This window comes from Prosthecobacter vanneervenii, from assembly GCF_014203095.1.
Taxonomy (GTDB): domain Bacteria; phylum Verrucomicrobiota; class Verrucomicrobiia; order Verrucomicrobiales; family Verrucomicrobiaceae; genus Prosthecobacter; species Prosthecobacter vanneervenii.
This window is the reverse complement of record NZ_JACHIG010000001.1, coordinates 115,344-346,029: the sequence shown is the minus strand read 5'-3', so window position 1 is coordinate 346,029 and position 230,686 is coordinate 115,344. Positions and strand designations below refer to the sequence as shown.

The window sequence follows — 230,686 nt, the reverse complement described above, 5'->3', positions numbered from 1 at the left end:
GCGGCTCAAAGGCCAGGACACGCCGCTGCAGGTGGAGTTTGTCGATCCCCCCAATCTTCCTCAGCTCTATGCCCGCGTGTATGAGCGCCTGTTTGGCTACCCGCCACCGGCTGGACGCGCGATTGAGCTGGTGAGTCTGCGCATCATCGTGAGAGAGCCCCAGGCGACGGCATCTGCGACCGCTCTGAACTTCGAGACGCTCAATCCCACGCCCACGCTGCTTCAGGATGCCTTCAGCACCATCGTCATCGCACCGGGATGGACGGTGGAGAAAGTTGCTGGCTTTGGTCATGTGCTGCGCTCTGCCCGTGTGTCAGGTATAGCCCCCACTCTTGAGCGCGATCTGCTGCGCCACCGCTTCCACTCCATCGTCAGCGACATGGGCGCTCTGCTCTGCCGCACTTCCATCTCCACCAACATCCGCGAGCGGCTGGACTTCTCCTGTGCGCTGCTCGATCCCCACGGGCATCTGCTCTCCAGCGCCCCGCACATCCCCGTGCATCTAGGGGCACTGGGCGTGTGCGTGCGTGAGGTGACCAAGGCCGTGCCCATGCTGCCAGGAGATACCATCATCACCAATCATCCTGCGTATGGCGGCTCTCATCTGCCGGATGTGACGCTCATCACCCCCGTGCATGATGCGCGACAGCGGCTCATCGGTTACATCGCCAATCGGGCGCATCATGCCGAGATCGGCGGCATCACCCCCGGTTCCATGCCCGCCAATGCCACACGGCTGATTGAGGAGGGCGTGGTCATCGCGCCGCAGCATCTGATCCGTGGTGGAGTCTCTTGTTTTGACGACATCATTACCCTGCTGACCACCGCAGCATATCCCACCCGCAATCTGGCCGACAACATCGCCGACCTGCACGCCCAACTGGCCGCCAACCTGCATGGAGCAGAGCGGCTGCGTGCTCTGGCAGATGATTCACTGCAAGGCCTGATGCAGGGCATCCTCAATCACTCCGCCGCAGTCATGCGCACTCAGATTGCCCGCCTGCCTGACTCCATCTCCGCACAGGAGAGTCTGGACGACGGCTCAGTGATTGCCGTGACGATACGCAAAAGCTCCGGCAAACTCATCCTCGATTTCACCGGCACCTCGGCTGTGCATCCACGGAATCTGAACGCCACCACCGCCATCATACGCAGCGCTGTGCTGTATGTGATGCGGCTCATGCTGCAGGAGGATCTGCCGCTGAACGAGGGCCTGACACAGCCGGTGGAAATCATCTGCCCCGAATCGCTTCTCAATCCCACTTTCACCGGAGATGCCGCGCGCGATCCCGCCGTGGTAGGAGGCAATGTGGAGGTAAGCCAGCGGCTGGTGGATACGCTCATCAAGGCGCTGGGCCTGCAGGCCTGCAGCCAGGGCACGATGAACAACTTCCTTTTCGGCGGAGCTGGCTTTGGTTACTACGAAACGATCGCCGGTGGCGCTGGCGCAGGCCAGGGCTACCACGGTGCTCATGCGCTGCATACGCACATGACCAACACCGCCATCACCGATCCAGAGATCATCGAGCAGCGCTACCCGGTGCGCCTGCGCCAGTTTGCCATCCGGCGCGGCTCCGGTGGCGCTGGAGAATGGCACGGCGGAGATGGCGTGATCCGCGAGTTTGAGTTTCTGCAGCCGCTCACCGTCAGCCTGCTGACCCAACACCGTTTGGAGGCGCCCTTTGGTCTGCACGGCGGCTCCGCCGGGAAATGTGGTCGTCAGACTTTGATGCGTAACGGTGTCTCCACACCGCTGGAGGGCTGCATGTCGTTTGACGTGGAGGCTGGAGATCGCGTGATCATGGAAACGCCGGGTGGTGGTGGATGGGGCTCACCATTGTAAAACGAACGTCCGCGCTCGTTTTACGGCTTCTTGGCCACCAGCGTCAACCAGGGGTGGTCATCTGTCATGATGAGAAGATCTCCGCGCGGCTCGGTAAATGGGATGGTGTAGGTGGCTTTGACCGTTTCCACCGCATCAGGTGCGCTGGTGGTAATCTCCACTGCAAAGGGTGCCTGGCTGGCTGCGGCTTCAGGAGTAGCTTTGAGAGTGAGCTTCACATCTCCGCCTTTCGCGGGCACATCCACGCTCTCTGAAGTGAAACCTGCGGGCAGATTGACCGCCTGGGCCTTGATCTTGCCACTGTAGGTGCCACTGGTTTTAACGTTGAGCTTCACCTCCACGGACTTGCCCGCTTCGAGGCGATAGGCGTGGGTGTCGAGCGTGGCGGTGAGACTGGGCTTGAAGGCGGCGACGGTCAGCTCATAGCCATGCTCCGCGCTGCCGTGATGGAAGCGGTCTGTGACGATGAGTTTGTACTCGCCATCGCTGGGGACTTTCCAACGCAGTGCAGGGTCCAGCACTTCTTTCTCGCTGTCGTCCGCCTGCTGCAGCACCTTGCCTTTGGAATCTTCGATCCTTAACGCGGCATCCAGCTCACTGTTGTGCTGGCTCTGGGCACGCACGCGGAGCTGCAGGTCATCGCCTTTCTTGGCGGTGAACGTGTAGGCGTCTTCCTCGCCATTCTTGCTGATGCAGCCATTCACCGTGGCAGGCAGCGTGAGAGTTTTGGGCTCATTCACCGCCACGGCAGGCTTGGGCTCGTCTGTCACAGTAAGGCGATACACGTGATTGGCGCTGCCTTTGAAGCTGACATCTGCCGCAGGCGGATGCGCAAAAGAGAAAAGCTGTATATACAGCGTGACGTCGGCTGCGGGCGTGTATTCAATGCGGGGGTCGAGATTGTGTGTGTCATGCCCGGCGGCGATCTCCACGCCCTTCTCGTTCAGCAGGCGCATGGCGGGGTCCATGGGCGAGCCAAGCGCGTAGCCATGTAGCTCCAGGCGGATGCTTTTGCCCTGCTTTGCCTGAATGGCGTAGGTGTCCACATCCCCGGCTTTTTCCAGCACGCCGTTGAAAGTCACGTTCATCTTCGCAGGTGAGGCACTTGCGTCGGCCAGCGTATCGTTAGGTTCCTTCTCGGTGAGCTCTTCAAACTTGCCCACCTCCACGATCCGTGGCGGCGAGGCGTCGCTTTCATTGTAAAGCCGAATCAGGCAGGGACCGGGCACCGCCTCTTTGGCGATGTTGAGAAAGAACTTCATGGGCTTGTCGCCCCCCAGCACCACCACCTGCGGGCTGCTGCTCCAGGCCAGAAAGCCCTCTTTCTCCAGCCCTTTTCCCACAGCCTTGGCCTCCACCTTTGTGCCGATCTGTCCACCGGCGGGAAAGAGGCTGTCAAAGGCTGGAGGAGCCGCCAGCGCGGGGATGACGAGAGCCGAATGCACCAGCGTGCACAGCCATGCAGTCAGGCGCATCGGCAGTCGACGTTCCACTTTCACCGTTGAGAGATGCATTACGCAAAGAGCTCACGGATGGGCCTGCCGCCATTGATCAGCTGCACCGGACGGCCGCTGCTAGTGTGCAGGATCTGGTGCGGATCAATGCCCAGCTTCTGATAAAGCGTCACGGCAAAATCTTCCGGCGAATAGATGTTTTCGCTGGCGTAGTAGCCCTTCGGATCGGTGGCACCGATGATGCCACCTCGTGGGACTCCCGCGCCTGCGAAGAGGATGTTCATCGCGCCTGGCCAGTGGTCACGGCCGGAGTCCTTGTTGATCTTCGGAGTGCGGCCAAACTCTCCCAGCGCGACGACCAGCGTGCTTTCCAGCAGGCCGCGGCGGTCGAGGTCGGTGATGAGACCAGCCATGCCCTGGTCAAACTTCTGCATGAACTCGCCTTTGCAGGTCTTGAAGAGATCGCGGTGATGATCCCAGCCGCCGTAGTTCACGGTGACAAAGGGCACCCCCACTTCCACCATGCGACGTGCCAGCAGCATGCGCTGGCCCACATCATTGCGGCCGTAGAGATCGCGCGTCTTGTCGTCTTCCAGGGAAATGTCAAAGGCTTCCTGCGCGGGCTTGGAGGAGATCAGATCCACCGCCTTGCCGTAGAAGGTGTCAAAGCTCACTGCCGGGTCTTCCGCCAAGGCGTTGTTGATGCGCTGCATGCGGTCCAGCGAGTGGCGCAGCTCGCGTCGGGACAGGCCGCGTGCGTCGCTGATGTCCGTGGGCAGCACCACATCACGCACCTTGAAGCCTTTGGAGTTCGGATCACCGCCAGCCACAAAGGGCGCATGCTCGGCACCGAGGAAATTGGGGCCGCCGCTGCGCGTCATGCTCGGCAGCGTCATGTAGGCTGGCAGTCCGTTTTTCACGCCGCGTTTGTAGCTCACCACACTGCCAAAAGAGGGGTGGAACGTCACAAAGGCACCGCAACCCACCGGCACCGGCGTGGGCGCTCCGGTCATCATGTAATGATTGCCGCCGCCGTGGTTCGGGTCTTTGTGCGTGACGCTGCGCAGGACCGTAAACTTGTCCGCCACCTTGGCGAGATAGGGCACGCTCTCGGAGAAATGCACGCCCGGCACGCTGGTGCGAATGGTCCCAAGCTCACCACGGATCTCGCTCGGTGCATTCGGCTTGGGGTCAAACATCTCGTAGTGGGACGGGCCACCGTCCAGCCACACGAGGATGCAGTTCACCGGACGGGAAAGCGAAGGCTGCGGAGCCTGGGCCGCCATGGCACGCGCCCGCAGCAGATCCGTGAAGCCAAGGCCACCACCTGCGGCGGTGAGACCGAGCTTCAGAAAATCACGCCGCATGTGACCGGCGCAGTTGTGGGTGAATCGAGACATTCGTGTGAGGTGTCAGATGTGAAAATTACGCCACATCCGGGGGATTCTTGCGAAAGCGAACAAAAGTATCAAAACCAGTGAAAGTCATATCAAGGCACACGGCGCACTTGGCCCTGCCTCATTCTTCGTCCTCATCCCACTGGTTTGGACCGTTCTCCACCGCTATCTTGCGCATTTCTTTAACCAGTTCTTGTGCCTCAAACCGAAGGCGATGCGCACGCTTCCAGAAAAGGGTGTCAAACACCCACCTGCCACGATACCGACCTACGCGCACAGGCTGGCAGCAGCCGTCGTTTTGAGTGAGCGCCGCAATGACGTGATCTTCGCGATCAAGCATGATGGCAATCAACTGTGGCTCAAAGGTAGTGATCTGAAGGGGGTGCAGCTTGTGCGCACGGGCATACTCCAAGAGGCGTCCGCCAAAATCGCCATTTGGGATGATTGCGGTAATGTCCAGCCAGTCATACCCTGGCAGACCGCTTTCTCCTCCATTGTAACCCAGAATGAGTTTCCGGCATTCGGCAGCGCGAATGAAGCGTGCCCAGTCACGGGCCTCCTTTTCAGTGAACACATAACGCACATCAGCAGGCCATAGTTTGCGCACCTGCGACTCGATTTTAGCCAGGTCTCCCTGCCTGCCTTGAATCCTCGCTGGACCAGGGCCGGTTTTGAAAACGCGTTTCTTGTGCGCACAGCCCAGTGTGCCGAGCAGCACGAATACGATCCAAACGAAACAAAGCGCCCTCATCGGCTCAGTGATTAAACACAAACTCCGCCGAGTTGAGCAGACTCCACATAACATCCTCAATCGCAGCCTGACGATTAGCGGCTCCGGCGTCCACGGCCTTGCCGGCGATGGCGGCTTCTTCAGCCGTGGGCAGGCGTGAGTAGCTGGCGAGGTAGAGCTCTTCCACGATTTGCGCAGATTTGAGGTCGCTTTTGGCCAGGCGGGCGGCGCGGCCTTTGGCGCTGACAAGCATGTCCTGCAGCTTGGTGGAGTTCATGAGGTGCAGGGCCTGCACCACGCTGGGCTTGGCATCGCGCTCACAGGGGCATTCAGAGCTGGCATTGGGGCGACCAAAGGCGTCCATGAACTGGCTCTCCAGCTTGTGATTCCACGTCTGCTTGGCCAGCGAATCGGAAGGCATGCCGCTGAAGGTTTCGCGAACCTCGGTGACGGCGCACACGGCGTCCAGCAGCGTTTCCGCAGGCAGGCGGCGGCGGTAGCTGCGGCTGTAGTTTTTCACGTCGGCCACGTTGGTCTCGTTGGGCGTGCTGCTGAGTCGGTACACCTGCGAGAGCATGATGGTGCGCATGAGATGCTTGAGGTCATAGCCATGCTTCACAAAATCCTGTGCCAGCCAGTCCAGCAGCGCAGCATTGCTGGGCGGATTGGAGGCGCGGAAGTCATCCACTGGATCGACGATGCCGCGCCCCATGAAACTGGACCACACGCGGTTCACGATGGCGGGGGCAAAGTAGGGGTTGTGCGGATTTGTCATCCAGTCGGCCAGCGCGGCGCGTGGATCGGTCGTTTCCGGAATGGCGATCTCCTTGTCCGCAGGCGGGCGCGGTTTCAGCGTGGCCTTGGTGACAGGGTGCTCTATGCCCGCATTGCCCGGCGCAAACCACATCTGCTCGGGCTCGCCGCTGATCGGCGCGGAGATCCCCTGCCCCTTGCGTTTCATCTGCGTGAAGAAGGCGGCCATCTGGTAGTAGTCCGTGAGGTCCCACTTCTCTGTCGGGTGGTGATGGCACTTGGCGCACTCAAGACGAACGCCAAGGAAGATCTGCCCTACAAAGGTGGCGGCGTCCACGGGCTCGCGTTTGTCGCGCCAGATGGCCACAGGGCCGTCGTGATGCGTGTTTCCCTGTGCCGTGAGCAGTTCGCGCACGAGGCGGTCCCAGGGCTTGTTTTCGCGAAAGCTCTGGCGCAGCCACTGGTCCAGCAGATACACGGGCTTCACGCCCACTCGGGAGGGATTGGGCCGGATGAGATCCCCCCACTTGATGGCCCAGTGGTCGGCCCATTCAGGACGCTGCAGCAGGGCATCCACCCACTGCTCGTGCTTCTTCGGATCCTTGCTGGCGGCAAAGGCGCGCGCTTCTTCCACTGTGGGCAGCATGCCAATGGCATCCAGCGTGCTGCGGCGCAGAAATTCCGCATCGGTGCAGGTGTCGCTGGGCAGATGGCCAAGCTTTTGGAGGCGGGTATAAACAAGCTTGTCGATCTCATTGCTCACCGTCAGTCCGGCATAGCGCTCGGGTGGCAGCAGCTTGTCCGCAGGCACCGCCACGCGCGAGATGGCCACCTGGCCCATGTAGCGCGCCACGATCACGGTCTCGCCACTTTCCGTGGTGGTCTTCATGTGCCCCTCTTCATCCACCGTCGCGATGGCTTTCTCAGATGAGATGTAGTCCGTCAAAGCGGTGACATCGCGTGAGGTGCCATTGCTGTACCTGGCAGTCACCTTCAGCACCCCGGCTTCATTCTTGCGATAGGTCTTTTCCGCCGGCTGCACTTCGATGCCAGTGAGCGTGGGCTGGCCGGGAGTCTCATACGGCATGCCCTGGCGGATCCACTCGGCGATGGTCTTGGCTGACTCGGAGTCCGGCTCAAAACGCTGCCCGCCCTCGTGCTGCACACGCACCGTGGCCTTCAGCAGCAGCAGGCTGTCCTCTGGCATCGCAGGAAACACCCGGCGACCGCGCGAATCCTTGGCCAGCTCCATGTAGTCGCCCTTCGGATCAAAGGCAAAGATGGAGAGCTTGAATCCCGCCTGTCCGGACGACTTGGCATGGCAGCTTCCCAGATTGCACCCGGCCTTGCTGAGCACGGGCAGGATGTCCTGTGTGAAGGATAGCGCCTTGGGATTCGGCGCAGGCGGTGCCACTGCCGCAGGCACTGCCAGCTTGGCGATCTTCTGCTTCTCGTCGATCTGGTAAACCTCTCCCGCATCTGTGGCGGCGTACACATTCTTGCCGTCAGGGCTGAGCACGGCGGCATTGGGCACCCCCTCGATGCTGCCCACCTTTTTGTCCTTGCCGGAGGTGAAGGCCAGCCGCACGCCATCGTGCTCTTTGAGCTCCGTCACACTGTGCACGCTGCCGTTGTCGTTGAAGTAGGTCAGGCTGGTGGAATCAGGCGACCACAGCAGCGCATTCACCGGCGAGGATTTGTCTCCCAGCAGCATGATCATCTCCTTGCTGGCGATGTCCCACACCTTCAGATCCTTGTCGGCGCTGCCGGTGGCCAGCCATTTGCCATCGGTATTGAACCCCACCGCCACGATGTGGCCCACATGTCCCTCAATCTTGGCGGTTTCCTTCAGCGTGGCGGCATCCCATACCTTGGCCAGATTGTCCGCACCACCCGTGGCGATCTGTTTGCCATCTTTGCTGAGTGCCAGGCTCAAAACATTATCCGCATGAGCTTCCACCGTCTGCGCGGGCTTGGGCTCTCCGAGCTTCCAGCGGTGCAGCACTCCCTTCAGGCTCATGGCCCCATCGGCGAGAATGAGTGTGGCATTGTCCGGCAGAAAGAGCAGGCCTGTCACGCGCCCTTCCAGCGGGGCAGCCAGGGTATGCTTCACTTTCCAGTCCGCTGCATTCCAGACGAGAAGGCTGCGGTATCCACCCGCCGCCAGCAGAGTGCCATCAGCGCTCCATGCCAGGGACTGCACCACATCCTTGTGCCCTGTGAGCGTGGCCACCACAGGCGCACCCGGAGCAGCCAGATCGTGAATGATCACCGCATTGCCACGGCCCACGGCCAAACGCTTGCCATCGGTGCTGATAGCGATGGCCTCTGCGGGCGTGTGTCCGGCAGGCAGCGCCGCCAGCTTGTCAGCAGGCGTGAGTTCTCCAAACTGCTTCAGCGCAGCATCATCCCATGGTGCGCCCGCATTCACCCAGGCCTTGAGCAGGTTGATCTGCTTTTCCGGAAGCTGTTTCTTCGGCGGCATGTGAGCATCGCCAGGATCGCTCAGTGCCGCAATGAGCGCGCTGTGGTCCGCGTCGCCAGAGACCATGGCGGCCCCGTTTTCGCCGCCCTTCAGAGCCAGATCGCGCGTCTCCAGAGAGAGCCCGCCTTTCTTTTTGTCGGCATTGTGGCAACCCAGGCACTGCGTCTTTAAAAGCCCCATCGCCTGCGCGGGATGCACCTTGGCTACCTCAGCGGCAAGCGGGGTGGTGAGCAGAAACAAGGAGATGACGTAACGGCTTTGAATCATGGGGGAATGATTCATCTACGGCTGAAAGGGGCGCCCTCTTGCCAAGGGAATCCACGGCATGACGCATCGCAGGCTAATGCAAGCGTCAGTTTCCGATGGCCCTTCTCAGCAGATTCTCTGTGATGCGCTGTACACGCGGGTCGGGGCCATGCGGGCGGGAGTAGTGGCTCCAAACGGGCATGTGGCCGGGGGGCTTGCTCAGCCCCTGGGCCCACCAGATGGTGGCGGCATTGAAGACGAAGTTGTTCTTCGGCCCAGGATAGATCGTGGCGGTCCACTGCTGGGGATTCACGCCGCTCTGCCAGGCGGTGCCGCCTGCGACCACTTCGAGCCCGGGGATCTTGGCGGGATCTCCGTGATACTCCCACCCGACCATCCCAGGGATGCTATCGCCTTTTTTCATGCCGGTGCCTTCAAAGAGCCAGTGCTCCGGCTGCGTGCAGATCCAGTCGCCGCCGCCGTTCACGGGAATGACATTGATGGCGCCCATGAGCAGGCCTTCATCGGGGCCTGTGGTGTGACCTTCAAACTTTTTGAGCTCATCGAATTTCTGCTGCCTCGCCAGTCCGGCATAGGGTGCTTCACGCGTGATGATGCGGTTTGGCACACCGGTGGAAGAATCGCGGAAAGGACTGACCCAGCAGACGGAGTTGCCGGAAAGAAAGAGGAGGCTGACCCCGGCATCGCGCATGGCCATGGCGCTATGGTACTGACGCACATCCCAGTATTCATCGTGGCCCCCACTGATCCAAGCCTTGCACTTGAAACCGCGCTCGGGAGTGACCATGTCGCTGTTGGAGCAGTAGGTCACATCGTAACCCCTCTGCTCCAGCCAGTAGGCCATGGGAAACTCAAAGCAGAGCCACTCGCCGCTGCCGACGGACTGCGGGTTTTCATAGATCTGGCGGTATTTGCCATAGGGGCGGTCAAAGCTGATGTCGATGCCCGGCGGGCTTACCATGCCGGGATGCACGCCGTCATCGTAGAGGGAGAAAGTGTCGGGCCAGCGATTGTAGGCCTGCCAGGTGTTGTCGCTGCACTGCAGGAGGATGTCGGCCTTGCGGTCGTCTTTGACGATGAAGACCACGTAGCTCTGCCAGTAGGGCTCATCGGGAGAAGCCGGCAGCGTGGTCAGCCTGCCAAGATACACGCCGCTCAGCCAGTCCTGCGGGATGGTGATGGAGGTGGTCTTGTCCCAGCGGCATTCGCGGAGTCGCCGCCCGCCGATTTCCGGAACGATCTGTTCCTTGCCCTCAAAGGGGCCGTATTCCCCCATCAGGCGCGCACCGCGCCTACCGTAGTAGCCCGAGCGGAAGACTTCGAGCTTAAAGCGCGAAGCCGGTTTGGTGCTGACGAAGATGTCCAGTGTCTCGCCCGCTTTGACCGACTGCCTGGAGCAATACCCCTCAATGAAGGAAGTGCGGATGCCCTCGTTTTTGTCGAGGCGCATCCGCGTAAGCTGCCAGTCGGTGGATCCAGGCTTGGAATTCTCGGCGGTGATCAGGGACATTCCCTGATTACGCAGCGAGAAACCTGAAACGATCAATAGGTGGCGCGGCCACCGGACAAATCAAAGACGGCACCGGTGGTGAAGGAGCAGTCCTCCGAGCTAAGCCAAGCCACAAGAGCGGCAGCTTCTTCCTTTTTCCCGAATCGATTCATCGGGATCTTGGAGAGCATGTAATCGATGTGCTGCTGCGTGAGCTGCTTCAGGATATCCGTTTCGATCACGGCGGGCGTCACCGCATTGACGATGATGTTGCTGGTGGCCAGCTCCTTGCCGAGAGACTTGGTCAGGGCGACCACGCCCGCCTTGGAGGCGCTGTAGTGGGCGGCGTTGGGATTACCCTCCTTGCCGGCGATGGAGGCGATATTGACGATGCGGCCATAGCCGTTTTTCAGCATGTGGGGCACCACGGCATGGCAGCAGTGGAAGGGGCCGTTCAGGTTGATTGCCATGACGCGCTGCCATTCAGCGGGATCAGTTTCCCAAGTCTTCGCATTGGTGCCTGCGATACCTGCGTTGTTCACGAGGATGTCTATCTTGCCAAAGGCACCCAGAGTCGATGCAGCGGCGCTTTCCACGGAGGAGATGCTTGTCAGGTCCACGGTGGCGGTGTGCGCTTGGCCGAGTGCGGATAGCTCAGCTTTGGCTGCATCGAGCGCGGTGGCATCGATGTCCCACAGGCACACACTGGCACCCGAGCGCAGCATGCGCTCTGCGATGGCATACCCGATTCCGCGCGCACCGCCGGTGACGATGGCCACTCTGTCCTTGAGGTCGATTTGATTCATGGACAGAGGAAATCGCGCCTAGTCTTCCCAGACTTTCAGGAGTTCCACCTCAAAGATGAGAGTTTCATTGGGTCCGATGTCGATGCCTGCGCCGCGTTTGCCGTAGGCCAGCTCGGAGGGGATGAAAAAGCGATACTTGGCCCCCTCCTGCATGAGCTGCAGGCCCTCGGTCCAGCCTTTGATCACGCGCTTGAGCGGAAACTCCGCCGGCTCGCGTCCAGCCAGGTAGGAGCTGTCAAACTCCACGCCATTGAGCAGCGTGCCACGGTAGTTCACCACCACGGTGTCCTTGGCCTTGGGGCTTTTGCCAGTGCCGGGGGTCAGCACTTCATACTGCAGGCCGCTGGCGGTGGTGGTGATGCCGGGCTTTTTGGCGTTATCGGCCAGGAAGGCGCGGCCGGTTTCGAGGGCGGTGGTGGACATGATGTAAAAAAGGGCGCGCTTCTTCAGCGCAAGCCCGGGCGCATGCAACCCCAAATCACGCGCAATGCACCGCTGGTTTTCGGCGAAATCCCTGCCACTCTGCGCACGTATAGAGAATACCCCCATTCCCTCCATTTCATGCTACGCAGACTCCTCTTCGCGTCCCTCGCCCTCCCTTGCCTGCTGCCTGCCGCTGAGCGCGGCCAGGATGCCTACACCAATCGCATCCTGCCCCTGCTGCAAAAATACTGCTACGACTGCCACGGCGACGGCACGGACAAGGGTGACTTTGCGCTGGATGAGTACCCGGAATACGGCAAGCTGATTGCCGACAAGGTGCTGTGGGATCATGCACGGCAGCAGCTGGTGACGCACGTGATGCCACCAGAGAAAAAGGAGAAGCCACCGCTCAATGAGCGCGATGAGATCGTGGCATGGATCGACGACACGGTGTTCTGGTTTGACCCCAAGAAGATCGACCCGGGGCACATCACCTACCGCCGCCTGAACCGCACGGAGTACAACAACACCATCCGCGACCTGCTGTTGGTGGATATGAAGCCCGCCAATGAGTTCCCGCCGGACGATACCGGCTACGGCTATGACAACATCGGCGATGTGCTGAGCATCTCCCCGCTGCTGATGGAAAAGTACATCCGCGCTGCGAACGCAGTGGCCGACAAGGCGCTGGACACCTCCGACGTGGAGCGTCTGGATCTGGAACTGGGAGCCAAGAAATTCTGGAACCAGAAGGGCGAAACCAAGGAATGGGATGGCGTACGCTGGTTTCATAGCAACGCGGATGCCGCCACGAAATTCACCGCGCCTGCGTATGGCAACTACCAGCTGAAGTTTCACCTGTCCGCCACGCAAGCCGGGCCTGATGCGGCCAAGGTGATGCTGAAAGTGGATGACAAGGAGCTGGGCACCTTTGATGTGACGGCACGCTACAATGGCGACAAGGGCCCGTGGCAGGTGATCCAGCAGCAGGTCACGCTCAAGAGCGGCGAGCACAAGATCGTGGTGCGATTTTTGAACGACTTCGCCGATCCGCAAAATCCTGATCCGGACAAGCGCGACCGCAATCTGGCGCTGGACAAGATCGAGGTGGAAGGTCCCGACGGCCTGCTTCCGCCTCGTGGTACACGCCTGGTGCAGTGGCTGCTGGACGGCAAGCCTGCCGGGCTGCCAGCGCTGAAGCTCACAGGAGAGGACTTTGAAAACGGCCAGGGGAATGCCAGCCGCGACACCGGCACCATCGAACTGGCCATGAACGGCTATGTGAAGCATCACGTCGATCTTTCCCTTCCAGGCAAGTACCGCCTCGGCATCAAGGCCGGGGCGCAGCAAGCCGGTGGCGAGCCCGCGAAGTTTGACGTGCGCATCGGCGGCAAAAATGCAGGCTCCTTTTCCATCACTGCCAAAAACCAGACGCCGCAGTGGTTTGGCACCGAGGTGGAACTGCCTGCGGGCAAGCATGAGATCCAGGTGTGGTTCCTAAATGATTTCTACGACGAGAAAACCCACCAGGACCGCAACTTCTGGCTGCACCAGCTCACTGTGGAGGGTCCGATGGGCCAGCCCAGCGGCATCGCTGCGGCCGACATGCACGCCATGGTGGACAAGCTGGGGCAGCGCCTCTTCCGCCGCCCGCTGCGCGATGCGGAGAAGGCCAAATGGCATGGCATTGCCGACCTCGGCATCCAAGAGAAGCTGGAGCCGCTGGATGCACTGGGTTACGTGCTGCGCGGCATGCTGGTATCTCCTGGCTTCCTCTATCGCGGCTCCCCCACTCCGGTGGGGCCCGTGCAGGATGGCGTGGCGCTGATCGATGAATACAGCCTGGCCTCCCGTCTTTCCTACTTCCTGTGGTCGTCACCGCCGGATGACAAGCTGCTGCAACTGGCCGCCAAAGGCGAGCTGCGCAAGAACATGGCCGCCGAGGTGAAGCGCATGCTGGCCGACTACCGTGCCTGGAGCCTCACAGAAGACTTTGCCGGCCAGTGGCTGCAACTGCGTGACATGGACATCGTGAATGTGGACGAGCGGCGCTTTCCTGAATGGAAGGGCGGCATGGCCTACGCGATGAAAAAGGAGTCACAGATGTTCTTCGACAACATTCTGCGGAACAACCTGGACGTGATCGCCTTTTTGAATGCGGACTACACCTTCCTCAATGAGAAGCTGGCGCGCTACTACGGCATCCAGGGCGTGAAGGGAGACAAATACCAGAAGGTGTCCCTTCAGGGCACACCACGCGGCGGTGTGCTGACACAGGGCAGCATCCTCACGCTGACCTCCACGCCCACGCGCACCTCACCGGTGAAGCGCGGCAAGTTCCTTCTGGAAAACATCCTGGGCACCCCGCCCCCACCCGCCCCAGGCGGTGTAGCGCCGCTGGATGAGCGGAAGCAGCAGTTTGGAAAGATGACACTGCGCCAGCAGTTTGCCGAGCACCGCAGCAATGCCTCCTGCGCCGGATGCCATGCCTATCTGGACCCGATGGGCTTTGCCTTTGAAAACTACGATGCCATCGGCCTCTGGCGCGATGAGGAGAAGAAGCAACCCATCGATGCCTCGGGCTCGCTGGTGCGCGGGCAGACCTTTGCCAACCTGGCCGAGCTGCGCACGGTGCTGGTGCGGGATCTGGGCGACCAGTTTGTGAAAAATCTGGCCGACAACCTCCTCATCTATGCGCTGGGCCGTGGCCTGGAATACTCCGACAAGCCGACCACCGAGGAGATCCTGCGCAAGTCCAAGGCCGCGGGCAACCGCATGCAGGACCTCATCCTGGCTGTGTGTGAAAGCGTGCCTTTCCAGAAGATGAAAGCGGCCCCGCAGACAGTAGGCAAATAGGCATCTGGTTCACGGACCAGACCAGTCGAAACATCTTGGACGCGCGTGCGCTCCACGGTTAGTTCGTGCCCATGCATTCCATCCTGGTTATCGGCTGCGGCAGCATTGGCGAGCGGCACCTGCGCTGCTTTCAGCAGACAGGGCGCTGCCACGTGAGCGTGTGCGACGCCAACGCGGCTCTGCTGGCAGAGGTGAGCCAGCGCTACGACGCGCCTGCCTTCAGCACACTGCAGGAGGCGCTGGCCGCTCAGAGGTTTGATGCGCTCGTCATCTGCACGCCTGCCCATACGCATCTGGCCATCGCCCGTGAAGGAGCAGCGCATGGTGCGGCGCTGCTGATCGAGAAGCCGCTTTCGGTGACGCTGGACGGTCTGGAGGAAACACGTGCAGCCATCGCCAAAAGCGGGCGCTTTGCCGCTGTGGCGTATGTTTACCACTGCTTTCCTTGGGTCGTGGCGGCGCGTGAATTTTTGCACAGCGGCGCGCTGGGCAGACCGCTGCAGGCCACGGTGGTGGCGGGGCAGCATTTCCCCACCTTTCGCCCGGCCTACCGGAACATCTACTATGCTCGGCACGAGACTGGCGGCGGTGCCATTCAGGACGCGCTGACCCATCTCATGAACGCCATGGAGTGGCTGATCGGCCCCATGACACGGCTGTACTGCGATGCCTCGCATCAGCGGCTGGAAGGCGTGACTGTGGAGGACACGGTGAACATCTGCGCCAGACACGGCAGCGTGATGGCCAGCTATGCCATGACGCAGTTTCAGGCGGCAAACGAGACCACGCTGGAAGTGCAGTGCGAAGTTGGGAGCCTCAAAATAGAATCCCATGCACAGCGCTGGGGCAGCATGCGTCTTGGAGAGACGGCCTGGGAGTGGCGCAGCACCGCGCCTCTGCAGCGGGATGATCTTTTCATCGCGCAGGCAAACGCCTTCCTCGACGGCATGGAGGGGAAACCGTGCACGCTGTGCACCTTTGAGGAAGCGGCGCAGACGCTGCGCTGCAACCGCGCCGCGCTGGAGTCCGCCGCCACTGGCATGCCAATCACGATTTCATGAACCCCGAAGGCAAAGAACTACGCCTGGCCATGCTGGGCATGATCGAGGGAAACGGCCACCCGTATTCTTGGAGCGCCATCATCAATGGCTTCAATCCGGAAGCGATGGCGCAGTGCCCCTACCCCGCCATCCTCAGCTACCTGGGCAAGCAGCGTGTGGAAGACGTTCGGGTGCCCGGCGCGCGTGTGACGCACCTGTGGACAGATGATGCCGCTGATGCGCCGAAGGTGGCGGCAGCGAGCCTGATAGCGCACACGGTGGCAAAGCCAGAAGACGTGATCGGTCAGGTGGATGCGGTGATCATTTCCACCGATGATGGCGACGACCACATCCGCCGCGTGCGCCCTTTCATCGAGGCGGGGCTGCCGGTCTTTGTCGATAAACCGATGGCGACGAACATCGCCGACCTGCGGCAGTTTGTGCAGTGGCACGAGGCCGGGTCCACCATCCTCTCCACCAGCGGCATGCGCTATGCGCCTGAGATGCGGCTGAATACGGAGCAGCAGGAGCTGGTGGGAGATATGCGGTGGATCACCAGCTTTACCTGCAAGACGTGGGAGCGCTACGGCATCCATGCACTGGAGGCGGTGGAACCGCTGCTGGGGCCGGGCTTTCTTACTGTGCAGGCGCACAGCGATGCTGGTGGCGATGTGATGCACCTGACACACCGCTGCGGTGTGCGTGTGACCATCGGTGCGCTGCACGATGCGTATGGCAGCTTTGGCGCAGTACATCTGTATGGCACCAAAGGCCAGCTGCCGCTGCGTCTTACCGATACCTACAGCGCCTTTCGCGGTCAGCTCGTGGCCTTCATCGACATGCTGCGCACGGGGGCACGCCCCCTGCCCTTTGAGGAAACGGTGGAGCTGATGGCGGTGATCATTGCAGGCAGGCGCAGCCGTGAGCAAAATGGGGCGGCCATCCACATCTCAGACATCCTTTCCGAAACTCATTCATGAAACTCCGCCCCTCACGAATCCTACGCGAACTCCGTGCCGGTCAGAACAGCACCGTGCTCAAGCTGAACCTGGGAGATCCCCGCATCGTGGAGCTGGCCGGGCTCAGCGGTGCCAGCGCGGTGTGGCTGTGCAATGAGCATGTGCCCAATGACTGGCTGAATCTGGAGCACCAGGTGCGCGCCGCCAAGCTCTATGACATGGACACCATCGTGCGTGTGAACAAAGGCGGCTACAGCGAATATGTGAAGCCTTTTGAGTGCGATGCCACGGGCATCATGGTACCGCATGTGACGAGCGCGGACGAGGCGCGAAACGTGGTCGATATGGTGCGCTGCCAGCCACTGGGCCACAAGGCGCTGGATGCCGGAAATATGGACGGTCTTTTCTGCCAGGTGCCGCTGGCGGACTACGCGCACCACTGCAATACCGAAAAGTTCATCATCCTGCAGATCGAGAGTCCAGAAGCACTGGAGGTGGTGGAGGAGATCGCGGCGGTGCCGGGATTCGACATGCTGCTGTTTGGTGCTGGAGATTTCAGCCACCGCATTGGCAAGCTTGGGCAGGCCACACACCCCGAGGTGGTGGCCGCACGCAAGCGCGTGGCAGCCGCTGCTCTGAAACATGGCAAATACCCCGCCGTGGCATCGCTCTACGGCCAGAAGGAGGAGGTGCTGGCCGAGGGCACGCGTGTCTTCACGCTGGGTGCCGATGTGATCGAGCTGGGCAATGCCTTCAAGAAGCTCGTCGGTGATTTTGGCGGCAGTGCTGCGGCCAGCGGCAGTGATTCAATCTACAAATCCAAGTAAGCCCCATGTCTTCCTCTCTCTTCTCCATCTCCGGCAAAACCATCCTCCTCACTGGCGGCGCGGGGCTGTATGGCCGCGGTCTGGCAGCCATGTTGGCAGAAACGGGCGCCACGCTGATCCTAGCCTCGCGTGATGTTTCCAAGCTGAAGATTGTGGCGGAGGAAGAGACAGCGAAGGGGCACCGCGTCTTTGCGGAATCGCTGGACCAGGGAGACGAGGCCTCGGTGATCTCGCTGCATGAGCGCATCTCAGCGCAGCATGGAGCGCTGCATGGGCTGGTGAACAACGCGGTGCTGCGCCCGATGAAGGGAGCGAATGGCGCGGTGGAGCAGTTTGCGGAGTCGATGCGCGTGAATGCCACTGGCGTGATGCTCATGCACCGGCACTTTGGCAAAACGATGGCCGAAGCAGGGCGCGGCAGCATCGTGAACATTGGCAGCATCCAAGGCATGATCGGCCCCAGCTACGAGCTCTACACCGGCACCAACATGGGCGACATGCCGCCGGACTACTTCTTCCACAAAGGCGGGATGGAAAACCTCACGCGCTTCTACGCCGCGCTCTACGGCCCCCATGGTGTGCGGGTGAACAACCTGGCTCCGGGTGGCTTCTTCAACAACCAGCCCGAGCCCTTCCTGCAGCGCTACTGCGAGCACACCATGCTCGGTCGCATGGCGGACGAGACGGACCTCGGCGGCGCGGTGATCTTCCTCCTCAGCGATGCATCCCGCTACATCACCGGGGTGAACCTGCCGGTGGACGGCGGCTACACAGCAAAGTGATCTGCCCGCCCAGCGGGAGGTTTTGGCAGTTTTGGCAGTTCTTTTTGGAGCAGCAGAATTATTTTTTCAGGAAGGCGTGGAGTGCAACCCATGGAACTTCATCTCATACCAACCCTTTGCGGGAAAAACATTCAAGAACAAGCCTCTTAGAAATGACAAGGTAATGATGTGGATTTTATCCCCCTGGCAGACGCGAGTATGCCTATGCTGTTCACTCCAAGAAGAAGGAAGCATAGATAGCTGCTATGAATGAATAGATCATCAATAGCTGTGCCAAAAATGGCATCTCATGACACCCTGTTTACCATGGATAAACGGCAGCAATTTTTCAGGACACTGGGAATTCAGCTAGAGCCACAATGTTTGTAGTACCTAGAGGCCGGTGACAGCATTCGCATGCTGTGTCTCATTTATTCCGCTCTCGACCAGCAGGAATCTCATTCCTCACGAGACTTTCCAATTCACTCTAGAACCATAAAATACCATGGTGATCTATGAATGACACATCATTCCACCTCATGGACTGATGTGTCACACCCATCTAGGCAGTGCCACAGGAGCACAGCCTGTCTTCAGGATGTGGCAGGCTAAGAGGCGCTTCAGAGTCATGACTGATTTTCATTCACATCCTGTTTTAGGCATCTCACTCCTGGAATGTGGCGGTCTGCGGCTAAGTCATCGCTCACAAAAAATAAGTTCATCGCTCAAAAGGAACTGCCAAAACTGCCGAAACCCTCTGGGACTGGAGGTTTTGACAGTGACTTCAGCGTGTTGAATTTTGACCTGCGGCACCTCCTAGCCTCCGCTCCAAGCTTCGAAAAATTATTTCACGGCTCAAAGCGTACTGCCAAAACTGCCGAAACCTCCCACGCCGGGGGTTTTGGCAGTTTTGGCAGTGTGTTTTTGACGCTGAAAAATGCGTTGGGGATGGCAGGGGCTGCCAGAGCAGCCTGCTTCCCACACCATCGGACCGGGCTCATATTTACCATTTGCTGACAATTCTCCCTCCTGGTCATCACAAGAAGCTAACACAGCCCGGGCTTGATGGTCGGCACTATGAAGATCCCTGACCGCCTGCTGCTGCCTCTGGCAGCCCTCGCTTTTCCCGCCATCTGCCCGGCACACACGCCTGGAGATGTCGCGACCACAGGCCGGAAAGGCCCCTTCACCGAGGAGATGCGCCAGCACATCCTAGATGACTTCATGGCCTCCTCAGCCGGACAGAAGCTCATGAGCAAGGCTCCAGCCCCGGTGGTGGCCAAGCCGACCGCTCCCAAGGCACCGCTGCGCATGGCCGCCGGAAACAGCATGACGGGCCTGCCTGCGCTGATGCGGCTGGCCTCGCTGGCGCAGCTTTCGTCCTATGTAGCACCTGCGGGCAATGGAGCGCTGATGGCGGCTTCATTTGCACCTTTCAAACCCAAGGTGCGTTTTTACTGGGATGGCACCACATTTTACGAAGAGTCTGACAACATGCCTGACAACATGCCCAACCGCATGGTGGGCATCAGTTCCTGGCAGCAGCAGATCCCGCTGCCGGTGGCCTACTTCTCAGGTGTGACCAACCCTGAGGGCACAGCGGGCTCTCTCGGCTATGGGCAGCCCAACTACTGGCGCCTGCCGCTGGTGCCCACGGTGGCGGCCTCTCCCACGCTGATTTTCACCCCCGGCTCCACCAACAACAACTTCCAGCGCGGCGCGGTGGCACTGGCCTCCAATGGTGTGGCCATCTTCAATCCTGCCAACAACACCGGCCGCGTGTCCTACGAGATCGGAGAGCTGGACTACTACGGCGGCCATTGCGGCATGGCGGACGACTACCACTACCACATCGTGCCCATGCATCTCTCCGCGCGTTTTGGCGGACCGCTCAGCGATGACAAGCCGGTGGCATGGGCGCTGGATGGCTACCCCATCTATGGCTACGTGGAACCGGATGGCAGCACGCGGCAGACGCTGGATTCCCTGGGCGGGCACGACCACGGCAGCGGCTGGGGCTACCACTACCACGCCGTAGGCACCAACACCGTGGACGCCACCCACCCGTACGGCACACCGCAGTCGCCTTACATGATGACGTCCTTCAAGGGCACGGTGGTGAATTTCGGCGGTCAGGTGGACGGCCAGCCCGAGATCTCCGCCATCCGCCAATCGGGCACCGGTGGCTATACCGCACAGCCTGTCAGCGGCGCAGGTTTCAATGCCAACGCCTACAAGAATCCGGTGGCATTGACAACCGACGGCTCAGGCAATCTCATTGAAGACACCTCTCCTGGTGCCGTAGCCTCTGCGGACAACTACCGCCTGCGCGTGACCATCAACGGCACCGACTACGACGAGTGCTGGAAGATCAACCGCAATGCGAACCCCAAGACGCTCACCATCACTTGGCGGCTTCCAGGTGCGACGACCACGACCGTTTATACCCCGAGCGCGACAAGCAATGGCGGCGCACGACTCACCACCTATCCCATGTCCGGATGGAGCGAGATCAAGCTGCCAGATACCGGACAGACGATCACCGTTTCCGGGGCTCCATTCGGCGAAGACGCCGACTATACGATCAACCCGCCCTCTCTCACGGATAATGGAGACGGCACCATCACCGACAATGTCACCGGTCTCATGTGGCAGAAGACAGACGCAGGAGAGTCCACCTGGGCCAGCGCTGTGACCAATGCCTCCACGCAGAGCACCGGCGGCTACACTGACTGGCGTCTGCCCACACCTGCAGAGCTCTTCAGCATTTTCAACCACAACAACAATCCTGCTTTCGACCAGACCAAATTTCCCAACACCAACAGCGCCGACTACTGGTGGACGAGCGACATCTACGGCACCGATGCCACGCACGTGTGGTGCACGAATGCCGGTGGTGGCCTAGGGCCAAAGCCGATCACGGAAACGATCAGCGCAGGAGGCAGCCTGCGCTACAACGCACGCTACGTGCGTGGCAGCAAGCCCGGCAACGGACACAGTTACGTCAATAACAACGATGGCACCATCACCGACACGGACACCAGCCTGATGTGGACGCAGCTGCCAGCCGCTGCCATGAACTGGCAGTCGGCCATCAGCTATGCGGAAAACCTCTCGCTCGGCGGCTACGGCGACTGGCGTCTGCCCACGGTCAAAGAGTTGCAGACGCTCACGGATTACACGCTGGCCACGGCCACCACCACCACGGGCCTCAAGCCCGCGATGAATCGCACTCTGTTTGCCAAAACACTCGCCGGTTGCATCACCACCGCAGGCGGCACCACCATCACCTGCGCAGACACCACAGGCATGATTCCCGGCATGGTGCTGGTGGATCCCTCCAATCCGGGCGGCACCTATCTGCCAACCGGCACACCTCCGGTGGTGGCCAGCGTCACGAGCGCGACCACCTTTACCGTCACCAGCGGCACGGGCATCCTTGCGAGTTCCGGTCAGACCTTCCGAGCGCTGGTGCCACCCACAGCCTACTGGACCTCCAGCGCGGTGAAGTCGGGCACGGTGACTCAGGCGTGGCTGGTGGAAATGGGCATCAACAACTCCGTTCCCGCACAGATCGGCCCCACACGCGGAGCACAGGGCATCATCAGCTACGAGGTGTTTGCCTCCACATATCCGGTCTTTGCAGTGCGCACCACCAGTGTGACCACGCAGATCTCCGTGGCTCAGGGTTCCAGCACTCTGACAGATGGCGTCAGCAGCGTGGGCTTCAGCGGCATGAGCACCAAAACCTTCACTATCACCAACAATGGCACCACTTCGCTGACACTAAACGGCGTTACCATCGACGGCACCAATGCTTCCAACTTTGCCCTCATCAGCGCGCCTGCCAATCCCACCACACTGGCTGCGGGTGGCAGCACCACCTTTGGAGTCATGTTCAGCAATGCCAGCCCCGGCAGCTCCTACTCAGCAGCGCTTCACATCGCCTGCAGTGACACCGCCGTGGGCTCCTCGTTTGACGCCACGCTGACGGGCACCGTGCCCGTGATCGGTACGCCTGCAACAAATCCCACAAGTGTGGAGAACACGGATACTCCGTATGTGACCACGCAGATCTCCCCGCCCTCCGGCACCACCATCTCGCAGGTGCAGCTCTCTTATAGCATGGGCGTGCAGACCCCCAGCCAGGTCTTCAGCGAAACGATGACGCCGGTGGTTTACCCCCAGCCCTGGCAGGGCAATGGTGCACTGAATGCCTGGACCACGGCCTCGGGCGGCAGCGGCCAGATCAGTCAGAATGGCAGCGGCAGCAATCACAGCACACCGATCAGCCTCACCGCCTGCACCACCACCAGCGGCAGCGCCACTGTTACATGCGCCAGCACCGCAGGCGTATGGCCAGGCATGCTCGTGGCTGGCACCAACATTCCCACCGGAGCCACCGTCAGCAGCGTGACCAACTCGACAACCCTGGTGCTCAACTCCAGCGCCACGGGCAGCGGCAGTGCGCTCACGCTTTACGCCGGAGGCCTCACGCTCAGTGGCTGCTCTATCACCAGCGGCAGCGCCACCGTCACCTGCTCCAGCACGGCTGGTCTTATAGGTGCTACGACGGTGAGCCTGACCAGCGGAGCCACCACGAGCGGCAGCGCCACGGTCACCTGCGCCAGCACCACGGGCGTGCAGGTGGGCATGACTCTCACTGGCACGGGCATACCCGCAAACACTGTCGTCAAAACAGTGACCAACAGCACTCAGCTCATCATGAGCTCCAACGCGACGGCAACGAACACCGGGCTGGCCATCACCGCCACGCTCTCCGGCATGCCCGTCACAGGACAGGGCATTCCGAACAACACCACCGTCTCCGCCGTGAACAGCGCCACGCAGTTTACCCTCAGCGGCAATGCTTCAGCCACCAATGCCAGCGCCACACTCACAGCCGCAGGCACTGGTCTGCAGTTTACCCGGGGCAGCGCTCTCTACACGGACAACACCGTCACCACCACCAATGCCATTCCTGCAGCAGGACTCTCCGGCACACTGCAGTTTTATGTGCAGACGCAGAACATGGTGGCAGGAAATGGATGGACCATGCAGCTCTCCCCCGATGGGGGCACCACTTGGAACACACGCCTGAGCGAATCCTACGCCTCCACCACGGTGAATCTCAGCGGCTGCAGCCTCACCAGCGGCAGCACCACCATCACCTGCGCCAGCACCTCCGGCCTCACCGCAGGCATGAGCGTGGGCAGCCCCAGCCTCGTGCTCACGGGCTGCTCCACCAGCACAGGCAGCGCCACCATCACCTGCGCCAGCACCACCGGCCTCACGCCAGGCATGGTGGTAGTGGGTGCAGGCGTGCCCAACAACGCCACTGTCAGCTCCGTCACCAGCGGCACGCAGTTTGTGCTCAGCGCCAATTCCACAGCGAATGGTTCCGCACAGACCTTCAACGCCATCTCGGGTGTCATGCTCACCAGCGTGGCCACCACCTCTGGCAGCACGACTGTTACCTGTGCCAGCACCAGCAGTCTCGTGGCAGGCATGTCCCTGACCGGAGCCAACAGCATTCCAGCCAATACTTATGTGAGCTCCATCACCAACAGCACCACCTTTGTGCTGAGCACGGCAGCCACCTCCACGTCCACAGGACAAGGCCTGGTGGCCACCTATCTCGCCGCCGGTTCCACAGTCACCTCGGTCACCGATGCCACGCACTTCGTCGTGAACACAGCCCCGGCTCTCGCCGCGTCCTCCATCGCACTGGCAGGCACAACACTGAATCACGGCTACCAGTCTTACAGCTACACATTGCTGCAGAACGAACTGGTGAACACGCTGAAGATGCGCTTCCAATACAGCGGCTACAATCCGCCCACTCCCACCCGATCTCCAGTCTTCAATGTGGATGACATCTCCATCTCCACCGTGCCCGGAGTCACGCTCACCATGTTTGACGATGGCACCCACGGAGATGGCGCAGCGGGAGACGGAGTGTATGGTGTGCAGCTTCCCGCCTTTGCCTCCGGCACGCAGATCAGCTACTCCATCCAGGTCAAAGACAGCACCGGTGCCACCACCACGCTGGCCAATGCAGGCAGCTACACCGTCACCCTGCCGCTGGCCATCACCACTGCACCTGCGCTGCCCAATGCGCTCACCAGTGCTGCCTATACGCAGTCTCTGACAGCCACCGGTGGCTCTGGCAGCGGCTACACCTGGAATGTGACCGGCGGCTCTCTGCCACCCGGTGTCACGCTGGGCACCAATGGTACTTTCAGCGGAACGCCCACGGCGGCGGGCACCTATGCCTTCAGCGTCACGGTGACCGATAGCGCCTTGCACACCGCCTCGCAGCTCTTCACCGTCACCAGCAGCACCCCGCCCAACGTTCTCATCATCGTCACCGATGACCAGGGCTGGGGAGACATCGGATACCACACCTATGCAGGCCGCGTGCATGTGGATACCCCGGCGATGGACAGCTTTGCCACCAAAGGCATCCGGCTGGAGCGCTTTTACCCCACCGCTGTCTGCAGCGTCACACGCTCCACCTTGCTCACCGGACGCTCCGCCATCCGCACCGGCGTGAACAACTCACGCGGCCTGGATCTGAGCGAGCACATCATGCCCCAGACCTTTGCCGCCTCCGGATACCAGACCTTCATGGCGGGCAAGTGGCACTGCGGCGGCGCTGACAAAAACATCGCTTACACAACCGTGAACGGCCAGAATACACTCATCATTCAGGAGGGCACGGCCTACGCTCCCACCAACCGTGGCTGGGGCCTCCACTACGGCACGTACTCCGGTGCTATCGACTGCCTGACCCACCGCTCGGCTGAAACACTGATCGACAACGTTTATCACCCCGACTGGTGGCTCAACAATGTGATCGTGGATGGTGCAAGCGAGCACACCGACTCCCAGGGCCACGGCGGCTACTCCGGCGATCTCCTGACAGACAAGATCATCTCGCAGATCCAAAACCGCGACACCTCCAAGCCCTTCCTCGGCTACCTGGCCTTCAACACCATCCACGGTCCTGTCTCCGCACCAGCGGATGTGCTGGCAAAGTACGGCACTCCCTCCGACCCCACGCACTACATCGCCGATGTGCCCACACGCACCCTCGCTGCCTCCGTGGATAACATGGATAAAAACATGGCGCGTGTGCTGGCCGCGCTGGATACCGCGGGTATCACCAATAATACCATTGTCGTCTTCTTCAGCGACAACGGCGGCGAGAATGCCACCGGCGGCTCTGACCTGCCGCTGCGAGGTGCCAAGACCGATCCGTATGAGGGCGGCATCCGTACTCCCGCAGGCATCCGCTGGCCCGGCCAGCTGGCGGGCGGACTCACCGTCACCAATTGCGTGACCACCAACGGCAGCACCACCGTCACCTGCGACAGCACCACGGGTCTCTACAGCGGCATGGCCTTGGCCGGCACAGGGCTGGCCTATGGCAGCACCGTGGCCTCCGTGACAGACGCCACCCACTTCATCCTCAGCGCAGCGCCTGCCACAGCGAGCAGCCCCTCCTCCATCACCATCACCGCAGGTGTCATCAGCAACATGTACCTCTGGGTGGGCGATCTCTTCCCCACGCTCTGCGCAGCCACCGGAGTCACTCCGCAGAACACCAAGCCCTTCGACGGCTTGAACATGTGGCCTGCACTGAAGTCCATCTCCGGCAGCGCACCGGATGGCACACAGACGCGTTTCCAGACCAATCCAGACGGATCTAAAAACACCACGGTCACCAATATCTCTCCGCTCGTCACCGTGGCCAGCCCAAATGTAGGCTTCAACAATTTCACCGATCCCCTCAGCGGCCAGACCAAAACCTTCAAGCTCATCTACAGCGCCACAGGCGGCGGTCGCGGAGCCACTGCCACGGCCACCGTTTCCGGTGGTGTGATCACCAACCTGACGCTTAACAGCGGCGGCACCGGCTACACCAATACGCCCACCATCAGCTTCAGCGGAGGTGGCGGCACCGGAGCCACCGCCACTGCCACGGTTTCCCAAGGCACGGTCACTGCCGTCAATCTGACCAACGGTGGAAGCGGCTACACCTCTGCGCCCAATGTCCTCTTCAGCGGTGCGCTGCTCCTGACCAACAGCAGCACCACCGCAGGCTCCACAGCAGTCACCTGCAGCAGCACCGTGGGGCTGCAGGCCGGTGCTTCCATTTATGGTGTCGGCATCAAAGGCGGTGCCACCGTGGCCTCCGTCACCGATGCCACGCATTTTGTCATGAGCGATCCGCCCAACGTGGCCTACTCGGGCATCACGCTGAACGTGGGCTTCACCACCTATCAGCTCTTCAACATCCAGGACGACCCGTATGAAACCACCGACATCATGCTCGGCGCGAATGCCTCCTCATACTCAGCCATCGTGTCGTCACTGCAGTCGGCCATCAGCATCACGCCCGAAGTCTATCCGCCCTACATCGGTCCTGCGCTCATCACCAACACCGCTGCACAGGGAAGCACCGTACAGCTGTATGCGCCCTTTACCTCGTATGCGAAAAATGCGCCCACGGTGCAATGGCGCAAAAACGGCGTGAATCTCAGCGATGGCGGTCGCATCAGCGGCTCCACTTCTTACACCACTGCGGTGGCTCCAGACGGCAAAGTGTACGTTTCCGGCTCCAGCTACGCCATGCTGACCATCACCGGGGTAACAACCGCCGATGCTGGCTCCTACGATGTCGTGATCAATAACGTGAACACCTATGTCAGCCCCAACGTGACCAACAGCGTCACCAGCCCGGCGGGCACGCTGACAGTCGTGGTCGGAAGCCCGGCGCTGAACACTCTGCCCGCCTACACCACAGGAACCACTCGCACGATCTCCTGGCCTGCGGTGACGAATGCCACCAGCTACACCGTGCAAGCGGCCACGGATGTGAACTTCAGCAGCATCCTCTCTTCGCAGACGGTCAGCACCACCAGCGTGACGTTCAGCGGCCTGACCAGCGGCACCCAGTACTGGTACCGCGCCACCGCCACGGACGGCGTCACCACTTCAAGTTACAGCAGCATTGTCACCTCCACACAAGATGCAGTAAATCCCGCCGTGGCCATCACCACCCCGGCCGACGGTGCCACCAGCAGCCAGACGACAGTGAATGTACAGGGCACCGCGTCAGACGCGCCCTCCGGCATTGCATCCGTCATGGTGAATGGCGTGGCCGCCACCACTGCGGACGGTTACGCGCACTGGTCCGCCAGCGTCCCTCTGAGCGTGGGAGGAAACACCCTCACCGCCACCGCCACGGATGCCGCTGGCAACATGGCTGCCAGTTCCATCACCGTGAGCCTGTCCCCCATCACGCCCGTCATCTCCTCTGTCTCCACCGCACCCACGTCCCCCACCTACATGGACTCTGTTTACGTGGTCGCACGTGTGCAGGCCGGGCAGGCGCCGGTGTCCAGCGTGAAGCTCTCCTACAACACCGCCACTCCGGTCAGCACCACGATCTGGCGAGAGGTCTTTGGCAACACCTCCTCCAACAACTGGAATGGCAGCGGCGCGCTCAACTCGTGGAACACCGTCGGCGCAGGCAATGTGCGCCAGGCCGTGAGCAATGCAAACCACACCACACCGCTCAGCATCACCGGCGCATCCACCACCAGCGGCAGCACCGCCGTGACCTGTACCAGCACGGCGGGTCTCTGGCCAGGCATGCTGATCACCGGAACAAACATCCCTGGCAGCACCAGCGGAGCCTCGACAGGAAACACCACCGTGGCCTCCGTCTCCAGCACCACCACCTTCGTGCTCTCCCAGGCCGCCACTGGTACCAGCACAGGACTCACACTCACCGCAGCAGGCGTGACGCTGACCAATGCCAGCACCACCTCCGGCAGCACCACCGTCACCTGCGACAACACCGCAGGCCTGATCAATGGCATGTCAGTCACCGGCACCGGAGTGCCCAACAATGCCACCGTTTCCTCCGTGACCAATGGCACCACCCTGGTGCTGAGCATCGCAGCCACGGCCACCGGCAGCGCGCTTACTCTCTCCGCGTCCGGCGCGGCAGCCGAATTCAATGGCGGCACCACAAGCCTCACAGGCTCGATGTTCACCACCACGGGAAATATCAACACCACCGGCACCGCTGGCTATGTGGAGTTTTATCTCCAGACGCTGAGCCTTGCCGGACCGACCACCACGGTGAATGTGTCCGGCACCCTGACCTCAGGCAGTGCAGTGGTCACAGGATCGACCACCGGTTCTCTCGGCGTGGGCATGCTGGTGCAGGGCTCGGGCGTTCCCGCTGGCGCCACCATCATCAGCATAGACTCCGCCAGCCAGTTCACCATAAGCGCAGCGGCCACCAGCGCTGCCACTGTCAGCATCACCGCCACCAACAACAACCAGTGGACCTTCCAGGTGTCTTCCGACGGCGGCAACACCTGGAACACCCGCCTGAGCGAGGACTGGAACAGCAAAACTCTCGGCCTCACCAGCGTGGTGACCAATGCCACCGGCAGCGCCAGTGGCAGCACCGCCGTCACATGCACCAGCACCAGCGGTCTGGTGGCAGGTCGCGCACTCATCGGTCCCACAGTGTATGTTACCGGCAGCACCACCAGCGGCAGCGCAGTGGTCACCACCAGCTCCACCTCCACGTTGGCCGTGGGCATGTTCCTCAGCGGTGCCAGCGGGATCCCCAATGCCACGCGCATTCTCAGCATCGACTCCGCCACGCAGTTCACCATGAGCGCGAATGCCACGGCCACCAGCGCCAGCAATGCCATGGCCGCCACCACCTTTGCGCCGAATACCACCGTCAGTTCCATCACAAGCGGCACCTCCTTTGTGATCAACACCGCCGCGTATGTAAACACCAGCGCCGCACCAGTGGCAGTCAACGCCACCAGCATCAATCACGGCTTCCAGCTGTTCCACTACGACCTTGCCGGCGCGGAGCTCGGCACGCAGACAAAGCTGCGCTGGCAGTTTGCCGGTTACACTCCCACCTCCCCCACGGGCAAACCGCGTGTGGATATAGACGACATCATCGTGGGCACCACTGCGCCTCCAGCGAATGTACTCCTGACCATGGTTGACGACGGCCTGCATGCAGACGGTGCGGCCGGTGACGGAATCTACGGCGTGCAGATTCCTGTGCAAAATGGAGGTACTACAGTGAATTTCAGCATCACCGCCACCGACAGCTCCAGCGGCGTCACCGTCAATCCAGCGTCCGGCACCTACACCTACACGGTCGCCTCCTCGATCACAGACGCCACCATCAAAGGCGCTGAATTCCTCGGCATGCCATCAGACACCAGCATGACGCTCAATGTCGTGGGCAGCACCGACCTTTACGCCTTTGTCGAATACGGCACCAGCCCCGGCAGCTATACGCAGGCCACCACACCCGCCCTTTTCCAAGTGGATGCCGCACACCCCGAATTCTACAACCCCGTGGAGATCACCCTCAGCGGCCTGCAGCCTGACACCGAGTACTACTACCGCTTCCGGTATCGCGGCACCGGAGCCAGCTTCTACAATGCGCGTGGAGAGCGCAGCTTCCACACCGCACGCGCACGCGGCACCTCGTTCACCTTCACCATTTCGGCAGACCCGCACCTGGACGTGAACACGGATCTGAGCCTACTGGATCGTGCCATGTCAAACATCGCCACCGACGCACCGGACTTCCACATCGACCTTGGCGACATCTTCATGACGGACAAAATGGAGCAGCCTCTCGCCAACGGCATTCCTGCCATCTGGGGCGGCGAGCTCTCCACCGGCCAGCTCAATCAGACCCTGCTCAACAACCGCGCCATCCTGCTGCGCAACCAGTTTGAACTCGTCTGCCACAGCGTGCCGTTTTTCTTCACCCTCGGCAACCACGAGGCGGAATACGGCTACCTTTTCAACTCCGCCACCGACAAGCTCAACAACATCCCTGCCTGGGATCTTCTGGCGCGCAAAGCCTACTACCCGACACCGGTGCCCAGCGCCTTCTACTCTGGCAACCCCACCCCGCTGACCTACACCGGCGGCAGCCTAGGCCTGCTGGAGGACTACTATGCCTGGGAATGGGGAGACGCCCTCTTCATCGTGCTCGATCCATTCTGGAACACCACCACCAATCCCAACCAGGGCAATGACGCCTGGAACTGGACGCTCGGCCAGACGCAATACAACTGGCTGCGCGACACGCTGAAAAACAGCAGCGCTCGTTACAAGTTTGTCTTTATGCACCACATCGTGGGCGGCACCACCACGCTGGCGGATGGAGTCACCCCAAACGTGGCTGCACGCGGTGGCGTGGAGGTAGCTGGCTTTTATGAATGGGGCGGTCTCAATGCCGACGGCACCACCAATGGATTCGCCTCCCACCGTCCCGGCTGGGACATGCCAATTCACAATCTGCTGAAGCAAAACAAAGTCAGCGTCGTCTTCCACGGGCACGACCATCTCTACGGCTATCAAACACTCGACGGCATCGTCTATCTCGAATGCCCGCAGCCCGGCACCGCCAACTACACCACACTCGGCAGCGCCGCCGACGGCAAATACACCCAGGGCCTGAGCAGCCTCCTGCTCGCGGACTCGGGCCACATCCGCGTACGTGTCACGCCCGCCCAGGTGGTGGCCGACTACGTGCGCGCCTACCGCCCGCAGGATGAAAATGCCTCGCGTCACAATCTGGACGTGAGCAACAGCTTCACACTCCGCCCCACCGTCTTTCCGCCCATTGAGATGGTGGCCGCCGGAGCCGGGCAGGTGGTGCTGCGCTGGAATGCCGTGCCCAACAAACCCTATCAGATTCAATACAGCACCGACCTTGTCACCTGGCAGACCATCACCACCACCCCGCTGACCTTCACCAATACCAACACCAACGCGACCTACACGGACACACTGCCAGCGCGCATCAATGGCCAGCGGGCTTTTTATCGGGTCATGTGGACACCCTGACCTGGCACCGCAAAAAAGGTCCACCTTAAGGCTGCCGCAACGCCTCCACCGGAATGCGGTGGCATTTGTCGGTGCGAGACTGCTTTTTGTCCTCTCCGCCGAGGCAATAGACGTAGTCGCCGAGCTTCACCAGTGCAACCATCGAAGCATAGGGCAGCGCTTTGGTTCTGGCATACGTGTCAGACTTCACATCATAGATCAGGGCATCTGCCGTAAAGTCATCTGTATAGCCACCGGCGAGGTATAGATGCTGATCATCAAGCGCGACGGCAGTCATGCCGCGAGTGGCCAGGGGCAGAGGCTGCAGTTTTCGCCACGTGTTCGCAGCAGGCGAAAACGCATAGGCCTCCCGTGAATTGACTGGCGCGCTGGATGCCGCGTCGTAGTTCATGCCGCCAAAGATAAAAAGCTCAGCACCTGCCACCGCCGAGGCGGCGACGGCGAAAGGTTTGCCTGGGTAGTCGGCTTTGGGCGTGACCTGCCAACGCCCATCCGCAGAAGCCACAGCGTGGACCTTGCTGCTGACACCTGCAATGTTAGCGGCATCTGGTGTGCCGCCAGCCATGAGATAGAGCCCTCCTATTACGCCGCCTGCAGCCAGAACAACAGCATCTGGCAGTGTGGGAATCTGCACACGAGACTTGGTGCCTTCCGGCACCTCCAACCATTTCAGCGACAGGGCACCATCGCTGCCGCCCAGCCAGGCCAATGAGTCGGCGGTTTGCAATGCGGTTCCGTACGCAATTGCGTGGCTCATTTCTGGCAGCTGCGACCACTTTCGTTCCTTGGGGTCATAGGCATGCACCGCCTTGAGCCAGTTTTTCTTCCCACCCTGCCAATTTGTGCCGCCTGCGATGATGATTTTTCCCTGATGCACTCCACAGACAAAGCCACCGTTGGGTTCAGGCAATGACGGCAGGGGCTCCCAGTCAGCGGCGTGCAATGAACAAGAGAACACCGCAAGGAGCGCCAGGTTAGACAGTCGTTTTGTCATCAGGATCCGTAGCGCGCTCATAGTGGTCGGTTTGAGGTGATTTCCAGCCGGGACGCAGTCGCACATCGCTTCTGCCGCTCAGAACGCCGGGTGCGCTTGACGGAGAAGCGTCGTTTTTGCGGCGCATCTCCCACCAGCACTGGCCGCAGTGGTTGTGCTCGTGGTCGATGACAAACCCGGCCTTCTCCATCAGCGGGCCGATCCAGCCCATGCAATGGTCGCAGTAGTCGGTATATTGATGCAGGCCGTTGCGAATGAGGAATCCTTTGGAAGGGCACTCGTGCATGTCGATGCGGAAGACATCCTCCGTGACCGTGCGCTCATACACCGCACCTTCGTCCGCCAGCGTGGGCCCCCAGTACTCCTTCATGCCTTCGATCCCCTTCCCTACGATGAGCTCCACCGCATGCGACTGCGAATCCTGATGGATGGCCTCGTCCCAGTAGGCGCGTACCAGCTCATGTCCGCCCTGCTGGCGCAGCCATTCAAAGGTCCACTCGTAGTGCCCGCAGAAGTCGTAGCAGCCGATCATGATGCCGTGGCAATGTCCTCCAGGCTTTGGGCTTCGGTTTCCGCCGTACGTTTCATGAAGCGCTGCGTGCAGGTGCCACTGCCGCCACACACGCGCACTGTCATACCTGCAGGCGCAGCAATGGCTTCATTCACAAAATAGCAGTGCTGGCAGAACTGCGGCACGATCTCGCGGGCATGCTCTCGCAGATGGTGGATGGCCGGACAACGCCTCACTTCCAGACGGACTTCGGCGTCTGATTCCCTGATCTCCACATCCGCTCCGGGCTCAGCTTTGAAAAAAGCACGCCAGTAGTCCGCCACACCAGGCAGCCCCTGCTCCGCCCACTGCTGTGAAACCGGACGGTAGTAACTGCCGCCGATGTCGCGCCAGTAGCTGCGAAGCGCCTGCTCTCCACGATGTCGCAGGATGAAGCGAAAGGTGGCATTGGTGGCGAAATAAAAGTCCGCATGCCCGGCCGGCTTGGTGTCGGTGTAAGGCAGAGACGTGGGAGCGGGCGCGGCTTCTGACATGGCGGCTGGTATTCATGAATACCACCCATGTCCTCATTTTGCGCCCATATTCGTCTGGTTCAAAAAACTGACCAGAAAACAGCCTGGCCTGCGGCCGTTTTCCTGCGGTATCAATTCAGCCCGCGCATGACTCACTTTTCCTGGCTCGACTACACCATCTTCGGCGGCTACCTCGCGGCATCTGTGGGCGTGGGCCTGTTCTCGGCACGCGGGTCAAAATCCCTCGGCGACTACTTCCTGGCGGGACGTGGCATGAACAGCATCCTGGTGGCCATGTCCATCCTGGCGGCGCTTTTCTCCGGCATCAGCTATCTCGCGGGTCCGGCGGATGTGTACAAAAACGGCTTCGGCTTTGCCTACGTGATTCTGGCTTTTTTCATCGCCACACCGTTCACGGCGATGTACATGCTGCCAAAGTTTTACCAGTCGCGCTTCTTCACGGCCTATCAGTTTTTGGAGGAGCGCTTCTCCCTCTCCGTGCGGCTGCTGGCATCCGGTCTCTTCATCTTCCGTGTGGCGCTGTGGCTGGCTGCGGCCACATATGCACCTGCGCTGGCGCTGGAAAAAGTGACCGGCATGCCGCTGTGGCTCACCATCCTGGCTTCTGGCGTGCTGACCACGCTTTACACGGCGCTGGGCGGCATGCGTGCCGTCATCTGGACGGATGTGATGCAGCTCATCGTGCTCTTTGGCGGGCAGCTCGTGATCGTGCTGGTGGCCGTGGGCAAGATCCCCGGCGGGCTGGGCGGTGTATGGGACACCGCCGTGGCGGACCACCGGCTGGACCTCAGCCTCTCCTTCAGCATCTCCGAGCGCGTGAATCTCTGGGCTGTGCTGCTGGCGGGGGCCTTTCTGCATCTGGTGCAGATGGCCACAGACCAGGTGTCTGTGCAGCGCTACCTCACCGCGGGCAGCTTGAGGGAGGCGCAACGCTCCCTATGGATCAAACTCTGGCTCATCCTGCCCGTGCTCATCCTCTTCTATGGCACCGGGCTGGTGCTGTATGCCTTTTACAAGACTCATGGCGACCCCATGACCGCAGGGCTCATCGCCAAAGAAGACCAGATCCTGCCCTACTTTGTGGTGACGCAGCTTCCGGCAGGACTGCCGGGACTGCTCATCGCGGCCATCTACGCGGCCAGCATGTCCACCATCTCAGCAGGGCTCAATTCCCTGGCATCGGCCACGTTTGTGGACTTCAAGCAACGACTCTCCACACAGGCCGAAGGCACGCAGGCGCAGCAGGTGGGGCGCGCGCGAATGATCACGGTAATCTACGGCTTCATCGTCATCGGGCTGGCCTTTGCGGTGTCTCTCATGCCGGGAAATCTGGTCGAGTCGGTAAACACGGTCATCGGTCTCATCGGTGGGCCGCTGCTGGGGCTGTTCTTTCTGGGCATGTTCACGCAGCGGGCCACCACACGCGGTGCGCTGCTGGGCTGCCTGGCGGGCTTCATCTCCCTGCTTTCGCTCTATCTGTATCAAAATGGAGTGCTCACTGCTGTGAAGCCGCCGCTGCTGGTGTCCTTCATCTGGTTCAGCCTGCTGGGCACGCTGATCACCATGGGGGTGGGGCTGCTCACTTCCGGCCGATCTGACACGTCGTCAGTCCGCCATCAATGATGATCGTCTCCCCCGTGATGTAGCACGCGGCATCCGAGCAGAGAAAGACCGCCGCCCCGGCCACATCATCAGGAGTGCCCAGGCGCTTGAGCAGGATTTTCTTTTCGTAGTGCTCCACCATGGCGGTGTCACTGGCATGCACCAGACCTGCGGTGAGAGGGGTCTTGATCAGCCCCGGTGCCACGCCATTCACGCGGATGCCATGATCTGCCAGAGACACAGCGAGAGACTTCGTGAGCATCACCAGTGCGCCCTTACTGGCATCATATGCACAGGAATCTGCCTCGGCCTGGAATCCATTGGTGGAGGAGGTGATGACGATGCAGCCACCGCGATTTTCCGCCACCAGACGGCGGGCAAAGGCCTGCGCGGTGAAAAACACGGAGGCCATGTTGAGCTGCACGGTTTTGTTCCAGCGCTCGCGGGTCATCTCCAGAAAGCCCACATCAAAGAAGCTGCCCGCATTGCACAGCAGAGTGTCCAGTCCTGGCTCCGCCTCAAAGGCGCTCTGGACCAGCCTTGCCGGGGCGTCCTCCGCCGAGAGATCGCTGGAAACATAGGAGGCCCAGGCGGGAAAGTCTGCGGGGCGCTCATTCAGCCCGTGGCAAACCACCCGCGCGCCCGCCTCATGCAGACCGCTGGCCAGCGCCAGCCCGATGCCCTGGGATGATCCTGTGACTAGTGCCGCCCGACCTTCAAGAGAGAATGCTTTCATTATGCCTAAGTTTCTTATAACGGCGGCAGCAGGCAGGTCAATACACGGATCTTGTCAGGACAAAATCGTGCCCCCAAGATAGTCGCGGATGTTTGTGTGGGCGATACGCTCGACCATTTCAGTGCCGCCAGCGGTCAGGGCGTCCACTTCATCCTTGTAGGTGCTGATCAGTCGCACCACCTGGCCATTGATCTCAGCGGCGTAGCTGTAAAACGGCGAGTCGCTGCCCCACATGAACTTTTTCGGGTAGGCGGCGGCGAGGTCCATGATGACCCGTGCAGGGTCGGAGTAGTCGGAGTCAAAGCGCCGTGCTTTGGGAGCCACGTAGGGCAGATCCTGTACCGCGCCCACGCAGTGGATGCAGTGGGCGGAGTTGTCGAACCACGTGTTGGGCAGTGCCTGCACGCGGTCCAGACACTCCTTGTCAAAACGGCAGGAGTGCGCCAGGCAAAAGCGAACGCCAGGGTTCTCCTCGGCGATGTCTAGAATGTCATGCGCCTGGGCCCAGAGATCGCTCTCCGCCACGCTGGAATGGATGAGGAAGGGCACATCCCATTCGGCGGCCAGCTCCACAAAGACTTTGCCCCGATCACGCAGGTGCTTGATGTCCGCCTGCAGGATGGTGGTCTGCATCTTGATGCCGTGGAAGCGGTACTCGCCACGCAGCTTTCGCAGTTCCTTCTCCTGCGCCGCCGTGTTGCGCATGGGGTCGCCCATCACAAAGGGCAGCATGCGTTTTCCCTCCTCGGGAAAGAGCTCGTAGCACTCCTTCATGAGCCGTCGGTTTTCAAAGGCGTAGGGGATGTCCTGCAGGCGGCCCTTTTCGTCCTTGATCTCGTTGTCCATGAAGGCGGTGACATCCAGCGCGAGATGGCTGACAAAGGGGAAGACGATCCAGCGGTCTACCCCTAATGCGCGGCCTTCATCATGCATCGTCACAAGATGCTGGGCATAGGGAAAGTCGCCGTGCAGATAAAAGAGCAGGTCGGAGCCGACGTGGTTGTGGCAGTCGATGATCATGGGAATGAGTGCGCGTTGGTTGGATACTGAAAGACGTGGCGGGCCATCTCAGGGGCTGACCTGCATCCACTTTGTGGTCTCCATGCCGGAGGCCAGCTCGCGGATGTGAATCTCCCAGGTGCCGGGAGTTTCATTGCGGGCAAGATCCAGCCGTAGGGTCAGCTCGCCGTTTTCCACCACGTGATAACCGTCAAACTCGGCAGGCGCGCCATCAGCATCGCGGATGGTCACCGCCACCGGGATGGACGCAGGCATGGGCATGCCACCGGAAGTCAGCAGGCGCACGCGCAGCTCGGCGGTGTTTCCACACGTGGCAGTCTCGGGCACCTCGGCCTGCATTTCCAGCAGAGGCACTGGCGACAGCAGCAGAACACGTCCTTCCGAGGGTCCCAGTTTCAGCGGGATGATGAGGCCGCTGTCCTCACGCTTGGGCAGCAGGAAGGTGGAGCGCGTGAGATCGTACACGTTCACCTTGTCCTGTCCTAGATTGAGGTTGGTGGTGACCGGCAGCGCAGACTCCTTTACAAGTCCATGCTGCCCCACATAAGTGCCGGCCTCCCGACGGTCATTGATGACAAAAAGGCAGAGCGCCTCGCCCGTCTGGCTGGTGTGCAGGATGACTTCAGCGCTGTCGCAGCTGACCTTCGGTTGCCAGCCTTGGTCTTTGCACAAAGCTGTAAGCCGCTCTGGCAAAGACAGAGGCGGCGGAGGCTCGGCGGGCGGAGAGGTGGCATCGGGTGCCTGCACGGCCTGCGGCTGTGGTGGATGTTCAGGCATCGGCTGAAGCCATGAGGCATCGGCTTTCAGCGCCGGGCAGAGATGATCATCCGCCAGCACTTTGCCGCCTGACTTCTGCCAGTCTCGTATTCTTTCCACCACGCTGACAGGCAGCACATTGCAGTCTGGCATCAGCAGGATCTGCCGTCCATCCAGCGCACCATCCATGAGACTCTCCTCATACACGATGTCTGCCTGAATGTGCGCGCGCTGCAGCGCCTGCCAGAGCTCCAGCGTGTTGGAGGCACCTCCGCGATACAACCCGCGCCCCGCCATGACTTGGGAAGTAAAGCTCTCCAGCAACACCACGGGTGAGCGCCAGACCTGACGCCTGCCGAGCATGGGTCCCAGAGGCCGGAGGAGACGCTGCGCTACATCGCGTGCAGCCGTCAGACTCTGTGGGTGCGTGCAACTGGAGGCACCACACAGCGTGGCACCCTCCCCCAGAACCAGCCCTTTCAGTGGGCGCGATAGCAGCATCCAGAGATTCTCCTTCAAAAGCGCCGGAGCCATGGTGATGCGCTGCGCAGGCATGAGCCGGTCCGCTTGGAGAATCGAAGACGCAGTGCCCTCCGCACCCGCTGGCGAAACCAGTGCACGCCCCCAGCTCAGCGGCAGAATGCCGAAGACGCCCAGATCACGCTTGTGCGCCGCCCCCATGGCCAGCTGCTGGTCCATGCACAGCCCGGCCATCAGTGGATCACGCGTGTCCATGCTCTGATCCCCGATAATGTTCACACCATCGAACGCACCCGCTTTGGAAGGCTGACGCACCGAGGGATGATGCATGATCCAGGTGTCCACATGCTCCTGTTTGCGTCGATCATACGACTTGAACCATGCTTCATTCGCCGCGCCTCGCCCATTTCCTTCAGACCAGTACCAGCGGTAGTATTTCAAAACCGGGTGATCATCCGGGATCATGCGATCAGGAGGAAAACCCGGCAGCTTTTCCCAGTGCACGAAATCCGCCTGCACCTCCGCTGGAATGCCCTGCCCGCTGTATTTCTGGTACGCATCCTGCTCCGCCTTTCCGAGACTAGGATTCCAACCACCCGAGTAGGATGAACCGAGCATAACTCCATTCCAGTTGCCAAAGGTGCGATAGTAGAGAGTAAACATATTTCCGCAGGCCTCGACCAAACTGGCGGCACCAGCAGGAGCGAAATTCACTTCCGCAGGAATGTACTCCTTTCCGTCACGTCCCACTTTCTTCAGGCCCCGGCTCAGCATGATCTGGTCATGATCCAGCTTCGCCACCGTGCGCATGCCATTAAGGAGTCCGGTCTCAAGCCTGGGCCGCACTGTCAGCGGATGGTATTTATTGGCAGTGCCCACGTATGGAGCATCATCATTGAGAATGCCCGTCCAGTGCGTACAGGCCAGATCCTTCATCTGCGGCAGGGCCTCCACAGCCACACCATCCAGCACCACCGGAAGCATGTGGCTGTGGCGCGCGGTGATCTGAAAAGCCTGAGTGCGGCTGGTGCGGCTGAGGCCCGTGCCAATGGCCACCTCCAGCATATAGGCCCCCGGCTTGAGAGCTGTGTCAGGCCCGAACTCGTTCACGTTTGTAGTGCCGGGTTCGAGATCAGGAAAGATGAAGGACTGTGTCTCCCCATTCACGCTGAATGTCATGTTGGCACCACGCAACGCCACGCGGCGCAGATTGGTGCAGGTGATCTTCATCGGCAGCGGGCGCTCCATGCGCTCCCAGACATGAGATGTCCCATCGATCGAAAGCGCAAACGCCGCATATCCACGCACACCGGAGCACAGGCGCACCTCATCCATGATGCCCTGAAACGCCCCCATGCCTCCGGAGCTGTGTCCCAGATAGAGCGCCTGCGTGCCCGCTGCCACGGCGCCGCAGCGCTCGGCATATCCCTCTCCCGCCACCTGCGCATCCACGTGAAAGACAACTTTTCCCGCACCATCATAGCTAAAGGCCAGATGCCGCCACTCGTCCACCGGCAGCAGCACAGGTTCCGAGGCAAACTCCTTGGCATAGGTGCCAAAGCCCAGCCTCACCATCATCTGCCGCAGACCGCCCTGATCAGGTGGCAGCAGACTCCAGGAAAATTCCTCCATTCGCGCCCCTTGCTTGTCCAAGAGGCAGACGGCCTTCTGCATCACGGGACTGGCGGCCGGCCGCACCCACATCTCAGCAGAAAATGCGCCCTGCGGAGTGAGGTGCGGATGCGCCACGGCCACACGAGCAGGCGTGCCGCATTTCAAACCTCCGCCAAAGCGCCCCTCCGGCACCAAATTAGCACGGTCCACGATCAACTGAGCACCACGCCCTGAGGCATCCGAGAGAGGCATTTCGTCAAACTTCCAGCAACCCAGCACATGTGGCCCAGTGGCATCGAGATTGGCATAGCTCTCATCCCAAGGATCTTGCAGCAGCGGCGGAGGCGCGGCAGGTTTCGTCGCACCAAGACCAGCCCCGGCAAGTGCGAGGTGCAGCAGGATGACGGAAAAAAGGCGCATGGTGCAGCAGGTCGTGCTTTTAATTTACTGGGCTCCGAGATTTCTGCGAACGTCTGAAGGCAGGTCTTCCATCTGCTGATGCCGAAGATAGCGGCGCAGCACTGGCGGCAGATCTTCAGGCAGGTCCGCAGCCGCAGCCAGGCATGCAGATGTATTGACGAGACTGAAGTCCTGAGTCTCCAAAGAGGTAAAGCCTGGGTCACCCCCCTGCACCGAGGGTGCCAGCGTTTCGATCTTGCCGGTGAATTCATCCACACTGGGCAGCCAGCCCTCTGTAAGCCAGTTTTTACCCAGCTTGAGCACACCCAGCTTGCACATGAGGGACAGGTGCTTCCCGGCGCCAGTGGCATGGAGAATGTTTCCATGGCACTCCACCGTCTCCTCCTCCGATGAGAGTCGGAAAAGCGCAACAGGGCGCGTGCGTGTGGAGACGACAGTATTATGATAAAAATGCAGCACACCTTTGCGGTAGCTGGCTGTCTTTCCGCTGTCTCCGCCGTAGTGGACAAACTGGTTGTTGCCATCCCCTTCGCGCTCGATGAGCACATTGCCATACACATGGGTGTGACGGTAGGCCGGAGAAGCATTGAGCACTGGATTGCCGGTGGCGTCCACGAGATCAAGCTGGCGGTTGCCGCCTTCGATCCAGTTGTAGCGCACCACCAGCCCAGCGGAACGATCCTTCAGGTTGTTGCCAGAGCACCCTTCACGGAGAGGTCCAAAATGGTTGCCTTCAAACACGATGCCGTTGCATTCGGTATAGGCGTTGTGCTCGGTAATGCTGCCCGGATTGCCATTGTCGTAAATATGGCAGCGCTCGACGAGGATATTTTTCGATTTGGCACTAACCATGAGCCCATTGCTGCTGTCATGCAGCACGAGGTTTCTCAGCACCAGATGATCGACGATCTCCACATTCACGCTCGCGGCATCCTTGCTGTAGGGCGTGAGGCCGCGCCGGCCCTTGAAGCTGTTAGGCCCCCTGCCACCGCGGATGTCCAGATTTTCCAGCACGATGTAGCCAGGCTCCGCCACGGCCGAAACATTGGAACCTCCGATCTTCACCACCCCGCGCTCCTGTCCCCAGTAGTTGAGCTGCGGTCGCGTCACCGCATCCTGTCCATCAATGACAGGAAGCTGACCCGCAGGACCTGGCACACCGCTGATGGTGATGGGCTGCTTTTCAGTGCCTCGGCAGCAGATCACCCACTTCTCTTTGTATGGCGACTTGCGCCAGTGAATGCGCACCACATCACCTGCGGTCAGCTTTTCCCAGGGAACGGATCCTATCTCTGGCAGCTTTTGAGATGGGCCCACCTCAAATACCACAGCCTGCAGCATGGCACCCGGCAGCAGGCAGGCTGAAAGACAAATCAACCGGCGAAGAAATAATGTGGAACAGGACAAAAAGTGCATGATCAGGAATGGGATGGAAGCGTGGGCAACAAACGCCGACACTCCGGCGCAGGCACTCTTTTGCCAGTGAAAAATCCGTGCATCACACCAGTCGCGCAAAGCCCTGCTGCACCCCGGTGATGGGCTCCAGAGGAGTCTGCTCCATGAGGGCCAGCACCTCGTCCAGCGCTGCTAGCATGCCGGAGAGGTGCTCATCCATGTGCGACCATGTAACATAGAGCTGGCTGGACATGAGATAGCCGCGCTGAATCATGTGGCGGATCATGAGCGGTTTGGCAGCCGGATTGCCAAAGGCAAGCGAAGGCGCACAGGGCATGCCGCCGATTTTGAGCTCAAGGGATGGATGCCGTGCGGCCAACTCTCGAAGCCCCGACTGCAGGTGCTGCCCCATCTGCCACACCTTCTGCTGTACGCCCTCGCGCTGCATTTTATCGATGCAGGCCAACGAGGCAGCCGTGCCCACGCCATCGGTCCAGTAGCTGCTGGAAATGAAGCTGCTGTTCGCCGCATCCATGACTGAGTCTTTGCCCACAATAGCACCTGCGGGGTAGCCATTTGAGATCGCCTTGGCGTAGACTGCGATGTCGGGCTCAATGCCCAGCCCCGGAGCCGCGCCTGGAAAGCCAAAGCGCCAGCCGCTGGTGACTTCATCCAGCACGTAGACTGCACCTGCGGCGTGGCACTCGGAGATGACCTGCTGCAGAAAGTCATCGCGCGGCATTTCGGAGCGCATGGGCTCCATGACGACAGCGGCCAGTTTGCCATCCAGCTTTTTCAACGCGGCGCGGAAGGATGCGATGTCGTTGTAGCGGAAGGGCACGGCCGTGCCTGCCAGTTCGCGCGGCACGCCAAGCGGCTGCAGACCTGGAAGCAGATGGCCATCGAGCGCAGCGTCATCACCCAGGTTGGCAGCGAGATACCAGTCGCTCCAGCCATGGTAGCCGCAGAAGGCGATACCGCTTTTGCCCGTGGCCGCACGTGCGATGCGGACCGCAAGGCCAAGCGCCTCGCCGCCGCCGCGTGCGTAGCGCACCTTTCCAGCCCAAGAGTGAAGATCCAGCAGCACATCTGCCAGCTTTACCTCATCGGGAGTGGCCAGTGTAGCGTAGCTGCCGAGATTCACACGGCGCTTTACGGCCGCGTTCACTTCGTCATCGGCATGACCAAGCAGGATGGCACCGACGCCGCCGGTAAAATCGGTGTAGCGCTTGTTATCCAGATCCCACACACAGGCCCCTTTGGCGCGTGAGAAATACGAGGGCCAGGACTGCGGATCAAAAAGGTGCGCGCGCTTGGAGAGCAGCCCTGTGCCGCAAGAGATTTTGGTTTTGGCCTCTTCCCAGAGTTGCTGTCCCGAGTGCGTTTCTGGTGTTCGCTTCAGAAGGCGCAGCGCATTCTCACGGAAAATGTCTTCCAGATCTCCCTGAGTCATGCCGGTGTCTTCGCAGGCTTCGCGCAGGCAGAGCAGCGACTCGATGCCAACCGTAGTGTACTGACCGAAGATGGTGAGCTTGTCTCCAGTGATCTCGGGGTGAATCCAGGTGAAGCCGTCTCCCTGCGTGATGCAGGAACCACGCAGTTCACTTACCATGTAGTCGCTGCCCCAGAGTACACGGCGAGGACCCAAGATCTCCAGTGCGGCGCGAAAGGCTCCGGCCTGGGTGACAGCGGAGGTATCCACGACGACGTTGTCGAGGTCCACGAGATGATGCAGACCTTCGCGGGCGTGACGGTAATTGAATGAACGCGCCACATGCGCCAGCACCAGCTTGCAGCGTGGGTATCGACGGCACATTCTACGGATTGCCTCCACATTGCGCGTATCGGTGATGCCATCCGCCAGCATGATGTGCAGCATCAGGATGCCATCGTGCTCATGGCAGAGCTCCCACATCCACTCCGGCGCGAAGGATTCGATCTCCACCTCTTTGGTATCCGGCACATCGGCATAGAGACGATAGGGTTTGATGCCGACAAAGACGCCCGTGCTCAGGAGGCGGCTCACCTCGGCGGGATCATCCTGCGGCGCAGCCAGCACCAGCGCACGTGAGTTCCCTGTACCATCCACCTGCGACTGCAGCCAGGCATTCTCACCGGCACGGTCATTCCCAGCGCTGGGATAGCCAAAGAACAGCCCCTCCACCTCGCGCCCCGGCAGCCACAGCCGCATGGCTTCCTGAAAGTCTGCCATGCCATAGCCGCGATTTTCATCGAGAAACACCGGCCGCTTACCCTCGGCAAAATGGCGCGAGTGAAAGAGATGCGTGTGCACATCAAAGACCATGGCAGGAACAAAACCGTCGATAGCCCGGTGCAGCAGCTTGTAATCGGTGTCGTTGAGTTTGGTGACAAGAGTGAGCGACATGGCGGCTAGTCGTTGAGGTAGATGGCATACACCTTCGCGGCGCTGCCAGCAGGGATATTCACACGCAGCGCGGTCTTTTTACCTGCGGGCAAAGGCTTGGTCAAATTGAGAGGAACGCGGACGCCGTTGGTGCTGAATTTGATTTCATAGCCGTCCAGGGGATGATCAAGGTGATCCAGAAGCTGCACAGTGAGAGGGGTCTCCACCGTGAGGCCGTCCACATTGATGGCGATCTCCTTTGCCGTAAAGGGGCTGGTGATGAAGTGCCCCTCCTCCTCGGACACCTTGCGGGATAGAGAACCAAAGCCATCCCGCCGCAGCGTGGCGAGGCCGATGTCCATGTGCTCCAGTTCGCCGCCGGTATTCCAGTGAGAATACCAGATCATGGTCTTGTCTCCTTCGTTCACAAAGGCATGCCCCTGGAGGATGGCGATGTCGTCCCACTCCCCTTCCTTGCCACGCGGGATGATTTTGAAGCCGGGCACGGGCTCGCGGTAATGCACGCCGTCATTGCTGATCATGAGGCCCAGGTCCACACGCACACCGTAGTTCCAGCTCTTGCCCTTGGGCGGCGGTTGCTCCGCGTCCTGCCACATGCCGTGCAGTCCGACCATGACATTCCCCCGGTTCCACAATCCTGCTCCCATGTGCATCTGCTGGCCTTTCACCGGCGGATCAGAAAGTTGGCCAGGACGTGCATAGGAGAAGGCCTTGGCCTTGGACCAGGTGACAAAGTCCGGCGAACGGTAGGCCAGCATGTCGCGCCCGATCTCTCTGCCATCCGGCCGCCAGGACCAGGGGCTAAGGAGCTGGCCTGTGGCATAGTAAAAGTCACCGAAACGGTAGAGGCTGCTGACTTCAAAGCGCTCGCCGCCAGCATTGGCCGGCCGGTCGCCCACGCACTTCCAGCTCAGGCCGTCCGCGCTGGTGGCAGTGACAAAGGCTCCCCAGCGTTTCTCATTGGGACCTATCTTGCTGCGCCCACCTTTGACGTCCTCGATGGGCATGTGGGCGATGTAGGCGCACTTGTAGCGTTTCGAGGCATCCGGTTCATCTGGCTCATACAGCACTGAGAGAAAATCGTTCACACGAGTCATCGAATAGGGCGCGCCCTCAATGCGGCAGATGTTGTTCTTCGTGCTGCCGTTAAATTCCACGAGACCCAGCTCGGGCTTGGTCCAGGCGATGCCGTCTTTGCTTTCCGCATAGCACATGGGCCTCCACCAGCCAGGAGCCTGGCCTTTCACCACGGCCGCCTCATGCATGCCCAGGTACCACATGCGGAAGGTATCGCCCTGCTTGATCACCGTGCCATAGAGCACAGCATGCCCATGATCCGGAGCACCTGCCGGGCCATTGCTCAGCACCGGATTACCCGGATGCTTCTGTGCTGCCTCCAAAGTCAGCTTTAGATTGTGCTGCCAGGCGATGTTGTGATCGTCGAAAGCGAAAAACACCTGCTCAGCCGCCTGGAGCTGAAGAGCAAGCCCGCCAAGAAAGCAGAGGATAAGCTTCATGCCCGCGACTATGAAGTCAGCCTCCCACGCCACCAGCTTATTGAAGTGGTTCATTCACCAGACCAGACTGCACAAGAGGCTAAAATCATTCCGGCGGAAGGGTGCTGAAATGAGCACCAAGACCTGCGGTGCACTTATTTGATTCCTGGCATCAGCTTGGTGATCCAGCGCGCCAGAATGAGCAGCACGATGCCGGAGATGCCAGCCGTGAGGGCCACATGCAGAAAGCGCGCGGGCATCTGCGCAGTGGCGTCTCCCGTCACGCCGCCGGCCAGGATACCTGCCAGGATGTCTCCCAGCGAGCTGCCGAGAAACCAGATGCCCATCATCTGCCCGGTGAGGCGAGGAGGAGCGAGCTTGGTCACAGCACTGAGGCCCACGGGGCTGAGGAAGAGCTCTCCCAGCGTGTGCAGGATGACCACGCTCATGAGCCAGGTGGGCCACACCGGCCCCGTGGCCAGCGCACGTTCAGCCGCCCACGCGGCAACGACAAAGCCCAGCGCCAGCATGAGCAGCGCCCAGGACATCTTGGTAGTCAGGCTGGGGCTGGTGCCACGGCGATCCAGCGCATTCCACATCAGGGCCACCAGCGGTGCCGCCCCGATGACGAAGAGCGGATTGAGCGCCTGCACCCAGCTGGCGGGCACCTCCCAGCCACCCAATTTTCGCAGCGTGTACCGCTCGGCAAAAATACTGAAGGACGAGCCCACCTGCTCAAAGCCTGCCCAAAAGAGCGCAGAAGCCAGGAAGAGCACCAGGATGACCACGAGTCGCTTCTTTTCCGCAGGCTCCAGCCTGGCCAGAAAGAAGGCCCAGAGAAAGTAGAGCACCGCTGTGCCCGCAATGAACCACGCCGTGGAGTGAGCAAAGCGCACCACATCGATCTGCACCATGCCGCTGACTCCCAGCGCCACGAGCACCACCACACCCGCCAGCCCTGCCTGGAGCATGCGCCACTCCCGCTGCACATTCTGCCCCGCGTGATCCGCTCGCAGGCCGATATGCATCACATGCCGCTCCGTGAGGCGGAACTGCACCAACCCGAGAAACATGCCCACCGCCGCTGCGGAAAAGCCCCAGCGCCAGCCCACATGCTCGCCCAGCCAGCCACACATGAGCTGGCCAAACAGAGCGCCCACATTGATGCCCATGTAAAAGAGCGTGAATCCCGCGTCCCGCCGCGCACCGCCCTCCGGGTAGAGCTGCCCCACCAGCGCGCTCATGTTGGACTTCAGCAGGCCGGAGCCAAAGGCCACGAGGACGAGGCCGATGAAGAACGACTGCGTGCTGTGAATGCCCAGCACCACATGGCCGCAGGCGATGATGATACCGCCCCACCATACCGCAGAGCGTGCGCCCAGCAGACGATCCCCCACCCAGCCGCCGGGCAATGCCGTCATGTAAACCAGCGCAGTGTACAGCCCGTAGATGGCGGCGGCCATTTCGTCGGTGAGCCCCATGCCTCCGCGCCTCACCTCCGCGACCATGTAGAGCACTAGCAGCGCACGCATGCCGTAGTAGCTGAAACGCTCCCACATTTCGGTGAAAAAGAGCGTGTAGATGCCGCGTGGATGGCCGGTGGGTGCAGAGGTCATGGCGTGGGAAAGCCGCCATCCAACGACAGCGGCGCTCTCATTGCCAGCTTTTTGCGCACCAAGCTTGGCTCAAAATAGCACTCTATCAATTCAACGGCACCAGCTTGGCCTTAAACTTCACCATCGCCTGCTGGATAAGGGGATCTTGGTAGAAGTCATCAGGAAGCTGCGGACCGGAGGGAGCGGCTGGCTCGGCGGGTTTGACAGCCTCAGCTTTGGAGGCTTCAACCTTGGCGGCTGGTTTAGCCTCAAGCTTGGGCTCAGCTGCGGGTTTCGGAGCAGGCGGCGGATCATCCATAAGCCCGAGACCCATCTCTGAAAAGTCCGGGGCTTTCAGGCTGGGGTCCAGCACAAACTCGATCTTTACGGACTGCCCCAGGATCTCCTGCGCCGCGCTTTCCAGAAAGCTCAGCTGCGCCGGGCGCATGAGGCTGTCTCGTGCAAAGCCCTCGCTCGTAGGGAAGCCCACCTTCAGCACATTGCGGGTGATGCTCATGAGCGTGGCGGAGTGCAGCCAGGAAATGATGAGTGGGCGGCGCTCCTGCACAATGGCCACGAGACGCTTCCACACTTCTTCCTCGCTCATCGCAGAGGCCGCAGGCTCGACAGCGGGAGGCGGAACTTCCCTGACCACAGGCGCGGGCGCAGGGGCAGGTTTGGGCTCAGGTTCGGGAGCACGCGCCACCACAGGGGCCGGTGCAGGTGTGGGCTCAGCAGGTGGCGGTGCGGCCTTGGCCAAGGGCTCTGAAGGTGCTAGCATCGGCTCAGGCGCACGAGCAGCAGGTACCGGAGCAGGCTGCGGCCTCTCAGCGATGACAACAGGAGCCGCTGCAGGCCTCAGGGGCTCGGCGGCACGGCGGATCGGGGGTGGAGCACTCTGTGTACGCGGCGCAGGCTGAGGGCGGGAGAGCCCCTCGGCGCTACCAGAGTCCAGTGCAGCAATCACATCGCTGATGGCCACCTCATTCAGGCTCTGCACGGCGGCGATGACGCCCAGCTCAAAGTGCAGGCGCTTGTTGCTGGCCCAGCGCATGCGGGCATCCACATCGGCCAGGCCATCCACCACACGCAGGAGCTGCTCGGTGGTGGCCATTTCCGCCTGGGCTGCCACCTCCTGAGACAGCTCAGGGCTCAGATCTTCCGTGGCGGCCTCGGGGTCTGCCTGATGCACCAGCAGCGTGCGGAAATGTTGTATGAGATCCGCCAAGAAGCGGCCCAGCTCCTTGCCCGCCTCGTTCTGCTCATAAACCGCGCGCAGGGCGCTCACGGTGTCGCTTTCTAGAATGTGCCGCGCCAGGGCGGCCACGGACTCGCCAGAGGTGAAGCCAAAAACATCCAGCACGTCTTGCTCGGTGATTTTGTCGCCACAGAAGGCCACGAGCTGGTCCAGCATGGACTGCGCATCACGCATGCCGCCCTCGGCCCCCTTGCCAATGGCGAAAGCTGCTTTTTCGTCCAAGTCCACATTCTCCAGGCTGGCGATATGCAGCAGGTGCTTGGCAATGATCGCATTCGGGATGCGGCGCAGGTCAAAGCGCTGGCAGCGGCTGATGATGGTGGGCAGGATCTTGTTGGGCTCCGTAGTGGCAAAGATGAACTTCACGTGCTCCGGCGGCTCCTCCAGGGTCTTGAGCAGCGCATTGAAGGCGCCCGTGGTGAGCATGTGCACCTCGTCGATGTAGTAGATCTTGTAGCGGCAGCGGGTGGGGGCGTATTTGACGTTGTCTCGCAACTCACGCACCTGCTCCACGCCATTGTTGCTGGCGCCGTCGATCTCCAGCACGTCCATGCAGCGCCCTTCGGCGATCTCCAGGCTCAGCTCGTCCTCGGGGTCAAAGTCGATGCTGGGGCCGTTTTTGCTGCACAGGGCCTTGGCAAAAATACGTGCCGTGGAGGTCTTGCCGGTGCCGCGCGGCCCCACAAAGAGGTAGGCATGCGCCAGACGCTGCTGGGCGATGGCATTGCGCAGCGTGCGCACGACATGTTCCTGGCCGAGCACATCGGCAAACGTCTTGGGTCGGTATTTACGGGCAAAAACTTGGTAACTCACCCGTTCAGACTAACGAAGCCCCGGGGGGAAGCCAATGGAAGTTTAACGCCGCCTGCAACTATTCCCGACCCGGCAGCAGGAGCGGAAAAGAATGGAAAAAATTCAACAAAACAAATCTCTGCGGCGTTCCCAACTCTGCGGTGTAAAATCACCTCTCCCCCCCCGGACTTTGACCTCCGGACTGCCCCCTTCCCCATTTTCCCTCCATGATCTTCTCGCTGACCTCCCGCATCCTTCAAACCGTCGATCCCCTATGCCTCGCGAAAATCGGGTGGAATTTCGGTTACAAAGGCGCGCGCTCCGTCATGCTGCACAAGCAGCGCATGAAGCAGGGCCAGTTTTTCCCGCCGTTCTTCTACATCTCCATCCTCAACTCCTGCAACCTCCGCTGTCAGGGCTGCTGGGTGGACGTGGACAAACCGCGCGAATCCCTGAAGCTGGATGAGCTGAACAAGATCGTGAACGACGCCAAACGGCGCGGCAATGCCTTCTTTGGCATCCTGGGCGGCGAGCCCTTCATGCACCCGGAGCTCTTCGACTTTCTGGCCATGCACCCGGATGCCTACTTCCAGGTCTTTACCAACGGGCAGATGATCACCGCCAAGGCTGCTGAAAACATGCGCAAGCTGGGAAACATCACCCCCCTCGTCAGTATCGAAGGCACCGAAATCGTCAGCAACCAGCGCCGGGGCAACAAGGACGTCCTGACCCGTACCCTGCGTGGCCTGCAAAACTGCCTGGACGCCCGCGTGCTCACTGGCGTGGCCACCAGCCTGTGCAAGACCAATATCGACGACCTCCTGACCGAGAGCTGGCTGCGCCGCCTCATCGACATGGGTGTGCACTATGCCTGGTATCACACCTACCGACCCGTCGGCCCCAAAATCAGCGCCGAGCTCGCACTCACGCCCGATCAGATCACCCAGGTGCGCAAATTCGTCGTCAACATGCGGGCCAAGCTGCCCATCGCCATCGTGGACGCCTACTACGATCACAACGGCCAGGCTCTCTGCCCCATGGCCAACGGCATCAGCCACCACATCAGCCCCACCGGTGCCATCGAGCCCTGCCCCATCATCCAGTTCGCCAAGGAAAGCGTCCGCACCGAGCGCGATCTCTATGACGTCTTCACCGGCTCAGAATTCCTCCGAGACTTCCGCAGCATCGCCGCCCAAAACACCCGCGGCTGCATCGTCCTGGAGCGCCCGGACCTCGTGAAAGCCGTGGTCAATAAACACACCGCCAAAGACTCCACCATCCGCCAGACCGCCATGGCCGAGATCGAATCCATGACGCCAAGAACCAGCCAGTGGCGCGAAGGCGAGGAAGTTCCCGAAAAGCACTGGATGTACTGGCTGGCGAAGAAGTTTTTCTTCAATGATTTTGGGGTGTACCGGGGATTGGAGAAAGCAAGATAGTCGTCCCGGCCGTGCTGATTGGAAGCTGCAAGCAAAAACGCCCCCGCCCCATCTGCACAACCAGAGATGATAAACTCTGCCCCAGCTTATGGCATGCTTCGCCAAGGCTGAATCCTTAATCCGCAAAGTATCCCTTCAGCTCTTCACCGAAATGCTGCAGGGCGTTCTTGATGGGCAGAGGCACGCCACCGCCGAGGGCGCAGAGGCTTGTCTGCTCCATGGTGTCGAGGAGGTCGGTGATGAGTTCGCGATCGATCTTGAAACCGCTGTCGGTGCGGGCTTTGGCAATGAGCTCCTTGCCACGTGTGCTGCCAAGACGGCAGGGGAAGCACTTGCCGCAGCTCTCGTCCGCCGTGAACTGGAAGAGATGCTGGATGTACTCGATCATGGGCATCGACTCCGGAATGCTGACGATGCCGGCGTGGCCTTTCATGAAGCCTCCGTATTTGAAGGATTCAAAGTCCATCGTGAGCTTGCCCACGTGGCTCATCGGCACGATGCCGCCGAGCGGGCCGCCGATCTGGAGGGCCTTGACCTTGGTTTTGAAACCGCCGGCGAGGTCGATGATCGTCTGCAGCGGCGTGCCCATGGCGACTTCGTAGATGCCCGGCTTCACAAACCAGGAGTCGAGCGAGACCAGCTTGGGGCCGGTGGACTGCGGCGTGCCGATCTTGGCGTATCCTTTGCCACCGAGGGTGAGGATGGCGCGGATGTTTGCCAGCGTCTCCACGTTGTTGACGATCGTCGGCTTGCGGAAGAGGCCTTCAATGGTGGGGAAAGGCGGGCGTGTGCGCACCTCGGGGCGCTGGCCTTCGATGCTGGCCAGCAGAGCGGTCTCCTCTCCGCAGATGTAGGCACCTGCGCCCTTGATGGTCTTGAGCATGAAGTTGAAGCCGGTGCCGAGGATATCATTCCCCAGCAGCCCCGCGGAGCGGAGGTCTTCGATGGCTTCGTTCACGATGGTGATGGAGTCTGGATACTCGGCGCGGATGTAGAGGATGCCCGTCTCCGCACCGGCGTACCAGCCTGCCACCATCATGCCCAGCAGCACGCTGTGCGGCTGCTTTTCCATGAGGTATTTGTCGATGTAGGCACCGGGATCCCCCTCATCGGCATTGCAGACGATGTATTTCACCGGGCCTGAGGCCGCGCGGCAGCTGGCCCATTTGAAATGCAGCGGGAAGCCCGCACCACCACGCCCACGCAGGCCACTGTCCTTGAGATCAGCACCGAGGGCATCGCGGTCGCCATTGGCAATGAGCTTTTTAAAGGGCTCGTAGTACGCATCAATGCCGGGAAACTCAGCGGTGAGAATGGCGGGCTGCAGATGGGACACGACGGCATAGCGGTCCTCGGAGTCGCCCTTGCCTGTTTTGACCAGGTCGGCCACGGCGGCATCGCTCTGGCCGGAGTAGTTTTTGCCCTGATACTGGAAGGCACCGCCTTCATGGCAGCGGCCCAGGCAGCAGATGTGGCCGATCTCCTCCTTTTTGAAATGAGACTCCAGGGTGTGGTGCAGCTTGTCCTGGGTGCCGGCGCAGAGGCAGGCGCTGCCATTGCAGAGAAAGACCTTCTTGCCCTCGTTTTCCTTTTTTAGAAAGTCGTAAAAGCTGACCGCGCCAAGCGTGATGGCATCTCCAAAGAGGTGATCCTGCCCCATCTGGTGCACGATGTCGTTCTTTTCAGCCGTGCCGGCTTTGTCGGCGGCATCGACCATGCGTTCAAAGACGTTTTTTTCAACACCTTTGCGGAAAGAGAGTGCGCTGAGATTCTTGGACATGCGGTTGGGGAGGCAAGATTAACGACCAAATCCAGCAAGTGCATGCGCAAAAATGGGGTTGCGAAGGAAAAAGCGGAATGAAACAAAAGGCCGCCTCCACAGTTCGACGGACCAGATTGGCATCTCGGGCCTTCCCGGTGTACCAGCCCAGAAAGCGGCCTGCACACTTTTTGCGCCCCATGAAGCGACTTCAATCGTAATCACGGCCACCCCACTACCACACCCCCATGAGCAAGCCCGCCCTGCACACCCCCGCCCCCGACTTCACCGCCCCCGTCGTAGGAGGCAGCTATCAGAGTGGCGACACGGTCACCCTCAGCCAGCTGCGCGGCCGCCCAGTGGTGCTGTACTTCTACCCCAAGGACGACACCCCTGGCTGCACCAAGCAGGCATGCGGCCTGCGCGACGGCTGGTCGCAGATCTCCAAAAAAGCGCAGGTTTTTGGCGTCAGTATCGACTCCATCAAGCGCCACGCTAAGTTCATCGACAAATACACCCTGCCCTTCCCGCTCATAGCCGATGAAGACCAGCGCATCGTCGAAGCCTATGGCGTCTGGGTGGAAAAAAGCATGTATGGCAAAACCTACATGGGCACCGAGCGCAGCACCTTCGTCATCGACGCTGACGGCAAGATAGCCGCCATCCTGGAAAAGGTGAAACCAGACGAGCACCTTGATTTGGTTCTGGCAGCGCTGAAATAGATCATTTTCCAGCTCTGACCGCCCACTAAGACCTTATCGCTGCGGAGCTTCAGGCATGGGCATGATGGGAGTCATGGCACCCTGATTGGATACACGCACCGGCTGCACGCCAGCCGGGCGTCTGGGTGCCTTTGCTGGCATTGGAGGCATGACTGGTGGACGGACACCGGCTGCGGAATTCACCGCGCCGCCTCGTGCTGTCTCTGCAGCTGCCATCTGCGCGATGTAGTTTGCATCATACTTGATCACCGCGCTTTCCGCGCCCAGCGCCACCTCCACCTGGCACTCGCTGCGCGGGGCATCCAGTTTGAGGGACTTCAACGTCATTCCGGTGGATGCAGGCTGGTCCCTGCGCAGCAGGATGCGCTCTCGGGTCTTGGTATTGACCAGCACCACCGTAGGATTGGACGCCGAGCCGTAGAATGCACCGATGGCCAGATCTGCGGCAAACTCCCCATTGGGAGCGTGGGGCGCGACCGTCTTGAGCGTGAAAGGGTTCTTGTTCCAGCCAGCCTCGTAACGCTCCACCGGGTAGGCTCGCGGGGGCGTAAAGGCAGCAGACTCCTCCGCACGGGCAACCGTGGAAAGAGGGCCCGTCAGTAGCAGCAGTAAGGTGAGGAACTTCCTAAGCAGCATGAAAAAAACAGTCATATCATGCAAAATCGGCAGGCGGATCGCCTCCCAAGGTCATGCAAGATGACCCGCACATTACCATCATCCGAGAAGGCTGGCATCCTTTTTACGCAGGAGGTGGCTGCGCTCACTTGGCCCGCTGGAGGAACTGGCGCTCTTCATCCAGTAGCAGCACCTCCGGAACACGCTCCGCGATCTGGTAGGCCTGCTCGTTTTTGCCGGAGAGAGCCAGCAAACCCGCAGCCACCGCGCGCTGGCCTGGCGGCAGGCGCGCGGGCTCTCCCAAGGCCTTCAAGCTGGTGGCCAGTGCCTGTTTGTCGCCAAAGCGATAGGCCGCGAGGGCGCGCAGCAGCTCAGGCTGCGTTTGTTTGGAGTCCAGCCCATCGGCACCTGCGGCAGCGCCTGTCTGCACACCTGCCAGCTCGAGTTCGAGGCCCAGCACAAGTCGCAGGTAGGTGCAGCGCTCGGCAAAGACGGCGCTGGTAGGCCGCAGGTCCTGCAATCTGCGCGCAATGGCAAGCATGGTGGCCGGAACCTTCTGCAACTGCGCCAGCTCAGCAGCTTTTTGCAGCAGCTTGATGGAGCTATCCGTGTCATCCATGGCCGCCGCACGGTAGGCATCCACGGCAATATCCAGAAGGTTCAGCTTTTCCGCCACCACACCTGCGGCGATCAGCGGCGCGGGATTCACATCTTTTTTGGCCACGTCGATGCTGTTTTGCAGCAGCCGTGTGGTTTCCTTGAGGTCTGGCTGCAGGTGGCTCTCCACCTCCGCCAGCCACACTCCTGCCAGGGCCGCGGAAACCGGCGGACGGTGAGAGGTGAGCATTTCGTGCAGATCCTTCCAGCGCCCCTCCGCCACCAGTGCATCTGCCATGATGGAGTAAAGATCACGGGAGCGGATGGCGATGTCCTGCGGAAGGAGCTTGAGCAGACGTGCGTGCTGCCCCTGCTCCGCCAGCCAGCGTGCAAAGTCGGTAAGATTGCCCTCTTTTTCTTCCTTAAATCTCGCTGTCTCGGCATCCAGAATGGCCACACGTTGTTCCGGCTGCAACCGCAAGAGAGCGGAGACGATGGCCAGGTGGCTGCTGAGACTGCGGTGTGGATGTTTGTCCACCATCTCCTGCAGGCGTCGGGCTTCTGCAATGCTGAGTTCAGGGTCCCGCGAGAGCTGGAGCATGGCCTGCATGGCCACCTGAGAATCCTGTGCTGCCATTTCCCACAGCTCCGCGTAGGCGGCGCGGCGCACCTCAGGAAAGGAATGGCTGCGGTCCTCCATGGCGCGCTGCAGCCTGGCCTCCGGGGAGGTTTCCGCCTGGCTGCGCATGGAGCGGCGGGAGATCTCCGCCGCCTCTTCCGCGTGTCCTTCCGCAGAAAGGAGCTTGGACAGCAGGTCCATGCGTGCAGCGCCTGTCTTTCCAGAGGCTTCCATACGCTCATAGACTGCGCGGGCCTCGACAGTCTTCCGTGCCGCCAGCAAGCTCTCTCCCAGCAGGGCCTCCTGCTCCTCCGTCAGGGGCTGCTTGCTGGAGAGCAGCTTGAGCTGCTGTGCCAGCGTGGCGGGGTCTGTGCGGGTGGTTTTGAGAAACTCCACCACCACCTTGATCACTTCCACGTCCTCAGGCGCCCAGCGGCGTGCGTCGATGATACGAGGCAGAGCACCTGTAATGTCATTGCCTGAAAGCGCGGCCTGCGCCTCCTTCGCATACTGGCGGCCCCAGGCCGTCTTGAGCGCATCCTTTACCGGATGCCACGCCACCAGCAGCACCACCAGCATGAAAAAGCTGCCCATCACAAGCCAGGTAAACTTGCCGATCCGCGCCGGAGGCCGGGGCTGATCCGGCACCTGAGACTGTGTGGAGGGGCTGTAGTGAAAGGCCATGTTTGCGAATGGGTGCGTGGGAGAAACGTCTCAGAAACTACTCGCCGGGCTGGTTGCGCTTCTTTTCATCATCATCGCCACTGCCGCCGCCGTAGCCCAGCACCTCCACGGTAATGATGGAAGGAGTGTCCTCCTGCTGAGTGCCGGTTTGCTGCTGTTGTTGCTGCTGCTGAGCGGCCACATTGCTGGTGGCTGCGGTGCTGGATGCTGCGCTGGAAAGACCGCTGATGTTGGGCGCGGCCACACTTGGTGCACTTGGAGCTCCGGAGGTGCTGCCCGCCACCTGGATGTTGCTGGAGTTCAGCACTACCGTGGCGGCGATGTTCAGATTCCCCGTGGCGCGGATGCCGGCGTCTCCAGCATCCACCGCACCCACCGGCGCGATGAGGTCAATGTTGGCAGGCTTGATGTTGGCGATGGTAGCCAGCGCACCGATACCACCGCCTGTGGCCAGACCCGCGAGATCCGTGCTCACGCTGGCGCTCTGCGGATCGATAATCACGCGCGTAGGCGGTGCGGACTGCACCGTCTTAGCAGAGGAACCCGCTGCGATGTTGCCTGTGGAGGACCAGATGGTGATATCGCCACCCTTCAGCGTGAAGATACGAGAGATGCCTATATCCACACTCTTGTTGGCAAAAATGTTAATACCGCCACCCGCTTCTGTAATGATACCAGGAGGTGCCAGCTGAGTGCCGATGGCCGTGGGTGAGAGCTGCAGGCCGCCGCCCGGTGCCAGGAGAGAGATGTCTCCACCGCTCTTGGTGCGGATGTCGCGGGACTGCGTGTTAATCGTGCCCGTGTAGGTTGTGGCTGGGAAGAGAGCAGAGATGGCCTGGAAGCCCGCGTCGTAGGTTTTGTAGTTCGGGCTGTCAGGGTTGTTGTGGTCGCGGCCAGCATCCCGCAGCACGAGATAGAAGAGAGCCAGTGCATAGCGGCTCTTCTGGTCTGCCGTGAGAGTGGGGCTGTTCAGATTGATGGAAGGCACGCCCAGCGCCTCTGCTAGCTCCGTCAGGTAACGAGAACCAGCCGGGCTGGTGCCAAAGCTGTTGATGAAGTTGGTGAAGTTAAGGCTGCTGGCATTGCTGATGCCCACCGCCGCTCCACCCAGGCCCGCAGCTGCCACGATGTCAGCTCCCGCAAAAGGCAGGTAAGGATTGCGTCCATTGCCAATGCTGGTGATGCCCACTCCGGTGCCATCCGCATTATTGGAGCCCACCCCGAGGTCCAGATTCCGGCCTGAGAGCACTTCCAGCGCACCAGGACCGTTGATCTGGATGTCGCCTGCCTGAGGCTTCTCGCCCAGGCCGGTGATATTTCCTGCACTCAGCGCCAGCACACGGAGCGGCGTGCTCGCATTATAGGGGATGATGTCGCGGCCAGCCGCCACAATCGAAAGATCTGTGGCACGGTTGTTCTGAAGATAAAGGGAGACATCTGCGATGTCCTGCCCGCTGATGACCTGTGCTGACTTGGCGGAAAAGAAGGTGAATCCGTTGATGGATCCGGACTTGGCATAAATACGCGCCGGTTTGGTATCTGTGGCATGCAGCAGTCCTGGGGCGTGCAGCGCCTGCTTTGTCTGCAGCACTGCGGCGCTGCCACTGGTGGAGCCTGTTTCGTTAAAGTAGGCATCCAGCCGCTTCTGAAGGAAAAGCGACTGTGTGGTGTTGGCCAGAGTGGAACTGGGGGAGGTCAGAAGCGTCTGATAGGCGAATGGGGTGGTGATTCCGATCAGGGCGGAAGGATCGGCATCAGAAAGATTGATCCACCCGGCATTCCACACACTCGTCTCCACATTATTGAGCGTCACCACGCCAGTCTGGCTGAGACCGTTGACAGATCCGGCCACCAGCAAATCCAAAGTCCCTGTAGGAGAAGGGGAAAGATTCATCGTGCCTACCACATTCAGGCTGCCGGTGAAAGCCGTGACATTCAGCGTGCCGGGCATGACTGTGAAGGCCGTGTTAAAAGGGCTCACGTCGTCCTCGTCCAGTTTCAGCCAAGGCTGGTAATTGGAGCTTGTCAGGCCGCCATTGGCTCCTTTGGAACTGCTTAGCAGGAGCTGGGTCATGAACCAGGCCTCAAGCATTGGCAGCGCTGGCGGCACAGCCCCCACAGATGGCAATGTGACGCTCTGCCTCAGTGTCACATCCCCGGCCAGGGAGGAGACGCTCACGCCGCTGTCCACAGAGTAAGTGGAGAAGTAGGTCTTGTACCAATAGGAGTTGTTATAGCCCTGTGGCAGCAGGAAAGGATTGGCCACCGGACCGAGCAGCACATCTCCCACTGCCTTCACGCTGAATTTGCTCTTGCCAACAAAAAGCGTGGTGGGCAGCCAGGTGTCCGAGGCCAGCACGGACGGATTGCTGAAGGAAGAAAGAATGCCCAGCGAAGGAGAGCGGGTGCTGTTTGTCACGATGGAGGCCCCAGCATTCAGGGTGCCTGTGCCTCGTTCCACATAGTAGACACCGCCGTCGATGTTGCGCCCAGACTGCACCAGCAGGCTGCCGCCCCCCAGTTCGACCATATTGGCTGCATTTGGTGCGATAGGGTTTCCTGACGTGTCTGTTCCCTGCATGCGCGCATTTGTGGGGATGACGGCATTCACATTCGACACATCACGCCCGGCCACCAATGTGATGTTACCGCCCCCCAATGCGCCAAAGTTTTCGAAGAAGTTCGCAAAATCCACCCACCACGATGTCGAAGCCACATCCGGGTTGCTGCTTTGATCATACCTTGAGCGCGCAAACACGCCTGTGGTCGGATCCACAGCCCCGCGTCGGAAGAGCCAGTTTGTCGGCATGCTGCGCTTGGAGTCGGCGATGGTGTTGCCACTCGTATCCTTGGTCAGCTGGATGATGCTGCCTTGGGCATTCACATTCACATTCCCGCCTCCCATCGTAAACTGGGCTGGATAACGTGTGGTCTCAAGAACGGCCCCCAGACCACCGACAGGTGATCCGCTCATGTTTGGACGAGGTACATTGAAGGTGCCAGCCATCGTGCTGTTGGCTACCTGCGCACCTGCTGTGTAGATGCTGGCAAACTGGTTGAGGAACTGAACATCCCCGCCAGTGGCTATTTCAATGCTGCCTGTGCCGGTGCGGATGACCTGAAATCTACCCGTAGTGGTGGTGGGATTGACTACAGAGTTTGTGTTGATGGAACTTCCAGGATTGGTCGAGGCAGCAGCCCCTGCATTGCGTCCCAGCATGAGAGATCCCGTCGTGGCAGCGATGCCGGTGATTGTCTGCGGGACCACTTGGTGGAAGTCCACTGCGGTGAAATCCGACCCCGATGCCAGACGATAGGACCAGGACTGGAGATTGGTGGGCAGCGTGGCATTCAGCGCGCTCATGGTGGCATTGTAGGCACCGGTGGCGAAACCATCATTCAAGCTGTTGAAAAAGACCAGGTTTCCTGCAGCACGCATGGTCAGGATGCCCGGCACACTGCTGGGTCCAAAGCGTGCACCAGCCAGGTTCCAGTCTGCGCTAATGGTGGAAGTGGCGGTGCCCAGCGTCAGGTTGCCTGTAAGGTTCAGCACCTCGGCTCCTGGCAGGAGATAGAAAACAGACCTCAGAGCCGCCGCGTCCGGGTTGGAGGCAAAGAGCGCATTTGTGATCGTGGCCGTATTACCGGTGAAGGTGGTGGCGTTGGTGGTGATGGTGGAAAGCACCGTGGCATTCAGCGTGCCGCTGGCGGGCGTGAAGATCTTGTACCCTTCAGCCGTGATCAGGGAGGCTCCAGAGATCTGCGCATTGATGGCGTTCATCTGCAGGTTGTTTGCACTGGCATTCTGCGGCGCGCGCAGTTGCAGCGTGCCAGTGTAGAGGCCCCAGGCCGAACTGCCGGCAAAAGACACGCTGCCATTGCTGGAAAGCGTCACGGTTTTGGCCCCAATGACACTCGTTGGCGTATTGGCCGCCAGCGCGACTGTCTGTCCGTTGGTCAGCGTGATCACGCCAGCTTGTGTCGAAGTGATGGTGTCGTAGCCACCAAGATTGGCCGCCACGTTTGTGGCCACATTGGCCGTTACATTCAGCTTGCTCGAGGGGATGTTTCCTGCCACGGAAAGATCGATCTGCGTGCCGCTGCGCAGGTCCAGCACGGCGGATGTGTTGATGACACCATTGCGCTCAGACCCGGCCATCAGAGAAATGTTTCCGCCTTTGCCGGCGCTGTCAAAAGTGGCTGCCGCAGCTGTCAGCCTTCCTCCAAAGGTCAGCGTGGTGCTGGCTGGCACCGTGGAAGTCACCGCACGGTTCAGTGTGATCTGGGTGCCATTCACCGCTGTAACGTAGGTGCCGGAGGGCACGTTCACGCCGGTTACCGCCTGTCCCACACTCACACCTGTGGCACTGCCCAGCGTGATGACATTGCCGCTGGCGTCTGCAGTGGTGGCTTGTGTCTGGCCCGCACTGAGCACAATGCTGCCAGAAGCAGCCAGCAGGATACTGCCGCCCGTGGTGCCCGAGGCATCAATGGCGCCGCTGACGACGATGCTGCCTTGGTCAGCAGAGAGATTAAAAGTGTGAGAGTCTGCGTAGCCATCCACCGCCACGTCGCCGCCCAGCACGCGTATGCTGCGGGAGTTGTTGAGCCCAGCGCTGTTGAGCGTGTTGTTCAGCACGCCCAGGCTCGGCAGCGAGCCCGCTGTCAGCACAAAGGAACCAGACTGCCCTTGCGGCGCAGTGCCGCTGATGGTGCCACCCAGATTCAACGTGCCAGATGCAGTGGTGACAGTCAGAGTGCCCGCATCGCCCCCCAATGAATTGGCGGAGATGTTTAGCATGCTGCCTGCCAGCAGGTTCACATTCCCAGTGGCTGAGATCAGTGTAACCTTGCCCGCGTCAGTGTATTTCACCTGGTCAAAGAAGGTCTGCGCCGTTCCCCCGACATTGAGCGTGCCGGTCACGGTGGTGTCGCCGGTGGTGGACTTCACCGTGAGATTCCCGCTGGCCAGTTCGATATCCGCACCTGTTGCAACCGTGCCTCCCGTGAGGGTCAGGCTGGCCCCCAAGCCACCTGTGGCAAGCGTACCCGCTGCCGCGCTGCTGGTGAATGTGAGAGCTCCTGTGGCGGTGAGTGACTGGCTGGCAAATCCAGCCGCTGTGATCACCGGTGCAACAGCGCTGAAGTCTCCGCTAACAACCAGGCCGCCCGTCCCCTGGAAGATGATCCCGTTGCTCGCAGTGGCGCTGACGCCGTTGAATTGGTTCAACTGCAGCGTATTTGCGCCGATGGTCATTGTGTCCAGCGCATTCAGCACCAGGCTGCCAGTGGATGCGGCCACTGCACCGCTGGCAGCGGCGGAGGCAAAGTTGTCCAACTGGAGCTTCTGTGCCGTGAGAGTGACGGTGTTAACACCACTGCTGCTATTGTTAAAGCCGCGGATCTCACCAGCGCGCAATGCCAGAGAACTCATCTGCGCTGCCCCCAGCTGGCCGACGCCATAGATGTCGATCGTGGAATAGCTCAGCAGGGAAAGGGATTTCGCCTGCTGCAGGTTTTGCAGCACGGTGCCAGCAAGCACCAGTCCTGGATTCGGCTGAAGACTGCCTGGATTGTTGAGCTGCACACTGATCCGCCCGCTGTTGATGTTCAGCGACTGGCCAGTCACGAGCGCAGAGGGATTGAGATTCAAGACATTTGTGGAGTCCAGGATCACACTGGCCCCGGAGATTGAGGCACCTGCCGCGATGGTCAAAGCCGCAGCAGTGGCTGAGGTGACACCGGCACGCAGCACCTGCGCCCCAGTGTCTGCAGAAACGCGCAGCAGCACCCCTTCCCCGCTGCCTGAATTGGAGGCTGTACCGATGCGCAGCGTATCAGCGGAAGCGCGCATGCTGCCACTCTGGGAGATCGAGGCTCCCGCATTCACCGTGATGCTGCCATTTGCCACCAGAATCAGCTCCGGCATGCTAAGCGTTGAAGCGGATGAGTTCCCCACCGTGATGCTGCCAGTACGCACACTCACCTGCGTGCCTGCCGTGGTGGTGGTGCGCTGCCCGCCAATAAGCAAGCTCTCTGCACCAAAGCTGCTGAGCTGCGCAGCGTCCAACACGAGCACACCGGGCGTAGCACTTGTTCCAGCGGTGGCGATGAGGATGTCCGACGGACTGCTGATATCAATCTCAGCGCCACGACCAGTCGTGCCTCCTGCAGCCAGCAACTGCCCGCTGAAGGACAGGGTTTGCAAAGACTCCAGCACAAAGCTGCCCGCATCCTGCGGCAACAGCGGCACACTCAAATTGAGCGTCTGCGCACGGGACTGAAGATACGTGCTGGCGTTGTACCCAGTGTATTGGGCACGCGTGCTCACCACAGAGGCCGGAGCCACCTCAAAGCTGGAATAAAGCATGGAGGGCTGCACGCCGGCATTCAGCCCGTTGAACTGATAGCCGGAGACAAGGGAAGCGCCATCAGGCTGAAGCGCAGAGCCCAGTGGCTCTCCGGACTTGGGTGTAACCAGATAGGCCCCTGCAAGCAGTGCGAAACGCGCTGGCAGCAGGGTGTAAACACCCGCAGCCAGTCCGCTGCCACCCGCCAGATACACGCGGTCTCCCACACTCAGGGTGCCGTTTGTGTAACCAGACTCTCCGGAAGCAAGATTCAGCGAAGAAGAGGTGTTGTTAAACGAAGCAAAAGGAGCATATCCAAAAGCATAGCCCGGCAGCACTGCAAAGCTTCCCTGGCTGGCCAGAATGTCCACGGTGCCTCCGGTACCGCTCACCCAACGATAGGCATACAGATCTCCTCCCCCGCGCAAGTCCACCAGCGCACCATTCTGCACAGCAATGTTGAGAGCCGCTGTGTTCACCAGCTTCACTGGCAGCCCGCCGCCAGAGATGTCCACTCCTTTGGGATCAATCCAGGTAGTGCCATCCGAACTGTAGCCGTACGGAATCACCACCCCCTGGCCGGTGATGGGATCAATCTGTGACACTGAAGTACGGCTGCCGGAAAGAAGGTTCAGATTTTTTGTGATAGGAATGCTTCGACCAACAACCGCCCCTGCACCGGACAGCAGATCCTGCGGCGTGGTGCCTGTGCCGTCCCATCCCAGATTGATGGTTCCTGCCGGCGCGACAATAGTTCCGCCCTGATTGATGATGCTGGCGTAAACGCTCAGCGTGCTGCCTGCCGAGATAGGCAGGTTTCTCAATCCCGAGGACACAAAGGTCACTGTGCCATTTTGCAGCCCGCCGCCAGTGGTGTAATCATACGCCGCGATCATAAAATTGACCGCCGTGGGCGCATAGACCTGACCGGCGGTCAATGTGATATTACCCGCCACATTGAGAGTGCCATTTCCACGGATATCCCCGTTTGCGGCAGTGAGGTTGAGCGCCCCTGTGTTCTTGAGGACCAGATTTCCCACATCGATCATGCTGGCGGAGACATTCAAGCTGCCAGTGCCATAGGTAGGTGCCACATAATAGGGGCTTCCGGCCACAAGGTATGGCTGGATCTCCGGCTGCTGGGATTGTATCGGCGCACGAAATGCCATGCCCAGATCCACATAGGGCGCACTCAGGCTTACTGTGCTGTCTGTGGTGATCACACCACCACTGCCAATGCTCAGGCTGGCCGGTGCATTCAAGCTAATCGGGCCGGAGAACTGGACATTGCCGGAGATTGTCAGCGCATCAAAGCCGCCGTTTTGAAAAGTATCTGCCTGAAAATACCCCATCTGCTCCACCAAGGCACCGCCTGCGGTCCTGACAGCTTTGCCTGTGGCATTGCCTCCAGCAGTGTACAGCGGCGTGGGGATGGAGGCCGTGTTCTGCGTCACTACGATGGTGAGATCGTCGGGTTTGGGCACGACGTTGTTGTAAAAACGACCCGACGAAACGAGCAGCGTGCCACCTTCCGCAGTGGCACCTCCTCTGTGGGCACTCAGCGCGGCGTCCAGAAAGAGCATTTCAGAACCTTTGAAGGAAATGGTGCCGCCGCTGCTGTCGATCCGGGTGGCCACCGAGATCAAACCGCTGGCCGTGCCATTGGTCAGGGAATTGCTGGCGGACTGGCCAGCCTCCAGAGGTGTGAGGTCCAGCACACCGCTGGCACCGGAGGCGTCCAGCACTGCACCGGCTTCGGCGGCTATGTTTCCACTGATGGTGATGGTACCACCGCCGAGCACATGGCCTTTGCGCAAACCGTACGCACTTGGCGTCAACAGCAAGGTTCCTGCTGTCGAGAGACTGCTGCCAGAAGCCAGATCTACCGTGATCAAGCCTATCGTATTCGGATTGATGTCGGGATACTTGCTCTCGCCGGTCACCGTGATGGTACCGCCAGGTGCTGACACGCTGCCAAAGATCGCCACCGTGCCACCATTGAAAGTCACACTTCCCAGAGGATCTGTCTGGATGACAGCCCCGCTCTCCATGATGATCTCACCGCGGATCTCCAGCTTCCCGAGCAGTCCGTCAACAACGCCCGGAGCCTCAAAGTCCAGTTTGACCGGCTGGCGGACGCCCATGGCCAGAGTCTGCGGTGTTAAAGTCACGGAGCCCCCAGTCAGTAGTGCGACATAATTCTGCACCACAGGTGCAATCACAGTCCCTGAAGTGATGCGCACGGCGGTCGTAAATACATCAGTCGTGCCCGTGAGCTCGCCGAGGCCCGTGAGCTTGAAGGTATTGAATCCGCTTTGACTGAGAAATGAAGGATCAAGCACAATGGCACTTGGATCAGCTGTAGCGCCGCCTACCTGGATAACAGGTGCCTGGAGATTCAGCGTTCCACCCGTGCTGCCGGAGAAACCACGCATCATGGCCCCAAGCGTCAGACCACCTCCCACGACACCAGCATAGGTCGCGTCTTGTCCGGATTTGACCGTCAAAGTGCCGCCGCTGCCGTAGCTCACCACCGCTGCATTGCTCACCAAAACACCACCCGAAACATCAAGCAAGCCACCTGCCGCCAGACTCACCGTCATGCCATCCAGTTTGATGCTGCCCCCTTGAGTGGCCACCACCGCATTCAAACCATCCTCACTGCGCTGATCGACAATCTGACCGTTCACCGCCAGCACAGCAGTGCTCCCCAGTGTGATGTGGCCACGGGTGGGATCCATTGCGGGCAAGCCAAGATTTGAGTCCAGCACCAGGTCTGGAGCAATATCATAGGCTGTCAGCGTAATGGTGCCGCTCGCGGCGAAAATAGAGCCTTCAATGTCAAGATTGGCCGCCTTCAGAATCACGGAACCAAATGCTCCTGCATCAAGAGCAGAACCGGCAGGCAGGACGATGTTGCCATTCGGATTGGAAATCGTCAGCCTTCCAAACCCGAAGGTGCTGGCAAGCTCCGGAGAGAGATTCACCTCCGTAGCACGGCTGGTGCTCAGCGTGGCCAGCGGCATGTCTGCAGCGTCCACTGCAAAGGGGGCCACAGCAGACTGCGTCCCTCCCGGTCGCAAATAGACAGTAACACCGGAAGGATAAACAACCGTGTAGGGCGTAGTGCCTTGCTGAGACTGCATGGTCACATTCAGGCTTGATGCCGTGGCCGGGCTGCTGCGCTGTATGGGTCCGGAAACCGTGTAGCCATACATCCCGCCGTCCAGTGCCATGGCTGGTGCCGAGATGCTCAGGCTGCCACCATTGCCCCCCTGGAGGTAGCCAGGCTGGAAGGTGTTGTTCAGACCGAAAAGGGAGGTCGTGGTGCTGCTGGCGCCAAAGGCTGACTGTGTGGTGGTCGTCTGGCCGGTATAGATGCCGCTGTAAACCAGATCTGGCGTCGCGGTGGCAATGTTGATGATCTGCCCGTTGTAAACGAGTTGTGTCGTCTGCACCTGAGCCCCCTGGTAATTAATCCAGCCGCCGGAAACATCCAGCTTTGCCGAAGGCTGCACCACTACTGAACCACCTGCGTTCAGGGAGATGGAGCCACCCGCTGTGGTGAGCTCACCCACTGTGCGCTGAATGACGCCCACATACCCTGCCAGATCGGCAAGCGGAGTCCCATACCACACCCTGCCATTATATGTGCCCGTGTTCCTCAGGTCCACCGTCACGGTCTGGTTGTTAAGCACGCCTGTGCGTTGCAGCGGAGAGTTCGCAAGCTCGTTGCTTCGCAGTTGCACCGTAAGAATGTATTTGCTCACGGAGGAGTACACATCTGTGGAGCCGGCCACATTCAGCATGGCTCCGGAGTCCACATAGATCTGCCCCCCGGAAGCAGTGAAAGTAGACGTTCCGGGCTGAACATTATCCACAGTGGCCAGATAATCCCAGATGCCTGCGCTCACGCCGACCTTGGCATTGGGAGCCAGCAGAGTGGATCCACCGCCGAAATAGACAGATTTGCCGGTCACATTCACCTGCGAAACCAGCGCCAGTTGAGTGCCCACCACGGTTTCTGTGGAGGCCCATTCTGGCAGAATCCGGGTCACTGCACCAGTCCCCACGCTCACGGTGCCGCTGGAACGGTAAAGAAATGCCGGGGAATCTGCATACTGAAGGATGTTATACTGGGCGTTGCTTAGTGCATCATAAGACGCATTGAGGTCGATGCGCCCGTTGAGCGCCACAGAGGTGGTGCTGGTGATGACGCCATTCTGGTTCACTTCTTTGCCCGTCATCGTCACATTGCCACGAGGTGCATTGATGATCCCTGTATTTGTGACTGTGCCGCCATAGCTGCCCACACTGCCCACATACACATCAAGACCACGCAGGCTGGGATCGCTGCTGCTGTGCGCGGTGAAGCCCACCTGCAGACCACCCGCGATGATTGTCTGGCCATCCGGTGTGGAGATGCTGCCGTTGTTGGTGACATTCGGAGCAATGAGCGCAATGCGTCCACCTGAGCCTGAAACCGAAGGGCTGGTGAGCTGCGCGCCCGCCTGAACGGTGATGTCACCATTGTTGCCGCTGGGGGTGAGCACCGGCGGCGGCGTGGTGGCCGGCGTACCATTCGCACCTGCCGCCTGCGGCAGAGCCGAGAAGAGGAACTGCACATCCGTCTGATTCAGCAGGCCGCTGCTGACGAGGTTGTCATTGATCGGCAGCGTGGAGGCCACAAGCGTGTTCACATTCACCTGGCTGGAGCCGCCAAAGATGATGCCGTTTTGATTGATCACATACACCTGCCCCTGCGCGGTGATGGAACCCAGTATCTGTGAGGGATTACCCGTCGGGTCAGTGACCTTGTTGAATGCGATCCACTGCCCCACGCTGCTGCCGCCTGCGCTTTGGTCAAAGTTCAGCGTGGTGTGTTTACCTACATTGAAGCTGGACCAGTTGATGAAGGCCTGCTGCTGACTTTGCACGATGTTCACCGTGGTATTTCCACCGCTGGTGGTCTGCGTGGGAGAGCTGGCACCGGCAGGCGTGCCGCTGAGCACCAGGCCACCTGCTGCCAGACCATCGGGAACGTCAGGCAGTGTGCCTGGTGCGTTCGGATTGGGCCCGAGATTGTTCGTCGGCACCGTCAGCGCCAGTGCGTGTGCGGCATTTTGCATGGCCTGCACCGCCTGGATGGCAGTGTCTGTACGCGTGATGGCGTCTGCAGCATCCTGACGTGCAGCGGCGGTGCTGTCAGCGCTGCTGCCGGAGCCAGCGCCGCTGCTGCTCGTCTGAGAGGCGGAGGTTCCTGCAGCGGCACTGATGCCATGACGAAGGATATCAACGGCGAAAGCCACCGGGATCGGCCCCGGCAGCAGAGTGAAAGCAGCGATCAAGGCGGTGGCGCGGTGCAGAAGGGAAAACTCCCCCGGCGCACGACGGCGGCGTGATGAGGACAAGGACATGAAAAATCAGATCAGGGTTTGGTGGCTGCCCCTGATGGAGCAGCCGCAGGCAGCAGCTTAGACAGCGCGAGCTCGTTGATAACGAGGGGGTCTTTTTGCAACAATTCCGTCAGATAAGTCTGCGTGAGCACCCGGCTGCGCTCCGCACGCAGCTGGCGTGTGAGCTCCGCCTTGATCTGCTCCAGCGGTGGAGTGAAGGGCTGGCGCGCATCCAGCACCTTGATGAAATGCCAGCCATCGTCCAGGCGCAGCGCCTCGGAGGCCACATTGAATTTCAGCTCGGGCAGCTTGGCAAAGATCTCAGGTTGGATCTGCTTCTCAGTCAGCCAGCCGATCTCTCCTCCACGGGCCGCGCTCTCGCGCTCCTCGCTGTGGTCACGGGCGATCTCGGCAAAATCCGCACCTGGAGCGCGAACCAGAGCACGCACCTTGTCCAGCCTCTCGCGGGCCTTGGCAGCACTGGCCTTGTCCTGTCCCCGTGGATCGGCGATGTAAATCTGAGCTATGCGAAACGACTGCGGCACCATGAGCGCTGTGCGGCGTGCCTCATATTCACTGCGCAGCTCCGCCTCCGTAGGATAGCTCTCGGGTGGACGCGCCACATGCTTCAGGTAGGAATCTGCAATAGCCGCATCCGCCGCATGACGTGCGCGCTCGGCCACCTCGGGCTGCTCGTTCCATTTTTTGGCCAGAGCCTCTTGCAGCACGGCACGCTGGATGATGAGGGAGCGCACCAGCTTGTTGAGCCCTGCGGCATCTCCGCTCAACGCGGCGATCTCCTGCTCAGTAAGGCCTGCGAGCGCAGGCCGGATCTGATCTACGCTCACCTCCACCCCACCGGCACGTCCCAGCACCTCCGTCTCCTGCGCGGAAAGAGAGACGCACAGGAGCAGCAGCAGGGCCGGGATTGAAACAGACTTGGTCATGGTTTGGCTTTGGCCTTCCCTGCCAGAGCGGCCGCCGCTGCCGCCGCTGCCGCCGGGGCAGGCTTGGCATCCTCGGGCTTGATCTTGTTGTCAGTGAGCTTGTCCTGATACTCCTGCACCAGATTTTCCATCTTCACGCGCGTAAGGCGGGTGAAGGGCTCGCGTGCAGTCAGTGCGTCCCCGAGGCTGAAGCTTTCGTACCGGTTCAGCACTTCAGTACCGGCTTTGTAGAGCTCCTCGTTTTTGCGGCGGTAGTCTGCCACTCGACGATCCTGCAAAACCAGCTTGTCGGCCAGTTTGGCACGCTCAGCCTCTTTGGCGCGTGCGGTGTCTTCCATCTTCTGGTAGCCTGCTTTCCACTTGGCCAGGGATTCATTGAGGCGCAGCATCTCGGCGGACTGCTCCTCGTTTTTCTCCTTTAGATCGGTGATGGTCTTTTCTGCAGTGGTGCGCTCAGTGGCGTTCAGCTTGGTCAGCGCCTCCAGCTTTTTCGTCAGCTCGGCGTTTTTCTCCTCCAGCGTGGTCTTCTCTGCCTGGAGTGCGGCGCGGTCTGCTTCAGTCTTCTGCTGCTGAAGCATCACCGTGCGCAATTGCTCACGCATGCGCTTGAGCACAGCCATGGCAGGGTCCGCTTCCTCAGCAGCGTGGGTGGTGACGGCGCAGGCGGCAAACAGCGCACAGGTCAGGATGGTCTTGGGGGTGGGAATGTTCATGATTAGAAGCGGACGGAGAGGTCAAACATGAAGACGTCTGCCTTGAAGGTGGGGCCGGTGATCTGATTGGCGCTCATCCAGCTGATGCCAAGGCGTGCGGATTTGGAGATGGCCATGGCAGCTGCGAGGGTGTAACCCTGCATGTTGGTGCCACCGCCACCGAAGTTGGAATCATTGAAGGCGTCGATCACGGAGTCCGAGCCGATGTAGCGGTAGCTCAGCATGGTGAACCAGTCGCCGCGCTCCTGAAGTGCGGGGCGTCCGGCACGCATGCCGAGGAACCACGCGGTGCCGCTGCCATTGAAGCTGCCCGTGCCACCGTCGCGGTTGTTCACCGCCAGAGCATTGATGGTGGATTTGCTGAACGCCAGGTTGTCCACATACTCGCCGAGCAGAGAGACTTGCAGCGTTTGATAGTAGTTGAAGTCCACACGACCGGTGAAGGCCAGATTCTGGAAGGAGGAAGCCAGGCCGTAATACTGATACTGGTCGATGGTGCCATTGTTGTTCGAAGCATCTTTTGTGATATTACGCAGCGCCATGTACGTGTTCCCCTTCTGGGCAAAGGATGGGCGACGGTTGTCCGTGCTGCCCACGACGTTTGCATTTGGCGTGAGCATCGGTGTGGAGAGCTTTCCAGACACATTCTGGAAGTAGTAATAGGCCGCCCCCAGCTTGGCCTCGATGTGCTTCGTGGGTTTAAACTCAGCACCCACCTGCGCTGCATACAGATACTTGTCCGTGCTGCTTTGCTTGCTGGCGGAGTTGTTGGGGAAGTTCAGGTCCGTGTTGAAGATCGGGAAGGCTCCTCCGGTGGCATAGAAGGTGGTGCCCCCCTCTGCGGGCTGGTAGCGTGCCTTTACGGCGATGCCGTCAAAGCCCACGTCTTCATCCCACATCAGCTCGCTGCTGGTGGCGAAAGGATTGTCAAAGCGACCAAAGAAGAAGGACATGTTGTTATTCGGGTCCGCACTGGTCTGATATTTGATGAACCCGCGGTCCAGCCAGACGGAATCGAGGCTGAAATTGCCGCCTGTGCCGACATTCGAGCCAAGTCCACCCACGGCACCGACCGCCTGATTGGTGGAGACGGGCGTGTTGGTCTGGCCAGTGGCAACACGGAAACCTGCGGAGAATCCGTCTTCCAGCTGAATGTCAAAACCAAGGCGCGCACGCATCAGGTAGCGGTTGCGGTTCTGGTCCACGTTCAGATATGGTGGTGGAACGGGATTGTTGGTACCGATGTTGTATGGCAATCCTGCATTGATCCCGGCAAAGTTCGGGAACACGCCGGTGACATCATTGCCAGTAGGAAAGTAGTAGCCCTGGTATTGGGTGCGGATGTCGCCAAAGAGTTTGAAGCGCTTGGTCCACTCCGGGATCTCATTGGGCGCAGCCCAGTTGTCCCTCTTGGCCTGGGCCAGCACCTCATCACGCAGCTGGTCGCGGATCTGGTCCTTCACCGTCTCGGGCACGTAGGTCACACGGTATTCATCCTCAGCCACAGGTGGTGCGGCGGCGGCCTGCTGTTGCACGGCGGCCTGCACCTCTCCCAGCGTCTGCGCCTGGCTGCGGGCTATCTGGGCATCTTGCTCAGCCAGGCGGATAAGGTCCGCCGCATCCTGCTGCGTCAGCGCGCCACGCTGCACGAGGCGGTTGATCAGATTGATGGTGACGTTTTCAGAAAGGGAGGCCGGCGGGCGCGGGCTGGCTGTGCCAGCGGCTGGCAGCAGATCCGTGGCAGCAGGGGCGGATGGAGCGGCAGGTGCTGGCGCAGGGGCCGGACCAGCCGCAGCGGCGGCGGCGTTTTTCACCCCAGGTGTGGCCGTCGTGGCCTCTGCCAAAAGCGGCAGGGGCAGAGCAGGCTCACGGCTGGCGGCAGGCTCGGCGCGCAGCAGACCGCAGGTGCCGAGAGACATGGCAGCGAGGATGTGCCGGAGCTTCCGGCGGGATGGTGCAGGGGCACGCAGCATAAAGTAGGAGAGAGGGAACAAGCAGGGATCAGGGTTTGCGCGCGGTGATGCGCAGGTTGATGGGCATGGGCATGTCTGCGGGAGGCGGCTCGTTGAGCACGAGACCGATGAGGACCTGGTTTTTGATGGCGTCATCGACAGCGGGGTCTCCCGTGCTGCTGCCGAGCGTGACTTTGCTGATGCGGCCGGACGCATCCGGCCAGATGCGCACGACGATGGCCGCGCTGGCTTTGCGCGTGACTTTGTTGCTGCGCAGCGCCTCGGAGATGCGGTTCTGCACTTGGCCGGCGTACCAGCCCCACTTGGAGCCTCCTTTGCGTCCGCTGCCGCCGATCATGCCACCGCCACCACCGCCGCCACCCATGCCGAGGCCGCTGCCGTCTCCACCACCAATGGCGGTACCGAGGGGCTCATCGGCGGGCTTGTCCGCAGGCTTGTCGTCGGGCTTCTGCTCGTCAGGCTTCACTTCCTCCTGTGCCACCATCTCCTCCACCTTTTCTTCAGGCGGGGGCTCTTCCTTCTTCTCCGGCGGAGGTGGGGGCGGTGGCGGTGGCGGGGGGGGAGGCGGGAGAGAAATGGAGATCATCTCCAGCTTCTTCTTTGGTGCAGCTTTTGATGGCGTGCGATTGGCCAGAAAGTACCCGCCTCCAGCCAGCACCAGCCCGCCGATGATGATCAGCATGAGGTGGCGTTTGAAAAAGCCCGGTTCGTCTTCGTCGTCAATCTGAGGAGATGGCATGATGTGGTGGTTCCTCTTAGTGGCTTATTTTTTCGCAGCCTGTGTGGCCAGGCCGATGTTGGTAAACCCGGCACGGCCCACGGCGGTGAGCACGTCCATGATGGTCTGGTACTGCGTGCCGCTGTCTCCGCGCACCACGATGGGGGAGTCCGGTGTGGCCGTCTTGATGGCCTCCAGCTTGCTGGCCAGCTCGTCCAGAGTCACAGCGGTGGCGTTGAGCTTGATGTTCCCCTGGTTGTCCACGGTCACAGCCTGCATCTTCGGCCCTTCGATGGGCTTGGAGGTGGACGGACCGCCACGTGGCAGGTTCACCTTCACGCCCTGCACCCCTGCGGTGGTCATGATGATGAAGATCAGCAGCAGCACCAGGTAGAGGTCCACCATGGGCGTGACGTTGATGTCGTCGTAAGATTTGCTGTCGGCCTGCATATGAGGTTACTCCTTGTAGTGTTCGGCCATCTTGGTGACGAACTCGTCGATGAAGGTCTCCATGTTGGAGACCACGTCCTTGATGCGTGAGCTCAGGTAGCTGTAGATGAACAGCGCCGGGATGGCGACAGCCAGGCCAGCCACCGTGGCGAGGAGCGCACCGGCGATACCAGGAGCGATGGAGTTCACCTCCACTTCACCGCTTTTCGCGATCACGGCGAAGGTGATCATCACACCGATCACGGTGCCGAGCAGACCGAGGTAAGGACCACCGGCGATGCCGATGGTGAGGAAGACGAGCTTGCCATTGAGCTTCTGCACCTCGCGCACCATGCCGCCGTGCAGCGTGGCCTTGATGGCCTGGATGGAGCGCCCGGAGAGGCCCATGATCTTGGCCTCCTTCTTCTCGTTCGGGTTGAACGTCACCTTGCGGAAGGATTTCATGCGGTTGCTGATCTCCTGCGCACCCAGGTGGTAGAGCTGGTAGAGCGGAGACTGGTACATGAGCTTCTGCACCTTGCCGCTGACACTGCCGCCCAGGTTCTTCACGCTCTCGGCGTCTTCGGTGTCGATGGCAGTCAGGTCATTGGAGATCTTTTCCCAGCGTTTCATGAATTCGGCGGAGGCCTTCTCAATCGTGTTGAGGTACATCACCTTCCCTACTGCAATGCCCCAGCCCACCACGGCCAGCAGGGTGCAGAGGAAGATCACCACCCAGCCGTCAAAGGTCAGGTCTTTGGAGATATCTGTGATGAGGGTGAGATGCTTCATGATCTCGCCCTCTTCTTCATGATCGGAGGCTTCATCAGCGCCCACGGCCACGAGCTTGGCTGCGTCCGAGGTGCTGCCCTGGTTCACCGCAGCAAAGCGGATGAATCCAGCCGGGCGTGCGGTCTTGGCGATCTGCAGCTCGTCGATTTCTCCCGTGAAGCCCACGAGATCCGTGGTGGTGCTGTCCTTGTCGATCTCCACCGGAGTCTTGATGGAGGGAATGGCCGCGCTGACAGCACCGTAGGATTTGCCATCGAGATACACAGTGATGGTGCCTGCATCTGCCACAGCGGCGATGTGGTGCCAGCCACCGGCGGCGATGGGTGCGCCGTCGCTGCTGCGCTGCTTGTTCACTTCCACAAAGGGGATGCCGTTGTTCAGACCGAGGATGAAGCTATTCGCGCCATCGCGGCGGCTGAAGATGACCGCATTGGGCTGCAGCGCGCTGGGCTTGACCCAGGCGGAGACGGTGAGCGGAGCACCGGGGGCAAACTCAGGCAGCGGAGGTGCGGGCACCTTGATGGGGGCCTGGCCAAACACACGTAGCCCCGCGCCGATGAGGGAGCCCGCCGCCGGAGCAGGTGCGCCTTCGGCATTGGCACCGGTGGGAGAGGAATCCTTGCCGGAATCTGTGAAGTGATAGACCAGCGTGGTGCTGGCCTCATAGGTTTCCTTGGCAGCTTCAGGTGCGGGAGCTTCACCATTGCCGTAGTAGAGCCAGATGGTGCTGGCAGCGGCGGGCTTGAGGTCCGGCACCTGCACCCAGACGTAGGCTTCATTCAGAAGGGAGTCCCACTTTTCCACATGGTGCTTGAGCACGGTCTTATGATCGTCTGCCACAAAGCGCAGATCGCTGCCATCCTCCTTGGAAGACATGAAGGAGAACACGCCTTCGTGCAGGCGCACCAGCACGGCGCTGGTGCCGATGGGCTCGGCGATGGCCACGCCCTTGCCGGAGGTGTCGATGGTGATTTCCTTGCGAATGGTCCACTTCGCGTCCCACCAGTTTTTTTCGGCGGCATGCGCAGTGCGCACGGGGGCGAGGATCGAAGCCGTGAAGAGCAGCAGGGCTGGGAGCAGATGGAGGTGCTTGGTCATTGGAGGGGGTAAGAGGGGGAAAAAATTAAAAGTCGATCCAAACGCGGAAGCGCATGTAGAGGTCGTTGGAGATGGCGTGCGGCTGGCTGATGAGAGGCACCGCCAGATCCACCGATCCGTGCACGTGCTTGCGCAGGCGCATGCGGCTGCCCACGCCCGTGCTGGCCAGGTCAAAGTAGTTCATCTGTGCAGGCAGCGGATTGTTCACCATCACGCGGCCGGCTTCGTAAAAGGCGTAGAAGCGCCACTCATCGGGGCTTTCCTTGTCACCGGAGCCGATGAGTGTGGGGCTGCGCAGCTCAAAGCTGCCGATCACACCGCTGTCTCCCAGCTGCGTGGCTTCCAGATAACCGCGCACTGTGCTGAGGCCGCCAATGGCCATCTGCTCCGTATTCACCAGAGAAGAGCCAGTGACCTGCCCCTGCACCTTGGCGAAAGCCTGGAAGCCTCCCGGCAGATCATGCGTGTGGCTCGCATCTCCACGCATGTAGAAGAAGCCATCGTCCGCCTGATAGCGGCGGTTGGCAAACTCTGTCCTAGAGCCCATGCCACGCAGGTGGAAAACAGCACTGAGATTGAAGTCCGTGAAGCTATGCTCCCGCAGTTTCCCACCACTGTAGGCCAGTGTGAAGGGGAAGTACGTGACCGGAGCCGAACTAGTGACGCCCGCCGTCGTCACATCTTGAGCAAAGCGTTTGAAGTCCATGCCGGCGCTCAGGGAATGGAAGTAGCCTTTTTCCGTCGGCAGTTGCTTCATGAAGCGGAAGCCCAGCACCTCGCCACGCCCAGCCACAGCACCGCCGCCCAGCGTGGAGACGTTGCTGTCCTGCTTGGTGCCGTTGATCATGAGACTGGTCCCTTCCCAAGGCATCGGCATCATGTAATAGGCCGAATAAATGAGCGCATCTTTCACACGCTCTGGCGCGATCTGGAAGCTCAGTCCCAGGGTGTGCCCAAGCTGCCAGAGGTTGCCGTAGCTGAAGGAGCCGTTGAGGCGGTAGGGCGTGGTGTTGGCGTTGTGCCGGTTGTTAAACTCAATGCTTCCGTGAGTCGGAGACTTGTCCTCCACCACCAGGTCGATGTCCACCGTGCCAGGTGTGACACCTGCACGCAGTTCCGGGGTGATCTTGCGGTCGCGCATCTGATTGAGCGCGATGATGTCCTTCTTCACATCATTGAAGTTCGGCACCACCCCCTCCTGCATGGACGGCGCATTCTTTTTGATCTGGCTGGGCAGGAACCACTTGGCCCCCTTCACACGCAGACGGCCCACCGGAGCCTCCACCACCTGCATGATGATCACTCCGCTGCGCGGGTCCTGCTGTGGAACTTCGACCAAGACGGTCTGGTAGCCGAGCTCCTTATAGGCCTTCTCCAGTGCCAGGCGCGCCTGCTCGACATCCTGCTCTCCACGACGCGGTCCCAGGTAGGGATACACTGCTTTTTCGATGGTTCGCTGCGGCAGCTTCTTGGAGCCGCGCACGCGGAATTCACGAATAAAAATCGGGCCCAGCACCGCCTCCTCAGCAGCAGGAGGCTCCGATGCCCCCGCAGCTGCGGGTGCTGCCGCTGGTGCTGCGGCATCGGCTCTCAGAATGCCCGCCATGAGCCCGGCGAGATAAAACATCCGCCGCAGACCAGGCGTGAAACCAATGGAGTGAATGATGGGAAACTCAGAAGGCATGAAAGCGCGAAAGTCGCGGCCTCCCTATTTCTCTTCCAGCCCCCCATCTCAAGGCATGCAGAGTTACGATTACGTCACTCTAACTCAGTCTATCTTCAAAATATGGATTCAGAGTGACGTTCTTGTGCTGCAAAACAGGCATTTCCCCTTCGCAAAAAGGCGACGGCAATGCATTTCTGACCAAAACCACTCGTCTAAAGTTACATTATTGTAACTTATCTAAGACTTTGCGCCGCGTGCAGCTGATATTGATTAAACTTTTCCCATCCAAGATAGGCTCGAAGCTGGTCATCCATTTCCACCTGCGCACTCACCCAACGCGCCCGGTATCGCGGGTCAGATGGACTGCTGGGGGTTCCGACTTTTTCATTAAACTGATTGCGCATTTGGTCAATGGTAGCCACCTGCTCGCCACTGAGTCCAGCAGCAGGGCTCACCTCGCGAAAAATCATGGGCACCAGAACTCGGGAATCAGGCCTCCGAAGAGCAGACGGTGCTCTCACGGGTCTGGCTGTCACAGCCTGAGGACCAGCCCCACCAATAAATGCGGCCGCATCCCGGGAGCCCACCTCGCCTGCATGAAACGGCGGGGGGGAGGCAGGTGCCGCGGAAGAAGGAATTTCCAGCGCAGATGTCGAGACAGAAACTGATGCGGGTGATTTGTTGGCGGAATGGCTGGTGGCGGGCACCGAAGCACCAGCATCGAAAGCGACCGCGTGCGTAACATGCCCTGTGTCCGTCCCATTTTTCATTTTCTTTCCAGAGGAGCCGGCAAGGCCTCCCAAGGCTGCTGAAATCAGGCACATGGCCGCAGCCACCACCAGTTGCAGATGCGGAGAAGAGGAAAACCATCGGATCGTGATGCGAGGCTGGTGCTGCGAAATCATTTTCTTATTATCATGGGAAGGCCGGTGCGGAACAAACCGCACCGGCCGAAGATGTTACTCGTGCTTTTCTTCTGCCATCTGTGTGTTTTCAGAGGCAGTCAGATCAGAGTATTAGTAGGTCGCGCTGACGTTGCCACCGTCCACAAAGCGGTTCACGCGCATGGAAGTGACAGAGAGGCCTGCGGCGAAGTAGTCCACTGCGATGATCTGGTTCTTCAGCGCGTTGCCAAAGGTCAGCTTGTCGCCAGCGAGGCTGGAGCGCCACATGATGTTTTCATAGCCCCACATGGTGTAGGAACCATTCCAGATGGCCTGCGGAAGGAGGTTGGAGGTGCTGATGCTCAAAGCTGTACCAGCGGTGTATGCAGTGCCTGCAGGATTGGACACAGTGAAGCTGGTGCTGCTATTGATAGCGGTGATGTAAGAGTCTCCCACAAGGCCGGAGGAACGTACAAGCTGGCCAACCACGAGTCCGGTGGTGGTGCCCGTTGTGACGGTGATGTTGCCGGAGGTGTCCACATTGCCGGTGACGGTGGTGACCACACCGCCGAAGGCATTGACACCATTGTAGGACAGATAGCGGCAACCCACATTGCCAGAGCCCACTCCAGATCCGGTGCCATTCACCGCACGTGCGGCGTCAGATTCACCCAGGTAGCTGACAAAGCAGATCTTCATCGGACCGATGCCGGAGTTGTCGTCCGTCACGGAGGTGGTGGTGTAGCGCAAGTTGTCGGCCAGATTGCCTCCGCTGCTGAAGCCGGTCATACCCGGGTCGGTTGTTGGAACGGTGGCATCCACAGGGGTGAGGTTGATGTTCGTCACGGTGGTGCCGCTGACGCCGTTCACGGTGGAGCCGTTCACGCCAACCACGGAGGGCTGATATTGGGCCACCGTGGTGAAGATACCAATGCCACTTTCGGCAAAGCTGACCAGACGAGTGCCGGACAGAGGATCACGACCAATGGCATACACCATGGTGCCGGTTCCCTTGTCGGAGGCGTCAGCGTTGTTGTTGGTGAACAAAGCAGCAGAGCAGAAGCCAGTCTGGAACAGCGTGCGTGCAAGCTGCGGGGTCACATTGGTCAGGCCAGCAGGGGCGCTGGCGCTGGAAACCCAGGCGAAAGGCACGACGCCGACTCGTTGCGTTGTCAGGGAAGGATTGGTGAAGTTGGTGGAACCCTGGTAGTTGTCAGCCATCGTGATGTCAGCTTGGGCGACCGTGTTCAGATTGTTGGTGTTCACACTGCCTGTGCCACTGGAGCTCAGGGTGTAGGCGGTGCCTGAGGAGGCAGGATAATCCAGGAAAGAAAGGTTCTGATTGGTGGTCAGGGCCTTGATGCCGGCCACGGATCCGGACCAGTTGGTCTTCACGGTCACCACGCCAGAGATGCCGGAAACCGAGCCCACAAACACCTGGTTGCTGGAACCGGTAAAGTTGGAGCCCGTAAAGGCATAACCCTGACCGCCACCGAAGGTCATCTTGTTCTTGATGGCATTGGAAACGGCGGAACGGAATGCGGTGGATCCTGTGATGTAGATGGTGACATCTGCGAAGGCCGGAGAGGCCATCAAAAGGGCTGCGGCAGCAGAGAGAGCTGTCAGATTAAGTTTCATGGGTTCTGGAAAAGAAAAAGTGAGTGTTTAAGGTATTGACGAGAAGATGAGGCTTATGCAGCCACCGTGCTGCGGACAGCGCGACGGCGGCGCAGCATGAGACCGGCAAGGCCGGCGCCAAAGAGCACGGCACGCGTGGGCTCGGGAACAGCACCTGGGCTGGTGCTGAAGCTGACGCTGCCACTGGGGCTCAGCTGGAAAGTGCCGATGTAGGCTCCGGCATCTCCGATGCTTCCAGCAGGCGCGGTGTTGTACACCTGCATGCGGTAGAGATCGAGGGCGGAGTTTGACACGCCATTGGCAAAACTGCCTTCGAGGGAGTTGAAGTAGCTGAAGCTGCTGCCACCTGCGCCAAGAGGGTTCTGCGAGAACCAGCCACCCGTGGTGCTGGTAGCCTGCAGTGCTGCAGCAACGTTGGTGCCAGTGCCCGTGGCGACGGAGGTAAGACCAGCGAAGGTGTTGGCCATCGTCACAATGTTGGAACGGCCCGAGCCCTGAGTGGCGGCAGACTGACGTGTATAGGCCGAATCCGAGAAAGGACTGGACTGAACGCCAAAGGTGGTCTGAGGGGTGGAAGCATAGAGCGTATTGGCAGTGTCACCACCAGCAGCCGAAGCTCCAGGGGTGCCGACGATGCCCCATGCGATCGTGGAGTCGGTGGCCCAGCCTGAGCCAAAGGTGCTGCTGAGGACGGTGGAAAGTCCTGAGATGACTGTACCCACGGAGGCGCCGGTTTTGAAGCCGGAGGCCTGCCCAAGGTTAATGAGGAGAACTTGGGTATTTCCAGTCTGCTGGATTCCCATGATCAGATCGTCAGCCGTGTAGGCTGTTACCGCAGCTTTGGAAGCTGCAGGGGCGAGAGCCAGTCCGGCAAGAGCCAGAAGGGTCAGCGCTTTCTGTGGTTTGAACATCATTTGGTATGTGTGGTGGTGAGGTTTGTCTCCCCAAGGCGAGCCTTGGAAAGGCGGTGCATGCTTGCCCCTTGCACCCGATGCCCACCACCAATGCACTGTCACAATTTCGTTGCCTACCCCCCGCACACCAAACCTCAGCAGGATGCGTCTAGATCGTTTTTTTTCAGACATTTATCCCTGCCAGGAAGGACGGCCTGATTCCCCTGTTCCACTTCCTGCACTTGCCGTTTTTCTTCTTGCTCATTTAACAGCCGGAAAAAGGACGTTTTCCCTTCTCAGCCGCATACCGGCAGTCAAGTCTCCGCGGCGGAATTTTCCACCTGCCAATCAGCAAGCACGCAGGCTCAGTCCGGCAGCGGCAGGCGGATGGTGAAGACGGTGCGCACACCGGGCACGCTCTCCACCTCAATGCCGCCGCCATGAGCTTCCACGGCTCGTTTGACAATCGACAGCCCCAGACCAGTGCCCTTGCCTTCCTGCCCGGGTCCCTTGCTGGAAGAACGGTGAAAGCGTCTGAAAACAAACGGCACATCCTCTGGCCGGATGCCTACGCCATTATCCTCCACGGTGAGGATGCACTCGTGCGGCGTCCAGCGTCCACACACCTTGACCCGCAACCCGCTGCGCAGATTTTCCTTGAGCGGATGCTCGATGAGGTTGGTGAAAATCTGGTCCCAGTAAAAGCGGTCGCCATGCAGCACGCCGCCGTCCGGGGGGAAATCCACGCTCACCGTGGCCTGACGCATCTCGATGAGCGGCGTCAGGTGCTCCAGCGAATCCTGCACGCAGGCACGCACCAGAAAGGTCTCCGTCTTCAGCGGCTCGTCCTGCGTCTCCAGACGGGAGATTGTCAGCATGTCGTCGATGATGCGCATCATGCGGCGGCTGTGCTTTTCCATCACTTCCAGGCAACGCACCAGCGAGGTGGTGTTTTTGATCATGCCGCTCTTCAGCGTCTCGATGTAGCCGTGGATGAGCGAGAGCGGCGTGCGCAGTTCGTGACCTGCGCTGGTCAGAAAATCCCGCCTCATCTGCTGGCTGTGGTGGCGCTCGGTGTGGTCCTCCGCCATCACCCACACGCCGCTGCGTCCGCCTTCGCTCCACGGGGCGGCGCTCAGGTGGTAGTGGTGCTCCTGGTTCCATTCCCCGATGTAGGGCAGCGTCAGCCGCACCTCCTGCTCTGCACGCGCACGGCGGCTGCGTGCTTCCGCCACGATGCTCACCAGAGGCTCCAGCACTGCAGCCGTGCCGATCGTGCCACCCACCTCCAGCTGATGGGGGAGAAACATCACATTCACCGCCAGATTGGCAAAGAGGATCACCCCGTCGTCATCCAGCACCAGCACGCCATGAGGCACCTCGTTGAGCAGTGCGCCAAAGAGGTGGCACTCCTCCTGCGCACAGCCCAGCGCGGCAGCAGGCACACCAGGATGCCAGCCCTCCATGCCGGACGAAGCAGCAGTTTCCTCTTTCGCCGCAGCCGTCGTCATGCCTCAGCGGTCTCCTCCTGTATCATGCTGTGAAACAGATAGCCCTGACGCCGCAGCGTACCGATGTGCCTGCCGTGGTCTCCCAGCTTGTCGCGCAGACGTTTGATATGTGTGTCCAGCGTGCGGGAGTGGGTGTCGTCCGCGTAGCCCCACACCGCACTCAGCAGCTCGGAGCGCGAGTGGATCACGTCCGGATTCGCCATCAGCGTGGTCATCAGCTTCAGCTCCGTGATGGTGAGCTCCACCAGCTTTCCACGGATGGAGAGTGACATATTGCGCCGGTCCAGCAGGAAGTCGCCAATGCGCTGCTCCGCCAGCATCACCACCTTTTGCGTGCGCCGCAGCACCGCGCCGATGCGCAGCATCAGCTCGCGCGGGCTGAAGGGCTTGGTCAGGTAATCGTCCGCACCGCCCTCCAGTCCGGCGATGCGGTCATTCGTCTGCGCACGGGCCGTGAGCATTATCACGGGAATGTGCCGCGTGCGGGTGTCCGCACGCAGCCTGCGGTGCACCTGCACGCCATCGATCCCCGGCAGCATGAGATCCAGCACGATGAGATCCGGAGCCGTCTTCACCGCCATCGGCAGCACGGCCAGCCCGTTGTCCACGGACTCAACTTCATGCCCCTCGCGCTGCAAGTGCAGGCTGACGAGATCAACAATGTCCCTCTCATCATCGACTACTAAAATTTTGCTCATGTCTCAGTGACGGGATTGTGACGACAGGATTGAACACCTGCCAAAGACAAGCGTGTTACGATCTCGTCGCATAGGAACACACCCCTGAATGTGTGACGATTTTGCAACCTATCCGGTGAATGAAAGCCCCCACCCTCTGCGGGGCCGCGGCAGCTCATGCACACACCAGCGACTTCCTCTTAACACCATGTCGCATCAGCCATGACACTGATTAAAACCAGCGCTTACGCTCCCCCCATGAGTCAAGTCAAAGCTCACGCGAACGGCAGCCACGGGTGTGTAATATGACAACTCCGCCGCTTTCGCACCCCCTCGCAGCATGAGGTGGAAACATAATTGTGACCACATCCCATTTGAGCACTTGGTCCACCCTCCCACTCTGTTTTCATGTTCAGGCCGCATCATAACGAACTGCAAAGCTATCTTGAATGGCGCAGGCAAACGCGCTTCGTCCGCCGCCATGGAGGTCCCATCATGGCTCTGACATTGTTTGCCACCTGCCTCTGGTTTGTGTGGCGTGCAGGTCATAACCGCAAGACAGGCCCAGACCCGGTGCGTGTAGAACAGAAGGCCCCCGTGGAGAAAAAGCGCACGACGGAGATCGACCGCTTTCTGCAAGCCGCCAAGACCCCGCGCTGGTAGCCAGCGTCACGCACAGCGCGCCCACGACAAGCGCGTGACGAAAAGGTTTCACTTGCCTCCTTTCCCACCTCCCGGCGTCAGGTCAGGTACGTGACAAGCCTGTTTCTATTCACAATCCATCCGGCCCTGCACCTATGAAGACCAAACTCCGCATCAAGACTTTGTTCATGTCCGATGTCCACCTCGGCATGGCCGACTCCAAGGCTGTGCAGGCGGCTCATCTCATCCGCCACTGCAAGTGCGAAAAGCTCGTGCTCAATGGTGACATCATTGATGTGTGGGCTCTGAAGAGCTCAGGACGCTGGACTCAGGAGCACACGCACTTTGTGCGCACCGTGCTGAAGAAGATGGAAAAGGAAGGCACAGAAGTGATCTACCTGCGTGGCAACCACGATGACATCCTGGAAAAGTTTCTCCCCTTCAAACTGGCCGGACTCTCCCTGGTGGACGAGCACATTCATGAGTCCCCGCACGGCCGCTACCTCGTGGTGCATGGAGACGGCTTTGATCATGTGACGACCAATCACGTCTGGCTGGCCAAGGTGGGCGCTGTCGGTTATGAGGCACTGCTGCGACTGAACCGCGCCTACAACGCCTGGCTGCGCTGGCGCAACAAGGAGGCCTTCTCCCTCAGCCGCTGGGTCAAAATGAAGGTCAAAAACGTGGTCAGCTTTGTGGGCCGCTACGAGGAGCAGCTCCAGAAGCTGGCACAGTGGAAAGGCTGCAACGGCATCATCTGCGGCCATATTCACACTCCCGCCAACAAGATGATCGAAAGCACCCATTACCTCAATTCGGGAGACTGGGTGGAGAGCATGACTGTGGTGGTGGAGCATCTGGACCGCACCTTTGAAGTCCTGAGCTACCACGACTTCTGCCGCCTCACCGGCCGCCAGCCCAAGGGCAGCGACCCAAGCCTGAATGTGAGCGACATCGGTGACAAGCCGCTGGCTCTTCCGGCTCCAGCATCTGCTGACCAGGAGCATCTGCTCGCGGCATAAGGCTGCACTGCCATGCACGCAGTGGCAAGCTGCGCATGCATGATGAAAAAAATCGCTCGTGCTGCCCCAGCAACACGAGCACTTTCACGCATAGGCGGAGAGCTTAGCATGACACCTCCGACCGCCAAAGAGCATCTTTAGGCTTAATGGAATCAGCGCAGACATGACTTCTGCCCATGGAGAGTGCGCCTATAGGCCCAGGCTTTATCCAATGCGTGAGAGCCATGGCTTCTTTGCTCGAAGCTGCTGGCAAATGCACGCAGGCCGCAGAAGCGGCTACACTTTACTTTGAAATAGTTTCGCCTTAGCATCTCGGCATGAGGCACGGTTTCACCCTCTCTGGTGTCAGACGCTCCGGCGTTTCACGACCTGCTCTCAGCCCGCACCCCTTCCCCGCTCCCTGTGCGCAGGAGCTGCGCCGATCTCTCATGCGACTGAAAGCGGCGGCACAACGATTTCCTTCAGCAGACTGTGGCTGCCTCGGCGCTTCGCCCGGGCATGCGACTGCAGATTTGAAAGTCCAACCTCCGTCCTGACGCCACGCACCGGCCCAGCACACCATCCCCCACCACCAGCCATGTTCTCCAAGGTCCTGCAACGTCCGGCCCTGGCCATCGTCATCTCGCTGCTCATTCTCTTTCTGGGCGCGCTGTCCATCTTCAGGCTGCCCATCTCCCAGTTTCCCAATGTGGCCCCGGTGGTCGTCATGGTGAACATCACCTACCCCGGCGCCAGCGCCAAGGTGCTGGAGGAGTCCGTGCTCGTGCTGCTGGACCAGGCCATCAATGGCGTGCAGGACATGAAGTACATGATGTCCGACGCCACCAGCGCCGGAGAGGCCACCATCCAGGTGGTCTTTCACCTGGGCACCGATCCCAAGGACGCCACGGTGAATGTGCTCAATCGCGTCAACCAGGTGAAAAACCAGCTCCCGCCGCTGGTGCAGCGGGAGGGCATCATCGTCAACAACGTGAGCCCCAACATGCTCATGTATGTGAACCTCTTCAGCACGGACAAGGCGGCGGACATGCAACTCCTGTTTAACTACGCCTACGTGCAGATCCAGCCGCAGCTGGCCCGCATCCGCGGTGTGGGCCAGGTGCGCATCCTCGGCACGCGAAACTACGCCATGCGCATCTGGCTCAAGCCCGACCGCATGCGTGCCTACAATGTGTCCACCGAGGATGTCATGAAGGCGCTGGAAGAGCAGAGCGTCATCGGCACGCCCGGGCGGCTGGGCCGTGCGGACAGCCGAAGATCCCAGGCCCTGGAGTACGTGCTGACCTACCAGGGCCGCTACAACACCGCCGAGCAGTATGAAAAAGTCATCCTGCGTGCCACGGAGAAGGGCGAGATCCTGAAGCTGAAAGATGTGGCCGATGTGGAGCTGGGCAGCGAATTCTACGACCTCTACTCCGACCTCGACGGCCACCCCTCCGCCGCCATCGTCATCAAGCAGAGCTACAACAGCAACGCCAACGAGGTCATCAAGCTGATCAAGGCCCAGCTCAAGGAGATCAAGCGCAAGAACTTCCCCGCAGGCATGGACTACGAGATCAGCTACGACGTATCTGAGTTCCTTGACGCCTCCATAGACAAGGTGCTGCACACGTTGGTGGAGGCCTTCATCCTCGTGGCCATGGTGGTCTTCATTTTCCTGGGGGACTGGCGCTCCACGCTCATCCCCACGCTGGCGGTGCCGGTGTCTCTTGTGGGCGCTTTCTTCCTCATGCAGCTCTTTGGTGTCAGCATCAATCTGATCACCCTTTTCGCGCTGGTGCTGGCCATCGGCATCGTGGTGGACGACCCCATCGTGGTGGTGGAGGCCGTGCACGCGCGCATGCACGGCACCAGCCTCACGCCGTATGAGGCCATCCAGAAGGTGCTGCTGGAGATCGCGGGCGCGGTCATCGCCATCACGCTGGTGATGACGGCGGTGTTTGTACCCGTGACCTTCATGTCCGGCCCGGTCGGGGTGTTTTACCGCCAGTTTGCCATCACCATGGCCTCAGCCATCATCCTCTCCGGCGTCATGGCGCTCACGCTCACACCGGTGCTCTGCGCCATGATCCTGCGCCGCCACGATCACCACCCCGGGCAGCGCAGCGGCCCTGTGGCGTGGCTGCTCGGTCATTTCAACCGGCTCTTTGACCGCTTGACCAGCGTGTATGTGGAGCTGCTGAAAAAGATCGTTCACCGCCGTGCTTTCACACTGGGCATGCTCGGGCTGGCGGGCACGGCCATCTACATTGTAAACTCACAGCTCTCCCCCGGCTTCATCCCGGCGGAGGATCAGGGCATGATCTACGCCATTCTGCAGACGCCGCCCGGCTCCACGCTGGAGCGCACGTATGACAAATCGCTGGAGCTGGAAAAGATCGCCAAAAAGGTGCCGGGTGTGCAGTCCGTGTCATCGCTGGCCGGCTATGAGGTGCTCACAGAAGGCCGTGGCTCCAATGCGGGCACCTGTTTGATCAACCTCAAAAACTGGTCTGAGCGCAAGCTCAACTCCAAGCAGATCATCGCCGAGCTGGAAAAGCGCTGCCGTGTCATCTCCGGTGTGAAGCTGGAGTTTTACGAACCGCCCGCCGTGCCCGGCTACGGCGCCGCAGGCGGCTTCTCCCTGCGCCTGCTGGACCAGACCAGCACTGGCGACTACGACCGCCTCCAGGTGGTGAATGATGAGTTCATGGAGGCGCTGAAAAAGCGCAAGGAGCTGCACGGCCTCTTCACCTTCTTCAGCGCCAACTACCCGCAGCTCGAAATCACCATCGACAACCAGCTGGCCATGCAGAAGGGCGTCTCCATCAAGACCGCCATGGACAGCCTGGCCATCCTCGTGGCCAGCACCTATGAGCAGGGCTTCATCAAATTTGGCCGCTTCTGGAAGCTCTACGTGCAGGCGGATCCCAAATACCGCGAGATGCCAAAAAACCTGCAGGAACTCTTCGTGGGCAATGACAAGGGGGAGATGGTGCCCTTCTCCCAGTTCATCAGCCTGAAGCCGAAGCAGGGGCTCAATGAGATCACGCGCTACAATGCGTATCCCGCCCCTTCCATCCAGGGCGCACCTGCGGCGGGTTACAGCAGCGGAGACGCCATCCGCGCCATCCAGGAGGTGGCGGAGAAAACTCTGCCGCGCGGCTATGACATCGGCTGGGCCGGGCTGGCCTTTGACGAAGTGGGCCGTGGCAACGAGGCCGTGGAGATCTTCATCGTGGTGCTCATGTTTGTGTATCTGGTGCTGGTGGGGCAGTATGAGAGCTTCCTGCTGCCGCTGGCCGTCATCCTCTCCCTGCCCATCGGCGTCATGGGCTCCTTTGTACTGCTCAACAGCTTTGGTCTGGACAACGACATCTTTGCTCAGGTGGGACTCATCATGCTCGTGGGCCTGCTGGGAAAGAACGCCATCCTCATCGTGGAGTTTGCTGCACAAAAACACCAGCAAGGTCTCTCCGTGCGCGATGCCGCCATCGAAGGTGCGCGCGTGCGTTTCCGTCCCATTTTGATGACCTCCTTCGCTTTCATCGCCGGCATGATCCCGCTGCTGCGCGCCTCGGGCGCCGGGGCCATCGCCAACAAGACCATCGGCGCCTCCGCCGCCGGCGGCATGCTGCTGGGCACCGTGGTGGGCCTGCTCGTCATCCCCGGCCTCTACTACCTCTTTGCCACCCTGGCCGACCGCCGCAAACTCCTGCCCGATGAGCACAACATGCCCCTGAGCGAGCCTGACAACGAAAACGGCGGCAAGGAAAAACCGGAGCCGCTGGACAGTCCGTGAGGAGCCGCGTGATCGAAAGGGACGCCCGGCTTTGCCGCAGAGGGGCAGAGTAGCAGACTTTTTGTCTCTGCATCCTTTTGCCTCTTTGCCGCTCTGCTGCAAAACGTAGTCACCTCCCTCCCTCCCAGCCCCTTCCCCACCTCAATGCCGCCACGCGTGATCATGCACATGGACATGGATGCCTTCTTTGCATCTGTGGAGCAGCGTGATCATCCGGAATACCGGGGCAAGCCGGTGATCGTGGGCTCGCCGCCGGATCAGCGTGGGGTGGTGTGTGCGGCCAGCTATGAGGCGCGGAAGTTCAAGGTGCGCTCCGCCATGCCCTCCCGCACCGCCGGGCGGCTCTGCCCTCAGGGCATCTTTGTGCGCCCGCGCATGTCGGTGTATCGGGCGGAATCTGCACGCATCATGCAGATCCTGCAGGAATATACGCCGCTCATCGAACAGGTGTCCGTGGACGAGGCCTATCTCGACATGAGCGCGCATGCGCAGCCGGACATGGAACCGGATGCCGCCATCGAGGCCGCACGCCCGCTGGCCGCCGCCATCAAGCAGCGCATCCGCAGCGAGTGCCAGCTCACCGCCAGCATCGGCATCAGCTCCAACAAATTCCTGGCCAAGCTGGCGAGCGATTTCCAAAAGCCCGACGGACTGACCACCATTCTCGACAGCGCCAAGATCGCCTTCCTGCGCCCACTGCCGGTCAGTGCCATCCACGGTGTGGGCCCTGTGACCGCCGAGGGGCTGCGCGCGCTGGGGCTGAACACCATCGCGGACCTGCAGGATACCACTCAACCACTCGACGCCGTGGCGGGCTCTTTTGCCGCCAGGCTGCGCGCACGCGCCTTTGGCAACGATGACCGCCCGCTGGACCTGAGCGACGAGCGCAAGAGCATCAGCGCGGAAAACACCTTTCTGGAAGACACGGACGCCCGCCCCGCCCTGCGCGCAGCGCTCAAGGAGATGGCGCTGGATGTGGCGCAGAGCCTGGAGCGACACAGCCTCGGCGCGCTGACCGTGCAGGTAAAGGTGCGCTACAGCGACTTCACCACCCTGACGCGCCAGATCCGCCTGGAGGAGCCCGTGACCTCCGAGCGCGAGATCTACCGCACCGCCTGCCACCTGCTGGCGCGCCATCGCCTCGTCACCGCACCACTGCGGCTCATCGGCATCGGCGTGTCCACCCTGGTGCCGCCTATGCAGAAGCAGCTGCGGCTTTCTATTTGAAACTCAGCCCCAGAAGCGGGGTTGGATGCGCTGGCTGGCGCTAAAAAAATGAAATGCATCCTCGCTGCGGCCGTTTCACCTTGAGACAAACAGCACGCCCTTGGTGCCCCCATCCCTCTCCACATGCCATGAAACGCCTCTCCTTTCTCCTTCCTGCCCTCGCAGTCATGGCCAGCCTGGCTGCGTGCACGCCCACGGACAACACCTTTGGCAGCTATGGCCCGGTAGCCGGAAAGTACATGCCGATCGTGCCAGCGTATTATGATGCCTCGGCCTGCCATCCGGAGTTTGTGGGGCCTGCAGGCGAATACTGCCGCCTGCCCGCGCAGCGCGGTGCCTTCCACTACCTGCTGCACGATCCCGCCAAGCCGCTGCGCCAGCCGCTCAAGGCCCGGACGTGGAAGTACACCAATCTCATGCCCACTCAGTGGGGCAGCCCCATCTTTGTGACCACCTGCAAAACCGCCCCCGTGCGTAAACAGAGCTCTGCCGTGGCCAATGCGCAGGCCGCAACGACTGCGGCGACGCGCTGAGGGTGCATACGGAGGGGGGGGATCGCATTGATCCCTCAAAGGCAGTGCATTTGCGGATAGGGTGAGAACGCTTGCACTAGGTGAGCGTAATGGACTGCCTGATCAGGCGCATGAGACCTGCTTTTAGCTAGCTGTGGCATCAATCCACAAACAGCATCTCATTCCCGGCCAGCAGAGCCTGGGCGTACTGGGACCACGCGGCGGCATCTTTTTCTCTTCCACTGAGAAACGCCTCCGCCACCTCGGCCTCATGCGCAGTCGGCGCACGGCCAAAGAGGCGGGCATAAACATCCTCCACGCGGTGCTGCATGGCCCACTGGCCCAGCACGGCGGACTGCTGCTGCATGAAGGGGGAGTTTAAGGCAAAGAGGCCCTGCAAGGGGGTGATGGTCTCGGTGCGCCAGGGATTGTGAGCGCCGGGATCTGGCACATCGTGGATGCGCAGCATGGGGTCCATGTCCTGACGGTCGGCGGCACCATAGAGAGAACGGCGCACATTGGCCGGGGCGCTGATGGAGGTAGCGGGGCCGCCGAGCTTGAGGTCGATCTGCCCGGTGGCGCTGAGGATGGAGTCGCGCCAGGATTCCCAGTCCAGGCGGCGGCGCAGCATGCGGGCGTAGAGCTTGTTCTCCGGATCGCGCTGCTCGGAAGCCGAGGCCACGCTGCTCTGCTGCCAGGTGGCGGAGTTGAGGATTTCACGATGCAGCCACTTGAGCGACCAGCCGTGCTCCATGAAGCGGCCAGCGAGATCGTCCAGCAGTTCGGGATGCGTGGGGGCTTCGCCGAGATTCCCGAATTCGCTCGGTGTATCCACCAAACCACGCCCGAAGTGGTGTTTCCACACACGATTCACGATGACACGTGCTGTCAGCGGTGCAGCGTCTTCCGTGATGGCCTGGGCCAGCTCCAGACGACCGCTGCCGGTGGTAAACTTGCGCGGCAGGCCGGTCTTGGACGGGAAAGCAGAGAGAAAGCGGCGGGGCACCACCTCGCCCAGGTCATTGGGATTGCCGCGCTTCATCAGCTCAAGATCGCGCGCCATGCCCATCTTGTAGTCCAGCTTGGTGCCGTGTTCTTTTTCCTTGTTCACCACATAGAGGGCGGCCTCCTCCACGGCATTGGCCATGGGCATGTTGAAATGCGGTGTGCTGGATTTGATGGCGGTGATTTTGGCCTCGCACTCCTGCATCTGCTGCGCCAGGTCTTTGGGCTTCTTTTTCTTCAGATCGGCGATCTGCTTTTCCAGCGCGGCCACCTCGCTGCGGGCCTTGGCCACGGGCTGCCACAGCTCGTCCTTCATGGTGGGCAGCTCGGAGAGCTTCACGGAGGCAAAGACACCTGCCAGTGCGTAGTAGTCCTGCGCGGTGATGGGGTCGGACTTGTGGTCGTGGCAGCGAGCACAAGCCAGCGTGAGACCGAGGAAGGTGCGGCCGATGGCGTCCACGTGCTCCTCCCACTCGTCGGCGACGGTGGTCTTGATGATCTCCGGCGGGAGCTGCAGCTCCTTGAAGTACGTGGGGCTCAGGCCGATGAAGCCGAGGGCCACGCGGTCCTGCGGCTTGCTGTCCGGCAGGAAATCGGTGGCAAGCTGGCGCAGGATAAAGCGGTCATACGGCATGTCCTCGTTCAGCGCCTGCACCACCCAGTCGCGGTAGAGGTAGGAGTACTTGGTGGAGTCCAGCCAGTTCGGGGTCTCATCGGCATAGCGGGCCAGATCCAGCCAGTGGCGTGCCCAGCGCTCGCCGTAGTGGGGAGAGTTCAGCAGGCTGCTGATTTCATCTTTGAGATTTGAGCTTTTAGCTTTGGCCTCCGGTGGCAGGCCGGTGAGGTCAAAGGCCAGCCTGCGCTGCAGCACCCGTGCGTCCGCACGCGGTGCGGGCTGCAGCCCTGCGGCCTCCATCTTGGACAGGATGTAGTAGTCGATGCGCGTCTGCGGCCAGGCGGTGTCTTTCACCTTGGGCAGCGGGGTGCGCCGCAGCGGGGCAAAGGACCACGGCACCGGCTTGGGCCCCTCGTCTTTTTTGGCGATGGCCCCTCCCGCCACTGCGAGCAGCAGCAGGGCCAGAGACAGGGAGCGGGGGGCGGAAAGGCGCACCCTCTACCTACTGCGCGGGGAGCGGGGAGCTTTCAGGCTATGAGCCACCTTTCCGCCCCCCTTGTGAAATTTTTCACAAATCCCAGTTGCCCACCTTATTCACACTCGGATACTGCGACCCATGGCCTCCCCCGTCCAGTATCTTCCCGGAAAAGAACCCCATGCGCGTGAAAAGCGCCTGATCTTCAAGAACATCGACCGCGTCGGCTACAATCCGTCCATCGAGTGCTACCTGGAAAACGGCGGCTACGAGCAGCTCAAAAAGGCCTTCACCATGGAGCGCAGCGCCATCACCAATGAGGTGAAAGCCAGCGGCCTGCGCGGTCGTGGCGGTGCGGGCTTCCCCACCGGGGTCAAGTGGGGCTTCATCCCGCCCACAAATACGAAGCCGGTGTACCTGATCTGCAACGCCGACGAATCCGAGCCCGGCACCTTCAAAGACCGCTACATCCTGCATCAAGACCCGCACCAGCTCATCGAGGGCATGACGATCGCCTGCTTTGCCGTGGGTGCCAAGCTCTCCTACATCTACGTGCGCGAGGAGTTCCCCTACGCAGCCAAGATTCTGGAAAAGGCCATCGCCGAGGCGCATGCCAAAGGCTTCCTGGGCAAGAACATCCTCGGCTCCGGCTTTGACTGCGAGATCTTCGTGCATCGCGGTGCAGGTGCCTATATCTGCGGCGAAGAGACCGGCCTCATCGAATCCCTCGAAGGCAAGCGCCCCTACCCGCGCATCAAGCCCCCCTACTTCCCCGCTGCGCTGGGCCTCTACATGAGCCCCACCATCGTGAACAACGTGGAATCTCTCTGCCACGTGAAGCACATCATTGAAATGGGCGGCGCGGAATACGCCAAGCTCGGCACCCCAAACAACACCGGCACCCGCATCCTCTGCGTGAGCGGCGACGTGGTGAACCCCGGCTACTTTGAGGTCGAGGTGGGCAAGATCACCATGGGCGAAGTCATCGACGTGCTCTGCGGCGGCCTCAAGCCCGGCCGCAAGCTCAAGGCCATCATCCCCGGCGGCAGCTCCTCCAAGGTGCTGCGTGCCGACGAGCGCTTCAAGCTCAAGGACGGCCGCGAGATCGGCATCATGGACATCCCGATGGACTTCGACACCATCGCCCAGTGCGGCACCATGGCAGGCTCCGGCGGCGTCATCATCATGGACGACAGCCGCAGTATGACCTGGGCCATCAACAACCTGAACAACTTCTACGCGCACGAGTCCTGCGGCCAGTGCACCCCCTGCCGCGAAGGCAGCCTGTGGATGAAGAAGATCAGCGACCGCATCGTGGACGGCGACGCCAGCCCCGATGACGTGGACACCCTGGAGACCGTGGCCAACCAGATCGAAGGCAAGACCATCTGCGCCTTCGGCGAAGCCGCCTCCTGGCCCACCCAGAGCTTCATCAAGAAATTCCGCGACGAACTCAAAGGCGACTGCAAACCGGACCTCACCGGCAAGATCGTCAATGAAGAGACGCAGGTGGCCGTGGCTGGGATGGCCTGATGGCCTCCCCCACGGACAAGCAGAAGCTCTGGAGCTTCAGGCGGTGGATGATCGTGGTGGTCGTCGCTGTGCTGGTGCGGGCGGTTGGCACCTACGTGAGCGAAAAGAGAAACGTCGAGTACGGTTCGTGGAACGGCACCAATTTCATGATGGGAACCATGCGCCAACTCATCACCCCAGAGTACGTGTCCTCAAAGATCGGCCCCTCAAGCCCGCGCGATGAGGTGCTGATGCGCACAGACTGGAAATTCGACGAAGCCATGGTGAAAGAGATTGGCATGCCATGGAACCCCGCCACGCCCAACCGAGACGGCTGGGGTTCGCTCTGGTACATCATCTGCGACTTCAACAACGACGGCAAAGTCCCCAATCCCGAACTCTTGACCGTGCCGCCCAAGCCCGGTGCCACGCAGAAGGAACTCAACGTGCGCATCGCCATCTTCTCCGCCGGGGCTGATGGAGACCCGGCCACATGGGAGGATAATCAGCCGCCGGGGTTTAAGGGATGGTAGGGGGCGGGCAGTGAGACGGCAGTGTTGATTCGGCACTCGACATTGGCAACGGTCATCGTTTAAAACACACCCATGAATGACGAACGGCGCATCGACCGCATGGCTGGATGCGCTTGTCTCGGGAAAGGCATGCTTGCCGCAGGAGCCGTGGCGGTGGCTCTCTTTTGCCTTCTCCATTTGAATCAGTGCTTTTTCATGACGGATAGCGGTGGTGTCCAGATGCAGGTCAGGGCCGTCGCTAAAGACCTTCAGATGGCGCTCGAGCTGTATAGAGCCGACTACCATCGCTTTCCGGTGCCCGCACCGAGCGCATCCCATTCAGACCTCGCCCTTCGCTCACGCGGCCTCATGCTTCCTGTTTTGATCGGCAAAGACGTTGAGGGACTCAATCTCAAGCAGATCAAATTCATCGATCTCCCGATGGCCAGAGATCGTAAAAGCGGCCTCTGGAATGACGACGCGGAATGGGTGCTCAGCGACCGCTGGGGCGAGCCTTTTTACATCGTCCTCGATACGAATGGAGACGGCAAGATCGCCAACCCGGAATCTGCAGCCGACAGGTCGGATTCGGAATACGCCAAGCTCGAAACCTACCCACCCCCTGCTGAGCTGCCTCTAGGTGTCATTGTCTATTCCGCTGGAAAAGACCGCGATCCCAAGACCTGGCGCGACAACATCTGCACCTGGCGGTGGCCCTGAGGCAGACCACACCCGCTACCGCACACAAGATTCCTTTCCCGCCTTCCCATCCCATGAAACGCTTCACCGCCCTGCGCACCGCGAAGATCGCTGCTGCCATTGTCGCACCGCTGACGGTGATGACCTTGTATCTCAACATTGCGCATGATTGGTGGAGTGACTGGAGACTTTACTTGCTGTGCGTCTTTCTCCTGATCTGCTGCACCCCCGATTTGTGCACCGACCCAGCGACCGAGGATGAAGCCGCCCGTGCCAACCATCTCAATTTCGGCACTCTGATCTGGAGCCTCACCTGCTGGCTCTTTTTCTCATGGGTAAGCGACCAGCCGGAGGCGGCAGCCTTCTTCACCTCGCTCAAGCCCCGGCTCAAAGACTGGAAGCTCACCACCGTCATGGCGCTCCTATGCCTGCAACTGATGCGCATGGGCCTGCGCCGGGCGCTGGCCTTCAGCATGACCGATCTCTACCCCCACCTGCGGCGGGCCGGGAAATCGGAGACCTGAGGGGCATGCTCGCGGGCCCAGGTCCGCAGAGCCTCATTCCCGTGGAGACGGAGAAACTTCTCCAACTTCTCCAATTTCTCCACAGGGGTGTACACGCACGCGGTGCATGCCCGGTAGAAACTTCTCCAACTTCTCCAATTTCTCCGTGGGGGTATACACGCATGCGGCGCATGCCCGGGAGAAACTTCCGCAAATTCCCCAAATTCCTCGGGGGGGTATGCACGCACGGAGTCTGGAGTGGGGAAAAACCACGGTCCCGCTCCTTGAGAACTGCAGGCCAGCGCGGGCTGATGCCGCTCAACACCCAATCCATTGCCTGCCAGATCACATCGCTGAAAAGCTGTGTGCCACGGCTGGTGGCCGGGGATGGAATGGAACAACCTCTCTGGCTGGCCAGGAGTGGCAGTCTGGACGGGTGGATCAGTCTTGATATGTCATCTCATGGAATGCTATGGAATATGATGACATGCTATGGTTTCATGCTCTGTGGTTCCCTCATCTGGTAAGATGACTGTTGGGAGGAGTGTTTGCCATCCGATTGTGGCAGACTTTTCTCAAACAGGTGTGCTGAGCGGCGCTCAGGGCGTGGGTTGGGTGTGTTTGGCGCAGGCTGGCTGGTCAAGCCATGCACACCTCTCCGCCAAACCGCCCGACCACCAGGACGCTCGTACGCCACCGTGCATGCCCTACGCTGATGGACGGGCCCATTCTTCGCACCGAGTGCTTCGAAGGGCTTACGGGCTGTCGCCACACCCATCCTACGACAACCTGAAGGCAGCCAGTCCTCTGCCGTAGATGGGATCGGGACGATCCCACGCATCAAGAAGGCCGATGTATCCACGGAACCTCTGTGAAGCATGATGAGCCAAGACACCATGCGCGTGCATACCCCCCCGAGGAATTTGGGGAATTTGCGGAAGTTTCTCCGCATGCAGACCGCGCTGGGGTTTCCCACCAGGGCATTCAGCACACGCTGGGCAGCGGCGGCTGGGGGACCAGCCGCCCTACCCGCCTTGGGCATGCGCGCGCCCAGCGCGAGAAGGTAGGGAGGGCTGTCCCCAGCCCTCCGCCTTCGGAGCCCTGTGTCTGCTAGAAACCCACTCGCACTGAGAGCCGGTCATCCTTCTCTTCCTCCTACTCCTCCTCTTCCTCTCGGAAAGGGAGGAGGAGTAAAAGTAGGAGGAAGAGGAAGAGGAAGATGGCAGCTAGCGATGAGGGATGAACTATCTGGGTGTGTCCAGTACCACAGACCACGGCGGCTGGGGGACCAGCCGCCCTACCTGTGCTGGGCATGCGAGCGCTCAGCGCGAGAAGGTAGGGAGGGCTGTCCCCAGCCCTCCGTGTGGACAGGATGCGCGGACTACTGGCATGATGTGTCTGCGGAGCCCAGTGTATGGAGCTTGTGGTGGGGGAGGACCTACGTGGGTGTTTGCAGCATGGCAGACCACGGCGCTTGGAGGACCAAGCGCCCTACCTGTGCTGGGCATGCGTATACCCCCACGGAGAAATTGGAGAAGATGGAGAAGTTTCTCCGATAGCCCACGCCACTGCGTGCATACCCCTGCGGAGAAGTTGGAGAAGTTGGAGAAGTTTCTCCACCGACAGTCTGTGTATGCGTACACCCCCCCGCTGAATTTACTGAAATTGCGGAAGTTTCTCCGCTGGCAGACCGGTTTCGGGGGCCGTCCAGTCACTCCGCCTTGCGGATCACGCGGACGGCGTAGATCTTGGCGGTGAGGTCGGAGAGCTTGACGGGCTGCTTGTCATCGCGCAGGGGGTCGCGGGCGAGGTAGTCCTGCCCGTCTTTGCCGACGATGATGCACCAGTGCTGGATGCCGCCGAGCAGGAAGTATTTGACCACCGGATAGGCCCCGTGCTCCAGGGCGGTGTCCATGACCTTGTGACTGGCGGCGGGGTGGTAGTCGGCGGTCAGCTTGCTGTCTGTGACGCGCGGGATGGCCTTCCATACCACCCAGCCCTGAGGGAGAAAGCCGTCGTGCTTGATGAGGCGCTCGTTCAGCTCCTTGGGGGTCAGGTCCACCCCGAGATTGCAGCAGGCCATGGCCACGCTGGAGACGAGGCAGCCGTGGCTGCCCAGAGTGCCGGTGGAGGGGCCGAGCTGGTCGGCGGCCCAGCGTTTGTCCTTCTGCAGGTGGGTTTTGCCACCATCCGGCAGGCGGATGTGCAAATCCCTGCCGCCGGTGGCAGGGATCGAAGGGGAAAAGCGCGCCCAGCAGGTGCGCAGCACGACGCAGCTGGTGGCCAGGATGACCAGAGCCAACAGGCCGATGAAGGCGTAGCGGCGCATGGAAAAGGCGGAAGAAACCGGAAAAGCGGGAGCTCTTAGTGGTGCTCCTTCTTCTCGCCGTGTTCGGCGGGCTTGGCATGGGCGTCGCCATGACCTTCGCCGTGGGCCTTGTGCATGCCTTCATGCAGCACCTGGGTTTCCTTCCAGCTATGCTGGTCGCAGGAGGTGGTGGCAAGAACGATGGCGGCGGCGCAGAAGAGGAACGAGGCGGTTTTCATGAGAAATCGGAGTGCCCCATCCTATCGGGAGAGCGGCGGGGTGCAAATGGCAATTCTGGGGTGGAAAAGTTGTCCGGTTGCGCCGCAAAAGGACAATTCCACAAATAATTGATTCCATCACCGCACTGACCATTCTTCTTTCTCCTTCTTTCTCCAAGACCAAAAAACCGAAGCAAACCAACCACCCATCACATTTTTCATGTTGCCTTCAGACACACTAGAAGCAGCCACCATTGGCGCTTGGGTGGAAGACACTCTTTTAGTGGACTACGATTTTCATCCCGAAATCATTGGCGATTCCAGCCTTATTTATAAGCAGAGCAAGGCCGGCAGTTTTTTAACAGCCCTGCTGGACGGCATCCCATCGCAACGACCAGAGTGGGCAGGAGTGACTCAAAAAGTAAGCGACGTGTTCTTTCGAGGACTAAGCACCTACCTAGCTGAGACCTCCAGTCATTTGGTCCAGGTATTTTGCCACGACGGTGCGTGTTGGGTGATCGGGCGTATCCAAAAGTTAAATTCAGAACCACTTTACCTACCCTGGATACTTGGCCTGTTGCACAGTGAACCCGCTGATCAGGGTGGTGCCACCTATCTCATGCTGCTAGCTGATGACCGAAAGTCTGCGCTCGTGTTGGCGGACATCCCGTACGAGCAGAATACCCAACCGTACGTGGAAGGTTTTTGCATTGTCTTTCACGGAGACGATGAACGAACATTACGCTTCATGCGCCATCTCGAGAATGCCACATCACCAAACACAGAAGCCATTCTTCTCTGAGATTCGCCAGCCAACCCAGTTGCGGCGCAACTGGGCTACTTCACCTCCGCCTTCAGCGGCTTCACGCGGAAGAGGCGCAGGATGACCACAAAGTAGAGAGGCACGAAGAACAGGCCCAGCAGCGTGGTGGTCACGGCTCCGCCCACGATGCCGGTGCCGATGGCGTTCTGGCTGCCGGAGCCTGCGCCGGTATTCGTGGCCAGGGGCAGCACGCCCAGGCCGAAGGCGATGGAGGTCATCAGAATGGGGCGCAGTCGCTGGCGGACGGCGTGCAGCGCGGCCTCGATGAGCGTGGCTCCCCGGTCAAAGTGCTCCTTGGCAAACTCCACCACGAGGATGGCGTTTTTGGCGGAGAGGCCGATGATGGTGATGAGGCCAATTTGAAAGTAGATGTCATTGGGCATGCCGCGCCACTGCGTGGCCGCCACCACACCCAGCGCACCGAGGGGCATGTCCATCATGACGGAAAACGGGATGGCCCAGCTCTCATACAGCGCCGCCAGACAGAGGAAGACCATGAGCAGCGCGATGATGTAAAGCTGCGCGGATTTGGAGCCGGAAAGCTGCTCCTCATACGACAGCCCCGCCCAGGCCACGCCGATGCCCACGGGCAGAGATCTGGCCATGCGCTCGATCTCCTTGATGGCCTCGCCGGAGCTGTGGCCGGGCGCTGGCTCTCCCTGGATGGAGAGGGAGGAGGCTCCATTAAAACGCTCCAGCTTGGGCGATCCCATTTTCCATGATCCGGTGGAAAAGGCGGAAAACGGCACCATGCCGCCCTGGGCATTGCGCACATACCAGCGGCCAATATCCTCTGGCAGCATGCGGTAGGGCGCATCTCCCTGCAGCATGACGCGCTTCACGCGGTTCTTGTCGATGAAATCATTGACGTAGGTGGAGCCGAGGATGGTGCTGAGGGAGGCATTGATCTCCGCGAGAGAGAGGCCCAGCGCGCTGGCTTTCTCCTGATCCACATCGATCTGATACACGGAGGTGTCTGCCAGCCCGTTGGGACGCACGGAGGTGAGGATGGGATTCTGCGCCGACATGCCGAGCAGCTGGCCCTGCGCGGCCATGAGCGCGTCATGCCCCAGACCACCGAGATCGACAAGACGGAGGTCAAAGCCGGTGGCGGTGCCCAGCTCCAGCACGGCGGGCGGAGCGAAGGCAAAGGCCAGCGCCTCCTTGATCTGCATGAACTTGCCCATGGCGCGGCCCTGGATGGCCTTGACCTTTTGAGAGGGCAGCTTGCGCTCGTCCCAGGGCTTGAGCTTCACAAACATGAGCACCTGGTTCTGCGCATTGCCGCTGAAGCTGAACCCCAGCACGCCAAAGCCGCCTTCCACCACCTCCTTCTCCTCCTCGAAGAAATGCGTCTCCATTTTCTTGAGCACCTCATCGGCCTGCTCACGTGTGGAGCCGGGTGGCAGCTGCGCCATGGCAAAGAGCACGCCGGTGTCCTCGTCCGGCAGGAAGCCGGTGGGCGCACGCTCAAAGAGATACACCACCGCTGCAGCGATGGCTGCGTAGGGGATGAGCGCGAGCACGTAATGCTTGAGGAACTTGCCCACCGCATGCGCGTAGCTGTCGGCCACACGCTCAAAGCCGCGATTGAACCAGCCGAAGGGGCCGCGTTTGGTGATGCCATGATCCTTGGCCACGGGCTTGAGCAGCGTGGCGCAGAGCGCGGGCGTGAGGATGAGGGCCACGAGAACGGAGAGCGTGACCGAGCTGACGATGATGAGTGAGAACTGCCGGTAGATGACGCCGCTGGACCCGGTGAAGAAGGCCATGGGCACAAAGGCCGCGCTGAGCACCAGACCGATGCCGACGAGCGCACCGCTGATCTGATCCATGGACTTGCGCGTGGCCTCCTTCGGAGACAGCCCTTCCTCCTGCATCACGCGCTCCACGTTTTCCACCACCACGATGGCATCGTCCACCAGCAGGCCGATGGCCAGCACGAGGCCGAAGAGGGTGAGCGTATTGATGGAGTAGCCCGCCGCCGCCATGACACCAAAGGTGCCCAGCAGCACCACCGGCACGGCGATGGTGGGGATCAGCGTGGCGCGCCAGCTCTGCAGGAAGATGAACATCACCAGGAAGACGAGCACGATGGCCTCGATCAGAGTCTTGACCACCTCCTCCACGGAGATGCGGACAAACTGCGTGGTGTCATACGGAAAGATGGCCTTCACGCCGGGCGGGAAGAATTGCGAGAGCTCCTCCACCTTCTTTTTCACGATGTCCACGGTCTCCAGCGCATTGGCCCCCAGCGCAGGGCGGATGGCCATGCCGCTGGCGGGCATGCCATTGTAGCGCGCCATCACGTTGTAGGATTCGCTGCCCAGTTCGGTGCGGGCCACATCCCGCAGAAAGACACGCGAGCCGTCCTGGCTCACGCGCAGGAGGATGCCGCCAAACTGCTCCGGCGTCTGCAGCCTGCTCTGCGCCATCACGGTGGCATTGAGCAGCTGCCCCTGCGCGGCCGGCAGAGCGCCCAGCGCCCCGGCGGAAACCTGGGCATTCTGCGCACGCACGGCGAGGATGACGTCATTGGAGGTCAGCTGGTATTTGTTCAGCTTGTCGGGGTCCAGCCAGATGCGCATGGCGTACTGCGTGCCAAAGGCCTGAATCTCCCCCACCCCCTGCAGGCGGCTGATGGGATCACGCATCACGCTGGCATTGTAGTCAGCGAGGTCGGTGTTGCTCATGCTGCCGTCCGTGGAAATGAGGCCGACCACGATGAGGAAATTGCGCACAGATTTGTTCACCTGCACGCCCTGCTGCTGCACCTCCTGCGGCAGCGAGGGCAGCGCCAGCGAGACTTTGTTCTGCACCTGCACCTGCGCGGTGTCCGCATTGGCCTCGCCGTCAAACGTCACGGTGATGGTGGCCGTGCCGTCCGAGGTGCTGGAGCTTTCGATGTAGCGCAGATGGTCGATGCCATTGAGCCGCTGCTCGATGACCTGCGTCACGGTGTCTTCCAGTGTCTTGGCCGAGGCACCGGGATACGTGGCAATGATGGCGATGGTGGGCGGCGCAATGTTGGGATACTGCGCGATGGGCAGGGTCTCGATCGAGAGCGCCCCCGCCAGCATGATGATGATGGCGATGACCCACGCGAAGACAGGCCGGTCGATGAAGAAGCGGGACATCGTGGGTTATTTGGCAGCGCTGGAGGTTTGAGCAGGCGCGGCAGAGTCAGGGGCAGCCACCTTCACCGGCGCACCGGGACGGATCTTTTGAAGGTTGTTGATGATGAGCTGGTCTCCCGCCTTGAGGCCGGAGGTCACCATCCACTGGTTCCCCACGGCGCGGGGCGTCTCCAGCACGCGCAGCTCCACCTTGCTCTCAGCACCCACGACCATCGCCGTCGGCTCGCCCTTGGAGTTGCGCGTCACAGCCAGCTGCGGCACCAGGATGGCATCTGGTGTGGTGCCTTCTTCCAGCCGCGCACGCACAAACATGCCGGGCAGCAGTTCATTGCGCGGATTGGGAAAGACCGCACGCACAGTCACGGAATTGGTCAGCGTATTCACCGTCACGTCGGAAACTTCCAGAGAACCCTCCTCAGGATAGATCTCGCCGTTTTCATACACGAGCTTCACCCGCGCCTGACCGGCGGCATCGGCCTTCAGCTTGCCGCTGGTCAGCGCCTGCTTTAGCCGCAGCAGGTCACTGCTGGGCTGGTTCACGTCCACGTACACGCGGTCGATCTGCTGCACGGTGGTCAGCAGCGTGGCCTGATCAGTGCGCACGTAGGCACCCTCCGTCACTTGAGAGAGGCCGATGCGGCCGGTGATCGGCGCAGTGACCTTGGTGTAGTCCAGATTGATGCGTGCGGTCTTCACGGCGGCTTTTCCCAGCAGCACTTCCGCTTCGTTCACGCGCTTGCTGCCGGATGCCTCGTCAAAGTCCTGCTTGCTGATGGCACGGGAGTCGATGAGCGACTGCATGCGGTTGAGCTTGAGCATGGCGGAGTTCAGGCTGGCCTCGGCACGCGCCAGGGTTCCTTGCGCGCTTTCCAGAGAGGCCTCATACTGCGCGGGGTCGATTTCATAGAGCACCTGCCCTTCCTTCACATCGCTGCCCTCTTTGAAGAGACGCTTCAATACAATGCCGCTCACGCGCGCACGCACCTCCGCCACGCGGAAGGCCGAGATGCGCCCCGGCAGATCTTGCGTGAGAGTGACGGGGGAAGTCTTCACGGTAATGACTCCCACTTCGAGGGGACCGGCGGCCATGGGCGCGGCAGGCGGCGGGCCGGAGGAGGGCTTCCCACAGCTCGCGAGACCCAGCGCCAGAACGATCAGGGGATGCTTCAAAAGGGTCTTCATGCTCACAGAGTTCGTTTGATGCGCCTACATGGATGCGGGGCATCTTTAAGACGCAGTCCATACCAGCAACCCGTCTGTGTGCCAACTGTGCGGTGGTTTCATTTTAAACACATGCCCGCCGCCACAAGAAGACGCGGCCGAGCACCTATGACCTAGGTCACCTATGCCACCTCAGCTCCTACAGCCCGGATCTTAGAAGCACGCGTGCATCCAGCGCCACGACTCCATCGGCTGTGGCCAGGAGGGGATTAATGTCCAGCTCCACGATTCGGCGCTCGTGCTGCAGCAGGCGGGCAAATTTGACCAGCACCGCATCGAGCGCCGAAAGATCCACCGCAGGCTGAGCGCGCACGCCATGCAGCACTTTGGAGATCCTCGTCTGCTCCACCCAGCGGCGCGCCAGGGCGTGGTTCAGCGGTGGCAGTGCCAGGACATGATCCTTCAGCACCTCCACCAGCGTGCCTCCTGCGCCAAAGAGCAGCACCGGGCCAAACTGCGCATCCGTGCTGGCCCCCAGAATGAGCTCCACGCCCTTCTGCGTCATCATGCGCTGCACGGTAACTCCATCAAAAGCAGCAAGACCATGCACATGCGTGACATTGTCACGGATGAGCCTCCACGCCTGCTGCACGGCGGCAGCATTCATGAGATTGAGCTGCACACCACCGCAGTCGCTTTTGTGTGTGATGGTGCTGCTCAGCAGCTTCAGCACCACAGGGTAGCCGATGGCCTCCGCAGCCTCGACGGCGGCGTCTTCGGTGTAGGCGATGCGTGTTTCCACAATGGGAATGCCCGCCACGCTGAGCAGCTGCTTGGCCTCCTGTTCATTCATCAGGGTGCGTCCGCTTTTCAGCACAGCATCGATCATGTCTCCCACCAGCGGCAGTTCCACGTCATCGTCTTCAGCGTGGGCGTTGAGAGTCTCGCTCAGCAGCGTGAGGCGGATGCGGTGCTCCCGCATGCGCACAAAGGCATGCGCGGCCTCATCCGGGTAGTCATAGGTGGGCACGCCTGCAGCGTTCAGGACGCCGCGCCCCTCCTGCACACACTGCGCACCCATCCAGCTGGCCAGCAGCGGCTTGCCAAAACCTGCCGCGATCTGCGCCACCTCGCGTGCGATCTCCGTGGGCTGCGTCATGGCCTGCGGCGTGAGGATGGCCAGCACGCCATCCACGCCCGGATCTCCGGCCACAATGCGCAGCGCCTGCGCAAAGCGAGCGGCATCGGCATCGCCCAGCACATCCACCGGGTTGTTGTGGCTCCAGCTTTGGGGCAGCACGGCATTCAGCGCCGCCATGCTCTGCGCGGAGAGCTCCGCCAGCAGGCCCTGGCCCAGCACAAGCGCATCCGTGGCCAGCGCGCCGGGGCCGCCTGCATTCGTCACAATGCCTAGCCGCCTGCCGGTAGGCAGTGGCTGCTTGGCCAGCACCTCGGCCATGTCAAAAAGCTCCTCGATCGTGTCCACCCGCAGCACCCCACTCTGGCGCAACGCGGCATCCAGCACGGCATCGCTGCCTGTCAGAGCGCCGGTGTGGGAGGCCGCCACACGGGAAGCCTCGGCGGTGCGTCCCACCTTGATCACCACGATGGGCTTCTGCGCCGCCACGGCGCGTGCCGCCGCGAGAAACGCCGCCGCATCCGCGCCCACGGATTCCATGTAGATCACGATGCTGCTGGTGTGCGGATCTTCTCCAAAGTAGCGAATCAGATCTCCCCAGCCGACATCGGCCATGGCCCCGGTGGAGACAAAGGCGCTGAAGCCCACATACTGATCGTGGCTCCAGTCGAGGATGGCTGTACACAGCGCACCGCTCTGACTCAGAAAGGCCACGCGTCCCGGCAGCGCCCGGCTGCTGGCAAAGGTGGCATTCAGCCCCGCATGCGGGTTCATGAGACCGAGGCAGTTGGGCCCAATAAGGCGCACGCCATGCTTGCGTGCCGCAGCCAGCACCTCGGCCTCCAGCCGCGTACCTTCGGCACCGGTTTCCTTAAATCCAGCAGAGATCACCACCACCGCCCGCACTCCGGCAGCACCGGCCTCCTCAACCAGCGCAGTCACGGTGGGCGCAGGCGTCACGATCACCACCAGCTCCGGCACCTCCGGCAGTGCGGCGATAGATGGATAAGCCCGCACACCGCAGACTTCCGCCCGCTTGGCATTCACCGGATACACCGTGCCCGCAAAGCCGCGCAGGTTTTCCCAGATGGCCAGCCCCACGCTGCCCGCGCGCTCCGTGGCTCCGACGAGGGCGATGCTGCGTGGCTGGAAAAAAGAAGCAAGAGACATACCGCAACCTACGGACGAACCTCCCCGCGTCTCAACGCATGTTGTGCTTTGCTGCGAAGTTTCTGGCCTTTTCCGGACTACTCATCCCCCGCACAGCAGGAGCCGCAGGCGATGTAACAGTCGTCGCAGATGTGCTCGTCTCCCACCTTCGTGGCCTCCAGTGCACCACAATGCGTGCAGCAGGCGGCTTGCGGTTGCTCCTTGGCTGCGCTGATTGTCTCTTCACTCATGCGTCATCTTCTTCTCGCCCTCCTGCTTGTGCAATCCGTGTTTGCCCAAAACACGGACCCATTCCCCACCCCGCCAGATCAGAAGGGCCTGCAGGTGCAGATGGTCGATGATGCGCTGGCGCTGGGCATCCACCATGCGGGGATCAATGTGAATCTGACGGCGCTGTATGATGCGGCATCCAAGCCTGAGAGCGGCAGCTTTGTTTTCAATCAAAAGTACCTCGCCTCTCTGGACCGTCAGATCAAGCCGCTCTCCGCCAAAGGCGTGGTGGTGTATCTCATCCTCATCGCCTATCCTTCCAAGAATCCAGCCATCGACTCCGTGGTGCTGCATCCCGGGCACCGCAAAGACTACAAGTTCAGCGTCGGCGCGGTAAACACGACCAACGGCTATCTCAATGCGGTGATGAACCTGCTGGCGGAATACTGGAGCGGCGCGCACCCGGAGCATGGGCGCGTGTGGGGCTGGATCATCGGCAACGAGGTGAACTCCCACTTCCTCTGGAACAACATGGGCCTCGTACCGCTTGAAACCGCCGCCAGCGAATATGAAAAGGCTTTCCGCATCATGCATAGCGCCATCCGCAGGCACTCGCTGCATGCGCGCACTTATCTCTCCTCCGATCATCACTGGACGAGCAGCATGCACAATGTCAGCGTGCAGGAGGCCACACCGGGCCGGGAGTTTCTCGACACCTTTGCACGGCTGGTGCGCGAGCGCGGAGACTTCGACTGGAATGTGGCCTGGCACCCCTACCCCGAAGATCTGGGAAACCCGCGCGCTTGGACGGACAAAACCGTGACTCACGATGACAGCAGCAACAAGGTCACCTTTAAAAACTTGGAGGTGCTGGCCAAACATCTGGCCAAGCCCGAGCTGCTTTATGATGGAAAGCCACGCCGCATCATCCTCAGCGAGCAGGGCTTCCATACCCTTCTCACGCCTGAAGGAGAAAAACTGCAGGCCGCAGCCTACGCTTATGCCTGGGAAAAAATTCAGACGCTGCCCACCGTGGATGCCTTCATTTACCACCGCCATGTGGACCATGCCCAGGAGGGCGGTTTGCGGTTGGGCCTATGGCGCAATGCACCCAACTCCATCGCCACCCCGCATAGCAAGAAGCTGATTTATGATCTCTTCCTGAAGGCAGGCACGGCGGAATGGCGTGCTTCAGCGGATGCACTGCTGCCGGTAACAGGCTTGAAGAGCTGGGCAGAGTAAGAGCAAACTCCAGATCGAGAGAGCGCCTCCCGCCACGGATTGATACAATTGTCACCGATGAACACTCATCCGTGCGGAGCATAGGCCTAGTGCACAAATATGGCACGCATGCTGCAACGTGTTTGGAGCGTCTGAACTCCCTCAAAAAACGCAGCCCCCTGCCCTGTTGAATCAATATTTAACCCCTAAATCATCGTGCAACCTAACGCCTCGCCCTGGAATTCCCCCCCAGGCTGAGCACGGCAGACGTATCTCCACTCGCAGCGAAATTCACGCGCCAGCATCTCACTCTGGCGGGCACGACGCCCCGGGCGTCTTCAGCTCCCGCCGCCAATGAAACCCATCGTCGAAAAGCTCTCTCCGTTATCAACCGCAGAGCCTGTGGTATGTGAATTGGTACGCGGCCCCGATTTTGGCTGCGTGTGGCACTACCACCCTGAGTGTGAGATCACGCTGGTGATCAAGGGCGGCACCGAAAGACTCGTGGGCAACAACATCTCCGCCATCGAGCCGGGAGACCTGGTGCTGCTGGGCAGCAATGTGCCGCACGACTACCGTAATCAAAGCGATGCAGGATTGGCAGCGCAGGAGGTGGAGGCCATCGTGGTGCAGTTCATGCCGCAGCTCCCAGGTCACGAAGACTGGATGAACCGCTCCACCATGATCCCGGTGAGGCGCCTCTTTCAGCGCGCCGAGCAAGGGTTGGTGATAACGGGCATCACCCGGCTGACCGCCACACGCATGATGCACGAGATGCTGGAAGTGCATGGCATGAAGCGCGTGATCCTGCTGCTGCAACTCATCGACCTGCTGTCAAATTCCGAGGAGGTTCATGAGATCTCATCCGCCGTGATGCCTCAACCTCGGCCCGGAGCCTCGGACCGAGTGAGCATGGCCTGCGAATACATCGCCACGCATCTGCCGGAGCCCATTTATGTGGCGGATCTGGCCGCCATCGTGGGCCTGGGAAAGAGCGCTTTCAGCCGCCTCTTTAAAAAAGGCACCGGCCGCACCGTGCCTCAGTATGTGAACGAGCTGCGCATTGCGCGCGCCTGCCTGCTGCTGGCAGAAACGGACCTGACAGTAAGCCAGATCGCCATGGACTGCGGCTTTGTCTCTCCCGCACATTTTCAGCGTCAGTTCAAAGAGCATCAGCACTGCGTCCCGCTGGCCTACCGCAGCCGCGTGGTGCAGCAGCCCTGAGAGACTGCACAAAGAGCGTCTGATTTGCACGATTTGGGGTCTGCATCATCAAGGCACTGGTCCCGGAGATGCTTAGCCAATGAAGTGTCACGGCCCGGTATGGCCCATGTTTCAAACTCATTTTTCCTTCTGAATTTATGCAACAAACCAAAGGACTCCTGATCGACATGGACGGTGTGATCTACCGTGAAAATCATCTGCTGCCCAAGGCGGCGGAATTCATTCATCATCTCATCGAGACATCGACCCCGTTCGTCTTCGTCACCAACAACTCCGCCCCCACTCCCGAGGACTTGGTGGTGAAGCTCAATCATCTCGGTATCAACGGAATCTCCGCACGCCATTTTTACACCGCTGCGATGAACACCGCCGACTTCCTGGCGCAGAACCATCCATGCTGCACCGCTTTTGTGATGGGAGACGCCGGACTCACCCTGGCGCTGCAAAAAGCGGGCATACCCAATGACTCCATCCGCCCCACCTATGTGGTCGTGGGAGAGGGTGGCATGCAGTCCACGGAGAAGCTGTCCAAGGCGCATGAACTGATCGAAAAAGGTGCGCGCCTCGTGGCCACCAATCCTGACAACTGGTGCCCGGTGAAGCAGGAGGCCACACGCCCTGGCGCAGGTGCCCTTGCCTCGTTTCTGGAAGCCAGCACCGGACAGCGCGCCTACTTCCTCGGCAAGCCCAACCCCTACATGTTTCAGCGCGCACGCCGGCTGCTGCAGCGCCACACCGACGAGGTCATGATGGTAGGAGATACCATGGAGACAGACATCCGTGGCGCCATCGAAGTCGGCATGCAGGCATGCCTTGTGCTTACAGGTTCCACACGCCTCGAAGATCTCAGCAACTACGTCTATCAGCCCACCTGCGTCCTCGAGGGCGTGGACGAGCTGCTGGAGGAGCTGCGTGGTCAGGGCACAAGCAGCAGCCGCCTGCAGTTCCTCTCTCACCACAATGCCAGCGCGCAGACCAGGCACGGCGCCAAGCACCCAAACCAGCGCACCGAGATCGCCTACCCGCGCCCGCGTCCGGCAATGACAAAGTAGCGCGGCATGATGCACGCGGCGCATGATCTGGCACACCGTGCCAGCCTGTCATCCTGAATGCACGATAAGGGCCTGATTTGCGCAATTAAGGGACTATGAGATCGGAGGACTGGTCCCGCATGTGCTTTGCATGGGGGCGCTTCACAAAGCCCCCCTCTATGCGCACCTTCTCCTTCGTTGGTCATTCATCCCGCATTCAATGGTTGTCAGCCCTGCTGGTTTTGCTGTTCGCATGCAATGCAGCAGCGCAGACCGCCCTCACATGGGACGCAAACACCGGCACCACCGGCCCGCAAAACACCGATGGCACCACGGCCACGCTGATCTGGAACACCTCCAATCTGAACTGGTGGAATGGCACCAGTAATGTGGCCTGGGTAAACTCCGCCTCCGCCATCGCACAATTTGGCACCAGCGTGCCGACACCGGCAAATGCCAACCCAGTCAGCATCGCCTCGGACATCCAGCTCGCGGAGCTGCGCTTTCTCGCCGTCACCACTGGCTCCATCGCTGCGGGGCAGCAATACACGCTCAACGGAGATGTAGCTGGACGTATCATCGACTTTGGCACCAACGGGCTGATCCAGATGGAAGACCGCTCCTCCGGCGGATCACAGTTTGTCACACTGGGGTCCAATCTGCGGCTGCAGGGCACCAACCTGCGCATCCAAAAGTATGGCAGCGGCACCGTCATGCAGTTTATCACATTGGGCATGTCGCAGAATCCGAACCTCACGGGCACATTTACCGTAGGCGGCAGCATCTACGCCAATATCACCGTACCAAACACACTGCAGAATGTGAGCCGAATCATCGTGGAGTACGGTGGCTCCTTGGTCACCAACACCGCAGGCTCCACCTGGTTTCAGCCTTTCAGCCTGGCGGGCTATGGCAGCGGCCTGCTGAACAACGGCACCGCCTACGGAGCCATCCGCATGATCGCCAGCAACATTACCTACAGCGGCGGATTCACGCTCACGGCAGATGCCGGGGTAAACACTTCCAGCAGCGGCTCTAACTCGACCGGCATCGTCATCAATGCCCCGATTACTGAAAGCGGCGGCAGCTTTTCCTTCAGCCGCTTTGCCTTCAATGGCAACGGGACGCTCTCCATGGCGGCCGCAAACACTTACAGCGGTGCCACGGTGTTGGGGCGGGCTGTCAGCGGCACCACCGGCAGCGTGACCATCCTGGACTTCACCGCCGCCACCTCTCCTCAGAATGACATCCTCTACAATGGGGTGACCACACCGGGGGCGCTCAGCTTCATCGGCGGTGGCGCAGTAACCACTCTTAGACTCGCAGGCAAAGACGGACAGACCAACAGCCAGCGGTTTGGAAATGTCACCGTCGGCGGCACCTTCAGCACGCTGGAACTGCTGCCCGGCGTGGGCGGAAATGTAAATGTGTCTCTCGGCACGATCACGCAAACCTCCACGGCGGGCGCGCTATCGGTGTACAACCCGCTGGCCTCCAACAGCCTCTCCACCACGTCCGCACCGGGCTTCTTTGGCCCCTGGCTCACCTACACTGGCGAGATGGGCCGCCGCAGCTGGGCGCAGGCCACAAGCACAGGCCTGCTCAGCAGCGGCTACAGCGGCAGCGCGGCCTATACCACGGGCGGCAGCCTTAGCACCACGCCCTTTAGCATCACCTCGAATGCCACGATCGACAACACCTCCACTGGTGCTGTGGCATTGGCTGCGGGTGTCACCTACCTCAACACGCTTTCCATGTATGACCTGCAATCGGACCGCCAGATCAGCCTGGGCACGGGGCAGACGCTGCGCTTTAGCACTTCGGGCGGTATTCAGATCATCAACGGAGCACTGAATCTGACGGTGGGTATCAGCGGCCAGACCAGCACGCTCTCCGCAGGTGGATCGGTGAACAACACTGCGGCCCCTCTGTTTCTCAGCAATGAATCCGACACCTCCGTGCTCACGATCAACTCCGCCATCGCCAACAACGGCAGCGGTGCTGTGACGCTGGTGGTGAATGGAGCGCCGGGCTCACGCACCGTGCTGACGGGAACGAATACCTACACAGGCGGCACGCAGATCTACAGCGGCATCCTGGAGATCCGCAGTGCGGGGGCTCTGGGCACGAGCGGCACGGTGGCCATCATCGAGTCAGGCGGAGGCACGCTGGGACTTTCCGGCGGCGTCACGCTCAATCGCGCCGTGGCTGGCACTGGTGGATTTGGGGATGGCGGCAACGGAGCCATTCGCAGCCTGAGCGGAACAAACACCATTTCCGCTCTCATCACGCAGACCGGGGCCAGCTACATCAGTGCCGATGCCGGAGCCACGCTGAACATCTCCGCCACCACGTCCTCTACCAATGCCATCGACGGGACGTTTCCTCTCACGCTGGGCGGAGCGGGAACCATTACCATAGGTGGGCGCATCGCCATCAGCACAGGCACTCTGACAAAAGTGGGCACCGGTCTTCTGACCCTCAATGGAGACAGCTCTTTCACAGGCGGCACCACCATCAGCGGCGGCACTCTGATGCTGGGAAATGCCAACGCACTCGGCGCGGCCACCACCTCCACCACCATCCCGATCATCACCATCAGCACAGGAGGCACGCTGGATCTCAACGGGCAGTCGATCGCCAACCGCAACTACACGCTTTCCGGAGCGGGTGCCTTGAACGTCGGGTCCCTGATCAATAGCAGCGCTTCGGCAGCCACCATTACGGGCACCACCACGACCGGGCTCGTGAGCCTCACAGCCGCCTCCACGGCAGGCGGCTCCGGCAACATCACCCTCAACAACACCACCGGCATTACCGGCAACTTTCTGCTGACCAAGATCGGCAGCGGCACGCTGACGATCATCGACACCACCACCACGAGCGCACGCACTGGAGTGAATGAGATCGATGCTGGCACATTGCGGGTGCAGTCCGCGCTGGCCATCGCCCCCATCGGCACCGGTGCCTATGTGCTGAATGGCGGCACGCTCAGCCTGGGCTTTGATGTGACCAACACCATGACCAATGTGGTGAACGTGCTCGCCAGCTCCGGCATCACGGCAGATCGTGCCAGCGCTGGTGCTGGCGGCATCGTGGAGACACTGGGCGCGCTCACCATCGGCGGCAGCACCTTGACCGTGACCACCGGCGCCAATGTGACCAGCAGCACCATCGGCCTGACGCTGGGCACGACAACCATCGGCGGCCCTTCGCTTGCACCGGGAAACCCCACCTTTGATGTGCAGAGCTCCGCCAATGCTGCAATGACGCTGACACTCGGTGGCCTGAGTGATCAAGCCATCGGCCCACGCACCATCACCTTCCAAAACAGCGGCTCCGCAGCCAGCAGCGTCATCCTGGGCACGGCGGCCGCCAGCCTGGTGGATGGCACGGCGATCACGCTTGGCAGCACGGGTGGTGCATTGACGCTGAATCTGAACGTCGCCTCCGTTTTGGGCACCCTGGCGCAAGTCACCGTCGGCAGCGGCAACACGCTGAATCTAGGAGCAGCGCAGACCATCGGCTCGCTGTCCGGCAGTGGAAACATCACCGGCGCTTTTGTGCTTACCGTGGGAAATGCCGCCACCGCAAGCGTGTATAACACCACCTACTCCGGCGTACTGGGCTTTGGAGGATCGGGCACCGGTCTGACCAAGGCAGGGCTGGGCACGCTCACGCTCAGTGGCGTCAATGCCTACACCGGAGCGACCGCCGTTAATCTCGGCACACTCAAACTGGCCAGCGCCACCGCATTGGGAGCAACCTCCGGCGTGACAATCAGCACCGCGGGCACGCTGGACCTGAACGGACAAAATACCGACCGCAATTTCACCATCGGCAGCACGGGCCTCAACAGCAACGGCGCCCTCATCAACAGCAGCAGCACAACTTCCACCATTACAGGCACGACGGCCATCTCCAGTGGCTCCAACATTGGCGGCACCGGCAACATCACCTTCAATAATGCCACCGGTCTCACCGGCAACTTCCAGCTCACCAAGTTTGGCAGCGGCACGCTCAGAATCATCGACACCACCACCACGAGCGCACGCACCGGAGCCAATCAAATCAATGGAGGCACGCTGCGTGTGGAGTCCGCATCGGCCACTGCGCTTAACCCCGTTGGCACGGGAGGCTGGATCTTCTTTGGCGGCGCCCTCAGCCTCGGTTTTGATACGGCCAACAGCACTATCAGCGGAACAGCCACAGTACACAACAGCATCAGCCTCATCACCGACGTGGCCACGCTGAACAACACTGCGGTGACGCACACGCTGGGAAATTTCGTCATCAACAACAACAGCACTCTCACCGTGCAGACCGGCTCCAACGTTGCCTCCGGTGGAACTCAGGGGCTGACAATGGGAACGGTAACGCTGAATGGCAATGCCACCTTTGACGTGCAGAACTCAGCTTCTGCCACTACAAGGCTGACGTTGGGAGCATGGACGGACCTCGCCATCGCGCCACGCACGCTCACCTTTACCAACACCGGCACGGCCGCGACCAACAGCCTCGTGACTCTAGGAAACTCTGCCACCAGTCTGGTGGATGGCACGGTGATCAATCTCAACAGCGGCACGAATGCTGGTGTGACCGTGACTGTGAGCGCCGTCACAGGACTGGGCCCGCTCTCCCAGGTGAGTGTGAACGGCAGCAGCGTGCTGACGGCGGGAGTCACCGGCATCGTGCTCGGCTCCCTGAGTGGAAACGGAACGGTGAACGCCAACGGTGCCTACACGCTCACCATTGGAAGCACCAGCACGAGCAGCTCTTTGAGCACCACCTTCAGCGGTGTGCTCAGCAACGGCACCGGCACACTCACGCTGGTGAAATCCGGCAACGGTACGCTGACACTGAGCGGCAGCGCCTCCAACACCCTCACGGGCTCCACCTCCGTAAATTCCGGCACTCTCGTGCTGGCCAAGACCGGTGGTGCCACGGCAGTCACCACCATCATGAGCATCGGTGTTGCGGCTGCCTCCACGGCTGGCAATGCCACCGTGCGCCTGGGAGCGGACAATCAGATGGCCTACACCACGTCGGGCCAGGACGACTTCCTCACCATCAATGCAGGCGGCACGCTGGACACCAATGGATACCGGCTGACGCTGAACTCCTTCGCCGGCTTTGGTGCCACCATCACAGGCAGCGGCACCGTGGCTGTGAACCGCACGGGGGGCACGATCACCTTTGGCGGCATCAGCAGCATCAGCAGCACGCTGCAGATCACCACCTCCACCGGCAGCGGCTCGGCCTTGCGCACGATGCAGGTCACCAATGTGGTGGACCAGCTTACCATCAGCGGCTCGATCACCCAGGCCGCGGGAGTCGCGGGCTCTTTTAACAAGACAACTTCCGGCACCTTGATCTTTAGCGGGGACAACAGCTACTCCGGCCTGACGACCGTCACTGCTGGCATCCTCAACATACGCAGCGCCACGGCGCTGGGCACCACGGCGGCAGGCACGGTGGTCAACTCCGGGGGCACGCTGCAGATCCAGGGCGGAATCACCACTACGGCAGAAGGTCTGACGCTGGCGGGGAGCACGGGCTTTGCCGGCGTGACTGGCATTAACATCCAGACCGGCGCGCTGGTGAACGTGAGCGGCGTCAACAACTACACCGGCCTCGTGGGCCTCTCCACAGGCGCGGCCACCATCTCATCCGACAGCGGCACGCTGAACCTGACCAACACCGGCACCATCTCCGGCGCGGGCCTGGGGCTCACGCTCGCAGGCGCGGGAGATGGCAGCATCTCCAGCATCATCGGCATCACCACTGGCGTGCTGACCAAGAACGGCACCGGCACCTGGACCCTCAAAGGAGTAAACACCAGCACCGGCGGCATCGCCATCAATGCGGGCACGCTGAAGCTCGGCGACGGCATCTCCGGAAGCTGGAACAATGCCCTGGGCCTGACTTACACAGGCAGCGGCACATTTGCCTACGGTGGTATAGCTCTGGGAGGCGGAACACAGGGTCTCGGCGCACTCACACTCACCAGCGGCGGAGGCACACTGAGAGTGGATGCGCCCTCATCGGGCACCAATGCCCTCACCTTCGCCTCCCTGGCATCCCCGGCATATGGCACCGGATTAAACATCCTCTCTCCTGCCAGCACCAGCGTCACCATCACCGGCAGCAGCAACACCAACGGCATCCTGGACCCGCGCATCATTTACAACGGGGCCGACTTTGCCGCATCCACCTCCGGCCTTATCGGTGCGGCGGCCACCACCACGGCAACCAGCAGCCTCACAGCAGGAAATACCACGCCTTACCTCATCAGCAGCTCCTTTGCACAAACCACCTCCGCCATCATCAATGCGGGTCTGAAATTTGCCAGCAGCTACACTTTGACCATCAGCAACGGCGTGCTGCTCACGATCAACAACGGCACCAACACCGCAGGCGGCATCCTCGTCAGCGGCGGCGCGTCGGATGTGATCGCCGACGGCGGCGGTGCCAGCGGCCTGAGCACCGGCGGCAGCGGCGATCTCGTGATCTACACAGCCACAGCAGCCGACAGTCTGACTCTCCAGGTGCCGGTGACCAGCAGCACCACGGGCGGCGTGACAAAGAATGGCGCAGGCTCACTGACCCTCTCCGTGGCCAGCACCTACACTGGAGCCACCAGCATCAATGCAGGCACCTTGATCCTCGGCAATGCCCTGTCCCTGAGCACCTCAGCCGCCACCGTGCAGGTGGGCGGTGTGCTGGACCTCAACGGCCAGCTGGCCGCCAATGCCGTGACACTGAACGGCACCGGCATCAGCAGCAGCGGCGCGCTGATCAACAACAGCGGCACCGCAGCCACCATCGGCGCGCTCACCATTGGTCTGGGGAATGGCACAGGCGGCATCGGGGCCAGCATCGGCGGCAGCGGCAGCATCACCTCCACGGGAGTGCTCACGGGGGACAATCTTCTCGTCAAGACTGGCACAGGCACCGTGACCTTTGGCAACAACGCCGGCACTGCGCTGGCCAGCACGCGTGTGGGAGCAACGCGCATCGACTCAGGCACCCTGCGCATCAGCAATTCCACCTCCGCGCTCGGCACCACCGCTGCGGCCGTCATTCTCAATGGCGGCGCTCTCAGCCTCGGCAGCACGGCTTCTGTCGTGGCCTATCCCGTCTATGTCACCGCCAGCTCCGCCATCGTGTCGGATGTCTTCACCGCAGGCGCGGGCCTCACGCACACGCTGGGGGCGCTCACCATCGGCACACAGACGCTGACCATCACCGCCGGTGGCAATGTCACCACCGCCAGCACCAATGCGGGCGTGACCTTCGGAGCCACTTCCCTGCTGGGAAATCCCACCTTTGATGTGCAGAGCCCCTCTACCGCCACCAGCGGCACGACCACGCTCACCCTCGGAGCCTTGAGCGACCTCGGCGTGGCCAGAACGCTGACCTTCACCAATTCCGGCAGTTCCTCCACCAACAGCATCGTCACTCTCGGCACAGCGATGGTCAGCCTCATCGACGGCACGCTGGTGAATCTCAACGCAGGCAGCAGCGCGGGAGTGACGCTGAATCTGAACGTCGCCGCCGCGCTGGGCACGCTGGCCCAGGTGAACATCGGCACGAACAGCATCCTCAATCTCGGTGCGGCGCAGACCATCGCTTCCCTCTCAGGCAGCGGAAGAGTCACAGGAGCTTTTGTGCTCACGGTAGGAAATGCCAATAGTGGCACGGCCTTCAGCACCACCTACTCCGGCGTTCTCGGCTTTGGCAGCGTGGGCACAGGCTTGAACAAAAACGGCATTGGCACACTCACCCTGAGCGGCGCGAACGCTTACACAGGATCGACCACGGTGACGCTCGGCATCTTGCAGCTAGGGAGCAGCAGCGCACTGGGCGCGACAAGTGGCGTGACCATCAGCGCAGGCGGCACGCTGGATCTCAATGGGCAGAGCACAGGACGAAATTTCACCTCGGTGAATGGTGCGGGCTTCAACAATGGCGGTGCCATCATCAACAGCAGCTCCACCACGGGCACCATCACCGGCAGCATGGTGCTGGGCGCAGCCGCCAGCATGGGCGGCACAGGCAATATCACGATCAACAACACCACCGGCCTCACGGGCAATTTCCAGCTCACCAAGATCGGCACGGGCACGCTGACCTTCATCGACACCACCACCACGAGCGCCCGCACCGGAGCCAATCAGATCAACGACGGCACACTGCGCCTGCAGTCCGCTGCACTCACCGCAGTGAGCCCGCTGGGCACCACCGGCGCGTGGACGCTCAATGGAGGCACGCTCAGCCTGGGCTTTGACACAGCCAACAACCTGATGACGGGCACCATCACCCTCAATGCCAATGCCACCATCGTCACCGACGTGGCCACGCTGAACAACGCCGCCGTGACCCAGACAATGGGCAGCATGGTGGTGAACAACAACAGCACGCTCACCGTGCAGACCGGCGGCAATGTGGCAGCCGGTGGCACGCAGGGACTGACACTCGGAGGGGTGACGCTGAACGGCAATGTGACTTTTGACGTGCAGAACTCCGCCACAGCCACCACGCGCCTGACACTGGGGGCGATCAGCGATGTGGCCATCGCCCCGCGCACCCTCACCTTTACCAACACCGGCAGCGCCACCACCAATAGCCTCGTGACGCTGGCCTCCACCACCGGCAGCCTAGTGGATGGCACGGTGGTGAATCTGAACAGCGGCACCAATGCGGGTGTGACGCTAAACGTCATCACCGCCGCCACAGCACTCGGCTCCCTGGCGCAGCTCAATGTCAATGGCAGCAGCATCTTCACCGCAGGCATCTCCAGCATCGTGCTCGGCTCCCTCTCAGGCAATGGCACGGTGAATGCCAGCACCGCCGCCACGCTGACCATCGGCAGCGTGAGCAGCAGCACGGTGCTCAGCACCGAATTCACCGGCACGCTGGGCAATGGCACTGGAACTCTGGCGCTGACCAAAAACGGCCTGGGCACTCTGACCCTCAGCGGGGCGAACTCCTACTCAGGAGCCACCATCGTGAGCCTGGGTGTTTTGAAACTCAACAACGCCACCGCGCTGGGAGCCACCACAGGTGTGACCATCAGCGCAGGCGGCACGATGGATCTCAATGGCCAGAGCACCGACCGCAACTTCACCTCGATCAGCGGTTATGGACAAAACGGTGCTGGAGCCATCACCAACAGCAGCGCCACCACCGCCACGATCACCGGGACCACCGTGCTGGGTGCCGTTGCAAAAATCGGCGGCACAGGAAACATCACCGTCAGCAACACCGGAGGCCTCACGGGCAATGCGCTTCTGACCAAGTTTGGCACAGGCACGCTCACCTTCATCAGCACTGCAGCCAGCGCACGCAGCGGTGCCAATCAAATCGACGCCGGCACTTTGCGACTTCAGGCTGCCACCGCCATTGCCACTATCGGCACTGGGGCCATGGCTCTGAACGGCGGCACGCTCAGCCTGGGCTACGATGCCGGGGGAACCGTCGGCGGTGTGGTGAACGTGCTGACCAGCTCCACCATCATCGCAGACCGCGCCAGTGCAGGTGCGGGAGGCTATGCTCTGACCCTGGGCGCGCTGACCATCGGCAGCAGCACCCTGACTATACAGGCTGGCGGCAATGTGACCAGCGGCACGATCGGCCTGACGCTCGGTGCCGTAAGCATCGGCGGCTCCTCCATGCAAGGCGGCAATCCGGTCTTTGACGTGCAGGGCTCCGCCAGCGCCACAGCCATGCTAGCATTGGGGGCCATCACGGATCAGTCCATCACGGCACGCACGCTCACCTTCCAAAACAGCGGCACCGGAGCCAGCACCGTCACGCTCACCGCTGCGGCCACCAGCCTGGTGGACGGCACCATCGTCAATCTGGCCAGCACCGGCAGTGCGGTTACGGTGAACTTAAACGCCGCAGGAGCGCTTGGCAGCTTTGCACAGGTGAGCGTTAGCAGCGGCAACACACTGTCCCTCGGTGCGGCACAGACGATTGCCTCTCTCAATGGTGCAGGCACGGTGACTGCCTCGGTCGATTCCATCCTCACGATTGGCAATCTGGCCAGCCCTACGGTGAGCAACTCCACCTTCAACGGCGTGCTCTCCGGCAGCGTGTCCATCTCCAAGACCGGCTCCGGCAGCCTGACCATCGGCGGCTCTTCCTCCAATACCTACTCCGGATCCTCCGGCACGGTCATCACCAGCGGTGCCGTCATCCTGGCCAAAACGGGCGGCGCAGTCGCCATCCCGACCAATCTCACCCTCGGCTCTGTCAATGGAAACAACGGCACGGCATCGCTTCAGACCAATGGCAGCAATCAGATCGCCAGCACGGCTGCGGTGACCATCAATGCCGGGTCTTCCATGAATCTGAACGGCTACAATCAGGCCGTCGGCAATCTGAACGGCACGCCCGGCAGCACCATCGTCAACAACGCCGCCAGCACCACCGCCACGCTCACCATCGGCTCGAATGATGCCACGGGCGGCCAGTTCCTGGGAACGATTGCCGACAACTCCGGCAGCGGTGGCACGATGGCCCTGACAAAGACCGGCGCAGGCAGCAGCCTTCTCGGCGGGTGGAATTCCTACAGCGGAGCCACCCTTGTGCAGGGCGGCTCGCTGCAGGTGGGCGGCTCTGGCGCAGGCAGCACCGGCACGGGGGCCGTCACTGTGCAGAACGGCGCGACTCTGCTCGGCACCGGGACCGTGCAGGGCTCCAGCTTTACCGCACTCAGCGGCTCCACCGTGCAGGCGGGCGATGCAGCTGCCGCCAGCAGCTTTGGCACACTGACCTTCAAGCCCTCCTCGGGCTCAGGTGTCATCGACTTCCAGGCGGGTAGCACGATCGTCCTCAATCTCAATCCCGGCGGCACCTCCGATCTGCTCAACATCATCGGCACTGGCAGCAGCACCCTCCTCTTTAATGGCAACATCACCATCACCGCTCCTGGTTTCACCCCCACAGTCGCTGCGGTGTTTAATCTCATCGACTGGTCCGGCCTCGCCTCCGCTCCCACCTTTGACAGCCGCTTCACCTACCTCGGCCTGCTTACAGGGAATGGAGATGAAGCCAGCGGCTTTGACCTGCCGGACATCTCCAGCTCCGGCCTCGCCTGGGACATCAGCGGCTTCATCACCAACGGCACCATCGCCATCGTGCCGGAGCCCTCGCGCTGGATGCTGCTCGGCATGAGCCTGGCCCTGAGCCTGCTCCGCCGCCGGAGAAGGTAGCATGACACCTCTGTCACGCCCGCAGGGACAGCCGAGGAACGAGTGCGCATTTAGGGTCTCCTTTGCGCAAAAAAGGGTCGGCATGCCCGGATGCATGGTCTCCCACATGCTTAGTCATGAGGGGCCAAATCCATGCCCCCCCATGTGCCGCTTTTCCATCCCTCATCATCGCACTCTCGTCTTTGTCTCGATGCTCGCCGCTCTGGCCATGCCGGGGAGGAGTACGGCAGCATCCAGCTTGACCTGGGACGCGGATGGAACCGCAGGCGGCAGCACCGGTGGCACCGGCACCTGGAGCACGTCCACCGCGCTCTGGAACAAATCCGGCACGATGGTCTCATGGGTGAATGCCAACAGCGACATCGCCATCTTTGGCGGCACGGCGGGCACCATCACTCTCGGAGAGGCCATCACGGCAGGCGGCCTGACCTTTAACACAGACGGCTACACTCTGGTAGGAAATGGCAGCACACTGACCCTCGGCGGCAGCGTGACCGTGACCACCGCGAATCAACTGGCCCTGATCCAGGCCAATCTGGCTCTGGCTGCCGCCACCACCTTCACCGGCTCGGGAAACCTGACCTTTGACACCGGCTACAACGTCACCGGCGGCGGCTTCGGTGTTTCCAAAACCGGCACGGGCACTCTCAACATCAAAGGCACCATCACCGACGCGGGCACGCTGACCATCAGTGGCGGCACCACCAATTTCTCCGGCAGCTACACCCGCGCCACCTACTCCAACGCCGCCGGCCTTTCTGTGACCAGCGGCACGCTGAATGTGACAGGCACGCTGGGCTCCTCCGCCGCCAATCCCCTGGGGCAGACGGCCTTCTCCGGCGGCAGCACCACCAATTTCTCCGGCACGGCGTATCTTTCCGGATCATCCGCCACCTTCCGTGTGGGGGAAGGCACCAGCGCCACGGTGAATGTGACCGCAGGCACGCTGACCATCGGCACCAGCTCAGGCGGCTTTGTGCTGGGGCGCAGCGCCACGGCGGGCACCGGGTTCATGAACATCTCCGGCGGCACGGTCACTGTGGCAAGCACTTCAAACGTGATCCGCATCGGCGCAGGCTATGCGGACACCGAGAGCAGCGGAGCCAGCGTCATGACGCTCTCCGGCACCGGATTGTTCGACAGCGGCACCTCCACCGGCAACATCCTGCTCGGCTCTAATCTCAGCGGAAACACCACCAGCTCCGGCACCATCAATCTGGACGGAGGCACTCTGGCCACAATGCGCACCATCACGGGCGGACTCTACGCCGCCTCGATCTTCAACTTCAACGGCGGCACCCTCAAGGCCAACGGCACCTCCATGACGCTGAGCACCACCCTGACCACCATCAATGTGCGCAACGGCGGCGCGGTGATCGACACCAACGGCTTCAATGTCAGCATCGCCAAGGCGCTGACGCATTCCAGCATCGGCGGAGACAATGCCACGGACGGCGGCCTGACCAAGCGCGGGCTGGGCATCCTCACACTTTCAGGCAGCATCGCCAACACCTACACCGGCACCACGCTCATCAGCGCAGGCGAGCTGGACCTCTCCAAGACCGCCGGGATCAATGCCATCGCGGGGCTCATCACCATCGGCGATGGCACCACCACCGCCATGCTCAAGCTCATCACGGGTGAGCAGATTGCCGACACCAGCGTCATCACGCTTGTCGGCAGTGGTTCAAATGCCGGCGTCTTCCGGCTCAATGCCCAGGCGGAGACCATCGGCGGACTCATCAGCACAGGTGGCGAAGGCATCGTGGAAAATGAAAGCGCCACCAGCGTGGCCCTGACGCTGAAGGTCACCGGCACCCAGACCTTCAGCGGCCTGCTGCGCAATGGCACACTGGCTGGGGCGCTGTCATTGATCAAAAGCGGCGCAGGCACGCAGATCCTCAGCGGAGCCAGCACCTATACGGGCGGCACCACCATCAGCGAGGGCACGCTGCAGTTTGGTATCAGCGGTGCCATCTCCTCCAGCTCAGCACTGATCCTAAATGGCACGACCGGCAGCGGCGCGGCCACACTTTCGCTTAATGGTTTCAACTGGACCTCCGCAGGCATCACTTTCTATGATGCAACCTCAACAAGCGCTAGCCAGGGCACCATCAGCATCGGCAGCGGCGGCACACTAACATTGGGCGGCACGGTCACTGTCAGCAGCACCAACAATCCTCTGGGCGCACAGATCACCGGCGGCACGCTGGATCTCGGTGCCGCCACACGCACCTTTGCCATCAATGACAGCAGCAATGCCGCGCACGATCTCACCATCTCCTCCGCCATCACCTCGGTGGCAGGTGCCTATGGCATCATCAAAACTGGCATGGGCAATCTGCTGCTGAGCGGCGGCGTGAACATCGCAGGCGGCGTCACCGTCTCCAGCGGCGTGCTGGAGATCGCGGGCACGTTTACCAATGGCACCAGCAGCACCTCCTTGGGCGCGGTGTCTACGCCTGGCATGCTCCTGCTGAGCACCGGGGCCGATTACTCCACTAAGACGCTCGCCATCGGCAGCAGCGCCGGCTTCCAGGGTGCCCTCCTCATGCGCGGCGGCACGCTGACACTCACCACCACGGACAACCAGACAGGCATCTCCCTGGGTGGCCCGGGCTATGGCAGCCTGTTTCTGTCCTCCGGCACCATCAACACCAAGCGGGTGGACTCCCTCGACGGCACCACCACCGCCTCCATCGCAGTCTTGCAGATCAGCGGCGGCACGCTGAACACCTCCAACTACATCATGTTTCGCAATGAGCGCTGGGAGTTCACCGTGACAGGCGGCCAGGTAGTACGCACCGGAGACGCCATCGCGCTGGGCTTCCGCAGCGGTGGCACTTCAGCCACAGCCACCACCACGGCGCAGGGGGCCATGACGATGGCAGGCGGCGTAGTCAACAATGCCGGATACAACATCACCATCGCCCAGCAGAACAACAACACCGCCCTGGGCACCACCTATCTCAATCTCGATGCCGGCACCCTGATCAACAACCAGATCGTGCACTACAACGGCACCGGAGCCACCAACAAAACCGTGATTAATTTCAACGGCGGCACTCTGCAGGCCGGAGCAAACACCACCGCCTTCATCAGCGACAGCGGCACCGGCGGCACAGGCACGCTGACGGCTTATGTCAACGGTGCCTTCGGCTCCTTTAGCGGTGGTGCGGTCATCAATACAAACACCTTCAATGTCACCATCCCCATCGCACTCAGTACTCCCACGGGCAATGGCGTCATGAGCATCGCCGTGAGCAGCGGTGGCAGCGGCTACTACGGCGCGCCCTATGTGGAGATCAGCGGCGGAGGCGGCACCGGGGCCACGGCTTATGCCAATGTGGATCTCGATCCCGCCAGCCCCACCTATGGTCAGATCCTCAGCATCACCATCAGCAATCCGGGCGTGGGCTACACCTCCACACCCACGGTGGCGCTGCTCGGCGGTGGTGGCAGTGGCGCAGCACTCGGCACAATCACCACAGCGGCCAACACCTCCGGCGGCCTGACCAAAAACGGCCTCGGCACACTGACGCTTTCCGGCTCTGCGGCCAACAACTTCACTGGAGACTCCACCATCAAAGCAGGAGAGGTGGACCTGGCCAAAAACAATGGTGTCACCGCCATCGCCGGAAACATCACCGTGGGGGATGGCACTGCATCCGCAGTATTAAAACTCATCAACAGCGAGCAGATCGCCGACACGAGCGTGGTCACCTTCAATGGCAGCGGCGCCACTGCTGGAATCCTGCGCCTCAACAACCTGAGTGAAACCCTCGGCGGCCTCAGCAGCACAGGCGGTGCAGGCATCGTGGAAAACGAATCCGGCAGCGCCGCCACCGGCACGCTCACCGTCAACGTCGCCTCCGGCACGCAGAGCTTTAGCGGCACGCTGCGCAATGGCGATGGCACAGGTACGGATGGTACGCTCGCCTTCGTCAAAACCGGCACGGGCACCCAGGTGCTCAACGGCACAAACACCTACACCGGAGTCACCACGGTCAGCGCAGGCGTGCTGCAGATCGGCAGCAGCGGCGCAGGCACCACTGGCACGGGAGCAGTGACCGTGCAGAATGGCGGCACGCTCACCGGCACAGGCATCGTGCAGGGCACCAGCTTCACCGCCGCCAGCGGCTCCATCGTGCAGGCCGGAGATGGCACTGCGCAGGCAAACTACGGCACACTGACCTTCACGCCCGCATCCGGCTCCGGTGCGATCAATTTCCAGTCCGGCAGCACGATCATTCTCGGCATCAATCCCGGCGGCACCTCGGACCTGCTCAACATCATCGGCACCGGCACCAACACCCTGCTCTTCAATGGCAACCTCACCATCACCGCCACGGCCTTCACGCCCACCGCACCGGCGGTTTTCAATCTGCTCGACTGGACCGGCCTCTCCGCCAGCCCCACCTTTGCCAGCCGCTACACCTCCACCGGCCTCCTCCTGGGAAATGGCGATGAAGCCACCGGCCTCGACCTTCCCGACATCTCCGGCTCCGGCTTCTTCTGGGACATCAGCAGCTTCACCACCAACGGCTCCATCTCCATCGTTGCCGTGCCCGAGCCTTCACGGCTGCTGTTGATGGGATTGGCGCTCGCGCTCCTGCTGGCAAAACGGCGGCGCTGAAAACAAATCAGCCGGGCTCGCAAGCCCGGCTGATGAGTGAATCAAACTACGATGTCTTGGCAGCGATCACGCCTTGGGCGTATCGGCAGTGCTTTCGGGCAGCTTCGGAGCTTTGATGTATTCGGTGGGAAGATCGCCTTTCAGGGCCTTGAGGAAGGTAATGATGGAGGCCGTTTCATCATCGGAGAGCTGCTTGCCCAACTGATGCTCGGCCATCTTTTTGACCATCTCTTCCAGAGTCTTGACGGAGCCGTCGTGCAGATACGGGCCGGTTTCGGTGATGTTGCGCAGGCTGGGCACCTTGAAGAAGCCCTTTTCACCCTCGTTCTTGGTCACGTCAGCACGGCCATTGTCCTTGAGATCCGGCCAGGGTTTCACCACGCCGAGCTTCTGATACATCATGCCGCCCACGCCCACGCCGTTGTGGCAGGTCACGCAGCCCACCTTGGCAAAGGTGGCAAATCCCTTCTTCTCCTCGGCGCTGAGGGCCTGCTTGTTGCCCTTGAGGAAGGTGTCCCATTGGCTGGGGGTCAGCAGCTTGCGCTCAAAGGCACCCACGGCCTTGCCGAAGTTGTTGTAGTTCACCGGATCAGCTTCGCCCGGGAAAGCGGCCTTGAAGGCGTCCACATAGCCGGGCATGCTCTTGAGCACCTTGATCACAAACTCTTCGCTGGGCGCACCCATTTCCACCGGATTGAGCACCGGCCCTTTGGCCTGCTCTTCCACGCTGGGGGCACGACCGTCCCAGAACTGCGCGACGTGCAGCGCAGCATTGTACACGGAAGGCGAGCTGCGGCCGCCCAGCTTGCCCTCATGGCCGGGGGAGAAGGGCAGGTTGTCGTTGCCGTATTTGTCGAGGATGTGGCAGGAGTTGCAGGACATCTTGCCGCCCTTCGAGATACGGGTCTCGTAGTAGAGCTGGCGGCCCAGATTGATGCGGGCTTCAGAGAGCTCATTGCTGCCGCTGGCCGCTTCGGCAGGCAGCGGGGAGAACATGGGCAGAAAGGCCTCGGAGAGATCAGCCTGCGCAAAGGCGGAGGCGGAGCTCAGGCCGACAGCAAGGGCAAGAATACGAGCGGTGTTTTGCATGGGAGTGATATGATCTGGTGCTGGTGATAGCGCGTCGGGTCGATACGTCGCGTTAAACCGATTGGTTTCAACTGATTGCGCTCTTCCTAATGGCCGAGATGAATTCTCAGCATCTAAATCAGCTTAAAATTGACGGAAACCCGCGCGGACGTCTAGGCTTAAAGAATGATGACAAAATCTTTTCTCTTGCTGCTGATGGCAGCGAGCGCGGCTCTGGCACAGCAGCCCGTGGGTGATGGCAAGGCAGACGACACGGCGGCTATCCAGCATCTGATCGATACCACAGGCAGCGTCAAGCTGGCCAAAGGCAAATACCGCATCACCCAGACACTGAAGGTAGATCTCACCAAGACGGGCTACGCCGCCGTGAGCGGAGACGGCACCGTGCAGCTCATCATGGCTGCGGCAGGCCCCGCGCTGCATTTCATCGGCACGCACGAGGGCTCGGCAGCTCCGGATTCCTTCAAGCCACAAGTATGGGACAACGAGCGCTCCCCCATGGTGGAGGGCATCGAGATCATCGGCGCACACGCCGAGGCCGACGGCATCGAGGCCACTGGCACCATGCAGATCACCCTGAGCCGTGTGGTCGTGCGCGAGTGCCGGCATGCGGTGCATCTTTCCGTGCGCAACCGCAATGTGCTCATCAGCGCCTGCCACTTCTACCACAATACAGGCATCGGTGTGTTCTACGACAATGTGAACCTGCACCAGTCCAACATCGTGGGCAGCCACATCAGCTACAATGGCGGCGGCGGAGTCGTTTCAGTAGGCGGGAATGTGCGCAATCTCCACATCGGCACCTGCGACATCGAGGGCAACCACGCCAAGGATGGCCCGCCCAGCGCCAATGTCATGCTCGACTCTCGCGGCGGCTCCATCGGAGAGGTGGCCATCACCGGCTGCACCCTGCAGCACACGCACAAGTCGCCCGATTCTGCCAATATCCGCATCATCGGCAGCGGCACTGATCCCTCCCTGCTGCGCCGCGGCGGACGCGAACACACACGCGAAGGGAATGTGACGATCACGGCGAATGTCTTCAGTGACGTGCAAGTGAATGTGGAGGTGCAGCACTCTCGCGGAGTGACCATCAGCGGCAACACCTTCTGGGAGGGTTTCCAGCGCGACCTCATCATCCAGGACAGCAGCAATATCGTGGTCACGGGCAACAACTTTGACCGCAACCCGCGCTATCTCGTCAATGGCAACGACAACGCCGAGAACAACGGCCTGCTCATCCAGCGCTGCGAGGACAGCATCATCAGCAACAACGTCATCAGCGGTGTGTGGAAGCAGCGCGCCGCCGTGGATGTGGAATCCTGCAACCGCATGCAGATCTGCCACAACAGCGTGCTCGACTCCGACGGCATCGGCATCCGCCTGGAGCAGGTGAGCAACAGCCTCATCACCGGAAACCTCATCCAGGACGACCGCGACAAGGAACTGCGCAGCAAGCTACCCTCGCTGGAAACCATCGGAGGAAAGAGAAACCTCATCGAGCAAAACATGCTCGGAAACAAATAATAGCCCAGTGCTAATGGCATGACCACCGCCTCCACCACCAGCCTGCTTGCCCGCACCCACGGGCGCATGCTGCGGCACAAGATACGCCAGGGCGTGCGTGAGAACCGGCTGCTGGGGGCTACGGTGGGCGGCTTTCTAGGACTCTACAGCCTGGCGGCCTACCTGCTGGTGGGGCGCGGGCTGGACTTCATCATGAAGCTGCCGCTGGTGGGCCCGCTGCTCACCGAGCGGCTGGTTTTCCTGCTGTTCTTTTTCTTCTTTGTGATGCTCATCGTGTCCAATGCCACCATCACCGGCATGAGCCTCTTCCGGCGCAAGGACATGGAGTGGCAGATAGCCCTGCCGCTGGAGCCTCGCAGCCTCGTGCTGTGGAAGACGCTGGAGGGCATGCTGCTGGCCAGCTGGGGCCTCATGCTGCTCAGCACACCCATCCTGCTGGCTTTGGCGCAGAGCTACAAGGCGGATGCCCGGTTCATGCTGGCCGTGGTGCCCGCGCTGCTGGCACTCGTCACCATCGCCGCCAATGTCTCCACCTGGCTGCTCATCGCCCTCGTGCTCTGGGCACGCCGCTGGATGTGGAAGCCGCTCGTCCTCCTCCTGGCCGTGCTGCTGATCCAGACCCTGCCCGTGTGGCGCACCAGCGTGGACACGCTGAATTCCGGAGATCTCAGCGCCAGCCTGAACCAGATCCTGAAACACACGGAGATCTGCATGCACCCGCTGCTGCCCAGCTCCTGGGTGGCGGAAACCATCCAAGCCGCCGGACGTGGCATCTATGCGCGCACCGGATTCTACAATCTCGTACTGCTGGCTAATGCGCTGATGAGCATCCTCATCACCACCCGAGTGGCCAGCGCAGGGTATTACCCTGCCTGGAACCGCGTGATGAGTGCCGCCCCGGGCGTGGTGAGCAAGCGCAAGGCAACCTTCACGAGCACCGGCCCCGGACGCTTCAGCCTCTGGATGCGCCGCATGCTGGGGCTGGACCGCCCCTCCTACGCCCTGCTGGTCAAGGAAGTGCGTACCTTCTGGCGAGAGCCCGTACAGTGGGGCCAGACCGCCATCGTCTTCGGCCTGCTGCTCATCTATTCCATGAACCTGCGAAAGATGGGCTATGATCTGCAAAATCCCTTCTGGATCACCGTCATCAGCCATCTGAACCTCCTGGTGTGCTGCCTGGCGCTCTCCACGCTCACCACCCGCTTCATCTACCCGCAGTTCAGCCTGGAGGGCCAGCGGCTGTGGATCCTGGGCCTCTCTCCCCTGCCTCTGCATCGTGTGCTGGCGCTGAAGTTGCGCCTCAGCGCCAGCGTGCTTTCCATCATCATGGTGGTGCTGGTCATCACCTCCGGCGTTTCCTTGGGCCTGCCCGGCCAGCGCATCCTCTTTTTCAGCGCCTCTATCTTTCTGATGAGCTACGGCCTCACCTCCCTGGCTCTCAGCCTCGGCGCACTGGTGCCCAATTTTCGTGAGTCAAATCCCGCCCGCATTGTCTCCGGCTTCGGCGGCACGGTATGCCTCATCGCCAGCTTCGTTTACATCGTGGGCGGCATGACGCTCCTGCTCATCCCTTCCTGGCAAAACCTGCGGCAGGATGCCGTCACACTCCTGCAATATGACAACCGCATCGAACTGGCCGCGCTGGTCGGCCTCTGCCTGCTGACCACCCTATTTGGGGGGATCCCCTACTTTTTTGCCAAAAAACAGACGAAAAATCTGGAATATTTAAGGTATCTGTAGTATCAGCGGACTGGAAATAATTTCCAGCACGTCCCATGATCACCCGCAAAGCGCCTGCTCTCGCCACAGCCTCTGGCCCTCAAGAGGACAATCTTTTGGTCTTCGAAGATGCTCCAGAATTTATGGAGGATCACACCCAGACCACTTCTCTGGAGAACGTCGATTCCAAAGTGAAGGCCGCCCAGGAGCAGCTCTTGGAACTGCGCCGCCAGCAGGAGGAGATCGAGCGCCAGAAGCAGCACCTGGAAGCCCTGCGCGTGAAGCAGGAGCGCTTCGTCGCTGGCAAGCGAGAGCTCATGGACAAGATCAGCCGCTCCGCCAGCCTCGTGGAGCGCGAGCTTTATGACGCCCAGAAGCGCGTGGAGGAGTTTGCCCTGACGCATGATGAGTTCCGCCGCCATCTGGAAATTTTGAAATCGCTCCAGCCCGAGAAGTGGCACCGCGCCCAGGTCAGCGAAGAGCTGGACAATGCCCTGGCCGCCATCGAAGACGCCGAAAGCGGCTACGCCAAAGGCATCCGCCGCCTGCACGCCATGGGCCCGCAGGAGCCCATCTCCACTGGCTCCTCCAGCATGGACGAAGGCGGCGTCTCCGTGGCAGCCCCCTCCTATTTCGCTCCCGAGGCCGATGACCTCAAGACCTGGATGCGCCGTGGCTTTGCCTTCACCCTGCCCCTCATGGGCACCGTGATCGTGGCCATCGTCCTCATCCGCCTGATGTTCTGATTTCTGCCTCCTGGCAGAATGTGAGGATCTCTCCCTACTCGTCTCCACCCTTTCTTCCTGCACGCTTATGTCTCTGTTCTCCGGCAATCGCAAAGTGCGCTCCCGTCGCGCCAAATCGGCTCAAGAACAACTGAAGCAGGAGGAATCCCCCAAGCGCAAGAGCCGCCAGCTGGCCCGCCGCTCCGATGAGCTCAGCGACCAGATCCACCGCCTCGAGTGCTTCATCACCGACGCCCCGCGCCTCAAGAGCAAGCACCGTCTGGAAAACATCAACATGGTGCCACCGATGGAGCTTTCCTCCCCAGCACCACGCAGCAATCGTCGTGTGCCCATCGCCCAGCGCCGCGCCCGCCGCAGCGTGCAACTCCGCATGCTCACCGAAGGTCTTATTGTCCTAGGTTCCATTGCTGCCGTGGTGGGATGGCTTAATCAGTGGTTCCACTTTTGGCACTGAAGAACAGCGCTTCGCTTTAAATTGAAAAACGCCAGCAGGTTATCTGCCGGCGTTTTTTATTGCCCTAAGGCTTCAAGAATCAGCAGTCACTTGGCTGGCGCTGTAGCCACGGGCGAAGGTGTTGCGGCAGATGCTGATCCAGCAGTAGCTGCTGTGGCCGGGTAGTCCCACGTGCGGGTAAAGCTGGGAAAATTGGTGATGTAGCAGCGGACCTGCTCAGAGCCGTAAACAACACCTGCAGGTGTCTTCTTCAGCCTGACCTCGATCGTCCACGTACCAGTCCGATGCTTGAGCTGCCAAGTCTCCAGAGTACCTTCCGGGAGGGGCTTGATGGAGTCGATCGTGGCTCCGCTTTTGGAAAGAATATCGTTCACCTGAGTCATGGGAAGATCAGGCTTCTCATGAATGGCCTTCCAGGTAGAAGGCAGGCTGGGATAGAAATACGCCTGGTAGGTGGCGAACATCAGGCCAATGAGGATGACGATGAGCACCGCCATGACTGCAGGAGGCGTGGGCGGCAGTTTTTCATCTTTGTCCGTAGCGGCGGCTGTCTTGGCGGTCTTGTCAGGCATTGGATAGTAGGACTATTGAAGCTGGGCAGACTTTGTCGAGTGTGCGATGGGCTTTTCGGAAAGGACTCGCTCCCCGCTGCAACGCACATGGTGCTTCATTTATTGGATGGCTAAAGTGTATTCCTGACGGGTGAATAGAGACTGCAAACAAATTGCGAAATAACAACTTTGTCCAACTGGTGCGACAGCAGGCTGTGCCGATGCCGAAGATGAAGCCGGGGCCGCCGTTTGTGCCGCAGCGCTGGATGTGAAACCAGTATGGCTGACAAATAGAGAGAGAAGCAAAGCCAGCCTTTGGGTGAGGCAGAGTTTCATGGTCGGAAAAGTGAAGTCGTAGCCAAGATGCATCCCAGCCTTGGCGGATGAAACACCCCGTTAGCAGGAACTTAACACCGAGGCCAGTAAACCAGCACCGATGCGAAATAGGCGCACAGCCGAACCGAATCCCTTTTTCAGAATCAAGACACTCTGACCAAGCACTTACGCCCCGCGCAGCTTGCTCACATCATAGAGCGTGAGCATGGAGGAGAGGACTTCGTCTTTCTTCCCCTGCTTGAGCTGGTCAAAGGTGACGTACTTGCCGGGCAGCAGGCGGAAGTGGCCTGAGCGGGTGCGGCGCAGGGCGCTGAGGTGCGCGCCGCAACCGAGCTTCTGACCCACATCGTGCGCGTAGGTGCGGACGTAGAAGCCCTTGCTGCACACAACGCGGAAGTCCACATACGGCGGCTCAAAGCGGGTGATCTCGTAGTCGTACACGCGCACAAAGCGGGGCTCGCGCTCGACTTCCTGGCCTTTGCGGGCCAGCTTGTAGAGCGGCACGCCGTCCACCTTGATGGCGGAGACCATGGGCGGCATCTGGTAGAAATCTCCGCGCATGGTGTCAAAGGCGGCCTTCACCTGCTCAAGCGTGAGATCGGCGGGCACGGGCTTCTCCTCGGTCACTTCACCTTCGGCGTCCTGGCTGTTGGTGGTCTGCCCGAGCTTGAGGGTGCCTACGTATTCCTTGTCCTCGGACATGAGGAGATCAGAGAGGCGGGTGCCGTTTCCGAGCACGAGAATGAGCATGCCCGTGGCCATGGGATCGAGCGTGCCGCAGTGGCCGATCTTCTTCATGTTCAGGCAGCGCCGGGCCACGGCCACCACATCGTGTGAGGTCATGTCCTGGCCTTTGTCCACCAGGAGGACGCCGCTAATCAATTCGTCTGACTTCATGTTCGAGTACTTCCAAAAATTTCTGTGCGGCCTCTTCGATGGGGCCTTTCATCCGGGTGCCTGAGGCCATGCGGTGGCCGCCGCCGCCGAAGTGGCCGCAGACCACGGAGACGTCCAGCCGGCTGTCCTTGGAGCGGGCGCTCACACGCACCTTGCCATCCGGCATGTCTTCAAAAATGACGCAGCCCACCACGGAGTCCACCATGCGTAGGATGTCGATGAGCCCCTCGGTGTCTCCGGCCTGCATGCCCACGGCTTCCATCAGCTCGCGGCGGAGCTGCCAGCTCAGCACGCGGCCGTCGGCGCTGAATTTCATGTGGTTGAGCATGTCCCGCATGAGCTCCAGGCGGCGCAGCGGGTAGGACTGATAGACGAGCTGCGCCAGGCGCGCGGTGTCCAGCCCGGCCTCGATCATCTCCGCCACGATGCGGTGCGTGCGCGCATTCACATTGGAGAACTGGAAGGAGCCCGTGTCCGTGGAGATGGCCACAAAGAGATTCTGCAGCACGGCATCGTCGATGGGCAGTCCGTGCTCGCTCAGGAGATTGTAGATGATCTGGCCGGTGGCGGGGGAGTCCGCATCGATGAGATTAAGCTGGCCGTAGCCGGGATTGGTGGGATGGTGATCGATATTGACCAGCAGCGGGGCGGCATCCAGCAACGCCTTGGTCTTGGCCCCCACGCGCTCGTGGGTGGAGGTGTCCAGTGCGATGGCGAGGTCCAGCCCCAGAGGCTCGGTGCCGGGCTGCACCACCGTGTCTGTGCCGGGCAGAAAGGCGAGATGCCCCGGCACGCCATCCTCCAGAATGGCGATGACGTCTTTTCCCAGCGCACGCAGGCTCAGCACGAGGCCGAGCACAGAGCCCACGGCATCTCCATCCGGGCGGACATGGGCCACCACGGCAATACGCTGCGCAGAGCGCATGGCGGCGACGATTTCAGCGGTGGTGGCGTTGGCGGGCATCAGAATCCGGGGGGTGCGCACAAAGCACCAGCGGCAGAAACGTGCAAGGCGAAGATGAGACACTTTCGCGTTCACTCATGCACACACGGATGCAGTTCGGCCTTGGCGTTTCACCTTCGTGCGCTTGAATGCGCGGCCCAGACGCATGAGGAAAAAGCCCGCCGCCAGCTCCCGCACACCCCTGCCCGCACCGCAGCGGGTGCAGCCCCCAGCCCTGCGCGCATGAGCGACTCCGAAGCCCCCTCTCTGCCGCTTTTCACGCCGCGCTCCTGGGCCGTGGCCGGCGCGCCATTGACGGGCACAGGCTCTCTGCCGCCCGTGCCGCAGAAGGACGTGACCGCTGGGCTGGATCTCTTTCAGGCCGCGCCTGCAGCCGAGACCGAAGCCACCACCGACGGCTACACCGCCTGGAAGTCCGCTATGGCCGCCGAGAAAGCAGCAGAGCAGGCACGCAAGCGCAGCACCGAGCTTCCCGTGCAGGCCGATGCAGACGGCTTCGCCCGCTGGCGGCAGGAGGCCGAGGAGGCCCGCCGCGCCTTTGAAAAACGCTGGGGCATCCCTCCCGGCAAAATGGTGCGCGTACTGCTCCGCGGCGAATCCCGTGAGCGCGAGGGCCTTCTCCGCCTGGCCGAAGAGCCGCCAGAAAAAACCGCCACCACCTCCGTCAAAGACCTGCGCCTCGTGCTGGCAGGCCACACCTTCAGCGCCGCGCAGATCGTGAGCCTGGTGCGGGTGTGAGTCACCCGCCTCCCACGCATTAGAGCGCTGGATTCAGCCACCTTGATGCTTCAACAAGAGGCACGAGCCAGTAGTGCGGACCTTGAGAGGAAATGTGCTGCTGCACCACGCCCAAGCGAAGGAGATCATAGGGCTCATTTCCGCGCCCGTGAATGACATGCCGATTGAGCTCCGGATACAATAGTCGCAGGTATTGAACCGTCCCCGACGACGCAGGAGCCAGATCACGCCCCTCCCATTCATCCGGCACTGCTGTGAGGGCCACTTGCACAAGCTTTCGGGCGCATTCCAGTTCCGCCCACGTCAGTGGCGTTCCCTTTGGCAAAGCATTTTCCATGACCTCGCAGGTATCCTGCCACCGCACATCAATCGGCCTTGCCGCCAGCTTTGAAATATCTGCGTCTGAAACAGACGGCGTCGCGTCTCGGCTCAACAAGCCCGCTCCGACGAGACTCAGGGCAGCATAGATGATGAGAATGCCCAGCCCCAATCGGAACAGACATTTTCGAACAGAAGATTTCATGACATCAAGCCTTGCAGGCAGCAGCACCTGCACCACTTCCCTACAACAAAAAGCCCCGCCTGTCATGGCGGGGCTTGAAGTCTTGACTGCGCCTTGATGGCCCAGCCTCGGGGCTACCTCATAGCCTCAAAGCGCTTCTTGAGGATCTCCTTCTGGGAGACGCCGCCGAGCTTGGACTGAGTCTCGTCGATCCACTTCTGCTCCAGGGCGTTCTTGGTGGGGCGGTTCACCTGATAATAGACACCGAATTTCCCCGGGGCGAGGTTTTCGGCCATCTTGAAAGCGGCGGTTTCGTCGGTGACGTCGTGCTGCGTTTCATCGATGAGTTCGTAGGTGCCGCCTTTGCGCGGGGTGCTGTCGTCGAAAGCGCCGGAGTAGAACATGACGCACTCGCTCAGGCACTCCACCACGCTGAAGCCATCATGCAGGATGGCGCGCTCAAACATGGCCTCCATGTGCTTCACCTGCGCAGCATGCGTGCGGGCGATGAAGGTGGCGCCGCTGGCGAGGAGCTGGCGCATGGGGTTGATGGGACGGTCAATGCTGCCGGTGGGGTCGGTCTTGCTCTTGAAGCCGATGGGGCTCGTCGGGCTGGTCTGCTTCTTGGTCAGGCCATAGACGAAGTTGTCCATGATGACGTAGGTAAGCTTGATGTTTTTGCGCGCAGCGTGGTTGAGGTGGTTGCCGCCGATGGAGAAGCCGTCGCCGTCACCGCCGAAGACGAAGACGTGCACGTCGGGGCGGCTCAGGGAGATGCCGGTGGCCAGGGGCAGCGCACGACCATGGATGAAGTGGATGCCGTGCGTGTTCATGAAATACGGGAAGCGGCTGGAGCAGCCGATGCCGGCCACGCAGACGATGTTTTCATGGGGATACTGCAGCTTTTCCAGCACGCGGTAAAAGATGTTCAGCACGGCGAAGTCGCCGCAGCCGGGGCACCACGTGGGATGGTCGGCAGTGAGGGCTTTTTTCGTGAGCTTTTCCGTGGCGGGAGCAGCAGGAGTGTCGATGGCGGTGGACATGGATGATTTAAAAAAGGTGTATGTGTGAGGCTGCGGGTGGCAGGGCGGGCATCAGGCCTGGGTCATGATCTTTTCCACGCCGGTGACGATCTCGCGGATGCGGAAGGCGAGGCCGTCGGTCTTGCAGACGGACTGGATGCGGGGATCTGCCAGGCTGGCGCGCAGAAGGGTGGCCAGCTGGCCGTAGCCGTAGAGGCCGGAGTCGTTCATCTCCACGCAGACGACATGCTTGTACTGCTTGAAGAGATCGCCCAGACCGGCGGGCATGGGGTGCAGGTGGCGGAGGTGGATGGCCCCCACTTTGTGCCCTTCGCTGCGCATGCGGGTCACGCTTTCCTTGATGGGGCCAAAGGTGCTGCCCCAGCCGACCACGAGGGCGTCACCGGTGGTGTCGCCATGGATCTCGGGCAGCGGCAGTTCCTTGGAAAGCTGCACCAGCTTGTTGCGGCGCTTGGCCGTCATGAGCGTATGCATCTTGGGGCTGCCGCTGGGGTGGCCCATTTCGTCGTGCTCCAGACCGGTGGCGATGGGGTACTTGCCGCCTGCCATCTTGGCTCCCGGCGGGGCGTGGCGGGTGATGGCGTCCAGCGGGTAGGGCTTGAAGTCAGCCGGGCGGGTGGCCAGGTCCAGCTCGGGCTCCACCCAGTGCTTGTCCAGATCAGGCTCTTCAAAGGCCTCGATGCGGCTGCTCAGGGCCTGATCGCTCAGGATGATGACGGGGCAGGAATATTTCTTGGCCAGCTTGCCGGCCTCCAGGGCGATGTAGAAGCAGTCTTCCACGTCCTTGGGCGCAAGCACGATGCGCGGGCTGTCGCCGTGGCTGCCGTAGATGGCCTGCATGAGGTCGGACTGCTCCACGCTGGTGGGCAGACCCGTGGAGGGGCCGCCGCGCTGCACGTTTACCACGATGAGCGGGATCTCCGCCATGCTGGCGTAGCCCAGGGCTTCCATCTTCAGGCTCAGGCCGGGGCCTGCACTGCCGGTGATGGCCAGGTGACCTGCAAAGGCAGCGCCGATGGTCATGGCCACAGCGGCCAGTTCGTCCTCTGCCTGCACGTAGATGCCGCCATACTTTGGCAGCTCCACGCGGAGGGTTTCCATGATGGAGGACCACGGGGTGATGGGGTAGGCGGAGCCGTAGCGCACACCGGCGGCGATCAGGCCGAGGGTCATCATCTGGTTGCCGTCCGCGCTGATGCGGTGGCTGCCTGGGGCCTCGCCAGGGACGAAGGAGAACTTCTCCACGTCGCCCACCTGATAGGCAAAACCGGCGTCAAAGGCCAGCAGCGCATTGCGCAGCACGCTCTCGTCCTTGCGGCCAAACTGGCGGCTGACGATGCCCACGAGCTTTTCCTTGTCGAGATTGAAGACGGCGCAGACCATGCCGAGCACGAACATGTTCTTGCCGCGGTCACGCGTGGAGCCGCCCACGGCCTCCACGGTGGCGGAGGTGAAGGGCACGCCGATGTGGATGATGCCACGGTCATGGTTCAGGTCCTCGGCGGTCATGTCGGCGGTGTCGTAGAAGCAGATGCCGCCTTTGCGCAGGGAGCCGATGTGGTTCTGGTAGCTGTGCTTGTAAAAGGCCACCAGCACGTCCGCCTCGTCGCCTTCATGCAGCACCTCGCCGGAGCCCAGATGCACCTGGAAGATGGACGGGCCACCGGAGATCGTGGACGGGATGGTCATGTAGGTCATCACCTCCTGGGCCGTGCGGCCTGCCAGACGGGCCAGGAAGCCCCCGATGGACTGGATTCCGTCCTGGGAGTTTCCGGCAAAGCGGATGACGGCGTTGCGAAGAGAGGTGGGGGCTGACGACGACGAAGGAGCTGAGACTGAAGACATGACGGGTACGCAGGCGAGGTATCGCCCGCAGGTTGGTTGGCTGGGTGAAAACGCGCATTCTAGGGGATGTTTTGCCGCCGTCCATGCTGGAGAGTGGCTTTTTTCTGCTCTCTCCGTGAACACAGCCGCAGGTCATAAGGGTAGTTTTGGCAGTGTTTTCGCACCTTCGATCACTCTTCATCCGTGCCCCTGGCTGCGCGCCTAGGGAGCCACCCAAGGCCTGCCCCCAAGATCAAACACCTTGCTATCTCCCTTTTCGGTGTCAATGTGACACCCCTCAAATTCTGGGGCGAGCATTGTTAACAGTCGAATCCGACCGCTCGTGAGTCCGTTAGTTTCGTTTTATGAGTACACACACCTTCCCTGAACTGGGAATTTCCCCTGAGCTTCTTGAAGCCGTCAAATCCCTCGGCTTTGAGCAGCCCTCTCCCATCCAGGCCCAGGCCATTCCCGTGGCGCTGACCGGCCGCGATGTGGTGGGCCAGAGCCAGACCGGTTCCGGCAAGACCATGGCCTTTGGCATCCCGGTGGTGCAGGGCGTGGACGGCTCTCTGCGCCAGGTGCAGGCCCTCATCCTCTGCCCCACACGCGAGCTGGCCATGCAGGTGTGCGCTGAGATCCACAAGCTGGCCTCCTTCAAGGAAGGCGTGCGCGCCACCCCTGTGTACGGCGGCGCCTCCTATGACCGCCAGATCCGCGCGCTGCAGAGCGGCTCCCAGATCGTGGTGGGCACCCCGGGCCGTATCCTCGACTTCATGGAGCGCGGACTCATCAAGTTCGACGCCCTCAAGGCCCTCGTCTTTGACGAAGCCGATGAGATGCTGGACATGGGCTTCAGCGACGACATCGACCGCCTGATGGCCGCCGTACCTAAGGAGCGCCAGACTATCTTCTTCTCCGCCACCTTTGAGCCGCGCATCCGCCGTCTGGTGGAAAACTACACGCGCAACGCCGCCACCATCACCATCCAGCAGAAGGCGCTGACCACCCCGACCATCGAGCAGCGCTACTACGAAGTACAGGGCCGCTCCAAGCTGGAGGTCCTCTGCCGCGTGATCGACATCGAGGCCCCGCGCCTGACGATCGTGTTTGCCAATACCAAGCGCGCTGTGGACGACGCCACCGACGCCCTCGTGGCCCGTGGCTACGCCGCCGACCGCCTGCATGGCGACATCAACCAAACCATGCGCGAGCGCGTGATGCGCAACTTCCGCAATGGCAACGTGGAGGTCCTCGTGGCCACCGACGTAGCCGCCCGTGGCCTGGACGTGAATGACATCGACCTCATCGTCAATCTGGAGCTGCCCTACGATGCGGAAGACTACGTTCACCGCATCGGCCGCACCGGCCGTGCCGGACGCAGTGGCAAGGCCGTGAGCCTCGTGGCAGGCCGTGAAATCTACCTCATGCAGCGCATCCAGCGCTTCATCAACATCCGCGTGGAGCGCGCCCGAGTGCCCTCGCAGGAGGAGCTCGAAGCCACCCGCGTGGACAAGACTTTTGAGAAGGTGAAGGCCGTGCTGGAAGGCGCCAGCTACACCAACCACGAGCACAGCATCCAGCGCCTGCTGGACATCGGCTTCTCCCCCACGGAGATCGCCAGCGCGCTGATGGACCTCCTCATGAAGGATCAGGTGCGTGAAACCGAGCAGATAGTGGAAGATCGCGCTGGAAAGAAATTTGAGCCCAAGCCGCGCCCGCAGGCTGCTGCGCCCGCCCCAAAACCGGCACCGGCCCCAGCTGCCACCCCTGCACCGCAGGCCGAAGCCGCCCCCGCTTTGGTGGCAGAAGCTGCCGCCCCCGCTTTGGTGGCAGAAGCTGCCTCCGCCGCTGAGGTCCCTGCCGCAGGCGCTGAGAGCACCGAGTCCGCTCCTGCACCGTCTGCAGAAGCCCCTGCGGCATCCGCCGCTCCTGCGGAAGAGGAAGACTCCGGCCCGGTGAACCCCCAGGCCGCCTCCCCTGCCCCGGCACCGCGCATGACTCCGGCCCGATTTGACAACGAGTACGACTCCGACCACGAAGACGCTGCAGACGAGCGCCCCCTGCCCAAGAAGCAGACCAGCTGGGTGCAGAAAGGCCCGCGCTCCGGCATGGTGCGCCTCTTCATCAATGTGGGCGGCATGGATCAGGTGCGCCCGCAGGACATCGCCGGCATGCTTTACAACACCATCCAGGACCTCCGCCCCGGCAGTATTGGCGCCATCGACGTGTTGGAGAAATGCAGCTTTGTCGAAGTCCCGGACGACTCCGTGGAAGCCGTGCTGGAAGGCGTGCGCGGTGCGCAGCTGCGCGGCCGTGATGTCCGCATGGACCACGCCGACCGTCCTGACGACACCAGCGGCATCCGCCCCAAGCGCTTCGGCGGTGGTGCCGGTGGCGGCTTCAAGAAGCCCGGCTTTGGCGGCGGCTTCAACAAAGGTGGCTTCAACAAAGGCGGATTCGGCGGTGGTGGTGGCGGTGGCTTCAAAGGCTACGGCGGCCAAGGCGGCGGATTCAAAAAGCCCGGCTTCGGCGGTGGCTTCAAGAAGGGCGGCTTTGGCAGCAAGCCATGGCAGAACCGCGAAGGCGAAGGCCCCAGCCCCGGCTACGGCGGCGATGAGGGCGGCCCACGCCGTGAAGATGCCGACAGAGGCGGCGGTGGTGGTTTTGGCGGTGGCGGCTACGGCGGCCCTCCCAAGCGCCCCTTCGGTGGCAACCGCTTCGGCGGTGGTGGTGGCGGCTTCAAAAAGAAGTGGTAGCCCGCAGCCCTGCCTCCGGCTGAACTAAAACCCCAAGTTTTCACCATGAGACCGTCCGCAGCCCGGACGGTCTTTTTGTTTTCACCCCTCGCGATGCTTTCCGCCCATCACGAGGAGGAGGCCCGCTGCTGCCGCAGCCAGGCGCGCGTGACGGTGGGCTTGAAGTCAAAGCTGGGCATCTGGCGGTCCACCACGGCATAGATCGAATTGGCCAGAACGACGACCACTTCGTTGTACCCTTGGTTCTGGAAATAACTCACAGAGACGTTGTAGGCGGTGATCTTCTCCTTCAGCATCGCCAGCGCGGCATCGCGCAGCTTGGTGGACTTGGTACGGATGTCTGCGGCTTCCTTGCGCAAGATGCCGCCCAGTCGTGGATTGGGGCCTGAAAGGGAACCACTGGGACTTTCGGCCTGCTCAGCCTGAAGCTCTTTGGCCAGGGCTTGTCGATTGGCAGTGATGAAGGCCTGATGCGCGCTGGCGTATTCCTGTTCCTTGAGAAAGAGATCCTTGAAAATGGTGATGAGCGCATCCACGGCCTTGCGGCCATTGCCAGTCTGCGTTTGGGAGAATGAGGTGAGCCTCTTGACCGTCTCCACCGCATGATTCATCTCCGGCTCATCCGCCAGCCGTAGTGGTCGCAGGCAGAGCGCCAGCGTAGGAGAAAGCAGCGGGTCCTGAGCCGATGCAGGCTCCGCCCCGGAGAGCACCCCCGCTAGCAGCATCATCATCAGGCAAAGACAGGCTTTCATCGGCATGCAGGGACAAACCCCGCGTAAGATGCTTTGTCACAGGCGAAACATCAAGTTTCCATCTGCCTCCAAGCCATGCAGCGCCACACGCTGCCATGCTGCTAGTTGCATCAAGAAATCATTGGCGGCACGCTTGGTGCACTCGTATTAAATCTCAGCAGACCGGCCCCCTGGCGGTCTAACTTTACATCCATGCCAACCTCCTCCGCCCTCCGCGACGCGCTGACACAGTCTCCGAACAACCTTTCGCTGCTGCTGCTCTATGGTCGTGCCTGCTTGGAAGAGCTGCATCTGGACGAAGCGCGCGAGGTTTTCTCCCGCGCTCTGGAGCTGGCCCCGGATCAAACAGATGCGCTGCTGGGCATCGCCCGGGTGCTCTTTCTGGAAGGCGACACCTCCGGCGCGGCTGTGCGTGCCGAGCGTGTGATCCTGCTGGAGCCGACCAATGCCCAGGCCCACCTGCTGCTGAGCCGCGTGTACCTCAGCGAAGGCGACCGCGCCAAGGCCATCGAACACTTTGACCGCGCCGCCCAGATCGACGGTACCATGAGCGATCCCGCGCTGGAGCGCGAGCTGGGCCGTACCGCCCGCGATGCCCGCAAGACCGCCCCGGCTCCCGCCCCCGAGCCCACCGGCCAGGAGCAGACCGCCAGCACCGGCCCGGGAGACCCCGACGAGTTTTTTGAGCCTCCTTTTGACGATCCGCCCTATGACTGGCGTCCCGAGACCTTTTACGCCCCAGGCGACCCCGAACGCGGCAATGTGACCTTTGCCGATGTGGGCGGCATGGAGGAGCTCAAGGAGGAAATCCGCCTTAAGATCACCTACCCGCTGCAGTTCCCCGATCTCTACAAGGCCTATGGCCGCAAGACCGGCGGAGGCATCCTCATCTACGGACCGCCCGGCTGTGGCAAGACGCTGATCCTGCGCGCCGTGGCTGGCGAGGTGCCGTGCAACTACCTCTCCGTGGGTCTGCACGAGATCTTTGACCCCTACTTTGGCAGCACCGAGCGGAACCTGCACCAGATCTTTGAAACCGCCCGCGCCAATGCGCCTTGCGTGCTGGTGTTTGACGACATCGACTCCCTGGCCATGGACCGCCGCCAGATCCGCGAGAGCCAGATGCGCAATCTGGTGAACCAGTTCCTGCACGAGATGGACGGCATCCGCAGCGACAACCAGCGCGTGCTGGTGATCGGTGCCACGAACCAGCCCTGGGCGCTGGACCCCGCCTTCCGCCGTCCCGGCCGTTTTGACCAGGCCATCTTTGTGCCGCCGCCAGATGCCCCTGCCCGCGCGCAGATCATCGAGCTGCTTGCCAAGGACAAGCCCATCGCCGAATTTGACACCGCCGAGCTGATCGAGGCTACGAACGGCTTCTCTGGTGCTGACCTCAAGTGGGTGTTTGACCGTGCCGCCGAGCTGGCGCTCTCCGCCGCCATCCACACCGGCCACCCGGTGCCCATCACCGAGGAGTTGCTGCTGGCCGTGGCCAAAGCCCACACGCCCACCACCCAGGAGTGGTTTGACGGTGTGCGCACCCACGCCCACAACACCCCGGACAACCCCGACAGCATCTTCAACGACATGCGCAAATTCCTCAACGCGCCGTCGAATACGAAGAAGGAGCGGTAGGAGGCGGCAAATCGGTGCCGATGCGCAGCATCTTTGGAGTGCGGTCGCGCAGATGCAAGGCGCAGGCCTGCATCGGAGCTACCGCTTTCGAACGGCTCCAGGCAGGCGTAACCCCTTCGTACTGGCGTGTGCCCAGAGAGGTGTTGTGTCCGGAGAGTATGCGCTATGACACGACATCATGCCTGCGAAAGCGGTAGCTGCGCTCGTGCCTCGCTCCGCGACCGCACTCCAAATGAGCGGCACACATCAGCAATGCCCCGAGCCGCGCCTGCTCGGGGGACAACCTGAAACTTTCAACAGCGCGTAGCCGCCTCTTCGTTACCGCGTCAGCACACCATCCACGATGCGCATGGCACCACGGGGATTGGCATCCTTGATGAGCTCAGGAAGCGCTTCTTCGGGGAAGCCCTGGTAGCACACGGGGCGGACAAAGCGGTAGATGCTGCCGGTGCCGATGCTGGTGAAGAAGCTGTGGCTGGCGGCAGGGTACGGGCCGCCGTGGTGCATGGAGGGACAGACCTCGATGCCGGTGGGGAATCCATTGAAGATGATGCGGCCCACCTTGCGCTCCAGCGCGCGGATGAGCGGGGCGTAGTCTCGCAGGTCCTGCTCGGTGCCTTGGATGGTGGCGGTCAGCTGGCCTTCCAGTCCGGCGGTGTAGCGCAGCATGTCGTCCAGCGTGGCGCATTCGGTGATGATGGAGCAGGGGCCGAAGACCTCGCGGCGCAGCTCGGCGTTGGACTCCAGCACGTCGATGGTGGTGGTGAAGATGCGGCAGGCTGCCTGAGAGGCCTCCTCGCTGGCGGGGGCTTCGGATTGTCCAGCCAGCTCCAGGCCGTCAATCGTCTGCCACACGGCGGTGCCTGCGTCGTAAGCTTCGCAGATACCACGATGCAGCATGGTCTGGGGTGCCACCTTGGCGGCAAAGGAGGAGGCGCTGCTGATGAACTCCTTGAGCCCGTCGCTCTTGAGGCCGAGCACCACGGCGGGATTGGTGCAGAACTGGCCCACGCCCATGGTCACGGAGCCGATGTAGGCCTCGGCGATCTTGGCGGCACGCTCCTTGAGCGCACCGGGGAGCACATACACGGGGTTCACGGAGCCCATTTCCGCATACACGGGGATGGGGTGTGCGCGGGCTGCAGCCACGTCCATGAGCGCACGGCCACCGCGCAGGGAGCCGGTGAAGGCCACGGCCTGGGTCAGCGGGTGCTTCGTCAGCGTGGTGCCGATGTCATTGCCCTTTCCGTGCACGAGGGAGAAGCAGCCTGCAGGCAGGCCCACCTTGTGCAGTGCGGCCAGCACGGCGCGGGAGAGCATCTCGCAGGTGCCGGGGTGTGCGGGGTGGCCTTTCACCACCACCGGGCAGCCGGAGGCCAGGGCGCAGACGGTGTCCGTGCCGATGACGCCGATGGCGAAGGGGAAATTGGACGCGCCAAACACCACCACAGGGCCGATGGGCAGCAGCACGCGGCGCACGTCTGGCTTTGGCAGCGGCTGGCGGTCCGGTATGGCGTGGTCCACGCTGGGCTGCGCCCAGGAGCCTTCGCGGATCAGGGCGGCGAAGAGCTTGAGCTGGCCGATGGCGCGTCCGCGCTCGCCGGTCAGGCGTGCCATGGGCAGCGCGCACTCGGCATGGGCGCGCTCCAGCAGCGCGTCTCCGAGGGCGGTGATCTCTTCGGCGATGGTGTCCAGCAGCTTGGCGCGTGTCTCAGGCGTGGCGGTGCGCAGGGCGTCAAAGGCGGCGTCTGCGGCCTGCAGGGCTTCATCGGCCTCGGCATGGGTGGCGTCGCCAAAGACGGGCTCCAGCTGCGCGCCGGTGGTGGGATTGAAGGCGTGGAAGAAATGGCCGTGGGGAGCAGCCTCGCGGCCGGCAATGAGGTGGTGTCCGGTGAGTGTCATGGATGGCGGAGTGTCTAGAGAGAAATGCGGCCTCGTCCAGCACGGTTGCGTGTGGTGTGGATGACTCCGCCACTCTCCTCCGCCCCGCCTACTGCGGCAGCTTTTTCAGCGCGGCGCTGGTCATGCGTTTCATGATCTCGGATTCCGTGGGTGGCAGCGGCATGACGGGCATCAGCGGAGTGCCTGTGGTGGAGCTGTTGGAGTGGATGCTGCTTTTTGTCAGCATGGACTCCGCCTGCCAGGTCACATGGCCGGTGGCGGTGTCCAGCAGCGAGTAGCTGGCGGCCACGGTGCGCCGGGCCACCGCGCTCAGTACATTCTCCACCACTCTGGAGCTGCTGCGGCAGGAGCTGCCACACCCGCTGGCGCAGGCCCCTGTGCGGCAGGTTTTGCCGTTCACCTTTCCACAGCAGCAGCTGGAGCTGGCGGTTTTGATGAAGCTGTTTTGCCGCGAGTCCTGCTCCACGAAGTTGTCCCGAAGATCGATCCACAGCAGGTAGTCGATGCCCCGGGCCTGCACCTTGCGGATGAATCCGGGGCTGAGCTTGCTGCCGAGGACGATGGGCACGCCCGAGCTGAACCTTGTGGGCGCAGAGCCCACCGCCTGCTGCACCGCCGCCATGCTGAGCACGCGCGAGCGCCTGAGCCGCCGCTGCATCTCCTCCTCTGCATTCATCAGGATGATGCTCTCCTCCGTCTGCCCGGGGTAAACATTCACCCCCGGTGCCGTGAGCCCGCCCACCGCCAGCGTCCGCCCCCGCAGCCCCTGCTTTGGCAGACTGCTGGTGACCGAGAGCGTGGGGTCGGACCGGCAGCTGCTGAGCCAGAAAGAGAGCAGGAAAAGGACAAACGTGGAATGCAGAGCCGCAGGCTTCATGGTCGGGAGGGGCACAGCATTTTCAGACGCTGGCTTAGACTTTTTATTCAAACCAAGACGTCCACACCCATTCGATGTCCGCTCGATCCATCGCGGCATGAAACGCTCGATTCCCGCACCGAATAACGGGAAACAGCCGAAGCAAGAAGTCCGGGCCGATCTCGTTTCTGCCGATGCTACACACCACCCGCCGCCATGAAGCCATTGCCCCGTCCATGCATTTTCGGGATGCTCGTGCTGATCACTGCCTCCGGTGCCTTGACCCACTGCTCCTCCGACAAGACTTACCTGTCCAAGCCCGTGAACATGTCGGATCTGAGAAACATCAATCCACGTGGCTACCTGAACTCCCTGACTCCGCATGAGCGGGAGGCGGCAGCCATGGAAATGGGCAGCAGGGAGATGGAGAGCCGGAAGATCGAACGAAGCAAATTCATCAGGTGAGCTGCTGCGATGCCCGGCTTCTCAAGAAACGGGCGGCACTGAGCCAGGAGGATCTGGATGCCCCCCCCGCTCTGCCATTGCCCGCTTCATCCTCACGCCATCGGATTCACCAGCGTGCCGATGCCGTCAATCGTGATGCTGATGACGTCTCCGCTTTGCAGGGTGAACTCGTCTCCGGGGACGATGCCGGTGCCGGTCATGAGGAAGGTGCCGGTGGGGAAGGTGTTGTCGCGGAAGAGGAAACCGGCCAACTCTGCGGGGGTGCGCTTGAGCTGGGAAAGGGTGGTCTCCCCCTCAAAGGCGGCGGCTCCGGCGCGGTCGATCTGCAGATGGATGCGGGTGGTGGGCGCGGGGGGCTCGTTCTGAATGAGGATGGCGGGACCGAGGGCGGCGCAGAGCTTGAAGCACTTGGCCTGTGGCAGATAGAGAGGGTTCTCGCCTTCGATGTCGCGGCAGGATAGGTCATTGCCCACGGTGTAGCCGATGATGTCGCCACGGCTGTTGATGCAAAGGGTCAACTCGGGTTCGGGCACCATCCATTTGGAGTCGCTGCGCAGGTGCATGGCCTGCCCGGGATGCGCCACGCGCTGCGGGGTGGCCTTGAAGAAAATCTCGGGGCGCTCGGCGGCATACACGCGGTCGTAGAAGCTGCCGCCGCCTGCGTCCTTGCTCTCCTCCATACGTGCGGTGCGGCTGCGAAAGTAGGTCACGCCTGCAGCCCACACTTCCTGGGAAACGATGGGAGCCAGAATGCTTTCGGGCGCGGGGGCTTCCACGACGGGCGTGGTGGTGGCGATCTGTGCAAGGTAAGCGGGAAGACCCACGACTTCGAGCAGGGCGTCCCAGTTGGTTTCCGGCACGGCGTGCCAGGTGGTGGCGGACTGAATGAAGATGCCGGTGGTGGTGCGGTAAAGAAGCATGGGACGTGCAGAGTAGAGGGATGCTCAATACGCGCAACAGGCACGAGTTTTTAATAGTCTGTGGCGGCGGGCGAGATCACGCGTCCCATTCCCCCTTCTGCACACCCATGTTGGGCGCTGCCACTCATCGCGGGGTTTTGCTCAGGGCGTCGTCCAAGCCGTGCAGGCAGCTGACCCACTTGATGGCCAGCTCGGGCAAAAGGGTGCGGTAGCTCTCGGCGGAGCGCCCACCCACGATGAGGCGCATATTGGCCGGCAGCAGGTCGCGGATGCGGCGCAGCTTTTCGGTGATGACGGGGCAGCCCTCGGGATACACGACGCTGAGCGCCACGGCGGTGGCATTCCTCGCGATGGCGCAGGCGGCGATCTCCTCCACGGGCAGATTGGGGCCGAGGTAGGTCACATACCAGCCGAGATCCCGTGCGGAGGCGGCGACGATGAGCGCGCCCAGCTCGTGCAGCTCCCCTGCGGGTGTGGCCACGATGAGCTCCGGCGCATGCAGCGGCACCTGGCTGCCGGGCACCGGGGTGAGCAGGATCTCGCGGATGACGGCGGTGAGGATGTGCTCGTGGCCGGGGCGCATCTCGCCAAATTGCCACTGGCTGCCCACCTTGATCAGCATGGGGCAGATGACGCGGTGCAGCATGCCGCGCTGACCATACTGCATGCGGGCCTGGAGAATGATGCGGCGCAGGCCTTCGCAGTCATAGCGCTTGGAGGCTTCCAGGGCGTCCTCCACGCACTGCTCGGGGCTCACCTGCGCAGGGGCGGCGGGGCTGGCGGGCTCGGCCACAGGCTGCGGGGTGGCGGGCTCTGCCGGCAGGGTGGTGCCGGGTGCCACAGCAGGGGCGGGTGCCGGTGCCTGCGCGGCCTGGGGCACAGCGGTCAGGTCCTGCACCAGCGCCTCCAGCTCGGCGGTGCTCAGCCGTGCCACACCGCCGATGCGGTGGCCGTTTTCCGTCAGGGTCTTGAGCAGCTTCAGGCGCTTCACGGCTTCATCGCAGTACATGCGCCGGTTGGTGCAGGTACGGCTGGGGCTCAGTGCACTGTAGCGCCTCTCCCAGATGCGGATGACATGCTGGCTGAGGCCACTGAGTTTGCTGGCTAGCTGGATGGGACAGGGCATGAATGAAGTGGCGGAATCAGAAAATCGGAGGGGAGGAGTTTTTGTCTGGCGCGCTAACGTTTACGCATTACCCCATCTTCTGGTTACTATGTTGTCATTTTTTCCTCCTCCATAGCATGCTGAACTACATCTGGGCCACACTTCTCTTTACCGGTCTCCTCGTCGCCGGGCTCATGGGGCGGGTGTCGGGAGACGCCAGCGTCATCGATGCGGCGATGAAGGGCGCGGAAAAGGCGGTGATGGGCATCGCCCTGCCGCTGGCGGGCATGATGATGTTTTGGCTGGGGGTCCTGCGCCTGCTGGAAAAGGCGGGCGTGCTGGAGGCCGTGGTGCGCGTGCTCTCCCCGCTGCTGCGCCGCCTCTTTCCCGATGTGCCCACCGGCCACCCGGCCATGAGCGCCATGGTGATGAATCTCTCCGCCAACATGCTGGGCCTTTCCAACAACGCCACGCCTCTGGGCCTCAAGGCCATGGGCCACCTGCAGGAGATCAACCCGCACAAGCAGAGCGCCAGCAATGCCATGATCACCTTTCTGGCGCTGAACACTGGGGCCTTCACGCTCATCCCCATGACGGCGATGAATTTTCTTAATGCGGCGGGCGTGAGCCACAGCTTTCGCGTCATCGTGCCCACCATCCTGGCCACGGCCTGCGCCTCCGTGGCGGCGGTGCTGGCGGCCAAGAGCTTTCAGCGTCTGCCGGGCTTTGCCGTGCAGCCGGACGAGCTGGCGGCAGAGGGCGCGGCCACGAGCACGCGGCCTGCGGGCATCACAGGCCGGGGGGGCTTCTGGCTCACCGTTCTGGGCGTGCTCTTTCTCGGCGTCACGGTGCTGGAGCTGGGCCCGCCCTCCTGGCGGCAGACGGTGCTGCAGCAGACCGGCATCTCCGGCATGATGACGAAGGCCGCGCAACGCAAGGCGGATGCGGAAAAGGCGCTCTCTTTAAAGAAGAAGGAGGCACGCACCGCCGCCACAGCGCAGGGGCCGCAAGAGCCGCCCGTGTGGCGTCGGGTCATGGACGGAGCCTCCGGCCTGGCCATCCCCGCCATCCTCATGCTGGCCGTGGGCGTGGCCTGGGCGCGCGGGGTGCGGGTGTATGAGGAATTTGTGGACGGGGCCAAGGAGGGCTTTCAGGTGGCGGTGCGCATCATGCCCTACCTCGTGGCCATGCTCACGGTGCTGGCCATTCTGCGGGAATCCGGTGCCTTCCAGCTGCTGGAGTACCTGCTGGCCCCGGTGCTGAATGTGCTGGGCTTTCCCGTGGAGCTGCTGTCCCTGGCGCTGATGCGCCCTCTCAGCGGCAGCGGCGCGCAGGGCATCCTGAATGAGATCCTGACCCGCCCGGACCTGAGCGAGATGGTGAAATTCACCGCCGGCATCCTGTATGGTTCCACGGAGACCACCTTCTACGTGCTGACCGTTTACTTCGGCAGCGTGGGCGTGCGCCGCTTTCGCCATGCGCTGGTGGCAGGGCTGACGGCCGACTTTGTGGGCATGGTGGCCGCCGTGTTCTTTGGGCGGCTGTTATTTGCCTTCTCCTAATGACCGTCATGGAGTAACCACCGGGAGCGGGCTTGATTGGCACGAATAATGCAGCGAATCTCCAACCCCCACCCCCTGGCCGCCCCATGAAAACAATCACCACGTTGATCCTGCTGGCCACCGCCGCCCAGGCCGCAGACCTCATCGATCATGTGCGCAGCCATCCTGATGGCAAAGCGGCCTTCACCGTGGACACCACCGCGTGGAGCGATGCCGATGCCACACGCCATCTGCCCATCGGCGTGTTTGACTCGGGCATCGGCGGGCTGACCGTGCTGGAGGCGCTGCTGACGATGGACGCCTTTGACAACAACACCCTGCAGCCCGGTGCCGATGGTGTGCCCGACTTTGCGCAGGAGAGATTCATCTACTTTGGCGACCAGGCCAATATGCCCTACGGCAACTACTCCGCCGTGCAGCGCACCGATTACCTCAAGGAGCTCATCCTCAAAGACGCCATCTTTCTCCTGGGCCGCCGTGCGTGGCCTGCCGAGGGCGACACCCCGCACTACGACAAGCCGCCCGTGAAGGCCATCGTGATCGCCTGCAACACCGCCACCGCCTACGGCCTGGAAGACGTGCGCAAAGCCGTGGCCGCCTGGGGGCTGCCGGTGATCGTGGTGGGTGTGGTGGAGGCCGGAGCACGCGGCGTGCTGGAGTCAAACTCAGACGGCGGCATCGGCATCCTGGCCACTGTGGGCACCTGCGCCAGCAAGGTGTATCCGCGCACCATCTCCACCACGCTGGGCCGTGCGGGCCACAGCGTGCCGCTGATCGTGCAGCAGGGCAGCACCACGCTGGCCGGGGCCATCGAAGGAGACACCGCCTTTCCCGAATCCGTCTCCTCCTACGCACTCAAGGAAGCCCGCGCCCTCACCGCCGCCTACAGCGCCGCCAAGCCCCGGCAGCCGCTGCAGACCATCGTGCTGGGCTGCACCCACTTCCCGCTGGCGCAGGACGAGATCGACACCGCCTTTGCCGCGCTGCGGAAAGAGGACGCCTACCACGACCTCATCGCCGAGCACCGCACCTTTGTGAATCCCGCGCAGTCCACCGCACGCGAGCTCTTTCAGGAGCTGGCCCGCGCCAAACTGCGCCTCAAGCCCGGCGAATCCTGCGTGATGGAGCGCGGCCTCTTTTACCTCTCCGTCCCCCATGTGGAGGAGGTGGGCATCCAGCTCTCCGGAGACGGCAGCCTGGACAAGGACTACAAATACTCCCGCAGCCCCGGCCACTTCGACTTTGAAGACACCAAAAACATCCCCCTCACCCCAGCCCTCATGCCCCCCGCCAGCGCCCGCCTGGTGAAGGAAAGACTGCCTGCGGTGTGGAAGGGGCTGAAGAAGTAGAGGCACAAGGAACGGCTGCCAGCGCGCACCTCATTTGGAGTGCGGTCGCGCAGATGCACGGCGCAAGCCTGCATCGAAGCTACCGCTTTCGAGCGGCTCCTAGCACCCGCAAACACAAAGAGCAATCTTGCGTCCAGAGCAGTCTTCTACTTGCATGGCATGAAACTATTCGCCCACCGTTCACCATGCGAAAGCGGTAGCTGCGTTCGCGCCTCGCTCCGCAACCACACTCCAAATATCTTTCCGATCTGCCCCCTATGGAGCGCCCTTACTTCTCCTCAAGCCGCGCGTAGGTGTTGGTCCCGACCTCCCGCCACCCATGCTCTTTGATCAGCGCCTCCAGCGCGGCGCGAAAGCGCTTTCTTCGACCTGACACGGTCTGCTTGAAGTCGCTCCCATGCGGAAAGACCGAGCTGATCAGCACCTTGACGCGGCCATCGGGAAACCTCTTCAGCATGGGAGACTCCAGGTTCTTCAAAATGGCCTCGGCGATCTCCGCCGCCGGTCCTTTGACGTTCACCCGTTTCGCCATCGCATGCAGCTGCCGCCTGCCGGTGGATGTGATCTCGGCGGTGTGCGCCTCCACATTCACGCACCAGCGCTGAATCTCTGCGCGTGTCGATCCATTCACCGTACCGCCATGACGCTCGATGCTGAAGGTCAGCGACGGCGGATTCCACGCCATGTCCTCTGTGCGTCCCCGGATCTTCTGCGCCTGCATGCCCCCGGCCCGCGATCCCCGCAGAGACCGCCACGCCTCAGCCAGCAAAAACTCAATCTCCCCCACTTCCAGCGGCGCACCCGGTGCCAGCCCCATGAGATAATCCTTGAGCGATGTGTCCATGTGCAAACCCATGCCCGGAGCTGCCACCAATGCCAGCGGATTCAACAAGTGACGAGCATGGAAAGCAAAACGAAACCGCCAATTCAACACCTCCAAAACACACTCAATGCAGAATCCAATGCTATCTGGCAGTTGGATTCCGAGCATCCCATTCGGCTGAATCGGCAAGCGGAAATTTGGAAAGAAGCCGATTCTGAATACCACGCACCACACATAGAATTGTGCCGACCACTATCCGGCCAGCCCTCACTCCCGGCCACGCACCTGATCGCAGGTGATGAACAAGACCTGCAGCACATCTGCGTTTTCCGCATCCTGCTTTCCGAGCGGCTTCCACACAGCGAGCATGCGGGCACAGCCATCGGGCACCACCGTTTCGGCGGATAGCTGCATGAGGTAGAAATCGGTCAGCGTCAGCTCCAGACGGCGGCCTGCGGTGTCGATGACCTCCTCCTTGTGCTCGTGCGGATCAGCGGTGTGGAATTCTGAGTTGAGCACGAGACTGACCACACAATCCCCTGCTCTGCCTGCGGCCTCCACCTCGGTGCATGAGCCGACGAGGCGCGCATCGTTTTCCACTGCTCCCGTAAAGTAGGGATGCTGCACACCCTGCTCCGCCTTGCCTTTGGCTCCAGCCATGGTCTCGATGCGGGAGAGGCCGAGATGCCTGGCGCTGCCCTGATGCACGGCCTCAAGCACCTGCTGCATCTCCCTGCGATGATCGCACCGGCCAGCGGTCTCCGCCATGAGCCGCTGCACCAGCGGGCCCGGTGCCTCCACCACCTGAGATGTGACGACCACACGGGCGAGGGCTGTTTCACGCTCGATCCACTCCACACACTTCTGCACCTTGTCCAGGTTCTCCGCGGTGTTTCTGACCGTGATCTGGCTGGCGGCACCGCCGCTGCGCGCCCATGCGCCCTGCGGAAATGAAATACCATGCTCTACCAGAATCTCCTGCACGCTCTTATGCTTTGAGCGGTCCGTGATCTGATCATGAACGCTCTCGTTTTCAGATCCTGAAATAAAATCCGGCGACACCCTGAAGCTGCGCACAAACTGCTCCTGCGACTCCACCTTTGCCACAGTGGCCAGCATCTGCTCCAGCGTGGGGCCGTTTGGCTTGATGCGTGCGCTTTGGGGCATCACATCGCAATGCAGAAAGGTGGCGATCAGCTCATCTCCCGCCGCCTCTTCTCCTGGAGGCTTGAGCAGGGCAAACAGCCGCGTGCTGCCATTCTTCACATGCCACCCGGTCACCGTCTGCTGGGCATGCGCGTGCATGATGGGAAAGCTCTGCCTCTTTTTGGCACCGGGACTCAGCATGACGACGTGCGCCACCTCTGGCGGCAGAGGATGAAATTCATGAGAGAGATTGAGCTCCATGCTGTCATCCCAGCTGTTCAGCGTGGGCTCAAACTCCAGGATGGCTCCCGCCCGGCTGGTTTCAAACTGCGCCGCCATGCGGCCCGCCTTGTCCTGCCCGTAGTGGCTCAGAAACGAGTACTCCTGCACGGCCTCCAGCTTGGCGCGTGCGCCCGACTTGGTTTCCATCCGGCTGGTGCCGACCCGCCTGAGGTCATGGAGCCCGGCATCCAGCGCCTGCTGCACCTGCCGCCATTGCGCGTCGTGGTCATACTGGGCTGCGGCCTGTGCGGCGAGGCTGCGGAGGAATGCGCCTGAGCCACGCACGCTGTGCAGTGTCAGCGCCACGGTGCGCGGCAGCTTCAAGGTCAGGTAATCGACCAGCGCCACGATGCGCTCGATGTTCTCCTGCGTATTCACCACCGTCAGCACCTCCTCATGGATCACCGCCGCTGCGCCCGCGACCGGCAGAATGCCGTGAGTGTCGAAGTAAGGCTGAAGCGTCTGCCCGGATTTCAGGCATTCATTTTCCAAAAGCCCGGGCGTCACGCTCAGCGCCAGCCTGCGCATGCCGGAGGGCACCTGCAGCTCCGCCTCAGGGAGCCTGGGCCTGACACGCGAAGCTTTGTCCACCTTCACGATGTTCGTGGTGAGGAAAGCCGCCCACTGCACATCTCTGCGCCCGGCACCTGCCTTGCCATAGGGGCTGACCACCCCGAGCAGCCGCGTGCTGCCCGCCTGCACAGTGGCCTCTGCCACCAGACGCAGCATGGGCACCGCGACGAATGGAAACTCGACGGGACTTCCCGTGGTGGGATCGGCTGAAGTCATCTTGCGTTCCTGAGGAGGAGCAGGGCTCAGCTCCAGAGTGTAGCTGAGGTCGATGGTCTTTCCGTCAGCCCCGATGGATGGCTCCATTTCCAAATTCAGGCCGATGCTCCGCATTTCATGATCGGAGGAGAGGTGGCCTTGATCATCCATGCTGAAGATGGGGCAGGCATGCTCCTTCACCGACCGCGTCGTGGCACGTGTGCCGGACTTCGTTTCCAAATAGGCATCCTGCACCACGCGCACCTGCGGCTCCGCCGTGGCCGCCTGCTGCATCAGGCCCGCGAGCGCGCTGGCGGCATCTTCCTGCGCCACCGCTGCACTCGCCTCCCGGATGATCTCCCCCGGCCCCTCCACCACGGTCAGCACGAAGCTCACGTGGTGTGGATAGTGCAGGCCGCTGCTGTCAAAATAAGCCTCGCACAGATCCAGATTTGCCTGCGTGTTCACAACGGTGAGCGTGCCTGAATAGGAATCAAAGGAGGCGCTGGCACCATCTGGAAAGGTCACCCCCACCTCAACCAGTTTATCCCGTGCTGACTTGATCAGCGGCACAGGTTCGCCCGGCTTGCGCTTCCGCGGTGGTGTCGTTGCAAAGGGATCTGCAGCCACAGCATCCTGATCCACCTCTTCCGTGATCGACAAAAGATCAGGCGGCACCTTGTGGAAGATGCGCGTCTTCAGCTCTGCAGCTTCGCTCTTCACCTCAGTCTTCGCAGCCTGCGCCGCGGCCCCTATCAGACAAAGCGCCACCCAGCACGAATAAAAAAGAAAGCGCCAGCTCATGCCGCCAGCTTATTCGTCCCCACAGCTTTTCGTCGAGAGCAAATGTCATGCTTACTACAGCAAGTTGCTACCGCTTTCGCAGGTACCGTTCTCGATGACAAATCTCTTTGCTAAGAGCTCCGATGTCCGCACCGGCTCCGGGCGTGCTCCCTGCCACTCATCCACAAACAAGCCTGCCAGCACATACGGCGCAGACTCATAATGTGGAGCCACCCTCCTACGTATGCCTTAACGCCTCCACCGGATTCATCTGGGCGGCACGGCGTGCAGGGTAGATGCCGAAGGCGACGCCCGTGAGAACGGAGATGGAGAAGGCAAGGATGGGGGACCACATCTTGATGACAGTGGTGACGCCCGCAAATTTGGTGACAGCGAGCGGGATGCTGAGACCGAGGACGACGCCGAGCACACCGCCGACGCCGGCAAGCAGGACGGTCTCGATAAGGAACTGCACCACGATGTCGTTTTGCCGAGCACCGAGGGCGCGACGGATGCCGATCTCTCGGGTGCGCTCGGTCACGCTGGCGAGCATGATGTTCATGATGCCGATGCCGCCCACGAGCAGGGAGATGGCGGCGATGCTTCCGAGCACGATGCTGAAGATCTGCTTGGTGCGCTCGGCTTGTTTGAGCAGCTCCACGGGGACGATGATACGCCAGTCTTCCTTTTTATGGTTGCTGGTCATGAGGTGGCGGATGGCCTCGGCGCGGCTTTCCACTTTGTTGACGTCGTCCACGCGGATGACGGCTTCGTGAAACTGGACCTTTTCCGCCTCAAAGCTGCCAGTGCGGAAGCGGAAGAAGACCTCGCCGTACTGGTCCATGAGGGTGCTGAAGGGGATCATGATCTGCGCCGGAGAGGAGGCGGAGGCACTGGCGCCTCCAGCGTCTGTGCCGACCGACTGGCCTTCATCTTCAATGATGCCGATGACCTTGTAGTAGAAGCCTTTGACGCGGACGGATTTCCCCACGGGTGTGGAGAGCATGAAGAGGCGGTCTGCCACGGTCTGATTGATGACACAGACGGGCACGGTGTCTTTCATTTCGAGGTCGTTGAAAAAGCGCCCCTGGGTGATGCGGCGGTTGCGCATCTCAGGATAAATGGGCAGCACCCCCATGACCTGGCCGTCGATGCTGCGGTCGAGATTCCAGATGTTTTCGGAGATGTAACGGCTGGGGACGACGACGTGAATGTCCGGCACGGTCTGGCGGATCTGCTGGATGTCGCGCAGGGTGATGCCGTATTCACTGATCATGCTGCGGGACTCGCCGCTGGAGCCCTGGCCGTCCGGGGGCTTGACGCTGCTGAGGATGATGTTCTGGCTGCCGAGCTTGCGGATCTGCTCCTGAGCTTCGTAGCTGGCGCCTTCGCCAATGGCGAGCATGGCCACCACAGAGGCGACGCCAAAGACGACTCCGAGCGCGGTCAGAAAGGAGCGCAGCTTGTGCAGCCAGATGGTCTTGATGCCCAGGGAAAGGGTGCGCCACAGATGCTGGGGCGAGAAGAGGAGACGGAGTACGGGATGTGCGGCGAAAAAAGACATTCTTTGGGGGAGCAGCGTTACATACGGCGGCAGGTGCGGGAAATTGCCACGATCTCTCGCTGGCGACTTTAGCAGAGCTCTTTGCTGGGAGTGCCGATGTCCACGTCAGCTCTGCGAGCGCTATGTGCGGCGGAGCTTCCCGGAGCCGATGAAAAATCAGCACGCCCAGTGCTTGGTGGCACGCTCACTTTCCGGCCTTGGCACCGACAGTGATACCCTCGGCCTGCGGCATGGTATCAGGTGCGGTCTGCTGGAGCTGAACGGTGAATGGGGGGGATTCGCCGCCGACGCGGCCACCTTGGGCGAGGTAGCGATTGAGGTCTGCCACGGCTTCATCGAGGCGGGGGTCCTGCGCCTGCATGTAGGCACTGACACGCAAGGCCAGGGCACGCCCCTGCCAGGGGAAGGGCTGGCCGTAGCTGTGCACGGCGGCGAGTTGCTGCTGCAGCGGCAGGCGCATGGCCATCTCGCAGCGGGTGCTGAGCATGGTATCGCGCGCCACGCCCGCGGGGTAGGTGCGGTCCAGCTTGTCAAAGAGGGCGCGGAATCGCGGGTCTTTGACCGCTGGTGGGAACTGGGAGAGCGGGCCGAGGAGGCCGAGCGCCTCATTGAGCAGCGGCAGGTCACACCACGGGCTGGTCATGAGGGCATCGAGCCCCTCAGTGAGGTGGTCGAGGATGGGCTGGGGTTGCCGCTGGTGATGGCTGGCCAATGCGCGGAGCAGGCAGGCGTCCACCACCGAGAGCGGAGTGGCGACGGCGATGGCCTCCTGAGCATCTGGTGCGCCGGTACGGGCACGGGCATAGGCTTGGAGAACGCGGTCTGAAAGCACGGTAGCAGCGGGCATGGGGGCGGCCAAATAGGCGGCGTAGTCGCGTCGCCAGTAGCTCTTCAGGGAGGGCACGCGGTCGCGCACGTCGGCTGGGGCTTCGGCGGGGAGGAGGTCGGCGGTGGCGGACTCCCACAGGCGGCCGGGCAGGTGCAGGCGCTCGGAGTAGTAGAGGGGCAGGTCCAGCGCCCCCTGCACGCGTGGCAGGCTGCCACCGGCACGGGTGGCGGCGCGGGCGAGCTGCAGGGCGCAGTTGTCTCCACGCGCCACAGTGCGGGCAAAGCTGAACTCCAACCGGTTCATATCGTCGGTGTTGATGGTAGTGCCGGTGGCGGCAAGCGCGGTGCAGAAGCTGCTGCTGGCGATACAGCTGGCAAAGAAGCCCTCGGCCGTGTCCGTTTTCCACAGGCGGCGCAGGGCCTCGGCCATGGGCTCCTGCTTGATGCGCTGGCGCACACTTTCGATCTGCCAGGGGGCTTCGTCATTGGAGCAGACGAGCAGCATGTCGGAGCCTTGGGTGGACCAGACCTCCACCTTGGCAAAGACCTGGCGCAGGGTGCTGATGACGGTGGTGATGGCCTCGGGCTCCACCTCATACCCCTGCACCCACTGGCAGAAGATGCCGCCGGGGCCGAGGCGCTGGCTGGCATTGCGGTAAAACTCCCGGGTGTAGAGATTGGCCACGCCGGCGCGGCAGGGGTTGGAGGGCTCTGAGACGATGAGGTCGTAGTCCTGCCCGCGGGTGAGGAGAAATTCGCGCGCGTCTCCGGTGATGTTGCGGATGCGCGGGTGCTGCGTGGCATTCCGGCTCACGGGATCAAAGTAGCGCGCCACTTTGCGGATCTCCTCCTCCAGTTCCAGCACGTCCACGCGCTGCATGCCGGGCACGTCGGCCAGCCATCCGGCGGTGGTGCCGGTGCCCAGGCCCACGACGCAGGCTTGCTGCGGGTGCGGGTGCAGAATGGCACCAGTAAGGCCCAGCATCACCTGGGTGGAGGCATCCATCACAGCGGAGCCGTCGCTCTTGCCATTGGTGAGAAAGGAGTACTGCAGCCCGCCCACCACGGCCACGCTGGTCTCGCGCCCATCGTAGGCCTGCACCAGGGTGCGGCGCGTGCTGCGCTGCAGATTCTCCAAACTGAGCGCTGTGTTGAATTCACCATGCGTCACACGGCCGTAGCCGATAGGCGACTGCATCCACATGGCCGTGGGTCCGGTGGTTCCCAGCGCGCAAAAGCCACTGACGGCCAGCAGTACAAAAGCCACACCGCCACTCCAGCTCAGGCGCGGGGCGGGTGCAGATGAGGTTTCGGCAGAAGAATTGCGACGCAGCTGCAGCACGAGGGAAGCAGCAGACATCGCAGCCACCAGCAGCGCGGCCAGCAGCCAGCAGCCGGTGAGCTGCAGCCACGGCACGAGGATGAAGCCCCCCAGCAGCGAGCCGGTGATGGAGCCAAAGGTATTCCACAAATACGCGCGCCCCAGTTGCCGGCCTACCCCGGCATTTCCACGCCCCAGCAGGCTGACGAGCAGCGGAAACTGTATGCCGCTGAGCAGCGAGGGCAGAAATGCCAGCAGAGACATGACCACCGCCCAGCCCAGGGCCATGTGTCCCAACCCCAGGCCGCGCAGGCTGTCATTCAAGATGAGCGCCAGATGTGCGATGCGGTCCCCCAGTGCATAGGGCAGCAGAATGGCCAGCGCCTGCAGCGCGGAGACGAGGGTGAAACCCGCGATGCCGGGCTCGGCCTTTTTGAGCATCAGCGCGTAGAGCAGCCCACCCGTGCCCATGCCGGCCAGCACTACGCAGAGCACCAGCCCAAAGCCATACACCGAGCCGCCCAGCAGCGGTGTGGACACACGGTACCATACCAGCTCCGCCACAAAGAAGGTGAAGCCGCTCATGAAGGCCGCCGCCAGCACAAAGGGCGCGGGTGCCTGCGCGGCCACGCTCGCCTGCCCTGCCCCGCTGGCTTCGGCCTGCAGGCGCGGCTCTTTTTCTTGTACCGCAGAGATGCCCCAAGCCGCCAGGGCGATCCCCAGATTGGCCAGCACGGCGATCGTCAGCGTGCTGTGGTTTCCCTGGTTTGGCAGCAGCCAGAAGGTGCTCAGCAGCGCACCGCACACCGCTCCGGCGATATTGATGCCATAAAAGAACGCGGTGGTGGACCGGCGGGGGTCGTCATCGTGCTGCGCGAACTTCATGGCCGCTGGAAGCGTGCCGCCCATGAGAAAGCAGGGAGCGCCCAGCACCAGCGCGGTGATGAGGAGCTGCAGGCAGGTGGCCGGCCCAAGGCCCATGCCTGCGGTGCCGCCGGTCTTGAGGTAAAGGGAGCGCGCCAGCCCGAGCAGCGCCGGAGAAGCAGCCGCCGCCAGGGCGATGCCCACCTCCAGCCGTGCGTAAAACCGGAAGGGCCGCCCTACGCGCTCGACCCAGGAGCCAAAGAATTTGCCGCCAAAACCCAGCCCGCCCATGAAGACCGCCATGACCGCCGCCGCTGCCGGGGCTGCACCACCAAAGACCAGCCGAAACTCCCGGAGCCAGACCGTCTGATAAACCAGCGAGCAAAAGCCGGAAAGCATCAAAATGCACGCCAGCATGAACTGGGTGAGGCGGACGCTGGAATGTGTGGAAACAAGCGCGGCAGGAGACTTCATGAATCTAAATAATTAACTGGTAATTTATATAAATACCATATTAATGACAAATAGATTCGCTCCATGCAGAGCGCAAAAGTGCGCATAGGGCTCACCAGCCCCAAGTTTTTAGCCTCTGTCGCTGCGCGAAAAACAGTGCTTAATTCAACGCCTCGCGCGCTGACTGGAAGAGGTAATGACCCCAGCCATACTGCGTGTCTCCAGCCCAGTCAGGATCATAGTGCTGACTCTTGAAGATGAAACGCTCCGGATGCGGCATGAGACCAAAGACGCGGCCTGTGTCGTCCTGCAGTCCGGCGATGGCACTGGTGGAGCCGTTGACGTTGTTCGTGTAAAGCAGCGCGGCATGGCCGGACTTCACATAGCCAGCGGCGGCGTCCCCTTCGGTGACGAGGCGGCCTTCGGCGTGCGCCACGGGCAGCTCAAAGTTTTCAGGCAGCTTGCTCAGGTAGGGGCTGGCCTTGGTCTTGGTCTTTTTCAGACCCACCCAGCGGCAGATGAAGCGGCCGCTGGTGTTGTGGATGAGGCTGCCCTTGGGCAGGAGGTCGAGCTGGGTGAGGATCTGGAAGCCATTGCAGATGCCGAGAGCGTATCCGCCCTTTTCCACGAAGGACTTGAGACGGTCGCCGAGCTTCGACTTCGTGATCAACTGGGCGATGCGGCCTGACATCACGTAATCGCCGTAGCTGAAGCCGCCTGAGAAAACGATCATCTGCGCCTTGTCGAGGGAGGAGGGCTCCAGCAGAGCCACTGGCAGCACCTCGGAGGTGAAGCCCGCCGCCTCCAGAGCGCGGGCGGTTTCGGCATCGCAATTGGTTCCAGGAAACTTGAGAAGAAGGGCGTGGGGCATGGGTTGTGGCTGCCAGCATCTAGGCGAAGCCGCCGCTGGATGCAACCACCCATTGCGCACGGCCTGAGTGGAAACGGCGGCTGCTAATGGAATCGACAAAGCCCTCCCGCCCCGTAGCTTTATGCGAATGCCCCACCCGGCATCGACATCACAGACTTCCGGCTGGGGGTTCTTCCTGTTCATCGGTGTGGTGGTTATTTTGAAATGGCTGGAAATCGGATGCCACAAGGCGGAAATCCGTGCTGTCATCCGCAAAAAAGGGGCCAGGCACCTGCGCATCCACTGGCTGCCAACCCTCCTGGGGAACCGGGGTGGCCCCTCATACTATGAAGTAACCATCGCCCTGCCCTCTGGGAAACGTGTCACCACTGAATGCAGCTGCGGACTCTCCAGCGGCGTCTTTTGGAAGGATCCCCCTTGGTCCATGGACAAGTCCAGGAAGGCTGAGCCTGAAACCGGATTCATGGACACACAACGCCGGCGCATTGTAGCGGACTGCACACGCTGCGGCTACGGCATCGCGGAAGGTGCGGACGCATGCCCAAACTGCGGCACTGAAGTGAGCGGCTAATTGCCCGCAATGCCGCTGCGTATCGTGGTTTCAGCCTCTCGATTTACGGCAATCGCTCCTCCTGGAAAATGTGGCCGCACATCCAGTTGGGCTGGAGATCAGGCATGGACGCGATCGCAGCGTGCAGCTTATTCCAGCTTTCACGGGCTTTGGCGGGATGACTTTGAATCAGGCAGTCAATCGCAAGGGTCTGGTAGTGCACGGCCGATGCAGGCGGCAGACGTAGAATGGCCTCAATGACATTTAGATACCCCGCTTCATCACCGAGACGATGCAATGCCTTGGCCAGTTCGTGCAGCAGGTAGGGATTGTCCGAGTTTCGATATTCCTGCAGCAGAGAAAGGTTTTCCTGGCTGCCACACAGGCCCAGGGCGCGAATGGCGCGCGCTTGCAGATCAGGCGCTTCCACTCGCCTGAGATTCAACGCCCAAAAGCCTGGCGTCTCGAACGCCTTTCGATCCTTCATGTTAATACCCACAAGATCGAATTCGCCGCGTCGAAAAGCTGCCAGCACCACTTGTTGGTCAAGATCAAGGAACAGGCCGGAATAATGTGCAAAAGCCTGACTTGCCACGCCTGAATGGGAATCCAAGCTTAATTTTTCGAGGAGCCGCCGCGCCGTGGAGTCCGCTACTGCAAACCTGCCCGTCAGACAGTAGCGCACCTGCCATATGGATGAAGATGCATCCCGTTCCAAGTCATGTGCCGACGCCTGGATGCCAAACAAAGACAGCAGGATCAAGATGGTTTTCAGAGTTCTCATGGCGCACTATGTCTAACTAGAAATGTCGGCTGTGAAGTGATTGTCAAAACACGCTTTTTGACCGCTTTCCATCCATTAAATCCGGCCACCCCTACGATCTCCAGTCGCTCCCGCTTGAGGAGCAGCTCGTCGGGGGTAACGAAAGCTTAGATCACGTGACTCGAGTCATCAAATACGCCGCTTCAGACTGATGAAACTCATCTTGTGAATAGGCGCCATCATTTGTCATCAGATACTGCAGCCATGAGTCCAAATCCTCTGCCAACGTATAGTGATCAAGCCTTGCCTCCTCGTAGTTCGCTTCATCATCCACACTCACATAAAACATACGCCACTTGTCATCACTGACACTTCTACGAATCGCAATGTCTCCTGAAACACTGTAGGACTTTATGAACCGTACGAGCCTGACAGGCCCGTTTCCCTTACCCTCCCATTCCCGGTTTTGCCGCTCCCAGGCAATCACTTCCTCAGGAGGCAGGATGTGAATGATGTTCCGCCAGACGAGAACAGCTTCTTGCACCTGCGAGTAGAATTCGTGAATGAATGGAGGCAGGCTGATCTGAAACGCATCCTCTATGAGCCGCGCATCCGCCCTGCCCCAGCGGATCATGTGACGCACGGCAAAATCATATGAACCTTTGCCATACCGGCCAGAAACCAATTCGCAATAATGTTTGGGCTGCCTATTACCGGGATATTTATCGCAAAACCATTGCGCCAAAGGTTCAATCTTCCCCAGAAAGTCTGAGTCGGTCCGGTAAATCCGCCGCTCGCATTCTTTCTGTCTGAGCATATCCGCTGCATTAGGCATCAGGTAGGACTGAGATTGAGATGCCGCAGTCATGCCTGCATTCCTTCCATTTTTCGTTGAATGAGGGTCTGCCATTCTTCCCCCCACGCCAGCTTCATCACATGGTCGCTCACATCACGGGGCCAAGTGGAGAGATTTTCATGCAGCCGCTGCGCATCATGGGCAAAAAGGGCACGCGCCGCCTCCTCAAAGCCCGGAAGATCACCGGCCAGGGCTACCATGAAGTGGTAGGCACGTTCCTGTGCTTTCCGTGCTTGGTCTTTTTCGCTGCCTTGGCGACGGGCTTCCTCGACCAGCTTTCTCAGAGCCACCGAGGCTCCTCCAGGCTGTGTGTCCAGCCACTCCCAGTGGCGAGGCAGCAGTGTAATCTCCCGCGGCACCACCCCGAGCCTGGGACGACCACGCCCGCGCGGAGCTGCGGTTTCCACAGGGCCTTCTACAGCCGGGGTGGATTCAGTCTTGGAAAATCGTGCTAACAGGCGAGCTTCCACCTCTTTGTCCGTGCCCCGGGTGTCCACTTCGACCATGCGGCCTGTGGCATCGTCAAAGATCAGCACCGGCTCCTGCGGCAAACCTTCCAGTGCTCGCTTGAGCGCCAGAGCGTTTTGCAACAGCCCTCCTGTGGCGATCCGGTTGTACCCCTGAAAGGTGGAAAAAGATAGATGTGTGGCTGCTTCTAGCATGAGTCATGCTAATTTTACCCGGATAGAAATCAAGCCATATTATTATCCGGGTAAAAATAATCCACCTTCCTCAGAAGCTCTTGTTAAACCGGAAGTTGTAGAGATCCATGTGGTAGTGTTTGGCCAGGGCCTTGGTGTAGTAGAGGCCAAAGGAGAGGTCGTTCATGATGAGCACCTGCAGACCGACGCTGAGGCTGGCCATGGAGCCGAGGCCGATGGGGACATTCATCGGGTCCACTCCAATAGGGGCTCCTACAAACCCGGCTTTCACATAAGTGTCGTTGCCGTTGATGTAATACTGATAGCCCATCTCCGTGTGCAGGCTGATGCGCGTGGTATTGGTGACGATGATGGCCTTGCGCACGGTGACTGCGGGACGCACCCAGGCATGGGCTTCATTGTAGCCCAGCAGGGCCAGGTTGGTGGCCTCCACGACTCCGGGTGCCTGGGGGGTGGTGGCACCACCGCGTTCGCGTGCGGCACTGGCGCTGAGCTGGGTCACGCCCAGGTCCACCTGCGGCTTGATGTAAAAGGTGTCTCCTACAAACTCATGCGCATAGCGCACCATGGCGGTGAGCACCTGCATGTCGCGGTTTACACTGGTGTTAAACGGATAGGCCACAGAGCCGACACGTGTGCTGTCCATGCTGTTCCAGCCAAAGGATACAAGGGCCGCGATCTCGTGGCCGTTGTTTTTGTAGCGCACCAGGCCGCCAAAGCGCTCGGTGCTGCCATTGGCATTCCAGCGTCCTTGGTAACCGTTTGCATTATTGTCTTCATACGAGACGGCCAGGCCGGCGCTCCAGTGCTCATTGATCATGTCTTCATATCCCAGCGCAAAACCGAGCGTCTGCTGGCGCACGGTCTTGTAGTCGTCGTAGGCACCGTGGAGTGTGTTGGAGCCGAGGAAGTCAAACCAGATGGTGCGCTCCTTGAGCGAGTAGCGCGTGCTGCCGCCGTTGAGCATCGTCTCGCCAAAGCGCTGTGTGCCGCGCAGCATCTCCGCCTGCTGCTCGCCGTAGAAATCCGGCCCGAGCTGGCTGAGCAGCTCGCGATACGTCGTCATGTCCGGCGCATAAAGCAGCGCGATGATGGTGGGGGCCAGCAAGGGGGAGCTGCCCGCGTTTTGGATGTTGTTGAAGTAGCCGCCGACCTCCAGGAGATTGCGCCCCAGGCCGCCGCCGGGCGGGTTGAAATTGATGTCATAGCTCAGGACCGCATCCTGCCCCGTGGCGGGATACTGCAGGTCGTAGGTGATGACGACCGAGGGCGCTGTGGTAAGCGCAGCGCCGTCATCGGTGACACCGCCGTCTGCATGCACCAGCACTTTTTCGAAGTGGCCGATGGGCACGAGCTGCGGATTGAGCAGCGCCACATCGATGCGGCCTCCGAGCTTGGCGGTGCCGGTCATGGAGATGTTGTCGAGCTTGTCCGTACCGAAGTCCAGCTCGTTGAAGGTGGTGCCGGTGCTGCTCTGGATGAAGCTGCCCGTCATGTTTGTGTGCTGGGCCAGGCCGCTACCGCCGGGGACCAAAACACTATCATTGATGAGCAGATTGTTCGAAGCTCCCAGCAGGAACTGCGGTCCGAGAACGAGGAGCGCGCCAGCGGCATTATTGAAGCGGTTGGCTCCGCTGCCGAAATCCGCACTGCCCACAAAGGCGCCGTTGTTCTGGAAGGTGTCGTCCCCTTCCTCTCCCACAAAGGCCTGGCCGTTGACGCCCTGCGTACCGTAAACGGAGCCGTTGTTGGTAAAGAGGTTTGTCGCTCCGCCAGAGAATTTCACACCGATGCCGCCGTCGCCGAAGAGAATGCTCTTTGCAGTGGTCAGTGTCACCGTGATATTTCCCTGCGTGCCGCTGCCTTTCGACTGCGCAAAGATGCCGCTGCCTCCAGCACCTGTGGCGCTAATGCTGCCATTCATCACCAAGGTGACAGGTCCGGAGTTCCCCGTGCCGCCAGCCGCGCCGGCAAACAGGTCATCCACCAGCCCGCCGCCTCCGGCGAGGCTCTGCAGAATGATGCCGGTGGAGCGGTCTCCCTGCACCACCACATTGCCGTTTTGGGTCAGATCGATGAGGCCGCCGTTGCCGGTGTTGTCCGTGTTCAGCGTCACCGCGATGAGCGAGGGATCGAGATCCGTGAAGACCGCTCCGCCGCCGCCGCCGATGGACTGCAGTAGGATGCCGTGGGACAGAATGCCATTGGTGCCCACGTCGCGTGTGTTGATGATGGTGATATCTCCACCATTGCCTGAAGCACCATTCTGCCCGCCAATGTCCACATTCAGACCGGATGCCCCTGCCAGAGTCGTGTAGGTCAGCCCCCCTCCTGCGCCGATGGACTGCATGATCAGACCGGGAGAACGGTCGCCGCTGCTGGTGACGGGAGCGCCTGAGAAGGTGGTGTTGATGGTGCCGCCATCGTTGTTGAGGCCGCCATTGCCACCGAGCGTCAGGCTGGTGGCAGTCAGTGGCGGCGGAGGAGGAGGCAAGGCCATGAGGCTTGCTGGCGGAGGAGACACCAGCATGGGGGTGACCGTGGGCACTTTTTTAAGTGTGATGAACTGCACGCCACCACCACCACCGATGGTCTGCACGGTGACGCCAGCGCTCTGCGTTCCCTGGGCATCTACGCCGCCGGTCTGGTTGAAGGTCACATTGCCACCGCTGCTGCTGTTCACGTCTTTGCCGCCCAGCTTCACAACGAGGTTGATGTCTGAATCCGTCGCGAGGGTGACATTCTGAGAGCCTCGGCCACCGCCGCCGCCGATGGACTGCAGCAGGCCGCCGCCATTGTTGTCGCCATGGGAGTAAATGCTGCCCAGGTGGGTGGCTTCCACCGCTGCCCCTACCGCACCAAAGATGGCGTCCGAACCCACCTTGACCACCGAGTCCAGATAGGCATACGCGGTGTCAATGTCTCCAGCATTGCCGGGCAAAGGCAGTCCGTTGTCGCCTAGTCCCTGAGCCTGCTGGCTGAAGTCCATGAACTGGTTCACATTTCCTCCGCCGCCATTCACGCTCTGACTGAAGAAAGCCACGCTGTTGTTTCCAGTCATGCTGATGGAGCCGCTGGTGTTGATGGTCACTTTTCCGGCCGTGCCAGTGGAGCCGCCACCAAGGAGGGTCTCCAGCGCGAGGTTGGCCGCCATCCACACCGGACTGGAGATGGAAAGGGCGGAGTTGCCACCACCACCACTCACAGACTGGGCATAGATGCCAAAGGCATTGTCCCCTTCGGCAATGATGGAGCCAGAGTGGTTCACCGTGACAGCGCCGGAATCACCTCCAGTGCCGCCAAAGCCGCCAAGCGCAAAGGTGGAATTGGCACCTGCCAGAGTGGCCTTGGGATTGGTCTTCAAATTGCGGGAGAACGCCAGCGCAAAGCCGCCATCGCCACCGCCGCCACCAATGCTCTGGGCGTAAATGCCGTAGGCACCTTTGCCCAATACATGAATGCTGCCGGAGTTGTTGACCGTCACAGCGCCGCCCGTCCCACCTTGGTCTCCTTGACCGCCGATGGCCACATTGAAGGTTTTGTTGCTGCTGGGGATGCTTGAGCCAAAGGCAAGATCTCCCGAAATGGCCATGCCACCATTGCCGCCGCCGCCGCCCACGGACTGGGCCACGATGCCGTGTGCTCCAGCCCCCTGGGTGGAGATGCTGCCTTGATTGGTGACTTCCACCACACCTGCGGATCCACCCTGCCCTCCATTGCCACCGATGGAAAACTGCACCTGGCTGACCGTTGTGCCGCCATCTCCTGAGCCAGTGCCACGGCTGATGGAGGCCACATTGCTGCCGGTACCGCCGCCGCCGCCCACGCTCATGGCCAGAATGCCATACGCCTTGTCACCGAGGGTGATGATCTTGCCGCTGTTCGGGTCTGCCGTGATCAGATTGTTCACGGTGACATTTCCCCCCGTGCCGCCGGTGCCTCCGTTTCCTCCAATATTGATACCTACATTGTTTCCGCTGGTTCCAGCCAGGGCGGCACTAAGCACGGAGTTGCCATTGCCTCCGCCGCCTCCGATGGACTGGGCAAAGATGCCCACCGAAGCAGCTTCATAGGTACCGATTCCACCGCGATTGGTCACAGTCACTGCCTTGCCGTCTCCGCCAGTGCCGCCATTGCCGCCCACGTTGACCGCCACACGTGTGGTGTTGCTGGCATTTGTGGTGGTGGGATGCATGGCACGTAGAATGCTGATGGCAGAACCGCCATCGCCACCGCCACCACCGATGGACTGCGCCAGGATGCCATGCGCCGCCAGATTATGCGTAACGATGATGCCGTCATTGATCACGTTTACAATACCACCGTCCATACCTGGACCACCCACGCCGCCGATTCCCATGGTGATACCGGTGTCTCCAGTCTTGGTGCCGCCCGAATAAGTGCTGCCACCATTGCCGCCACCGCCTCCGATGGACTGCGCCAGCAGGCCTGCCGCCTCTTCGCCAAAGGTCTCCACGATGGAGGTATTGGTGAGGTCCACCTGGCCGCCATAGCTGCCACTGCCACCAGTGCCCCCGAGGCTCATCGCGATCACTGGAGCAGTGATGCCAGCGGTGTTGGCCTTGCCGCCATTGCCACCACCACCACCGACGGACTGAGCAAAGGCACCGTAGGCACGCCTGCCCGTAGTGGTTATCTTGCCGTTGGAATTCAATATAACGGCGCCGCCGTAACCACCCTGCCCGCCTGCCAGGCCGATGGCAATTGCAGCACTTTGCGGGCGGGTCTGACCCAGATCGTTCTGATCAGTGGGTACCTCACCACTGATGGTGGTGGAGGAGCTGTTGCCACCGCCGTTTCCTATGGACTGAGCCAGAAGGCCAAAGGCCATCTCTCCCGTGGTGCTGAGCGTGCCGGTGTAGTTTAGAGTTACGGTACCACCGTAACCTCCTGTACCACCCTCACGACCAATGGTGATGCCCATTTTACCTCCGTCGGCTTTCACAAAACCGACGTCCAGTCCGGCATTACCACCGCCACCACCAATGGACTGCGCCAGGATACCGATGGCCTGTTTGCCCACCGTAATGATATTCCCAACCTGAGTTACCGCAACGTCGCCACCGTTACCGCCATCTCCTGTGGCACCTCCTACCGCAACGCTCAGCGCCATGTTCTGGTTGGGTTTGTTGTAGAGATTGCTGTCTGCAGAGGTGCTGGCTCCAGCATGTGTCACACCGATGTTGAAGTTGGCATTCCCTCCCCCGCCACCGATGGACTGAGCCAGGATGCCGTAAGCGTAGTCCTTCTTGGTCTCCACGGCACTGTAGTTGACGACCGTGGCCGAGTGGCCACTGGCTGCGGTGCCGCCACCGCCGCCGATGGTGAAGACGGCTGCAAAACCAGGCTTGGACGAGGCCTCGCCGATGGTGCTGTAGCCGACGTTAAAATTCATGCCAGCATCGCCGCCGCCACCGCCGATGCTGGAGGCCTCGATGCCATAGGCGTTGACACCGTCCGTGGTCACCTTCCCTGCGGCCAGCGTGGCGGTGCCACGAAGCACCGTGGCATTGCCAGCCTCGCCACCGCTGCCACCCGTACCACCCACGCCCACGGTGATGGGATTGCTGTTCTTGGCGTAGATGCCAGTCACATTCATGCCGCCCGTGCCGCCGCCGCCACCGATGGACTGTGCGGCCACGCCCCTGGCGTTGTCTCCAGCCGTGGTCACAGTGCCCGTGTTGATGATCGTGACATTGCCAGCCACGGCACCGTCTCCGGCGGTGCCGCCGATGCCCGCGATGATGCTGAGATCCGTGTTGCCTCCGGAACTCTCCGAGGACGCAAAATTGAGCTGGCCACCCACGTTCATCGCGCCGTTGCCGCCGCCGCCGGCAATGCTCTGAGCCATGATGCCGTGAACCCAGTTGCCTGAGGTGATGGCATCACCAATGAGGGTCACATTCACATCGCCGCTGCTCGCGCCAGCGCCGCCAGAACCGCCGATGCCAAAATTCACCGAGGGCACGCTGTTCTGTTTGGCGATGGCCAGACCGCCTGTGACATTGAGGCCGCCATTGCCGCCGCCGCCGCCGATGGACTGCGCCAGCACCCCAGCCGAGGAGGTGTCGTCGTCATTGTTGATTGTGCTGGTATAAACATTCGTCGTGGCATTCACCGTCACAGTCTTGGCAATGCCACCCGCCCCTGCAGAGCCGCCTACGCCAAAGAGCAGGCCGGAATCTGAGGTAATGCCGCCGCTCACGTTCATGGCACCCGTGCCACCACCGCCACCGATGGACTGCGCCAGAATGGCCGAATGGCCGGTGCCATAGCCAGTGATGCTGTCTCCGCCGGTCACATTGACTGTGGCGGTGCCTGCATTGCCGCCATTGCCACCGTAACCGCCCACCCCAACCACGATGCCATAGCCATGCCCGGTGCCGCCCACGTAGGAAATGCCGCCGCTGACATTCATGCCGCCATTTCCACCACCGCCGCCAATGGACTGCGCCATGATGCCATTGGAGCCTTCACCATCCACATAGACTGCCTGGGCAGGATGGCCACCGACGGGTGGAAGCACTACCATAGGACGAGCGGTAAGAGTGCCGTTATAGTTCACGGTGACAGCTTCGCTGCTGCCACCGTTGCCGCCAAAGCCACCCACTCCCACAGAAACCGCCGCCGTGGTGGCCGGACTTTGAGCGAAGGCCATGGTGCCCGTGACATTGATGCCCCCATCTCCACCCGCACCACCGATGGACTGCGCCTCGATGCCGTGGGATTGATTGCCCTGAGTGATGATGTTTCCTGTCGCATTTACCGTAACGACTCCGCCGTTTCCGGCAACACCACCAAAACCGCCCAAACCCACACCAATCGAGGCTCCGCTCTTACCGGTGATGTTGAGACCGCCGGTGATGTTCATGCCACCCGCTCCGCCACCGCCGCCAACACTTTGTGCGAGAATGGCTGTGGAGTTGTCCCCAATCGTGCCGATGAGATTGTCATAGGCACTAGTTGCCACCACAGTGCTGGTTACGGTTCCTGCGTTACCACCAGCACCGCCAAAACCTCCGACACCAACGCCCAGCGTGCCGCCATTTTCCTTGGTGACATTGATGCTCCCTGTCACGTTTAAGCCGCCTGCTCCGCCGCCGCCACCTAGGCTCTGAGCAGCAATGGCGACGGAACCCTTTCCTGAAGTGATCACACCGCCTGTAACGTTGCTGATAACGTCTTTGCCGTCACCACCATCACCACCCAGCCCGCCGATCCCGATGGCCAGTCCACCGCTGCCCGTCTTGGCTGCGGTGATGGTTCCAGACACATTGAGGCCGCCGCTGCCGCCACCACCGCCCATGGACTGGGAAAGCACGCCATACGAATTGTCTCCCTGGGTCTGGACATAGCCGACCACGGTGTTGGTCACCAGCGCCCCGGCATCGCCACCAGTGCCACCGCTGCCGCCGAGGCCAAAGGCCAGGGCCCCTGCTCCATCCTTGGCCATGGCGATGGCACCACTGATGCTGATGCCGCCACTACCACCGCCTCCGCCGATGGACTGCGCCACGACGCCCGAGCTGTCTTTGCCCACGGTGTAGGCACTTCCGGTCAGTGTATTTGTAACGTTAGCCGCGTTTCCACCTACACCACCACTGCCGCCGAGACCAATGCTCACTGCCCCTGAGCCCGTGCCAGCGAGAGACACTGCCCCGCTGATGGCCATACCACCGCTGCCACCGCCGCCACCCAGACTCTGGGCCAGAATGCCTAGAGAGCCATCCTTCTCCGTGGTGATGATGCCTGTGACGTCAGAGATTACGATACCAGCGTTACCGCCAGCTGCGGCACTGCCACCGATGCTGATTCCCAGGGCACCAGCCCCCGTACCACCGGCTGCGATTGGCGCAGTGATGTCAAAACCGCCATTTCCGCCGCCGCCGCCGATGCTCTGTGCCAGCACGGCGATGGACTTCTTACCCTTGGTAGTCACGTTGTTCGTTACCTTCAGGTCCACGGTGCCTGTAGCGTTTCCACCGCCACCGCCGGAACCTCCGAGCCCGACCCCGATAGCGCCAGCACCGTTACCGATCGCCACAGGCACGCTCACATCAAAACCACCGCTGCCGCCACCGCCGCCAATGCTCTGCGCACCGATGCCTATGGAGCCGTTTCCTTCTGTCAGCACATTACCGGTACTCCGGAGAGTAACGGCGCCACCGTCACCACCACCAGCACCAGAGCCACCCAGCCCCACTGAGATGGCCCCGCTGCCAGAGGCGGTCGCTGCCAGGGCCACATTCACATTAAACCCGCCGCTGCCACCGCCACCGCCGATGCTCTGTGCCATGAGACCGGCAGAGCCCTTGCCCACAGTATGGATGGTGCCGCTGGAGGTCAGCTCCACTTTCAATCCATTGCCACCGCCAGAGCCGTTGCCCCCCAGGCCGACACTCACGGCACCGGCCCCCGTGCCGCCTGCTCCGGCGACGCTGACATTGTAGCCGCCATTGCCGCCGCCACCGCCGATGCTTTGTGCCAGAACGCCGTAGGAATTCTCCAGCAGTGTTTCCACCTTTCCGGTCACTGTGGCGTAAACTTCCCCGCCGTTGCTGCCGGAGCCGCCGCTGCCGCCCAGCCCTACGCTGATGGCTCCCGAACCGGACATGCTGCCCGCTCCCGAGGCAGACACATTGTAGCCACCGGTGCCGCCACCGCCGCCGATGGACTGCGCCACCACGCCGGAGGAGTTCTTGCCATAGGTGCTCACGTCATTGTTCACGGTGAGGCGCACCGTGCCTGAATAGCTGCCTGCACCGCCGCTGCCACCCAGCCCCACGCTGATGGCACCGCTGCCGCCGCCTGCGCCAGCACCAGCCACACTCACGTCGTAGCCGCCTGTGCCACCACCACCGCCGACGCTTTGCGCCACGACTCCATGAGAATCTTTGCCGTAGGTGGTGATTTTGCCGATGGATGTGTTCACCGTGACGTCCTGGGCGTAGTTCCCCGGCCCGCCACTGCCACCCAGCCCCACCGTAATGCCACCACTGCCAGCTGAGGCGCCAGCGCCTGCCACGGCAATGGAGAAACCGCCCGCACCACCTCCTCCGCCGATGCTTTGCGCCACCAGACCGGCGGAACTGTCCCCTTTGGTCAAAATAGTGCCTGTAGAGCTGACGGTGACCGAACCGCCAGTACCCCCTGTGCCGCCACTGCCGCCCAGGCCTACGCTGACCGCGCCGCTACCCGTACCTGCCAGTGCTCCGCCTGCCGCCACACTGAAGCCCCCCGTACCACCTCCGCCCCCTACGGACTGCACCAGGACACCGGTGGCGTTTTTGCCATAATGCGCAGGGATATCTGCACCTGTGACGGGGTCCTGCGCACGGGCGATCATGACGCTGGATGTCTCCACATCCGACTGGAGATCCGCCTTGACCGTGCCGCCATTGCCGCCGCCTCCGCCTTTGCCGCCCAGTCCTACATTCACTGCGGCTGCATCTGTGATCGAGCCAGCAGCGCCTGCTGAGACGGCATAGCCGCCATTGCCGCCACCACCGCCGACGGACTGGACGACGATGCCCTTGGAATTGTCTCCACGGGTGAGGATGCTGCTGTTGCGCGTGGCCAGGGTCACATCCCCGCCGTTGCTGGCAGGACCGGCATTGCCGCCGATGGAGAGCCCCATGGCACCCGCAGGGCCACCACTGGCTGTGAGGGACACGGCGATGGAGCCGCCGCCATTGCCACCACCACCGCCGATGCTCTGCGCCTGCAGGGCCGTGGAGTTGTTCCCAATGGTGGTGATGGTACCCTCAACCCCTGCCTTTACAGTGCCGCCAGCGCCACCACCCGCGCCCGTGCCGCCGAGCCCGATGGCCAGAGACCCGCTCATCGCCAGACTGGTACTGCCCGCCACGGACACAGCCAGGCCGCCATTGCCCCCACCGCCGCCCACGCTCTGCGCCAGGAAGCCGTAGGACTGATCTCCCTGGGTAAAGATATCTCCTTTGAAGCCGCTGGCCGTCAGGACACCTCCTGAACTGAAGGCACCCGCCGAGACGTCGCCGCCTTTGCCACCTCCGCCCCCGTTTCCACCTATGGCCACGCTCAGTGAGCCGGAAGTAAAGCCGCTGGAAAGAGCCACGGCCACGGCAAAGCCGCCGCTGCCGCCGCCACCGCCCACGCTTTGCAGAAACACAGCCGTGGAGTTGTCTCCAAAGGTGGTCACATTGCTGGAGCCGCCTGTGCCCCGGCCCAGGGTCACAATGCCACCGTCACCAGCGCTGCCGCCCTGCCCGCCCACGGCAAAAGAGGCCGCAGCATCAAACCCGGCCGTCACCGTCACGGCACCGCCGCCATTCCCACCGCCACCACCGACGGATTGTGCGTAGATGCCCTGGGAGCGGTCTCCCGTGGTACCAATGAGTGAGGCCTGTGAGCTGCTGATGCCCTGCAAGGTGATGTCCACGTTTCCACCTTTGCCGCCCTTGCCGCCGTCGCCACCCACGCTGACTCCTGCCATGAGACCGATGGAGCCTGAGCTTCCTCCATTGCCGCCGCCACCACCAATGCTCTGCGCCAGGATGCCCTGCGCATCCTTGCCACGAGTGGTGATGGTGCCGCCTTGAATCACCGTAACGACGCCGCTGTCACCTCCTCCAGAGCCAGTACCTCCCACGGACACCAGACCTCCGGTGGATCCGCCATCGCCACCACCGCCGCCGATCGACTGGGCCACGATGCCTCGTGCGCCATCATTCTCCGTGGTGATCGTGCCCAGATTCCACACGGTAACGGCAGAAGCATTTCCCGCCTTGCTGCCACCGCCGCCCAAAGCCAGGAGGCCAAACGAATTCGAACCGCTGCCCCCGCTGCCACCGATGGACTGCGCCATAATGCCGTCAGCCTTCACCCCCGTCGTGTGGATGGTCCCACCCACACGGTTTTCCACGGTCACCACTCCACCGCTACCGCCGTTGGATCCGGCTCCGCCCAGTGCAAAAAGCCCTACCGAAGTCCCTCCCGCACCGCCACCACCGCCGATGCTCTGCGCCATGATGCCGCGCGCGCCCGCCCCCGTGGTGGAGATGACCCCTGAATTATACACATTCACCTGCCCGCCATTGCCGCCATTGTCCGCAGCACCATTGAGGGAAAGCAGGAGATTTGCGGAAGTGCCAGAAGAACCACCGCTGCCACCGATGCTCTGGGCCACGATGCCATGCGCCTGCGAACCGTAGGTGTAGATGGAGCCCGTGCTGGAGTTGGTCACGGTCACGGTGCCGCCATTTCCACCGTAATTTCCCGAGCCAGCCTGACCTACCAGCCCCCAGGTGCTGCCGCCGTTACCGCCGTTGTTGCTCACGCTCAGTGCATAGATGCCGTAGGCACCGGCTCCTGCAGTGATGATCGTACCGTTGTTGGTGACGGTCACGTTGCCGCCATCGCTGGAATGCCCGCCCGTGCCCCCACCTGGAGCAGCAAAGCCGCTGCCCCCGTTCCCCGCCTGGCCGCTCCGGCTGTAGGCGTAGATCCCATACATGTTGTCCCCCGTGGTAGCGATCTGAAATCCTGTGTTGTTGATGGCCGTCACCGTGCCTCCTGCCCCGCCATTGCCACCGTCCCGACCGTCCCAGAAGGAAAGATAAGAGTCGCCGCCATTGCCCCCCTTTCCGCCGATGCTTCCCACCTCCAGGCCGATCTTGTTGGTGGTCGAGATGTTAAAGCTGGTCGTGTAATTGACCGTCGGGCCCGCAGCGCCATTGCCACCAGACCGTGGGGGCACAAAGAGCGCGCCGTCACGGCCATTGGAGCCATTCTGACCGGTGTAAACCACCCGCACTCCATCCGCTCCCGACACCACCGTGGGCGGCGTGGTGGCCCCTGCTGTGTCGGCCCCAAGGAAGTTCGCCTGCAGATCCGTGTAGAGAATCTCATACCCCAGCGTGGCCGTCTTGGTGGCATCGAGCGGATTCTGCAAGGTCACGGTTTTGGTCGTGGTGTCTTTGCTGAGGATCTTGAAACCCACCGGCGGACTGTCCTCGTTGTAGACAGTGTCTCCCACGGCTTTGACCAAGAAGACGTAGCCGTCTTCGGTGCGCACAAAGGCCGTGGTGCCAGCAGTCGGTGTGCCGACGGGGTCGGTGATCAGGGAGCTGACCTTGGTGGACATGCCTGTTTCCGGGTTGGAAACTGTTTGTCCCACCGTCGAAGTACTGGAGGGGGGCGGGTCTGCCGCCAGGAGGGGGTGCGCCATTCCTGCCAGCATCACAAAAATCATGACTGCGTCAGTCAGCAGACGGCTGAGGGGCTTTTCATGAGAGAATGAAGGTGCCACCGTAGAGGACTTCGGGTAAGTTGCGCGCATTGTTAAAAATCTAGTTTGCCTCGTTATTTATGGCAAATATATATTTAACCAACATCCCCACCCAGCCTCTTCTTTAGTTTCCCCGCTTATGCCACGTGGCGTATGCACTCTTGAGCCCTGAGTTTGCCCGGTTGCACAGACCGGGGCTTAGGGTAGTTTTCTCCAGCCATGTTTAAAGACCTCCTCTCCCCCCAGAACACTTTCATTTACGGCATCGTGCTCTGCGGCATTTTCTTGGTGCAGTCCCTCTGGGGTCACTGGAAGACCAAGCGCGAACTCAAGCGCTACAAAGGCATGCTCAGCGACAAGCTGGACCTCGACTCCAAGCAGACGCAGGACATCAACAAGGAGCGCGCCGCGCTGAAGCAGGAGAATGAAAACCTGCGCATGCAGATCGCCCGCCTGAACGAGCGCCCGGACAACAAGCTGCAGCGAGAGCTGGAGATCCTGGCCCGTGCCGAGAAGCAGATGATCATCAGCGCCCCCGGCTTTGCCCCGGCATGGGAGATGGCCAAGTCCGCCGCCCTCAGCCAGCTGGAAAATGAGGAGCGTGGCCAGTCCTTCCCGCAGAAGATCTTCCGCAAGCTGATCGGCTCTGGCTCCTCACAGACGAACGTCGCCCTTCCGGAGTCCGCCGCTGCTGCCGCCAAAAACGGCGAAGCCACCGCTGCCGCCGCTTAAAGCGCACACCACGTGGAATGACGCGCACCGAGGCTTGGCTTGTGCTCAATCTGCTCCCGCAGGTGGGGCCCGTACGTGTGCGCAAGCTGCTGCAGTACTTTGGCAGCCCGGAGCACATCTTGAGCGCCAAGGTCACGGACCTTTTGCAGATCGAGGGCTTTGGCCTGGCGCAGGCAGAAAACATCGCTGGCTGGGAGGCGCAGGTGGATCTGGCAGACGAGCTGAAAAAGATCAGTGATCGCGGATTAACGCTGCTCACCCAAGAGGATGAGCTGTACCCGCCGCTGCTGCGCACCATTCACAATCCGCCGCTCGTACTCACCGTATGGGGAGAGCTGACCAAGCGCGACCACAACGCCCTCGGCGTGGTGGGCAGCCGCCATGCCACCCACTACGGCCTCAGCACCACCAAGAAGCTGAGCTTTCAGATCGCGTATGCGGGCTATACGGTGATCAGCGGCCTGGCTCGCGGCATTGACACCGCTGCGCACGAGGCAGCCCTCGCGGCCAAGGGGCGCACGGTGGCGGTCATCGGCTCTGGCATGGGCCAGCTCTATCCGCCGGAAAACATGGCGCTCGCGGAGCGCATCGCTCAAAACGGCGCGGTGATCAGCGAGTATCCAGTGGACCGCATCGCTGACAAACAGACCTTCCCCTATCGCAACCGCATCGTGGCCGGGTGGGGCTGTGGACTCATCGTGGTGGAGGCGCCGCTGCGCAGCGGATCTCTCATCACCGCGCAGCAGGCTAATGAGCAAGGGCGCACGGTTTATGCCGTACCCGGCCCCATCGACAAGCCCACCTCCGCAGGCTGCAACCGCCTCATTCAGCAGGGAGCCAAGCTCATCATGGACGGAGCGGATGTGCTGGATGATCTACAGACACTCTTCCCAACCGCCCCTTTGGCCCCCAAGACAGAGGAGCCACGCCCAGCCGCCAATCTGACATTGGAAGAAGAGATCCTCTACAAAGCGATCAGCACCGACGAGGCTCACATCAACGACATCACGTCCGCCTCCGGCCTCACCCCCGCCACCGTCTCCTCGACTCTCATGCGCCTGGAAATGAAGCGCCTGATCCGTGCACTGCCTGGAAGGCGGTATGTACGGATGGTGTGAAGACCGATGTCTCTGCAGACGTATTGAGGAAGCATGAAATCGATTTTGCTTCTCCTTTGCCTGCTGGCCACGGCTTCTCAAGCTGCCCTGTCTGACGAGTGGGCGCTGTGGGCTCCGCGTGATGAGGCAAAGCCGACCGCCGAGGCAAGCCCCAAAGGCGGCCACGAGGGCAAAGGCGCGCTGATGCTGGAGACAGGCGCTGGCGAGCACTGGATCGGATGCTGGACGCGCACGCTGCCGGTGGAGGGCGGGAAGTATTATGAGTTCAGCGCGTGGAAGAAGACCAGCGCCATGCCGGTGCAGCGCCGCAGCGTGTATGCACGCATTTTATGGCAGGATGAGAATGGCAAACCTGTGACATGGGAGGAACCTGCCAAACAGGGCTACGCCAAAGGCACCGTGCCACGCGCAGAACCCGAGTACCCGCAGATGGCGGAAGGCAAGGCAGGCCAGTGGACCCACTGCCAGAGCACGCTGCGCGCACCTGTGAAGGCCAAACAAGCGAAGATAGAGCTGTATCTGCAATGGGCTGCTAATGCACGTGTGGAGTGGAGTGATGTGGCTCTGAGCGCCGTGCCATCCCCTGCCCCGCGCAAGGTCAGGCTGGCCACGGTGCATCTGCAGCCCAAGGACGGCACCCATCCCTCTGACAAACCGCCGCAGTATGCGCCGCTGATCGCGCAGGCCGCGCAGCAGAAAGCAGACCTCGTCGTGCTGGGAGAAACGCTCACGTATTACGGCACGCACAAGAAAATGGAGGAATGCGCCGAGACAGTGCCGGGACCGAGCACCGATTACTTTGGCAAACTGGCCAAGGAGCATAATCTCTACATAGTGGCCGGACTGGTGGAGCGCGATGGCAAGACGATTTACAACACCGCCGCGCTGCTGGGCCCGGATGGAAAGATGGTGGGCAAGTACCGCAAGGTGACGCTGCCACGCGGAGAGATCGAGTCGGGCATCACCCCCGGGCATGAGTACCCGGTGTTTGACACCCGCTTTGGCAAGCTGGGCATGATGATCTGCTACGATGGCTTTTTCCCGGAAGTCGCACGCGCTTTGACGATCAAAGGCGCGGAGGTGATCGCCTGGCCGGTGTGGGGCTGCAATCCCATGCTGGCGGCTGCGCGCGCGTGCGAGAACCACGTGTATATCGTCAGCAGCACCTACACGGACGCCCGCAAGAACCAGTGGATGATCTCAGGCATCTTTGACCATTACGGCGACGTGCTGGCCAAGGCGGAGGAGTTTGGCACGGTAGCCGTGGCCGAAGTGGACCTGAGCGAGCCCAGCCACTGGAACAGTCTCGGAGATTTCAAAGCCCAGATCCCCAGCCACCGCCCGCCTGCGCTGAAGGAGTGAGGGAGATGATGCTGAGTGAGAAATGGGAACACTGCGGAACGAACATGGATGTGAGTTCTACACTGGCACGCGCTCTCAGCGGGATTTGGACTGCGGTCGCGGAGTGAGGGACGGCCTGTCCTTCGTAGCTCGCAGAGCGAAGGGGGAAACGCAGCTACCGCTTTTCGCAGGCGGAGAGAGTATGCGCAGACCATGGACATCGAGAGGCGGGAGCATGCTGGCACACGCAGACTCAATGTGTTTTCGAAGACCACGAGACGCTCGAAAGCGGCAGCTGCGCGGCCGCACTCCAAATTCACGCAGCAGTACGCGCAGCTCATTTGGAGTGCGGTTGCGGAGTGAGGCACGAACGCAGCTACCGCTTTCCGTGGGCAGGTGTGTTTTCGAAGACCACGAGACGCTCGAAAGTGAGCGCTGGTCGGCACACGCAGACTCAGTGTGTTTTCGAAGACCACGAGACACTCGAAAGCGGCAGCTGCGCTCATTCTTCGCTGCGCAGCCGCACTCCAAATTTGCCCTCGTGCTCGCGCAGTAGGATGTGGAGTACGGTTGCGGAGTGAGGCACGAACGCAGCTACCGCTTTCGACGGGACGGGTGAATATGCGCAAGCCCCCAGTCCCCGAAGGCGGGAGCATGCTGGCATGCGCAGGCGCGGTGTGCATTCGAAGGCCACGAAACGCTCGAAAGCGGCAGCTGCGCTCATTCTTCGCTGCGCAGCCGCATTGATTCGCTATCGCTCACTCCTTCGGGGCAGCCTGAGGCTGTCTATCTCCATTTCGCTTCGGTTCCAAATAACGCTGCCCTGCACTCACGGAGCGGGAACGATCCACACAGGGCGGTCGGGCTTGGACTGGGCTTTGATGAAGGTGGCGCGTCCGGCGCGGAGGAGCGTGGCGTTGTTTTGAGAGTTGAGTGTGGCCTCTCCGGTGGAGATCCAGATGGGCACGGGCTGGCCGGGCATCTGCAGCAGCCAGTAGCCGAGGTAGCCGCTGGCGGCAGCAGCAAGATCACCTTTCCATAGCTGGAGCTGATCGGCGGTGGCGGGAGAGGTCGTGGCGACGAACGCGGGCGTGCTGAGGCCGGAGTGCGCAGGCGTGGTGTCAAAGGGCCAGGGATTGGCGAAGAGATTGTAGCCGGCCTGCAAGCGGCAGGCAAAGGGACCCATGCGCACGCCACCGGTGGTGAGCAGTGGTGCGGGTGCGGTGCTGGCCAGCTGGAGCATGATTCCGGTGCCAGGCTGGATGAGGGGATCTCCAAAGGCGGGCGGCGTGCTGCCATTGAGCACCCAGCCACGTGAGGCACCGGAGGCATAGAGCCACCAGGTGGTGTAGCCGGAGCTGGTATGAAACAGCACCTGGTCCGCGCTGGCAGGGACGCTGGCCCCCAGGTAGCGCGCAGGGACCAGCACCGAGCCGAGCGTTCGGTGCGGGCGCAGGCTGGCGCGTGCTCCAGCCAGTCCACCCCAGGCAGAGACTGGCAGCGTGGTGCCTGGAGAGTCTGCCATGACCGCACATGCGCCGGCGGTGATGCTGCTGAGATCTAGCCGATGCCCCGCCTGCGGGCCGCTGAGGACTTCAAGATAGTACGACTGCGCAGGATCCATGGCGGAGGCCAGTGCAGCCTGCTCGCTGAGCACCACACCGCCTGCGGCACTGGCGCTGCTGATGAGGCCGGTAAAGAGAGCGTCGCTCATGAAATTGAGCCCGAAGCTCTGCGTGCCTGCATTCAAAGTGATCTGCTGCCAGCCCAGCGGTGCGCTGGTGGTGGTGCCGCCGCTGCTTTGAGTGACGCGCAGGCGCACGAGACCACGCGCCAAGCTCTGACCTGGCTGCGCCTGCAGGTCCGACCAAGTGGCGCGCTCCCAGCCGCCGCCCTGAGCGACCACGATGGGCGCGAGTGCGAGCGGAGTCCAGGTGACGAGATCGCTGCTGACCTCCAGTGTGTATGTCAGGCTGCCGAGTCCATAGGGACGCAGCAGTGTGGCATCCACGCTGGTGCTGCCGCGCGTGATGACCTTGAGCCCCTGAGCAGGTGTGGTGATGCCGCTGGTGAGCGAGGAGCCAAGCGCGGTTTCCAGAAGATCGGAGGCTCCGTCTCCATCAGTATCTGTAGTGGCGAGTTTGTTGCCCAGCGGAACCGTGACGGGCGTGTTGGACAACAGCGTCACCGTATTCGTTGCAGCGGCGGGAGCGCCCGGCTGGTTCACTGACCACAGGCTCTGCGGGATGGCCTCGCGCGTCTGGCTCGGGCTTTCCCACAGCAGGCGTGCCACGGCATCTCCACCGTCCTCATAGTACTCCATGACGATGCTGACGGGCACTCCCGCCTGCAGGGCCACCACCCCGTTGTTCCAGGTGGCGCCGTGGTTGTTCCAGTCATTGACTACCTGCTGGCCGTTCACCCACAGGCGCACGCCATCATCCGTCACAGGGATGAGTGTGTACGTCTGCGTGTAGCGCGGGGTGATCCAGCCATGCCAGCGCACGCTGAAACCATTCACCGGGATGCGTGAATCCGGACTGCCTGCGCCCCAGTTGAAATCCAGCGTGGCCTCATTTCGTGTGAAGCTGAACTGCTCAAAGTTTTTGCCGATGTAGTAGTCCCCGACAAGACCATTGGTGGTGATGGCGGGCGTGTAGCTAGCGGTGAGCAGATTGGAAACCAGGTTGCCATTCCCTGCGGCATCCTGAGCCACTCCGGCGGGCAGCTTGACGGTGACGCTGCCTGCAGCCGCTGGCGTGACAGTGGCAGACCATACGGCTCCGGCAGAAGAGAGCGCGGTGACACTGCCATTTGTCACGGTGAATTCGGAGGCGAGCAATCCGGTGACGTTTTCGCTGAAGGTGGTGGTGACGACAAACGGCCCGCTGACGCTGGTGCTCGATGTGGAAAGTACAACGCTCGGTGGTGTGGTGTCAGGCACGCTGTAGTTCACGCTGAGCACGTTGGAGGCGGAGTTTCCCAGGCTGGTGCTGTCTGTGGCGGCGCTGGCAGGCACGCGCACGGTGACAACGCCTGCTACAGTGGGCTTGACGCTGAAGGTGTATCTGGTTCCGCTGCCACTGAAGCTGGAAGTGGTGGCGTTGCTCACCACAACATCGCTCAAAGTGAAGCCGGTGGCGGCAGAGCTGAAGGTTGCGGTCACGGTGAAGGTGCCGGTCACAGTCGTGGCGGGTGTGGTGAGTGCCAGGGTGAAAGGCAGCGGCGCAGTGATGGGCGCATCGTCAATGCTGCCCACGAAGGCCACGAGGTTCGTCAAATCCGTGGAGGTGAGCGTGAGGCCCCGATGCGCGGTGATGGCGTCTGCGAGCGTGGCCGCCGTGCCATCGTGCAAATAAGGCGCAGTGGCCCAGGTGCCTCGCAGCGTTGGCACATCCAGTCCGGTGAGCGGGCCGCCGAGGCGCTTGCCACTGCTGGGCTTGAGTGTGCCGATGTCGGCAAAGACATTGAGCGCACTGTTGGTGAAATTCGCTCCGCTGTGGCATGAGGCGCAGTTTTGCGCACGGAAGACCTGCTGCCCCGCCGTGGCGGCGGTGCTCAGCGCGCCGCTGCTGGTGCGGTTCGGGCTGGTGCCGCTGATCGTCAGAGATTTCACATACGCTGCCAGCGCATCCAGATCGGTGCTCACGCCTGCCTTGGGGTCTCCCAGCGGCTGGCTGCGCATGCCTGTATTTAACTGCGCATCTGTCATCAATCCGGTGCCGCCAGCGAGGGTGCGGATCTGCCCTTCAAAATCCTGCACTTCATCAAAGTTTCCGCTCCAGTGCAGCATGCCGTGGTTGGCATGGCCCTTCAGCGTGATGGTGTTTCGCAGCCCTTCGCCAAAGCCGGTGAGATCCCACACTCGGCCGTCGTGCCCGCCATCATTGTGACACACAGCGCAGCTGATGTACTGCTGCAGTGCCAGGCGCGGATCCTGCGCGTCATAAAAGAGCTTCTTCCCCTGCAACACCTGCGCGGTGAGTTTCTCGGTGGTGATGGCGTTCAGCGTGGCTGCGGTGACAGGCGGGTTGTTTCCACCCTGAATGATGCCACTGACGTCATGTACGGTCACGGTGCGATCCATGAAGTTCTGCACATAGAGCGTGCCACCATCTGGCGAGAGCACAAGGCCCTGCGGCGCACGGCCTGCGGGAAAGCGCGTGATCTCCTTGCGCGACCATGCATCCACGATGGCCACCTCGCGCCCGGCTTCGAGCGCGGTGAAGACATACATGCCCCACGGATCATACGCCGCAGCGCTGGGCATGCCGGTGTTGTCAAAGTCCACGCGCGAGGGCAGGTGCTCGGTCTGTGTGGTAAGATCAAGGCGCGAAGCGATGGCGCGCACGCTGTTTTCGTGATTGAGCGGCAGCCCATCCCGCAGCACGCCGCGCTGGATGTTGTCCTGCTTGGAGGGCACCCAGGCGGAGAGACCATCGGGAGAGATGACCGCTGCACCAAGGTAGTTGGGCAATCCACGTGCTGAGGTGGAGGTGTCTGCTGCGGTGCTCGGGGCCAGCAGGATGGTGCGCTGCACGCTGAGCGTGGTCGTGCCGATGACGACAACCTGCCCGCCCGTGCCCGTGAGCACCGGCGTGGCGGTGTTTTCTCCCGGCACTGGAGGCGTGATGAAACGTGAGGCATACACACGCGCGCTGTCTGCTGAGATGGAAAGATGACGCACGGGGCCACCGGCATCAATGCTGGCCACCTGCGCGCCAGTGCTCGGATTCAGCTTGAGCACTCGGCCCGTGGCCTCCAGAGCCACCCAGGCGGCGCTGCCTGCGGGATCAAAGGCAATGCCAAAGGGACGCGAGCCATACGCGAGCGCGATGGTGGAGACGACCGCACGGCTCGCGGTATTGATGATGCTAAGGGTGCCTGCATCCGCATTCGTGACCCACAGCCTGCCATCGGGCGCGAGCGCGAGACTGCGCGGGGAGCCGCCCACGGTGATCTCCGCGTAGCGTGTGCGTGTAACGACATCAAAGGCACTGACGCTGTTGTTGTCCGGATTCACGCACCACACACGATCATTTCCTGTGGCAGGATGCTCATACACGATGCTGCTGGAGACGGCGGGCTTTTTGGCTGTGAGGGCTGCGTATACCGCCTGGTAAAAGGTGCTGGTGATGGTGACGCCCGTGTCATCTGTAGCCGTGAGAGTGACGAGGTAACGGCCCGGTGCGGTGTAGGTATGTGAGACGCTGGCGGTCGTGAGCCAGGCGGTCTCAGGGGTGCCATCGCCAAAGTTCCATTTGTAGCGCGGATTGATGCCATTGGCCGCCTGGGCGGTGAAGGTGAGCGCACCACCGGAGGCCTTGGGTGCAGCAGCAAGCGGCTGCAACGTGAGCCCCGTAACAACCGACCACGTGAAACTGATGCTGGCAGGCGTGCTGAGGCCGTCGCTGGCACGAATAGTAACGGCGTAGGTGCCTGCGGCGGTGACAGATCCGGAGATGACGCCGGAGCTGGCGGAGATGCTGAGGCCCGTGGGCAGCCCCGTGGCGCTGAAAGTGACGGGGTTGTTTTCAGGATCGGTGGCGCTGACGGGCAGAGACACCACGGCCCCGAGCAGCGAGGTCTGCGTGCCGGGATTGGTGATCTGCGGCGGCTGGTTCACCACGGTGACGGTGGTGGCGTGGCGCAGATCCCGCAGAGTGAGGATGTCCGGCTGGGAGAGCGGAGCCTGATAGAGCGCCACCTCATCCACTGCACCGGCAAAGAAAGCCGTGCCCGGACTGTCCGCCGCGCCGATGACAAGCGGCTGCACAGCATTGGGCACATAGGTGCTGGTATCTTCTGCCACGAGCTGGCCGTTGAGGTAAATCCTGCGCAAACCGGTGCGCGTGCTGCCATTCACGCTTGTGGTGCGAAAGCTGGCCGCCACATGCGTCCACTGCCCCGCAATCACACTACCGCCGCTGAGGCCTGCGGCATCTGTACCAGTGCGCAGCTGCCACTGCCCGCCTGCGGTGACCCACAGGCCATAGCCCTTTTTCACTCCGGTGCTTTCGTCCCGCGAGGCCAGGATGCAGCGTGCGGTGCCGGGTGCGGCGTCGCTGCGCACCCACGCGGCGATGGTAAAGTCTCCGGGATTCAACGAAGCGCTGTAAGGCACCACCACACACTGGCTGGTGCCATTGAACAAGGCACTTCCTCCCGTGCCGGGATTGCCGCTCAGCGCAGGATTGAGGCTGCTCACGCTGCCCCCGCCGCTGGAAGTACCGCTGATGGCAAAGAGGCTGCTGGCGGCAGGTTTCACCTCGCCTGCGGTGCCATTCCACGCGGACTCCTCAAAACTCCAGCTCACCACTGGATTGTCCACCGGCAGGTAGGGAGAGAGGTAGGTGCCAGCGATGACGGAGACGGTGCTGTCTCCCGGCTTGAGCCAGCCCACGGAAAGGTGATCGTCCCCCACATTGTCCTTCACCAGCGCCTCGATGTAGTAGCGCTTTCCGGCCTGCAAGGTGATCAGCGCAGAGGCCGACTGCTGCGGGTACCATGTAAACGTCTCTGGCGGGCACCACGCAGGCATGGTGGCGATCTGCACAGCATTCGCGGGATTGGCATCCGTGCTCAGCAGCAGCGCGGACTGGTCATCACTGGCGATGTAAAACCTGTACTGCCCCGTGACTGGCACGTAGAGGAATCCACGCAGGCGCTGACCGGTGTTGTCATCCCAGTTTGAGGGTGCCTGAAAGCGGGACATCAGGTCGCGGCCATTGGGATTGGAGGGATACGCGGCGCTGCTGGTCAGGCTGGCTACCGTGGAGCCGGTGACGCCCGTCCAGTACTCACGCATCATCTGACCGGTGCCGAGGTTTGGCAGCAGCACGATCCAGTTAAACGAAACCGAAGTCACCTGCCCTGCCGCAGTGGCGAGCACGGTGCAGCGATAGGTGCCTGGCTCGGCGGTGACGATACCGGCGATGAGGCCGCTGCTGGCATCGATGCCCAGCCCCGCAGGCAGTCCGGTGGCACTGTAACTCAGCACGCCGCCAGTGGCGCTGGCACTGATGGGCAGCGAGACGACGCTGTTTTGAGTCACACTCTGCTGCCCCGGATTGGTGACGACAGGCAGCGTGGAGTTCGTCACCTGAATGATGCGGGAAACGGACCATACGCCATTGGCATCCACCGCATAGAGCATCCAGTAGCCCGGTGTCAGCACATTGATGCTGGAGGGCGCGGTGAGCGCATACACGCCTGCAGACGGACTCGTGTGGGTGAAGCGCACATGCCGCAGCCCGGTATTGACGGAATGGGTGAGCGCGGAAAGGCTGATGAAGCTGAAGTACTGCACGCCATTGCTGGCATTCACGGTAAAGACAGAGCCGGGGCCGATGCGGTCCGGCGCAGCAGTGATCTGCGGACGCACGGCGGCCGTGCCGTCGGCATTGAAAAGCTGCGGCGGGGTGAAGACCTGTGCATCCTGGTGGTCCGTGAGCGCATCTCCGGAAAGCCCACCACCGCCGGACCACACGCGGCCGTCCGGCAGCAGCATGGCCAGGGAGTGGTAGTTTCGTGGCACGGAGATATCCGCCACACCGCGCCATTGGCCGGTGGTGGGGTTCCAGATTTCCGGCGTATAAACGGTGCCCGCATCGCTGAAGAACTGCCCCGAGGTATTTCCCCCCACCACCATGACCTCGCCATTTGGCAGCATCACCGAATTGGCAAAGGAGCGAGGATTGGCCATGGGCGCGGTGGGTGTGACCACCGGCGTGGCACCATTGAGATCCACGGTGAAGGCCTTGCTGACGATGGTGCCGTCATCGATGGCCGTGTAGCCGCCGGCCACCACCACCTTGCCAGGGGCATACATGGCCCACGCGCCCTGCTTGGGATAGTGCGTGCCGGGGATGCTGGCCCCGGCGGCGGTCAGGGAGCCGGTGCCGCTGGCGTTGATCCAGTCCAGCGACTGATGCGGGCCAAAGTGCGCCACCCGCCCGTCGGGTGCCACGAGGAAGAAAGGATGCCAGTTGGTCTCGATGGCATTGGCAGTGGGCGGATTGGCCACCGCCTGCCAGTTGATGCCGCTCATGCGCCGCCAGCCGCTGCTGGCATTCCATTGCTCGATGGTGCCATTGCCATTTGCACCGCCATTGCCTCCTGCAGTCAGCACCTCGCCATTGGGCAGGGAGATGTTGGTGTTATACCAGCGGCCGTCCGCCATCGTCTGTGCGGGCACCCATTCATTGGTGCGCCAGTCAAAGAGGCTGGCCAGCGCAGTGGTGCCATTGATGCCATTACCGCCGCTGACGAGCAACCGCCCGTCCTGCAGAAAGGAGAGGCCGCCGCAGAACATGTCGTGCCGGCCGTTGTTGATCTCGGTAAACTGCCCCGTGGCCGGATCCCACACCGCAGCATAGGTAAACTGCGGCCCGTCTGGAAAGGTGGTGCGCTGATTTGAGGCAAAGGTGAGCAACCGCCCGTCTGGCAGCATCGCCGCCGAGGTGGGGATGTGCGGCGTCCAGGGGATGACGGCGCTCCAGTTTCCTTTGGTGGAATAATCCGCCGGATTCACCAAGCCCACGTTCATCACCACCGCCTCCGCCGCCGGAGCAAGGCGGGCGGCCTCTGCCAGCAGGGCATCCGTCTCGGCATGGCTGGCACCATCTGCGAGGGCCATAGAGACTGAACCAACTAGAAGCAACCCGCAAATGAGGGCGCACCCCAGCCAATGCAGCCGCAGACCACGCCCACACACAGCAATATTGCGATTCATGAATAAGTATTTTTTCAAGATCGCGCATCAAGTGGCCAACTCCTCCTCAGGACAATTCAGTTAATTGTAAAAAAATTTCTGTGGTCCGAACTTTTTGCGTTCCCTCTGATTGTCCCTCTCCCCACGTTTCACGCCCTTGCACTCCCACTGGCACTGTCTATCCTCGCGCCCCTGTTTCTTTCCCCCTCTTTGAGCCGTGGCCAAAAAGTCCTCCAAAAAATCCGCTGACGAAGCCTATTCCCCCATCCTGCCTTCCGCCGCCCCGGTGGAGCACAAGCCGGTGGACACGCTCTATGGCGACTGGTTTCTCGATTACGCCAGCTACGTGATCCTCGAGCGCGCCGTACCGCACATCAATGACGGCCTCAAGCCCGTGCAGCGCCGCATCCTCCACAGCCTGGACGAATTGGAAGACGGCCGCTACAACAAGGTGGCCAACGTGGTGGGCAACACCATGAAGTACCACCCGCATGGCGACGCCTCCATAGGCGACGCCATGGTGCAGCTGGGCCAGAAGGAGCTGCTCATCGACACGCAGGGAAACTGGGGCAACACCCTCACGGGAGACAACGCCGCCGCGCCGCGATACATCGAAGCGCGCCTGTCCAAGTTTGCCTTGGACGTCGTTTACAGCCCCAAGGTCACAGAGTGGGTGGCCTCCTATGACGGCCGCAACAAGGAGCCCGTGACCCTGCCGGTGAAGTTCCCGCTGCTGCTCGCGCAGGGCGTGGAAGGCATCGCCGTGGGTCTTTCCTGCCGCATCCTGCCGCACAACTTCATTGAGCTGTGCGATGCCAGCATCGCCGCACTGCGTGGCGAAGAGGTGGACCTGAAGCCCGACTTTGCCACCGGCGGCATCATGGACGCCAGCGACTACAACGGCGGCCTGCGCGGCGGCCGCATCCGCGTGCGCGCCAAGATCGAGGAAGGCCCCAAGAAGAACACGCTGGTGATCACCGAGATCCCCTACGGCACCACCACCGGCGGCGTGATGGACAGCATCGTGGCCGCAAACGACAAGGGCAAGATCAAGATCGCCCGCGTGGACGACAACACCGCCGAGAAGGTGGAGATCGTGGTGCACCTGCCCGCAGGCACCGACCCCGACCAAACGATGCAGGCGCTGTACGCCTTCACCGACTGCGAGGTGTCCATCGCCCCCAATGCCGTTGTCATTCAGGACGACAAGCCGCGCTTCATCAACGTCAACGAGCTACTCAAGGCCAGCGCGGAAAACACCAAGAAGATCCTCGGCCAGGAGCTGGAGATCCTGCTGGGAGAGCTCAATGAGAAGTGGCACTTCAGCTCGCTGGAAAAGATCTTCATCGAAAACCGCATCTACCGCCGCATCGAAGAAGCCGAGACCTGGGAGGCCGTGATGAAGGCCATCTGGAAAGGCCTGGAGCCGCACCTGAGCGTGCTCAAACGCCCGGTCACCGACGACGACGTGGCGCGCCTGACCGAGATCAAGATCAAGCGCATCTCCAAATTCAACAGCTTCGAGGCTGACGAACACATCCGCGAGCTGGAGGAGGAGATCGAGCAGGCGGAGAAATTCCTCAAAGGCCTGACCAAGTACACCATCCGCCACTTTGAAGAGCTCAAGAAAACCTATGGTGCAGGCCGCGAGCGCAAGACGGTGATCAGCAGCTTTGACCGCGTGGCCGCCGCCGAGGTCATCATCCAGGGAGAGACGCTCTACCTCAATGCCAAGGACGGCTTTGCCGGCACCAGCCTCAAGCGCGAAGGCGAACCCATCTGCAAGTGCTCGCCGCTCGACGACGTGATCTTCTTCACCAAGGAAGGCACCATGAGCGTGACGAAGGCCGCGCCGAAGTTCTTTGTGGGCAAGAACCCGCACTATGTGAACCTCCTCAAAAAGGACGACGCAGCGGTGTACACTCTCATCTACCGCGACGGCCGCCAGGGCTGCCTCATGGCCAAGCGCTTCCGCATCGGCGGCTTCACCCGCGACAAGGAATACGTGCTCACCAAAGGCACACCCGGCACCAGCGTGCTCTACTTCATGCGGCACGAGACCGAGGAGGAATCCAACGCCCAGACGGTCGTCGTCCACCTCAAGCCCGCGCTCTATCTGCGAAATCTCTCCATCAAATTCCCCTTCAACTCCATCGCCGTCAAAGGCCGCGAGTCCCAGGGGAACATCATCACCAAGCACGCCGTGGACAGGGTGGTGCGTGAGCCGAAGGCGGGAGAGAGTGCGTAAAGCAGCCAGCGCGAATTTGGAGTGCGGTTGCGAAGTGAGGAACGAACGCAGCTACCGCTTTCGACGGGACGGCAGACACACGCAAAGCCAAGACCAGCCGAAAGCGGGAGCTGACTGACACGCGCAGGCGAATGAGATTCCCAGCAGTGCCCTAGTTAATCGTTCTGGTTGGTGACTCTCACAGCATGCCCCATCTGTGTTTCAGTTGCATCATCGAGCTTGCCCCACGCTCCGAGCGTCGAATCCGGCAGCCGAACGAAGAGCTGCGCTCCATTTGGCGCTGTGGCGACAACGGAAATCGTAAAGCCGTCGTTGGAAACTACGATACGATGCTCTCCTGCGTCCTTGTGTTTGGCAAGGACGCGGAAAGCAGAGTCGTCGAAAAGCTCAGTTTGATTTGGAAGCGCCATGAACACACAATCGCCCTTCCACTGGCCTAGGGCGGATGCAAAGTCGTCGGGCAATCCGGCATGGAGAAGAAAGCCAATATGCTCCTCGTTGAGGTTCTGAAGTGGTATCATGGGAGATTGGATTCGTTACTCATGAAACGAGCGACAAGTAACGGCTCCACGCTGAGCCATCGCGCCGGCGGTGCAAGGCGAACTTCTTCCCTTCACGCGTGATTCATGAGCGGCTGGCAGCAACGCCTGATCATACAAATTTATCCCTCGTCACCCTTCAAAGACACGAGTGCTTTTAATCACAACGCCAAGTTTGACCATGCGAGTGCTTCGCCAATTTTCATCATTCCGGCATCTTCCACTGCAGCCTCCCCTTCTCAAGCTCGACCTGGAAAGCACGGGCTATGCCAGTAGCATCCGCCAATATCCAAGCCTGAACCTCCTCTGCAGTCAGGTGTTTTAAACTGGTGCGTCCTTCTCTAAGAGTATTCAAAACATGATTCTGAGGCCGAACGCCAAATTCCAGATCATCGACCGCAGGGAGCCTGATGCCAACGTGACAGCCACCTTCATGAAAGTTAACGACGTAACCACCTTCATACGGTTCAGAGTCAACAAAGACAACAAGCCGATCCCCGATCCTCAATCCGTCGAGCCCCGCAACCACCAGCTCTTTGATTTGAGAGAATTTTGAGTTCGGTTTTTGACCGAGAATCGCTGAAACCTTCAGGGTGCCAGAGCGGAACCGCAGGGGTGCAGATTCGGTTTCTGTCAGGGCAATTTCCTGTCCAAGCTGCACGACTTCAGTAAGAAACGCCCAGCTACTTCCTGCGGAGGCAAACGGGGTCTGATGAGACCAGTAGCGGAAGCCAAGATTCCATCTCCCTGCGGCATCGATTTCCATCTCGGCAGATGATCCGCAGTGAGGCACGGCCAACATCAAAACGACAGCAATTGCACGTATCATGATCGAACATGATTACACCTAACATTTTACCTCACGCACCTGATACCTGAAGGATTTTATAATCCACGACTGAGCGGTTCATAGCACACCAGCGTGGCCTACTTTTTCACAGGACACAGAATTGCCCTCCTCACTCCAGCGCCCGGAGGTAGTCGTAGGTATAGAGGCCGGTGTTGTGGCCGTCGCTGAAGTCGAACTGGATGGCGTAGCCGCCGACGACGCGCCAGTCTTTGACAGTCACGCCGGGATAGCTCTTCTGGTCTGTGCCGCCGATCTTGCGGCCGAGGAGGTCGCGCTCTCCGGTGTTTTCAGCGCTGGGGGAGGCGGCGCGGAGCTTTTCCATGGAGAGGTATTGCTCGGTGCCATCGCTCCAGATGATGGCGACTTCAGTGCCGATGAGTTCCAGGCGTGTCGGGGTCATAAGAAGGGGAAGGAAAGGCAGAACGGGTGGAAAAGCAAAAGGGACGCCCGAAAGCGTCCCTTTTGAAGTTTGAAGCCGGAAATCCGGGAGGATTAACGGGAGTAGAGTTCGACGACGAGCTGCTCGTTGGCGATGGGGTTGATCTCCTCGCGCACGGGGACGCGGTTGATCACGCCGCTCATCTTGTCGCGGTCCACCGTCATCCAGTCCGGGGAGGGAGTGCCCTGAGTCATTTCGAGGAAACGACCGACGAGCTGCTGGCTGCGCTGGCTGCTGGAGCGGGCGGCGACGACGTCACCGGGCTTGCACTGGTAGCTGGCGATGTTGACGACCTTGCCGTTCACGGTGATGTGGCGGTGGCTGACCAGCTGGCGGGAGGCGAAGCGGGTGTTGGCATAGCCCATGCGGAACACGACGTTGTCGAGGCGCAGTTCGAGCATCTGCAGGAGGTTTTCACCGGTCACGCCCTTGCGGCGCTGGGCTTCGGCGAAGAAGCGGCGAAACTGCTTCTCCATCAGGCCATACTGGAAACGGAGCTTCTGCTTCTCGGCCAGAGCGGTGCCGTATTCAGACATCTTGCGGCGGGTGTTGCGCGCGCCGTGCTGTCCTGGCGGGAAGTTGCGGGTTTCGAGGGACTTGGAAGGACCGAAAAGAGCGATGCCAAAGCGGCGGTTGATCTTTTCGCGAGGACCTGTGTAACGAGCCATAGTGTGAGAAAAAGGGGTGCTGGAGGATTAGACGCGACGGGCTTTAGGCGGACGGCAGCCGTTGTGCGGGATGGGGGTCACGTCCTTGATGGTGGTCACTTCGACACCGAGGGCCTGGACGGCACGCACGGCGGATTCACGACCGGAGCCTGGGCCGCGAAGGCGGACTTCAGCTTCACGGAGACCATGGCCCATGGCCTGGCGGCAGGCGTCCTGAGCAACAACCTGAGCGGCGTAGGCGGTGCCTTTACGGGAGCCGCGGAAGCCCATCTTGCCGGAGGTGGACCAGCCGATCACGCCACCGATGCGGTCGGTGATGGTGACGATGGTGTTGTTGAAGGTCGCGTAAACGTGGACAATGCCCTGGGAGACGTTCTTGGAGCCCTTGGCCTTGACGATCTTCTGCTGTTCGGCGCTTTCGCCACCGATCTCGAGCCAGACGCTCTGGGAAACCTGCTTGTCACCACTGGTGGAAGCGCGCTGATCTGCGGGTGCGGCAGGAGCAGGAGCGGCAGGTGCTGCGGCCGGAGCGGGCGCTGCGGCAGCGGGTGCGATGGGGGTCGTTTCGTCGGCCATGATATGTGAACGTGTCTTTCTTTAATTCTGATTACTTCGACTTCTGGGCGCCCACGGTCTTACGCGGTCCCTTGCGGGTGCGGGCGTTGGTGTGGGTGCGCTGGCCGCGCACTGGCAGGCCGCGGCGATGACGGTGAGCACGGTAGCAGTTGATGCCCAGGATGCGCTTCATGTGCATCTGCAGCTCACGACGAAGGTCACCTTCGATCGGAATCTTCATCCCCTGGATGGCCTGAGTGATCGCAGCGATCTGCTCGTCGGTCAGTTCGCCCGCACGGATGTTGGGGTCGATGTTGGTAGCAGCAAGAACTTTGCGGCTGAGCGGAAGACCGATGCCATAGATGTAAGGCAGCGAGTATTCGATTTTCTTCTCGTTCGGGATTTCAACTCCAAGCAGGCGGGCCATAAGTCAGGTAGATGGGGGTGTATTGAAAAAGATTAACCCTGGCGCTGTTTGTGACGCGGGTTTTTGCAGACAACACGGACAACACCTTTGCGGCGGATCACGCGGCAAAGTTCGCAGAGGGGTTTAACGGAGGTACGGACGCGCATACAGGAGTAGGGAGAAAAAACGTGAGTCGGGGGGAACTCAAAACCCCGCTTTGTGAGCGGGGGGGCATGATGTCTAACACAGACGTAAAGGTGCGCAAGCTGGAATTTGCTGTTTTGGCGACTTATTCACATTTGCGGAGAGAAGTTGCCCCATCTGGAATGAAAGACATCATGCTTTTCTGATGAAAACCGTTCTCTGCTTTGGCGATTCCAACACCTGGGGCTTCATGCCCGAAAGCATCACCCTCCCCTGCCCCGAGCGCCATCCGCATGATGTGCGCTGGACGGGCATCCTGGCCCGTGAGCTGGGCAACGGCTATCGCGTGATCGAGGAAGGGCAGAACGGCCGCACTACCGTGCATGACGATCCCTTTGCCCTGGCGCGCAATGGCAAGACGGTGCTGCCTGCGATCCTGGAATCCCACAAGCCGCTGGACCTGGTGGTGCTGATGCTGGGCACGAATGACCTGAAGGCGGTGTATGGTGTGTCTCCTGGAGAGATCTCCATGGGCGTGAAGATGCTGGCGCAGATGATCCTGGGCAGCGATGCAGGCCCGGGCAACAAGGCCCCCAAGCTGCTGCTGATGTGCCCGCCGGCCATCGGCGACCAGATGCACCTGCCGGATGTGGCGGCAAAGTTTCCGAATGGACAAAAGGACAGCCGCAAGCTGCCCAAGTACTATGAGGCGGTGGCGAGTACGCTGGGCTGCGCCTTTCTGAATACGCAGACACTGATCGAGCCTGGCAGCGATGGCATTCATTTGGATGCGGCTGCGCATGGACGTCTGGGCAAAGCTGTGGCAGCACAGGTGAAGTCCATCCTCCCCACCGACTGATAAAATAACCCCCATGACACTGATCGAAGCTTTATACCCCGCCCTGAAACCCCTGCTCTTCCGTCTGGATGCCGAGCGTGCGCACACGCTGACGGTGAAGATGATGATCATGGCGCACAAGCTGGGCATGCTGAAGTCCGTGGCACCGAGCAAGACGCTGCAGCCGCGCCAGGTCATGGGGCTGACGTTTCCGAATGTGATCGGGCTCGCAGCGGGCATGGACAAATCTGCCAGCGCGGTGGAGGCCTGGGGTGCGCTGGGCCTGGGTGCGGTGGAGGTGGGCACGCTGACGCCACGCCCGCAGCCGGGCAATGCCAAGCCGCGTCTCTTCCGCCTGCCGGAGCACGAAGCACTGATCAACCGCATGGGGTTTAATAATCCGGGCATCCAGTCGGCGGTGGAAAAGCTGAAGCACCGCCGCACCAAGGCGGTGGTGGGCGTGAACATCGGCAAGAATTTTGACACGCCGAATGAGAACGCCGTGAGCGACTACCTCATCTGCCTGAAGGCTGCGTATGCGGTGGCGGATTACATCGCGGTGAACATCTCCTCTCCCAACACCAAGGGCCTGCGCGATCTGCAGGCCGAGGACGCCATGCGCACGCTGATCTCCGCGCTAAAGCAGGAGCAGGCGGTGCAAAAGCAGGCGCTGGGCAAGACCGTGCCGCTGCTGGTAAAGATCGCCCCTGACCTCAATGAGATGCAGATCGAGGCGCTGGCGCGTGTGTTTAACGAGCAGGATATCGACGGCGTGATCGCCACCAACACGACGATCGAGCGCTCGGCTGTAGCAGGCCATGCTCTGGCCAATGAAGCCGGCGGCCTTAGCGGTGCGCCCGTGCGAGTGCGCTCCACGCAGGTGCTGCAGGCTTTCCGCATGCTTCTCAAGCAGGACATCCCGATCATCGGCGTGGGCGGCATCCTGTGCGGCAGCGACGCCGCAGAAAAGATGCAGGCAGGCGCGGCGCTGGTGCAGTTGTACAGCGGCCTGGTCTATCGCGGCCCAGCGCTGGTGCGCGAGGTGCTGGAAAAGATCGGGTAGGCGAGCGAGGCCTCGTTGCTCTTCACTGCGTCATTCGCGCTCAAATTTACAGCGGTGACGCATTGCCCGCCAAGGCCTCCGCTTTGTGCATCCTCAAAACCGGCAGCTTAGGCGCAGGCCGGCAAAGTGAGCCTGCATGTGGTCGCGGAAGATCTGGGTCTGGTAGGTGAGCATGAGATTGACGGCGGGGCTGAATTCAAAGCCGACGCCAGCCCCCACCACCATGTAGTCCTGCCCGGGCGACTGATGCCCGCCTTGAGTGGAGATGGGCAAATTGACCAAAGACACGCTGGTGCCGTTGTTTTGCAGATTCTGCCGCTCATAGCTCAGGCGCAGCTGGGGGGTGATGGCGGCCCAGTTGGTCTGAAATTTACGCGTGGCGCTCCAGCCCACACGGGTCACGAGGGACTGGTAGGTCTGGTGCCCGTAGCTCAGTGCAGCCAGGCCGCCTCCAGTCTCTGAGTAGCTCTGAATGGCGCCATGCAGGTAGTCGATGCCGGCAAAGGGCCCGGTGACGAGTGCGCTGTTTTGAAAGCGGAAGTTCCACCCGGTGTTGAACTGCACGGCATTGGTGTAGGTGGAGGTGTCTCCAAAGGCTTGAGGGAGCCCCGGAGCGGGGCTGCGGGTGGAGGACATGTTGTAGGTGCCAAAGCTGTAAAGGAGATCGCTCCAGAAGCTGCGCCGCACATAGGAAAGGTAGGTGGAGAGGGCCGGGCCTTCGAGGCGCAGCGTGCCCAGCCCGCCAGTGTAGCTCTGATGGCTGGTGAGGTAGGAGGCCGCAAAGCCGAGGGTGAACCCACGCGACAAATGGCGCTCGATGCCGACGCCCGGCGCCCAGGAGTCGATCACGACTCCCGACTGGGTGGTGATGGGAGCGATGCGGACATTGCCATAATTGACGGTGGTAAACACCTCCCACTGACGGCTGCGCGGCAGCGTTTTGACCACGGGGCTTTCCTCTTCGCCATCGCCCTGCCCCATGATCACGCCTTCATTCAATGAGCTGCTGATGGAGCCCTCCTCGCCGCCACCAGCGCGGAGGCCAAAGAGGTGATTGTTGATGTCATTGCTCACCGTCATCCCGCCTCCGATGAGGGCATGCCCTTCCACCTGAGAGGTGCCCACGCCTGAAGCCATCAGGGAATTGAGGCTGCCGGAAAAGTCGCCGTAGGTGACCACGATGTCTCCCACCATCGTGGCCGTGATTTCATAGCTCACGGGCCCCGGCCCGAGATCAAGAATGCCCGTGCCACCTGTCCCACTTGGACCAACGACAAGTACAGCACCGCCTGTTCCACTTGGACCAACGACAAGTACAGCACCGCCTGTTCCACCTGCCCCACCCGAGCCTCCTCCAGTAGGCGGATCGATCGTCGGAGGGGTGACGATCCAGTCAGGAGGCAGAGTCAGGGTCAGATCAAGCGTGGCCCCCACCAAAGCAGGGCCACCACTACCACCCGTTGACGGGGGAGCCGAAATAAAGACCGCCCCCGCACTTTGCGCCTGCGCAGGAGCCAGCGGACTGATCATGCCCCCCGTCAATAAGGCTGCGGCAAGGCATTGAAGTCGGAAACGAGAAAAGAAAAAGGCAGAAGGCGCGGCCAGAAGGGAGCACATGGAAAAGGGAGGCAGGCTTAATCATTCCATTCCTAAGGATCCCAGCACTTGCTGGAGGTCATTTCAGGAATTTCGCGAGCCTTTTATCTTTTTCCTTTAGCTGCATCAATCCTAAAAACTCACCTGATTGTATTTTCGCGTCAGCCATGACACCCAGGCTTTGCAGACAAGCCAGCGCCACCTCTCTTGACGGTTCGGCCATCTCCTGCAAAAATCCGCTTTATGGATCCACTTCCCAAAATTCACGACAAGCAACCCGTCGGCGTCGAACTCCCTGCTGGAGACCACTGGTGGTGTGCGTGCGGGCTCAGCGGCCATCAGCCGAACTGCGATGGCAGCCACAAAGGCACGGGTTTTGGGCCGAAGAAGTTCACCCTGCCGGAGGCCAAGAAGGTGTGGCTGTGCAACTGCAAGCACACCAAGAACCCGCCCTTCTGCGACGGCAGCCACAAGGCGCTGTAAGCTGCATGCCTGATGGCTGCCCCCTCTGTGCGGCAGACGCTCGAACACCGAAACCGGGAAGCCCCCTGCATCCTGCGCGGACACCTGCGTCGTTTTTTGACAAGGAAACGCTGCGCCATGATGGGAATAAACCGCAGGGCGCGTTCTCCCATGCATACTGTTTCCACCCCAACCTCATGAACCGCCGCTCTTTCCTGTCCCTGACCACGCTGATGCTCCTAGCAGCCAGTGCCTTTGCCCAAAACTTTGGCTTGGATGTGGCTGCTGCGCCGAGCCCGCCCAAGGTGGCGGCGGAACTGATCGCTGCGGTGAAGGCCGCCGCACCGGGGCAGCCGTTTCAGGCGGCGGTGAAGCTGGTGCATGCCAAGGACCACCACACCTACGGCAAGGTGCTGCCTGCGGGCATCGTGGGAAAACCCACCAAGCTGACCTGGACGCTGCCCGAGGGCTGGCAGGTGGAGGAACAGCCCTGGCCGCCCACGCATCAGGTGCCATCCACCGATGGGGCCATCAGTGAGGGCTATGACGGCACGGTGTACCTGCCGGTGAAGATCACGCCTGCGGCCAGCGCTGCTGCGGGCAGCCCGGTGGAGCTGAAGGTGAAAGTGAGTGCCTTGGTATGCGATCCGAAAAGCTGCATGCCTTTCATCAAGGAGACGACGCTGAAGCTGGATGTGGCCGCTGCGCCGGTGGTGAACGAGGCGAATGCGGCTGTCTTTGGCGCCTCCCCTGCCCCCGAAAAAAAAAGCGCTGACACAGCCCCGGTAACGAAGACGGAGGAAACCAAACCGGCAGCGAAGCCCGACGCTGCCAAAGCAGCCCCCGCTGCTGCTGCCAGCGCGCCCAAGCCTGCGCTCTCGCTCGCGCAATTGCTGCTCTATGCCTTCATCGGCGGCTTGATCCTGAATGTGATGCCCTGTGTGTTTCCGGTGCTGGGCATCAAGGTGACGAGCGTGGTGCAGCAGGCCGGCGAGGATCGCCGCAAGGTGGTGCTGCATGGGCTGGCCTACACGGTGGGCGTGCTGCTTTCCTTCTGGGCGCTGGGCGGCATCGCCATCGCGCTGAACAAAGGCTGGGGCTCACAGCTGCAATCACCGGCTTTCAATTACTGCCTGGCGGCGTTCTTCCTCGTCTTTGCGCTGAACATGGCGGGGTTGTTTGAGATCGGCACCTCGGCCATCGGCGTGGGGTCCGATCTGCAGGCGAAGGGCGGGCTGGGAGGCTCGTTCTTCTCCGGCCTGCTGGCCACGGTGGTGGCCACGCCCTGCTCCGCGCCGTTTCTCGGCACCGCACTGGGGGCCACGCTGGCGCTGCCTGCCGCGCAGTCCATGCTCATCTTTACGCTCATCGGGCTGGGGCTGGCGAGTCCGTTTCTGCTGCTGTCTCTTTTCCCCGGCCTGATCTCCGCGCTGCCGCGCCCTGGGGCGTGGATGGAGAGCTTCAAGCAGGGCATGTCCTTCCTGCTCTTTGGCACGGTGGGCTTCATGCTCTATGTGCTGACGAATCAGATCGAGGGCCTGCCGGTGCTCTTTGCCATGCTTAGCCTCGTGCTCATCGCACTGGGCTGCTGGATCTACGGCCGCTGGGCGCTGCCGCACAAGCCCGCCCGCACGCAGAACGTGGCGCGCCTGCTGGCGCTGCTGGCCGTGGGTGGTGGCCTGTGGATCGGACTGCCCGGTGCCTCCGCCGCCCGCGTGCATACCGACTCTGCCGCCAGCTCCACTGACCCCGATGCGCTGCACTGGGAAACGTGGTCGCCCGAGAAAGTGGCTGCGCTGCGTGCCGCCAAGCAGCCGGTGTACATTGACTTCACCGCCTCCTGGTGCTGGACCTGCCAGGTGAACAAACGTGTGTATGCCGACTCCGGCCTGCGTGCCCTCTTCAAAAAGCACAAGGTCGCCACGCTGAAGGCCGACTGGTCGGATGAAAACGAAACCATCCGCCTCGCCCTCGAAGCCCTCGGCAAACGCGCCGTGCCGGTGAACGTGCTGTATATTCCGGGCGTGGAGGAGCCTTTCATTTTGGATGAGCTGCTCACCGTGGGGAATGTGACGGCGGCGCTGAAGAAGCTGGGTGATTGAACCGATCAACAGCATGTATTTCGTTGGCACACCTCAAATCCGCTGGCCCCGGGAGATTTTCGAAACCCATTCCATCCCCGCCAAAACTAGGGATTTTTTGATTTCGGTCGGTTTGCCAGAATGTTTCGAATGGCCGATGTTTGACTTTGGCATTTACGACTCTGATTCTTCCGACCTTGTCATCGGTGAATCCGGCGATCAACCCATCTTGATCGAAGCAACAACCGGCATTGTCTGGTTTGAAAGTGAACAACCACCCATCCGCATTTTATTCAACAGTTCGGCGGAACTGCTCTCACGCTATCTCCAACTCGTTTTCGAGTTTCAGCACGTGCCCGATGACGATGCATCACTATCGCAAGCGCTCATGCGCATGCGCTCTGAAATGATGGCCCTTGACCCTGCCGCGATCGGGCCGGCCGAAACATGTGTTTGGACCCGCTGGCTCGACGAGTGGGAAGCAGGACTTTAATTTCTCAAAGCCTATCGTGTCGGCCACACTGTCGAACCCCGCATTTCAGGCAGCCGGTGGTGGAGCGAAACCGCGAAGCGGTGCAGCGGGAACCACCGGACACAAGGCACTCACCACCTCCATTCACGGGCGCATGCCGGAGGTATGCGAGAAGCCCTCTGCCATCCAGCGTGCACGAGGAGTCTGCGCACAGCTCTCGCATGCCTTCAGCATGCGGCCGTGGGTTGAAATTCACCGTTCACCAAGTCCGGTGGTTCCCGCTCGCCAAGCCTCGCTCCACCACCGGCTAATATCCGGGCTCCTTCCAGGAGCCAGTGCAGAGCTCCTCTGGGGTTGTGTGACGCCCTGATCGTGCGAAAGAATGCCATCAATGCCTGTGAGTCCTCACCCATGAAACAGATCACGCTCAATCTCGTCGTCCTGCGTTCCACCGACTTGGAGCGTGCGCGAAGTTTTTACGAATGCCTGGGCCTGCATTTCATCCAGCATCGGCATGGCAGTGGGCCGGAACATTTGTCCGCTGAGCTTGGTGGCTGTGTCTTCGAGCTTTATCCGCAAGCAGGCGACGGGCCTTCAACACGCGGCACTCGCATTGGCTTCCGCTTGCCATCGCTTGATGCCGTGATCGAAGCTCTTGGTGCTTTCTCCACCTCCGTCATCTCTCCGCCCCAGGACTCCCCCTGGGGCCGTCGTGCGGTTGTGGTGGATCCGGATGGGCATCGGGTGGAGCTCGTGGAGGTTTGAAATCAGTCCATACGCTTCTTCGCTTGCCCAAGCTGAGAGTGCACCCACAGTAGCATTCCATGCGAACGGACCGTGTCACGCCCCTCAAGCGCAAGGCCACCGAAATCATTGCTGGTCTGGATTCCGCGCAAGATTCGGTGCTCATCACTCAGCATGGCAATCCGGCTGCTTATCTGATGACCATTGAGACGTTAGATACGCTCAACCGGCGGGTTGGTATTCAGCAAGGCATTGTGCGCGGTGAGCGCGCCATTGAAGAAGGGAGGATTGTCACCCATGCCGAAGCTAAGAAACGTTTATTACGATGACCCACCCACTTTTTGACGCCTACACCAAGGCCCCCGACGAGCTGCTGACATATTCAGCAGATGCCATTCCCAGCTTCCACATCTATGGCTACGAGTGGATCGACAACCTGTTCTTTTTGCTTCCACCCTCTTGTTTAATTTCCAATGCTGCCAGACGTGAAGCGTTGGAAAATGCTGTTAGAGACAGGTTTACTGAGGCTGACTGGGAAGGCACCGGCAATCTGTCGCTGTTGTGGCTGCCGCCTTTCATTTTCCCATTGGAAATGCAGGCTCCACCAGAGGGAGTTATTGTCTGGCATGTAAAACAACATGATGATGGAATTTCCTATCTCCTGTCCCCTGTTCCGCTTCCATTTGAGGAGTTCACCCCTCCCTGATGTTTCCGGCAAGCACTCAATAACATTGAATGTCCATTTTGGCAAAGCGCTTCGCTTCGGCGCGCCTCAAGACAACGCGTCCGGGTGTTCAATGGCGCTGGAGATGATGAGAGCGCTGATCGACGGACATGAGTGTCCATCGTACTCCCTCACACCTTCGTCAGCTGCCTTCTCAGGCTCAGCTCCACGGCGGCGATGATGAGTGAGAGCGTGAACAGAATGACGATGCTGTTGATCCAAAGAGTGTTGTATTTGGTGCCGAGGTAAGTTTTGCGGGTGCCGAAGAAGACGTTGGGGCTGGCTTTGCGGCGGTAGTCTTCGCGTTCCATCTCGGCCTTGGTCACGAGGTCGAGCACCTTGCGGTTCACGTAGATTTCTTCGGCGCTGACGCCGTCGTTTTGCTCGAGCATGCGGTCGAGCATGGGGGGCTCGATGCGGCCGCTGAGGACGGCATCGCGGATGGAGCCGAGGCGCTTCGATATTTCGCGCGGATTCTCGGCGTAAAGGCCGGAGACGACGGCGAGGGACTGCTTGGTGAGCTCCAGCTCGTGGCGCTGGCGGTCGCTCATGTCCGCGCCGGAGGGCGGCAGCAGGGACTGGATGCGCTCATCGAGGAAGTCCTGATTGCGCGTCAGAGGATTGAGCTTGGACTGGGAGATGACCATGCCCTCGTAGGACCAGCGCAGGGGCATGAACTGGCAGATGAAGGGCACCTTGAGCTTGCTGGCCTCATCTTCGTCATTGCCGGATTTCTTGAGCCACTTGCCCACGGAGTACACGAAGTCGAGGTTCTTGTTCATCTCCTCATATTTGATGAGCGCACCACCGAGGATGATCTGCGGGATGAGGATGAGCGGGATGGCGTTTACCGCCGTGCGGTTGTCGCTGACGATGCTGGAGATGAAGAGGCCCAGGCACACGCCGGTGAGGGAGGTGAGGAACATCCACCAGAGATGGATGAAGAACATGTCCCGGATCTCCAGCACCCAGTTGCCAATGATCAGGTAGATGACGCACTGGATGAGCGCAAAGGTGGAGAGGGAGATGATCTTGCCAAAGAGGTAGTAGAGGGTGCGCAGGTTGTGATTGCGCTCTCGGCTCAGCGTATGGCGGTCGCGGATGATCTCATCGGCGCTGTTGGTCAGGCCCAGGAACATGGCCACCACGAGGCTCATGAAGAGGTACGTGGGGATGTGGAAGGCGGTGGCAAAGGTGTAGTGCTTCTCCTCGGAGTATTTGAGCACATTGGAGATGAGCCAGGCGAGCAGCGGTGCCTCCAGCAGCGTGGTGAGGAGGTTGGTGCGGTTGCGCAGCTTGCTGAGGAAGGCGCGCTTGAGCAGCGTGTAGAAGAGGATGCTCTCCTCGCGGAAGGTGTGCTTGGGGGGCTTGGGCGCGTGGCGCAGGCGGCTGGCGCTGTGGCTCTCATCCCGCTTGGGCCGGGCGATGAGGCTGGTGCTGCCCGGTGCGGCCTTTTGCCGCGCCATGCTCTCCATGATGAGGTGGCGCTGGTAGGAGTCGCGCCAGAAATTGGGCGGAAAGCGGCGTGCGGCCACAAGATGGCCGTCGGCACTGCGCTCATGGATGATGTCTCCGCTGATGTCTCGCAGCGGAGTCTCCAGCACGTCAAAGACGAAGTCGGGCGTGAGCTTGTCCGGCGGATGCGCCTCGGCATCGCCCGTCTGGCCGGTCTCGGTGTGGTACACGCGCCAGAAGTACTCGATCATGCCCTGCGGTGTGCCGAAGTAGGCGATCTTGCCGCCTTTGTCCAAAAGCAGCGCCTTGTCGAACATCTGCAGCAGACGCGAGCTGGGCTGGTGGATGGAGGTGATGACGATCTTGTTGCGCGCCAGGCTGCGGATGATTTCCAGCACGTGCTCGCTGTCTTTGGAGGAGAGGCCGGAGGTGGGCTCGTCAAAGAGGTACACATCCGAGATGCCGATCATGTCCAGGCCGGCATTGAGGCGCTTGCGCTCGCCGCCGCTGAGAAATTTCTGCTGCGGTGTGCCGGCCAGGCGGTCGCTCAGGTCGCCCAGGCCGAGTTCGGCCAGCTTGGCGTCCACGCGCTTGCGGCGCTCATCGGTCTTGAGGTGCGGGCAGCGCACGGAGACGGAGAAGTCCAGGTTTTCCTGCACCTTGAGCAGCGGATCAAAGGCATCCTCCTGCGGGATGTAGGCGATGTAGGGCGTGAGGTTGTGGAGGTTGTCGTAGAGCGCTAGGCCGTTCATCAGCACCTCGCCGCCTTTGGGTTTGAGCTGGCCGCCGAGGATGCGCAGCAGCGTGCTCTTGCCGCAGCCGCTGGGGCCCATGACGCAGATCATCTCCCCACGGCGGGCGATGAAGCTGACGCCATCCTGCGCGGTGTCGCGCGCGTCAAAGCGGTGGCTGAGCTCGCGCACCTCCAGCTGGCGGATGGTATTGCGCTCTTCTTCAATGATGCGGTCGGCAAAGTGGCAGCGCAGATACTGCCCCTCTCCCAGCGTGATGGTGTCGCCGTCATTGAGATTGATGCGGTCGCGCACCGGGATGGTGCCGATGTAGAGCGGGCGGGAGGAGCGCAGGACCTCCAGCACGCCGGTCTTCTGCGCGTAGTTGCACTCGATGCGCAGCAGGATCTCCCCATCCGTGTCCTCGGAGAGAAGGATGTCGCCTTCATCCAGCAGCTCGGGTTTGTTGGAGACGAGGTAGGTGTTGCGGCTGCCCTCCAGGCGGAACTGGCCGCCAAACTCCTGCGCACGCACGCGCAGATCCCGCAGGGCGATTTCCACCTCGCCATGCGCGATGATGCTGTCCTCGATGCTGGCCTCCACCACGGTGCCGCTGGTGAGCAGCACGCCATTGAGCGTGGCCTTGGTGGTGCGCAGCGCCTCCACGGTGACGCCGAGGCCGAAGCTCAGGCGGAGATTGGTGCCACGTGTGCGCTGTGGGGCGATTTCCGCGCTGCCGCTCTCCGTGAGCGTGAGATAGATCTGCGTGCCTGAGAGGGTCTTCTTGGCGTTGAAGTAGGTGATGAGGTCATTGTAGTCCAGCGTCACATCCTCCAGCACCACGCGCTCTCCGGGGTACAGGCGGGAAAACTCTCCCGGCGGCTGCATGCGGCTGCGCACCAGGATGGAGATATTGCCCGTGTTTTTGAGCAGCACGAGATTCTGAAACCGGAAGGCCACCACCGAGCAGTCGTCTGAGAGCGAACGCAGCAGCACGTCGCAGTTCTTGGTGGCACCCACGCGCAGGGTGTCCAGCGGCTGCCCCCCCTTGCTGGAAAAGCCCTCCTCCGGCGGCTTGTCGCCGGCATTGAGCTGATAGACGATGTCGATGGCCTGGGCGGCGATGCCCAGGTTCGTCATGAAGAGGTAAAACTCCACCATCTGCCGCTGATTCTGCTGCGCGCGGGAGATGAGGAGATAAAGCTGCACGCCGAGGAGGATCTTCTGCTCCTGGGTGAGCTTGTGGCTGAGCTCCTTGGCACGCTGGGTCAGGTCCTGCGGCTCCTGCAGCGCCTCAAAGTAGAGACGGCGCATGTCGGCGTAGATGGCCTCGGGGTAGTCGTAGCGCAGGTAGCCCAGGCTGGACTCCACTTCCTCCTCCTCGATATTTCCATCCAGCTTGCTGAAGGCGGCAAAGACCTCGATCAGCACAGGCAGCATGGTATTGGCCGTGGCAGCGGCTGCGGAGGAAATGGGCGGCTGGCCGTTCCAGAGGTGCGCCCAGCGATCCGGCGACCACCATGGCAGCTCCTGCGCCTGACCGCCATGAGCTGCGCCTACCAAGTTTTTCGTGGCGGAGGCGTACTTTTTGGCAAGTTTTTTGACCAGGCTCATGAAGGGGGAATGCGCGGCAGTGGCAACCGGCGGCTGCGTGCGCTGGCGACTATGGAGTTCGTTTGTACAAACACAACTCACGAGACGCGATTGCTTTTGCACCACGGCATCAAAAAAAGGCGGCCCGGTTTCCCGGACCGCCCTTATTCCTAGCATCAGGAACCTCACCTCCTGAAAATCAGACGCGTCACACGCTGCGCTCACTCGGCGGGCCTTCGCGGCCGCGCTCGTGATGCTCGTGGTTCATCGGGGGCGGGCCTTTGGGTCCCTGCTCTCCACCGCGCGGAGAGGGCGGGGCCATGTGGGTGCCACCCTCATGCGGCGCGCGTGCCGGACCATGGCCTTCAGCCTGCGTGCCTTCGTGCCGGGGCTGCGGCTTGGGGGCATGGAAATGCGCTGGTCCCTGATCGCGGCCCGGCCCCTGAAACTGTCCGCCCTGCGGACGCCCCATGGGCTGCTGTGCCCCCGGGCCCTGCTGCGGGCCCATGGGCGGGTGATGCGGCTGCTCCGGACCACGTGGGCCGTCAAAGCCAGGCCCGCCATGGGGGCGGCCCAAGTGCTGCGGTCCCGGCCCCTGCGGCGGACCAAAGCGGTGCCCGAAACGCTGACCACGCCCCTGGCCAAATCCGCGACCAAAGCCACGCCCTGAACCGAATCTGCCGCCGCCCTGGCCAAAGCCGGGCGACTGACCGAAGCGCTGGCCAAAGCGGTGCCCGAGGTGCTGCTGAGGACCGCCGGGGCCTCCGGGTGGGCCGCCCTGCGGACCGCGAAAACGCTCTCCGCCACGCGGTGCGCCGAACTGGCCGCGATGCCCAAAGAACTGCGGGCCACGACCACCGAAGCGCCCGCCGAAGCCGCCATGCTGGGGCCCGCGTGGTCCGTGCTGCTGATGATGCTCGCCACCTGCCTGAGGCGGCGGATTCACCGGACCGGGGCGGCCCTGCGGCTGCGGGCTCTCGCGGTGGTGCTCGCCACCCTGCGGGCCGTCCATGGGCGGGCGGCGGAAGTTTCCACGGCCCTGATCGTGATCCTGGCCGCGCTGGTCGCCCCGGTGTTCGCCGCGCGGAGCATCGGCGGTGCCGCGCCTACCCTCATTTTGGGGCGGGTTCATGGGGGCACGCGGTCCTGGGCCCTCGGGACGCTGTGGAGCGCCGCGCGGGGCCTCCGAACGCGGGGTGCCACCCTCGCGCGGGCCTTCGGGGCGTGGCGCATCGCGCCGCTCAGGTGCGGGGGCCGGGGGCGGGCTCTGCGGAGCCGCCTGGGGTGGTGCCGGGGGCTGGTCGGCCGGCTTGGCATCCTGGGCTGAAAGCGTGGAAACGCTGAGCGCGAGTGCACTGCAGAGCCAGACAATGGGGTTGGGTTTAGGCTTCATTTCGGGAATGCGGTTGTTGGTTTGGTTGCACACCGGGAAACCCGCGAACACAAAAAGAGTTGCGCCCGCACTGCCACGAGCCTGCCGCCTTTCCTGATATCGGCAGAGCCAGAGTTGTCTGAAGCCTGCCCCAAAATCTAGGTTTTGACTTCTCGATGAACCCCACCCATAGGGGGATTCTCTTTTTTGAGAATCTGAATTTGACGCAATCCTGCGAAACGTTTAGCTTATTTAAAAATCAATCCTGCCTCTCACTTCCCGAAAATAATATGGCTAAACTGGTAATCATAGACGACGAAGCCGCGATCCTGGAGCTCATGACCAAGCTGTGCAAGGCCGCTGGTCACCAGGTTTTTGGCTGCACCACCGGCATCGACGGCATCGCCGCCATCCGCTCCAACCAGCCCGATCTCGTCATCGTGGACCTGCGCATCGGCGATGTGAATGGCCTCGATCTCGTGAGCATGTGCCGCGAGCAGTTTCCCAGCACCGCCGTGATCATGGTCACCGGCCACGGCAGCGTGGAGACCGCCGTGGAGGCCATGCGCCTGGGTGCCTTTGACTACCTGACCAAGCCCTTTGACCTGGGAGACCTGATCAAGACAGTGAATCAGGCCCTGCAGCGCAATGGCGTGGCCGCCGCCACCCCTGCCGCAGCGGTGCCTAGCACGACGCTGCGCTCCTTCACCTCCTCCAAGCTCATCGGCCACAGCGATGCCATCCAGCGCATCTTTGAAATCGTGCGCCGCGTGGCCAACAACGACAGCCCCGTGCTGCTCGAAGGCGAATTCGGCGTGGGCAAGCACATGGTGGCCCGCGCCCTGCACGAGGCCAGCCGCCGCAGCAATGCCCCCTACAAGGAGCTGCAGTGCAGCGCCATGCCGGAGGACGCGCTGGAGACGGAGCTCTTTGGCCCCAATGCCATCTTTAACCGCGTCTCCGGTGGCACCATCCACCTGGCGGAGGTGAACCAGCTCCCCGCCCGCATCCAGGCGCAGTTCAACACCTTCCTGGACGAAACCCAGAGCAAGAAGGGCTGGGGCACCGGATCGAGCAGCGCGGACTTCCGCCTGGTGGTGTCCAGCACCATCTCCCTGGAAGAGGCGGTCAAGGCGGGCAAATTCCGCGAAGACCTCTTTTACAAGCTCTCCGTGGTGCCGCTGAAGATCCCGCCGCTGCGTGAGCGCCGCGTGGACGTGCGCCCGCTGGTGGAGCACTTCCTCAAGGACCTGGCCGAGCGCACCGACGGCAAGCCCAAGACCATCGAGCCGAGCGCCATCGAGTTCCTGGAAAAGTACAACTGGCCCGGCAACATGAGCGAGCTGCGCAATGCCATCGAGCGCGCCTGCGCCTTTGCCGAAAATGACCGCGTCCGCCCCTCCGACCTGCCGGCCAAGGTCACGCAGCAGATCGAGGTGCCCACGCCTTCCACCTCCGAAGGCATCACCAAGCTGCCCATCGGCTCCACGCTGGACGACTTTATCAAGGCCCAGGAGCGCGCCTTCATCCAGGAGACGCTCAAGTACAACAGCGGCTCCCGCGAAAAGACCGCCAGCATGCTGGGTGTGTCCATCGCCACGCTCTACCGCAAGATGGGGCTGAACGTGGAGCGCAAGACCACCTCGTAGGCCCTGCCGCCACCAGCCCGCTGGATGACCTGAAAAATAGTGCCGCCCGCTGTGGAAGAAACGGGCGGATGCTGCTTTTACTACGCTGCCGCCCGGACAGCGCGCGTTCTTTGCACAGAGGTTGCGAACCGCGCCGCCTGCGGCACACTACCCGCCACCTTTTTTAGACGCCCCTGCTTGAGCACTCCCGCCACCATTCTCTACTGCCGCTGCGCCTACGCGCAGGTGGTCCCCTCCGGCGTTAAAAACGATGTCCTGCAAAAGCTCTGCGACTCCAGCGCCAGCTTTGAAACCGTGTCCGACCTCTGCGAGATGGCCGCGCACCGCGACCCACGCCTGAGCGCCATCGCCTCCTGCGGCAGGCTGCGCATCGCCGCCTGCTACCCCCGCGCCGTGAAGGGCCTCTTTGAGCAGGCAGGCTCTCCCCTGCCCGCCGATGCCGAGATCCTGAACATGCGCACACAGACCGCACAGGAGATCGCCGATGCGCTGCTCAAGGCGGAAGCGTGAATGATGAGCCGAGAACCGAGAACTTCAGCCAGCTTGAAACTTTAAACCTTAAACTTGGAACTTTAAGCGACGCGCCATGATCACCCACACCCACCGCCCGCTCCGTGTCGTCCTTTATGAAGGCAATGGCAGCATCCAGCTCTCCACCGAATCCCGCACACGGGTGATGATGGCGCTGCTGGACAAAGGCTACGCCGTGACCCGCAGCGGCAGCGGTGCCACCAGCATGCCACACGATGAGCGCAGCCTGCTGGTGCTGGGTGCCTTTGAGGGCAAAGCCCCCGCACTGGAAGACGCCAGCGGCCGGATCAGCATCGACACCCGCGACATCACCGGGCTGGAGCCGGACGCCATCGTGGCGCTGGTGGACAAATCCCGTGGCGACAAAACCATGAACGAACCCGGCAAATGGAAGCCGTGGTTTCCCGTGATCGACTACTCCCGCTGCACCAACTGCATGCAGTGCCTGAGCTTCTGCCTCTTCGACGTCTATGGCGTGAGCCAAGACAACAAGATCCAGGTGCAGAACAACGACAACTGCAAGACCAACTGCCCCGCCTGCTCCCGCGTCTGCCCGGAGGTGGCCATCATGTTCCCCAAATATCAGGCCGGCCCGATCAACGGCGATGAGATCAATGAGAAGGAAGCCGGACGCGAGAAGATCAAAGTGGACATCTCCTCCCTCCTCGGCGGCGACATCTACTCCGCCCTCAAAGACCGCAGCGCCGCCGCCAAATCCCGCTTCAGCAAAGAACGCAGCCCCGACAAAGCCCTGGACGAGCGCAAGAAGTGCCTGACCAAGCTGGTGGGCGACGGCTTCATCCCCGCCGACGTCCTCGCCAGCCTGCCAAGCACCGAGGAGATCTTGAAGAAAGCCGAGATCGCCAAGGCGAAGGCTGCGGCGGCGCTGGCGGCGCAGTAGGGGTGATTGAGCCCCCTGTTGGATCATATGAAACCGACCATTCGACTTTACGATGCTGTCGGCACGGGTGTCATTTTGACATGTCAAAGTGGGGTTATGGTGTCGAATCAGACTGGAGGAACTGCATGCCTTCAACCTGAGGTGGAAGGTGTTTATGTTCCACTGAGGAACGACTACTCTGCCCAAGATTTTCGCTTCTCATCTCCAGAGCTGGAGCTTTCAGCCTATTTTGAAGGACCAAAACATCGGGGCGCAGGAGCCATTTCCGGATTGGATTCAGAAGATGCAGAGTTTATCGACGACATCCTTTCGCGTCATGGTTTAAATGAGTCAATCAGCGTTGACCGCGAGAAGCTCGGTGATTCTCATGAAGCCTGGGTTCATGTGGTCGTCAAAGCGGACGAATCTCACGATGAAGATCTGGCCCAATTCACAGGCTTTGGCCCTTATCCTCGTCATGGAATATTGACCTGGGCCAACAGTGATTGAACATCACCGATCATCCAATGAGCCGCAGACAACTCATTCGCAATACCGCCGTCGTCGCCGCACTCGGCATTCTGGTCACCGCATTTTCAGCCTGGCTTTACGCCCCTTACTTGAAGGCCCGAATGCTTCTGAGCACGCTCGACTACCATCGGGGCCGTAATGAGGATTCCCTTGGACCATCCATGTGCGGTTTAACGTATTGGAGATTCTCCATGGATACGTATGACGACGACATCGACGCATGGTGCGTCAAAAGTCTATATCAGGTCATTTGCAGGCACCTTGAGAAAGAGTTCGGAGAATCATCCCTTGCCACCTATGTTTATCATGACCAAGAGGGCTGGCCGCGCCAAGTCACTGTCGTTCGATTGCGCGAAGATTTGCCCGGCTCACGTTCATACCTTGCAGTCACGGTGGCTCAAAACAATGACAATGACTCCATTCATTTCGACCATTGCGAAGGGGGTTTTAGTGTCGAGGGAACCACGCAATTGAAATCATGGGTATTATCGCCGGGGATCTTTAGGAGGTAAGCAATCCACCATCATCAATGGCTTCTGCTCCATTAGTTCAAATTGCGAGAATCCGCCCCCTCACCAGTCCGGAGCCTCCGCATTTCCGAAGTGTTGCGCCGTTTCTTCTTCCGCAGGTGATACCTCGCTCCAGCGCAAGCTGCGGTCTGGATGAGCACCTGCGATGCTGCATCCAGCTCCATGATCGGGGTTTCGCTGGTTTTGCTGGTTCTGCTGGTTCGTTTTGCAGTGGTGAATTTTTTCACGATCGTTTCCTATCGGAGGCAAGCCAAGTGGATGAGCAGCGATGAATGACAGATGGGCTATGAAAGTGGCGGCAGCAGCCTGCAAGGGACCGACGTGGCATGCTTTGCCTTCCCGTGTACACTTTCATGCCATCCTATGCCAGGGTGGGCCAGGTCAAAACATCCTGTAGGATAATGCAAGCCACCCACTGCCCTCTATGCCATGAACCGCTCGAAGTGAGGGACGTGTCTCCCTGCATGGACTGCGGGCATGATCCCATGGAGGTAGTTCATGCTCAGAAGGGCAGACACACGTACGCAGAGTATCGTGTCTTTGGCGCACTATCACTCGTCCTGTGTAACTTCTGCCAGGTGGATTTCACCTCTTATGCCCCTGCTTACTTTGGTTTACCCTCTGGCACACAGATCGGCTTGGGAGGCCGGGACTGGCAGCTCATCCGTGAGATGCCAGCTACGGTGAGGAAAGACAAGTGCTGCGCCTCCTGTGGTCACCGCCTGTCTTTCCTAGAGTTTGTTTTACAGGCACGGGAGATTCATGCCATGGCATGAGCCTGCACGACGGTGATTGGACATTCTCCAATCCCTTGAGTCGTAGTCATTGCTGGCAGCCCTCTCGCCGAAGAAATCTTCTCCTTCAAAAACGCACCAGCAAAACCAGCAAAACCAGCAGAACCCCGGTTTAGCCGCATCAATGCGACGGACAGTTTTCGGCTCTTGCCTGCGGGTTAAGATGGTAGCTTGTGGCAGGTCGGCCACCTGCTGAACCAGGCTCCTTCACAGTGGCAATGAGCCAACCGTAATCTGCCAGAAGATCACAGGCGGATTCGGCATCCTCAGTCCGTGAGAGACCACTCCAGCATTTGTTGCGCACATCCCGCACTTTGAATGCTGCAGGCAGCCCCGCAGAACCATCCAGCAGCTTTTTGAGGAGGGTGTGGACGACGGAGCTTTCGGCGATGGTGCCGGAGGCGAAGACGCGGGCGGCGTGGGTCTCCAGGTAGGTGGCCCAGGAGAGGGCGCGCTGCAGCGCGGAGAGGCTGACGCTCCCGGCGGGCCTGTCTGCCACATGGATGAGCAGGGCCAGGGCGGGCACCAGCTTGCGGTACTTGCCCAGGTGCGCCTCCATGGCGGGGGCCAGGGTGCCGCCGCGCAGGCGGTGCTCCAGCGTGTGCCGCCACTGGCCAAAGAGCTCCTGCGCATCGGGCGCAAAGTGGAAGACCGGGACGCCATCGCGCCCGGGCTTGATGCCGTTTTGAATGAGCTGGGCATTGGTGATGTTTTCGATGGAGTCAAAGACATCGCGCGCATCCCACTCGGCGGTGAAGTCGAGCGGGCGGTCGATATCCTCCCAGTGCGGATTGATGTCCGGCCACACCATGAGTGAAAACCGCTGCAGGAAGCCATCCGCCCCGGTGGTGTGCCCGGTGGCGGCGCGCACATGCGCGGCCACGACGCCGGGCTGGATGCTGCCGAGCACGCTGAGGGCGCAGGCCTCGATGTAACGCCTGCCGCGCCCGATGCGGTCAAAGGTGAAGCCCTCCTTGCCGCTCCATGCCTGGAGCAGGAAGGCGCGCAGCGATTGATTGCCCTCCTTTTCCATCTGCGCCAGCAGGCCGGAGAGCTCGTCCTGGTAGAAGAGGGTGCCGGTGGGATTGTCGCGCAGGACTTCGCCCAGGGCCTCCAGGCTGGCGTCATTGACGATGAAGCGGCGCTGCGGCGTGGGCTCGCCCTCGGAGGGGTCGAGCAGCTGCGCGTAGTCAAAGGACTCGCCTTTGCGCACGGCGCGGCGTGCCTCGCAGACCAGCGCAGAGCGCCGGATGCGTGCGGCGATCTCCTCGGTCTGGCGGTTCAGCTCCTGGCAGCGGTGCTCTTTGGAGACGATCTCCTCCATCTGCTTGAGCGGACGCATGGCGGCCTGCATGGCGGGGCTTTTCATCATGGAAGGGCTGCCGATGAGCATGGCCCAGAGGTGGGGGAACTCGGTGTAGGCCTCGTCCTGCATCTTGGGCTGGATGCAGAAGCGCCGCCCGGCCACGCTGGAGAGTGCGGCCATGGCGGCGACGGCGGGAAACTCCGGCGGGCACTGCATGCGCTCGGCGATGTCGGTGATCCACGGCTCAAAGGGGCCGGGCAGCCAGGCGGTGTCAAAGGGCAGCACGGGCGGCAACGCCGCGCCGAGTGGCAGCGGACGCGGGGCGGTGGAGGCCATGGCCTCGGTATGAATGGATGAGGTATGCATGGCGGCTCAGGCTTGGGGGGTGAGGGTGGTGGTGGCGTTTCCGGTGGTAGGGAGGCTTGTCCTCAAGCCTCCGCCGTGCGTCTCGCGGTGCTCTTTGCGGCCATGATCAACCTCATGCGGCAGGCTGTCTTGGCGCGGTGCGGGTGGATCGCTGCTCATGGGCTTCGGCGCGGAGGGCTGGGGACAGCCCTCCCTACCTGGCGCTGGGCGGGCGGTGGCGTTTCCGGTGGTAGGGAGGCTTGTCCTCAAGCCTCCGCCGTGTGTCTCGCGATGCTCTTTGCTGCCATGATCAACCTCATGCGGCAGGCTGTCTTGGCGCGGTGCGGGTGGCTCGCTGCTCATGGGCTTCGGCGCGGAGGGCTGGGGACAGCCCTCCCTACCTGGCGCTGGGCGGGTGGTGGCGTTTCCGGTGGTAGGGAGGCTTGTCCTCAAGCCTCCGCCGTGCGTCTCACGGTGCTCTTTGCTGCCATGATCAACCTCATGCGGCAGGCTGTCTTGGCGGGGTGCGGGGGCCACGGTGCTCATGGGCTTCGGCGCGGAGGGCTGGGGACAGCCCTCCCTACCTGGCGCTCTGCTGCGCGCGGGGACGTGGAAGCGTGCACGCAGGTCGGACTCGGCCTCGGCGAGGTCGTAGCGCACGGACTTGCCGATCTTGAAATGTCCCAGCACGCCGGTGCTGGTCAGTTCGTCGATCAGACGCACGGAAAGGCCACAATGGGCGGCGAGCTGCTGGCGGGTGATCTTCCTGGCCGGAAGGCTGGAAGCGGTGGTGGGTGTCGGTTCTGGTTTAATCATACCGACAAAGCCAGTTGGGATCACTTTTCCGAATGTCAAAGCGATTTTTGCATGATTTTGCGCCGCTTCGCACGGGCACCATGCCAGACCACGCCTGATGCAGGATGCAGCATGGGCTGGTATTGTGTGGTGGGCGCGTGCAGAGAATGATTTGGAGTGCGGTCGCGGAGGGAGGAACGACCGCAGCTACCGCTTTGATTCGCTTCGCTCCCCCTTCGGGCTCCTTTCAGTCGTCTATCTCGCTTCGCTTCGGTTCCGAGGGCTGGTGAGGGGACGAGTGTCTGGGTGTTTTAAAAGGCAACGGCTTTCGCGGGGCATGGGGAACTCGCAGGCCGGGGAGCCGACGTACATCACGAGACGCTCGAAAGCGGTGGCTCCGATGCAGGCTTGCGCCTCGCATCTGCGCAACCGCATTGATTCGCTGCGCTCACCCCTTCGGGGCAGCCTGCGGCTGTCTATCTCCGCTTCGCTACGGTTCCAAATCGCCCTCGTGCTTTCGCAGATCAATTTGGAGTGCGGTCGCGGAGGGAGGAACGACCGCAGCTACCGCTTTGATTCGCTTCGCTCACCCTGCGGGCTCCTTTCAGTCGTCTATCTCCGCTTCGCTACGGTTCCAAATAAGCTGTGCATCACCTCCGCCTGCGGCGCAGCGCCAGGCCCAGGGCTGCACATAGCAGCAGCACGCCGCGTGTGGGCTCGGGGACGTTGGCCACCACGGTGAGGCTGAGCGCGCCGGCATCCAGCATGCTGCTGATCTGCCAGAGGCCGATGCCGGTGATGTCGGGCAGGTCGAGGTTGCCTTCATTGCCTGCGGAGTTGGCCCCCGTGCGGAGGTTGGTGCCGGTGCTGAAGCCGTTGAGGCTCACGACGCTGCTCCAGTCGAGCAGGGTGAAGGTGTCGCCCACGGCGGCGGTGTAGCCGCTGCCGTTCACCAGGAGATTGCTGAAGCTGTTCAGCGTGAGCGTGCCGGTGACGTGGATCTGGTCGGCGGCGAGGTTGGCACCCGCCGTGGAGCCGGTGATCTGCAGCTCGGCCACGGTGCTGGTGGAGACAGGGGTGAAGGCCAGGCTGTGAGTGTTTAAGGCACCTGTAGCCGCGCCGCCGCTGTCGCCCGGCTTGATCTCTCCGGAGACGACGGTGGTGCTGCCCACGATGCTGCCAGTGCCTGCCAAGACGGCGGTGGGTCCATTGACGGTCAGCGCCCCTGCCCCGCTCTGGCCGATGCCGATCACGCCCACCTGCAGCGTGCCCGCACTGACGGTGGTGGCTCCGGTGTAGGTGTTGGTCCCAGTGAGGGTGGTGGTGCCTGCGCCCACCTTGGTCAGGGCACCACTGCCGGTCACGGTGGCATCGATCTTGAGATCGCCGCTGCCGCCCACGCTGGAGTCGGTGGCCAGGTTCACGCTGGTGAGATTGGCCGTGGCGCTGGCGGTGCCGCCGCTGAGGCTGACATTGGGGGCCGATGCATAGCCGCCGCCGCTGGCGTCCAGCGTGACACCATTGAGCACGAAGGCGCCGTCATTGCCCACCGCCGTGGCTGCCGCCCCCGTGCCGCCGCTGATGGTCACGGTGGGCACGGCGGTGAAGCCGGTGCCCGGATTGACGATATTGAGCCCTACCACAGTATAGTTGCTGTTGTTTCCCGCCACCGTAGGGGCCGTGCCTGCGGAGAGCACCGTGCCTCCGCTGAAGCTGGCGGTGGGGGTGCCGCTGAAGTTGCTGCCCGCACTGGTGACGGTGATGCTGACCACCTTGCCGTTCACGTCCAGATTAGCCACGCCGGTGGCGCCGTTGGAGAGCGTGACCGTGGGAGCCACGCTGTAGGTCGTGGTATTGGATGTCACGGTATAAGAGGCGCTGGTAACGCCCACCGAGGCGATGACCACCGCGCCAGAGCCTCCATTCACCGTCACCGTAGGAGCCAGGCCGTAGCCGGAGCCACCTGCCGTCAGGCTCAGGCTGCCGGTGCCGAGCCCGAGCTGGGCGGAGGCGCTGGCAGCCGAGCCGCCCGTCGAGGGATCGACCGCCACTGCGGCCGCAGCCGACCAACCGGTGGTGCTGACGCCTGAAAAGCTCAGGGAGGCCACCCCGCTGCCGATGCTGGCGGCGGTGCTGCTGTTATTCACCAATGCGCCCGCGCCACCCACGCCCGTGCCATTCAGCGTGATGACCTCCTGCACACCAGCCTGCCCATTGAGGTCCAGTGTTGCGCCTGCATTCACTGTCGTGCCACCTGCGCCCGCCGCCAGGGAGGCACCGCCCGCGCCCAGGGCGCTGGTATTTCCTAGCATGAGGGTTCCCTGATTCACGGTGGTGGCCCCGGTGTAGGTGCCTGCCCCGCCCAGCACAAAGGTGCCCGCGCCATCTTTGATGAAGCCCACGTTGTTGTTTGCCGCAGTGTTGACGGTATTGGCCGCAGTGCCGCCTGAGCCGAGGCTGCCGCCGTAGGTCTGCGTGCCGGAGGCCACCGTCACATCCAGCAGACTGGTGCTGGTGCTGCTGCCGCCGATGACGGCATTTGCCGTGCCCGTTCCCGCAGTGGTAAGCCCGGCGACACTCTGCGTAAAGCCATTGAGCTGCAGCACGCCGGAGGTGGTGCCGGTGCCCAGCGTGACGCTGGTGCCGGTGGGCAGGCGGTCATTTCCCAGATCGATACGCAGCGTGCCGTTCTCCACCAGCGTGCTGCCTGCATAGGTGTTGTCGCGAGAGGTAAGCGTGAGCACGCCGTTGCCGGTCTTGTCCAGCCCGCCGGGGCCGGTCACGTTGCCGGTGATGATGAGCTGGGAGAGGCTGCCGATGGCGGTGCCATTGTCCACCTGGATGCGGGAGGTGCTCTGCATCGCCACTTCATTCACGATGGTGGTCTTGGGGTCCACAAAGGCGGAGGCTGGAGTCTGGTCGGTCACACGGATGGCACCATTGCTGCCAAAGCCGTTGCCATTGATGATGATACGGCCGTTGGTCGCATTAGCGCCAAAGGTTCCCGTGGCGTCGTCATTCACTTCATAGGTGCCGCCGCTGTTTACGGTGATGCTGGGCACGCTGGTAAACTGCTGGCTGTTCATGCGGACCACGCCATTGTTGATCACGATGTCACCGCTGAAGGTGCTGACGCTGGTGCCCACCACGATGCCGCCCGCGCCGGTGAGGGTGAGCGTGCCGGAGCCGGAAAGGCCCGCGCCCTGGACAGTCTGAACCACGGCGAAATTGAAAGTGCCCCCCGCCGCGCCGATGGTAATAGGGTGGCTGGTGGCGCTGATGCCAGTACTGATGGAGCCGCTGGGGATGATGAGCGTAGCGCCATTGAGCGTGATGCCTGCCGCCGCCGCCCCCAGATTGCCCGTGGCAGTGGCGGAGACAGAGCCGCCATTGACGATGGTGTTTCCAGTGTAGGTATTGGTGGCGCTGAGCACCAGCGCGCCGTCGCCGGATTTCACCAGATTCGTTCCGCTGATGACGGCATTGATGGTGAGGGTGGAGCTGCTCTGCTGGTGGATGATGAGCTCTCCCGTGGAGGTGGCCAGCACGCCGCGCTTGCTCGTGGTGCCGATGCTGGTGGCTCCTGCCGTGGAGGCCACGAGCAGGCCGCCGCTCTCCAGCGTGAGCGTGTCTGTGCCTGCATTGAAGGCCACGGCGGAGGTGCCGGTGAGGCGCAGCGTATTGGTGGTGGCCCCGCCTGCGGCCAAGGTGGTGGTGGCGGCGCTCAGGCTGGTGTGCAGGCCGCTGCCAAAGGTGGTGCCGTAGCTGCCCGAAGACAGCGCCACGATGTTTCCACTGCCGTCGTTCACCGCCCAGTCGTTGAGCTTGTAGGTGGCATAGGCGCCGAGGATGTTCATGGCATCGTTGCCGGTGCTCACACTGGTGTTGTTGGCCGTGGTGGTGGTGATGGCGGCCACGCCGGAGCCTGTGCCGGTGGGATTAAAATTGGCCGTGGCCCCGGTGTTGCGGGTGATGGCATTGAGCACCAGCGTGGCGTTCTGGTTTGTGCCGCTGGTGATGCTGATGCGGGCTGAGCCGCCGAGCACGCCAGAGCTGTTTCCCAGCGTTAGACCAGCCACCGTCTCCGAGGAGGCCGCCGCACTGCTGCCGCTGAGCGTGAGGGAGCCGCCATTGAGCGTGAGCGCGGCGCTGGCGCTGAGCTTTGAGGCGTTGTTCGTCGTGTCGTCCAGCAGCAGGGTGCCGCCGCTCACCGTCGTCGCCCCGCTGTAGGTATTGGCCCCGCGAAAGGCCACCGTGCCACCGCCGATGAGAGTCACGGCATCTGCGCTGCCCGTGGCCCCGCTGGCACGCTGGATATTGCCGGTAAACTCCACGGTGCCGCCGCTGGCGGAGGTGATGGTCACCGCCTTGGCCACGCCATTGTCCGTGCCCAGCGTCACGTTTCCAGCGTAGGTCACGGTGCCGGTGGCATTCAGGCCGCCGAGGGTGATCACGCCCGTATTTCCAGACTGCAGCCTTACATTCCGCCCGATGCTGACCCCTGCGGTGTCCATCAGCAGGCGGGCCAGACCGGACCCGCTGGTATTTCCTACCAGCACATCTGTCGTGGCATTTCCCAAAGCCCCGGCGCTGCCGCTGGGCGCATTGGCAGATACGATGAGGCGGCCCGAGGCGATGACGGTGGCGCCCGCGTAGTCGCTCGTGGCACCCGAGAGCACCAGCGTCTGCGTGGAGCCAGAAAGGGTCAGGCTGGCATTTGGATCCGTGCCAGAGAGCTTTCCGGAAAAGACAAAGTAGCCCACCTGGGAGACGGTGAGTCCCACATTGCCAGCGCCTGTGCCTGACATGAGGATGTTTCCCGCGCCTGAGAGCGCACCAAACGTTTCGGCGTTGCTGTTAAAGTCAAAGGTGGCACCGCTGGCCACGTTCAACACGGTCGTGCCGCCAAAGAGATCCCCGGCGCTGCCGCTGAAGCGCACCGTGCCTGTGCCACCGACGTTGATCATGGTGTTGGTCAGACTGCCCATGTCACCGATGTTGAGAAACTTGCCGGTGGTGGAGTTGTTGATCAGGTTGAGCACCAGCCCGGTGTTCGTGCCGGAGTTTGTGTAGGTGCTGCCGCCGCCAGTGTCTGCCAGGGTCAGCGTGCCGGTGCCGTTGTTGATAAAGGTTTGCTTCGTTCCATTGGCAAAGGCAAACGTCGAAGTGCCAGCCCCCAGCGTCAGGGTGCCGGAGCCGGAATTAGTGACGGTCGTTTCACCATCGAAGATCAGCGCCGAAGAAATCGTGGCACTGCCCGCTCCGGAGAGAGTGATGCCCGCGAGCATGGCGCGGTCCGCATTGGCATTCGTGAGGTCCAGCGCATTGGTGGCAGGAGAGCCCGCCACGGTGATGGTGCCTGCGGTGTTATTAAAGAGCAGCTGATTCAGCGCGAAGTTTCCAATGTCGTTGGTGCTGGTATAGCTTGAGGAGCCGCCAAACTTCAGCGCTGTGGAGGGGTCGGTGCTGGTCGGCACACTGGCCGGAGACCAGTTGCCTGCGCTGCTCCAGCTGCCAGTGGTCGTATTCCAGACCGACTGGGCCGGGGCCTGATGGGCCAGGAGAAGAGCCACGCTGCACAGCGCGGCACGAGGGGACAGCAAAGAGGTCGCACATCGGCGGAATGAATCCGCCAGGCGGCGTGCGACAGCCGCTTGAGCAAAAAGAGGGGGCATGGGGGTCCGGCCCCATAAGCAGAATCAGCGAGCCACGGCCATCATTGCATGGTGAAGATAAATTTTCATAACACCATCATTTTGAGCCATTTAGAAACGGAAACGTCACACAAAATCCGTTTAGGCACGTGGATCTGTCGATCATGTCACTTTGCCGCCCGGGACGCCCTGCTTCCCCAGCCTCGGGCTGCCTCAGGAACGCACTCTGCGCCAAAACGGGTGCAGCGAAGTGGTTGCCTATGGCCCAGAGGCTGCTACTCTCGCGGCCCCCTTCCCCTCAAACCGCCCCATGACCCCTGACAAAATTCGCAATATCGCCATCATCGCTCACGTCGACCACGGCAAAACCACGCTCGTTGACGGCCTGCTGCGCGCCAGTGGCAATTTCCGCGAGAACCAAGCCATCGCAGAACGCGCCATGGACTCCATGGATCTCGAACGTGAGAAGGGCATCACCATCAAGGCCAAGAACACCTCCGTCCACTGGAACGACTACATCATCAACATCGTCGATACTCCCGGCCATGCCGACTTCGGTGGTGAGGTGGAGCGCGTGATGAAGATGGTGGACGGCGTGATGCTGGTGGTGGACGCGTATGAAGGCCCGCAGGCGCAGACGCGCTTTGTTTTGAAGAAGGCGCTGGAGCAGGGCATCAAGCCCATCGTGCTCATCAACAAGATGGACCGCCCGCACATCGAGCCGCAGAAGGTGCACGACAAGGTGCTGGAGCTCTTCCTTGAGCTGGACGCCACCGAAGAGCAGTTCAATGCAGCCTTCGTTTACGGCAGCGCACGCGCAGGCTGGGTCACCGACTCCCCTACCGGCGAGCAGCACGACATGACTTTCCTGCTTGGAAAAATCGTCGAGCACATTCCGGCTCCAAAAGCCCAAGTGGACGGCTGCTTCGAGATGCTCGTCTCCAACATCGACTGGGACAATTTCGTGGGCCGTGTCGCCATCGGCAAAATCACCCGCGGCACCGTGAAGCTGGGAGACAAGGTCTTCCTGCTGGGCAAGACGCCGGAAGAAAAGGCCATCCCGATCAAGGTCACCAAGGTCTTCCAATACACCACGCTGACCACCAGCGACTCCGCCGAAGGCATCGCCGGAGACATCGTGGGCATCAGCGGCTTTGAAGACGTGGACATCGGCCAGACCGTGGCTGGCAGCGCAGACGCCCCTGCCCTGCCCTTCGTCGCCATCGACCCGCCGACGATCGTCATGCAGTTCGCCGTGAATGACGGCCCGCTGGCCGGACGCGAAGGCGAGCACGTGACCTCCCGCAAGATCCGCGACCGCCTGGACCGCGAGCAGAAGATGAACGTGACCATCAGCGTGAAGGACACGGACACCGCCGGTATCTTTGACGTCAGCGCCCGTGGCGCCATGCAGATCGCCGTGCTGGTGGAGCAGATGCGCCGCGAAGGCTTTGAGGTCCTCGTCTCCCGCCCCATGGTGATCATGAAGCGTGTGAACGACGAACTCGTCGAGCCCTTTGAAACCCTCTACGTGGACGTGCCGGACGACTACCTCGGCGGCGTGATGAAATCCATCTCCGAGCGTAAAGGCAAGATCGAAGACATGAGCGCCCACAACGGCCGCACCAGCCTGCAGGCCTATGTGCCCACGCGCGGCCTGATCGGCTTTGAGTTTGAACTGATGAACCTGACCAGCGGTCACGGCATCCACAGCCACCTCTTCCGCGAGTACGCCCCGCACGCAGGACCCATGCAGACCCGCAGCACCGGCACGCTGGTGAGCACCGAAGCCGGCGAAGCCACCAGCTACGCCCTCGATACCATCCAGGTGCGCGGCAAGCTCTTCATCGGCGCAGGCGAGCAGGTGTATGATGGCATGATCATCGGCGAAAACCCACGCGCCGACGACCTGCCCGTGAACCCCACCCGCAGCAAGCAGCTGACCAACTTCCGCGCCGCCGGCAACGACAAGGGCATCCAGCTCACCCCGCCGATCCGCTTCAGCCTGGAGCGCGCCATCGAGTACATCGCCCCCGACGAACTCGCCGAGTGCACCCCCAAGAGCATCCGCATCCGCAAGCGCATCCTCGACAGCAACGTGCGCCAGCGCGAGAAGAAGAAGACCGAAGCGCAGCTCGAAGGCGCTGCTGCGTAAGCACCAGTCAGCCACTCTGAAATCAACGAAAAGGCCAGGGCGTCATGCTCTGGCCTTTTTTGATGTGTGGGTGGAACCAGCGCAATTTGGAGCGCGGACCTCCCTTGTGCGCGGCCTCTTGCTGGAAGGTTTTCAAGAACGGCCCGTCATGGGCGGGCTTTGACCACCGGCCGGGCACGCAGATCGACCACCCGTGTGTTCGTCCATTTGTCATGCCAGCCTGAGGCAACTGCGCCAAGAAATGAAAAAGGCTCCAATGGCACCAATCTGCACAAGCTACGCAGCAATGCCCTAGAAAAACCCAATGATGCGCCAGACATCATAACCACTTTTGTTCCGGTGATCCATTTACCTGCCGATCGCCCAAAGAGTCCTTCTAAGCAGGTGTAGTATAACACTGACCCGGCAAGATATGTGTAGGCAATGTCAGCCATGGTATGTGTTCCGTTGAGAAACATCACTCCCCCCTGTCCAACAATAATATGTTTTGAATAGCCTGTGACCTTGGCGATCGCATACATGATTCCAACAACCGCCACTCGATCGATCAGGTAATCAAGGAAGCGCTTGCTCCGACTTGCAAGTGGTGTCCCTAATGAACTGGCGCAGCCAATGCCACCTACATCAGAAAGTGGCGCTGCATACGGGTTGCTATTTTCCTGTTCCATCTCTTCAGTCTATCATCTCAATGCGTCAGCGCATAGAAGATGATGTTGATCCCCAGCGGGTAGGCATACTTCTCTGAGAACTCTTTGAAGTACCACGGGTCCGTGCCCTCCTGCTCCCAGCCTTCACCGGTGTCGGTGTTCCAGCAGATCACCATCATGAGGCGGCGTTTGTCATCGAAGTAGCCGCGGTAGTGCACGTGCTCGGAGCCGGGCTTGTCGAACTCATAGGTGATGCCCTGGTTGATCACGTATTCGGCGAAGCGGATGTGCGGGATCTGCGGCTTCACCTTGATGGGAAAGACCATGTGGAAGATCTCGTGCTCCAGTGGGATCTCCTCCATCTTGCGGTCGGGCCAGATCTGCTTGAGGGCGACTTCAAAGTTCTCCCACTCGCGGGTGCCCCAGAAGTCATCGACCATGATGAAGCCGCCGTTGAGCATGTAGTCGCGCAGGGTCTTGGCCTCTTCGTCGGTGATGTCGATGTCTCCCACCTCGATCATGTAGAGAAAGGGGAAATGGCGGACCTGCTCGGGGTCGATGTCCACCACGGCGCCGTTGGGGTTCACCTGCAGGGAGGTGAGCTGCTGCAGGCGGTAGGACATGTTCATGTCCGAGTCCGGATAATCGGTGGCCCATTTGCGGTTGGAGCGCCCCCAGCCGCGCCCGCCACGGCTGGCGGAATTGTAGCGCACGCGGGCGAAGGTGAAGGTGTCGTTGGGCAGGTCCTTGCTCACCGGCCAGGTGGGATACTCATTGCCGTAGCCGCCGCGGCGGAAGTCGCGCGGGTCTTCGGGCATGGAGCCGTCTTTGACGCCAAAGTTGGTGGGCTTTCCGCCCTCGCTCCCCTGCTCCACCGCCCAGACGACGCACCCGAGCATTGCCAGGGCTAGGACGAAGACGCGGACGGCTTTGGGTTTGTGCATGAGTTTGATAAACGCAGCGGGTTGCGTGCCTCCTGCACACTTCTTTGATGGTACCGGCGGTCGGACTCGAACCGACACATCCTCACGGATACAAGATTTTGAGTCTAGTATCATACCGTTTCAGGTTGTTCATGGACGTCTTGCATGCTAGACTCACCCCCATCTTAACCAATTGATACATAACATTTAAAGATCCATTGGACATGCTCGAACAAAAAGGAACATTTTCAAACGCCGATGCAAAAACTGCCATCAAACTGCCATCAGAACTGATCCGCTATCCCAAGAGCCACATGCTCTATTGGAAGGAGGAGGGGCGGCTTTTTTGTCAGCGTGGCAGCACCGACTACTGCTGTCGGTTCTCGCACAATGGCCGCAGGGGGTTCTTCGACCTGAATACGTCCAACAAGGTCGAGGCTCAAAAGCGAGCAGCCGAACGCTATAAATATGTAGTGGCTCACGGATGGGAAAAGGCCGAGAAGAACCCTGACTTCAGGGTTCAAGCTCCAGAGCCAGAACGGGTGGTGCTCACTGTTGGTGGATGGATCAAAGAGGTGCGAGCGGTCTCCTTGGTCCGTGCGCTCACACTGCTCAGTTATGAACAAGCGCTCCGGAGGATCGCCGCAGAGGCGGTCTTGGGCCTATCCTACTCGATCAAGCAGCACGCAAGCTGGCTTGCCAAAGTGGACAAAGTTCCCTTGGAGAGGATCACCACCGATGTGGTGGCCAAATGGATCAAAACTAGGCTCTCCAGCGCCGGCACTGATCCCCGGGCACAAGAAAAGGCAAAGCATACGGTGAATCACGTACTGCGGTCGGCCAAGGCGCTCTTTTCTCAGAAAAAGGTGCTACGAAAGGTGGCAAAATCAAAACTGGACCAGCTTCCCAAGCCAACACCGCTATCTGAAGTCGTCCTGCTCGAAGAAGACTCTTCGGCTCGCTTCACCCCCTCCGTAGATCCAGAAGCGCTGCTGCTGTCAGCGCAAAAGGAACTGGGAGCACCCCGTGCTGACTCAGAGACCGAAGAGGAATTCGCATTTCGGGAGCAGCAGTGGATTGCGTTTCTGCTGAGCTTCTGCGGAGGTCTCCGACGCAGGGAAAGCGACCTCCTTGCCTGGCTGCAAGTCCATTTGGACCACTCAGGAGGACCTCGAATCCAGCTCGACATCACAGAGCACTTCAAGGCCAAGAACAAGGCCCACGCAAAGTCCATCCCATTGGACCCAGAGGTCGCCAGTCTGCTGAAGGCGTATCGCGACAAGTCGCCAAAGGCGGAATTCGTCTTGAAATCGGACAATGCTGTCAACACCACAGGAATTGGCAAGCCCCGCTGCAACCTGACGTGGAAGGCGCTCAGGAAATGGCTTCGAGCCAAAGGCATCGAAGATGCCAAGCCAGTTCATGCATTGCGCAAGTCCATCGGTTCACTCATGGCTGAAAAGCACGGAATTCACGCTGCCCAGCGGCTCCTGCGACACACAACCCCCGCGATCACCTCCAAATACTACTCGAACAGTGAGGCGGTAGAGGTGCCCGGGGTGGGGTCTCTCCTGGCAATTTCGTCAAAAAACGCTTCCGCCATCGACTCAGCTGGAACACCCACAAGCCCCCTGCCCCAAGCTGCCTGATACTTATCCTTCCAAGCTCAGCACTGAAAAAGTGTGCAAGCACCTTTGCATCAACCGCCCCACCCTCCACAGATACGTGAAACAGCACCACTTGAACCCCAAGAGACTGCCAGGAGGCCAGTTGCGGTTTTTACAGGAGGAAGTTGAGAGCCTTCTCACTTGATTGCCAGAGCAAAACTTCTTGCTGAGGCTGAAGTGATACCCCACGCACCTTCATTGATGTTGCGGAACTGCACGAGCGAGTCCATTCGCTGTCTTTCCTCTCTGTATACAGCAGCGAAGTCACCGGTCACCGAGAGGAATGCCGACTAGCTGGGGGTTTTTGCTGACCCGGTGTCAGCCAGGCGCAAAAGCCTAACAGTCCTCCGCCATCAAATCATAGGTGACCACGGTGCGTGCTAAGTCCGTCCCTAGGCACAACGGTGTTCAAAACTCGACACCGGGGCCTAGTGGCACTCGCTCGTGAGACTTTAATTGATCGAAGCCCCCCATATGATCTAAACTTCCAGTCATAAACAGGCCCATCAACTGCCCCCCAGAACCAATTGAACGGGTTGTTTTCTGCCTTCTGTTGAGAAAAAGGCCTCGTATTTTGGTAAAGCCTTCAATTTGTCCGTCATACGCTTTTGTGCATCAGATGAAGCAATCTTCCGGGACAGAACTTTCGCATCTTGGTCGGTTACTCGAAGGACAAGGTAATTAGCAATATTCGCCAAGAGGCTAGAATCAAAATCTCTTGCTTCTTGCGAAGCAACAATAAGCGCGATGCCATATTTGCGGCACTCCTTAGCCATGGTGGGCAGAAGCTTTAGCTTAGCGGCGCGGTGGGCTTCGTCGAAGATCACGGCATGGGTGATCCGTTCCTGTCGACCACGACGGAACATGTCCTGGTAGATACTGTAGAGCGAGAAGCTAGCAAACGCCTTTTGAAGTGGTTCGCTCTTGGAGCAGTGTACACAGAGGACTTGCGGATTCGTTGTATCGAGAAGGCTACGAGTGCCGCTCTCGGCTTTGAAAAAACCCAGGTCATCCAGCTCTTCAAGTCGGGCTAACAAAGTCTGCGTGCGGGAGTCGGGGCGCTCTTGTTCATTGAGCAGTTCAAAAAAACGACGGAATGCGGGAACTTTGGTGGGGCGCTTGGTTCCACCCCATCCGTGCTCTTCAAAGCTGGTTTTGAGAGAACCATACAAAGTTTTTAACTGTAGCTCACCGAGGTCGGGGAAAATGGCGGCGAAGATGTCGCGCAATTGACCGGCGCTCTCGATGTGGGCATGCTCGGTGCTCTCGGTAACACGCATGGGATTGAAGCCAAGGCTTCGGACATCGCTAGTGGCAAGGTCTGGGAAGATCGCTGCTAGTTTGTCATCTATGTCATCATGGTAAGAGAACACGATGGGGATGACCCCTCCCTGCACGAGCTGCTGGCAGATGTTAATTAGACAAGTGGTCTTGCCCATACCTGGCAGTCCCGCAATCATAAGATGAGGATTGCTGGCAATCGCCGGCGACCAAACAACGGGGTCCTTAGAGCGATCTGCACCCAAAATAATCTGTGCAGCGCCTGTAAAGGCTGGTGGAACTTGCTGCACAGAAACCAGAGTGGATTTTGTTGGCGCTGGTTTGCCCTTACTGTCCTGTTTGGCGCGAGATGATGGGGGAATAGGAGGCTTTGGCTCGTTTGCAGGTGGGACATTTCCAGGCGGTTCCTCTTCTTCGCCTTCTGGGTCAAGCAATCGCTGCACGTCCATCTCGTTAAGATGTAGCAGTAAAATGTCTCCATGCGCAGACTTAAAGATGCTGGATGGCTTTTCTTCCGCGCTGCCGAGGGCCACATCGACGACGCAGCCATTCATCTGCGGCTGTTCCGGCGCAGGGCCAAAAAGTCGCGTGAGCCAGTGAGACCATTGTTCGCGCACCTCGGAATCGGCATATCGTCCCATGCATCCCTGCACGAGCACTTCCTTGAGCATTTCATTCCGAGGAGCTGAGAGATAATGACCATGCTTTTCAGCCGCGCTGGTATCGCCAAGGCCTTCCTCGATGGCTTTGCGCGTGGCGGCGACTTGTTCGCAGGCTCTAGCGATCTCAGCATCGCTTTCATCGCGAGGCTTTCCCTTGGTGGTTTTCACTTCAATGCACTCGACGATTAGATGACCGTGCGCTTCGCGGAGCCCCAGCAGATCACAGCGGTCTCCCTGAGTGCCGAGACGAAGCCAGGTGCGAGCGAGTTGCGAGTCGGTGGAGACGAGCAGAGCCTTGGGATGTTGGCGCATGTAGTCGCGGGCTGCCAGCAGCGCGCCCATCAACCCGATAACACGGCGGGCATCCACTCGACCTTCCTGAGCTTTCACGAGATCGAGCAATCCAGCCCCGATGAGGTGGGCCCCCTCCGCCATTAGCCTTTGCAACGCGGGCACAGGCATGAGCAAATTGGGGGTGTCCACCTCAAAGACCGGCAACATGAGACGGGCGAGCGATTCGTAGTCACGTGAGGCAAGGAGCACTTGGCGCTGACCTTCACGGCGACGAAGCAGTCGTTGCGCCCTCATCTCGCCCTCCTCAGGTAGTGCACGGTCGGCGAGGAAGAACCACTGAGCGCCAAATTCTTCGGACGAATCCGACGGGCTGACCACGCTGTCCACTGCTTGGCGTAGCGCTTCCGCCTCAGGCCACGCATAGGGAGTGCCCTCGCCTTCCACACCTTCGGCATGTTTAATGAGTTCGATGAACTCAAAGAACGGCGGATCGCCCGAGGTGGGTTCCAGCCGCAGCTCGTTCGAGCGACGGTGAAACGCGACTTTGCGCCGGGCGCAGAAGGGGCTCATGGGAAGCCGTTGTCCACTGCCACCGCGACGAACATGCACTGGCGCTTCATCGAAAACAGCCACCAAGTGCGCTGGGCGGGCTTTCAAGCCATAGAGAATTTGATCCAGCGGTAAGGGCTGACGGTCCACAATGAGTTCCAGCCGTCCCGATGCCACTTTTTCCTCAATGATTTCGCGTTCGCGCGTGTCAAAAAGCAGCGCTTCATTGAGACGTGCAGCTTGATGCGGTGTGCCACGCACTTCGACGCGGAGTTTTTCCACCAAGCGCTTCTTACGCCCGTCCAGCATCTTTAGCAATCCAAGCAACAGTTGACCGGCCAATGGCGGGTTAACAAGCACTACTCGTAGCGGACGTACATGCAAAGGATGGGCGGCAGCAAAACGCTCCACCGAGTAAACGAGTGCATCCTGCCCGTCTGGCCCAGAGTAGGCATTCTGCAGGTTCTCAAAGGTCGCGAGATGGTGCAGGTCATTCGCCACAGGCAGCACTCGACCTGCGCCACGTCCGTCTGGCAGCGTGCTGGCGTAGATGACACTGAGGAACTGAACAGGCGCGCTGGCTTCCTGTATAACGGCAGCACGGTCTGCAGGGTGCAAATCCTCACCCAAACCACGGAGGATGTTACTGAGCCTCCAGTAGCGCCAGAGATGTAGAGGATGCGTTGGGAGTAGTACTACCTTGGTGAGCACCTTGCCGTCCTGCTGCCTCGTCCTCACCTGCACGAGATCTAGTGCCAGCAGACCATCCAGCGTGGTCTTGGCCCAAGTAGGATCGGTCTGTACCATCGCTCCGTAATGCTTGGAAACGGTGCCGAAAAGGCAGCCAAATATGCGCATGTATTCCTCAGCAATGGTACGGACGGCGGTTTTTCCGGCGAACCAGTCGAGTGGGAAATGCGTCAACTCTTCAAGGGAGCTTAGCAATTTGGATCGCAGCGTCTTCGCCTGCTCCCAGAGACCAACCAGATCGGTTCCCGCATCAAGGTCCGCATCCCAATCCCGCAGCAGCGAGGTAAGGCCATGCTTTTTGCCACTTCTCTGCAAAAGCTCTTCTGGCCTGAGACGCAGCGTACCGGGACGATCAAAGTCTTCCAATGCCCGCTTGATGTCCGGGATATTTGTCTCGATCAAGCCTCCCCAAACATCCACTTGACAGAAATGCCGCACCCAGCCGACGAAGTTCCGGTCCAGCCTTCCTTGGAAAGGCTGGGGTTCACCCGCCACATTCACCTCGCAACTCCATTCGCCCTCGTCCCCTACTTTATCACTTGAGTCTAGAGCCTCACGCAATCCCTCGCTGAGCGCAGTGGCATTTTGTTCCAGGTCTTCCTCGCGATTGTCGAGCAAAGCCTCAGCGCACGTCCTTTCGAGCTTCTTCTCGTTGAGGATGCGGTTACTAGTATCATCTTCGTCTTCAGTCGGATCTTGCGGTTCTTGATGCTGATCGGCAGGCGGCGGAGCGAAGACGGAAAGCGCATCATCCAGTGTGACGACCGAAAGCTCACTTACAATTGGACTTCGACGAACCTCTTGTAGCTTATCAAAGGTCTTGATTCGCTTTTTGATTTCCTTGGTGTCCTTGGACTTCTCTAAAGCCTTGTTCAGCCGTTTGCGAACCGCCTCCATCTGACCAGCGGTACGGTCACGAAGGAGGGACATCATCAGCTGATTTTGCTCCAATCGCTTTCCGACGAGCATTATGTCGGTAAAGAGGTTCGGGTCTGGCAGTAGGCCAAGTGCTGGGAGCGCATCGCGAGGCTCTCCTCCGGTTTTGACTGTGCTCCATACCTCCAGATAACATCGAACCTGCTCGAAAGAGAAGATGTCGTCCTTTTCCACCATGGAACCAAGAACTTCGAGCAATTTAGTATGAGCCTGAGTGTTTGTGAACACTTGCTGTTTCGCTGCCCATCGAAGCAATGTCAGTGTGAGTTCGCGAGATGTGGCTCCCGCAAAGTGTCGTAACGTGTTTACCCCGGCTGTTTTGCCTCTCGCATAGGCCACAATGATGGGGTGCTTTTTTCGCTGGTTGCGCCAATTCGCGGCTTCATGAAGGTCATCGGCAAAGTGGCTGAAACAGGTAACGCCCGCCTTGTGAGCTATTTTCTTCAGTTCATCCGCATTTTTGCCAAAACCCACCATCGCGAGAGACACACTTGACGGAACCTTGGCTGCGGCAAAAGGACGAAAAAACGCGAGCAGGTCCAGTTCCGGCAGTTCCTGCCGTGCTAACGATTTTTCGCCATCATTTAAGGCCTCAATCGTCCAGGCGGCGAGAGCTTCAGAAGCAAGAGAAGAGCTTTTCATCGTGTGAATTGCGGACTGCTGTGACACATGACCAACCCGTCGGAGAACCGGGTGGCGAGTCCGAGATCGTTCAAGAAGTTTATCAAAGCCTCAGTGTTGGGAGTCAGATCTCGATCCTGATCGAGACCGCTGTAACCAAGTTTGCCCAAGAGCTCAGCGTCGGTCGGACGTCCTCCATAGACGATCGACCAGACATTAAATAGACGTTCAAGCAATTCCGTGATCGGTATTAGACCTTCCTCCACTGGTAACACACTGAGCACAAGCACTCTTAAAGTATCAGGTTGTGGCTCGAAGTGCTTGGCGGGGATTCTGCTGGCGCGTGGTTGTGCCAAACCACATCGAAGGGCAATGGTTCCGTAAAACTCCTCGAATTTGGGTCTCCCTTGAAGTTCGTTAACGACATACTCCCAAGCATCTTCGCATTCCTCAAAGCGACCCATTTTCGAGAAATTCGAGAATGACCCCACCAGGGCTTCCCTAAGCCTTGAATATGACCACCGGCTTTGTTCTCTCATCCTAGCTCTCGACTCCCCAGTGGCATCCGCAAGAAGAACAAAATTCTGTTGCAAGTCAGGAAAACCTTCGCTTGGCAAATAACGAAACAACCACAAGCACAAACCAATGATAAGAAATCTCAATTTTGTTTCTGAGGCGACAAGCACTTCGGCATTGGCGCACAAAGTATTTAGCGCCTTTGTCTGATCCGACATGGCTTTCGCAATTCGCTTTCGACGTTTGACATCAAGCTCGCCGAGTTTGTCTGAATACCTCGCTGCGATGTCATCGTCGTCTGGTTCTGAGACAAGAAGCGGTGAATAAATCTGACGCAGAGGCGCTTGGTGCTGACTCATCCATGAGCGCGCAAAATCTAACACCTTTTTACCTTCAGATGACACCTCAAGAATGGCATGAACAAAATAGCCAACAAACCCATCATTGTCCCTCGTTCGTGTCAGCACAGAATTCGAAGCCGTTGTGTAGTCACAACCAAACTCTTTTTCCCCATACACGGGAAAAACTGCCTCGTCGTTATTGGCGAGACAGCGAAGGTGCTTTCGAATCGTATGAAGCTCAGGTTTGGTCACGGCAGCACCGATCTTGCCAGAAGTCCGAAGCGCCTCATGCAGCTCATCCAGTCGGTAGTTGCCTGACAGCTCTTTACCGTCCGCGAAGGCAACAAGGTTGTTTAACAGTTCTGTTCGGAATTGGCTGCCGAAAAGTGAAACGAAGAAACCGGTGGCAAAATGCACTGGCTTCACACGCCTATCTGTATTGAATCCGAACGCCGCGCCATACAGCGGAGCTATGCTGGGTTTCTTTTGGATCATGGCGTTCTTACAGATTCGTAGCTACTGAAATCGGGTGATAGTTTCACCATGGCTGTCGTGCGGTCATCATGGTTGTGGATAACAAACTCTCGTGTTGTAGGAATTCCCGCGCAGCGCAGTTGTTCAAGAAAGCTATCGAGCCGGTTCAGCTCGCGGTCAGGAAGAAGCTGGCGTGGCAGCCCCTGCCGCAGACGCTCCAAGGAGACAAAGAGTGCGTGATCCACTCGCAAGCAGACTGGTTCGGCATTGGCACGGCGGTATTCCAACAGCAGGTGATCGGCAGTATAATCGAAAGCGCCCTGAAGCCGACCAGGCAGCCGAGGGCGCAGCAGAATCAGTTCGTGTTCGCTGACAGATTGGTTCGCCACATGACCGTGGGAGGGCTGCTCCTGGAAGCGATGCCCGATCCAGAGATAAAGCCGCGTACGCATTTCTGGAAAGAGCACAGCGCAGTGCGCGAGATTCATGGACTCTATGAGGAACTGCTTGAATGCATCCTCGGGCGCATGAGCGGAGCGCAAAGTTTTCAGAAGTTCGATGCCTGGAATGCCCTCTAGATCAAGGACCTGCCCCCCCTCGGCGTGCTCGAAGTAAAACAGGCGCTTCAAAGCCAGAAAATTTCCCTCGTCCATGCGCACAACAGATGGCGGAACGCCTAGTGCCCAGCCAGTGCGCACATGAGTGCTCCAGGTTTCCAGCCGATAATCCCAGCGCGGGTGGCTGTGTTCAGCAGGATCGCCTAGGCGGCGCAATAGAGCACTGAGGGAGAAACGGTCGTCCATTTCGAACAAGCGGCTAGAGAACCAACGCTCAGGGGAACGCACGGGCTTCCGCTCCTCATGTCCGGTGCCGAATAGCAACCGTGCGGCCCAAATCCAAAGCTCACGCACGGTTGCCCTATGACCTGCGGCGGCCATGCGCGCGAGCAACTCCAGTAGGCGCTCACGAACCACGGGATGCCTCAGCCTGTGCAGATTCCAGGCTAGGTCGCCCTCAGGATCAGCTTCGGCTGCTGCTTGGATTTCAGGACGTTCTAGCAACTTTTCCAACAATGGTCCGGCAAAGCCTTTGGCTAGCGGATTGCGCAAACTCAGGTCAACGACAAGCACCTTTTCACCCGCAGCTTCATCGCCCACAACAGTCTCACCGTAGGCGAGTCGCTGGCGGCACTGACGGTCGACCTCCTCCAGTGGTCCGAAGTCACTTTTTTTCTGCCGCAGGAGATATAGTGGATATTCATTTGCGGCGAGAAGAAATGCGCGATCATCGCGATGTGCCTTCTTCCAACGTCGCAGAATACCGGAGATGTCGCCGGGTTTCATCGATGCTGTGGCATCACTCACAACATCTGCATCTTTTGGCAGAGCAGCCTCCAGCTTGCGCAGAAGATGGGTTTTGCCATCGCCTGCATTCCCTGTAAGCACAATGCTGAAGCCACGGCGCAAATGGTCGAGCAGAAAGGCGTCCATGGGCTGCTCGACATGCAGGCGATCAAGCTGGTCAGAAGTAAGCTCATCCGCGCATGCCTCCGGTCCGGCTTTAGCAAGTTCATACCAGAAGCGCAGCGTATCGCCCACCGCCCCGGTATTGCTTGGGTTTGAAGTGGAGGAAGCTGGGGGTGCGAATTCAAGATCAGGCTGCTTGCGAGGGCGGGACTTCAGACTATGCGCTTCTGCGGTTATGTCGGCAAGTTTTTCTGAAA

General features: G+C 61.2%; 138 protein-coding genes, 1 tRNA gene and 1 pseudogene (2 of these 140 only partly in view). 56 read left to right on the top strand and 84 right to left on the bottom strand.

The window, feature by feature from the left end:
- Positions 1-1,843 carry the 3' portion of a hydantoinase B/oxoprolinase family protein gene (locus HNQ65_RS01150; protein WP_184337540.1) on the top strand. Its footprint begins 1,724 nt before the window's first position, so 1,843 of the gene's 3,567 nt are visible here — the last part of the coding sequence; the start codon falls outside the window, past its left edge; the stop codon is at positions 1,841-1,843.
- Between the two features lie 20 nt (positions 1,844-1,863).
- Here the strand turns inward: HNQ65_RS01150 and HNQ65_RS01145 are convergent, their stop codons facing one another.
- From HNQ65_RS01145 to HNQ65_RS01115, 7 genes and pseudogenes are all read right to left on the bottom strand, one after another.
- A complete protein-coding gene (locus HNQ65_RS01145; protein WP_184337538.1) occupies positions 1,864-3,318 on the bottom strand; it encodes a PPC domain-containing protein in 1,455 nt (484 codons plus the stop codon).
- Positions 3,319-3,356: 38 nt separating this feature from the next.
- Complete coding sequence (locus tag HNQ65_RS01140) at positions 3,357-4,697, bottom strand: DUF1501 domain-containing protein (protein ID WP_184337537.1); 1,341 nt, start codon at positions 4,695-4,697, stop codon at positions 3,357-3,359.
- A 118-nt stretch (positions 4,698-4,815) separates the two neighbouring features.
- Positions 4,816-5,412, bottom strand: coding sequence for a hypothetical protein (locus HNQ65_RS01135; RefSeq protein WP_184337535.1), 597 nt, complete (start codon positions 5,410-5,412; stop codon positions 4,816-4,818).
- A gap of 37 nt (positions 5,413-5,449) precedes the next feature.
- On the bottom strand, positions 5,450-8,929 hold the full coding sequence (locus tag HNQ65_RS01130; RefSeq protein WP_184337534.1) for a DUF1553 domain-containing protein: 3,480 nt from the start codon (positions 8,927-8,929) through the stop codon (positions 5,450-5,452).
- Between the two features lie 85 nt (positions 8,930-9,014).
- A complete protein-coding gene (locus HNQ65_RS01125) occupies positions 9,015-10,439 on the bottom strand; it encodes a N,N-dimethylformamidase beta subunit family domain-containing protein (protein WP_184337532.1) in 1,425 nt (474 codons plus the stop codon).
- A gap of 32 nt (positions 10,440-10,471) precedes the next feature.
- On the bottom strand, positions 10,472-11,224 hold the full coding sequence (locus tag HNQ65_RS01120; RefSeq protein WP_184337531.1) for an SDR family NAD(P)-dependent oxidoreductase: 753 nt from the start codon (positions 11,222-11,224) through the stop codon (positions 10,472-10,474).
- Between the two features lie 18 nt (positions 11,225-11,242).
- A pseudogene (locus tag HNQ65_RS01115) lies at positions 11,243-11,644 on the bottom strand (FKBP-type peptidyl-prolyl cis-trans isomerase); the annotation flags it as partial.
- 141 nt (positions 11,645-11,785) lie between these two features.
- Here HNQ65_RS01115 and HNQ65_RS01110 point away from each other — a divergent pair.
- The 6 genes from HNQ65_RS01110 to HNQ65_RS01085 all read left to right on the top strand — a co-directional run bounded on the left by HNQ65_RS01110 (position 11,786) and on the right by HNQ65_RS01085 (position 31,017).
- On the top strand, positions 11,786-14,503 hold the full coding sequence (locus tag HNQ65_RS01110; protein ID WP_184337528.1) for a DUF1592 domain-containing protein: 2,718 nt from the start codon (positions 11,786-11,788) through the stop codon (positions 14,501-14,503).
- Positions 14,504-14,574: 71 nt separating this feature from the next.
- Positions 14,575-15,564, top strand: a complete 990-nt coding sequence (locus HNQ65_RS01105) for a Gfo/Idh/MocA family protein (protein ID WP_184337526.1) — start codon at positions 14,575-14,577, stop codon at positions 15,562-15,564.
- A complete protein-coding gene (locus HNQ65_RS01100; protein ID WP_221306004.1) occupies positions 15,561-16,523 on the top strand; it encodes a Gfo/Idh/MocA family protein in 963 nt (320 codons plus the stop codon). Before HNQ65_RS01105 ends, HNQ65_RS01100 begins: the two co-directional genes overlap by 4 nt.
- Entirely contained in the window at positions 16,520-17,329 is an 810-nt protein-coding gene (locus HNQ65_RS01095) for an HpcH/HpaI aldolase family protein (RefSeq protein WP_184337524.1), read from the top strand. Before HNQ65_RS01100 ends, HNQ65_RS01095 begins: the two co-directional genes overlap by 4 nt.
- A gap of 5 nt (positions 17,330-17,334) precedes the next feature.
- On the top strand, positions 17,335-18,111 hold the full coding sequence (locus HNQ65_RS01090; protein WP_184337522.1) for an SDR family oxidoreductase: 777 nt from the start codon (positions 17,335-17,337) through the stop codon (positions 18,109-18,111).
- Positions 18,112-19,167: 1,056 nt separating this feature from the next.
- A complete protein-coding gene (locus HNQ65_RS01085) occupies positions 19,168-31,017 on the top strand; it encodes a sulfatase-like hydrolase/transferase (RefSeq protein WP_184337520.1) in 11,850 nt (3,949 codons plus the stop codon).
- 25 nt (positions 31,018-31,042) lie between these two features.
- Here the strand turns inward: HNQ65_RS01085 and HNQ65_RS01080 are convergent, their stop codons facing one another.
- The 3 genes from HNQ65_RS01080 to HNQ65_RS01070 all read right to left on the bottom strand — a co-directional run bounded on the left by HNQ65_RS01080 (position 31,043) and on the right by HNQ65_RS01070 (position 33,055).
- Positions 31,043-31,927 (bottom strand): Kelch repeat-containing protein, encoded by an 885-nt coding sequence (locus HNQ65_RS01080; protein WP_184337518.1) that lies wholly within the window; start codon positions 31,925-31,927, stop codon positions 31,043-31,045.
- A gap of 64 nt (positions 31,928-31,991) precedes the next feature.
- Positions 31,992-32,543 carry a hypothetical protein gene (locus HNQ65_RS01075; RefSeq protein WP_184337516.1) on the bottom strand — a complete coding sequence of 184 codons (552 nt, stop codon included), beginning with the start codon at positions 32,541-32,543 and terminating at the stop codon, positions 31,992-31,994.
- A complete protein-coding gene (locus HNQ65_RS01070) occupies positions 32,540-33,055 on the bottom strand; it encodes a hypothetical protein (protein ID WP_184337514.1) in 516 nt (171 codons plus the stop codon). Before HNQ65_RS01070 ends, HNQ65_RS01075 begins: the two co-directional genes overlap by 4 nt.
- 126 nt (positions 33,056-33,181) lie before the next feature.
- Between HNQ65_RS01070 and HNQ65_RS01065 the strand changes: the two genes are divergently transcribed.
- Positions 33,182-34,678 carry a sodium:solute symporter family transporter gene (locus HNQ65_RS01065; protein ID WP_184337512.1) on the top strand — a complete coding sequence of 499 codons (1,497 nt, stop codon included), beginning with the start codon at positions 33,182-33,184 and terminating at the stop codon, positions 34,676-34,678.
- Here the strand turns inward: HNQ65_RS01065 and HNQ65_RS01060 are convergent.
- The 8 genes from HNQ65_RS01060 to dnaX form a co-directional block, all read right to left on the bottom strand.
- A complete protein-coding gene (locus HNQ65_RS01060; protein ID WP_184337510.1) occupies positions 34,635-35,393 on the bottom strand; it encodes an SDR family NAD(P)-dependent oxidoreductase in 759 nt (252 codons plus the stop codon). The genes HNQ65_RS01065 and HNQ65_RS01060 overlap by 44 nt on opposite strands.
- A gap of 54 nt (positions 35,394-35,447) precedes the next feature.
- Positions 35,448-36,413: an amidohydrolase family protein gene (locus HNQ65_RS01055; RefSeq protein ID WP_184337508.1), complete on the bottom strand. Its 966-nt coding sequence runs from the start codon at positions 36,411-36,413 to the stop codon at positions 35,448-35,450.
- A 48-nt stretch (positions 36,414-36,461) separates the two neighbouring features.
- A complete protein-coding gene (locus HNQ65_RS01050; protein ID WP_184337506.1) occupies positions 36,462-39,683 on the bottom strand; it encodes a LamG domain-containing protein in 3,222 nt (1,073 codons plus the stop codon).
- A gap of 24 nt (positions 39,684-39,707) precedes the next feature.
- Positions 39,708-41,060 carry a right-handed parallel beta-helix repeat-containing protein gene (locus tag HNQ65_RS01045; protein WP_184337504.1) on the bottom strand — a complete coding sequence of 451 codons (1,353 nt, stop codon included), beginning with the start codon at positions 41,058-41,060 and terminating at the stop codon, positions 39,708-39,710.
- Between the two features lie 121 nt (positions 41,061-41,181).
- A complete protein-coding gene (locus HNQ65_RS01040; RefSeq protein WP_184337502.1) occupies positions 41,182-43,464 on the bottom strand; it encodes an aminotransferase class III-fold pyridoxal phosphate-dependent enzyme in 2,283 nt (760 codons plus the stop codon).
- Positions 43,465-43,469: 5 nt separating this feature from the next.
- Positions 43,470-44,981, bottom strand: coding sequence for a glycoside hydrolase family protein (locus HNQ65_RS01035; RefSeq protein WP_184337500.1), 1,512 nt, complete (start codon positions 44,979-44,981; stop codon positions 43,470-43,472).
- Between the two features lie 134 nt (positions 44,982-45,115).
- Positions 45,116-46,576 carry a peptide MFS transporter gene (locus HNQ65_RS01030; protein WP_184337498.1) on the bottom strand — a complete coding sequence of 487 codons (1,461 nt, stop codon included), beginning with the start codon at positions 46,574-46,576 and terminating at the stop codon, positions 45,116-45,118.
- Positions 46,577-46,661: 85 nt separating this feature from the next.
- A complete protein-coding gene (gene dnaX / locus HNQ65_RS26485; RefSeq protein WP_343076538.1) occupies positions 46,662-48,626 on the bottom strand; it encodes a DNA polymerase III subunit gamma/tau in 1,965 nt (654 codons plus the stop codon).
- Positions 48,627-48,832: 206 nt separating this feature from the next.
- On the opposite strand from dnaX, the gene HNQ65_RS01020 reads away from it, so the two are divergent.
- A complete protein-coding gene (locus HNQ65_RS01020) occupies positions 48,833-50,044 on the top strand; it encodes a radical SAM/SPASM domain-containing protein (RefSeq protein ID WP_184337496.1) in 1,212 nt (403 codons plus the stop codon).
- Positions 50,045-50,159: 115 nt separating this feature from the next.
- On the opposite strand, the gene HNQ65_RS01015 is transcribed toward HNQ65_RS01020, so the two are convergent.
- Complete coding sequence (locus tag HNQ65_RS01015; RefSeq protein WP_184337494.1) at positions 50,160-51,824, bottom strand: (2Fe-2S) ferredoxin domain-containing protein; 1,665 nt, start codon at positions 51,822-51,824, stop codon at positions 50,160-50,162.
- 227 nt (positions 51,825-52,051) lie between these two features.
- Here HNQ65_RS01015 and bcp point away from each other — a divergent pair, with 227 nt between their 5' ends.
- A complete protein-coding gene (gene bcp, locus HNQ65_RS01010) occupies positions 52,052-52,525 on the top strand; it encodes a thioredoxin-dependent thiol peroxidase (RefSeq protein ID WP_184337492.1) in 474 nt (157 codons plus the stop codon).
- 33 nt (positions 52,526-52,558) lie between these two features.
- Here the strand turns inward: bcp and HNQ65_RS01005 are convergent, their stop codons facing one another.
- The 15 genes from HNQ65_RS01005 to HNQ65_RS00935 all read right to left on the bottom strand — a co-directional run bounded on the left by HNQ65_RS01005 (position 52,559) and on the right by HNQ65_RS00935 (position 80,746).
- Positions 52,559-53,176, bottom strand: coding sequence for a hypothetical protein (locus HNQ65_RS01005; protein ID WP_184337490.1), 618 nt, complete (start codon positions 53,174-53,176; stop codon positions 52,559-52,561).
- Positions 53,177-53,285: 109 nt separating this feature from the next.
- A complete protein-coding gene (locus HNQ65_RS01000; RefSeq protein WP_184337488.1) occupies positions 53,286-55,040 on the bottom strand; it encodes a hypothetical protein in 1,755 nt (584 codons plus the stop codon).
- Positions 55,041-55,077: 37 nt separating this feature from the next.
- Positions 55,078-66,807, bottom strand: a complete 11,730-nt coding sequence (locus HNQ65_RS00995) for a filamentous haemagglutinin family protein (RefSeq protein ID WP_184337486.1) — start codon at positions 66,805-66,807, stop codon at positions 55,078-55,080.
- An 11-nt stretch (positions 66,808-66,818) separates the two neighbouring features.
- Entirely contained in the window at positions 66,819-67,733 is a 915-nt protein-coding gene (locus tag HNQ65_RS00990; RefSeq protein WP_184337484.1) for a peptidylprolyl isomerase, read from the bottom strand.
- Positions 67,730-68,446: a phage major capsid protein gene (locus tag HNQ65_RS00985; RefSeq protein WP_184337482.1), complete on the bottom strand. Its 717-nt coding sequence runs from the start codon at positions 68,444-68,446 to the stop codon at positions 67,730-67,732. Before HNQ65_RS00985 ends, HNQ65_RS00990 begins: the two co-directional genes overlap by 4 nt.
- A 2-nt stretch (positions 68,447-68,448) precedes the next feature.
- Positions 68,449-70,440, bottom strand: a complete 1,992-nt coding sequence (locus tag HNQ65_RS00980) for a putative porin (RefSeq protein ID WP_184337480.1) — start codon at positions 70,438-70,440, stop codon at positions 68,449-68,451.
- Between the two features lie 7 nt (positions 70,441-70,447).
- Positions 70,448-71,158, bottom strand: a complete 711-nt coding sequence (locus tag HNQ65_RS00975; protein ID WP_184337478.1) for a TonB C-terminal domain-containing protein — start codon at positions 71,156-71,158, stop codon at positions 70,448-70,450.
- Positions 71,159-71,182: 24 nt separating this feature from the next.
- Complete coding sequence (locus HNQ65_RS00970) at positions 71,183-71,587, bottom strand: ExbD/TolR family protein (RefSeq protein ID WP_184337476.1); 405 nt, start codon at positions 71,585-71,587, stop codon at positions 71,183-71,185.
- A gap of 6 nt (positions 71,588-71,593) precedes the next feature.
- The gene (locus HNQ65_RS00965; protein ID WP_184337474.1) at positions 71,594-73,456 is read right to left on the bottom strand and encodes a DUF2341 domain-containing protein; all 1,863 of its coding nucleotides are present in this window, start codon (positions 73,454-73,456) and stop codon (positions 71,594-71,596) included.
- Positions 73,457-73,481: 25 nt separating this feature from the next.
- On the bottom strand, positions 73,482-75,140 hold the full coding sequence (locus tag HNQ65_RS00960; RefSeq protein ID WP_184337472.1) for a ShlB/FhaC/HecB family hemolysin secretion/activation protein: 1,659 nt from the start codon (positions 75,138-75,140) through the stop codon (positions 73,482-73,484).
- 215 nt (positions 75,141-75,355) lie between these two features.
- Entirely contained in the window at positions 75,356-76,027 is a 672-nt protein-coding gene (locus tag HNQ65_RS00955; RefSeq protein ID WP_184337470.1) for a hypothetical protein, read from the bottom strand.
- A gap of 111 nt (positions 76,028-76,138) precedes the next feature.
- A complete protein-coding gene (locus HNQ65_RS00950; protein WP_184337468.1) occupies positions 76,139-77,644 on the bottom strand; it encodes a hypothetical protein in 1,506 nt (501 codons plus the stop codon).
- A gap of 53 nt (positions 77,645-77,697) precedes the next feature.
- A complete protein-coding gene (locus HNQ65_RS00945; protein ID WP_184337466.1) occupies positions 77,698-78,558 on the bottom strand; it encodes a PEP-CTERM sorting domain-containing protein in 861 nt (286 codons plus the stop codon).
- A gap of 344 nt (positions 78,559-78,902) precedes the next feature.
- Positions 78,903-80,048 (bottom strand): sensor histidine kinase, encoded by a 1,146-nt coding sequence (locus tag HNQ65_RS00940; RefSeq protein ID WP_184337464.1) that lies wholly within the window; start codon positions 80,046-80,048, stop codon positions 78,903-78,905.
- Entirely contained in the window at positions 80,045-80,746 is a 702-nt protein-coding gene (locus HNQ65_RS00935; protein ID WP_184337460.1) for a response regulator transcription factor, read from the bottom strand. The genes HNQ65_RS00940 and HNQ65_RS00935 overlap by 4 nt, the downstream gene beginning before the upstream one ends.
- Positions 80,747-81,220: 474 nt before the next feature.
- Between HNQ65_RS00935 and HNQ65_RS00930 the strand changes: the two genes are divergently transcribed.
- The 5 genes from HNQ65_RS00930 to HNQ65_RS00910 all read left to right on the top strand — a co-directional run bounded on the left by HNQ65_RS00930 (position 81,221) and on the right by HNQ65_RS00910 (position 87,930).
- The gene (locus HNQ65_RS00930; protein ID WP_184337458.1) at positions 81,221-81,388 is read left to right on the top strand and encodes a hypothetical protein; all 168 of its coding nucleotides are present in this window, start codon (positions 81,221-81,223) and stop codon (positions 81,386-81,388) included.
- Positions 81,389-81,522: 134 nt separating this feature from the next.
- A complete protein-coding gene (locus HNQ65_RS00925; RefSeq protein WP_184337456.1) occupies positions 81,523-82,389 on the top strand; it encodes a UDP-2,3-diacylglucosamine diphosphatase in 867 nt (288 codons plus the stop codon).
- Positions 82,390-82,966: 577 nt separating this feature from the next.
- Complete coding sequence (locus HNQ65_RS00920; protein ID WP_184337454.1) at positions 82,967-86,170, top strand: efflux RND transporter permease subunit; 3,204 nt, start codon at positions 82,967-82,969, stop codon at positions 86,168-86,170.
- 144 nt (positions 86,171-86,314) lie between these two features.
- A complete protein-coding gene (gene dinB / locus HNQ65_RS00915) occupies positions 86,315-87,397 on the top strand; it encodes a DNA polymerase IV (RefSeq protein ID WP_184337452.1) in 1,083 nt (360 codons plus the stop codon).
- A gap of 128 nt (positions 87,398-87,525) precedes the next feature.
- On the top strand, positions 87,526-87,930 hold the full coding sequence (locus HNQ65_RS00910) for a hypothetical protein (RefSeq protein WP_184337450.1): 405 nt from the start codon (positions 87,526-87,528) through the stop codon (positions 87,928-87,930).
- 139 nt (positions 87,931-88,069) lie between these two features.
- Here HNQ65_RS00910 and HNQ65_RS00905 read toward each other — a convergent pair whose 3' ends face one another.
- Positions 88,070-90,025 (bottom strand): DUF1553 domain-containing protein, encoded by a 1,956-nt coding sequence (locus HNQ65_RS00905; RefSeq protein WP_184337448.1) that lies wholly within the window; start codon positions 90,023-90,025, stop codon positions 88,070-88,072.
- A gap of 121 nt (positions 90,026-90,146) precedes the next feature.
- Here HNQ65_RS00905 and nuoF point away from each other — a divergent pair, with 121 nt between their 5' ends.
- From nuoF to HNQ65_RS00885, 4 genes are all read left to right on the top strand, one after another.
- Complete coding sequence (gene nuoF / locus HNQ65_RS00900; protein WP_184337447.1) at positions 90,147-91,538, top strand: NADH-quinone oxidoreductase subunit NuoF; 1,392 nt, start codon at positions 90,147-90,149, stop codon at positions 91,536-91,538.
- The gene (locus HNQ65_RS00895) at positions 91,538-92,050 is read left to right on the top strand and encodes a hypothetical protein (RefSeq protein ID WP_184337445.1); all 513 of its coding nucleotides are present in this window, start codon (positions 91,538-91,540) and stop codon (positions 92,048-92,050) included. Before nuoF ends, HNQ65_RS00895 begins: the two co-directional genes overlap by 1 nt.
- Before the next feature lie 72 nt (positions 92,051-92,122).
- Complete coding sequence (locus HNQ65_RS00890; RefSeq protein ID WP_184337443.1) at positions 92,123-92,749, top strand: hypothetical protein; 627 nt, start codon at positions 92,123-92,125, stop codon at positions 92,747-92,749.
- A 53-nt stretch (positions 92,750-92,802) separates the two neighbouring features.
- Positions 92,803-93,252 carry a hypothetical protein gene (locus HNQ65_RS00885; RefSeq protein WP_184337441.1) on the top strand — a complete coding sequence of 150 codons (450 nt, stop codon included), beginning with the start codon at positions 92,803-92,805 and terminating at the stop codon, positions 93,250-93,252.
- 1,690 nt (positions 93,253-94,942) lie between these two features.
- Here HNQ65_RS00885 and HNQ65_RS00880 read toward each other — a convergent pair.
- Both HNQ65_RS00880 and HNQ65_RS00875 read right to left on the bottom strand, forming a co-directional pair.
- Positions 94,943-95,560: a hypothetical protein gene (locus HNQ65_RS00880; RefSeq protein ID WP_184337439.1), complete on the bottom strand. Its 618-nt coding sequence runs from the start codon at positions 95,558-95,560 to the stop codon at positions 94,943-94,945.
- Between the two features lie 35 nt (positions 95,561-95,595).
- Positions 95,596-95,778, bottom strand: a complete 183-nt coding sequence (locus tag HNQ65_RS00875) for a hypothetical protein (protein ID WP_184337437.1) — start codon at positions 95,776-95,778, stop codon at positions 95,596-95,598.
- Between the two features lie 199 nt (positions 95,779-95,977).
- Here HNQ65_RS00875 and HNQ65_RS00870 point away from each other — a divergent pair, with 199 nt between their 5' ends.
- Entirely contained in the window at positions 95,978-96,559 is a 582-nt protein-coding gene (locus tag HNQ65_RS00870) for a hypothetical protein (RefSeq protein WP_184337435.1), read from the top strand.
- A 35-nt stretch (positions 96,560-96,594) separates the two neighbouring features.
- On the opposite strand, the gene HNQ65_RS00865 is transcribed toward HNQ65_RS00870, so the two are convergent.
- The 4 genes from HNQ65_RS00865 to HNQ65_RS00850 form a co-directional block, all read right to left on the bottom strand.
- Positions 96,595-99,717 carry an efflux RND transporter permease subunit gene (locus HNQ65_RS00865; protein ID WP_184337433.1) on the bottom strand — a complete coding sequence of 1,041 codons (3,123 nt, stop codon included), beginning with the start codon at positions 99,715-99,717 and terminating at the stop codon, positions 96,595-96,597.
- A gap of 6 nt (positions 99,718-99,723) precedes the next feature.
- The gene (locus HNQ65_RS00860; protein ID WP_184337431.1) at positions 99,724-100,899 is read right to left on the bottom strand and encodes an efflux RND transporter periplasmic adaptor subunit; all 1,176 of its coding nucleotides are present in this window, start codon (positions 100,897-100,899) and stop codon (positions 99,724-99,726) included.
- A gap of 178 nt (positions 100,900-101,077) precedes the next feature.
- The gene (locus HNQ65_RS00855; RefSeq protein ID WP_184337429.1) at positions 101,078-103,186 is read right to left on the bottom strand and encodes an acetate--CoA ligase family protein; all 2,109 of its coding nucleotides are present in this window, start codon (positions 103,184-103,186) and stop codon (positions 101,078-101,080) included.
- Between the two features lie 77 nt (positions 103,187-103,263).
- On the bottom strand, positions 103,264-103,416 hold the full coding sequence (locus HNQ65_RS00850) for a hypothetical protein (protein ID WP_184337427.1): 153 nt from the start codon (positions 103,414-103,416) through the stop codon (positions 103,264-103,266).
- Here HNQ65_RS00850 and HNQ65_RS00845 point away from each other — a divergent pair.
- The 5 genes from HNQ65_RS00845 (at position 103,415) to HNQ65_RS00825 (ending at position 122,730) form a co-directional block, all read left to right on the top strand.
- Positions 103,415-104,638 carry a DUF5722 domain-containing protein gene (locus HNQ65_RS00845; protein WP_184337425.1) on the top strand — a complete coding sequence of 408 codons (1,224 nt, stop codon included), beginning with the start codon at positions 103,415-103,417 and terminating at the stop codon, positions 104,636-104,638. The two genes, HNQ65_RS00850 and HNQ65_RS00845, sit on opposite strands and share 2 nt — an antisense overlap.
- A 333-nt stretch (positions 104,639-104,971) precedes the next feature.
- Positions 104,972-105,841, top strand: a complete 870-nt coding sequence (locus HNQ65_RS00840; RefSeq protein WP_184337423.1) for a helix-turn-helix domain-containing protein — start codon at positions 104,972-104,974, stop codon at positions 105,839-105,841.
- A gap of 137 nt (positions 105,842-105,978) precedes the next feature.
- Positions 105,979-106,893 carry an HAD-IIA family hydrolase gene (locus HNQ65_RS00835; RefSeq protein WP_184337421.1) on the top strand — a complete coding sequence of 305 codons (915 nt, stop codon included), beginning with the start codon at positions 105,979-105,981 and terminating at the stop codon, positions 106,891-106,893.
- 158 nt (positions 106,894-107,051) lie between these two features.
- Positions 107,052-118,094, top strand: a complete 11,043-nt coding sequence (locus HNQ65_RS00830; RefSeq protein WP_184337419.1) for a beta strand repeat-containing protein — start codon at positions 107,052-107,054, stop codon at positions 118,092-118,094.
- 142 nt (positions 118,095-118,236) lie between these two features.
- Positions 118,237-122,730 (top strand): beta strand repeat-containing protein, encoded by a 4,494-nt coding sequence (locus HNQ65_RS00825; protein ID WP_184337418.1) that lies wholly within the window; start codon positions 118,237-118,239, stop codon positions 122,728-122,730.
- 66 nt (positions 122,731-122,796) lie between these two features.
- On the opposite strand, the gene HNQ65_RS00820 is transcribed toward HNQ65_RS00825, so the two are convergent.
- Positions 122,797-123,819 carry a cytochrome-c peroxidase gene (locus HNQ65_RS00820; protein WP_184337416.1) on the bottom strand — a complete coding sequence of 341 codons (1,023 nt, stop codon included), beginning with the start codon at positions 123,817-123,819 and terminating at the stop codon, positions 122,797-122,799.
- Between the two features lie 165 nt (positions 123,820-123,984).
- On the opposite strand from HNQ65_RS00820, the gene HNQ65_RS00815 reads away from it, so the two are divergent.
- The 4 genes from HNQ65_RS00815 to HNQ65_RS00800 all read left to right on the top strand — a co-directional run bounded on the left by HNQ65_RS00815 (position 123,985) and on the right by HNQ65_RS00800 (position 128,265).
- On the top strand, positions 123,985-125,346 hold the full coding sequence (locus HNQ65_RS00815) for a right-handed parallel beta-helix repeat-containing protein (RefSeq protein WP_184337414.1): 1,362 nt from the start codon (positions 123,985-123,987) through the stop codon (positions 125,344-125,346).
- A gap of 18 nt (positions 125,347-125,364) precedes the next feature.
- Complete coding sequence (locus tag HNQ65_RS00810) at positions 125,365-127,086, top strand: putative ABC transporter permease subunit (RefSeq protein WP_184337412.1); 1,722 nt, start codon at positions 125,365-125,367, stop codon at positions 127,084-127,086.
- Positions 127,087-127,121: 35 nt separating this feature from the next.
- Positions 127,122-127,811, top strand: a complete 690-nt coding sequence (locus tag HNQ65_RS00805; protein ID WP_184337410.1) for a hypothetical protein — start codon at positions 127,122-127,124, stop codon at positions 127,809-127,811.
- A gap of 67 nt (positions 127,812-127,878) precedes the next feature.
- Positions 127,879-128,265, top strand: coding sequence for a hypothetical protein (locus HNQ65_RS00800; protein ID WP_184337408.1), 387 nt, complete (start codon positions 127,879-127,881; stop codon positions 128,263-128,265).
- Positions 128,266-128,351: 86 nt separating this feature from the next.
- Here the strand turns inward: HNQ65_RS00800 and HNQ65_RS00795 are convergent, their stop codons facing one another.
- From HNQ65_RS00795 to HNQ65_RS00780, 4 genes are all read right to left on the bottom strand, one after another.
- The gene (locus HNQ65_RS00795; RefSeq protein ID WP_184337406.1) at positions 128,352-128,837 is read right to left on the bottom strand and encodes a hypothetical protein; all 486 of its coding nucleotides are present in this window, start codon (positions 128,835-128,837) and stop codon (positions 128,352-128,354) included.
- Positions 128,838-128,936: 99 nt separating this feature from the next.
- The gene (locus HNQ65_RS00790) at positions 128,937-129,152 is read right to left on the bottom strand and encodes a hypothetical protein (protein ID WP_184337405.1); all 216 of its coding nucleotides are present in this window, start codon (positions 129,150-129,152) and stop codon (positions 128,937-128,939) included.
- A gap of 165 nt (positions 129,153-129,317) precedes the next feature.
- Positions 129,318-130,049 (bottom strand): tRNA pseudouridine(55) synthase TruB, encoded by a 732-nt coding sequence (gene truB / locus HNQ65_RS00785; RefSeq protein ID WP_184337402.1) that lies wholly within the window; start codon positions 130,047-130,049, stop codon positions 129,318-129,320.
- Positions 130,027-131,013, bottom strand: a complete 987-nt coding sequence (locus HNQ65_RS00780) for a DHH family phosphoesterase (RefSeq protein WP_184337400.1) — start codon at positions 131,011-131,013, stop codon at positions 130,027-130,029. The genes truB and HNQ65_RS00780 overlap by 23 nt, the downstream gene beginning before the upstream one ends.
- Positions 131,014-131,115: 102 nt before the next feature.
- Between HNQ65_RS00780 and HNQ65_RS00775 the strand changes: the two genes are divergently transcribed.
- Positions 131,116-131,751, top strand: coding sequence for a hypothetical protein (locus HNQ65_RS00775; protein WP_184337398.1), 636 nt, complete (start codon positions 131,116-131,118; stop codon positions 131,749-131,751).
- Positions 131,752-131,770: 19 nt separating this feature from the next.
- Here HNQ65_RS00775 and HNQ65_RS00770 read toward each other — a convergent pair whose 3' ends face one another.
- The 3 genes from HNQ65_RS00770 to HNQ65_RS00760 all read right to left on the bottom strand — a co-directional run bounded on the left by HNQ65_RS00770 (position 131,771) and on the right by HNQ65_RS00760 (position 135,141).
- Entirely contained in the window at positions 131,771-132,274 is a 504-nt protein-coding gene (locus HNQ65_RS00770; RefSeq protein ID WP_184337396.1) for a hypothetical protein, read from the bottom strand.
- 113 nt (positions 132,275-132,387) lie between these two features.
- Positions 132,388-133,296, bottom strand: a complete 909-nt coding sequence (locus HNQ65_RS00765) for a thiamine pyrophosphate-dependent enzyme (RefSeq protein WP_184337394.1) — start codon at positions 133,294-133,296, stop codon at positions 132,388-132,390.
- A gap of 51 nt (positions 133,297-133,347) precedes the next feature.
- Positions 133,348-135,141: a 2-oxoacid:acceptor oxidoreductase subunit alpha gene (locus HNQ65_RS00760; RefSeq protein ID WP_184337392.1), complete on the bottom strand. Its 1,794-nt coding sequence runs from the start codon at positions 135,139-135,141 to the stop codon at positions 133,348-133,350.
- Positions 135,142-135,485: 344 nt separating this feature from the next.
- Between HNQ65_RS00760 and HNQ65_RS00755 the strand changes: the two genes are divergently transcribed.
- Positions 135,486-137,879, top strand: coding sequence for a DEAD/DEAH box helicase (locus tag HNQ65_RS00755; protein ID WP_184337390.1), 2,394 nt, complete (start codon positions 135,486-135,488; stop codon positions 137,877-137,879).
- Between the two features lie 107 nt (positions 137,880-137,986).
- On the opposite strand, the gene HNQ65_RS00750 is transcribed toward HNQ65_RS00755, so the two are convergent.
- Positions 137,987-138,631, bottom strand: a complete 645-nt coding sequence (locus HNQ65_RS00750) for a hypothetical protein (RefSeq protein ID WP_184337388.1) — start codon at positions 138,629-138,631, stop codon at positions 137,987-137,989.
- 192 nt (positions 138,632-138,823) lie between these two features.
- On the opposite strand from HNQ65_RS00750, the gene HNQ65_RS00745 reads away from it, so the two are divergent.
- Positions 138,824-140,266, top strand: a complete 1,443-nt coding sequence (locus tag HNQ65_RS00745; RefSeq protein ID WP_184337386.1) for an ATP-binding protein — start codon at positions 138,824-138,826, stop codon at positions 140,264-140,266.
- A gap of 318 nt (positions 140,267-140,584) precedes the next feature.
- Here the strand turns inward: HNQ65_RS00745 and HNQ65_RS00740 are convergent, their stop codons facing one another.
- Both HNQ65_RS00740 and HNQ65_RS00735 read right to left on the bottom strand, forming a co-directional pair.
- Positions 140,585-142,168: an aldehyde dehydrogenase (NADP(+)) gene (locus tag HNQ65_RS00740; protein WP_184337384.1), complete on the bottom strand. Its 1,584-nt coding sequence runs from the start codon at positions 142,166-142,168 to the stop codon at positions 140,585-140,587.
- Positions 142,169-142,256: 88 nt separating this feature from the next.
- Entirely contained in the window at positions 142,257-143,045 is a 789-nt protein-coding gene (locus tag HNQ65_RS00735; protein WP_184337382.1) for a hypothetical protein, read from the bottom strand.
- A 195-nt stretch (positions 143,046-143,240) separates the two neighbouring features.
- On the opposite strand from HNQ65_RS00735, the gene HNQ65_RS00730 reads away from it, so the two are divergent.
- Positions 143,241-143,489, top strand: a complete 249-nt coding sequence (locus HNQ65_RS00730) for a hypothetical protein (RefSeq protein ID WP_184337380.1) — start codon at positions 143,241-143,243, stop codon at positions 143,487-143,489.
- 92 nt (positions 143,490-143,581) lie between these two features.
- On the opposite strand, the gene HNQ65_RS00725 is transcribed toward HNQ65_RS00730, so the two are convergent.
- Positions 143,582-144,409, bottom strand: coding sequence for a fumarylacetoacetate hydrolase family protein (locus tag HNQ65_RS00725; protein WP_184337379.1), 828 nt, complete (start codon positions 144,407-144,409; stop codon positions 143,582-143,584).
- Between the two features lie 124 nt (positions 144,410-144,533).
- Positions 144,534-145,535 carry a MerR family transcriptional regulator gene (locus tag HNQ65_RS00720; RefSeq protein ID WP_184337377.1) on the bottom strand — a complete coding sequence of 334 codons (1,002 nt, stop codon included), beginning with the start codon at positions 145,533-145,535 and terminating at the stop codon, positions 144,534-144,536.
- Positions 145,536-145,651: 116 nt separating this feature from the next.
- On the opposite strand from HNQ65_RS00720, the gene HNQ65_RS00715 reads away from it, so the two are divergent.
- Both HNQ65_RS00715 and HNQ65_RS00710 read left to right on the top strand, forming a co-directional pair.
- A complete protein-coding gene (locus HNQ65_RS00715) occupies positions 145,652-147,076 on the top strand; it encodes a nucleoside recognition domain-containing protein (RefSeq protein ID WP_184337375.1) in 1,425 nt (474 codons plus the stop codon).
- An 86-nt stretch (positions 147,077-147,162) separates the two neighbouring features.
- Positions 147,163-148,425, top strand: coding sequence for a glutamate racemase (locus HNQ65_RS00710; RefSeq protein ID WP_184337373.1), 1,263 nt, complete (start codon positions 147,163-147,165; stop codon positions 148,423-148,425).
- Positions 148,426-148,693: 268 nt separating this feature from the next.
- Here the strand turns inward: HNQ65_RS00710 and HNQ65_RS00705 are convergent, their stop codons facing one another.
- The 5 genes from HNQ65_RS00705 to purQ all read right to left on the bottom strand — a co-directional run bounded on the left by HNQ65_RS00705 (position 148,694) and on the right by purQ (position 158,128).
- A complete protein-coding gene (locus HNQ65_RS00705; RefSeq protein WP_184337371.1) occupies positions 148,694-149,269 on the bottom strand; it encodes a hypothetical protein in 576 nt (191 codons plus the stop codon).
- Positions 149,270-149,515: 246 nt separating this feature from the next.
- Complete coding sequence (locus HNQ65_RS00700) at positions 149,516-152,248, bottom strand: hypothetical protein (RefSeq protein ID WP_184337369.1); 2,733 nt, start codon at positions 152,246-152,248, stop codon at positions 149,516-149,518.
- Between the two features lie 217 nt (positions 152,249-152,465).
- Positions 152,466-153,791, bottom strand: coding sequence for an ABC transporter permease (locus HNQ65_RS00695; RefSeq protein ID WP_184337367.1), 1,326 nt, complete (start codon positions 153,789-153,791; stop codon positions 152,466-152,468).
- Between the two features lie 184 nt (positions 153,792-153,975).
- On the bottom strand, positions 153,976-157,278 hold the full coding sequence (locus tag HNQ65_RS00690; protein WP_184337365.1) for a fused MFS/spermidine synthase: 3,303 nt from the start codon (positions 157,276-157,278) through the stop codon (positions 153,976-153,978).
- 139 nt (positions 157,279-157,417) lie between these two features.
- Positions 157,418-158,128 (bottom strand): phosphoribosylformylglycinamidine synthase I, encoded by a 711-nt coding sequence (purQ, locus tag HNQ65_RS00685; RefSeq protein WP_184337363.1) that lies wholly within the window; start codon positions 158,126-158,128, stop codon positions 157,418-157,420.
- A gap of 127 nt (positions 158,129-158,255) precedes the next feature.
- Here purQ and HNQ65_RS00680 point away from each other — a divergent pair, with 127 nt between their 5' ends.
- Positions 158,256-158,699, top strand: a complete 444-nt coding sequence (locus tag HNQ65_RS00680) for a zinc ribbon domain-containing protein (RefSeq protein ID WP_184337361.1) — start codon at positions 158,256-158,258, stop codon at positions 158,697-158,699.
- A 43-nt stretch (positions 158,700-158,742) separates the two neighbouring features.
- Here the strand turns inward: HNQ65_RS00680 and HNQ65_RS00675 are convergent, their stop codons facing one another.
- The 4 genes from HNQ65_RS00675 to HNQ65_RS00660 form a co-directional block, all read right to left on the bottom strand.
- Positions 158,743-159,462: a HEAT repeat domain-containing protein gene (locus HNQ65_RS00675; protein WP_184337359.1), complete on the bottom strand. Its 720-nt coding sequence runs from the start codon at positions 159,460-159,462 to the stop codon at positions 158,743-158,745.
- A 151-nt stretch (positions 159,463-159,613) separates the two neighbouring features.
- Complete coding sequence (locus HNQ65_RS00670) at positions 159,614-160,309, bottom strand: hypothetical protein (protein WP_184337358.1); 696 nt, start codon at positions 160,307-160,309, stop codon at positions 159,614-159,616.
- The gene (locus tag HNQ65_RS00665) at positions 160,306-160,959 is read right to left on the bottom strand and encodes a DUF2239 family protein (RefSeq protein ID WP_184337356.1); all 654 of its coding nucleotides are present in this window, start codon (positions 160,957-160,959) and stop codon (positions 160,306-160,308) included. The genes HNQ65_RS00670 and HNQ65_RS00665 overlap by 4 nt, the downstream gene beginning before the upstream one ends.
- A gap of 70 nt (positions 160,960-161,029) precedes the next feature.
- The gene (locus HNQ65_RS00660; RefSeq protein ID WP_184337354.1) at positions 161,030-173,299 is read right to left on the bottom strand and encodes an autotransporter outer membrane beta-barrel domain-containing protein; all 12,270 of its coding nucleotides are present in this window, start codon (positions 173,297-173,299) and stop codon (positions 161,030-161,032) included.
- Between the two features lie 168 nt (positions 173,300-173,467).
- Between HNQ65_RS00660 and HNQ65_RS00655 the strand changes: the two genes are divergently transcribed.
- Genes HNQ65_RS00655 through HNQ65_RS00645 form a run of 3 tightly spaced genes read left to right on the top strand, consistent with a single transcriptional unit; the run spans position 173,468 to position 176,460 of the window.
- A complete protein-coding gene (locus tag HNQ65_RS00655) occupies positions 173,468-173,980 on the top strand; it encodes a hypothetical protein (RefSeq protein ID WP_184337352.1) in 513 nt (170 codons plus the stop codon).
- A 17-nt stretch (positions 173,981-173,997) separates the two neighbouring features.
- Positions 173,998-175,098, top strand: coding sequence for a DNA-processing protein DprA (gene dprA / locus HNQ65_RS00650; protein ID WP_184337350.1), 1,101 nt, complete (start codon positions 173,998-174,000; stop codon positions 175,096-175,098).
- 33 nt (positions 175,099-175,131) lie between these two features.
- Positions 175,132-176,460, top strand: coding sequence for a carbon-nitrogen hydrolase family protein (locus tag HNQ65_RS00645; RefSeq protein ID WP_184337348.1), 1,329 nt, complete (start codon positions 175,132-175,134; stop codon positions 176,458-176,460).
- 808 nt (positions 176,461-177,268) lie between these two features.
- Here the strand turns inward: HNQ65_RS00645 and HNQ65_RS00640 are convergent.
- Positions 177,269-185,077: a LamG-like jellyroll fold domain-containing protein gene (locus HNQ65_RS00640; RefSeq protein WP_184337346.1), complete on the bottom strand. Its 7,809-nt coding sequence runs from the start codon at positions 185,075-185,077 to the stop codon at positions 177,269-177,271.
- 361 nt (positions 185,078-185,438) lie between these two features.
- On the opposite strand from HNQ65_RS00640, the gene HNQ65_RS00635 reads away from it, so the two are divergent.
- On the top strand, positions 185,439-187,400 hold the full coding sequence (locus tag HNQ65_RS00635) for a DNA gyrase/topoisomerase IV subunit A (protein WP_408004801.1): 1,962 nt from the start codon (positions 185,439-185,441) through the stop codon (positions 187,398-187,400).
- Positions 187,401-187,555: 155 nt separating this feature from the next.
- Here HNQ65_RS00635 and HNQ65_RS00630 read toward each other — a convergent pair whose 3' ends face one another.
- The 7 genes from HNQ65_RS00630 to rpmJ form a co-directional block, all read right to left on the bottom strand.
- A complete protein-coding gene (locus HNQ65_RS00630) occupies positions 187,556-187,921 on the bottom strand; it encodes a hypothetical protein (RefSeq protein WP_184337344.1) in 366 nt (121 codons plus the stop codon).
- A 223-nt stretch (positions 187,922-188,144) separates the two neighbouring features.
- A complete protein-coding gene (locus HNQ65_RS00625) occupies positions 188,145-188,705 on the bottom strand; it encodes a hypothetical protein (protein ID WP_221306003.1) in 561 nt (186 codons plus the stop codon).
- A gap of 193 nt (positions 188,706-188,898) precedes the next feature.
- A complete protein-coding gene (locus HNQ65_RS00620) occupies positions 188,899-189,189 on the bottom strand; it encodes a gamma-butyrobetaine hydroxylase-like domain-containing protein (protein WP_184337342.1) in 291 nt (96 codons plus the stop codon).
- A 92-nt stretch (positions 189,190-189,281) separates the two neighbouring features.
- Entirely contained in the window at positions 189,282-189,896 is a 615-nt protein-coding gene (rpsD, locus tag HNQ65_RS00615) for a 30S ribosomal protein S4 (protein WP_184337341.1), read from the bottom strand.
- A 27-nt stretch (positions 189,897-189,923) separates the two neighbouring features.
- Positions 189,924-190,472, bottom strand: a complete 549-nt coding sequence (rpsK, locus tag HNQ65_RS00610) for a 30S ribosomal protein S11 (RefSeq protein WP_184337340.1) — start codon at positions 190,470-190,472, stop codon at positions 189,924-189,926.
- Between the two features lie 31 nt (positions 190,473-190,503).
- Complete coding sequence (gene rpsM, locus HNQ65_RS00605; protein WP_184337339.1) at positions 190,504-190,878, bottom strand: 30S ribosomal protein S13; 375 nt, start codon at positions 190,876-190,878, stop codon at positions 190,504-190,506.
- A gap of 32 nt (positions 190,879-190,910) precedes the next feature.
- Complete coding sequence (gene rpmJ / locus HNQ65_RS00600; protein ID WP_133796336.1) at positions 190,911-191,024, bottom strand: 50S ribosomal protein L36; 114 nt, start codon at positions 191,022-191,024, stop codon at positions 190,911-190,913.
- A gap of 182 nt (positions 191,025-191,206) precedes the next feature.
- Between rpmJ and HNQ65_RS00595 the strand changes: the two genes are divergently transcribed.
- Together HNQ65_RS00595 and HNQ65_RS00590 are read left to right on the top strand one after the other, a co-directional pair.
- Positions 191,207-191,860: an SGNH/GDSL hydrolase family protein gene (locus HNQ65_RS00595; RefSeq protein ID WP_184337338.1), complete on the top strand. Its 654-nt coding sequence runs from the start codon at positions 191,207-191,209 to the stop codon at positions 191,858-191,860.
- 13 nt (positions 191,861-191,873) lie between these two features.
- Positions 191,874-192,902, top strand: a complete 1,029-nt coding sequence (locus HNQ65_RS00590; protein WP_184337337.1) for a quinone-dependent dihydroorotate dehydrogenase — start codon at positions 191,874-191,876, stop codon at positions 192,900-192,902.
- A 93-nt stretch (positions 192,903-192,995) separates the two neighbouring features.
- Here the strand turns inward: HNQ65_RS00590 and HNQ65_RS00585 are convergent, their stop codons facing one another.
- Positions 192,996-194,432 carry an autotransporter outer membrane beta-barrel domain-containing protein gene (locus tag HNQ65_RS00585; RefSeq protein WP_184337335.1) on the bottom strand — a complete coding sequence of 479 codons (1,437 nt, stop codon included), beginning with the start codon at positions 194,430-194,432 and terminating at the stop codon, positions 192,996-192,998.
- A gap of 145 nt (positions 194,433-194,577) precedes the next feature.
- A complete protein-coding gene (locus HNQ65_RS00580; protein WP_184337333.1) occupies positions 194,578-194,721 on the bottom strand; it encodes a hypothetical protein in 144 nt (47 codons plus the stop codon).
- 20 nt (positions 194,722-194,741) lie between these two features.
- Here HNQ65_RS00580 and HNQ65_RS00575 point away from each other — a divergent pair, with 20 nt between their 5' ends.
- The 6 genes from HNQ65_RS00575 (at position 194,742) to HNQ65_RS00550 (ending at position 198,963) form a co-directional block, all read left to right on the top strand.
- Positions 194,742-194,981, top strand: coding sequence for a CDGSH iron-sulfur domain-containing protein (locus tag HNQ65_RS00575; protein ID WP_184337331.1), 240 nt, complete (start codon positions 194,742-194,744; stop codon positions 194,979-194,981).
- Positions 194,982-195,157: 176 nt separating this feature from the next.
- The gene (locus HNQ65_RS00570) at positions 195,158-197,062 is read left to right on the top strand and encodes a protein-disulfide reductase DsbD family protein (RefSeq protein WP_184337329.1); all 1,905 of its coding nucleotides are present in this window, start codon (positions 195,158-195,160) and stop codon (positions 197,060-197,062) included.
- Complete coding sequence (locus HNQ65_RS00565; protein ID WP_221306002.1) at positions 197,055-197,534, top strand: SUKH-4 family immunity protein; 480 nt, start codon at positions 197,055-197,057, stop codon at positions 197,532-197,534. The genes HNQ65_RS00570 and HNQ65_RS00565 overlap by 8 nt, the downstream gene beginning before the upstream one ends.
- Positions 197,535-197,924: 390 nt before the next feature.
- Positions 197,925-198,278 carry a VOC family protein gene (locus HNQ65_RS00560; protein ID WP_184337325.1) on the top strand — a complete coding sequence of 118 codons (354 nt, stop codon included), beginning with the start codon at positions 197,925-197,927 and terminating at the stop codon, positions 198,276-198,278.
- A gap of 59 nt (positions 198,279-198,337) precedes the next feature.
- Positions 198,338-198,586, top strand: a complete 249-nt coding sequence (locus HNQ65_RS00555; RefSeq protein ID WP_184337323.1) for a type II toxin-antitoxin system prevent-host-death family antitoxin — start codon at positions 198,338-198,340, stop codon at positions 198,584-198,586.
- Complete coding sequence (locus tag HNQ65_RS00550; protein ID WP_184337321.1) at positions 198,583-198,963, top strand: hypothetical protein; 381 nt, start codon at positions 198,583-198,585, stop codon at positions 198,961-198,963. The genes HNQ65_RS00555 and HNQ65_RS00550 overlap by 4 nt, the downstream gene beginning before the upstream one ends.
- Before the next feature lie 149 nt (positions 198,964-199,112).
- On the opposite strand, the gene HNQ65_RS00545 is transcribed toward HNQ65_RS00550, so the two are convergent.
- Both HNQ65_RS00545 and HNQ65_RS00540 read right to left on the bottom strand, forming a co-directional pair.
- A complete protein-coding gene (locus tag HNQ65_RS00545) occupies positions 199,113-202,781 on the bottom strand; it encodes an ATP-binding cassette domain-containing protein (protein ID WP_184337319.1) in 3,669 nt (1,222 codons plus the stop codon).
- A gap of 187 nt (positions 202,782-202,968) precedes the next feature.
- Complete coding sequence (locus HNQ65_RS00540; protein ID WP_184337317.1) at positions 202,969-204,153, bottom strand: proline-rich domain-containing protein; 1,185 nt, start codon at positions 204,151-204,153, stop codon at positions 202,969-202,971.
- Between the two features lie 269 nt (positions 204,154-204,422).
- On the opposite strand from HNQ65_RS00540, the gene HNQ65_RS00535 reads away from it, so the two are divergent.
- The 5 genes from HNQ65_RS00535 to HNQ65_RS00515 all read left to right on the top strand — a co-directional run bounded on the left by HNQ65_RS00535 (position 204,423) and on the right by HNQ65_RS00515 (position 208,235).
- Complete coding sequence (locus HNQ65_RS00535; RefSeq protein WP_184337315.1) at positions 204,423-205,781, top strand: sigma-54-dependent transcriptional regulator; 1,359 nt, start codon at positions 204,423-204,425, stop codon at positions 205,779-205,781.
- Positions 205,782-205,958: 177 nt separating this feature from the next.
- A complete protein-coding gene (locus HNQ65_RS00530; RefSeq protein WP_184337313.1) occupies positions 205,959-206,291 on the top strand; it encodes a hypothetical protein in 333 nt (110 codons plus the stop codon).
- Between the two features lie 76 nt (positions 206,292-206,367).
- Positions 206,368-207,213 carry a ferredoxin family protein gene (locus tag HNQ65_RS00525; RefSeq protein WP_184337311.1) on the top strand — a complete coding sequence of 282 codons (846 nt, stop codon included), beginning with the start codon at positions 206,368-206,370 and terminating at the stop codon, positions 207,211-207,213.
- A 27-nt stretch (positions 207,214-207,240) separates the two neighbouring features.
- Positions 207,241-207,702 carry a DUF6210 family protein gene (locus HNQ65_RS00520; RefSeq protein WP_184337309.1) on the top strand — a complete coding sequence of 154 codons (462 nt, stop codon included), beginning with the start codon at positions 207,241-207,243 and terminating at the stop codon, positions 207,700-207,702.
- A 17-nt stretch (positions 207,703-207,719) separates the two neighbouring features.
- Positions 207,720-208,235 (top strand): hypothetical protein, encoded by a 516-nt coding sequence (locus HNQ65_RS00515; protein ID WP_184337308.1) that lies wholly within the window; start codon positions 207,720-207,722, stop codon positions 208,233-208,235.
- Between the two features lie 933 nt (positions 208,236-209,168).
- Here the strand turns inward: HNQ65_RS00515 and HNQ65_RS00510 are convergent.
- The 3 genes from HNQ65_RS00510 to HNQ65_RS00500 all read right to left on the bottom strand — a co-directional run bounded on the left by HNQ65_RS00510 (position 209,169) and on the right by HNQ65_RS00500 (position 217,168).
- Positions 209,169-210,719, bottom strand: coding sequence for a DUF3987 domain-containing protein (locus HNQ65_RS00510; RefSeq protein ID WP_184337307.1), 1,551 nt, complete (start codon positions 210,717-210,719; stop codon positions 209,169-209,171).
- Between the two features lie 6 nt (positions 210,720-210,725).
- The gene (locus HNQ65_RS00505; RefSeq protein WP_184337306.1) at positions 210,726-211,514 is read right to left on the bottom strand and encodes a flagellar biosynthesis protein FlhF; all 789 of its coding nucleotides are present in this window, start codon (positions 211,512-211,514) and stop codon (positions 210,726-210,728) included.
- A gap of 629 nt (positions 211,515-212,143) precedes the next feature.
- Entirely contained in the window at positions 212,144-217,168 is a 5,025-nt protein-coding gene (locus tag HNQ65_RS00500; RefSeq protein WP_184337305.1) for a beta strand repeat-containing protein, read from the bottom strand.
- Between the two features lie 289 nt (positions 217,169-217,457).
- Here HNQ65_RS00500 and typA point away from each other — a divergent pair, with 289 nt between their 5' ends.
- Positions 217,458-219,302: a translational GTPase TypA gene (gene typA / locus HNQ65_RS00495; RefSeq protein WP_184337304.1), complete on the top strand. Its 1,845-nt coding sequence runs from the start codon at positions 217,458-217,460 to the stop codon at positions 219,300-219,302.
- Between the two features lie 146 nt (positions 219,303-219,448).
- Here the strand turns inward: typA and HNQ65_RS00490 are convergent, their stop codons facing one another.
- The 3 genes from HNQ65_RS00490 to HNQ65_RS00480 all read right to left on the bottom strand — a co-directional run bounded on the left by HNQ65_RS00490 (position 219,449) and on the right by HNQ65_RS00480 (position 221,054).
- The gene (locus HNQ65_RS00490; RefSeq protein ID WP_184337303.1) at positions 219,449-219,970 is read right to left on the bottom strand and encodes an RDD family protein; all 522 of its coding nucleotides are present in this window, start codon (positions 219,968-219,970) and stop codon (positions 219,449-219,451) included.
- 17 nt (positions 219,971-219,987) lie between these two features.
- Positions 219,988-220,893, bottom strand: coding sequence for a DUF4159 domain-containing protein (locus tag HNQ65_RS00485; protein WP_246437467.1), 906 nt, complete (start codon positions 220,891-220,893; stop codon positions 219,988-219,990).
- A 48-nt stretch (positions 220,894-220,941) separates the two neighbouring features.
- A tRNA-Leu gene (locus HNQ65_RS00480) sits at positions 220,942-221,054 on the bottom strand.
- 42 nt (positions 221,055-221,096) lie between these two features.
- On the opposite strand from HNQ65_RS00480, the gene HNQ65_RS00475 reads away from it, so the two are divergent.
- Positions 221,097-222,521, top strand: coding sequence for a tyrosine-type recombinase/integrase (locus HNQ65_RS00475; protein WP_184337302.1), 1,425 nt, complete (start codon positions 221,097-221,099; stop codon positions 222,519-222,521).
- Positions 222,484-222,684: a helix-turn-helix domain-containing protein gene (locus HNQ65_RS27090; RefSeq protein WP_408004800.1), complete on the top strand. Its 201-nt coding sequence runs from the start codon at positions 222,484-222,486 to the stop codon at positions 222,682-222,684. Before HNQ65_RS00475 ends, HNQ65_RS27090 begins: the two co-directional genes overlap by 38 nt.
- A gap of 361 nt (positions 222,685-223,045) precedes the next feature.
- Here the strand turns inward: HNQ65_RS27090 and HNQ65_RS00465 are convergent, their stop codons facing one another.
- The 3 genes in view from HNQ65_RS00465 to HNQ65_RS00455 are tightly spaced (each overlapping or abutting the next) and all read right to left on the bottom strand, a layout consistent with a single transcriptional unit that may run on beyond the window.
- Positions 223,046-227,653, bottom strand: coding sequence for an ATP-binding protein (locus tag HNQ65_RS00465; RefSeq protein ID WP_184337300.1), 4,608 nt, complete (start codon positions 227,651-227,653; stop codon positions 223,046-223,048).
- Positions 227,650-228,984 carry a hypothetical protein gene (locus HNQ65_RS00460; protein WP_184337299.1) on the bottom strand — a complete coding sequence of 445 codons (1,335 nt, stop codon included), beginning with the start codon at positions 228,982-228,984 and terminating at the stop codon, positions 227,650-227,652. Before HNQ65_RS00460 ends, HNQ65_RS00465 begins: the two co-directional genes overlap by 4 nt.
- Positions 228,981-230,686, bottom strand: partial view of a Druantia anti-phage system protein DruA gene (locus HNQ65_RS00455; RefSeq protein ID WP_184337298.1) — the final stretch only. 2,050 nt of this gene lie beyond the right edge of the window; 1,706 of the gene's 3,756 nt are visible here — the last part of the coding sequence; its start codon lies off the right edge, out of view; its stop codon occupies positions 228,981-228,983. The genes HNQ65_RS00460 and HNQ65_RS00455 overlap by 4 nt, the downstream gene beginning before the upstream one ends.

Bases quoted from the DNA above. Each gene is read 5' to 3' on its own strand.
- HNQ65_RS00800 (WP_184337408.1), top strand. From the start codon at position 127,879: ATGTCTCTGTTCTCCGGCAATCGCAAAGTGCGCTCCCGTCGCGCCAAA.
- HNQ65_RS00680 (WP_184337361.1), top strand. From the start codon at position 158,256: ATGCCCCACCCGGCATCGACATCACAGACTTCCGGCTGGGGGTTCTTC.
- HNQ65_RS00465 (WP_184337300.1), bottom strand. From the start codon at position 227,653: ATGAAAAGCTCTTCTCTTGCTTCTGAAGCTCTCGCCGCCTGGACGATT.
- HNQ65_RS00815 (WP_184337414.1), top strand. From the start codon at position 123,985: ATGATGACAAAATCTTTTCTCTTGCTGCTGATGGCAGCGAGCGCGGCT.
- HNQ65_RS01035 (WP_184337500.1), bottom strand. From the start codon at position 44,981: ATGAAGCTTATCCTCTGCTTTCTTGGCGGGCTTGCTCTTCAGCTCCAG.
- HNQ65_RS00725 (WP_184337379.1), bottom strand. From the start codon at position 144,409: ATGCTTCTTTACCGCACCACCACCGGCATCTTCATTCAGTCCGCCACC.
- purQ (WP_184337363.1), bottom strand. From the start codon at position 158,128: ATGCCCCACGCCCTTCTTCTCAAGTTTCCTGGAACCAATTGCGATGCC.
- HNQ65_RS00975 (WP_184337478.1), bottom strand. From the start codon at position 71,158: ATGCCATCTCCTCAGATTGACGACGAAGACGAACCGGGCTTTTTCAAA.
- HNQ65_RS00740 (WP_184337384.1), bottom strand. From the start codon at position 142,168: ATGACACTCACCGGACACCACCTCATTGCCGGCCGCGAGGCTGCTCCC.
- HNQ65_RS00720 (WP_184337377.1), bottom strand. From the start codon at position 145,535: ATGCCCTGTCCCATCCAGCTAGCCAGCAAACTCAGTGGCCTCAGCCAG.
- HNQ65_RS00805 (WP_184337410.1), top strand. From the start codon at position 127,122: ATGATCACCCGCAAAGCGCCTGCTCTCGCCACAGCCTCTGGCCCTCAA.
- HNQ65_RS00675 (WP_184337359.1), bottom strand. From the start codon at position 159,462: ATGAGAACTCTGAAAACCATCTTGATCCTGCTGTCTTTGTTTGGCATC.
- HNQ65_RS01065 (WP_184337512.1), top strand. From the start codon at position 33,182: ATGACTCACTTTTCCTGGCTCGACTACACCATCTTCGGCGGCTACCTC.
- HNQ65_RS00585 (WP_184337335.1), bottom strand. From the start codon at position 194,432: ATGATCAGTCCGCTGGCTCCTGCGCAGGCGCAAAGTGCGGGGGCGGTC.
- HNQ65_RS00790 (WP_184337405.1), bottom strand. From the start codon at position 129,152: ATGAAACTCTGCCTCACCCAAAGGCTGGCTTTGCTTCTCTCTCTATTT.
- HNQ65_RS01060 (WP_184337510.1), bottom strand. From the start codon at position 35,393: ATGAAAGCATTCTCTCTTGAAGGTCGGGCGGCACTAGTCACAGGATCA.
- HNQ65_RS00580 (WP_184337333.1), bottom strand. From the start codon at position 194,721: ATGGCCGAACCGTCAAGAGAGGTGGCGCTGGCTTGTCTGCAAAGCCTG.
- HNQ65_RS00570 (WP_184337329.1), top strand. From the start codon at position 195,158: ATGAACCGCCGCTCTTTCCTGTCCCTGACCACGCTGATGCTCCTAGCA.
- HNQ65_RS00820 (WP_184337416.1), bottom strand. From the start codon at position 123,819: ATGCAAAACACCGCTCGTATTCTTGCCCTTGCTGTCGGCCTGAGCTCC.
- HNQ65_RS01090 (WP_184337522.1), top strand. From the start codon at position 17,335: ATGTCTTCCTCTCTCTTCTCCATCTCCGGCAAAACCATCCTCCTCACT.
- dprA (WP_184337350.1), top strand. From the start codon at position 173,998: ATGACGCGCACCGAGGCTTGGCTTGTGCTCAATCTGCTCCCGCAGGTG.
- HNQ65_RS00850 (WP_184337427.1), bottom strand. From the start codon at position 103,416: ATGAGTGAAGAGACAATCAGCGCAGCCAAGGAGCAACCGCAAGCCGCC.
- HNQ65_RS00810 (WP_184337412.1), top strand. From the start codon at position 125,365: ATGACCACCGCCTCCACCACCAGCCTGCTTGCCCGCACCCACGGGCGC.
- HNQ65_RS00490 (WP_184337303.1), bottom strand. From the start codon at position 219,970: ATGGAACAGGAAAATAGCAACCCGTATGCAGCGCCACTTTCTGATGTA.
- HNQ65_RS01000 (WP_184337488.1), bottom strand. From the start codon at position 55,040: ATGGCCTTTCACTACAGCCCCTCCACACAGTCTCAGGTGCCGGATCAG.
- HNQ65_RS00645 (WP_184337348.1), top strand. From the start codon at position 175,132: ATGAAATCGATTTTGCTTCTCCTTTGCCTGCTGGCCACGGCTTCTCAA.
- truB (WP_184337402.1), bottom strand. From the start codon at position 130,049: ATGAAGTCAGACGAATTGATTAGCGGCGTCCTCCTGGTGGACAAAGGC.
- HNQ65_RS00940 (WP_184337464.1), bottom strand. From the start codon at position 80,048: ATGACGACGGCTGCGGCGAAAGAGGAAACTGCTGCTTCGTCCGGCATG.
- HNQ65_RS01120 (WP_184337531.1), bottom strand. From the start codon at position 11,224: ATGAATCAAATCGACCTCAAGGACAGAGTGGCCATCGTCACCGGCGGT.
- HNQ65_RS00755 (WP_184337390.1), top strand. From the start codon at position 135,486: ATGAGTACACACACCTTCCCTGAACTGGGAATTTCCCCTGAGCTTCTT.
- rpmJ (WP_133796336.1), bottom strand. From the start codon at position 191,024: ATGCGCGTCCGTACCTCCGTTAAACCCCTCTGCGAACTTTGCCGCGTG.
- HNQ65_RS00885 (WP_184337441.1), top strand. From the start codon at position 92,803: ATGAAACGCTTCACCGCCCTGCGCACCGCGAAGATCGCTGCTGCCATT.
- HNQ65_RS00925 (WP_184337456.1), top strand. From the start codon at position 81,523: ATGAAGACCAAACTCCGCATCAAGACTTTGTTCATGTCCGATGTCCAC.
- HNQ65_RS00735 (WP_184337382.1), bottom strand. From the start codon at position 143,045: ATGAAGCCTGCGGCTCTGCATTCCACGTTTGTCCTTTTCCTGCTCTCT.
- HNQ65_RS00955 (WP_184337470.1), bottom strand. From the start codon at position 76,027: ATGATTTCGCAGCACCAGCCTCGCATCACGATCCGATGGTTTTCCTCT.
- rpsM (WP_184337339.1), bottom strand. From the start codon at position 190,878: ATGGCCCGCCTGCTTGGAGTTGAAATCCCGAACGAGAAGAAAATCGAA.
- HNQ65_RS00515 (WP_184337308.1), top strand. From the start codon at position 207,720: ATGAGCCGCAGACAACTCATTCGCAATACCGCCGTCGTCGCCGCACTC.
- HNQ65_RS00655 (WP_184337352.1), top strand. From the start codon at position 173,468: ATGTTTAAAGACCTCCTCTCCCCCCAGAACACTTTCATTTACGGCATC.
- HNQ65_RS00845 (WP_184337425.1), top strand. From the start codon at position 103,415: ATGCGTCATCTTCTTCTCGCCCTCCTGCTTGTGCAATCCGTGTTTGCC.
- HNQ65_RS00715 (WP_184337375.1), top strand. From the start codon at position 145,652: ATGCTGAACTACATCTGGGCCACACTTCTCTTTACCGGTCTCCTCGTC.
- HNQ65_RS00760 (WP_184337392.1), bottom strand. From the start codon at position 135,141: ATGTCTTCAGTCTCAGCTCCTTCGTCGTCGTCAGCCCCCACCTCTCTT.
- HNQ65_RS01095 (WP_184337524.1), top strand. From the start codon at position 16,520: ATGAAACTCCGCCCCTCACGAATCCTACGCGAACTCCGTGCCGGTCAG.
- HNQ65_RS00540 (WP_184337317.1), bottom strand. From the start codon at position 204,153: ATGAAGCCTAAACCCAACCCCATTGTCTGGCTCTGCAGTGCACTCGCG.
- HNQ65_RS00930 (WP_184337458.1), top strand. From the start codon at position 81,221: ATGGCTCTGACATTGTTTGCCACCTGCCTCTGGTTTGTGTGGCGTGCA.
- HNQ65_RS00700 (WP_184337369.1), bottom strand. From the start codon at position 152,248: ATGAGCTGGCGCTTTCTTTTTTATTCGTGCTGGGTGGCGCTTTGTCTG.
- HNQ65_RS01055 (WP_184337508.1), bottom strand. From the start codon at position 36,413: ATGATCATCGACTGCCACAACCACGTCGGCTCCGACCTGCTCTTTTAT.
- HNQ65_RS01075 (WP_184337516.1), bottom strand. From the start codon at position 32,543: ATGATCGGCTGCTACGACTTCTGCGGGCACTACGAGTGGACCTTTGAA.
- HNQ65_RS00830 (WP_184337419.1), top strand. From the start codon at position 107,052: ATGCGCACCTTCTCCTTCGTTGGTCATTCATCCCGCATTCAATGGTTG.
- typA (WP_184337304.1), top strand. From the start codon at position 217,458: ATGACCCCTGACAAAATTCGCAATATCGCCATCATCGCTCACGTCGAC.
- HNQ65_RS00960 (WP_184337472.1), bottom strand. From the start codon at position 75,140: ATGCCTTCTGAGTTTCCCATCATTCACTCCATTGGTTTCACGCCTGGT.
- HNQ65_RS00875 (WP_184337437.1), bottom strand. From the start codon at position 95,778: ATGAAAACCGCCTCGTTCCTCTTCTGCGCCGCCGCCATCGTTCTTGCC.
- HNQ65_RS00945 (WP_184337466.1), bottom strand. From the start codon at position 78,558: ATGATGTTCAAACCACAGAAAGCGCTGACCCTTCTGGCTCTTGCCGGA.
- HNQ65_RS00460 (WP_184337299.1), bottom strand. From the start codon at position 228,984: ATGATCCAAAAGAAACCCAGCATAGCTCCGCTGTATGGCGCGGCGTTC.
- HNQ65_RS01110 (WP_184337528.1), top strand. From the start codon at position 11,786: ATGCTACGCAGACTCCTCTTCGCGTCCCTCGCCCTCCCTTGCCTGCTG.
- HNQ65_RS00695 (WP_184337367.1), bottom strand. From the start codon at position 153,791: ATGTCTTTTTTCGCCGCACATCCCGTACTCCGTCTCCTCTTCTCGCCC.
- HNQ65_RS01020 (WP_184337496.1), top strand. From the start codon at position 48,833: ATGATCTTCTCGCTGACCTCCCGCATCCTTCAAACCGTCGATCCCCTA.
- HNQ65_RS00855 (WP_184337429.1), bottom strand. From the start codon at position 103,186: ATGTCTCTTGCTTCTTTTTTCCAGCCACGCAGCATCGCCCTCGTCGGA.
- HNQ65_RS01015 (WP_184337494.1), bottom strand. From the start codon at position 51,824: ATGTCCAAGAATCTCAGCGCACTCTCTTTCCGCAAAGGTGTTGAAAAA.
- HNQ65_RS01040 (WP_184337502.1), bottom strand. From the start codon at position 43,464: ATGTCGCTCACTCTTGTCACCAAACTCAACGACACCGATTACAAGCTG.
- HNQ65_RS01105 (WP_184337526.1), top strand. From the start codon at position 14,575: ATGCATTCCATCCTGGTTATCGGCTGCGGCAGCATTGGCGAGCGGCAC.
- HNQ65_RS00625 (WP_221306003.1), bottom strand. From the start codon at position 188,705: ATGGAAATCGATGCCGCAGGGAGATGGAATCTTGGCTTCCGCTACTGG.
- HNQ65_RS00780 (WP_184337400.1), bottom strand. From the start codon at position 131,013: ATGCCCGCCAACGCCACCACCGCTGAAATCGTCGCCGCCATGCGCTCT.
- HNQ65_RS00825 (WP_184337418.1), top strand. From the start codon at position 118,237: ATGTGCCGCTTTTCCATCCCTCATCATCGCACTCTCGTCTTTGTCTCG.
- HNQ65_RS00710 (WP_184337373.1), top strand. From the start codon at position 147,163: ATGAAAACAATCACCACGTTGATCCTGCTGGCCACCGCCGCCCAGGCC.
- HNQ65_RS00860 (WP_184337431.1), bottom strand. From the start codon at position 100,899: ATGAAGACCCTTTTGAAGCATCCCCTGATCGTTCTGGCGCTGGGTCTC.
- bcp (WP_184337492.1), top strand. From the start codon at position 52,052: ATGAGCAAGCCCGCCCTGCACACCCCCGCCCCCGACTTCACCGCCCCC.
- HNQ65_RS00485 (WP_246437467.1), bottom strand. From the start codon at position 220,893: ATGCACAAACCCAAAGCCGTCCGCGTCTTCGTCCTAGCCCTGGCAATG.
- HNQ65_RS01030 (WP_184337498.1), bottom strand. From the start codon at position 46,576: ATGACCTCTGCACCCACCGGCCATCCACGCGGCATCTACACGCTCTTT.
- HNQ65_RS00640 (WP_184337346.1), bottom strand. From the start codon at position 185,077: ATGGCCCTCGCAGATGGTGCCAGCCATGCCGAGACGGATGCCCTGCTG.
- HNQ65_RS00630 (WP_184337344.1), bottom strand. From the start codon at position 187,921: ATGATACCACTTCAGAACCTCAACGAGGAGCATATTGGCTTTCTTCTC.
- HNQ65_RS00920 (WP_184337454.1), top strand. From the start codon at position 82,967: ATGTTCTCCAAGGTCCTGCAACGTCCGGCCCTGGCCATCGTCATCTCG.
- HNQ65_RS00660 (WP_184337354.1), bottom strand. From the start codon at position 173,299: ATGCGCGCAACTTACCCGAAGTCCTCTACGGTGGCACCTTCATTCTCT.
- HNQ65_RS00595 (WP_184337338.1), top strand. From the start codon at position 191,207: ATGAAAACCGTTCTCTGCTTTGGCGATTCCAACACCTGGGGCTTCATG.
- HNQ65_RS00770 (WP_184337396.1), bottom strand. From the start codon at position 132,274: ATGAAATCTTCTGTTCGAAAATGTCTGTTCCGATTGGGGCTGGGCATT.
- HNQ65_RS00500 (WP_184337305.1), bottom strand. From the start codon at position 217,168: ATGCCCCCTCTTTTTGCTCAAGCGGCTGTCGCACGCCGCCTGGCGGAT.
- HNQ65_RS00840 (WP_184337423.1), top strand. From the start codon at position 104,972: ATGAAACCCATCGTCGAAAAGCTCTCTCCGTTATCAACCGCAGAGCCT.
- rpsD (WP_184337341.1), bottom strand. From the start codon at position 189,896: ATGGCTCGTTACACAGGTCCTCGCGAAAAGATCAACCGCCGCTTTGGC.
- nuoF (WP_184337447.1), top strand. From the start codon at position 90,147: ATGGCCTCCCCCGTCCAGTATCTTCCCGGAAAAGAACCCCATGCGCGT.
- HNQ65_RS01145 (WP_184337538.1), bottom strand. From the start codon at position 3,318: ATGCGCCTGACTGCATGGCTGTGCACGCTGGTGCATTCGGCTCTCGTC.
- HNQ65_RS01005 (WP_184337490.1), bottom strand. From the start codon at position 53,176: ATGACTGTTTTTTTCATGCTGCTTAGGAAGTTCCTCACCTTACTGCTG.
- HNQ65_RS00505 (WP_184337306.1), bottom strand. From the start codon at position 211,514: ATGATTAAACCAGAACCGACACCCACCACCGCTTCCAGCCTTCCGGCC.
- HNQ65_RS00890 (WP_184337443.1), top strand. From the start codon at position 92,123: ATGAATGACGAACGGCGCATCGACCGCATGGCTGGATGCGCTTGTCTC.
- HNQ65_RS00965 (WP_184337474.1), bottom strand. From the start codon at position 73,456: ATGACCAAGCACCTCCATCTGCTCCCAGCCCTGCTGCTCTTCACGGCT.
- HNQ65_RS00985 (WP_184337482.1), bottom strand. From the start codon at position 68,446: ATGAACATTCCCACCCCCAAGACCATCCTGACCTGTGCGCTGTTTGCC.
- HNQ65_RS00730 (WP_184337380.1), top strand. From the start codon at position 143,241: ATGAAGCCATTGCCCCGTCCATGCATTTTCGGGATGCTCGTGCTGATC.
- dinB (WP_184337452.1), top strand. From the start codon at position 86,315: ATGCCGCCACGCGTGATCATGCACATGGACATGGATGCCTTCTTTGCA.
- HNQ65_RS00895 (WP_184337445.1), top strand. From the start codon at position 91,538: ATGGCCTCCCCCACGGACAAGCAGAAGCTCTGGAGCTTCAGGCGGTGG.
- HNQ65_RS00535 (WP_184337315.1), top strand. From the start codon at position 204,423: ATGGCTAAACTGGTAATCATAGACGACGAAGCCGCGATCCTGGAGCTC.
- HNQ65_RS00550 (WP_184337321.1), top strand. From the start codon at position 198,583: ATGACCCACCCACTTTTTGACGCCTACACCAAGGCCCCCGACGAGCTG.
- HNQ65_RS00745 (WP_184337386.1), top strand. From the start codon at position 138,824: ATGCCAACCTCCTCCGCCCTCCGCGACGCGCTGACACAGTCTCCGAAC.
- HNQ65_RS00690 (WP_184337365.1), bottom strand. From the start codon at position 157,278: ATGAAGTCTCCTGCCGCGCTTGTTTCCACACATTCCAGCGTCCGCCTC.
- HNQ65_RS00475 (WP_184337302.1), top strand. From the start codon at position 221,097: ATGCTCGAACAAAAAGGAACATTTTCAAACGCCGATGCAAAAACTGCC.
- rpsK (WP_184337340.1), bottom strand. From the start codon at position 190,472: ATGGCCGACGAAACGACCCCCATCGCACCCGCTGCCGCAGCGCCCGCT.
- HNQ65_RS01070 (WP_184337514.1), bottom strand. From the start codon at position 33,055: ATGTCAGAAGCCGCGCCCGCTCCCACGTCTCTGCCTTACACCGACACC.
- HNQ65_RS00870 (WP_184337435.1), top strand. From the start codon at position 95,978: ATGTTGCCTTCAGACACACTAGAAGCAGCCACCATTGGCGCTTGGGTG.
- HNQ65_RS00835 (WP_184337421.1), top strand. From the start codon at position 105,979: ATGCAACAAACCAAAGGACTCCTGATCGACATGGACGGTGTGATCTAC.
- HNQ65_RS00520 (WP_184337309.1), top strand. From the start codon at position 207,241: ATGAAACCGACCATTCGACTTTACGATGCTGTCGGCACGGGTGTCATT.
- HNQ65_RS00950 (WP_184337468.1), bottom strand. From the start codon at position 77,644: ATGAAACTTAATCTGACAGCTCTCTCTGCTGCCGCAGCCCTTTTGATG.
- HNQ65_RS00880 (WP_184337439.1), bottom strand. From the start codon at position 95,560: ATGCGCCGCTACGCCTTCATCGGCCTGTTGGCTCTGGTCATCCTGGCC.
- HNQ65_RS00560 (WP_184337325.1), top strand. From the start codon at position 197,925: ATGAAACAGATCACGCTCAATCTCGTCGTCCTGCGTTCCACCGACTTG.
- HNQ65_RS01140 (WP_184337537.1), bottom strand. From the start codon at position 4,697: ATGTCTCGATTCACCCACAACTGCGCCGGTCACATGCGGCGTGATTTT.
- HNQ65_RS00750 (WP_184337388.1), bottom strand. From the start codon at position 138,631: ATGAAAGCCTGTCTTTGCCTGATGATGATGCTGCTAGCGGGGGTGCTC.
- HNQ65_RS00590 (WP_184337337.1), top strand. From the start codon at position 191,874: ATGACACTGATCGAAGCTTTATACCCCGCCCTGAAACCCCTGCTCTTC.
- HNQ65_RS00555 (WP_184337323.1), top strand. From the start codon at position 198,338: ATGCGAACGGACCGTGTCACGCCCCTCAAGCGCAAGGCCACCGAAATC.
- HNQ65_RS01125 (WP_184337532.1), bottom strand. From the start codon at position 10,439: ATGTCCCTGATCACCGCCGAGAATTCCAAGCCTGGATCCACCGACTGG.
- HNQ65_RS01130 (WP_184337534.1), bottom strand. From the start codon at position 8,929: ATGATTCAAAGCCGTTACGTCATCTCCTTGTTTCTGCTCACCACCCCG.
- HNQ65_RS00935 (WP_184337460.1), bottom strand. From the start codon at position 80,746: ATGAGCAAAATTTTAGTAGTCGATGATGAGAGGGACATTGTTGATCTC.
- HNQ65_RS00525 (WP_184337311.1), top strand. From the start codon at position 206,368: ATGATCACCCACACCCACCGCCCGCTCCGTGTCGTCCTTTATGAAGGC.
- HNQ65_RS00575 (WP_184337331.1), top strand. From the start codon at position 194,742: ATGGATCCACTTCCCAAAATTCACGACAAGCAACCCGTCGGCGTCGAA.
- HNQ65_RS00865 (WP_184337433.1), bottom strand. From the start codon at position 99,717: ATGTCCCGCTTCTTCATCGACCGGCCTGTCTTCGCGTGGGTCATCGCC.
- HNQ65_RS00970 (WP_184337476.1), bottom strand. From the start codon at position 71,587: ATGCAGGCCGACAGCAAATCTTACGACGACATCAACGTCACGCCCATG.
- HNQ65_RS00665 (WP_184337356.1), bottom strand. From the start codon at position 160,959: ATGCTAGAAGCAGCCACACATCTATCTTTTTCCACCTTTCAGGGGTAC.
- HNQ65_RS00765 (WP_184337394.1), bottom strand. From the start codon at position 133,296: ATGTCCACCGCCATCGACACTCCTGCTGCTCCCGCCACGGAAAAGCTC.
- HNQ65_RS00910 (WP_184337450.1), top strand. From the start codon at position 87,526: ATGAAACGCCTCTCCTTTCTCCTTCCTGCCCTCGCAGTCATGGCCAGC.
- HNQ65_RS01085 (WP_184337520.1), top strand. From the start codon at position 19,168: ATGAAGATCCCTGACCGCCTGCTGCTGCCTCTGGCAGCCCTCGCTTTT.
- HNQ65_RS00995 (WP_184337486.1), bottom strand. From the start codon at position 66,807: ATGTCCTTGTCCTCATCACGCCGCCGTCGTGCGCCGGGGGAGTTTTCC.
- HNQ65_RS01100 (WP_221306004.1), top strand. From the start codon at position 15,561: ATGAACCCCGAAGGCAAAGAACTACGCCTGGCCATGCTGGGCATGATC.
- HNQ65_RS00990 (WP_184337484.1), bottom strand. From the start codon at position 67,733: ATGACCAAGTCTGTTTCAATCCCGGCCCTGCTGCTGCTCCTGTGCGTC.
- HNQ65_RS01050 (WP_184337506.1), bottom strand. From the start codon at position 39,683: ATGCGCCTTTTTTCCGTCATCCTGCTGCACCTCGCACTTGCCGGGGCT.
- HNQ65_RS00510 (WP_184337307.1), bottom strand. From the start codon at position 210,719: ATGCATACCTCATCCATTCATACCGAGGCCATGGCCTCCACCGCCCCG.
- HNQ65_RS00545 (WP_184337319.1), bottom strand. From the start codon at position 202,781: ATGAGCCTGGTCAAAAAACTTGCCAAAAAGTACGCCTCCGCCACGAAA.
- HNQ65_RS00795 (WP_184337406.1), bottom strand. From the start codon at position 128,837: ATGCCTGACAAGACCGCCAAGACAGCCGCCGCTACGGACAAAGATGAA.
- HNQ65_RS00670 (WP_184337358.1), bottom strand. From the start codon at position 160,309: ATGACTGCGGCATCTCAATCTCAGTCCTACCTGATGCCTAATGCAGCG.
- HNQ65_RS00620 (WP_184337342.1), bottom strand. From the start codon at position 189,189: ATGACCCCGACACGCCTGGAACTCATCGGCACTGAAGTCGCCATCATC.
- HNQ65_RS00705 (WP_184337371.1), bottom strand. From the start codon at position 149,269: ATGGACACATCGCTCAAGGATTATCTCATGGGGCTGGCACCGGGTGCG.